This is a genomic window from Dyella acidiphila (assembly GCF_014863405.1).
GTDB lineage: Bacteria > Pseudomonadota > Gammaproteobacteria > Xanthomonadales > Rhodanobacteraceae > Dyella_B > Dyella_B acidiphila.
On record NZ_JACZZA010000001.1, the window covers coordinates 798,436 to 995,846 of the forward strand.

The 197,411-nt window shown below is 63.3% G+C and carries 189 protein-coding genes and 1 tRNA gene (1 of these 190 running past the window's edge); 59 read left to right on the forward strand and 131 right to left on the reverse strand.

Annotated features, from left to right (window positions below):
* On the forward strand, positions 1-875 hold the 3' portion of the coding sequence (locus tag IGX34_RS03630) for an OmpA family protein (RefSeq protein WP_192554285.1). The gene continues 259 nt to the left of window position 1, outside the view; the window shows 875 of its 1,134 coding nt (coding positions 260-1,134); the start codon falls outside the window, past its left edge; its stop codon occupies positions 873-875.
* A gap of 94 nt (positions 876-969) precedes the next feature.
* On the opposite strand, the gene IGX34_RS03635 is transcribed toward IGX34_RS03630, so the two are convergent.
* The 3 genes from IGX34_RS03635 to IGX34_RS03645 all read right to left on the reverse strand — a co-directional run bounded on the left by IGX34_RS03635 (position 970) and on the right by IGX34_RS03645 (position 5,519).
* Positions 970-2,028 carry a glycerophosphodiester phosphodiesterase gene (locus IGX34_RS03635; protein WP_225737217.1) on the reverse strand — a complete coding sequence of 353 codons (1,059 nt, stop codon included), beginning with the start codon at positions 2,026-2,028 and terminating at the stop codon, positions 970-972.
* Positions 2,029-2,150: 122 nt separating this feature from the next.
* The gene (locus tag IGX34_RS03640) at positions 2,151-4,520 is read right to left on the reverse strand and encodes a TonB-dependent receptor (protein ID WP_192554287.1); all 2,370 of its coding nucleotides are present in this window, start codon (positions 4,518-4,520) and stop codon (positions 2,151-2,153) included.
* Positions 4,521-4,892: 372 nt separating this feature from the next.
* Positions 4,893-5,519, reverse strand: coding sequence for a TetR/AcrR family transcriptional regulator (locus IGX34_RS03645; RefSeq protein WP_192554288.1), 627 nt, complete (start codon positions 5,517-5,519; stop codon positions 4,893-4,895).
* 111 nt (positions 5,520-5,630) lie between these two features.
* Here IGX34_RS03645 and IGX34_RS03650 point away from each other — a divergent pair, with 111 nt between their 5' ends.
* Positions 5,631-6,134, forward strand: a complete 504-nt coding sequence (locus tag IGX34_RS03650) for a DinB family protein (protein WP_192554289.1) — start codon at positions 5,631-5,633, stop codon at positions 6,132-6,134.
* A gap of 168 nt (positions 6,135-6,302) precedes the next feature.
* On the opposite strand, the gene IGX34_RS03655 is transcribed toward IGX34_RS03650, so the two are convergent.
* The 4 genes from IGX34_RS03655 to IGX34_RS03670 form a co-directional block, all read right to left on the reverse strand.
* Positions 6,303-7,010: a YceI family protein gene (locus IGX34_RS03655; RefSeq protein ID WP_225737162.1), complete on the reverse strand. Its 708-nt coding sequence runs from the start codon at positions 7,008-7,010 to the stop codon at positions 6,303-6,305.
* A gap of 388 nt (positions 7,011-7,398) precedes the next feature.
* Complete coding sequence (locus IGX34_RS03660; RefSeq protein WP_192554290.1) at positions 7,399-8,208, reverse strand: CPBP family glutamic-type intramembrane protease; 810 nt, start codon at positions 8,206-8,208, stop codon at positions 7,399-7,401.
* A 496-nt stretch (positions 8,209-8,704) separates the two neighbouring features.
* Positions 8,705-8,781, reverse strand: a tRNA-Arg gene (locus IGX34_RS03665).
* 196 nt (positions 8,782-8,977) lie between these two features.
* Positions 8,978-10,879: a M61 family metallopeptidase gene (locus tag IGX34_RS03670; RefSeq protein ID WP_192554291.1), complete on the reverse strand. Its 1,902-nt coding sequence runs from the start codon at positions 10,877-10,879 to the stop codon at positions 8,978-8,980.
* A 359-nt stretch (positions 10,880-11,238) separates the two neighbouring features.
* Here IGX34_RS03670 and IGX34_RS03675 point away from each other — a divergent pair, with 359 nt between their 5' ends.
* The 5 genes from IGX34_RS03675 (at position 11,239) to IGX34_RS03695 (ending at position 16,952) form a co-directional block, all read left to right on the forward strand.
* A complete protein-coding gene (locus IGX34_RS03675) occupies positions 11,239-11,871 on the forward strand; it encodes an outer membrane protein (RefSeq protein WP_192554292.1) in 633 nt (210 codons plus the stop codon).
* Between the two features lie 249 nt (positions 11,872-12,120).
* A complete protein-coding gene (locus tag IGX34_RS03680) occupies positions 12,121-12,480 on the forward strand; it encodes a hypothetical protein (protein WP_192554293.1) in 360 nt (119 codons plus the stop codon).
* Positions 12,481-12,631: 151 nt separating this feature from the next.
* Positions 12,632-14,278, forward strand: coding sequence for an MASE1 domain-containing protein (locus IGX34_RS03685; protein WP_192554294.1), 1,647 nt, complete (start codon positions 12,632-12,634; stop codon positions 14,276-14,278).
* A 446-nt stretch (positions 14,279-14,724) separates the two neighbouring features.
* Positions 14,725-15,420, forward strand: a complete 696-nt coding sequence (locus IGX34_RS03690) for a hypothetical protein (RefSeq protein ID WP_192554295.1) — start codon at positions 14,725-14,727, stop codon at positions 15,418-15,420.
* A gap of 428 nt (positions 15,421-15,848) precedes the next feature.
* Positions 15,849-16,952 carry a hypothetical protein gene (locus IGX34_RS03695; protein WP_192554296.1) on the forward strand — a complete coding sequence of 368 codons (1,104 nt, stop codon included), beginning with the start codon at positions 15,849-15,851 and terminating at the stop codon, positions 16,950-16,952.
* 253 nt (positions 16,953-17,205) lie between these two features.
* Here the strand turns inward: IGX34_RS03695 and IGX34_RS03700 are convergent, their stop codons facing one another.
* From IGX34_RS03700 to IGX34_RS03730, 7 genes are all read right to left on the reverse strand, one after another.
* Positions 17,206-17,508, reverse strand: a complete 303-nt coding sequence (locus IGX34_RS03700) for an STAS domain-containing protein (RefSeq protein WP_192554297.1) — start codon at positions 17,506-17,508, stop codon at positions 17,206-17,208.
* A gap of 12 nt (positions 17,509-17,520) precedes the next feature.
* Positions 17,521-18,723 (reverse strand): methyl-accepting chemotaxis protein, encoded by a 1,203-nt coding sequence (locus IGX34_RS03705; protein WP_192554298.1) that lies wholly within the window; start codon positions 18,721-18,723, stop codon positions 17,521-17,523.
* Positions 18,724-18,739: 16 nt separating this feature from the next.
* Positions 18,740-19,837, reverse strand: coding sequence for a protein-glutamate methylesterase/protein-glutamine glutaminase (locus tag IGX34_RS03710; RefSeq protein WP_192554299.1), 1,098 nt, complete (start codon positions 19,835-19,837; stop codon positions 18,740-18,742).
* A gap of 154 nt (positions 19,838-19,991) precedes the next feature.
* On the reverse strand, positions 19,992-20,648 hold the full coding sequence (gene cheD, locus IGX34_RS03715; protein ID WP_192554300.1) for a chemoreceptor glutamine deamidase CheD: 657 nt from the start codon (positions 20,646-20,648) through the stop codon (positions 19,992-19,994).
* Positions 20,645-21,523 carry a CheR family methyltransferase gene (locus tag IGX34_RS03720; protein ID WP_192554301.1) on the reverse strand — a complete coding sequence of 293 codons (879 nt, stop codon included), beginning with the start codon at positions 21,521-21,523 and terminating at the stop codon, positions 20,645-20,647. Before IGX34_RS03720 ends, cheD begins: the two co-directional genes overlap by 4 nt.
* A gap of 190 nt (positions 21,524-21,713) precedes the next feature.
* Positions 21,714-23,429, reverse strand: a complete 1,716-nt coding sequence (locus IGX34_RS03725; RefSeq protein WP_192554302.1) for a methyl-accepting chemotaxis protein — start codon at positions 23,427-23,429, stop codon at positions 21,714-21,716.
* Positions 23,430-23,443: 14 nt separating this feature from the next.
* Entirely contained in the window at positions 23,444-23,950 is a 507-nt protein-coding gene (locus IGX34_RS03730; RefSeq protein WP_192554303.1) for a chemotaxis protein CheW, read from the reverse strand.
* Between the two features lie 407 nt (positions 23,951-24,357).
* On the opposite strand from IGX34_RS03730, the gene IGX34_RS03735 reads away from it, so the two are divergent.
* Positions 24,358-24,837: a hypothetical protein gene (locus IGX34_RS03735; RefSeq protein WP_192554304.1), complete on the forward strand. Its 480-nt coding sequence runs from the start codon at positions 24,358-24,360 to the stop codon at positions 24,835-24,837.
* Between the two features lie 668 nt (positions 24,838-25,505).
* Here the strand turns inward: IGX34_RS03735 and IGX34_RS03740 are convergent.
* The 4 genes from IGX34_RS03740 to IGX34_RS03755 all read right to left on the reverse strand — a co-directional run bounded on the left by IGX34_RS03740 (position 25,506) and on the right by IGX34_RS03755 (position 30,120).
* Positions 25,506-27,143, reverse strand: a complete 1,638-nt coding sequence (locus tag IGX34_RS03740) for a methyl-accepting chemotaxis protein (RefSeq protein WP_192554305.1) — start codon at positions 27,141-27,143, stop codon at positions 25,506-25,508.
* A 109-nt stretch (positions 27,144-27,252) separates the two neighbouring features.
* Entirely contained in the window at positions 27,253-29,235 is a 1,983-nt protein-coding gene (locus IGX34_RS03745; RefSeq protein ID WP_192554306.1) for a chemotaxis protein CheA, read from the reverse strand.
* A 191-nt stretch (positions 29,236-29,426) separates the two neighbouring features.
* A complete protein-coding gene (locus IGX34_RS03750) occupies positions 29,427-29,789 on the reverse strand; it encodes a response regulator (RefSeq protein WP_192554307.1) in 363 nt (120 codons plus the stop codon).
* 16 nt (positions 29,790-29,805) lie between these two features.
* A complete protein-coding gene (locus tag IGX34_RS03755; RefSeq protein ID WP_192554308.1) occupies positions 29,806-30,120 on the reverse strand; it encodes an STAS domain-containing protein in 315 nt (104 codons plus the stop codon).
* 284 nt (positions 30,121-30,404) lie between these two features.
* Here IGX34_RS03755 and IGX34_RS03760 point away from each other — a divergent pair, with 284 nt between their 5' ends.
* Both IGX34_RS03760 and IGX34_RS03765 read left to right on the forward strand, forming a co-directional pair.
* The gene (locus IGX34_RS03760; RefSeq protein ID WP_192554309.1) at positions 30,405-31,535 is read left to right on the forward strand and encodes a flagellar hook-length control protein FliK; all 1,131 of its coding nucleotides are present in this window, start codon (positions 30,405-30,407) and stop codon (positions 31,533-31,535) included.
* Positions 31,532-31,804, forward strand: coding sequence for a flagellar biosynthesis protein (locus IGX34_RS03765; RefSeq protein ID WP_192554310.1), 273 nt, complete (start codon positions 31,532-31,534; stop codon positions 31,802-31,804). Before IGX34_RS03760 ends, IGX34_RS03765 begins: the two co-directional genes overlap by 4 nt.
* A 12-nt stretch (positions 31,805-31,816) precedes the next feature.
* Here IGX34_RS03765 and IGX34_RS03770 read toward each other — a convergent pair whose 3' ends face one another.
* The 35 genes from IGX34_RS03770 to IGX34_RS03940 form a co-directional block, all read right to left on the reverse strand.
* Entirely contained in the window at positions 31,817-32,161 is a 345-nt protein-coding gene (locus IGX34_RS03770; protein ID WP_192554311.1) for a hypothetical protein, read from the reverse strand.
* A 717-nt stretch (positions 32,162-32,878) separates the two neighbouring features.
* Entirely contained in the window at positions 32,879-33,145 is a 267-nt protein-coding gene (locus tag IGX34_RS03775) for an XAC0095 family protein (RefSeq protein ID WP_192554312.1), read from the reverse strand.
* Between the two features lie 470 nt (positions 33,146-33,615).
* Positions 33,616-34,020: a DUF2802 domain-containing protein gene (locus IGX34_RS03780; RefSeq protein WP_192554313.1), complete on the reverse strand. Its 405-nt coding sequence runs from the start codon at positions 34,018-34,020 to the stop codon at positions 33,616-33,618.
* Positions 34,010-34,489 (reverse strand): chemotaxis protein CheW, encoded by a 480-nt coding sequence (locus tag IGX34_RS03785; protein WP_192554314.1) that lies wholly within the window; start codon positions 34,487-34,489, stop codon positions 34,010-34,012. Before IGX34_RS03785 ends, IGX34_RS03780 begins: the two co-directional genes overlap by 11 nt.
* On the reverse strand, positions 34,486-35,595 hold the full coding sequence (gene motD / locus IGX34_RS03790; RefSeq protein WP_192554315.1) for a flagellar motor protein MotD: 1,110 nt from the start codon (positions 35,593-35,595) through the stop codon (positions 34,486-34,488). The genes IGX34_RS03785 and motD overlap by 4 nt, the downstream gene beginning before the upstream one ends.
* Positions 35,592-36,332: a flagellar motor protein gene (locus IGX34_RS03795; RefSeq protein ID WP_192554316.1), complete on the reverse strand. Its 741-nt coding sequence runs from the start codon at positions 36,330-36,332 to the stop codon at positions 35,592-35,594. Before IGX34_RS03795 ends, motD begins: the two co-directional genes overlap by 4 nt.
* A gap of 214 nt (positions 36,333-36,546) precedes the next feature.
* Entirely contained in the window at positions 36,547-38,496 is a 1,950-nt protein-coding gene (locus IGX34_RS03800) for a chemotaxis protein CheA (protein ID WP_192554317.1), read from the reverse strand.
* Positions 38,497-38,665: 169 nt separating this feature from the next.
* Positions 38,666-39,310, reverse strand: a complete 645-nt coding sequence (locus tag IGX34_RS03805) for a protein phosphatase CheZ (protein WP_192554318.1) — start codon at positions 39,308-39,310, stop codon at positions 38,666-38,668.
* Positions 39,307-39,714, reverse strand: a complete 408-nt coding sequence (gene cheY / locus IGX34_RS03810) for a chemotaxis response regulator CheY (protein WP_192554319.1) — start codon at positions 39,712-39,714, stop codon at positions 39,307-39,309. The genes IGX34_RS03805 and cheY overlap by 4 nt, the downstream gene beginning before the upstream one ends.
* Positions 39,715-39,906: 192 nt before the next feature.
* Positions 39,907-40,641, reverse strand: coding sequence for an RNA polymerase sigma factor FliA (locus tag IGX34_RS03815; protein ID WP_192554320.1), 735 nt, complete (start codon positions 40,639-40,641; stop codon positions 39,907-39,909).
* Between the two features lies 1 nt (position 40,642).
* On the reverse strand, positions 40,643-41,566 hold the full coding sequence (locus IGX34_RS03820; protein WP_192554321.1) for a P-loop NTPase: 924 nt from the start codon (positions 41,564-41,566) through the stop codon (positions 40,643-40,645).
* Between the two features lie 14 nt (positions 41,567-41,580).
* Complete coding sequence (gene flhF / locus IGX34_RS03825) at positions 41,581-42,924, reverse strand: flagellar biosynthesis GTPase FlhF (RefSeq protein ID WP_192554322.1); 1,344 nt, start codon at positions 42,922-42,924, stop codon at positions 41,581-41,583.
* 67 nt (positions 42,925-42,991) lie between these two features.
* A complete protein-coding gene (locus tag IGX34_RS03830) occupies positions 42,992-43,138 on the reverse strand; it encodes a hypothetical protein (RefSeq protein ID WP_192554323.1) in 147 nt (48 codons plus the stop codon).
* Between the two features lie 32 nt (positions 43,139-43,170).
* Positions 43,171-45,261, reverse strand: a complete 2,091-nt coding sequence (gene flhA / locus IGX34_RS03835; RefSeq protein WP_192554324.1) for a flagellar biosynthesis protein FlhA — start codon at positions 45,259-45,261, stop codon at positions 43,171-43,173.
* A 271-nt stretch (positions 45,262-45,532) separates the two neighbouring features.
* Positions 45,533-46,672, reverse strand: coding sequence for a flagellar biosynthesis protein FlhB (gene flhB / locus IGX34_RS03840; RefSeq protein ID WP_192554325.1), 1,140 nt, complete (start codon positions 46,670-46,672; stop codon positions 45,533-45,535).
* A 184-nt stretch (positions 46,673-46,856) separates the two neighbouring features.
* On the reverse strand, positions 46,857-47,624 hold the full coding sequence (gene fliR, locus IGX34_RS03845; RefSeq protein WP_192554326.1) for a flagellar biosynthetic protein FliR: 768 nt from the start codon (positions 47,622-47,624) through the stop codon (positions 46,857-46,859).
* Positions 47,621-47,890 (reverse strand): flagellar biosynthesis protein FliQ, encoded by a 270-nt coding sequence (gene fliQ / locus IGX34_RS03850; RefSeq protein WP_192554327.1) that lies wholly within the window; start codon positions 47,888-47,890, stop codon positions 47,621-47,623. Before fliQ ends, fliR begins: the two co-directional genes overlap by 4 nt.
* 136 nt (positions 47,891-48,026) lie before the next feature.
* Positions 48,027-48,842: a flagellar type III secretion system pore protein FliP gene (gene fliP, locus IGX34_RS03855; protein WP_192554328.1), complete on the reverse strand. Its 816-nt coding sequence runs from the start codon at positions 48,840-48,842 to the stop codon at positions 48,027-48,029.
* A gap of 149 nt (positions 48,843-48,991) precedes the next feature.
* Complete coding sequence (fliO, locus tag IGX34_RS03860) at positions 48,992-49,378, reverse strand: flagellar biosynthetic protein FliO (protein WP_192554329.1); 387 nt, start codon at positions 49,376-49,378, stop codon at positions 48,992-48,994.
* Complete coding sequence (gene fliN, locus IGX34_RS03865; RefSeq protein WP_225737219.1) at positions 49,375-49,677, reverse strand: flagellar motor switch protein FliN; 303 nt, start codon at positions 49,675-49,677, stop codon at positions 49,375-49,377. Before fliN ends, fliO begins: the two co-directional genes overlap by 4 nt.
* A 41-nt stretch (positions 49,678-49,718) precedes the next feature.
* Positions 49,719-50,735 carry a flagellar motor switch protein FliM gene (gene fliM / locus IGX34_RS03870; protein WP_192554330.1) on the reverse strand — a complete coding sequence of 339 codons (1,017 nt, stop codon included), beginning with the start codon at positions 50,733-50,735 and terminating at the stop codon, positions 49,719-49,721.
* A 7-nt stretch (positions 50,736-50,742) separates the two neighbouring features.
* Positions 50,743-51,240, reverse strand: a complete 498-nt coding sequence (locus IGX34_RS03875; RefSeq protein WP_338015403.1) for a flagellar basal body-associated FliL family protein — start codon at positions 51,238-51,240, stop codon at positions 50,743-50,745.
* A gap of 368 nt (positions 51,241-51,608) precedes the next feature.
* On the reverse strand, positions 51,609-52,895 hold the full coding sequence (locus IGX34_RS03880; protein WP_192554331.1) for a flagellar hook-length control protein FliK: 1,287 nt from the start codon (positions 52,893-52,895) through the stop codon (positions 51,609-51,611).
* Positions 52,896-52,965: 70 nt separating this feature from the next.
* A complete protein-coding gene (gene fliJ, locus IGX34_RS03885; RefSeq protein WP_192554332.1) occupies positions 52,966-53,400 on the reverse strand; it encodes a flagellar export protein FliJ in 435 nt (144 codons plus the stop codon).
* Complete coding sequence (fliI, locus tag IGX34_RS03890; protein WP_192554333.1) at positions 53,397-54,764, reverse strand: flagellar protein export ATPase FliI; 1,368 nt, start codon at positions 54,762-54,764, stop codon at positions 53,397-53,399. Before fliI ends, fliJ begins: the two co-directional genes overlap by 4 nt.
* Entirely contained in the window at positions 54,761-55,405 is a 645-nt protein-coding gene (locus IGX34_RS03895) for a FliH/SctL family protein (protein WP_192554334.1), read from the reverse strand. The genes fliI and IGX34_RS03895 overlap by 4 nt, the downstream gene beginning before the upstream one ends.
* 208 nt (positions 55,406-55,613) lie before the next feature.
* On the reverse strand, positions 55,614-56,603 hold the full coding sequence (fliG, locus tag IGX34_RS03900) for a flagellar motor switch protein FliG (RefSeq protein WP_225737221.1): 990 nt from the start codon (positions 56,601-56,603) through the stop codon (positions 55,614-55,616).
* Positions 56,604-56,613: 10 nt separating this feature from the next.
* Positions 56,614-58,320, reverse strand: a complete 1,707-nt coding sequence (gene fliF / locus IGX34_RS03905; RefSeq protein WP_192554336.1) for a flagellar basal-body MS-ring/collar protein FliF — start codon at positions 58,318-58,320, stop codon at positions 56,614-56,616.
* A 141-nt stretch (positions 58,321-58,461) separates the two neighbouring features.
* A complete protein-coding gene (gene fliE / locus IGX34_RS03910; protein ID WP_192554337.1) occupies positions 58,462-58,797 on the reverse strand; it encodes a flagellar hook-basal body complex protein FliE in 336 nt (111 codons plus the stop codon).
* Between the two features lie 37 nt (positions 58,798-58,834).
* Positions 58,835-60,289, reverse strand: a complete 1,455-nt coding sequence (locus IGX34_RS03915) for a sigma-54 dependent transcriptional regulator (protein WP_192554338.1) — start codon at positions 60,287-60,289, stop codon at positions 58,835-58,837.
* 353 nt (positions 60,290-60,642) lie between these two features.
* Positions 60,643-61,233: a PilZ domain-containing protein gene (locus IGX34_RS03920; RefSeq protein WP_192554339.1), complete on the reverse strand. Its 591-nt coding sequence runs from the start codon at positions 61,231-61,233 to the stop codon at positions 60,643-60,645.
* Between the two features lie 225 nt (positions 61,234-61,458).
* Positions 61,459-61,770 (reverse strand): flagellar protein FliT, encoded by a 312-nt coding sequence (locus tag IGX34_RS03925; RefSeq protein ID WP_192554340.1) that lies wholly within the window; start codon positions 61,768-61,770, stop codon positions 61,459-61,461.
* Positions 61,767-62,204, reverse strand: coding sequence for a flagellar export chaperone FliS (gene fliS, locus IGX34_RS03930; RefSeq protein WP_192554341.1), 438 nt, complete (start codon positions 62,202-62,204; stop codon positions 61,767-61,769). The genes IGX34_RS03925 and fliS overlap by 4 nt, the downstream gene beginning before the upstream one ends.
* A 22-nt stretch (positions 62,205-62,226) precedes the next feature.
* The gene (fliD, locus tag IGX34_RS03935) at positions 62,227-63,696 is read right to left on the reverse strand and encodes a flagellar filament capping protein FliD (RefSeq protein WP_192554342.1); all 1,470 of its coding nucleotides are present in this window, start codon (positions 63,694-63,696) and stop codon (positions 62,227-62,229) included.
* 185 nt (positions 63,697-63,881) lie between these two features.
* On the reverse strand, positions 63,882-65,135 hold the full coding sequence (locus IGX34_RS03940) for a flagellin N-terminal helical domain-containing protein (protein WP_192554343.1): 1,254 nt from the start codon (positions 65,133-65,135) through the stop codon (positions 63,882-63,884).
* Between the two features lie 644 nt (positions 65,136-65,779).
* On the opposite strand from IGX34_RS03940, the gene IGX34_RS03945 reads away from it, so the two are divergent.
* On the forward strand, positions 65,780-70,777 hold the full coding sequence (locus tag IGX34_RS03945; RefSeq protein WP_192554344.1) for a glycosyltransferase family 92 protein: 4,998 nt from the start codon (positions 65,780-65,782) through the stop codon (positions 70,775-70,777).
* A gap of 189 nt (positions 70,778-70,966) precedes the next feature.
* Positions 70,967-71,431: a hypothetical protein gene (locus tag IGX34_RS03950; protein WP_192554345.1), complete on the forward strand. Its 465-nt coding sequence runs from the start codon at positions 70,967-70,969 to the stop codon at positions 71,429-71,431.
* Between the two features lie 39 nt (positions 71,432-71,470).
* Here IGX34_RS03950 and IGX34_RS03955 read toward each other — a convergent pair whose 3' ends face one another.
* From IGX34_RS03955 to IGX34_RS03970, 4 genes are all read right to left on the reverse strand, one after another.
* Positions 71,471-73,135: an MASE1 domain-containing protein gene (locus IGX34_RS03955; RefSeq protein ID WP_192554346.1), complete on the reverse strand. Its 1,665-nt coding sequence runs from the start codon at positions 73,133-73,135 to the stop codon at positions 71,471-71,473.
* A 324-nt stretch (positions 73,136-73,459) separates the two neighbouring features.
* Complete coding sequence (locus IGX34_RS03960) at positions 73,460-75,118, reverse strand: MASE1 domain-containing protein (protein WP_192554347.1); 1,659 nt, start codon at positions 75,116-75,118, stop codon at positions 73,460-73,462.
* Between the two features lie 341 nt (positions 75,119-75,459).
* Positions 75,460-75,792, reverse strand: a complete 333-nt coding sequence (mdtI, locus tag IGX34_RS03965) for a multidrug/spermidine efflux SMR transporter subunit MdtI (protein ID WP_338015404.1) — start codon at positions 75,790-75,792, stop codon at positions 75,460-75,462.
* The gene (locus tag IGX34_RS03970; RefSeq protein WP_192554348.1) at positions 75,782-76,132 is read right to left on the reverse strand and encodes an SMR family transporter; all 351 of its coding nucleotides are present in this window, start codon (positions 76,130-76,132) and stop codon (positions 75,782-75,784) included. Before IGX34_RS03970 ends, mdtI begins: the two co-directional genes overlap by 11 nt.
* Before the next feature lie 141 nt (positions 76,133-76,273).
* Here IGX34_RS03970 and IGX34_RS03975 point away from each other — a divergent pair, with 141 nt between their 5' ends.
* On the forward strand, positions 76,274-76,813 hold the full coding sequence (locus IGX34_RS03975) for a lipocalin-like domain-containing protein (protein WP_192554349.1): 540 nt from the start codon (positions 76,274-76,276) through the stop codon (positions 76,811-76,813).
* 18 nt (positions 76,814-76,831) lie between these two features.
* Here the strand turns inward: IGX34_RS03975 and IGX34_RS03980 are convergent, their stop codons facing one another.
* Positions 76,832-77,665, reverse strand: a complete 834-nt coding sequence (locus tag IGX34_RS03980) for a helix-turn-helix transcriptional regulator (RefSeq protein WP_192554350.1) — start codon at positions 77,663-77,665, stop codon at positions 76,832-76,834.
* A 156-nt stretch (positions 77,666-77,821) separates the two neighbouring features.
* Between IGX34_RS03980 and IGX34_RS03985 the strand changes: the two genes are divergently transcribed.
* The gene (locus IGX34_RS03985; RefSeq protein ID WP_192554351.1) at positions 77,822-78,709 is read left to right on the forward strand and encodes an SDR family oxidoreductase; all 888 of its coding nucleotides are present in this window, start codon (positions 77,822-77,824) and stop codon (positions 78,707-78,709) included.
* A 55-nt stretch (positions 78,710-78,764) separates the two neighbouring features.
* Here IGX34_RS03985 and IGX34_RS03990 read toward each other — a convergent pair whose 3' ends face one another.
* The gene (locus tag IGX34_RS03990) at positions 78,765-79,163 is read right to left on the reverse strand and encodes a hypothetical protein (RefSeq protein ID WP_192554352.1); all 399 of its coding nucleotides are present in this window, start codon (positions 79,161-79,163) and stop codon (positions 78,765-78,767) included.
* A gap of 112 nt (positions 79,164-79,275) precedes the next feature.
* A complete protein-coding gene (locus IGX34_RS03995) occupies positions 79,276-79,680 on the reverse strand; it encodes a GFA family protein (protein ID WP_192554353.1) in 405 nt (134 codons plus the stop codon).
* A 226-nt stretch (positions 79,681-79,906) separates the two neighbouring features.
* Here IGX34_RS03995 and IGX34_RS04000 point away from each other — a divergent pair, with 226 nt between their 5' ends.
* On the forward strand, positions 79,907-80,188 hold the full coding sequence (locus tag IGX34_RS04000; RefSeq protein ID WP_192554354.1) for a hypothetical protein: 282 nt from the start codon (positions 79,907-79,909) through the stop codon (positions 80,186-80,188).
* Positions 80,189-80,306: 118 nt separating this feature from the next.
* Here the strand turns inward: IGX34_RS04000 and IGX34_RS04005 are convergent, their stop codons facing one another.
* The 13 genes from IGX34_RS04005 to IGX34_RS04065 all read right to left on the reverse strand — a co-directional run bounded on the left by IGX34_RS04005 (position 80,307) and on the right by IGX34_RS04065 (position 93,154).
* The gene (locus tag IGX34_RS04005) at positions 80,307-81,029 is read right to left on the reverse strand and encodes a methyltransferase domain-containing protein (RefSeq protein ID WP_192554355.1); all 723 of its coding nucleotides are present in this window, start codon (positions 81,027-81,029) and stop codon (positions 80,307-80,309) included.
* A 31-nt stretch (positions 81,030-81,060) separates the two neighbouring features.
* Positions 81,061-82,305, reverse strand: a complete 1,245-nt coding sequence (gene flgL / locus IGX34_RS04010) for a flagellar hook-associated protein FlgL (RefSeq protein ID WP_225737165.1) — start codon at positions 82,303-82,305, stop codon at positions 81,061-81,063.
* Positions 82,306-82,307: 2 nt separating this feature from the next.
* The gene (flgK, locus tag IGX34_RS04015; RefSeq protein ID WP_192554356.1) at positions 82,308-84,200 is read right to left on the reverse strand and encodes a flagellar hook-associated protein FlgK; all 1,893 of its coding nucleotides are present in this window, start codon (positions 84,198-84,200) and stop codon (positions 82,308-82,310) included.
* Between the two features lie 157 nt (positions 84,201-84,357).
* Positions 84,358-85,314, reverse strand: coding sequence for a flagellar assembly peptidoglycan hydrolase FlgJ (gene flgJ, locus IGX34_RS04020; RefSeq protein ID WP_192554357.1), 957 nt, complete (start codon positions 85,312-85,314; stop codon positions 84,358-84,360).
* A 1-nt stretch (position 85,315) separates the two neighbouring features.
* Positions 85,316-86,386: a flagellar basal body P-ring protein FlgI gene (locus tag IGX34_RS04025; protein WP_238482134.1), complete on the reverse strand. Its 1,071-nt coding sequence runs from the start codon at positions 86,384-86,386 to the stop codon at positions 85,316-85,318.
* 212 nt (positions 86,387-86,598) lie between these two features.
* A complete protein-coding gene (flgH, locus tag IGX34_RS04030) occupies positions 86,599-87,297 on the reverse strand; it encodes a flagellar basal body L-ring protein FlgH (protein WP_192554359.1) in 699 nt (232 codons plus the stop codon).
* Between the two features lie 11 nt (positions 87,298-87,308).
* Positions 87,309-88,094 (reverse strand): flagellar basal-body rod protein FlgG, encoded by a 786-nt coding sequence (gene flgG, locus IGX34_RS04035; RefSeq protein WP_192554360.1) that lies wholly within the window; start codon positions 88,092-88,094, stop codon positions 87,309-87,311.
* A 200-nt stretch (positions 88,095-88,294) separates the two neighbouring features.
* Positions 88,295-89,035, reverse strand: a complete 741-nt coding sequence (gene flgF / locus IGX34_RS04040) for a flagellar basal-body rod protein FlgF (RefSeq protein ID WP_192554361.1) — start codon at positions 89,033-89,035, stop codon at positions 88,295-88,297.
* 13 nt (positions 89,036-89,048) lie between these two features.
* Positions 89,049-90,275 (reverse strand): flagellar hook protein FlgE, encoded by a 1,227-nt coding sequence (gene flgE / locus IGX34_RS04045; protein WP_192554362.1) that lies wholly within the window; start codon positions 90,273-90,275, stop codon positions 89,049-89,051.
* A 41-nt stretch (positions 90,276-90,316) separates the two neighbouring features.
* Entirely contained in the window at positions 90,317-91,003 is a 687-nt protein-coding gene (locus IGX34_RS04050) for a flagellar hook assembly protein FlgD (RefSeq protein ID WP_192554363.1), read from the reverse strand.
* A gap of 13 nt (positions 91,004-91,016) precedes the next feature.
* Entirely contained in the window at positions 91,017-91,445 is a 429-nt protein-coding gene (gene flgC, locus IGX34_RS04055) for a flagellar basal body rod protein FlgC (RefSeq protein ID WP_192554364.1), read from the reverse strand.
* On the reverse strand, positions 91,445-91,849 hold the full coding sequence (flgB, locus tag IGX34_RS04060; RefSeq protein ID WP_192554365.1) for a flagellar basal body rod protein FlgB: 405 nt from the start codon (positions 91,847-91,849) through the stop codon (positions 91,445-91,447). Before flgB ends, flgC begins: the two co-directional genes overlap by 1 nt.
* 384 nt (positions 91,850-92,233) lie before the next feature.
* Entirely contained in the window at positions 92,234-93,154 is a 921-nt protein-coding gene (locus tag IGX34_RS04065) for a chemotaxis protein (protein WP_192554366.1), read from the reverse strand.
* A 201-nt stretch (positions 93,155-93,355) separates the two neighbouring features.
* On the opposite strand from IGX34_RS04065, the gene IGX34_RS04070 reads away from it, so the two are divergent.
* The 5 genes from IGX34_RS04070 (at position 93,356) to IGX34_RS04090 (ending at position 97,724) form a co-directional block, all read left to right on the forward strand.
* Positions 93,356-94,666, forward strand: coding sequence for a methyl-accepting chemotaxis protein (locus IGX34_RS04070; RefSeq protein WP_192554367.1), 1,311 nt, complete (start codon positions 93,356-93,358; stop codon positions 94,664-94,666).
* A 113-nt stretch (positions 94,667-94,779) separates the two neighbouring features.
* Positions 94,780-95,475, forward strand: a complete 696-nt coding sequence (gene flgA, locus IGX34_RS04075; RefSeq protein ID WP_338015405.1) for a flagellar basal body P-ring formation chaperone FlgA — start codon at positions 94,780-94,782, stop codon at positions 95,473-95,475.
* Between the two features lie 118 nt (positions 95,476-95,593).
* Positions 95,594-95,905, forward strand: a complete 312-nt coding sequence (gene flgM, locus IGX34_RS04080) for a flagellar biosynthesis anti-sigma factor FlgM (protein ID WP_192554369.1) — start codon at positions 95,594-95,596, stop codon at positions 95,903-95,905.
* 4 nt (positions 95,906-95,909) lie between these two features.
* The gene (locus IGX34_RS04085; protein WP_192554370.1) at positions 95,910-96,356 is read left to right on the forward strand and encodes a flagella synthesis protein FlgN; all 447 of its coding nucleotides are present in this window, start codon (positions 95,910-95,912) and stop codon (positions 96,354-96,356) included.
* A gap of 75 nt (positions 96,357-96,431) precedes the next feature.
* Complete coding sequence (locus IGX34_RS04090; protein WP_192554371.1) at positions 96,432-97,724, forward strand: EAL and HDOD domain-containing protein; 1,293 nt, start codon at positions 96,432-96,434, stop codon at positions 97,722-97,724.
* A gap of 237 nt (positions 97,725-97,961) precedes the next feature.
* Here IGX34_RS04090 and IGX34_RS04095 read toward each other — a convergent pair whose 3' ends face one another.
* Entirely contained in the window at positions 97,962-99,005 is a 1,044-nt protein-coding gene (locus tag IGX34_RS04095; RefSeq protein WP_192554372.1) for an HDOD domain-containing protein, read from the reverse strand.
* A gap of 254 nt (positions 99,006-99,259) precedes the next feature.
* On the opposite strand from IGX34_RS04095, the gene IGX34_RS04100 reads away from it, so the two are divergent.
* Positions 99,260-99,868, forward strand: coding sequence for an outer membrane beta-barrel protein (locus IGX34_RS04100; protein WP_192554373.1), 609 nt, complete (start codon positions 99,260-99,262; stop codon positions 99,866-99,868).
* Between the two features lie 168 nt (positions 99,869-100,036).
* Here IGX34_RS04100 and IGX34_RS04105 read toward each other — a convergent pair whose 3' ends face one another.
* Both IGX34_RS04105 and IGX34_RS04110 read right to left on the reverse strand, forming a co-directional pair.
* On the reverse strand, positions 100,037-101,968 hold the full coding sequence (locus IGX34_RS04105) for a M61 family metallopeptidase (protein ID WP_338015406.1): 1,932 nt from the start codon (positions 101,966-101,968) through the stop codon (positions 100,037-100,039).
* A gap of 334 nt (positions 101,969-102,302) precedes the next feature.
* Positions 102,303-103,841: an amino acid permease gene (locus tag IGX34_RS04110; protein ID WP_192554375.1), complete on the reverse strand. Its 1,539-nt coding sequence runs from the start codon at positions 103,839-103,841 to the stop codon at positions 102,303-102,305.
* Between the two features lie 197 nt (positions 103,842-104,038).
* Here IGX34_RS04110 and IGX34_RS04115 point away from each other — a divergent pair, with 197 nt between their 5' ends.
* Together IGX34_RS04115 and IGX34_RS04120 are read left to right on the forward strand one after the other, a co-directional pair.
* Positions 104,039-106,543 (forward strand): TonB-dependent receptor, encoded by a 2,505-nt coding sequence (locus tag IGX34_RS04115; protein ID WP_192554376.1) that lies wholly within the window; start codon positions 104,039-104,041, stop codon positions 106,541-106,543.
* Between the two features lie 279 nt (positions 106,544-106,822).
* A complete protein-coding gene (locus IGX34_RS04120) occupies positions 106,823-107,773 on the forward strand; it encodes a fimbrial protein (protein ID WP_192554377.1) in 951 nt (316 codons plus the stop codon).
* 42 nt (positions 107,774-107,815) lie between these two features.
* Here IGX34_RS04120 and IGX34_RS04125 read toward each other — a convergent pair whose 3' ends face one another.
* Entirely contained in the window at positions 107,816-108,955 is a 1,140-nt protein-coding gene (locus IGX34_RS04125; RefSeq protein ID WP_192554378.1) for a hypothetical protein, read from the reverse strand.
* A gap of 1,280 nt (positions 108,956-110,235) precedes the next feature.
* On the opposite strand from IGX34_RS04125, the gene IGX34_RS04130 reads away from it, so the two are divergent.
* The 3 genes from IGX34_RS04130 (at position 110,236) to IGX34_RS04140 (ending at position 112,215) form a co-directional block, all read left to right on the forward strand.
* Positions 110,236-110,577 (forward strand): hypothetical protein, encoded by a 342-nt coding sequence (locus IGX34_RS04130; RefSeq protein ID WP_192554379.1) that lies wholly within the window; start codon positions 110,236-110,238, stop codon positions 110,575-110,577.
* 138 nt (positions 110,578-110,715) lie between these two features.
* The gene (locus IGX34_RS04135) at positions 110,716-110,955 is read left to right on the forward strand and encodes a hypothetical protein (RefSeq protein ID WP_192554380.1); all 240 of its coding nucleotides are present in this window, start codon (positions 110,716-110,718) and stop codon (positions 110,953-110,955) included.
* 357 nt (positions 110,956-111,312) lie between these two features.
* The gene (locus IGX34_RS04140) at positions 111,313-112,215 is read left to right on the forward strand and encodes a DUF4436 family protein (protein WP_192554381.1); all 903 of its coding nucleotides are present in this window, start codon (positions 111,313-111,315) and stop codon (positions 112,213-112,215) included.
* On the opposite strand, the gene IGX34_RS04145 is transcribed toward IGX34_RS04140, so the two are convergent.
* The 6 genes from IGX34_RS04145 to glk form a co-directional block, all read right to left on the reverse strand.
* Positions 112,216-113,484, reverse strand: a complete 1,269-nt coding sequence (locus tag IGX34_RS04145; protein WP_192554382.1) for a sterol desaturase family protein — start codon at positions 113,482-113,484, stop codon at positions 112,216-112,218. It lies immediately after the preceding gene.
* Positions 113,481-114,179 (reverse strand): lysoplasmalogenase, encoded by a 699-nt coding sequence (locus tag IGX34_RS04150; RefSeq protein ID WP_192554383.1) that lies wholly within the window; start codon positions 114,177-114,179, stop codon positions 113,481-113,483. Before IGX34_RS04150 ends, IGX34_RS04145 begins: the two co-directional genes overlap by 4 nt.
* Positions 114,180-114,380: 201 nt before the next feature.
* Entirely contained in the window at positions 114,381-116,681 is a 2,301-nt protein-coding gene (locus IGX34_RS04155; RefSeq protein ID WP_192554384.1) for a beta-N-acetylhexosaminidase, read from the reverse strand.
* An 81-nt stretch (positions 116,682-116,762) separates the two neighbouring features.
* Entirely contained in the window at positions 116,763-118,595 is a 1,833-nt protein-coding gene (locus IGX34_RS04160; protein WP_192554385.1) for a glycoside hydrolase family 9 protein, read from the reverse strand.
* A 143-nt stretch (positions 118,596-118,738) separates the two neighbouring features.
* The gene (locus IGX34_RS04165; RefSeq protein WP_192554386.1) at positions 118,739-121,549 is read right to left on the reverse strand and encodes a TonB-dependent receptor; all 2,811 of its coding nucleotides are present in this window, start codon (positions 121,547-121,549) and stop codon (positions 118,739-118,741) included.
* A 124-nt stretch (positions 121,550-121,673) separates the two neighbouring features.
* The gene (gene glk, locus IGX34_RS04170) at positions 121,674-122,705 is read right to left on the reverse strand and encodes a glucokinase (RefSeq protein WP_192554387.1); all 1,032 of its coding nucleotides are present in this window, start codon (positions 122,703-122,705) and stop codon (positions 121,674-121,676) included.
* Positions 122,706-123,121: 416 nt separating this feature from the next.
* Here glk and IGX34_RS04175 point away from each other — a divergent pair, with 416 nt between their 5' ends.
* From IGX34_RS04175 to nagA, 4 genes are all read left to right on the forward strand, one after another.
* Positions 123,122-124,408 carry a sugar MFS transporter gene (locus tag IGX34_RS04175; protein ID WP_192554388.1) on the forward strand — a complete coding sequence of 429 codons (1,287 nt, stop codon included), beginning with the start codon at positions 123,122-123,124 and terminating at the stop codon, positions 124,406-124,408.
* A 109-nt stretch (positions 124,409-124,517) separates the two neighbouring features.
* Complete coding sequence (locus tag IGX34_RS04180) at positions 124,518-125,546, forward strand: LacI family DNA-binding transcriptional regulator (RefSeq protein ID WP_192554389.1); 1,029 nt, start codon at positions 124,518-124,520, stop codon at positions 125,544-125,546.
* A gap of 86 nt (positions 125,547-125,632) precedes the next feature.
* On the forward strand, positions 125,633-126,667 hold the full coding sequence (locus IGX34_RS04185) for an SIS domain-containing protein (RefSeq protein WP_192554390.1): 1,035 nt from the start codon (positions 125,633-125,635) through the stop codon (positions 126,665-126,667).
* Positions 126,667-127,827 (forward strand): N-acetylglucosamine-6-phosphate deacetylase, encoded by a 1,161-nt coding sequence (gene nagA, locus IGX34_RS04190; RefSeq protein ID WP_192554391.1) that lies wholly within the window; start codon positions 126,667-126,669, stop codon positions 127,825-127,827. The genes IGX34_RS04185 and nagA overlap by 1 nt, the downstream gene beginning before the upstream one ends.
* A gap of 254 nt (positions 127,828-128,081) precedes the next feature.
* Here nagA and IGX34_RS04195 read toward each other — a convergent pair whose 3' ends face one another.
* Entirely contained in the window at positions 128,082-129,794 is a 1,713-nt protein-coding gene (locus IGX34_RS04195) for an LTA synthase family protein (RefSeq protein WP_192554392.1), read from the reverse strand.
* Between the two features lie 169 nt (positions 129,795-129,963).
* Between IGX34_RS04195 and IGX34_RS04200 the strand changes: the two genes are divergently transcribed.
* From IGX34_RS04200 to IGX34_RS04220, 5 genes are all read left to right on the forward strand, one after another.
* Entirely contained in the window at positions 129,964-131,994 is a 2,031-nt protein-coding gene (locus IGX34_RS04200) for a bifunctional 2',3'-cyclic-nucleotide 2'-phosphodiesterase/3'-nucleotidase (protein WP_192554393.1), read from the forward strand.
* Positions 131,995-132,434: 440 nt separating this feature from the next.
* Positions 132,435-133,577 (forward strand): homoserine dehydrogenase family protein, encoded by a 1,143-nt coding sequence (locus tag IGX34_RS04205; protein WP_192554394.1) that lies wholly within the window; start codon positions 132,435-132,437, stop codon positions 133,575-133,577.
* Positions 133,574-134,557, forward strand: a complete 984-nt coding sequence (locus tag IGX34_RS04210; protein WP_192554395.1) for a homoserine kinase — start codon at positions 133,574-133,576, stop codon at positions 134,555-134,557. The genes IGX34_RS04205 and IGX34_RS04210 overlap by 4 nt, the downstream gene beginning before the upstream one ends.
* The gene (gene thrC / locus IGX34_RS04215; protein WP_192554396.1) at positions 134,554-135,891 is read left to right on the forward strand and encodes a threonine synthase; all 1,338 of its coding nucleotides are present in this window, start codon (positions 134,554-134,556) and stop codon (positions 135,889-135,891) included. Before IGX34_RS04210 ends, thrC begins: the two co-directional genes overlap by 4 nt.
* Before the next feature lie 95 nt (positions 135,892-135,986).
* Positions 135,987-136,610, forward strand: coding sequence for a TetR/AcrR family transcriptional regulator (locus tag IGX34_RS04220; protein WP_225737166.1), 624 nt, complete (start codon positions 135,987-135,989; stop codon positions 136,608-136,610).
* Between the two features lie 6 nt (positions 136,611-136,616).
* On the opposite strand, the gene IGX34_RS04225 is transcribed toward IGX34_RS04220, so the two are convergent.
* The gene (locus tag IGX34_RS04225; protein WP_192554398.1) at positions 136,617-137,057 is read right to left on the reverse strand and encodes a DUF4156 domain-containing protein; all 441 of its coding nucleotides are present in this window, start codon (positions 137,055-137,057) and stop codon (positions 136,617-136,619) included.
* 286 nt (positions 137,058-137,343) lie between these two features.
* On the opposite strand from IGX34_RS04225, the gene IGX34_RS04230 reads away from it, so the two are divergent.
* The 9 genes from IGX34_RS04230 (at position 137,344) to IGX34_RS04270 (ending at position 143,117) form a co-directional block, all read left to right on the forward strand.
* A complete protein-coding gene (locus IGX34_RS04230; RefSeq protein ID WP_192554399.1) occupies positions 137,344-137,565 on the forward strand; it encodes a hypothetical protein in 222 nt (73 codons plus the stop codon).
* A 37-nt stretch (positions 137,566-137,602) separates the two neighbouring features.
* Entirely contained in the window at positions 137,603-137,755 is a 153-nt protein-coding gene (locus IGX34_RS04235; RefSeq protein ID WP_192554400.1) for a hypothetical protein, read from the forward strand.
* Positions 137,756-137,795: 40 nt separating this feature from the next.
* Entirely contained in the window at positions 137,796-138,266 is a 471-nt protein-coding gene (gene trmL / locus IGX34_RS04240) for a tRNA (uridine(34)/cytosine(34)/5-carboxymethylaminomethyluridine(34)-2'-O)-methyltransferase TrmL (RefSeq protein WP_192554401.1), read from the forward strand.
* Positions 138,267-138,315: 49 nt separating this feature from the next.
* Positions 138,316-138,963 carry a ubiquinone biosynthesis accessory factor UbiJ gene (locus tag IGX34_RS04245; RefSeq protein ID WP_192554402.1) on the forward strand — a complete coding sequence of 216 codons (648 nt, stop codon included), beginning with the start codon at positions 138,316-138,318 and terminating at the stop codon, positions 138,961-138,963.
* Between the two features lie 5 nt (positions 138,964-138,968).
* Positions 138,969-140,606, forward strand: coding sequence for a ubiquinone biosynthesis regulatory protein kinase UbiB (gene ubiB, locus IGX34_RS04250; protein ID WP_225737226.1), 1,638 nt, complete (start codon positions 138,969-138,971; stop codon positions 140,604-140,606).
* 111 nt (positions 140,607-140,717) lie between these two features.
* Positions 140,718-141,437 (forward strand): pseudouridine synthase, encoded by a 720-nt coding sequence (locus tag IGX34_RS04255; RefSeq protein WP_192554404.1) that lies wholly within the window; start codon positions 140,718-140,720, stop codon positions 141,435-141,437.
* A 10-nt stretch (positions 141,438-141,447) separates the two neighbouring features.
* The gene (gene arfB / locus IGX34_RS04260) at positions 141,448-141,870 is read left to right on the forward strand and encodes an alternative ribosome rescue aminoacyl-tRNA hydrolase ArfB (protein WP_192554405.1); all 423 of its coding nucleotides are present in this window, start codon (positions 141,448-141,450) and stop codon (positions 141,868-141,870) included.
* Entirely contained in the window at positions 141,867-142,460 is a 594-nt protein-coding gene (locus tag IGX34_RS04265; RefSeq protein ID WP_192554406.1) for a 1-acyl-sn-glycerol-3-phosphate acyltransferase, read from the forward strand. The genes arfB and IGX34_RS04265 overlap by 4 nt, the downstream gene beginning before the upstream one ends.
* A gap of 12 nt (positions 142,461-142,472) precedes the next feature.
* Positions 142,473-143,117 carry a LysE family translocator gene (locus IGX34_RS04270; protein ID WP_192554407.1) on the forward strand — a complete coding sequence of 215 codons (645 nt, stop codon included), beginning with the start codon at positions 142,473-142,475 and terminating at the stop codon, positions 143,115-143,117.
* Positions 143,118-143,237: 120 nt separating this feature from the next.
* Here the strand turns inward: IGX34_RS04270 and IGX34_RS04275 are convergent, their stop codons facing one another.
* Together IGX34_RS04275 and IGX34_RS04280 are read right to left on the reverse strand one after the other, a co-directional pair.
* Positions 143,238-143,681, reverse strand: a complete 444-nt coding sequence (locus tag IGX34_RS04275; RefSeq protein ID WP_192554408.1) for a nuclear transport factor 2 family protein — start codon at positions 143,679-143,681, stop codon at positions 143,238-143,240.
* A 120-nt stretch (positions 143,682-143,801) separates the two neighbouring features.
* Positions 143,802-144,812, reverse strand: a complete 1,011-nt coding sequence (locus tag IGX34_RS04280) for a LysR family transcriptional regulator (RefSeq protein ID WP_192554409.1) — start codon at positions 144,810-144,812, stop codon at positions 143,802-143,804.
* Positions 144,813-144,962: 150 nt separating this feature from the next.
* Here IGX34_RS04280 and aceB point away from each other — a divergent pair, with 150 nt between their 5' ends.
* Both aceB and aceA read left to right on the forward strand, forming a co-directional pair.
* Complete coding sequence (gene aceB / locus IGX34_RS04285) at positions 144,963-146,558, forward strand: malate synthase A (RefSeq protein ID WP_192554410.1); 1,596 nt, start codon at positions 144,963-144,965, stop codon at positions 146,556-146,558.
* A 35-nt stretch (positions 146,559-146,593) separates the two neighbouring features.
* Positions 146,594-147,889: an isocitrate lyase gene (gene aceA / locus IGX34_RS04290; RefSeq protein ID WP_192554411.1), complete on the forward strand. Its 1,296-nt coding sequence runs from the start codon at positions 146,594-146,596 to the stop codon at positions 147,887-147,889.
* A gap of 70 nt (positions 147,890-147,959) precedes the next feature.
* Here the strand turns inward: aceA and IGX34_RS04295 are convergent, their stop codons facing one another.
* The 3 genes from IGX34_RS04295 to IGX34_RS04305 form a co-directional block, all read right to left on the reverse strand.
* Positions 147,960-149,756, reverse strand: coding sequence for a cation:proton antiporter (locus IGX34_RS04295; RefSeq protein WP_192554412.1), 1,797 nt, complete (start codon positions 149,754-149,756; stop codon positions 147,960-147,962).
* A 65-nt stretch (positions 149,757-149,821) separates the two neighbouring features.
* The gene (locus IGX34_RS04300) at positions 149,822-151,336 is read right to left on the reverse strand and encodes a YifB family Mg chelatase-like AAA ATPase (protein WP_192554413.1); all 1,515 of its coding nucleotides are present in this window, start codon (positions 151,334-151,336) and stop codon (positions 149,822-149,824) included.
* A 143-nt stretch (positions 151,337-151,479) separates the two neighbouring features.
* Positions 151,480-151,737, reverse strand: coding sequence for an accessory factor UbiK family protein (locus tag IGX34_RS04305; protein WP_192554519.1), 258 nt, complete (start codon positions 151,735-151,737; stop codon positions 151,480-151,482).
* Positions 151,738-151,916: 179 nt separating this feature from the next.
* Here IGX34_RS04305 and glnK point away from each other — a divergent pair, with 179 nt between their 5' ends.
* On the forward strand, positions 151,917-152,255 hold the full coding sequence (gene glnK, locus IGX34_RS04310; RefSeq protein WP_192554414.1) for a P-II family nitrogen regulator: 339 nt from the start codon (positions 151,917-151,919) through the stop codon (positions 152,253-152,255).
* Here glnK and IGX34_RS04315 read toward each other — a convergent pair whose 3' ends face one another.
* Positions 152,256-152,795, reverse strand: coding sequence for a CcdC protein domain-containing protein (locus IGX34_RS04315; RefSeq protein WP_192554415.1), 540 nt, complete (start codon positions 152,793-152,795; stop codon positions 152,256-152,258). It abuts the gene before it with no gap.
* A gap of 91 nt (positions 152,796-152,886) precedes the next feature.
* A complete protein-coding gene (gene gpmA / locus IGX34_RS04320; protein ID WP_192554416.1) occupies positions 152,887-153,630 on the reverse strand; it encodes a 2,3-diphosphoglycerate-dependent phosphoglycerate mutase in 744 nt (247 codons plus the stop codon).
* A gap of 147 nt (positions 153,631-153,777) precedes the next feature.
* On the opposite strand from gpmA, the gene IGX34_RS04325 reads away from it, so the two are divergent.
* Positions 153,778-154,413 carry a DUF4097 family beta strand repeat-containing protein gene (locus IGX34_RS04325; RefSeq protein ID WP_192554417.1) on the forward strand — a complete coding sequence of 212 codons (636 nt, stop codon included), beginning with the start codon at positions 153,778-153,780 and terminating at the stop codon, positions 154,411-154,413.
* Positions 154,414-154,425: 12 nt separating this feature from the next.
* On the opposite strand, the gene hemF is transcribed toward IGX34_RS04325, so the two are convergent.
* Positions 154,426-155,331, reverse strand: coding sequence for an oxygen-dependent coproporphyrinogen oxidase (gene hemF, locus IGX34_RS04330; RefSeq protein WP_192554418.1), 906 nt, complete (start codon positions 155,329-155,331; stop codon positions 154,426-154,428).
* Between the two features lie 152 nt (positions 155,332-155,483).
* Here hemF and IGX34_RS04335 point away from each other — a divergent pair, with 152 nt between their 5' ends.
* Genes IGX34_RS04335 through IGX34_RS04345 form a run of 3 tightly spaced genes read left to right on the forward strand, consistent with a single transcriptional unit; the run spans position 155,484 to position 158,268 of the window.
* Entirely contained in the window at positions 155,484-156,698 is a 1,215-nt protein-coding gene (locus IGX34_RS04335; protein WP_192554419.1) for a beta-ketoacyl-[acyl-carrier-protein] synthase family protein, read from the forward strand.
* Complete coding sequence (locus IGX34_RS04340) at positions 156,695-157,486, forward strand: beta-ketoacyl synthase chain length factor (protein ID WP_192554420.1); 792 nt, start codon at positions 156,695-156,697, stop codon at positions 157,484-157,486. The genes IGX34_RS04335 and IGX34_RS04340 overlap by 4 nt, the downstream gene beginning before the upstream one ends.
* The gene (locus IGX34_RS04345) at positions 157,483-158,268 is read left to right on the forward strand and encodes a glycosyltransferase family 2 protein (RefSeq protein WP_338015407.1); all 786 of its coding nucleotides are present in this window, start codon (positions 157,483-157,485) and stop codon (positions 158,266-158,268) included. Before IGX34_RS04340 ends, IGX34_RS04345 begins: the two co-directional genes overlap by 4 nt.
* On the opposite strand, the gene IGX34_RS04350 is transcribed toward IGX34_RS04345, so the two are convergent.
* The 4 genes from IGX34_RS04350 to IGX34_RS04365 all read right to left on the reverse strand — a co-directional run bounded on the left by IGX34_RS04350 (position 158,253) and on the right by IGX34_RS04365 (position 160,321).
* Positions 158,253-158,693, reverse strand: a complete 441-nt coding sequence (locus tag IGX34_RS04350) for a hotdog family protein (RefSeq protein ID WP_192554422.1) — start codon at positions 158,691-158,693, stop codon at positions 158,253-158,255. The two genes, IGX34_RS04345 and IGX34_RS04350, sit on opposite strands and share 16 nt — an antisense overlap.
* The gene (locus IGX34_RS04355; RefSeq protein WP_192554423.1) at positions 158,690-159,637 is read right to left on the reverse strand and encodes a lysophospholipid acyltransferase family protein; all 948 of its coding nucleotides are present in this window, start codon (positions 159,635-159,637) and stop codon (positions 158,690-158,692) included. Before IGX34_RS04355 ends, IGX34_RS04350 begins: the two co-directional genes overlap by 4 nt.
* Entirely contained in the window at positions 159,634-159,948 is a 315-nt protein-coding gene (locus IGX34_RS04360) for an ApeI family dehydratase (protein ID WP_338015408.1), read from the reverse strand. The genes IGX34_RS04355 and IGX34_RS04360 overlap by 4 nt, the downstream gene beginning before the upstream one ends.
* A 103-nt stretch (positions 159,949-160,051) precedes the next feature.
* Positions 160,052-160,321 carry a phosphopantetheine-binding protein gene (locus tag IGX34_RS04365; protein ID WP_192554424.1) on the reverse strand — a complete coding sequence of 90 codons (270 nt, stop codon included), beginning with the start codon at positions 160,319-160,321 and terminating at the stop codon, positions 160,052-160,054.
* Positions 160,322-160,679: 358 nt separating this feature from the next.
* Between IGX34_RS04365 and IGX34_RS04370 the strand changes: the two genes are divergently transcribed.
* On the forward strand, positions 160,680-161,672 hold the full coding sequence (locus tag IGX34_RS04370) for a chorismate transformation FkbO/Hyg5 family protein (RefSeq protein WP_425598769.1): 993 nt from the start codon (positions 160,680-160,682) through the stop codon (positions 161,670-161,672).
* Positions 161,673-161,705: 33 nt separating this feature from the next.
* Here the strand turns inward: IGX34_RS04370 and glmU are convergent, their stop codons facing one another.
* The 17 genes from glmU to IGX34_RS04455 form a co-directional block, all read right to left on the reverse strand.
* Positions 161,706-163,079 carry a bifunctional UDP-N-acetylglucosamine diphosphorylase/glucosamine-1-phosphate N-acetyltransferase GlmU gene (glmU, locus tag IGX34_RS04375; protein WP_192554425.1) on the reverse strand — a complete coding sequence of 458 codons (1,374 nt, stop codon included), beginning with the start codon at positions 163,077-163,079 and terminating at the stop codon, positions 161,706-161,708.
* Between the two features lie 222 nt (positions 163,080-163,301).
* The gene (locus IGX34_RS04380; protein ID WP_192554426.1) at positions 163,302-163,724 is read right to left on the reverse strand and encodes a F0F1 ATP synthase subunit epsilon; all 423 of its coding nucleotides are present in this window, start codon (positions 163,722-163,724) and stop codon (positions 163,302-163,304) included.
* Between the two features lie 97 nt (positions 163,725-163,821).
* Positions 163,822-165,255, reverse strand: coding sequence for a F0F1 ATP synthase subunit beta (atpD, locus tag IGX34_RS04385; RefSeq protein ID WP_192554427.1), 1,434 nt, complete (start codon positions 165,253-165,255; stop codon positions 163,822-163,824).
* 127 nt (positions 165,256-165,382) lie between these two features.
* The gene (gene atpG, locus IGX34_RS04390) at positions 165,383-166,282 is read right to left on the reverse strand and encodes a F0F1 ATP synthase subunit gamma (protein ID WP_192554428.1); all 900 of its coding nucleotides are present in this window, start codon (positions 166,280-166,282) and stop codon (positions 165,383-165,385) included.
* 92 nt (positions 166,283-166,374) lie between these two features.
* Positions 166,375-167,925: a F0F1 ATP synthase subunit alpha gene (gene atpA, locus IGX34_RS04395; protein ID WP_192554429.1), complete on the reverse strand. Its 1,551-nt coding sequence runs from the start codon at positions 167,923-167,925 to the stop codon at positions 166,375-166,377.
* A gap of 24 nt (positions 167,926-167,949) precedes the next feature.
* A complete protein-coding gene (locus IGX34_RS04400; protein ID WP_192554430.1) occupies positions 167,950-168,486 on the reverse strand; it encodes a F0F1 ATP synthase subunit delta in 537 nt (178 codons plus the stop codon).
* 3 nt (positions 168,487-168,489) lie between these two features.
* The gene (locus IGX34_RS04405; RefSeq protein ID WP_192554522.1) at positions 168,490-168,960 is read right to left on the reverse strand and encodes a F0F1 ATP synthase subunit B; all 471 of its coding nucleotides are present in this window, start codon (positions 168,958-168,960) and stop codon (positions 168,490-168,492) included.
* An 88-nt stretch (positions 168,961-169,048) separates the two neighbouring features.
* Positions 169,049-169,339 (reverse strand): F0F1 ATP synthase subunit C, encoded by a 291-nt coding sequence (atpE, locus tag IGX34_RS04410; RefSeq protein ID WP_338015414.1) that lies wholly within the window; start codon positions 169,337-169,339, stop codon positions 169,049-169,051.
* Between the two features lie 50 nt (positions 169,340-169,389).
* Positions 169,390-170,199 carry a F0F1 ATP synthase subunit A gene (gene atpB / locus IGX34_RS04415; RefSeq protein ID WP_192554432.1) on the reverse strand — a complete coding sequence of 270 codons (810 nt, stop codon included), beginning with the start codon at positions 170,197-170,199 and terminating at the stop codon, positions 169,390-169,392.
* Between the two features lie 3 nt (positions 170,200-170,202).
* Positions 170,203-170,568, reverse strand: a complete 366-nt coding sequence (locus tag IGX34_RS04420) for a hypothetical protein (protein ID WP_192554433.1) — start codon at positions 170,566-170,568, stop codon at positions 170,203-170,205.
* 209 nt (positions 170,569-170,777) lie between these two features.
* Positions 170,778-171,170: a phasin family protein gene (locus tag IGX34_RS04425; RefSeq protein WP_192554434.1), complete on the reverse strand. Its 393-nt coding sequence runs from the start codon at positions 171,168-171,170 to the stop codon at positions 170,778-170,780.
* Positions 171,171-171,324: 154 nt separating this feature from the next.
* Positions 171,325-171,687, reverse strand: coding sequence for a 6-carboxytetrahydropterin synthase QueD (queD, locus tag IGX34_RS04430; protein WP_192554435.1), 363 nt, complete (start codon positions 171,685-171,687; stop codon positions 171,325-171,327).
* Positions 171,688-171,747: 60 nt separating this feature from the next.
* Positions 171,748-173,187, reverse strand: coding sequence for a glucose-6-phosphate dehydrogenase (zwf, locus tag IGX34_RS04435; protein WP_192554436.1), 1,440 nt, complete (start codon positions 173,185-173,187; stop codon positions 171,748-171,750).
* Positions 173,188-173,190: 3 nt separating this feature from the next.
* Entirely contained in the window at positions 173,191-174,243 is a 1,053-nt protein-coding gene (gene gnd / locus IGX34_RS04440; RefSeq protein WP_225737167.1) for a phosphogluconate dehydrogenase (NAD(+)-dependent, decarboxylating), read from the reverse strand.
* Positions 174,240-176,561, reverse strand: coding sequence for a glucose-6-phosphate isomerase (pgi, locus tag IGX34_RS04445; protein WP_192554437.1), 2,322 nt, complete (start codon positions 176,559-176,561; stop codon positions 174,240-174,242). The genes gnd and pgi overlap by 4 nt, the downstream gene beginning before the upstream one ends.
* Positions 176,558-177,631, reverse strand: coding sequence for a transaldolase (gene tal, locus IGX34_RS04450; RefSeq protein ID WP_192554438.1), 1,074 nt, complete (start codon positions 177,629-177,631; stop codon positions 176,558-176,560). Before tal ends, pgi begins: the two co-directional genes overlap by 4 nt.
* Positions 177,632-177,965: 334 nt before the next feature.
* On the reverse strand, positions 177,966-178,559 hold the full coding sequence (locus IGX34_RS04455; protein ID WP_192554439.1) for an HAD family hydrolase: 594 nt from the start codon (positions 178,557-178,559) through the stop codon (positions 177,966-177,968).
* A 207-nt stretch (positions 178,560-178,766) separates the two neighbouring features.
* Here IGX34_RS04455 and IGX34_RS04460 point away from each other — a divergent pair, with 207 nt between their 5' ends.
* The 3 genes from IGX34_RS04460 (at position 178,767) to IGX34_RS04470 (ending at position 181,176) form a co-directional block, all read left to right on the forward strand.
* Positions 178,767-179,648, forward strand: coding sequence for an EamA family transporter (locus tag IGX34_RS04460; RefSeq protein ID WP_192554440.1), 882 nt, complete (start codon positions 178,767-178,769; stop codon positions 179,646-179,648).
* Positions 179,649-179,914: 266 nt separating this feature from the next.
* Positions 179,915-180,727 (forward strand): hypothetical protein, encoded by an 813-nt coding sequence (locus IGX34_RS04465; RefSeq protein WP_192554441.1) that lies wholly within the window; start codon positions 179,915-179,917, stop codon positions 180,725-180,727.
* A gap of 173 nt (positions 180,728-180,900) precedes the next feature.
* On the forward strand, positions 180,901-181,176 hold the full coding sequence (locus IGX34_RS04470) for a hypothetical protein (protein WP_192554442.1): 276 nt from the start codon (positions 180,901-180,903) through the stop codon (positions 181,174-181,176).
* A gap of 677 nt (positions 181,177-181,853) precedes the next feature.
* Here IGX34_RS04470 and IGX34_RS04475 read toward each other — a convergent pair.
* The 10 genes from IGX34_RS04475 to IGX34_RS04520 all read right to left on the reverse strand — a co-directional run bounded on the left by IGX34_RS04475 (position 181,854) and on the right by IGX34_RS04520 (position 189,136).
* Complete coding sequence (locus IGX34_RS04475; protein WP_192554443.1) at positions 181,854-182,459, reverse strand: hypothetical protein; 606 nt, start codon at positions 182,457-182,459, stop codon at positions 181,854-181,856.
* A 2-nt stretch (positions 182,460-182,461) separates the two neighbouring features.
* Complete coding sequence (locus tag IGX34_RS04480; RefSeq protein ID WP_192554444.1) at positions 182,462-183,439, reverse strand: hypothetical protein; 978 nt, start codon at positions 183,437-183,439, stop codon at positions 182,462-182,464.
* A gap of 31 nt (positions 183,440-183,470) precedes the next feature.
* Positions 183,471-185,267 carry a toprim domain-containing protein gene (locus IGX34_RS04485; RefSeq protein ID WP_192554445.1) on the reverse strand — a complete coding sequence of 599 codons (1,797 nt, stop codon included), beginning with the start codon at positions 185,265-185,267 and terminating at the stop codon, positions 183,471-183,473.
* Positions 185,267-186,028 carry a hypothetical protein gene (locus tag IGX34_RS04490; RefSeq protein WP_192554446.1) on the reverse strand — a complete coding sequence of 254 codons (762 nt, stop codon included), beginning with the start codon at positions 186,026-186,028 and terminating at the stop codon, positions 185,267-185,269. Before IGX34_RS04490 ends, IGX34_RS04485 begins: the two co-directional genes overlap by 1 nt.
* A 2-nt stretch (positions 186,029-186,030) precedes the next feature.
* The gene (locus tag IGX34_RS04495) at positions 186,031-186,429 is read right to left on the reverse strand and encodes a hypothetical protein (RefSeq protein ID WP_192554447.1); all 399 of its coding nucleotides are present in this window, start codon (positions 186,427-186,429) and stop codon (positions 186,031-186,033) included.
* Between the two features lie 82 nt (positions 186,430-186,511).
* Complete coding sequence (locus tag IGX34_RS04500; RefSeq protein ID WP_192554448.1) at positions 186,512-186,775, reverse strand: helix-turn-helix transcriptional regulator; 264 nt, start codon at positions 186,773-186,775, stop codon at positions 186,512-186,514.
* A 140-nt stretch (positions 186,776-186,915) separates the two neighbouring features.
* Complete coding sequence (locus tag IGX34_RS04505; RefSeq protein WP_192554449.1) at positions 186,916-187,998, reverse strand: hypothetical protein; 1,083 nt, start codon at positions 187,996-187,998, stop codon at positions 186,916-186,918.
* Positions 187,999-188,144: 146 nt separating this feature from the next.
* Positions 188,145-188,444, reverse strand: coding sequence for a hypothetical protein (locus IGX34_RS04510; protein ID WP_192554450.1), 300 nt, complete (start codon positions 188,442-188,444; stop codon positions 188,145-188,147).
* A 54-nt stretch (positions 188,445-188,498) separates the two neighbouring features.
* Positions 188,499-188,804, reverse strand: coding sequence for a hypothetical protein (locus IGX34_RS04515; protein WP_192554451.1), 306 nt, complete (start codon positions 188,802-188,804; stop codon positions 188,499-188,501).
* 2 nt (positions 188,805-188,806) lie between these two features.
* A complete protein-coding gene (locus tag IGX34_RS04520; RefSeq protein ID WP_192554452.1) occupies positions 188,807-189,136 on the reverse strand; it encodes a hypothetical protein in 330 nt (109 codons plus the stop codon).
* Between the two features lie 399 nt (positions 189,137-189,535).
* Here IGX34_RS04520 and IGX34_RS04525 point away from each other — a divergent pair, with 399 nt between their 5' ends.
* On the forward strand, positions 189,536-189,763 hold the full coding sequence (locus tag IGX34_RS04525; protein ID WP_192554453.1) for a hypothetical protein: 228 nt from the start codon (positions 189,536-189,538) through the stop codon (positions 189,761-189,763).
* A gap of 422 nt (positions 189,764-190,185) precedes the next feature.
* Here IGX34_RS04525 and IGX34_RS04530 read toward each other — a convergent pair whose 3' ends face one another.
* Complete coding sequence (locus IGX34_RS04530; RefSeq protein ID WP_192554454.1) at positions 190,186-190,644, reverse strand: Lrp/AsnC family transcriptional regulator; 459 nt, start codon at positions 190,642-190,644, stop codon at positions 190,186-190,188.
* A gap of 157 nt (positions 190,645-190,801) precedes the next feature.
* Between IGX34_RS04530 and IGX34_RS04535 the strand changes: the two genes are divergently transcribed.
* The gene (locus IGX34_RS04535; RefSeq protein WP_192554455.1) at positions 190,802-191,029 is read left to right on the forward strand and encodes a hypothetical protein; all 228 of its coding nucleotides are present in this window, start codon (positions 190,802-190,804) and stop codon (positions 191,027-191,029) included.
* Between the two features lie 515 nt (positions 191,030-191,544).
* On the opposite strand, the gene IGX34_RS04540 is transcribed toward IGX34_RS04535, so the two are convergent.
* From IGX34_RS04540 to IGX34_RS04560, 5 genes are all read right to left on the reverse strand, one after another.
* The gene (locus tag IGX34_RS04540) at positions 191,545-191,781 is read right to left on the reverse strand and encodes a hypothetical protein (RefSeq protein WP_192554456.1); all 237 of its coding nucleotides are present in this window, start codon (positions 191,779-191,781) and stop codon (positions 191,545-191,547) included.
* A gap of 761 nt (positions 191,782-192,542) precedes the next feature.
* The gene (locus IGX34_RS04545; protein WP_192554457.1) at positions 192,543-192,779 is read right to left on the reverse strand and encodes a hypothetical protein; all 237 of its coding nucleotides are present in this window, start codon (positions 192,777-192,779) and stop codon (positions 192,543-192,545) included.
* A gap of 8 nt (positions 192,780-192,787) precedes the next feature.
* Positions 192,788-193,021: a hypothetical protein gene (locus IGX34_RS04550; protein WP_192554458.1), complete on the reverse strand. Its 234-nt coding sequence runs from the start codon at positions 193,019-193,021 to the stop codon at positions 192,788-192,790.
* Positions 193,022-193,878: 857 nt separating this feature from the next.
* Entirely contained in the window at positions 193,879-194,073 is a 195-nt protein-coding gene (locus tag IGX34_RS04555; protein ID WP_192554459.1) for a hypothetical protein, read from the reverse strand.
* A 359-nt stretch (positions 194,074-194,432) separates the two neighbouring features.
* The gene (locus tag IGX34_RS04560) at positions 194,433-194,885 is read right to left on the reverse strand and encodes a fasciclin domain-containing protein (protein WP_192554460.1); all 453 of its coding nucleotides are present in this window, start codon (positions 194,883-194,885) and stop codon (positions 194,433-194,435) included.
* A 283-nt stretch (positions 194,886-195,168) separates the two neighbouring features.
* Here IGX34_RS04560 and IGX34_RS04565 point away from each other — a divergent pair, with 283 nt between their 5' ends.
* Positions 195,169-195,390 (forward strand): TonB-dependent receptor, encoded by a 222-nt coding sequence (locus tag IGX34_RS04565; RefSeq protein ID WP_192554461.1) that lies wholly within the window; start codon positions 195,169-195,171, stop codon positions 195,388-195,390.
* A gap of 41 nt (positions 195,391-195,431) precedes the next feature.
* Here IGX34_RS04565 and IGX34_RS04570 read toward each other — a convergent pair whose 3' ends face one another.
* A complete protein-coding gene (locus IGX34_RS04570) occupies positions 195,432-196,739 on the reverse strand; it encodes a PAS domain-containing sensor histidine kinase (RefSeq protein WP_192554462.1) in 1,308 nt (435 codons plus the stop codon).
* A gap of 78 nt (positions 196,740-196,817) precedes the next feature.
* On the opposite strand from IGX34_RS04570, the gene IGX34_RS04575 reads away from it, so the two are divergent.
* Positions 196,818-197,186, forward strand: coding sequence for a response regulator (locus IGX34_RS04575; RefSeq protein WP_192554463.1), 369 nt, complete (start codon positions 196,818-196,820; stop codon positions 197,184-197,186).
* The last annotated feature ends 225 nt before the right edge of the window (positions 197,187-197,411 follow it).

Below are 197,411 nucleotides of genomic sequence, written 5' to 3' on the forward strand. Positions count from 1 at the left end.
TCTTCGCCGATCGCACCCGCCGCAGCTTCCGTCGCTATGTGGACGCAGGCGGCCGCTGGGCCAGCAACGATGTCGGCGTGGATGCGCGCTACTTTTTCGGCGACTGGAGTGCATGGCGCCCATACCTGGTCGGTGGCGTAATGGCCAGCCAGCACATCAATTCCTTCGATCACAAGGTCGAGCCTGCCGCCGAGGGCGGCGTGGGCCTGTCCAAGACCGTGACCGAGAACATCGACTTCCGCGCGGAAGTGAAATACCGCTACGACTGGGACGACAAGACCTTCCCGCAGCGCAACGGCTATGGCGATGCGCTGGTCGACGTCGCCCTGCTGTTCCGCCTCGGGCCGCCGCCGGCACCTGCCGCACCGCCGGCACCGCCACCGCCGCCGCAACCGGATTGCTCCAAGCAGTTCCGCAACGGCGTGAACCTGTGCGACAACAAGTGCCCGGATCTGCCGGAAGGCACGATCGTGGGTCCGGATGGCTGCCCGCAGAAGGTAGTGATCGACCTGAAGGGCGTGAACTTCAAGTTCGATCGTCCGAAGAAGGGCGAGAGCAATATCGAACCGACCCTGGCCGTGCCGAGCAGCGATTCGTTGCAGATCCTGGACCAGGCGGTGGATACGCTCAAGCGCTATCCGCAGGTGCACGTGACCGTTGCCGGCTACACCGACAGCGTCGGTACCGCGCAGTACAACCAGGGCCTGTCGGAACGCCGCGCCAAGATCGTGTACGACTACCTGACCTCGCATGGCATCGATGCGAGCCGGCTGGAAGGACCGATCGGCCATGGCCTGAACGATCCGATCGACACCAACAAGACGGCAGAGGGCCGTGCCCGCAACCGTCGTACGGAGCTGCAGGTACAGCAGTAATCGACGGTCATGGTTCAACGAAAAAGCCCGGCATCCGCCGGGCTTTTTCTTGCCGATATGCCGCCGGATCGACGCGACATACATGTGCTTCAGCTCAGCGCCGCCGATCCACCGCTTCGCGCCCGAGTGCCGGATCGTCGGTAAAGAACGCGTCGATACCGGCATCCAGATACGCGCTGATTTCCGCCACCGAACCGGCCTGGTTGAAGCGGTGCGGATCACTGCCCTGCCAGAAATTCTTGGCCAGGAAATAATTTTCCGGGCGGAACGTATAAGGATGCAGCTCCAGCCCGGCCTGATGCGCATCGTGCACCAGCGCCGATGGCTTGCCCAGCGCGCCATCGGCCTGCAACGGAATGATGGCGCGTACATTGGGACCGATCGCATCGGCATAGGCGGCGATGGCGCGCAGCCCATCCGGCGTCATCATCTGTGCGTAGTCGAGCTTGCCGCCGGCAACGCTTACGTCATACGGCTGCTCGTGCGCATCGCCAAGCAATTGCAGCAGGCGGATATTGGCATGCGCATCGCCATGCTTCGCACCGAGCTTGCTGCGCAGGTATTTGAGATTGGCGATTTCGAAGGACTGGATTTCCACCGGCGCCGTGCGGGTGTAGCTATGCGCGGCCAGCACGGCGAGCAACTTGTCTTCCATCGGCAGGCCCAGCTTCTGGAAGTAGCTGCCGTGCTTGATCTCCGGAATGATGCCGACCGGCCGCCCCACCACCGCCGATTCCGCCGCGACGAAGTCGATGATCTCGTCCAGGGTGGGAATCTGGAATTCGCCGTCGTATTGCGTGCTGCGCAGCTGCGGCAGGCGTTCGCGGGCGCGCAGCGTCTTCAGCTCGGCCAGCGTGAAGTCTTCGGTAAACCAGCCGGTGACCGCGTGGCCATCCACCACCTTGGTGGTCTTGCGCGCGGCGAATTCGGGGTGACTGGCTACATCGGTAGTGCCGCCGATCTCGTTCTCGTGACGGGCCACCATCACACCGTCCTTGGTCATCACCAGGTCGGGCTCGATGAAATCCGCGCCGTCCGCAATGGCTTTGCCATACGAGGCCAGGGTGTGTTCGGGCCGCAATGCGCTGGCACCGCGATGGCCGATCACCAGCACCTTCGGCGCCAGCGGCTGTTCGGTAGCGTGAATGGTCATGACAGGTATCGCCGATACGGCCGCGATCATCAGGATGACGTGCCGCATGCCTGGGCTCCGTGTGGATGGACGACGGCGGGGCGGCGTGTGCGCCCCGCCTGTGCTGCGATTAAAGCAAGTCATCAGAACTTCGTCGAGAAGGTGAGGAACCACTGCCGCGGCGGGATCGGATAACTGTTGTAGGTGCCGGAGGCGGCGCCCACCACCACTTCGTAATCGCCCTTGCGGTTGGCTAGGTTGGTGACGTTGAGACTGAGCTTGGCGTCGTGGAATACCTGGTCCAACGGCAGTGCGTAGCTGAGCTGTGCGCTCATCAGGAAGTAACCGGGCATCGACAGGTCATCGGTGTAGGTCGCATAGACCTTGCCCACGCTCGCGCCGATCAGCTGACCGGAGTAGCGCCCATAGTTCGCACTGAGGATGACGGTATTCATCCATTCCGGGCTGCCCGGCACTTTCTTGCCGCTGGTGGGCACGACGGTGGAGCCGCTCAGGTAGTTATCGTCGTACTTGGAGTTGTTGTAGGACAGCGCGTCGTAAATGCTGAAGTGCTCGCCCATATGCAGCGTGGCGGCAAAATCCGCACCGTTGGTGGTCACATCGCCCACGTTCTGGATGATGGTGGCGCCGCCGACGATGGAGGAAATCACCGGAGTCGGGCTGATCTGCAGCAGGCGGTTGGAGAAATTGACATGGTAAGCGCTGACCTGGCCGTCGATGGCGGTGAACGGACCGGCATCCAGATCGTGCTGTGAACGCAGGCCCAGCTCATACACCCATGCCGTTTCCGGCTGCACCGTCTGCTTGAAAATGTCGAACGCCTGCTGGCTGCCCATGCTCCACGGCGACAGGTTGTTGGCGGTGGCGAACTGGCGCATGTTCTGCTGCGCATTGAAGAACAGCTCGTCGTTCGGCGTAAGGTCCCAGGTGGCGCCCAGCTGCGGCAGGAACGCCTTGTGGCTGTTGATGCTGCCGTTGGGATATTGGGTGACGCCTACCGTGGACTTGGGTAGTGGCTGCACCGGATACCAGCCGTCCGCATACTGGAAGCTGGACTTGAAGCCGGCCTGCAAGGTGATGTCGGAAGTGACATGCCACAGGTCGGAAACGTAGGGCTGGATCACGTCGCTGCGCGCGCCGTCCTCGTACTGGGTGATCAGCGGATCGCTGGGCCGCGAATACGGCGTGGCGGCACCCGGATCGTTCACATCGAGCGGATACCAGCGGCGATCCTGCGAGAGCCGATTGTGTTCCCACCACACGCCCACGCTCAGCTCGTTGGTGCCGGTGTCCCAGTTCAGTGCCGACAGCCAGCCGCGACGATTGATGTCGTATTCGGTCGTGCGGATCGCATAGCCCGACCCGCCGAACACCTGCTTGAGATTCTGGTTCGGGAAGTACACCGCGAACAGCGCCGGCAGGCCGGCCACCTGGATCGGACCGGCGACCACGCCGGCGCCTTCGTCATGGTGGAAATACACCTGGTTGGACCAGGTCAGCTGGTCGTTGATGTTCCACTCGTACTTGGCGTAAGTGAGATAGTCGGTGCGCTGCGCATCGCTGTAGTAATTGCGATAGTTGTTGCCGTCCGACGCCGGCGGCGCGCCGTTGGCGCCGAGATACTTCAGCGCCTGCTGGAAATCCGGATACATGAAGGCGCGCGTATACGGCATCTGGCCCTGGCCCGCGGCCGTGCCGTGATAGATGGCGTCCTCATTCGGCTCCGCCTTGTCCGAGTAGTCGGCAAAGAAGGTAAACGTGCCGTGCTCATCGTGATGCATGAACTTGCCGTCGAGCTGGGTGCCGCCCTGGTGGCCGTTGAAATCCCAGGCGCGCTGGTCCTGGTGCATCACCGACACATAGGCCGCATTGTCACCGTCGAAACGGCCGGTATCGAAGCGCGCATAGGTGCGGGTGGTGCCGTAGCTGCCGATGGTCTGCGCGAAGCGGCCGCCGATGGTCTTCTCCGGATCGCTGGAGAAGGTGGCGATGCTGCCGCCGAGGTTGGAGGTAGATGCCGTGGCCAGGTCGCCCGCACCCGAGAACAAGGTGACACTGCTGACATCTTCGCTGATGATCGCGCGCTGCGGAGTCAGGCCGTTGTAGTTGCCGTACTGCTGGTCGCCCAGCGGCACGCCGTCCATGGTGTAGCCCAGCTGCTGGCCGTTGAAGCCGTGCACGAACAGGGATGCATTCTGCTCGTTGTTGCCCCACGGATCGGCGGTGAGATAAAGCACGCCGGGCAACGTCTTGATCGCCTGCAGCGGACTCGTGCCGGGCAGGATCTTCTGGATCTCCGAGCCGCTCAGCGAGATCGCCGAACGGGTGCTGTCCTTGGCCGATACGGTGATGCCTTCGAGCAGCTTGGAGTTGTTCTGGCTGTTGGCGTCTTGCGGGCTGGGCGCTGCAGCAGCATTGCCGCCCTGAGCGGGCGACGTATCGTCGGCCATCGCCGCCGAGGCAGCCAGCAGGCTCATGGCCAGCAAGCTCATGCGCAGCGCAGCGTGGTGGGAACGCGTCTTCGCAACGACGTCATGGCTACGGCACTCGCCAGCCGCTCTACGCGGCTCAACACAAAAAACCATCGATCTGCTCCAGTCGCAAGATAAGGGGATGGCCAGTGCCGACAGTTCTCCGCTGCCAAGCCGCCACGACTCGTCATCGCGAGGCAGCGTTGTGCTTGGATTCGTTTAAACCGTGGCGCACACAAGCGCGCGTCGTGCGCATGCGACGCGTGCTGGTGTTCTGGCTGGGGACGGCCGCAAGGTTATGCGGACGAAATGACGATCAAGTGACAATCATCTTTTTCTTGCGCTACCGAAAACACCACCGCGCGGTGGACGTAGCGCAACGTCGAGGGTGAGCTAGCCCTTCAGATAACCAATGATCAGGCGCGACGCTTCGTCGACCAGCGCCCGCATCTTTTCGTCCGACATCATTTTGGAATGATGAAGTACCGCGTTGTGGGTCAAGGCCTCGATGGTGGTCACGCATACAAACGAAGCGAGCTCCAGGTCCTCCACGCGCAGCTCATCCCGGTGCTGCGCCAGATACGCCATGAACAGGGTGTAGTTCTCGCGATTGAACGTTGCCAGCTTCTCCAGCTCGCCCACGCGTGGAATTTGTTCCGCCACCACACGATGCAGCTTCGGATCGACTCGATGCGCCTTGATCGCGACCGTGACCAGCATGCGTATCGCCTGCTCTACTGGCTGCGCCAAAATTCCCGTCAGCTCGCCTCGCACCGTTTGCATGATCTCTTGCTGATGACGCTCGATCACCGCCGCCACCAGCGACTCCTTGGTGGGGAAGTACTGGTAAAGAGAACCCACGCTCACCCCCGCCGCCTCCGCGATGCGGTTGGTGCTCGCCTTGTCGAAGCCTTCCTTCACCAAAATGCGAGCAGTCGCTTCCACCAGGGCGTCGACGGTGGCACGCGAGCGCTTCTGGGAGGCCATTTTCCTGGGTTTTGTGAGCGATTTGCGGGCCATTTCCGCGCGCCATCAATGCGAGTATGAAAAGCGAATCATCGCTCATATTCTGTACTTGACGGCAATACCGGCACAACACCCGGCGAAGCGCAATGCTTCAGGAGGCGAGATATGCACGACACATGGCAGCGATTGTTTCGTTACAAAGCCTGGGCGAACGACCAGGTACTGACGGCACTGGCCAAGCTTGGTGCGGAATCCCAGATCACGGGACTGGCCATCAAGGCCCTGAGCCACAGCTATATCGTCGACCGGATCTTCGCCGCGCATCTGCGGCGCACCGCCCACGCCTACCCATCGGCCAATGCAAGCGAACTGCCGACGCTGGAACAGTTATCGGCCGATATCAGTGCCAGCGATCGGGAATACCTCGATTACGTCGCCGCACTCGATCGCGATCAACTGAGCGAGCGCATCCCTTTCGCTTTCACCGACGGCGCTCCGGGCTGCATGTCGCGCGAGGAAATGCTTCTGCACGTGATTACCCACGGCGTGGGCCATCGCGGGCAGATCAGTGCGGTCATGCTGCTGCACGCCATGCCAGCGTCGAAGGACGGCTTCACGACGTATCTGCACGAGGCGGAGGCGGCAGACAGGGGACGCGCTGTCGCGTAAGCCTGTACGCCAGACTTTGCATGGAAGGGCAACGCGCCAAGGCGTGCCATGCCAGGTGAAAAAATCGCTATGCAGCAACGAGATGACGCACCGCGGTTGCCGCGAGTCTTTCGCGGCAACCGGCCCACGCAGATCAATTTGCCGGGCACCCTTGGATTAGGGTCGACGTCAGTGCGGCTTGGCGGCAGCGTTCGGCAGCGCCGGCCCGGTGAATTCAGCCTCGATGGTCACGTCAATCAAGTCGCCCACGCCCATCGTCGTGCCCGGTGCGGGCACCCCGAATCCCATGCCGAAATCCGAGCGCTTGAAGCTGCCATGCGCGGAAAATCCGATCCGCGCATGCGGGTCCATATTGGGCATGCCCGGATAGCCGCCGTTGTAGGTAGCGGTCAGCGTCAACGGACGAGTGACACCATGCAGATCCAACTTACCGGAGATTTCGAAGGTCTTGTCGCCGGTCATCCGAATACTGTCGGAGCGAAAGACGATCTTGGGGAATTTCGCTGCATCGAGCAGCTGAGGCCCTCTCACGATATCCGTGCACATCTTCGGCGCCGCATCCATTTCCAGCGAAGCCGTTTCAATGATGGCCACCAGCTTGGAGGCGGGGATATTGGTGGGATCGAAGCTCAACGTCGCATCGAAGCGGCTGAACCGCGTGGTGTACGTCGAGAACCCCATATGGCTGACGCGAAGCAGCAGGCTCGCATGCGATTTATCGATGCGGTACGCGCCGGCAGGCGGTGTCGCCGTGGCAGCTGTTGCCGGCGGCGCGGACGTATCCGCCGCACGGGACGCGGTGCCGTACATGCCAAGCAGGAGAACCATCGCGCTGGCGGCAAACGGCCGCAAGGCGGTTCGGACGGGGTTGTTCATGGCAAGTCATTCCCTATCAAGTTGAGGTATCCCGAGCGGAGCCACCCACGCAGCGCGTGCTCTTTTCGGTCTCGCGTGACGTCCACCTTGGCCGCGCACGCTTCCATCTATGCAACGAACGACGGATAGATAAATCGACACGGCTGCAGGCGGCAGCCTATATCGGGAGAACGAAGGCCAGCCAGACGGGTATAGATAGGATTGCGTAGACGCCACGGATTCCGCTGCGCCCGGCAACGTGTGCCGGGCAGGCCAGATCAAGCTGAGCGCGGGCCCATGACAGCCTGCTCAGAGGAATGTGCTCCACCTCGGCTGGCGGGACAACCTGGCATGCATGCGCTCTTCAATGCCGGGAATCGGCCACGCTCATAACCGAGCGGAATGCATTTTATGCCGCCGCCAGGGTTTGGCTTGCAGTACGCGGCGGCGCCACCGCCCAGGTGACGACAGCCGAAATCACGGTAAGAAGCGTGAACATCCACAAGCGGCCAGTCGAGAGATCGCCCGGCGCAGGAGCAATCGCCACCAGGCTGTACGCGATGTTCGACGCGGTGTGGAAAAGCATATTGGACAAAATGCTTCGATCGCCTCGGTGGTAGGCCCAGGCAAAAAGAAAGCGCATGGCGACTGTGACAATGAAGAAGATGTAGAAGGGTGTATACCCTTGTATGGCGCCCTTGGTCACGATAAAGAACAGCGGCAGATGCCACAGCGCCCAAATAGCGCCGAGCACCGCGGTAGCGGATTTAAGTGGCAGCACCACGTCGAGCTCATCGGACAACAGCGTCCATCCATACTCTTCCGCCAGCGTCCCACCCAGTACGAACAGAAATAAATAACTGAGCGGAAAGTCAGCCAGCGTCATGGTGAAATGCGGCGCCTTGCCCGTGAGCTGCGCATGCGTCAGCTCGACCACAATCGCAAGTATCGGCATCAAGAAGAATGAGACCAGGAAGACGCTCCATCCCATCCGGGGATCAAGAGCGCGCCGGAAAAACCCCGCCATTCGTTGAAAGCCGCCCTCGCGGTGGGTCGTCACCGCCGCGCCGATCAATGGGCCGAACGAGCCGATAAACAGCATCGGCACCAAGGGCAGCGAGATCAGCTTTTTACTGGCCAGCCACGCCAGCAGCCAGAATGCCCATGCGAACCCGAAGGCCACCGCGAGATAGAGCGTAATAGAGCGCGAGTTCCGCATAGTTATTTGCCATCCCCTTGTGGCTACCCGACCAATACAGGGTCATGTTCTTTTGATACGACGCTGCACCCGCCTCAGCACTGGCCTGCATGTGCGGCCACCATCGATTGATCGCCCCAAGCATGCACTGGATGTCGCCCTCGAATTAAATCCCAACGACTCGTCTTCATGTGAGACCAATTTTTTGGGATTTCTGGATGCCAATTCGAATACGCCGCCTGTGCTTCGGCCAGAAGCCAGCGTTACGCTGCACCGGGCAGCGGAAACATTTCGCCAAGGGGCGCTTCGATGCTTTGCGAGCCGGGCGTACTCGGCGCGCGAAGGATTGGTTTGCGTGTGACCAGGCGCACCACTTCTGGCGGCCTTATCACGACACAGCCATTGCGCGAGTATGCGATGCATCAGCCACCAGGAATGGGCACCTGGATTTCTGATGAAAAGATGCGGCCAATTCACCGCTGAACGCACCGCTGTGCGTTGGACCGATACAGGAAAATGGCGCGCCCGGAGGGATTCGAACCCCCGACCAATGGCTTCGGAAGCCACTACTCTATCCGGCTGAGCTACGGGCGCGTGGTGTGATGCGCACTGGCGTGGGCGATCCGAGGGGCCAGCGGCGAGCCGCGAGTATAGCGGAGTTGGGAGAAGACGCCTAACGGCGGCCCCTGCCGCGCAAAGACGCGCGGTGACGCGAAGAAGTACTGCGCGTGCGATGCAACCCCACCCCAGCCCTCCCCTGCACGCAGGGGAGGGTGTGGTTCGGGTGTGCTTAGCGAGCCTTGATCAGCTGTGCCAGGGTATCGGGCTTGCTGGAATCGCGTTCCAGGTGCGGATACTTCAGGCCTTCGTGATAGTCGATGCGGATGGTCTTGTACTGGTCGAAGTCCTTCACCAGCAGTTCCACCGGCTGGCTGCTGCCCTTGGCGGCGGTGACTGCGTCCTTGATCGCATCCGGATCGTAGGCGTGGCCGTTGACCGCAACGATGGTCATGCCCGGAGCGATGCCGGCATTGAAGGCCGGGCCGTCCCACAGCACGTCGCCGATTGCGCCTTCCTTGCCGATCGACAGGCCGAGCGAATAGGTGAGGTCGGCGGTGTGGCGGAAGGCTTCGGCTGCCTTGATCGCATCGGACGGCTTGTCGGTGTAGATCAGCTTCCAGCCGTGCGCGGCGATACCGCCGATCAGGCCGCCGTGACCATCAAGACGCGTGCGCAGATAGCTGGCCCAGTCGTACGGTGCGAGGTCGTTGAGCGTCTTGACCACGTCTTCGAAGGTGTAGGGATCGACATCCCATGCGCCCGGATTCACGCCGAAGAACGCCTTGCCGAAGTCGTCGATGCTCTTCTTGTTGCCGGTGAGGTCGCGCAGCTTGCCGTCCACATCCAGCCAGATCATCTCGCCGGCCGAATAATAATCTTCGCTCGACTGGTAGTTGCGATACGGCAGCGGGCGGCGCTGGGCAATGGTCGGATCGTTGGTGGTGTCCTGCACATTGCGCCAGGTGGCCAGGCCAGGACGGCCGCGATCATAGTTGGCCGCCACGGCGGCGATCATTTCCTTGTACTGCTCGCTGGTCCACAGGCCCGAACGCGCGGCCATCACCTGGCCCCAGAACTGGGTCTGGCCTTCGTACACCCACAGCAACGAATCGCCCATGGTGACGTTGAAGTTCGGCGTGGCCAGATCGGCGCCGCGGCGATACTTGCCATCCCAGGAATGGTTGAACTCGTGCGAGAGCAGGTCGCGCATCACCCAGCTCTTGTCCCATTCGGTGAAGTAGCCGGTGGGCGTGCCGTCTTCGCTGGAGCGGTGATGTTCCAGGCCATTGCCGCTCATCTTGTCGCTGAGCGAGAACAGGAAGTCGTAGTGGTTGTAGTGGTGCGCGCCGTACAGCTTGTACATCTGCTGGATCAGCGACTGGTGGATCTTCACCTGCTCCGGCGTGATCGCCAGGAACTTCGGATCGTCCGCCACGATGTCCATGTGCACCGGCGTGCTCGCGCCCGGATCGAGATCCACGCGCTTGAAGTACTTGCCGGCGTAGATCGGCGAGTCGACCAGGTCGTCATAGTTGATCGACTTGAAGTGCGTGGTGTCGCCGTCCTGCGAGGCCACTTCCAGCGCCGAGCCGAACTGCCAGCCGGCCGGCAGCTTCACGCTGGCGTTGGCCTGGATCTGCCGTGCGTAGTAGCCGGCCGGATACACGGTGACGGTGTTCCATTGCAGGTTGAGCATTTCCGGCGTCATCACCACGCGGCCCTGGCGGGTGTCCTGCGGCGACAGATACTGGAACTCCACTTCCACCGAGCTGGCGCCCTGCGGCACATCCAGGTGGAAGGCGTACACGTTGTACTCGTCGCGCGTCCACGGCACGACCTTGCCGTTGGCCTTCACGATCAGGCCGGCGAACTTGTCGATCGGGCCGCTGGGCGAATGGTTGCCGGGAAGCCACTGCGGATAAAGCAGGGTGAGCGGGCCGGGCGCCGCCGGCACTACTTCGTGCACGCGGAAGATGCGATGGGCCAGGTCGGTGGCATCGACGTCGATGGTCAGCGCACCGGCCGTGTACGGCACGTTCTGCGGGGCGGGCACATCGTCGGCATGGGCGGCGAAAGCGATGCATCCCACCGTAGTGGCGAGGATGGCGGCGGCAAGGGGATGGCGTTTCAAAGGAGTCTCCTGGTACTTGCCATCGTCACGAAGGTGAACACGGCATAAGTGTTCGATGCTAGCCAGCCATGGCGGCTACGGCCCCCTGCCAGAGGTCACAGACTGAATGGTTTTCCCCTTTCGAATTCGTCCTTGTCGAACTTCGCCAAGCCATGGCGGTCGCCGGCTTTTCGTTCTGAATCTTCAGCTTGGTCGCAACGTTTAAAGCTGAACACCAGCACCCTCGTAGAAGCTTACGTAAAGGTTTGGGTAAGGCGAGATGTTACAATCTTGTTACATCGCGTACCCCGCGCGATCCGTCATGGCGTCATCCCCCTTGTCTCGCCGTGACGGTCAATAACAAAGAGATGGAGTCCTCCATGAATAAGCTAGCCCTCTCGGCCGCTGTGGCCGCGCTCGCCCTTTCTCCCGTCCTGAGCCACGCCGACGACGCCACCAGCGCCCCGCTGTACGGCGCCAACGTCAATCCGAACTGGCAGGACAATTTCTTCGTTGACGGCAACCTCGGCAAGACCGACCTGCGCAGCGATTTCGACCACAAGAACAGCGTGTTCCAGAACGTGCGCTTCGGTTGGCGCTGGAACGGCATCATCGGTCCGGAAATCGGCTACGTGTACCTGGGTCGTCCCAAGGACAGCGTCGGCAGCAACGGCTCGTTCTCGGCCAAGCCGCAGGCCGCCACCGTCGGCGTGAACGCCAAGTACAACGTCTACCAGAACTGGTTCCTCACTGCGCACGCCGGCTATATGCGCTCGCGCACCGAGCTGGCCTCCACCAGCGGCGGCATCGACAGCCGCTACAAGACCTGGAACGGCGGCCTGTACGCCGGCCTGGGCGTTGGCTATGACGTCACCAAGAACGTCAGCCTGGCGCTGAACTATGACGACTACCGCCTGCAGTCCGGCAACGACACCAGCGTGAACTACGTGGGCGTCGGCCACAGCCGCGCCAACATCGCTGCGTACTCGGCTTCGGTGGAATACCGCTTCTAAGCTGGTACGACGCTTTCGCGCGTCACCCCATCCCCCGGGGCAACCCGGGGGATTTTTTATGGCCGCCTGATCCGCCCCCTCCCCCGTTCGCATGGGAGGGCCGGCGTGGGGTCGTCCGAGCTTGCCGCGAGCCCGGTTCCTGCTGAAAACGACCAAGAAAGTTGATCCCGCAACCCTAAAGTTCCTCCCGCGACCGCCGATATGTCTTCCGAGCCGCACTACGTGGCACTCCAGCCTAAGGACTGACATATGAAATCCATCATTGCCGCGACCCTGCTGCTGGTCGCCCCCATCGCCGCCCATGCCTGCGCATCCACCGACTTCGCCATCCAGGACGTGAAGGTCTCCGCTGTCGGCAGCGGCATGGCCACCCGCCTGAGCGTGAAGGGCAAGCTGGTGAACAACTGCACCACCGCGGCTGCGGCGCAGGTTCGCCTGGACGCGAAGGACGGCACCGGCAACGTGCTGGCCTCCAAGGTCGGCTGGCCCGGCGGCACCACCAATCTCAGCCCCGGCCAGTCGGTCGATTTCGACCTGGGCCGCCTGCTCCACTACCAGTCGGACATGCAGAGCTACTCCCTCAGCGTGGTCGACGTACGCGCCTGGTAACCGCGTTTTACGTGCGTGTGTGAACCTGCCGGCGGCATGCCAATGCCGCCGGCTTTTTTATGGGTGACAAGCGGATATCGCCAAGGGCAGGCATTCCCTGCATGATGGCGCGCAGGGGGCCTCGGCAACGGGGCATACAGGGGCAACGGGGATGAACGAGCTGCGTCGCAATTGGACCAGGCATCTGGCAGTGATTGTCGGCTACATGCTGGTGCGCACGGCGTTCTATCCATTCTCCGACGGACATATGTCGCTGTATGCAGGCCTGCGGCTTTCGTCCCTGCTGGTGCTGCCCTATCGCTATTGGCCGACCGTGGTCGCCTGCGATGTGTTCTGCCTGACACAGAACGTGATCGAATGCGGCGCCCAGTTCGGCATCCGCTGGGTGCTGCTGGACATGATTCCCGGCTCCATCACGGCCATGCCCGTGATCTGGTGGTGCCGCGAACGACTGAACCTGTTTCCGAATCGGCGCCAGATCAACTTCATGGCCTTGTTCGTCGCGGCTGCCGGCGTAGCGGCAACGTGGACGCTGATGAATTGCATCGCCATGACCACCGTCAAGGACAGCAAGGATACCTATCCGATGTCGCTGGTCCTGGTGCTTACCGTCTTTATCGGGCAATACGTGGGCATGCTGGCCGTGTTGCCCTGGCCGGTGATGGCGCGCGCTGCCTGGATGTCCAGGCAGCCGCTGCAGCAACGCCTGCGCAGCGCGGTGCGGCCATTGTTCGCCATCGACACGCTGATCCTGCTGGCCAGCACGGCACTGTGCCTGTTCCTGCTCAGCCGCAACAATCACAACGATGTGCGGCATATCGCACTGATGGTCATCTTCATTCCGATGGTCTGGCTGCTGGTGAAGCAGGACTGGCGCGCAGTGGCCGTGGCCGGCACGCCGTGCCTGCTGTTTATCGCCGAACTGATCGATTCCGAGCCCACGCCCACGGTGCTGCAGGTGGAGGGCTTCATCGCCCTGTGCCTCACCGGCCTGTTTGCACTCGGTGCGCGCATCTCATCGCAACAGCAGCAGAAGGATCGCGAGCGCCGCGAAGCGCGGCAGGCGATCCTGCTGGCGCGCCAGAGCATGCAACTGAACGAAGCACGGCTGCGCAAGACGGCGCAGGCGCTGGAGCTGATGGGCAGCGCTTTGAATCTTTCGCATCATCAATTGCTGGCGCGTTTTCGCCATCAGATGCCGGCCAACGAAGCGCAGCGCTACTACCGCCAGGCCAGCTCCACGCGCAGCCAGGTCAACGGTCTGGCCGACAGCATGCATCCCTCGGCCTGGCGCGAACGCGGCCTGCCCGCCGCGTTGCGCGAAACCATCGCGCGCGTGCTGGCGGGCGCGGGCGTCGCCTACCGTTGCGAGATCAAGGGCTACAACCTGCACCAGCTCACCCCCAACCTGCATACCGCCATCTACCGGCTCGCCTGCGAATCGGTGGCTTACGTCAATACGCAGATGATCTGCTCCAGCGTGCGCCTGCACCTGCGCGAAGGCACTACCCGGCAGGTGCGCTGGGCCATGCTGTGCGTGGAAGGCAGCGTCGAGACCTCGCATATCAACGATGCGGTGTACGACGTCGGCGAACGCCAGTTCCTGGCGTCGAAACTGGGCGCCTACGGCCTGGATCTGGAAGCCCTGCGCAATCATGCGCAATTGTTTGGCGGCCTGCTGCACGAACGCACCACGGCCAAGGGCGTGCGCGTGACCTGCCTGCTGGTGGACGAGCAGCCGCTGCGCCAGGTGCAGCGCAATCACGTGTCCTTGCCGGTGAATCCCTGGATCGCCTGATGCATCGCGCAGCGGCGCCAACCCTGCCGACAGAGATCTGATCGACGCAGCGCTCGCGTTCATTCCAGCTGGGTAGCCGCACTTCCCGCATCGGTCACTTCAAGCTGACCTACAAGCCTTGCCATTACATTGCGGCCAATTCGATCCCTGCGCCTACATGCCTGTAGGCCGCACCAGGCTTGCAGTCCAAACAATCGAATAACTTTATTCAAAGTCCTCTCAGGATTTGCAAGCCGCTTTCGCACGATCCATACATTGCCGCGCAGCAAGAGAACGGACACGCCCGGCCCCGCTGGCACGCAGCACATGGATACGTGCACTTCAAGTTTCCACACGCCTCTTCATGTGCGCAGCGCGCGGTTGACCCTCTTCGTCATCCCGGCTCCCGCCTCCTGCTGCTGCGGACAGCAGCGAATTCCTTTTCATAAGCAGAAGAATGGAACAACATGAAGCGAAAGATCTCCGCAATCCTGTTGGCACTATGCATGGCGGGCTCCGCCTGCGCCGCCACGCCGAAGAATGGCCATGTGCCGATGCCGGATGCCGATGCAGGCCGCCCAGGTGTGCTCGACGTCAATCCGGCCATCGATGAACACCCGCCGGTCACGGCGTTTGACGACGTCGACCAGGCTCCGATCAGCGCTGCCCAACTCAGCATCAGCTGGCTGCCGGCAGAGACGCTGGGCTTGACGTTATCCCTGCTGATAGGCGGAACCACTGCCGGCATGCGCGGCCTGGGCGCGCTGAATCTGCTGGATCCCGTCAATGGGCGCGGCATGGAGCTGAGCGATCCCGGCAACCTCGCGTTAGATGCGCAGCATCTGCCGGAGGCATGGCCATGGCCAGCATCCGGTCGCCTCCTGGCGCGCAAGCAACAGGCACGATGGCATGGCTTTGGCCGCAACCATCCATGCCACAGGCAGCTGCAAGGCAATCGAAGCGTGGGCCGATGGCACAAGCCCATGAGCCACCGTGCCTGCACACATGGGCGATCGATCCGACAACACGATATTCGCAGCAGATTCCAAAGCCGGCTGGACGGGAGGCATCGTGCACGAGGCCGATCCCGGCACTGGCATCCGCAGCAGGCTCAGCGCACTCGGCAATATCGTCCGAGGCTGCACGCCTTAAGGCGTCGGTGATCAACAGGCCGATGTTTCGGGCGTCCTGGAAGAATCACTGATAGCCGCAGCCAGTCCCCGCCAGGGGCTGCGCGACTGCCGACCGAGATCCATCCATCAACGAGTCCGTGCCACGCGCGGTTTCGTTGGCGCCGCTTATCCCAAAACCACTGCCGTTCAGACGGCCAAACGAATCATCTCACCTTTTCAACATTCTTCCAGGATCCGCGCACGGCGGTTCGTGCCATCCATACATTGCCATCCAGCAGGAGAACGAGGTCATTTGATTTCGCCAGCAGGCAGAACAAGGGCACTTGCACACAAGCTCGCTTGCAAACGGCCATGCACGACCGGGTCGCGCTACATACCTGTATTCGATCTCAAGTCGCTCGTCTTTTGCACGATCAAAGCGCAATTCACTCCCGTCCACAAAAAAGGATTTCAACGACATGAAGCGAAAGATTTCCACCGTGCTGCTTATGCTCGGTCTTGCAGGCTCTGCCTATGCAACATCGCCGACCCTCGGCCACCTGTTTATTACGGACAGCCTCGGCGGCACGGCGCATCGAGGGGCTGTTCTCGATGTGAACCCTGTTACCGGCGAGCGCCGGACCATCACCGACTTCGGCAACAGCAGCCAGGGGCCAGTGAGCGAGGGTTACCAGACGATAGCGTGGCTGGACGCCGATGTACTCGACTCCAAGACTCCCCTGCTGGCCACCATGTCCAGCACTCTCGATGTCATGGATCCATCGACGGGAATCAGGACCCGGCTCAGTGACTTCAACGATCCGGCCCAAGGTCCGGTGGGCGGAGATTTCGGCGGCAAGGAACTGCTGGTGCTGCCAGCCAAGGCGGGTGCACCACTTCAAGCGCGCATCCTGGTACTGGACCCTAGCGCGGGCACGGAAGAAAGTGGTGCGATCTTTTCCGTCGATGCCGCGGGGCAACGCAAGATCATCGTCGATTTTGGGGATGGCACGAGTCCCGTGCCCTTTTCCCTGTTTCACATGACGTATCTGTCGGATAACACCGTATTGGTGACGGACTCGGGATCCGGCAGCGCCGAAGTCGGCCTGCGCCCGGCCGTGCTGTACAAGGTGGACCTCAATACCGGTGCGCGCACGGCTTTAAGTACGTTCGACAATCCCGCCCAGGGCTGGGTCCCTTATCCAGCCACCTCTGATCAATATTGGAGATACCTCTCCGATGTTCTGGTAAGTCCATCGGGAAAAATATTCGCAACGGTATCGCTGGTGCGACCGACTCCTGGGGGCTTCCTCGTGGAGATCGACCCCGCCACCGGGCGCCGCACGGTCATCAGCGACTTCGGCGATCAACAGCAAGGACGGCCCGGCTTCGGCACCAATGCGATGAGCTGGATGCCCAACGGCTTGATCGCGGTTGCCGACCTGACCGGCGGCCAGTTCAACAACGCGCTCGCTTTTGCGGTTGATCCGGTAACCGGCAACCGTCGCGTAATCACGTCGGGGATTGACTCGTCCCAAGGACCGCTGGTCGAAGGCATAGACGACATGACTATCGCCCCGTGAACGTAAGGCTGCCGGCGCCGACGCATGGAAACCCCGTGCACCGGCAGCTCATCGCACACCAAGGCAAGTACGGAGACCTCGACATGGGATTTGAGGTCTCAGGCACTTTGCATGTGATGCGTGGACACGTGTCACTTGGTGCTTGAGCAGGTTGGGTTACCTCGGATTGGATCCGGGGTAGCCCAACCATTCCGCCGAGAACGTTGGGTTACGCTGCGCTAACCCAACCTGCGGAGCCCTTGTTTTTGCGGGGTCAGTGCAGGGTGAACAGTTTGTCGAAGCCTGCGACGCGCAGCGTACCGCGCAGTGCCGTAGTGGCATTGACGATGCGGATTTCCGCGTGGTCGCCGCCGGCGTGCTCGCGCAGCAGCAACAGCATGCCCAGCGCGGAACTGTCCATGCTTTCCACTTCTTCCAGGTCGATCACGTAGCTGCGCGAGCGGGTCTTGCCCAGACAGGCGTCGTGGAACTGGCGGTGCACGCTGAAATCGAAATGGTTGCCGAACTGCAAGGTGAGGCAGTCCTGTTCGATATCGTGCTGAACATTCAGGCTCATGGCTTCACTCCGTTAGAACAGTTCGATTTCGCCGGCATCCATGCTGTTCTGCAGGGCCGGGCCGCGCGAGCGGATACGTGCTTTTTCGCGCTGCATGGCCAGGCGCTCGCGCACGCGCTCGGAATGCTGGCGCAGCAGCTGGGCGTCGGCCGGCTCGCAGGCCAGCGTCTGGATGTCGTTGGTGGTTTCGGCCACCACGCCCTGCAGTTCCACCAGGCGCGAGCGCGTCTGGTTGAGCAGCTGGCTGAGGATGTCCTCGAACTGCAGCGAGCGGATGGTGGTGGATACGTCGTTGCCCAGGCCGCGGTTGATCTGCACCACCTGGTCGGCCACCGCATTGGTGCGCGCGTCGCTCTCGGTTACATGCGCCAGCATCGCATCGATGCCGCCCTTGGCCGACAGCGCCACGTTCAGATCCTGCGAAGCCAGTTCGCCGATCAGGCCACGCACCTGCTCCATCGCAATGCGGGCGCGCTCCACGTGGCTGCCGATCTGCTCGTTGAACTGATTGGAATGGCTGGCCAGGTTGCGGATTTCGCCCGCCACCACCGCAAAGCCGCGACCCGCCTCGCCGGCACGCGCCGCTTCGATCGCGGCGTTCAGCGCCAGCAGGTTGGTTTCTTCGGCGATGGTGTTGACGTTCTTCAGCAGCGCGAACACCGCGTCCATTTCCTTGGACATGCCGTCGATGCGATAGACGATGCGCAGGCTTTCGCGCGAAAGCTGCACGATCAGGCCGACGAAGTGATCCAGCAAGTCGCTGGTGCGCGCGGCGAAATCCTGCACCGACACGCCGCCGTCTTCGGAGGTGATGATCTGCTTGAGCAGCGACTGCTGCATGCCGGTCTTCTGCGACAGGCCGTCGAAGCCGCCGCCGAGTTCGTTCACCGCATCGCGCAGCAGGTCCAGCGCCTGGTGCAGTTCGCGCGAGGCGTGGCCGAGTTCGTCGACCAGGGCGCCGCGCACATCTTCCAGTGCTTCGCGCACCGGTGCGGTGTCGGGCTCGGCCGCGGCCTCCACCACGATCGCCGGCGTGGCCAGCTTGCGGCATTCGAAGATCCACACCGCGCACAGCAGGGTGACCAGTACCGGCGCCATCCACACCGGATTCCAGGCCAGGCACAGCACCAGCGCTACTGCGCTGGCGCCGATGCCGACCAGGGGACGCGGTGCCGCAAGCGGCCGAGCGATGAGATTGGGAATATTCACGGACATAAGATGTTCCGATACGTCAGGAGGCAGCGCGACGTGCGCTGACGATGGGTTGTTGCGCCAGCACCAGCAAGCGCTCGGCAATCTGTTCCAGCGGGAGTTTTTCGTCGGCGGCGCCGAGCTTCCAGGCCGCGCCCGGCATGCCCCACACCACTGAGCTGGCTTCGTCCTGCACCACGGTGGGTGCGCCGCATTCGCGCAGTTCCAGCAGGCCGCGGGCGCCGTCGTCGCCCATGCCGGTCAGCAGGACGCCGATCGCAGCGGCGCCGATGCTGGCCGCGGTAGAGCGGAACAGCACATCCACGCTGGGCTTGTGGCGGTTCACTTGCGGGCCGTCGTGCAGGCGGCAGACATGCTTGGCGCCGTCCCACATCAGCAGCAGGTGTTCGCCACCCGGCGCGATATACGCATGGCCGGGCTGGATCGGCTGGCCGTCGCGCGCTTCGCATACGCGCATCGCCGAGCAGTTGTTCATGCGTGCCGCGAACGGACCGCTGAAAGCTGCCGGAATATGCTGGGTAATCACGATCGGCGGCGCATCCGGCGGCATCGATTCCAGCAGCACACGAATCGCTTCGGTACCGCCGGTGGACGCGCCCACCGCAATGATGCGCTGGCTGCCGCGCGTACCGGCCGACTGCGAACGCGGCAACACCGCATCGGCGGTGAGGCGCGGCGGCACATCCAGCTTCTGCACGGTGGTGTACGGACGCGGACGCGTGCGCGCGGCCATCTTCACTTTCTGGCAGATTTCCTGCGCGCTTTCGGCAAAGCAGTTGGCCAGGTCGCTGGACGGCTTGGTGAAGAAATCCACGGCACCGATTTCCAGTGCACGCAGCGTCACTTCCGCACCGCGCTCGGTCAGCGAGGACACCATCACCACCGGCATCGGCCGCAGGCGCATGAGGTTTTCGAGGAAGGTGAGGCCGTCCATGCGCGGCATTTCCACGTCGAGCGTGAGCACGTCGGGATTGAGCTGCTTGATCTTGTCGCGCGCGATCAGCGGATCGGCCGCCACGCCGACCACCTCGATGCCGGGATCGGAATCGAGCATGGCCGACAACAGCTTCCGCACCAGGGCAGAGTCATCGACTACCAATACGCGAACTTTGTCCATTGCCGCCTTCTCGTTCAATACTTCAAGTGTTCAATCAAGAGCGAAGGATGAGCAGCGAGGGCCGCGGACGTTGCATCGCAGGCCCCCTGTAATGACATGCGCGCATCGCGCCCTCGCCACTCATGTTTCGCTCCTGACCTCAAGATGGGCTGTGTCAGAACAGCTCCACCTCTCCCTTTATCGGATCATTCGCCAACTGCTTGAGATACCGCTGCTCGTTGGCCGCCAGTTCGGCGTCGCGCTGGCTGCGCAGCTGGCGCACGCGCACGCGGCCGCTGGCCGGGAAGAACTGCAGCTGGCGCGGATAGATGTCGCCCACGTCCTCGGCCACCAGCGGCAGGCCTTCGGTTTCCAGGTAGCGCTTCACGAAGGCGATATTGCGCTTGCCCACGTCGGTCATCTGCGCCAGTACGCGGCCGCCGCCGAAGATCTTCACGGTCAGCGCATCGCGCCGGCCGCCGGCCTTCAGAATCGCGTTGATCAACTGTTCCATCGCATCGCTGCCGTAGCGCGCGGCGCGGCCGATGGCGGCCGACCAGTCGTTGCGCTCGCCGCTCATCGGCTCGGGCAGCATGAAGTGGTTCATGCCGCCCAGGCGCCGCTCGTTGTCGCGGATGCAGGCCGACACGCACGAGCCCAGCACGGTGGAGACCATTTCTTCCTGCGAACTCACGTAATACTCGCCCGGCAGCACTTTCACCGTCATGCAGGCATGGGTGGGATCCCAGAACCGGCGCATGTGCTCGAAGCCGGGCAATACGGCAGCCGCTGAGTTGGGCGCAACGGCTACGCCAGTAACAAGTGCGGTCATGACGCACGCTTCCGATAGACGGTACGGCCGACCAGTTCGAACGAATCGCTAAGGCCGTACATCGATTCGGAATGCCCCAGAAATAGATAGCCTCCCTGCTCGACCAGGCCGGCATAGCGTTCGAACAAACGCTGCTTGGTCGGCTTGTCGAAATAGATCACCACGTTGCGGCAGAAAATCGCGTCGAACGGACCGCGCATTGGCCACTCATGCAACAAGTTCAAAGGCTGGATGGTGACCAGCTCGCGCAGGCGCGGATGCACGCAGGCCCAGCCTTCATACGAACCTTCGCCGCGCAGGAACCAGCGGTTGCGCCGCGCCTCGCTCACCCCGCCCATGCGTTCCAGCGGATAAGTGCCGGCACGCGCGGTTTCCAGCGCCTGCGGCGACAGATCGGTGGCGAGGATGCGCGCATCGACCGTGCTTTTCGTGCGCTCCAACGCTTCGGCCAGCACCATCGCCAGTGCGTACGGCTCTTCGCCAGTGGAGCAGCCGGCCGACCAGATGCGCAGGCGGCCGCCATGTTTTTTCTCTTCCAGCCAGCGCGGCAGCAGCTCGTTGATCAGCAGATCGTAGTGATGCATCTCGCGAAAGAACGAGGTGACATTGGTGCTGATCACGCTGGCCAGCTCGCCCAGCTCACCCTCCGGCTCGCGCCGCAGCAGTTCGCAATAGGCGGCGAAATCCCGCAGGCCCAGGGCGCGCAGGCGACGCAGCAGGCGCCCCTGCACCAGCTGCCGTTTCTGTTCGCCCAGCGAAATGCCGCAGTGCTGGTAGACGAAATCGCGCATGAACTGGAACTCGGCGTCGCCAAGCAAGGGGCCGCCAACGCTCGGAGCCGATGAATTGGATTCGCTCAGTGTTGCCGTTGCCATTGCCTGGAACTCCGCTTGATCTGGTTATTGCTTGCCGCTTGCCGCTTGCTCGTCATCCCAGCGAAAGCTGGGATCCAGCGCCTTCCCCGCCTTGAGTCACTGGATCCCAGCTTTCGCTGGGACGACGGTGAGGGTTCGTGAGAGAGCCGGATCCCTCAGTCCGCCCCTGCCAAGCAGGGGCGGGAGCCCATCAGAATTCTTTCCACACGCCGCTGTCGGCGGTTTCCGGTACGGCGCGGCGAGCAGGCGAGGCCTGGCGCACGGCGGCGAACACGGCCTCGGTTTCGGCCATCACTTCGGCAGCCTTGGGCTTGTTCGCTGCGGCCTGCGCCGCGGCTTCTTCGCCGAAGCGAAAGAAGTTCACCTGGCGCGACAGTTCGCCGGCCTGCTCGTGCATGGCGCGGGCGGCGGCGGAAGCTTCTTCCACCAGCGCGGCGTTCTGCTGCGTCATCTCGTCCATCTGCGACACGGCGTTGTTGACCTGGTCGATGCCGGCCGACTGTTCCTGGCTGGCCGCGGCGATCTCGGCCACGATGTCGGTGACCTTCTTCACGCTATCCACGATGTCGGTCAGCGCCTTGCCGGTCTGGTCGACCAGGTCGGTGCCGGCACGCACCTTGTCGGCGCTGTCGTTGATCAGCAGCTTGATTTCCTTCGCCGCGCCGGCGCTGCGCTGGGCCAGGTTGCGCACTTCGGTGGCCACCACCGCAAAGCCGCGGCCCTGTTCGCCTGCACGCGCCGCTTCCACCGCGGCGTTCAGCGCCAGCAGGTTGGTCTGGAAGGCGATCTCGTCGATCAGGCTGACGATGTCGGAAATCTTGCGGCTGGAGCTGTTGATTTCGCGCATGGCGGTCACCGCCTGCGACACCACGTCGCCGCCGCGCTCGGCCTGTTCGCGCGCACCGCGGGCGAGCTGGTTGGCGTGGCTGGCATTTTCGGCGTTCTGCTTCACGGTGGAGGTCATTTCCTCCATCGACGAAGCGGTTTCTTCCAGGCTGGAGGCCTGTTCCTGCGTGCGCTGGCTGAGGTCGTCGTTGCCGCGGGCAATCTGCTGTGCGGCGGTACTCACCGCATCCGAGCCCTGGCGCACTTCGGCCACAATTTCCACCAGACGCTGGTCCATGGTGCGCAGCGCGTCCATCAGGTTGGCCAGTTCGTCGTTGCCCTTCACTTCGATCTCATGGCCCAGCTTACCGCCGGCAATTTCCTTGGCCACCTTCATCGCGTGGTTGAGCGCGTTGGAGATCGAGCGGATCAGCAAGGTGGAGCGCAGCAGTGCGAACAGCAGGCCGGCGGCCAGCGCGATCAGGGTGATCATGCGCACGCGCTGATAGCTCTTCACCTGATCCTGGAAGATCTGACCGGCTTCGTCGCTCTGCGCCTTCACCAGCTTGGACAGTGCGTCCTGGCGCTGCATCAGCAGCGGGCGCAGCTCCATTTCCACCGTGTCGGAAGCACCGGTATCGGCCTGCTTGATCGCATCGAGCACGTCCTGCTTGGCCTGCTCGTAGTCCTTGTCGGTGGAATGCCAATCCTTCGCGGCAGCGGCCACCGCGGGGCTTGCCGCCAGTGCGGTGAAGCGGTTCTTGTAGTCGTCCATTTCCTTCTGATAGCGGTCGAATTCCGCCATCTTCTGCTTGACCTGATCGGCCTTGCCGACCAGCGCAGCCGCTTCGCTCAGGGTGAGGAACGACTTCAGCGAATCGGCACGCACCACGTCCAGATATTGCGACGGCACCAGCTCGCTCTCGTAGATGCGCTGCGTGCCGGCGTTCTGCTGCGACATCGAGTACAGGCCGATGGCCGCACCGGCCAGCAGCATGAAGCCGAGCAGGCCGACCAGCATGATCAGCCGCGCGCGGATGGTGGGGGACGTGAACTTAAATTTCGGGAAGCGCAGTTTCATGTTGATGGATTCCTTCAGGCCACAGCTTTCACATCGTTGACCGCGTTCAGGGCGGCTTCGAGCATCTGCGCGTCCTGCGGTTGCAGCAATTTGTCGGCATCGAGCAGCAGCACCATGCGGTCGCCGATCGAGGTCAATCCCTTCAAATATTCGGTGTCGACGGTGGTGCCCATGTCGGGCACCGGACGCAGCGCGGCGCTGTTCACATCGACCACGTCGGATACGGCATCCACCACCACGCCGAACTGGCGACCGGCCACGGTGATGATCACGGTGACGGTGGTGGCGTCGTATTCCTCGCGGGCCAGACCGAAGCGCAGGCGCAGGTCGATCACCGGCACGATCGCGCCGCGCAGATTCAGCACGCCCAGCACATAAGGCGGCGATTGCGGAATGCGCGTCACCGGGGTCCAACCGCGAATCTCGCGCACGGACAGGATGTCGATACCGTATTCCTCATGGGCGAGGTTGACGGTGAGGTACTGCGACTGGAGCGCGTCGCTCCGGGCCTGGTCAGACATGTTTCGCCTCGTCGTTGGAGCGCCACCTGAGGGCTCCCGTTCGAAACATGGATCGGCGGTTCTGGGCAAAACTTGAGCTGCCGCCTGCACGTTTTCTTGATCTTTTTCCCTGGGGGAAGGCTCGCTCCGGTGGGTCCGAAGCGGCCGGGGCGGCGGGTGGGGCGGGCATCGCCTCCCGGGCGTCGCGCGGGGGCCGGCCGGGTGAGCGGCCGGCTCGCGAAGCGGTCGTCAGGGGCTGGTGTCCTTCGCGGACGGACGCTCAGGGCAAATTGCCGGAAAGTACTTACAAGCGGGCGGTGCGTTCCCTGGATTACCGACATGCAGGGCTTGGGCACACTTCGCTAAATACCTATCGCGGAAGCCTTTGTATGCCTTGGAACTCCGGAGCACCGATGAGAAGCACAGCCATGAAAGCCGGGTTACTGATCGCCGTTTTATGGGCAATGGCGGGGATGGTGCAGGCCCAGCAGCCGCTTTCGGCCGCAGGGCTGGCGAAGGAGATCGACGCAAAGGGCGCCAAGGCCGTGGTCGAGGGGCTGGGCGACCGGTTCGACGGGGTGCTGGATCGCATCGATACGGGCGATGCGGACTGGATCGCGCTGGTGCCCCGGCTGGCCCAAGGCACGGATGCGGGCAATTCCGAGGGACTCTCCATCGCCCTGGCCTACGCGCTGCCGAAAAATCCTGCCGCCGTGCTTGCCGTGGTGACCGAGGACGGCGGCATTCTGTCGGTCTCCCGGGTGTGCTCGATCCCGTTTATCGAAGACAGCGTCAAGGACCGGCCTGGTTACAAGAGGCAGGCCTTGCGCGCCATGGAAGCGGTACGCGTGGCTGCGCTGCAGCGGGCGAAGGAAAGCTGCTTCGCGGTGCTCTCGCGTTCGCGGTGAGTGTCGGGAAGCGCGCGGACCGCACGTTGAGGGGGACGGATATGGGGATGGCGCTTTGAACTGCCTTCTGTGCGAGGTTGCCCCCTCACCCCAGCCCTCTCCCCGCAGGGGAGAGGGAGTAGAGCTTGTGTCTTCCCGCAAGGGAGAGGGAGTACAGCTCGTGTCTTCCCGCAAGGGAGAGGGAGTACAGCTCGTGTTTTCCCGCAAGGGAGAGGGCGCGTCGCTCCCAGCTCTTCCTCCTCTCCCCTGCGGGGAGAGGATCGAGGTGAGGGGGACACGCTTGCGACAGGTCATATCGGAGCGACGCTTCGAACTGCCTTCCACGCGAGGTTGCCCCCCTCACCCCAGCCCTCTCCCCGGAGGGGAGAGGGAGTGGAGCTTGTGTCTTCCCGCAAGGGAGAGGGAGTAGAGCTCGTGTTTTCCCGCAAGGGAGAGGGAGTAGAGCTTGTGTTTTCCCGCAAGGGAGAGGGCGCGGCGCTCCCAGCTCTTCCTCCTCTCCCCTATGGGGAGAGGATCGAGGTGAGGGGGACACGCTTGCGACGGGTCATATTGAAGCGACGCTTCGAACTGCCTTCCACGCGAGGTTGCCCCCCTCACCCCAGCCCTCTCCCCGAAGGGGAGAGGGAGTAGAGCTTGTGTCTTCCCGCAAGAGAGAGGGCGTAGAGCGCCTATCTTCCCGCCGCGGAAAGCGCACCGAGCGCAGCAACTCGCGCAGGCGCACCTTTCACCGCCTTGTGCACCTCGCCATGCACCCGGAAATACGCCACCTGCCCGCGCAGCCGCTCAGCCTGTTCCTGCATCGCCCGCGCCGCCGCAGCAGCCTCTTCCACCAGCGCGGCGTTCTGCTGGGTCACTTCGTCCATCTGGGTCACCGCGCGATTGACCTGCTCGATGCCACCGGACTGCTCCTGGCTCGCGGCGGCGATCTCGTCGACGATGTCGGCCACTTTCTTGGCGCTGCCGATAATCCCGCTGAGGGTCTGGCCGGAGGCCTCGACCAGCTGCGCACCAGCCTCCACTTTGTCCACGCTGTCGCCGATCAGCGCCTTGATGTCCTTGGCTGCGCGCGCACTGCGCTGGGCCAGGTTGCGCACTTCGGTCGCCACCACCGCAAAGCCGTGACCATGTTCACCGGCATGCGCAGCCTCGACCGCCGCATTCAGCGCGAGCAAGTTGGTCTGGAAGGCGATTTCATCGATCAGCCCCACGATCTCGCCGATCTGCGCGCTGGCCTGGCGAATTGCCGCCATCGCGCCGCTGGCCTGTACCGCCACGTCGCCGCCCTGCTCCGCCTGCCGCCGCATGGCGCCGGCAAGCTGGCTGGCCTGGCCGGCGTTGTCTGCACTCTGTTTGACGGTCGCGGTCATTTGCTCCATCGACGCGGCGGTTTCTTCCAGGCTGGAAGCCTGCTCCTGCGTGCGATAGCTCAGATCGTCATTGCCGTGCGCGATCTGCTGCGCGGCCGAACTCACTGCATGCGCGCCCTGCTGCACTTCGCCCACGATGTCGGTGAGCTTGCCGCGCATGCGGCCCAGCGCGTCGAGCAGGCTGCCTTGCGCGGCGTGCAGTTCTTCGCCGCGCAGATCGCCGTCGGCAATGCGCGCGGCCAGACTCACCGCCACGCCGGGTTCGCCGCCGATGCTCTTGCGGATGCTGCGCATCGATTCCCACACCACCAGAATCACCAGCAGACCCACCAGCGCCGCACGCAGCAGGCTGCCCACCAGCATGTGCTGGAATTGCGCATCGATATCCACGAAATACGCGCCTGCAGCCACATGCAGATCCCACGGCGGATAGAACGCTGTGTAGGTCATTTTCAGCGTATCGCCCTTGCTGCCCGGCATCGGCCACATGTATTGGGTCAGACCATGGCCGTCGCGCTGGTCGGCCGCCAGCATCTGCCGGTACATGTATTTGCCGGTGCGATCGGCATCGTCCTTGATGCTGTTGCCCACACGCTTGGGCATGATCGGATGCATGCGCATCACCAGCTGCGAATCGAAGACGTATACATAGCCGGTGCCGTCGTTCCAGCGCAGTGCCGACAGCGCGGCCAGTGCACGCTGCTGCGCCACCGCATCGCTGAATTCGCCCTTGGCCGCACGCGCGTGATAGCTCTGCAGCAGCGAGGTCGCCGTTGCCACCTGATCGCCCAGTGCGCGTTCGCGCGCCTGCATCTGCAGGCTGCGGCTATCGACGGCCGACATCACGGTAAGCGTGATCAACCCGCTCACCACGATGGCGATGACCAGCCACACTCTGGCCGCAAGGCTCAGGCGTTCAAGCAGTTTCAACGGGGACATGGCAGCAACCTTCACGATTTTTTCGGACACGATCTCCCGCGTACCGCTTTCCACCGGCACGATGAGTGATATCTAGGAACCGGCGGCGCCCCTCCCGGCGCCGCGGACGTCACGCCGCCTTGCGGCGCGACTGCAAGCGAATCAGCCCGGCCACGTCGACGATCAGCGCCACCGAGCCATCGGCCAGGATAGTCGCGCCGGAAATACCTTCCACGCGGCGGTAATTGGCTTCGAGCGACTTCACCACCGCCTGCTGCTGGCCGATCAATTCGTCCACCAGCAAGCCGACCTGGCTGCCGTCGGCTTCCACCACGATCACCAGGCCTTCTTCAATTTTCTGCCGTGCGTGCTCCACACCGAACTGCTGGTGCAGGCGCACGATCGGACGGTATTCGCCGCGGAAGCGAAACAATTCGCCACCACCGGTGACGCTGCGTACCGCATCGGCTGACAGCTGTACCGATTCCACGATCGACACCAGCGGCACGATGTAGCACTCCTCGCCCACCGCCGCGCGCAAGCCGTCGATGATGGCCAGGGTCAGCGGCAGGGTGATGGTGAAGGTGGTGCCGTTGCCGGGGCGGCTCTTGATCGCCACGCTGCCGCCAAGATCCACCACATTGCGGCGAACCACGTCCATGCCCACGCCGCGGCCGGACAGATCGGTAGTAACGGCGGCGGTGGAGAAGCCCGGCTGGAAAATCAGCTCGCCCACTTCCTCGTCGCTGATCCCTTCGCCGCTCTTGATCAGGCCCTTCTGCAGCGCCTTGGCGATGATCGCGTCGCGATTCAGGCCGGCGCCGTCGTCGACGATTTCCACCACGATCGAACCGCCGCGATGGAACGCTTCCAGGCGCAGCGTGCCCACGTCGCCCTTGCCGGAAGCGCGGCGCTTTTCGGGCACTTCCAGGCCATGGTCGATCGCATTGCGCACCAGGTGCACCAGCGGATCGCCGATTTTTTCCAGCACGGTTTTATCGAGTTCGGTACCTTCGCCCACCAGCTCCAGCTTCACCTGCTTGCCCAGCTTCTGGCTGAGATCGCGCACGAGGCGCGGGAAGCGGTTGAACACCGAGCCGATCGGCAGCATGCGGATGCCCATCACGCTTTCCTGCAGCGAGCGCGTATGCCGCGCCAGCTGGGCCAAGCCGTGCTGCAGCATGGCCAGGCGCGAGGGATCGAAATCTTCGCGGAACTGATCGAGCATCGCCTGGGTGATCACCAGTTCGCCGACCAGGTCGATCAGGCCGTCGATCTTGTCGATGCCCACGCGCACGGAGCCTGAGTCGTTGCTGCTGGCGGCATTGGCGCGCGTAGTGCCCGCCGCGCCGCCTGCGCCGGCCGGCGCGGCAACGGCCTCGACGGTCGGTGCAGGCGGTGGCGCAACGGCAACCAGCGGTTCGATGCTCAGCTCGCACTCGTCCTCGACCCATTCGAACACGCCGGCAATGGCCTCGCGCGTGACCGCACCGGTCAGCTCGATGCGCCAGCCCAGATGGCATTCGGTGGGGTCGAGCGCGTCCAGCGCGGGCACACGATCCAACTGTGCCTCGACGACCAGCTGCCCGAGCGCAGCCAGTTCACGCAATAGACGCAAGGGCTCGTTGCCGCCGGCCAACATGCCGGCATGGGGACGGAATTGAATGATCCAGCCGCCGGAGGCGGCCGGCTTTGCCACGGCTTTCGCCGCGGCGGCAGGCACCGCATGTCCCACGGCGGCAGCCAGTTCCTGCTTCAGGCCTTCGCTGACCGCATCGGCCAGCGGCTGGCCGGCCTGCGCGCGATCGAACATGCCGCGCAGGCAATCGACTGTGCGCAACATCAGTTCGACGATGCTCTTGTCGATCGCGCGGCGGCCGTCGCGCACTTGGTCGAGCAGCGACTCGGCCTCGTGCGTCAGCGCGGCCATGTCCGGAAAACCGAACGTGGCCGAACCGCCCTTGATCGAGTGCGCGGCGCGGAAAATGCTGTGCACCAGCTCCGCATCGCCGCCCTCGTCCAGCGCCAGCAGCGCCGATTCCATCGCATCGAGCCCTTCCAGGCTTTCCTCGAAGAAGACTTTGTGGAATTGGGCGATGCTGATGTTGCTCATAGGAAAAGTCCTGGATTAAACCGGATAGGCCTCGCCTATCTCGCTGGCTCCCGTCTGCCTCGCCGTCATTCCCGCACAAGCGGGAATCCATCTTCGCCTTTGCATCGGAGCAAATGGATTCCCGCTTGCGCGGGAATGACGGCGTGGCGAGAAGGAGGTAGTACCAAACCTTGCTACTGCCGAAGGCAGACTCAGCCAAGCACCCGCTTGACCGTCGCCAGCAACTGCTCCGGATCGAACGGCTTCACCAGCCAGCCGGTAGCGCCGGCGGCCTTGCCTTCCATCTTCTTGTCCGTATTGGACTCGGTGGTCAGCATCAGAATCGGCACGCCCTTGTACTCGGCGCGCGTGCGCAGCTCGCGCACCATGCTGATGCCGTCCATCACCGGCATGTTGACGTCGGCCAGCACCAGGTCGAACTTCGACGAGGATGCCGTATCCAGCGCCAGCTGGCCGTTCTCCGCCTCGGCCACTTCATAACCGGCGCTGCGCAGCGTAAACGCCACCATGCCGCGCATCGAAGCCGAATCGTCCACCGCAAGAATCTTTGCCATGTTTCTTACCTCAAGTTCAGGCCGGCTTTGCCGGCAGTGCCAATATCTGTGCCAGGCCCAGCTGCCCGGCGGCGTCCTGCAGCGGCGCACTGGCCGCCGTCCAGCTCAGCGCGCGTTCGCGCTTGCGCGCCTCGTGCTGAAACGCCACCAGCAATTGCAGGGCCGCGGTATCCACGCGCTCCACCGCGCCGCCGTCGAGCACGATCGCCGAACCGTCCAGCGCATCGCGCAGCTGCCGATGCAGGTCGGTGACTTCGCCGATGCGAAAATCCGCCGGCATGCCGACGCGCACCTCGCCCTTTGGCGTATCGCTCTTGTTCTTGCTGCCCATGACGCGCCCTCCGCGGGTACCTGTTGCAGGATTTATCGGCAAAGGCAGGGGCAGCTTTAGTGGGTTTCTTGACGCCCTCGAAGCGGACCTAGGGTGGGTTAGCGCAGCGTAACCCGACGATGTCGCTTCGAAGACAGATCGTTGGGTTACGCTGCGCTAACCCAACCTACCGGGGCGCCCTTGCGGTTGGTGTTAGGCCCTAAAGTTTTGCGCCAGCAGGCCGATAGCCCCTGCAAAGTTCGCAATTTCGTACGGCCCAGCCAATGCTGGCCGAGGAGCCAAGCGTGATCATCCAGCCAACCAGCGTTGCCGCACTGACCTGGCTCGGTGCCGCCGCCGGCGCCAGCTCAGAAGGCTGGCGCATTGGCAGCGTGCTGTCCGCGCGCCCGCTCGGCATCAGCGAGCAGGGGCTGATGGTGCTGCAGGTGGGGGCGCTGACGGTGGAAGCCGAGGCGCCCGGCACCAAGCTGCCGCCGCAGTTCCAGGTGCGCGTGCTCAGCCTGGGCGCGCAGCCGCAGCTGGAAATTCTCGGCTCCAACAGTCCGCTCGACAGCACCGTCAATCAGGCGCTGCGCGAACGCCTGCCGCAACAGAACGGCTACGCGCCTTTGCTGGCCACGGTCGGCGCACTGTCGCAATGGACCATCGCCAAGCAGCTGCCGCCCTATCTGCGCTCGGCGCTGGCCCTGCTCGAGCACAGCATGAGCACGCCGCCGGAACTGTCCACCGGCGAAGGCCTGCGCCAGGCAGTGAATCGCAGCGGCGTGTTTCTGGAAGCGCAGCTGGCGCACGCGCCGGCCAGCGACGCCACCACCGCGCACGACGATATGAAAGGCGCCCTGCTGCGCCTGGTCACCATTCTGAAGGGCCAGCCGCTGGCCGGCGAAAGCAGCGATGTGGAAGTGGATCCGCCACTGCTTTATCGCGGCGTGGCGCCGCAGGCGCGCGTGCCGCTGCCGCCGGAGCTGGCCACCACCAACGACGCCACCGATTTCCTGCCGCGCCTGTATACCGATGTGCAGAGCGCGCTGGCGCGCATGGAAGTGGCGCAGCTGCAGGCCACGCCCGGCCACTGGATCGTGGAGATTCCGGTGCAGGATGCCGACGGCGCCGACGTGCTGCAGCTGATGCTCAAGCAAGAGCAGGAAGCCGAGCAGAGCTGGACCATGGGTTTCTCGCTGGACCTGCCTTCGCTGGGGCCGATCGTGGGTGAGCTGCATTTGCGCGGGCTGCGGCTGTCACTGCGCTTGTGGGCGCAGCGCCGCGAAACGGTAGATCGGCTGGAAGATCAGTTCGAAGATCTGCGTGCGCGCATCGATGCCACCGGTTTGTTTCTCGACCAGCTCAGCTGCCAGTTCGGCCTGCCGCATGCCGGCACCAGCGTCAGCGCCGTATTCCTGAAGGCCACCGTATGAGCACGCCGCTGCTGCCCGCACCGCAACGCAAGGTGGTGCTGCGCTTGCCCGGTGGCGCCGATGGCGGATCGGGCACTACGCATTTGAATGCGGCCGAAGTGGACAATTTGTTCAAGCACGCGCATGCGCTGGGGCTGCCCCTGCATCACGATGCGCAGATTGCGGCATTGCTGGTGTCGCTGCGCATGAATAGCGATGTGCCGCCGTTGCTGTATGCGGCGGCAGCGGCGGTGTTGGCAAGTATTTATGAGGCTTCGCGCAAGCCGTAGCCCCAGCAGCGATCACTGCTTGTTGTAGCCCTTGCGGTACATGCAGTCCACGACGAAAGCATCGCGCGCATCGCCATTCACATCATGAGAACTGTATTCATCGGGGCGCCATCCGCCGCCGCTGGTGGTACAGGTTTCGTGCTTGTCATCCGATTTGGAGCATACGGTCGACGGCGGCTCCCAATAGGAACCGCGCGCCAGATAGGTGGCGACCGCAGGTGCAAAACGATCGTAGCCAATGGCTTCGCAGGCGGCCACATCTGCATCGCGATCGCGCTCGCTGGCTCCCGGCTTTACCCATGTCGTACAGCCGCACAGGAAAGCGACAAAAAATAGCATCGACAGCAATCGCTTCATGACGGACACAGCTCAATGCTTGGGAAAGAGATACCTGACGGACGCTTCCCAAACGCGGCCTTGCGCAGACTGAAGACGATCAGCTGCAGGACGATAACGGGATCGGCTGCGCATGGTGGCGAAAAGCCCTGCGCAGCTACTACATGAATAATCCAGTTACCGCTGCCTTCGCGCTTGCGGTGAAGGTGGTTCGAAGCATGGCTTCGATGGTGGGTTATGGCGAGGTTGCCCCCCTCACCTCGATCCTCTCCCCGAAGGGGAGAGGAGGAAGAGCAGTGGCTCGCGTAATTGATGCATTACGCAGCGCGCTCTGCTCCCTCTCCCCTGCGGGGAGAGGGCTGGGGTGAGGGGGACGCTCTTGCGACGAAGGTGATACGAAGCGTGGCTTCGATGGCGGGTTATGACGAGGGTGCCCCCTCACCTCGATCCTCTCCCCGAAGGGGAGAGGAGGAAGAGCGATGGCTCGCGTAATTGGTGCATTACGCAGCGCGCTCTGCTCCCTCTCCCCTGCGGGGAGAGGGCTGGGGTGAGGGGGACGCTCTTGCGACGAAGGTGATACGAAGCGTGGCTTCGATGGTGATTTATGGCGAGGTTGCCCCCTCACCTCGGTCCTCTCCCCGAAGGGGAGAGGAGGAAGAGCGATGGCTCGCGTAATTGGTGCATTACTCAGCGCGCTCTGCTCCCTCCCCTGCCTAAGCAGGGGAGGGAGACAGGCGGCTATTCCCTGCTGCTGCGTCGCATCTGCGGCCGGGTTTGATCGATAGCATGCAACACATCGCCAAGCTGCAGCGCCGCCATATCGAAACACATGCCAAGAACGGAACGCCGAATCTCCAACGGCGCGTCCTCTTCTTCCTTTGTTACGGCGTAAGCCATTTGCGCCAGCAGACCCAGATGGTCATGCAGTTGTGCCAGCTTGATATGGGCCTTTTCCGGCAACGCCAGGAAAACCCCCGGCACCGCTGCGTTATCCGCATCGTTCATCGTCTTCACTCCTTGTGGGTAAACACGCCGCACCTTGCGCACGGCGTGCAGGGCTCACAGGAAAAATCCTGCGGTCAGCACCGGAAGATTGCGCTTCCGGTTCGACACAACGCCCTCAAGGGCTCGACATTGTCTGAGTCGGACAACGGTGAAGTGGCGGGGGATGGCACTGCGGAGGCACGAAGACGTGCACGTGCCGTATGATCGAGCGTAACCATGATCTAACTCCATGTTAGTTGGTTGTGGCCAGCGGATTGTTTGGGGGCTAGCCCATGCAATCCGCGCTTCTTCACATCATGTCGGGCACGCTGCGAATCCAAACAACTGAAACGCGCCCGACCTAGCCACTCTCGCACTTGGCGACGCGCATGTCTGTCGGGGAACGCCGACAGCCCATGGAGATAAGCACAGACAAAAACGGCCGCCTCGTGCGAGGCGGCCGCTGCTTGACCTGCATACCGGTTGATGCGCTAGGCGCGGCGCGCGTACAAGCGCAACACCAGCTCCGCCTCATTGCGCGACAAACCGCAGCGCTCCATCAACTGCTCCACATCGCCGCCTTCGCGCGCCAAGTGCTGCGCCAGCTCGTAATTGCTGCCGGATAACTGCGGACTGGCCGAACGCATCGATGCTGTCATTTGCGTTTCCACCGCACGCTGCACCGGTTTGGCCGACGGCGCCGCGCGTTCTTCCAGCACACCCAGGCGATGCTCGATTTTATTGAGCGCATTGACGATCAACAGCGAGGGCACGTTGTTGCTTTCGACCGGCCTGTTCGCGACGGCCTGTTGCAGGCGCCGGCTTTGCTGCCAGAGCACTACGATGGCGACGGTTTGTACCAGCACTAACACCAACACCGCGGCTTCAAGCCACATCTTTCAATCCTTGTTGCAGACGACACAGACGCACCACATCGAGCAAAGCGACAAAGCCGCCTTCCCAGCCCATCACCGCCTGCACCGGATCGTCGACACGGCCGGAGCGCGCGGGCGGCGGCTCGATCGCTTCGACCTTGGGTTGCAGCAGTTCGCCTATCGCATCCACGCGTACGCCAATGCGATGCGTTTCGTGCGCGCAGACCACGATGCGCATGGCGGAGGTATCGGCATCCGGCGCCGCCGCGGGAAAGCCGAGCCGGCGGCGGCCGTCCATCACCGGCACGATATTGCCGCGCAGATGGCAGATGCCGAGCAGATCGTCCGCCGCGCCGGGCACCGGCGTGGGCGTGTGGTCGCGGATCACTTCGCTCACCTGGCTGAGCAGCACGGCGTAGTGCTGGCCATGGAGCTGGAACGACAGCCACGGCTGGCGGGCGATCGTTTCGATAGTGGGGACGGCACTCATGGACTGGCGTTACCCCTGCGATCGGGCGTGGGCGGCGGCGTGGCGGCCGCGCGCGTGGCAATGACGGTGGCGATCGGCGTGATCACCGGTGCCGCCGGCAGTGTGGCAGGTTGCGCCACCTGCACGGCCGGCGGCAGCGTGACGAACTCGGCGGGCGCTGCGGCGGTATTCGGCGCCGCGTTGGCAGCTGGCGCCGGCGCGGCGAGCTGGTCGCTGCCGGCATCGCCATCCGCGTCGGCGGTCTGATTGATCTGGTCGCTATTGGCGTAGAAGCGGCGCGGGCCGGCCTTGTCGCTCAGCACGACTACCAGCACGCGGCGGTTCTTGTTGCGGCCGTCTTCATTGGCGTTGTCGGCGCTGGGACGGTACTGGCCCCAGCCGACGATCCCCAGGCGTTCCGGATCCACCCCATGGTCGGCAAACAAGCGCGCGACGCTGGCTGCGCGTGCGGCGGACAGTTCCCAGTTGGACGGGTACACGGTGGTGTCGATCGGCACGTCGTCGGTGTAGCCCTCCACCCGCAGCGGATTGGCGAACGGCGCAAGAATGCTGCCCAGGCTGCTCAGCACCTGGTTTGCCGACGGCGACAAGGTGGCCACGCCGCTGGGGAACAGAATGTCGGTGCGGATCTCGATTTCCAGCCAGTTCGGCGTGCGGCGCACCACCACCAGGTTTTTGTCGATCAGCGGTTGCAGCGCATGTTCCACTTCGTTGCGGATGCGCTCCAGGTTCTGCTGTTCGTCGCTGAGCTTGGTGCGGTTCTGATCCGAAGGCGTGCCCGGCGTAGTCGCCGGCGTGCTGATGTGCTGGGTGAGCACCGGCAGCAGGATCTGCGCCAGCGGGCTGCGCGGAATCGGCGCGGGCTTGGTGCTGGGCACCGGCGTGCTCGACTGCGCGCTGGGCGTTACCGGCTGGATCACCGCGCGCGAACCGTTGAAGGCGGAGGAAATCGCCTGCGCCAGCGCGCGGTATTTGGTGGTGTTGACGCTGGACATGGCATACAGCACCACGAACAGGGCCAGCAGCAGGGTGAGCAGATCCGCGTAGGGAATCACCCAGGCTTCGTGGTTGACGTGGTCTTCGTGCCGGTGCCGCCGCCGCTTCATATCAAATAGCCCTGCAGCTTGCTTTCGATCTGGCGCGGGTTGTCGCCCTGCGCGATCGAGATCAGGCCTTCGATCAGAATTTCACGCACTTGCGTCTGCTTGTTGATCAGCGATTTCAGGCGCGCGCCGATCGGCAGCAGCAGCAGGTTGGCCAGGCTGATGCCATAGATAGTGGCGACGAAAGCGGCGGCGATGCCGTGGCCGAGCTTGGCCGGATCGGTGAGATCGCGCATCACCGCCATCAGGCCCAGCACGGCGCCGATGATGCCCATGGTGGGCGAATAGATGCCGCCCTGCTCGTAGACTTTCGCCGCATGCAGGTCGGCCTGCTCGCGCGTTTCCACTTCCAGTTCCAGCACGCTGCGGATTGCTTCGGGCTCGCTGCCGTCGACCAGCAATTGCAGGCCTTTTTTTACCAGCGGATCGGCTTCGGCATCGATATGCGGCTCCAGGCCGAGCAGGCCCTGGCGGCGCGAGATTTCGCTCCAGCCGATCACGCGGCTGATCAGGTCGGAGGGATGCAGTTCCGGCGGCTTGTACACCATGCCGAGCATGCCGATGGCGCGCTTGAGCACCTTGCCTTGCGTATGCAGCAGCAGGGCGGAGATGGTGCCGATGAAGACGATGACGAACGCGGCCGGGTTCCACAGCGCGGAGACGTCGGTGCCTTTGAGGATGGCGCCGACGATCAGCACCACGAAGGCGAGGATGGTGCCGGCGATGCTTATGACGTCCATATCAAATCACCTTGCCGCGCACTGTGACTCCCTCTCCCCTCCGGGGAGAGGGCTGGGGTGAGGGGGCGGGCTTGCGGGAAAACATAGTTCTTCGCGTAATGTGGTTTTCTAGCTTGCCTGGCACGGGCAAACATCGGGCGAGACTGTCCCCTCACCCCAACCCTCTCCCCGAAGGGGAGAGGGAGCAAAGCGATAGCGGCGTTGCGATATGGGGTCATGCCGACACCTTCAACGCAGGCAGCAGGCGCCCGCCCTCTTGCGACAGCGCCGCCAGATCCAAAACCAGCGCGAGCCGCCCATCGCCGGTCACGGTCGCGCCGGCCACGCCAGGCACGCCTTCGAACAGCGGCCCCAGCGGCTTCACCATCACGTCTTCGCGGCCGATCACTTCATGCACCAGGCAACCCAGGTGCACGTGGCCCACATGCAGCACCACCACGTGGCTGCCGCCCGGACCGTCGACGCCGGCCCAGTCGCCCAGGTCGCCCAACACCAGCGCCCGCCCGCGGTGTGCGGCGACGCGCCGGCCATCGAGCATGTGGTCGTGCTGCGCGTTCAATTCGAACACTTCGCTGACATTGCTCAGCGGCAGCGCGAACAGGCGATCGCCCACGCGCACCATCAGCACACGCAGGATCGCCAGCGTCAGCGGCACGGTGAGTTCCAGCATGCTGCCGGAGCCCAGGCGCGAATGCACCTGCAGCGTGCCGCCGAGTTCGGCCACGCGCGTTTTCACCACGTCCATGCCGACGCCGCGGCCGGAAATATCGGAGATCTGCGCCGCGGTGCTGAAGCCGGGGCGGAAAATCAGTTCGTAGCATTCCACTTCGGACAGGCGCGCGGCCTGCGCTTCGTCGATCACGCCTTTTTCGATCGCTTTGCGGCGCAGCACTTCCGGATCCATGCCGCGGCCGTCGTCGCTGACGGAAATGACGATGCGCTCGCCGCGCTGGCTGGCCGACAGCGTCACCTTGCCTTTGTTCGGCTTGCCGGCGCGCGCGCGGCCGGCCGGATCTTCCAGGCCATGGTCGACGGCGTTGCGCAGCAAGTGGATCAGCGGATCGGCCAGTGCCTCGACCAGGCTGCGATCGAGATCGGTGTCTTCGCCCTGGGTGACCAGTTCGATTTCTTTGCCGAGCTGGCGCGCAAGATCGCGCACGATGCGCGGGAAGCGTTGGAACAAGCGCCCCACCGGCTGCATGCGCATGCCGAGCACGGCCGATTGCAAATCGTCGGAGACGCGATCCAGGTCGCCGGCCATGGTGGCCAGTGTTTCGTCATCGCTGCGCGAGGCCAGGCTGAGCAGGCGATTGCGCAGCAGCACCAGTTCGCCGGCGCGGTTGACCAGCGTATCCAGGCGCGCGGTATCGACGCGTACGGTGTTTTCCGCCTGTGCGGTTTTCGCCGCCGCGCGTGCGGGTTCGGCGGCAGGCGCAGGTGCCGGAGCGGGAACCGGTGCCGGGGCGGGCGCGGCCGCGGCGACCTGGCCGGGTGCGGCGCCTTTGCCGTGCAGGTTGTCCAGCAGGGCTTCGAATTCGTCTTCGCTGATGTCCTGCTTTTCCGGCGGCGCATGCTGCGCGGCACCGGGTGAACCGCTCTTGCCGTGCAGGCTGTCGAGCAGGCTCTCGAATTCGTCGTCGCCGATTTCGTTGGAGCTGTGATTGGGTGCGCCGGGCACGCCGCCCTGGCCGTACAGCGTATCGAGCAGGGCTTCGAATTCGGCTTCGATCGGATCGGCGGCGCGCGCAGGTTTTGCCGCCGCGGCGACAGCCGGTGCGGCGTCGTGCTTCGGCTTGAGGCGATCGAGCAAGACCTGCGGCGGCGGCGCCATCGGCTGGTTGTTGGCCAGCGCCGCCATCATCACGTTGAGCAGGTCCAGCGATTCCAGCAGCGCATCCATATGCGCCGAGTTCAGCACCAGCCGGCCGTTGCGGGCGTCGTTGAGCAGTTCCTCGGCGTTGTGGCACAGCTGCACCATCGGCTCCACGCCGAGGAAGCCCGCGCCGCCTTTTACGGTGTGGAACACGCGGAATACCGCATTGAGCAATTCGCGATCGTGCGGCGAGGCTTCCAGCCCGATCAGCTGTTCGCCCAGGCGCTGGACCAATTCCCCGGCTTCGACCAGGAAATCGTCACGCAGCTCGCTGTCGAGGTTGGCGTCCATCAATAAGTGCCTTCGGCCATGCGGTGGTTCTTCGCGCCAATGCTTACCCGTCCCTTGACGTCATTCCTGCGCAAGCGGAAATCCATGTTGCTCCGATGCATCACGTCAGGATGGACTCCCGCTTGCGCGGGAATGACGTCAAGGCGGGGGCAGGCGTCTGGCTGCATGCTTAGAACCCGAATTCGCTCAGCAGGCGATCCACTTCGTCCTGGCTGGAGACCTTGGCCACTTCCACCGGCGCTTCGCGTCCGGCCAGCGCACCGGTCAGGCGCACCAGTTCGATCAGCGACGATTCCACGCTTTCGATGAAGCTCACCACTTTCTTTACGCGCTGGCCGGCCAGGTCCTGCCAGGACTGCACCAGCACCATGTCGTTGAGGCCTTCGGCGCAGCCGGTGGCGAACACCTGCGCCTGGCGCGCCAGCACGGCGACCGGATCGTCGGCCTTGTTGTTGTGGCCGAGCACGGCCACCGCATTGGCAGACAGCGCTTCGGCTTCCGGACGCATGCGGTCGACGAAATCCAGGCTGCGGTGCGCGGCCTGCGAGCTCATGTCCAGCACTTCGGCCAGGTAGTTGCGCGCGTCGGTCATGCTTTCGGGCACGCCTTCGTTGGCCAGGTCGCTGCCCAGGCGGCAGACCGCACCGTGCAGATCGCGGGCGAGCACGCCCAGGGCGCGGAACAGATGCTGTTCGCGCTGGCGCACCATGGTGTCCAGGGCTTGTTCAAAGGCGGCGCCGTCGGCGCTGTTGAGCAGCGCGTGGACTTCCGGCGGCAGGCCGTCGTTGACGGCGGCGGTCATGGTTGCGGTCATGCGGATGCTCCACTGGCTGCCAGGCGCTCAAAGATCTTGTCCAGCTTTTCCTTCAGCGTGATCGCCGTGAAGGGCTTGACGATGTATCCGTTCACGCCGGCCTGGGCAGCGGCGATGATCTGTTCGCGGTTGTTTTCGGCGGTCACCATCAACACCGGCATGCTCTTGAGCTTGGGCTCGGCGCGAATCGCCTGCAGCAGCTCGATGCCGGTCATGTTCGGCATGTTCCAGTCGGTGACAACCATGTCGAAGGGGTTGGTCTTCAACATCGCCAGCGCCGCATTGCCGTCGTCGGCTTCCTGGATCAGCGGATTGCTGAAGCCCAGTTCGACCAGCAGGTTGCGGACGATGCGCCGCATGGTGGAGAAGTCGTCTACCACCAGGATTTTCATGTTCTTGTCCAAACGATTCTCTCCAACAAACAGGGAAGCGGTAGCGGCTTTTTCTTCCTCTCCCGTCCGGGGAGAGGATCGAGGTGAGGGGGACAATCTTGCGAAATCAGTTGTTCGAAGCACACAGCAAAAGCTTTGGTCGTTCCCGGCAAGACTGCCCCTCACCCCAGCCCTCTCCCCGCAGGAGAGAGGGCGTCAGAAGTGCTAACCGCGCCAGTCGCCCATGCGCGCGCGCAGTCTTACCAAGGCCTGGCCATGGATCTGGCAGACGCGCGATTCCGTCACGCCGAGCACCAGGCCGATTTCTTTCAGGTTCAATTCCTGCTCGTAGTACAGGGACATCACCAGTTGTTCGCGTTTGGGCAGGGTGCTGATCGCTTCGGCCAGGGCTTCGCGCAGGCCGTCCTGCTCGATGTTGTCCTGCGGACCGAGGCTGTCGTGATCGGCTACGTCGAACGCACTGCCCTCGCCGCCTTCGCCGTCATCGGGCGCCGTAAGGCTGAGCAGGCGTGCGCCGGTCGCATCGGCCAGCACCTGGTGATATTCCTCGGCGCTGATGCCGAGCCGCTTCATCACCTCGGCGCTTTCCGCGTCGGCGCCGGTCTCGTTTTCGATCTGCCGCACGACTTCGGCGACTTCGCGCACCTTGCGGTGCACCGACCGGGGGGTCCAGTCGGTACGGCGCAGTTCGTCCAGCATGGCGCCACGGATGCGGATGCCCGCATACGTCTCGAAGCTGGCGGCACGGTCGGTCGTAAAATTTCGCGCTGCCTCAAGCAAGCCGATCATGCCCGCCTGTACCAAATCTCCTACGTCCACGCTCGGTGGCAACCGCCCCATCAAGTGGTAGGCGATGCGCCGCACAAGCGGTGCATGCCGGCGCACCAGCTGGTCCGCGTCTTCGCGTTGCAGTTGCAGATATTCCGAGGCCACATTCATCTCACCACCCCGCCGCCGGCACACTCTGGCCGCTGAAAAAGGCAATCCGTCCGAGGTCCGGGTACGCGGGTTCACCCCATGTATCGACCGCACCTGCCAATTGCTTGAATCCCGCCGCCGCGCGGCTGGAAGGCCACAGGTCCACCACCGCCCCCTGGCGGCGGATGGCCTGCCGCAGCCATTCGTCGTGCGGCACCATGCCCATGTAGTCGAGCGCCACGTCGAGGAAGCGGCCGCACACACGCGCCAGTTTTTCAAACAGTTTTCGCGCGTCCGCCGCCTGCCGCACCATGTTGGCCACGATGTGGAAGCGGCGGACGCCGAAGTCGTGCGCCAGGATCTTGATCAGCGCGTAGGCATCGGTCAGCGAGGCCAGTTCGTCGCACACCACGATCAGCACGTCGTCGGCCGCGGCGGCGAACATCGCCACGTTGTCGGCCACGCCGGCGGCGGTATCCACGATCAAGAAGTCTGGCGGCTGGATCAGGTCGTCGAACGCGCGGATCACCGCGGCATGCTCGCCGTTGCCCATCTTGGCCAGGCGGCGCACGCCGGAGCCGCCGGGGATCACCTTCAGGCCGTGCTGCGCCGGCATGATCAGGTCCTGCAGCGCGCACTTGCCGTCCAGCAGATGGCCCAGGTGGCGCGGCGGGTTGAGGCCCAGCTGCACGTCGATGTTGGCCACGCCCATGTCGGCGTCGAGCAACATCACGTGGCGGCCGGCCATCGCCATGGTCATGGCCAGGTTCACCGCCACGGTGGTCTTGCCCACGCCGCCCTTGCCGCCGGCGACCGCGATGGTGCGCGTGACGCGCTCGCGGCGGACCAGCGGACGCAGGCTGGCGGCCTGATGGATCGCCGGCAGTTCTTCGCGCGCCATCGGCACAGACGAAAACAGATTCTGTAGGCCAGCTGCTTGATTCACGTGTAATGCCTCGCTCATAGACCCGCTACTGCCATGCCGAAACGATCGGCCATGTCCATGTCCTCGACACCGGGGCCGAGGCGTTTTTGTGTCTGCGCCGCGCGGCACACCAGCAGGCGCGCGTCGGCGGCGCTGATGTCTTCCGGCACGCGCTGTCCGTCGGTGGTGCAATCGAGCGCCAGGCGGTGGCGGATCAGCACCGACAGCAGGCCGCCCAAGCTGGGCGCTTCGTCCAGCTTGGTGGCGATGCACGCGCTGGGCTGCAGCGGCAGGTAGGCGCGTACCGATTCGTCCAGCGCGGAAGCTTGCGCGTTCGCCGCCAGCACCAGGCAGGTGCGCAGCTTGGCGCCGCCCTTGGCGCCGGCTTCGCGCAGTACATCCATCTGTTGCTGCAGGCGCGGATCGGTACCGGAGACGCCGGCGGTGTCGACCAGCACGGTGTGGTGATCGCGCAGCATGTTCAGCGTCTGCGTCAGGCCGTCGGCGTCGTAGGCGGGATACACGCGCACGCCGAGCAGGCGGCCATAGTGTTCGAGCTGCGCCGCGGCGCCGATGCGGTAGTGATCGGTGCTGACCAGGGCAACCTTGGCCGGACCGTGGTTCATCACCGCGCACGCAGCGAGCTTGGCAATCGTGGTGGTCTTGCCCACGCCGGTCGGACCGACCAGCGCGGTGACGCCCTGGTTGTCGGACAGGCGGCGGCCGCTGATTTTCAGGCTGCGGCTGAGCAGACCCAGCGGCAGGTAGCGCGCCTGGTCGGCGTTGAGATCGTCCGGCAGTTCGTCGATCAGCTGACGTGCCACATCGGTTTCGATGCCCAGCCGCGACATGTCGCGCAACACGCGCGCACGCATCGGGCTGCGGCGTTCCATATCGTTCCAGGCCAGGCTGGAAAGCTGCTGTTCCAGCAGCATGCGCAGGCTGCCCAATTCGTTACGCATGCGCGCGGTTTCCAGCACGCTCTGCTCGACGATCGGTTGCAGCGCGGCCACGTCGGCCTGCACCGCGGGAGCCTGCGGCGGCGGCGGGGGCGGCGGCGGGATGGCCGCACGCACTTCCTTCACCGGTTCTTTTTCTTTCGCCGGTTCTTTGGCGATCGCCTTGATGCGCTCTTTCGGCGCTTCTTTGGCAGCTTCTTTCACCGGCGGCTTGATCGCTTCGGCAGCGGGCGCGGCGGCCGGCGCATTGATGCGCACGGCTTCGCGCATCAGCGTTTCGTCGTAGTCGACGGCGGCGATGATTTCGATGCCTTCTTCCAGGCGGCGCGTGGACAGGATCACCGCATCGGCACCCTGCTCTGCGCGCACGTCGCGCATCGCCTGGCGCATATCGGGGGCCAGGAAACGTTTGATCTTCATGCGATGCTCCAGACGTCGAGGACCGGTGCCGCGTGCGGGTGTTGCTTGGTTTTCACGCTGATATCGGTCACTCGAGGCTCCAAGACTTATCTGTTTCCCAACCACTGTTCGTATTCGATGCAGCAAAAAATGCTTCCTGCACTTTTTCCTGCTCGCCCCATCCAGCAACGCTGGCTTGGGCTTCGATGAAGCAAGCACTGCGTACTTGCTTCACGGCGGGCCACCCATGGCCCGCGGACAATCGTTCTATCGCCCTATCGCCTGCACCAATCGCACGCGACGGTTATCCGGTACTTCGTTGTAAGCCAGCACATGCAGGTTCTGAGCCACGTGGCGCGTGAAGCGCGAGAGCCACGGACGCAGTTGCGGTTGCACCAACATCACGGCCGGTTCGCCGCTGGCCTCCTGCCGCCGCGCGGCCTCGGCCACGCTCTGCTGCAGGCGGTCGGCGAGCCCCGGCTCTACCGCCGCGCCAGCTGCACCACTGCTTGAGAGGGATCCGAGCAAGATCTGTTCCAACTCCGGAGCGAGCGTCAGCACCGGGATTTCGGTGCCCAAACCGGCGATTTCCTGCACGATCTGGCGGCCCAGCGCCACGCGTACGGCGGCGGTGAGGGTGCCGGGATCCTGACTCTGGCCGGCGTGCTCCGCCAAAGACTCGACGATGCTGCGCATGTTGCGTACCGGCACCCGTTCGGCGAGCAGGTTTTGCAGCACTTTCACCACCACGCCCAGCGACAGGCGCTTGGGCACCAGGTCTTCCACCAGCTTGGGCGCGGTCTGCGCGAGGCGATCCAGCAGCTGCTGTACGTCCTGGTGGCCGAGCAGCTCGTGCGCATGGTTCTGCAGGATGTGCGACAGGTGCGTGGCGATTACCGTGGCCGGATCGACCACCGTGTAGCCCAGGCCCTGCGCATGGTCGCGCTGGCTGTTCTCGATCCACACCGCTTCCAGCCCGAAGGCCGGATCGCGCGTGGCCACGCCCTGCAGGGTGCCGTGCACGCGGCCGGGATTGATGGCCAGGTGGCGCTCGGTATAGACCTCGGCCTCGCCCATCGGCACGCCCATCAGCGAGATACGGTAGGTATTGGGGCCCAGGTCCAGGTTGTCGCGGATATGCACCGGCGCCACCAGGAAACCCAGTTCCTGCGACAGCTTGCGGCGCACCGACTTGATCCGTGCCATCAACTCGCCGCCCTGGTTCTTGTCCACCAGCGGAATCAGGCGATAGCCCACTTCCAGGCCGATCGGATCGACGCTGGCGACGTCTTCCCAACCCAGTTCCAGTTTTTCTGCCGCGACCGGCGCCGGCAGCGCTTCCGCACTGGCCTTGGCCAGGCGCTGCTTGGCTTCCTCGTCGCGCTTAATCATCAGGTAGGCCGCGCCGCCGCACACCGCCGCCAGCATCAGGAAGGCGATATTGGGCATGCCGGGCACCAGGCCCATCACGAACAGCACCACGCCGGCCACCGCCAGTGCGCGCGGCTGCGCGAACACCTGGCCGATCACCTGCTTGCCCATGTCCTGCGACTTGGACACGCGCGTGACGATCACCGCGGTGGCGATCGACAGCATCAACGAGGGCACCTGCGCCACCAGGCCGTCACCAATGGTCAGCAGGGTGTAGGTACGTGCCGCCTCGGAGGCCGACAGGCCGTGCTGCAGCATGCCGACGAAGAAGCCGCCGATGATGTTGATAAACAGGATCAGGATGCCGGCGGTGGCGTCGCCGCGCACGAATTTCGAGGCGCCGTCCATCGAGCCGTAGAAATCCGCTTCCTCGCGCACTTCCTGGCGGCGCTCGCGCGCCTGTTCCTGGGTGAGCAGGCCGGCGTTGAGGTCGGCGTCGATCGACATCTGCTTGCCGGGCATCGAATCGAGGGTGAAGCGCGCGGTCACTTCCGACACGCGCGTGGCGCCCTTGGTGATCACCACGAAGTTGATGATGGTGAGGATGGCGAACACCACCAGGCCGACTGCGAAGTTGCCGCCGATCACGAATTCGCCGAAGGCCTCGATCACCTTGCCCGCCGCGCCCGCGCCGTCGTGGCCGTGCAGCAGGATCACGCGGCTGGAGGCGATGTTCAGCGCCAGGCGCAGCAAGGTGCCCAGCAGCACCACGGTGGGAAACGCGGCGAATTCCAGCGGCCGCATCACGTACACCACCGCCAGCAGGATCACCAGCGACAGCGCGATGTTGAAGCTGAAGAGAATATCCAGCACGAACGGCGGCAGCGGCAGCATCAGCATCGCCAGCATGGCGAGCATCACGATCGGTGCGCCCGCGCCGCGCCGGCCGACCTGCTTGAAACTATCTAGAACGCCTGCGGTGGCCATCAATCTCGCCTTGGTTGTTTGCGCCGTTGCTGCTTGCGTCCCGGCTGGCGGGACCTTCACTGCCGCGCGCGTGGCGATGCCCCTTCAGGGCCGTCGTTCCCGGCTTGGCGGGAGCGACGGTTTCAAGGCGAAACGGCCATGGCGCGCGGTTGGCACCTCGCGCGTCGAAAGAACGACAGTGGCCGGTGGCCGACGGAATTCCGTCTTCGCGGGAGTGACGGGAGTACCTACTGCACTGTTCATGCCAGCGCCCCGTCGCCCGCGCGCACGCTTACGAATCGCGGTAGCGACCCTGCAATTCCGGGTCGATATCCGGCTTGGGCACGCTGGGCGCGGGCCCGCCGTTCTTCACGGCCTGCTTGAGCTGGTAGACGTAGGCCAGGATCTGCGCCACCGCCACATACAAGGCCGCCGGAATTTCGTGGCCGAGCTCGGTGGTGGCGTACAGGGCGCGCGCCAGCGGCGGCGCCTCCACCAAGGGAATGCGGTGTGCATCGGCAACCAGGCGAATCTGCATGGCCAGCACGTCCACGCCCTTGGCCACCACGCGCGGCGCACGCATGCGCTGGTCGTCATAGCGCAAGGCCACGGCGAAGTGGGTGGGGTTGACCACCACCACGTCGGCCTTGGGCACTTCCTGGATCATGCGGCGACGCGCCAGCTGCTGCTGCATCTGGCGAATGCGACCCTTGAGCTGCGGATTGCCTTCGGTGTCCTTGTGCTCGTCCTTCACTTCCTGCTTGGACATGCGATGGCGGCGCTCGTAGTCGAAGCGCTGCCAGATCGCATCGATGCCGCCGATCACCGCCAGCACCACGGCAAACAACAGCGCGGCATGCGCTACCAGCGACAGCGCCTGCCCCACGCCGGCACCGATCGCCTCGCTGCCGGTGGCGATCACCGCCGCCTCGTCATGGCGCAGCAGCAATACCAGCGCCACGCCGATAAACAGCACTTTCAGCAACGACTTGGCCAGCTCGATCAGGCCGTTCATGGAAAACAGGCGGCCGAAACCGGCGATCGGATCGAGCCGCTCGAATTTGGGCGTCAAGGCTTCGGCACTGAAATTGAAGCCGCCGATGGCCACCGAAGAGCCGATCGCGGCCAGCAAGGTCGCGGCGAAAATCGGCACCAGCAGTGCCAAGACTTCGCCGGAAGCTTCGCTGAGCACACGCGTCATCAGGTGGTCGCTGAACAGCGCTTCGCGCGAATAGCCCAGGCCCATCGTGTAGATGCGCTGCAGATGCATATAGATGGTGGAGCTGCCGGACAGCAGGATGCTGGCGCCGGCCAGCACCACCATCGCGCCGGAGAGATCGCGCGAGCGGGGAATTTCGCCTTTTTCGCGGGCTTCCTGGAGGCGTTTTTCTGAGGGTTTTTCGGTGCGGTCTTCGTTTTCGGTGTCGGCCATGGCCTACCCCCTCTCTCAGATGCGCTCCCTCCCCTGCGTGCAGCAGGGGAGGGTTGGGGTGGGGTGAAGTTCTCCACCGTGCATGGGGACTTCATCCCCTCCCAACTTCCCCCTGCGCGACACGAAGTTAGTCCCCGTGGGACACGCAGGAGGAGGAGCAAAGCGGGCGGTGCCGCGGCACATATCAAAACCCCGCCAGATGCTGCATCAGGCTCCAACCCGCCGCCTGCAGCGACGAATAGGCGCCGGCGATTCCGCGCATGGCAAGCCACAGCGCGATAAAGCCCATGCAGATGCTGATCGGAAAGCCCACCGCAAACAGATTCATCGACGGCGACGCACGGCTGGTGGCGGCAAAGCCGATATTCACCAGCAGCAAGGCTGTCATCGCCGGCAGCGCCACGCGCAAGGCGCCGGCAAACAGATCGCGGCCGGCCATTGCCACGGCCCACAAGGATTTCTGATCCAGCCCGACCGCACCGGGCGGCAGGCTGTGAAAACTGTCGGCCAGCAGCGAGATCACCTGCAAATGGCCATCCATCGCCAGGAACAGCAGACTCACCAGCACCAGGTAGTACTGGCCCAGCACCGGCGAAGTGGCATTGCTGGTCGGACTGACCATTTCCGCAAAGCCCAGCCCCATGCTCTGCCCGATCAGCACGCCGCCGTAAGACATCGCCTGGAACACCAGTTGCAGCACAAAGCCGATGCTGGCGCCGATCAGGATCTGCGACACCATGGTGGCCGCGCCGGTAGCGCTGAACAGATCCAGCTGGGTCGGCGCCAGCGGCGCCAACACCATGGTCAGCACCAGCATCAGCGCCACGCGGATCCGCGCCGGCATCACCGTGGCGCTGAAAATCGGCGCCACCATGCAGAAGCCGCCCACCCGGCCAAGCGCCCACAACATGCCGGACAGCCAGTAAATCAGCGCCGACATCTCGATCGTCATTTAATCGCCCCGGGCAGGCCGACAATGATGTCGTGCGTAAATTGCACCAGCGTATGCAGCATCCACGGCCCCAGCAGCAGGCCCACGGCCGCCATCGCCAGCAGCTTGGGAATGAAGCTGAGCGTCATTTCGTGAATCTGCGTGGCCGCCTGGATGACGCCGACCAACAGGCCGACCAGCAGCGCGGTCAGCAGCAGCGGGGCGGCGACCAGCATTGCCACGTAGAGCGCGTGCTGGCCGAAGTTGATGACCCATTCGGGCGTCATGTGTAGCACCCCGCAGCGTGACAACTATTCGTTTTTGCCGTCACGTCCGCGAATGCCGAAGTCCATGTTGACGTGGCGGCAAAGTCAACATGGATCCCCGCTTTCGCGGGAATGACGTCGGCACGAATGGAGTGACTCATGTGTAGAAACTTCCCGCCAGCGTACCAACAAGCAGCGACCACCCATCCACCATCACAAACAACATGATCTTGAACGGCAGCGAGATGATCGACGGCGACACCATCGCCATGCCCATCGACATCAGCACGCTGGCCACCACCACGTCGATCACCAGGAACGGAATGAACAGCAGAAAGCCCATCTGGAACGCGGTCTTCAGTTCGCTGGTGATGAAGGCCGGCATGGCCACGCGGAACGGCACGTCGTCCTTGCTGGCGTAGGGCTGTTCTTTCGCCAGATGGGTGAACAGCTGCAGGTCCGCATCGCGCGTCTGGTCCAGCATGAAGTGCTTGAACGGCGCCGCGGCGGCGGGAATCGCCTGCTCCGCGCTGATTTGATGATCCATGTACGGCTTCACGCCATCGTCGTAGGCGCGATTCAGCACCGGCGACATCACAAACAAAGTGAGGAACAGCGCCAGCCCCAACAGCACCTGGTTGGGCGGCGTGGACTGCGTGGCCAGCGCCTGGCGCAGGAAACTCAGCACGATGATGATGCGGGTGAACGAGGTCATCATCAGCAGCACGGCCGGCAGCAAGGTCAGCACCGTCATCAGGGCGACGACTTGCAGCGACAGGCTCCAGTTCTGGCCGGCGCCGGCGTTTTGCACGGTCAACACGGGGATGCCGGCGGATGATGTGATGGGGGCAATGGGGGCGATCGGCGTGACTGCTGCCGAAGTTGTCGCCACGGTGGCAGTCGCCGCATGCGCAAAGGGCGTAAACGCCAGCAGCAGCGCAAGAACGATCAAAGTGAATAGCCTGTTGTACATGCGACTCGAATCTAGCGGTGATTTGCCCCCTCCCCTACGTGTAGTAGGGGAGGGTTGGGGTGGGGTGAAGCTGCTGGAGCTTGCGGCAAGCTCGTGCAACCCCACCCCGGCCCTCCCCTGCGCGCAGGGGAGGGAGTTATGTATCGCGCTCACGATTTACGCCCCAGCCGGCTGAGCAATTCTGCAAACGGGGGCACCACGGCAGGCGCCTGCACTTCCTCGACCGGCACGCTGCCTTCGTACACATGCAGCGCGCGCACGCCACCGGCACCTACGCCGACCAGCAGCCGCTTGCCGTCCGCTTCGATCAGCAGCACCCGTTCGCGCGCACTGATCGACAGGCTTTCCACGCAGCGCAGACGACGCCCGCCTAGCACCTGGCGGGACTGCAACCGCCGCGTCAGCCAGCCAGCGGCAAAGATCAGTGCGACGATGGCGCCCAGGCTCAGCACCACGCGCAGCAGTTCGCCGGTGACATTGATGTCGGGCATGGCCGCGGCCGGCGCATGCGCCGCGATCGAAGACAACAGGCTCATCTCAGTTTCCGCACGCGCTCGGCCGGGCTGATCACGTCGGTGAGGCGGATACCGAATTTCTCGTTGATCACCACCACTTCGCCATGGGCGACGAGGGTGCCGTTGACGAACACGTCCAGCGGTTCGCCGGCCGCACGATCCAATTCCACTACCGAGCCCTGGTTGAGCTGCAGCAGGTTGCGGATGCTGATGCGGGTGCGGCCCACTTCCATCGCCAGCGTTACCGGCACATCCAGGATCATGTCCAGGCTGACGTCGGCGGCTTCGCCGTTGCCTTCCTTCAGGGCGTCGAATTCCATACGTTGTTCGCCGACTTTGTTTGCAGTATCGAAAGGGGTATTCATGAGATTTTTTCTTGCGCGAATTCGAGGGAAGGAAGCGGTGCGCGACGGCCCGCCGCAGTCTTGTAGCGCACGGCGTAGCGGCCGTTGGTCTGGCCGTAGTGGCCGCGGAAAATCGGTACGTCTTCGGCAAACACGGTGGTGATGTCGGGCAGGCTGATCGGGATCACATCGCCCACCCGCAGACCCAGGAACTCGCCGATGTTGATCTGCGTTTCCAGCAGCAGCGAGCTCAGTTCCACTTCGGCATCCAGCACTTCGTCGTGCAGGCAGTGGATCCAGCGTTCGTCGCGCTCGCCCATGCGATCGCTCTGCACGCCGGCATCGAGCATCACGCGGATCGGCTCGACCATCGAGTACGGCAGGGTGAGATGGATTTCACCACCGCCGCCGTCCAGCTCCACATGGAAGCGCGAGACCACCACCGTTTCGGTCGGCGACACGATGTTGGCGAACTGCGGATTGATTTCCGAATTGAGGAACTCGAACTGCACCGGCATCACCGGCGCCCAGGCCTCCGTCATCGAGGCAAACACCTCGGCCAGCAGGATCTGGATCACCCGGTTTTCGGTCGGCGTGAAATCGCGGCCTTCGATGCGCGCGTGATAGCGCCCGTCGCCGCCGAAGAAATTGTCGATCACGGTGAATACCAGGCGCGGCTCCATCACCGCCAGCGCGGTGCCGCGCAGCGGCTTGACCTTGATCAGGTTGAGATTGCTCGGTACGGCCAGACCGTGCACGTATTCGCTGAACTTCACCATCTTCACGCCCAGCACCGACACTTCGCAGGTCTTGCGCAGCACGCCGAACAGGGCGGTACGCAGGAAGCGCGCAAAGCGGTCGTTGATCATTTCCAGCGTGGGCAGGCGGCCGCGCACAATGCGGTCCTGCTGGGTGAAATCGAAATCCATCACCGTGCCGGGCGGCGGCGGCAAATCGCTTTCGGTTTCGATCTTGCCGTCGTCGACGCCGTTGAGCAGCGCGTCGATTTCTTCCTGGGAAAGCAAGTCGCTCATGACCGCCTCACTGCATCACGAAGCTGGTGAAATACAGCGCGTCGACATCCGGCTTGCCGGTCTTGTCGGCCACGATCTTGCGCACCGCGTCCAGCGCCTCGGTCTGCAGCTTCTTCTTGCCGTTGAGGTCGCTGAGGCCGGTATAGGTCTGGCTGCTGAACAGCATCACCAGCGCATTGCGAATCACCGGATCGCTGTCCTTCATCGCCTGCACGGCGTTCGGGTCGTGCGTCATCACGGTCACGCCCACCTGCAGGTAGCGGGTGGAATCCTGGTCCTGGAAATTCACCACGAAGGCCGGATCCAGCGGCAGGTACAACTCCGGGGTCTTGGGCGCCTGCGCAGCCGTCGTCTCGGCCCCGGCCTTGGCCGTGCGCGATTGCAGCAGCAGGTAACCCACCACGCCCAGCAACACCAGCACCGCAAGGCCCATGGCCATCATCAAGCCCTTGCCGCCTTTCTTGGCGACAGGTGCTGCTTCCTGTTCATTCTCGATGCTAGCCACAACCTCAACTCCTGCCATAGGGGGAATGCCTGGCCCTTATCGGGCAGGCCTGATCTACAGGAGTTTTAGCAAGCGGCGTGCCATGCACGGGAAGCGCGGTGTGGTGCGGTTTCGGGGTGCCGGGGTGCTGAGCGACGGCGTTTTATTGACGCGTGACGTGCAGCTGGCGCGGGGTTGGCGTGGCAATTCTGGCGGGGTCGACAGCGCGCCTGGCGAAGGCTTCGGTTTTTGCGCGAACGTTCAAACGCAGCGTGACGTCACGGCAAGTTGACGCTTATCGGGAATGGCGACGTGTTGGGCCGCTGGCTGGCGAAGCGCCAGCTACGAATGAAAGCCGCATCAACCCGCTACGGTGCTATCCGCATCGCTCAGGCGAAAGCGTCAACCAAGCCGATCGCCACTTTCTTCAGCACTTCGCCCGTCGACGTTTCGGCGGTGCTGTTGTCGGCACTGCCGCCGCCCTGCGAACCCGACGATGACTGCTGCTGCCCGGCGAACTGCTGCTGGCCGGCATGCTGTCCCACCGAGGTATGGCCGAGCGACAGGCCCTGCCCGCCCAGCATCTGGTGCAGTTGGTCCAGGCTCTGCTGCACCGCCTGCACGGTGGCCGGATGCTGCGCCATGAAGGACACGTCGACGCGTCCGTGTTCCACATTCACCTTCACATCGAGCGGCCCCAGATCTTGCGGATTGAGGCGGATCTGCGCCTGCTTGAGGTCCTGTCCGCTCAACCAGGTGACCTGCTGGCCCAGTTCCTTGGCGAAGCCGGACGAACCGACCGGCGTGTTGACCCCCAGCGCATGTGTGCTGGTGGCGTTGGCCGCGGTGGGTGTGGCGACAGCGGTGGCGTCGATCACGCCGCGCAGGGCACTGAGATCGGGGGTGCTGTCCGACGCATTGGTTGCGATCGGCTGCGCCGCGGCGGCACCCGCCGCGACATGACTGGCCGCGGACAACGTGCTGGCCAGCGCCTGCGTGGCGTCGTCGGTAGCGGGCGTGGATGCGGTGTTGCCGCTGGCCGCGCCGACGCTGTCATCGTCGCCGGCATCGGTATCGTCATCATCCGCCTTGGCGGCGGCTTTCTGCATGGCCAGCGTGGGCGCATTGGCATTGCCGCTGCCGTTGGCCTGCAGCGCCGTTACGCCGTTGGCGGCCGTGCCGTTGTCGGTAGCTGCGGCGCTGCCCATGGCTTGCGGCACCACCGGCGGCGCCACCATGGCCACCGCGTGCTGCGCGGAAGGCGGCGGCGGCGCGGTGGTTTGCGGCGGCGCTTTGTCGCCGGGAGTCTTGCTGGCGGCGGCCTTGCCGCTGTCGCCATCGCCGGTGGCCTGGTCGATCAGGTTCAGCACCGTGCTGGCCAGTGCGCCGAGGCTGGTCGGAATAACGCTGTTGTCGCTGTCGCCGTCGTCCGGCTGACTGCTGTTGCTGCTGGATGCTTTGGCGGAGGCGCTATCTGCTGCGCTGCTGCCCTGCTGCTGCGAGGCCTGGCTGGACGAGGACTGCTGCGCATCGCCGGACTGCTGCTGGGCATTCTGCAAATGCGTGTTGAACGCCTGGTCGTTGTCCTGGCTGCTGGGCGACGGCGCAGGCGAGGCATGCCGGATGGCGGGCGCGGGACTTGCCACGGGAACGGCGGGTAAGGGACTGGCGCTCATGCCTGGACACTCATGCAAACAAAAACTCCCACTCGTGCAGCAAGAAGCACGCCAAGCACCGGCGCGCGTTTCATGGCGTGCCGATGCGACGCTTGCGATGCTGCATGCGCTCGTCCACTTCGGCCTGTTCGAGCCGCTGTTCGCGCTGCTGCTCCTGCGTGCGCAGGCGCTCCACCACGCTGTCCAGCGCGTTTTCGCGCGCATTGGCCTGCAGCCAGCGCTGACGCGCGGCTTCGAGCTGGCGCTGCAGGCGCTCGATCAAATGGCCTTGCTGGGCAATCGCCTGGTCGATGCGTTCGACGAATTGTTGACGGTTGAGCAAGGCACTCACCGTCAGGCCGCCGTCGCTGATCGCGTATTCGCGGCGGTAACGCTTGAGTTCTTCCAGCTGCTGTTCGCCCGCCGCCAGTTTCTGCTGCTGCTCGGCCAGGCGCTGCAAGGCGTCTTTCTGCCGGCGCTGCGCCTGGTCGACGGCGGGCTGCAAACGTTCCGAACGCGAACTCATGCATGGTTCTCCGCGACGAGGGCGCCCAGGCGCTCCTGCGCGTCATGCAGGGCGGTGGGCTCGTCGACTTCCTGCTGCAGGAAGCGCGCCAGCCGCGGCCACATGGTAATGGCGTGGTCCACCTGCGGATCCGCACCTTTCTGGTACGCGCCCACGGCGATCAGGTCCTTGCGCTGGCTATACGCCGAATAGAGCTGGCGGAACCGCTGCGCGGCGCGCATCTGGTCCTTGTTCACCACCGCCGGCATCACGCGGCTGATCGAGGCTTCGATATCGATGGCGGGGTAATGGCCGGCTTCGGCCAGGTCGCGCGACAGCACGATATGGCCGTCCAGGATCGCGCGCGCCGCATCGGCGATCGGATCGTGGCGGTGATCGTCGCCTTCGGTCAGCACGGTGTAGAAAGCGGTGATCGAGCCGCGCCCTTCGGCATCGTTGCCGGCACGCTCGACCAGTCCGGGCAGCATGGCGAATACCGACGGCGGATAACCCTTGGTGGCCGGCGGCTCGCCGATCGCCAGTGCGATCTCGCGCTGCGCCTGCGCATAGCGTGTCAGCGAATCCATCAGCAGCAGCACGCGCTGGCCGCGGTCGCGGAACCATTCGGCAATGGCGGTGGCGTACTGCGCGCCGCGCAGGCGCTTCAGCGGCGGCGCATCGGCCGGCGCGGCCACGATCACGGCGCGCTCGCGCCCTTCGTGGCCCAGCGTCTGTTCGACGAATTCTTTTACTTCGCGGCCGCGTTCGCCGATCAGCCCCACCACCACCACGTCGGCGTCGGTGTAGCGGGTCATCATGCCCATTAGCGTGGACTTGCCCACGCCGGAGCCGGCGAACAGGCCGATACGCTGGCCGCGGCCTACGGTAAGCAAGGCATTGATCGCGCGTACGCCGGTATCCAGCGGCGTATCGATCGGCTTGCGCGCCATCGGATTGATCGGCTCGCGCTTGAGCGCGGCGTGGCTGTCCGCACCGAGCGGGCCTTCGCCATCCAGCGGTATGCCGTCGGCGCCGACCACGCGCCCGAGCAGCGCCTCGCCCACTGGCAGACCGCCGGCGCGCGCGCACGGACGCACGCGCGCATTCGGCAGTACGCCGTGCATTTCGGTTACCGGCATCAGCAACAGGCGTTCGTCGGCGAAACCGACAACTTCGGTATCCAGTGCGGTGCCGTCGGCGGCATCCACCAGGCAGCGCGCGCCTAGCGGCGCTTCGCAGCCTTCGGCTTCCAGGGTGAGTCCGACCACGCGCCGCAGCTTGCCTTCCACCGTCAGCAGGTGCGCGCCCTGCGCACGCTGTGCGCGCCGCGCGAGCTGCTGCCGCCAGCGTTGCTGCCGCGCCTGCGTGGCCGCTTCCACCGTCACGGTGCCACCTCGTCCTCGCCATCGTCGAGGTCGTCGCCGATCACGGCATCGATCACCGCTTCCAGGCGCGTGCTGACGCGTGCGTCGAGGCGCGAGCGCTGGCTTTCCAGCACGCAGTCGCCGCGGCTCAGTGCGGGATTGGCGCCGATGCGCCAGTGCGGTTCCTCGGCGCCGAGTTCGCGCAGCAGATCCAGGTCGGCGGGATTGACCCATACACGCAATTCGCGCGTGGCCGACGGCAATGCCGCCGCCGCTTCGCGCACGGCCAGTTCGATCAATGAGGGGTCGAGCTGCAATTCACGCACGACCACGCGCCGCGCGATCGCGGTGGCAAGCAAGGCCAGCTCGCGTTCGGTGGCATCGTCCAGTTGTGTCAGCGGGCGGGCGGCGGCGGTGCAGATCGCATCGAGCCGGCCGACACGTTCGTCCAGTTCTTTTTTTGCCGCCGCGCGGCCTTCGGCGAGGCCGGCGGCATAGCCTTCCTCACGCGCCTGGCGCTCGATTTCTTCCAGTTCCAGCAGGGTCGGACCGGGCGGCTGCGCCGGTTCCTGCTCGGTGTGCGCAACCAGGCTGGCGCCGACCGAAGGCGGTTCCCAACGGTTGAAGTTGTCGATGATGTCGCGGGAGAGGATGTTGGGCATCAGTGCACTCCGCGCCTTGGCTCCCTCTCCCCCGCGGGGAGAGGGTTGGGGTGAGGGGCCGCGCTTGCCGAAGACTGTACGTTGACGTCGAGGTGCCGGTCGGGGTTTGCGCGCACTGAAGCAAGATCGCGCAAGAGTGCCCCCTCACCCCAACTCTCTCCCCGCAGGGGAGAGGGAGTAGCCACGCGGTGCACGGACACCCCCGTCATCACACAAACTCATCGCCACTGGCGGTAAGGCTGATCTGCCCCGCATCGGACAGCTTGCGCGCAATCCCCAGCACTTCCTTCTGCGCTGCATCCACTTCGCTGAGCTTGACCGGGCCTTTCACTTCCAGGTCGTCGCGCAGCATGTCGGCCGCGCGCTTGGACATATTGGCGAAAATCTTTTCGCGCACCGCCGGCTCGGCACCCTTCAGCGCCACGATCAGGCGCGCGGACGGCACTTCGCGCAGCAGGGTCTGCATGCTGCGGTCGTCGAGGTCGGCCAGGTCTTCGAACACGAACATCAGTTCTTCGATCTTGCCGCTGAGGGCGGAATCCTGGGTGCGGATCGCGCTCATCAATTCGGTTTCGCGCGAGGTTTCCATCGCGTTGAGGATGTCGGCCGCGGCCTTGAGGCCGCCGACCGTCGCCGACTTCAGCTTGGAGGAGGTGCCGGAGAACTGACGCTCCATGATCTCGTCCAGCTCGTTCAAGGCCTGCGGCTGCACGCCATCGAGATTGGCGATGCGCATTACCGCATCGCTGCGCGTACGCGCCGGCAGGTAGCCGATCACTTCGGCGGCCTGGTCCGGTTCCAGATGCGCCAGCACCAGGGCGATGATCTGCGGATGTTCCATGCCGATCATTTCGGCGATGGCGCGACTTTCCATCCACTTCAGCGATTCCAGGCCCTTGGTGGAGCGGCCCAGCAGAATGCGGTCGATCAGGCTGCCGGCCTTGGTTTCGCCCAGCGCGTTGACCAGCATCTTGCGGATGTAATCCTCGGTGCCCACGCCCAGCGCGGTCTGCCGGCCGATGTCGTCGTTGAGACGATTGAGCACGGTTTCCACCTGGTCGCGCGAGACATTGCTCAGCGTGGCCATGGCGGTGCCGACGGCCTGCACGTCGCGCGCGCTCAAGTGCTTGAGCACTTCGGCCGCGTCCTGCTCGCCCAGCGTGAGCAGCAGGATGGCCGCGCGCTGCGCGCCGCTCAGTGCGCTGTGCTCAGCCGCCATCGTCGCCCACCCAATTCATCACTACTTGTGCCACCTGCTTGGGATTTTCCTGCACCAGCTTGCGCGCCAGGCCGATCTTCTGTTCGTAGGCCATGTTCTGGATCTGCGGCGAGGTGATGCGCACTTTGTCTTCGCGCTCGTCCACGTCGTCATCGCTGATGCGCACGGACACGGTGGGAATCGGGCCGGCCAGTGCCGGCATCGGCTCGGGGCCGCCGCGCAGCAGGCCCTTGAGCATCGGCTTGAGCAGACCGAAGGCAATCAGCAGTGCGATCAGAATGCCGGCGCCCTGCTTGATCAGGTCCAGCATGCCAGGCCGCTGCCAAAACGGTTCGCTCACCGGAGCCTCTTCGGCCGGCGCCGAGGAGAACGGCAGGTTGATCACGCTGACGCTGTCGCCGCGTTGCTGACTGAAACCCACTACGTTCTTGGTGAGATCGGTCAGGTGCTGCAGTTCCTGCGCGGTCAGCGGCACGCTCTTGCCTTTGCCGTCGGGCGCCATCTTGTTGTCGACCACCACCGCCACGGTCAGGCGCGACAGCCGGCCAGCCGGATCGCTGACATGGCTGATGGTGCGGCCGAGTTCGTAATTGCGGGTGGAGCTGGAGGAACTGTCGCCCGGCGAACTCTTGCTGGCGTTCGCTGCGGTGGCGGCAGCGCCCGCCGCGCCATTGGCTGCCGGCGGCGTGCCTGCATTGGGCTTGGCCGCGGTCGGCTGTGCCACATTGTTCGGCGGCTGATTGCTGAGCGCACCGGCCACTTCACCGCCGGCGTCGTCGCGCTTCTGTTCGCTGCTGGTCTGTTCGCTGCGCAGCGCGGGATTGGCGCCGTCATAGCTTTCGCTGGCTTTTTCGGTCTGGCTGAAATCCAGGTCTACGTCGACCTGCGCACGCACGCGGCCCTGCCCCACCAGCGGCGTGAGCAGATCTTCGATGCGCTGCGCGTAGCTGTTTTCCATGCGCGTGGCCAGACGCATGCGCGTATCGCCGACGGCACCGGGGCTGTCCGGATCGGAATTGGTCAGCAAGTTGCCCTGCTGATCGACTACCGACACCTGCGTGGGATCCAGATCCGGCACGCTGGAAGAAACCAGGTGCACGATCGCCGCCACCTGGCTGCTGTCGAGCTGGCGGCCCGGATACAGCGTGAGCAGCACCGACGCGCTGGCCGGATGATTGTCGCGGATAAAGGCAGACGGCTTGGGCAACGCCAGATGCACACGCGCAGCGCGCACGAACTGCAGGCCGGCGATGGTGTTGCCCAGGTCGTTTTCCAGCATCGCCTGGTAATGGGTGTTTTCGGCCAGGTCGCTCATGCCGAAGGGCGAATCGTTCTGCGGCACGGTGGCGCCGGCGGTGCTGCCTTGCGGCAGCCCCTGGCTGGCCAGGCGCAGGCGCGCATCGGCCAGCATGTCGGCCGGCACCGAAATGGATGCGCCGTCGGCGCCCAGGCGGAACGGTGTGTTGTTGGTCTGCAGCGCCTGCGTTACCGCCGCGGCGTCTTTCGGATCCAGGCCCGCATACAACAAGGCATAGTTGGGACCGCGCGACCACAGCACGATGCCGACGCCCAGCGCGACCGCCGCCGCCACGCCTACCAGCAAGAGCAGCAGGCGCGTGGTCGGATTGCGCAACAGACTCTTGAGCGAATCCATGCGCGCCGGGTTGCTGGTGGTTGCTACGGTGTTCTCGGCCATGAGGCGGGCAACGGATCTATAAGTGGGTGGGTGTCGTCATTCCGGCGCAGGCCGGAATCCATCGTCAGTTGGAGCATGGATCCCGGCCTTCGCCGGGAGACGCCATGGAGTTATGGCGTATTCGTCTAAAAGTTGGCGGTACTAAACCTGCATGTTCATGATGGTGGTGTACGCATCGGTAAGCTTGTTGCGCACTTCCACCAGGCCGCGGAAAGCGAGATCCGCTTTCTGGCCGGCGATCGAGGTCTTCACGATGTCCGCACCCGGATCGCCGCGCTCGAAGGCACTGGCCTGCGACTGCGCTTCGTTCTGCTGTGAGGCCACCGCGCCGAGGGACTGCTTGAACAGGCTGGCGAAATCCACGCCCGGTACGGCGCTCGTTGCGGCGGACAAGGCCGCGCTCGGCAAGCTGCCGGCGGCTTGCGCACCCAGGGCGCGCATCTGCGAGAGCACACTGTTGACGTCAATCTGGCTCATGTCGGTTTTCCAACGCGTTGATCGGTGTTGAAGTGCTTCAAGCAACGACCGTGCCACTCTGCGGCGGCGTGTCGCTGCCGCGCGCGCATGACTGCAAACCGTACTTGCGCAGCTTTTCCACCAGCGTGGTGCGCTGCATGTGCAGCAGCTTCGCCGCGTGCGCCACCACACCGTCGGTGATGTCGAGTGCTTGACGGATCAGGCCCACTTCGATGTCGGCCAGGTGGTCTTTCAGATCCACGCCGCCTTCGGGCAGCAGCACTTCGGTGTCCAGCGCACGGCCCTGCACCTGCGCGGGCTTGGCCTGGCCGTCGAGCATGGCGCGCAGAATGCCGCCGGCTTCGTCGATCGGCTGCACGCCGCGGTATTTTTCCGGCAGGTCGCCCGCACGCACTTCGCCGTTGGGATACAGAATGGCCAGGCGCTCGACCAGGTTGGACAGTTCGCGCACATTGCCCGGCCAGGTGTGCTGGCGCAACGACTGCAGCGCGCTGCTGCTGAAGCGCACGGTGCTGAGGCCGCGGCGCTGCAGGCGCTGGTTGAATTCGGTGACCAGCTCCGGCATGTCTTCCAGGCGTTCGCGCAGCGCCGGCATTTCCAGCGGGAACACGCTCAGGCGGTAATACAGGTCTTCGCGAAAACGGCCTTCGGCGGTGGCGTTTTCCAGATTGCGGTGGGTGGCGGCGATGATGCGCACGTCGCAGCGCTGGGTGCGGTTGCTGCCCACGCGCTCATACATGCGTTCCTGCAGCACGCGCAGCAGCTTCACCTGCATGGGCAGGCTCATGTCGCCGATTTCGTCGAGGAACAGCGTGCCGCCCTCGGCCATTTCGAAACGGCCCTTGCGCGTGCTGATGGCGCCGGTGAAGGCACCTTTTTCATGGCCGAACAATTCGCTTTCGAGCAGCTCGGCGGGAATCGCGCCGCAGTTGATCGCCACGAACGGCTTGTCGCGGCGCGGGGAACAATCGTGGATGGCGCGCGCCACCATTTCCTTGCCGGTGCCCGACTCGCCCAGCACCAGCACGCTGGAATCGAACGGCGACACCTGGCGGATCAGCGCATTGACGCGGCCCATCGCGGTGGAGCCGCCGACCAGGCGCAACGGCGCGGTGCCGGTGCTGACGCGCGGCGACGGTGCGCGGCGCACGGCTTCGGCCAGGCGCTCGTAGCGCAGCGGGAAATCCAGCACTTCGATCTGCGTGGCATACGGGGAGCTGGACTGGGTCAGGCGCGGCAGCTGCGGCGAATCGGCGCCAACCAGCATCAGCAATTGATCGGCGGGCATGTCCAGCGTCGCCATTGCCTGCTCGAACTGCTCATCGTCGTCGATGCCGCCCACGTACACCGCACGCCAATCGTGCGTGATCGAAGCCGGCGGTTGTGACGCATCCCATCGCTGCGGGATGTAACCCATGAACTGCAAGGCCGAAGTAACGATGTCGGCACGGGTACCGTTGGATTCGATGATTAGTACGTTGCTGTTTGGCATGAGCACGAGTCCTGCATTTCGCTGCGACTGCTGACGAACAACAACGATCCCCATCCAAATGTCGTGTTGTCCCCTGTGTGTCAGCTATCCGTCGTGACACGTGTGCCAATGCAGCAAGAAGAACGCCAAAGAGTTGGTGTTCCGACGCGTCACTTCGTCCGTTTCGTGACGCGGGTCGCCTTCCGTACCTCGATGAATTCACATATTAGAACGATCAAAATAAGGCGTTTATCAATGAGTTAGATAAATGCCTGCAGGACGCCCGGAGGCTTGTTCAGCGCCATGCGCGGCGCTATGCATACGAATGCATGCCGGAAATTCGGCGTATCCGGCCTCTCGTGACGTGATGTGAATCACACTCTGTGCTTGCTGTCCGACACATTTTCATTTGCGGCCAACAGGCGCGCTTCTGCCACTTTGCGGCGGTGGTGACAAAAAACGAAACGTTCCAACCCATCTTCGACCCATTCAGTGGGCTCACAAAAGTAAACGAAAGCGTTTTGCGCGCTGACGGCGCGGCCCAGCACAGACGGAAGCTCCAGCGGCAGCGCGCGGCAGGTGTCGAAATGCAGCCGCAGCAGCACGTGTTCTGCGCCTGGCGGCAGCAATTCGACGGGCAAGGTCATGCCTACCGCATTGAAGCGCACCGGATGTCGCGCGGGCAGCGACGATACCGGCAGCAGCAGGCGGTCGACGATATCCAGCAGCACGTTGAGCTTGCTGTCCAGGCGCTGCAGTTCCTGCATCACCGGATTGTCGTCGTCGGCGGCGTTGTCGGCGCGGCGCTCGTCCAGCGACAACACGGTGCGCAGCACGTGCAGGTTGCGCTCGTTGTAGCGGGCGATCGCGCCGGGACTGGGCGCGAACGCCTCCACGGCCAGATGCAGCGTGCCTTCATAGGCCATCCGTTCGGAAAACTGCTGCCACTTTTCATCGGATTGCATGGATAGGCTCCTGGCGCCGCCCGATTGCGACGCCGCAAGGATGATTCATGCGCGCAGGCTGCGCGAGCCGGGGTGGAGGACGGGCAGTGAAACCGCACGCTCGAAGGCTTTGGCGGGGCTTCAGCCCCTGCAAGCGGCCTTAACTTACGGACCGCCGGGGTGGCATCACAGACCGGCCGCAAACATGCGCCGCACTCCCCGTCCCTCTCCCAGAAAGTGAACCTCTCAGCCCAAGGCGGACGACGATATGTACGTGCGCAGCGCACGATGGTTGTACTGATGCTGGTCGAGCTGGCGCTGGACCAGGTTGCGCGCGGCTTCGGCGTGCGCCATCAAGCTCTGGTTGTGCGTTTGCATCGCATCGATCGCCGCGCGGTCCTGCGCGTTGGCGCCCTGCGGTTTCCAGCTGTGCAACAGGCGATGGCGCTGGGCATCGAGCTGGCTGACGCGCTCCCAGTTGCCGCCGTCGGCGGCTTCCAGCATCTCGACGGTAAGTTGCAGCGCCTGTTGCAGATTCGGATGTGCCGGTCGGCTCATGGCATCACCGCTCGTGGCTGGTTGAGGGCCGGATCGGCCAGGAATTCTTCGCGGATCGCGTGCCAGGCCTGGCGGATCGGCGCGATCAGGCGCTCGCTTTCGTCCAGCGCGCGCAGGTCGTCATTGAGCTGGGCGTGCAGCAGGCGGCGGGTGATGTAGTCGTACAGGCTGTCCAGCCGGCCGGTCAGCACCGGCTCGACGCTGTGGTCCAGGCTGGCGCGCAGTTCGTTCAAGATGCCGATCGCCTTGGCGAAAGACTGACCCTTGGCTGGCATGTCCTTGTGCAGGATATGTCCGCGGGCCTGGGCAATGCGCTCCACCAGACCGTCCAGCAGCATCGCGATCAGCTGGTGGCGGTCGGCGCCTTCGAGGCTGCCTTGCGCCTTGGTCTGGCGGTATAGCGCGCTCGGATTGCGCATCGATGCATAGCTCATGGCGCTTCTCGTTCCCGGTCCGTCAGCTGCTGCTGCTCTGCTTGCTCAGCGCGGTGAGGTAGGAGCTGGTGTTGTTCAGCGAGCTCATCAGCGTGCCGAGATTGGTGTACTGCTTCACCAACTGCTGCTGGTAGGTAGCCATGCGCGCATTCAGCGCGGTCTGCTGGGTACCCAGGTTGGTGATATCCGAATTGAGATTGGTGATCTTGGTCTGCAGGATGCCGGTGCTACTGTTGTAGTTGGTCACCAGGCTGCTCATCTGGGTGGCGATGCCGTTGCTGCTGGAGAACAGGTTCTGCACCGACGACGGATCGTTGCTCAGCGCCGTGGCCAGCTGGGTGCTGCTGAGCGACAGGCTGCCGTCGGAATTGCGCGTGATGCCCAGATTGGCCAGCGAGCCGATGCTGTTGCCGGCCACCGAGCTGCTCATCACCTGCGAGAGCTGGCCCTGGATCGCCGCCAGGGTGGGATCGCCGAGCAGGATGCCGGCTTCCTTGGTGGTGGAGTCGTAGCTGGTGAGCTGGCTGACCGCGGTGTTGTAGGCGTTGTACGCCGTGACGAAATCGTTGACGGCGGTACTGATCGGCGCGGTGCTTTGCGCCACCGTCAGCGTGGAGCTGCCGGTGGAAGTGAGATTCATGGTGACGCCGGTCAGCGCGCCGCTGACGTTGTTGGTGGCGCTGTTGACCGAGATACCGTCGACCGTCAGCACCGCATTGGCCGCCTCGTGGTTGCCGGCGGTATTGAGCCCGGTGGCCAGCGTGCTCAGGCCGCTGCTGCTGCCGCTGTCGGCGCTGATGGTGAAGCCGTTGGCGGTACCGGTCTTGCTGGAGGTGAGCACCAGCTGGTCGCCGTTCACGCCCGACACCACCGTGGCGCTGACGCCCGGATTGTTGCTGGCGTTGTTGATGCTGGAGGCGACGTCTTCCAGGGTGTCGGTCGAAGACACCGAAATATCCATGCTGTTGCTGCCCACGCCGATGGTGAGCGAGCCCGCCCCCACCGCCGCGCCGCTGCTGTAGGCGGTGCTGGTACGCATCTGCGCCTGGGCCAGCTGGGTCACCGAGATGTCGTAGGTGCCGGGCGTGGCGTCGGGCAGCGTGGTGGCCGAACCGATGCTGCCGGAAGCGCCGCTGGTGAAAGTGGCGTTATACGTTTGGTAGGTGCTGCTGGAAGTCAGTTCCGACAGCGCCGATTCGAGGCCGCTGAGCACCGTGCTCAGGCCGGTGAGGCCGGCGATCTCGTTGTTGTCGGAGTTGGTCTGATTGGTGATCTGCTGCTGCGGGCCGGCTTCGGCCGCATTCACCAGCGCGGTGATGATCGAGCTCACATCCAGGCCCGAGCCCAGGCCGAGCGAACTCAGGATGCCGGTGCCGGAGATGTTGGATGCACCGGTGACGCCGCTGGCGCTGCTGCTGCCGGTGGCGCTGGAGCCGGTGATCGCGCTGGAGAGCGCGGTAGAAGTGCTTCCGATGCTGGAGATGCTGCTCATGTCAGGCCTCGCTTAGTTGCTCTCCGGAACGGTGCGGTTTGCGCCGTTCCGCCAAGCTGCCGGCAAAACACACTCTGATGTGCTTTGCCGGCGGCTCGCGTAAGTTTTCTGGCGGCCAAACACGCCGCCAGAACCCTTCAAGCAAAAACCCGGCCACGGCGTTTTGCCGTGGCCGGTACTACCTGTTACTGCAACAGCTTCAGGATGTTCTGCGGTTCGGAGTTGGCGGTTGCCAGCACCGAGATACCTGCCTGCTGCAACACCTGCGCCTGGCTCAACTGCGCCGTGGTAGCGGCGAAGTCGGTGTCCTGGATCGAGCTTTGCGACGAAGTCAGGTTGGTCTGCTGCGCACTCAGCGTGGAGATCGCGGACTGGAAGCGGTTCTGCACGGCACCCAGGTTGCTGGAGAAGGTGCTGACCGTGGTCAGGGCCGCATCGATACGCGAGATCAGCTGGTTGGCATCGTCCACCGTCAAAACATCGCCGCCTGCCAGCGAACCGGAGGCTTCGATCACATTGCCCGCCGTGTAAGCCGCACCCGAGGCTGCGAAGCCCGAGGCCGCCGCACCGATACCGCTGGCGCCGAAGGACAGTGCACCGGAGGTGAGGTTGGCAAAGCCGCCCGAAGCGGCGGAAGCCGCCGACGCACCCGTCACCGAGGCGCCGTTAACAGCCAGCTCGCCGGTGGAGTAGATGTTGATGCCGCCGCTGGCGTTCACCGCTGCGCTGACGCCGTTGATGCCGGCCGCGTTGATCGCATCGGCCACGTCCTGCGCACTGCCGGCGGTGATGCTGCCGGAGAAGGTGTAGCCCTGGCCGTCAGCGCCGGTGATGGACAGACCGCTCAGGCTCATCGTCGCACCGGTGGCACCGGAGGCGTTCAGGAACGCGCCGCTGATGTCGCCCGTGGAGATTTCCGAAACCTGGCCCATCTGGCTGGTGGTGACGCCCTGGCCCAGCTGCACGTTGATCGACTGGCCGACGTTGGCACCAATCTGGAACGACAGGCTGCTGGTGGAACCGTTCAACACGTTGGTGCCGTTGAACGTGGTCTGGTTGGCGATACGGGTGATTTCCGACAGGTACTGCTGCACCGAAGTGTTGATGGCGGAGCGGTCGGAAGACTGGTACGTACCGTTGGCCGCCTGCACGGCCAGATCGCGGATCGACTGCAGGTTGGAGGTGATCTGGCTCAGCGCCGAACCCGCCGTCTGCGCCAAGTTGATGGCGTCGCTGGCGTTCTGGCTGGCCTGGTTCAGACCGCCGATCTGGGTCTGGAAGCGCTGCGAGATCGCATAGCCGGCGGCGTTGTCGGCCGCGGTATTGATCTTCAGACCCGAGGACAAGTCTTCGGTCGCCGTGCTCAGCTTGCTCGACGAAGAAGTCAGGTTGTTCTGGGCTTGCAGCGAGGCGATGTTGGTATTGAGAAAGAGTGACATGGAAGTCTCCTGGAACCGGTAGTTGGTACTCATGCCGGCGGGGTCCAGTAACTGCTGTGCCGACCGCCTCGGAGACTTTTTCGGCGTGTCAAGGGAATACTTAAGCGCTTCGATGCAAAAAAATCTCAGCGGCAGCAAGGAGATGGCGCATAAAAATGTGATGCAGTGTGCCTAAAGGTTTTGCGGCCACTGCCGACGCGATCGCGCTTTTCTCCCTCTCCCCTCGGGGAGAGGGCCGGGGTGAGGGGCCAACCTCGCGTCGTGGCGATGCGATGCGTCGCTTCGATACAGCCCCGTAGGTTGGGTTAGCGCAGCGTAACCCGACGATCTTTCTTCGTAGCCGCATCGTTGGGTTACGCTGCGCTAACCCAACCTACGCGCTGCCGACACGAGCGCGATCTGCTCCCTCCCCTACGTGAAGTAGGGGAGGGTCGGGGTGGAGTGAAGCCCACACGCTTGCGGCAAGCTCGAACAACCCCACCCCAACCCTCCCCTGCCCCTGCAGGGGAGGGAACGGATTACGCAAGCATCGATTGCTTGGCACCAAGCTTGCTCCATACCCCCGTATCCGGCGCCAGCGCCCGGAAGTGTCGGAATTCCGACGCTCCCGCCGCTCGCCCCTATAGATAAGGTGAGGAAGACAAATGCGTTGTGTGCTTGCGATCTGCGCGATCTTCAAGGACGAGGCCGCGTATCTGCGCGAATGGGTGGAGTTCCATCAGCTGATGGGGGTGGAGCGGTTCTACCTCTATAACAACAACAGCTCCGACCGTTACCTCGACGCCCTGCAGATGCATATCGAGTCGGGCGCGGTGGTGCTGCACGAGTGGCCGCAGCAGCACGCGCAGATGCAGGTGTACGAGCACTGCCTGAAGGCTCACGGCGAGGAAACCGACTGGCTGGCCTTCCTCGACATCGACGAATTCCTGTTCTCGCCCAAGGCAAAACTGCTGCCGGACGTGCTGGCCGATTACGCCGAGCACCCGGCCGTGGGCGTGAACTGGGTGATGTTCGGCTCCGGTGGCCACCAGCGCAAACCGCCGGGCGGCGTGCTGGAGAACTTCCTGCGCCGCGGCGACCTGCACGGTGGCCTGCCCTACCCGCACCTGCGCCTGCCCGACGGCAGCTACCGCTCGGAGAACGCGCATATCAAGAGCATCGTGCAACCGTCGAAGGTCGCACGCTGCGGCAATCCGCATCACATGATCTATGCCAACGATGCGCGCGCGGTGGACGAGAACCACCAGCCGATCGAGGCCTCGTTCTCCGACAAGGTGTCGGTGGAACACCTGCGCATCAATCATTACTGGAGCAAGTCCGAAGAAGAGTGCCAGTACAAGTTCAACAAGGGCCTGGCCGACGGTACCGGCCAGCGCGACTGGAACGAGTTCGTGCTGCACGACAAGATCCTCAACACCACGCATGACGACACCGTGCTGCGCGTGGTGGCCCAGCTGGGTGTACTGCCGCCGCGCTGGCCGCTGGAGACCTTCGAGCGCAATGGCGAAGGCGTATACCACTCGCCGCTGCGCGAACGTCCCGCACACAAGGCTATCCACGACACCGCCACGCACCTGTTCGAACTGCTGCAGCAAACGCAGGACACCGGCCTGTTCGCAGCCGTACTGGCGAAGGAGATCCATGGCCGCGCCAGTGCGCTGCAGCTGTCGCCGCGCCGCGCCAACCCCTTGCAAGCACTGGAGATCGCCGCCGACAGCCGCGTGCTGGAAATCGGTGGCGGCAGCGCGCTGGCGCAGGCGTGGATCGAGCGCGGCTGCAGCGTGGACGTGATCGAATTCGCCCCACACTGGGCTCGCGTGATCGCCGCGCGCCTGCGCGAGCAACCGAATGCGCGCGTGTTCCAGGCCAGCCTGCGCGAGCTGGAGTTGCATGCGGACTACGACATCGTCAGCCTGCATTTCAACGACGACTACGCCGAAGCGTGGCCGCGCGGCGAAGCCTTGCGCGAGGCGATTACGCTCGCCGTCGCTGCGCTGAAACCCGGCGGCGTATTGCTGCTGGCCACCGGCAACCGCCTGGCCGACACCGGCAAGCGCAACCTGCTCACGCGCAGCCAGCTTGAGGCAGCGCTGCGCACGGCAGGCTTGAACCAGATCGATACGCAGCTGGCGTTTCCCGATGCGCAGCTGCCGGAACTGCTGATCGGCGCGCACGCGCTCGATGCCGCGCCGGAACTGCGCGCCGACGAACTGATCGCCCAGCGCGCGCTGCTGCGCGACGGCGGCAAGGAAGCGGTGCAATGGGAACGCCATCGCGAGGCCCATACGCTGGGACAATATGCACCGGGCCTGTGGCTGCTCGCACGCCGCGACGGCGTGGCAGCGCCGCTACGCGCGAACCTGCTGGCGCAGACCTATGCCGACAACCGTGTGCCGGCGCTCAACACCGTCACCGACTACGTCAGCGGCAGCGACGGCATCCAGGTGCTGCCGCGCGCCATGCTGCCGGGCCAGTACTGGAACACCGCCGGCTTCGAACAGGCACTCGCGCCGCATGCCTACGCCGACGGCCGCTCGCTGCTGGTGGAAGTGCGCAAGACCATCCACGAGCAGCGCACCGACCGCCTGATCAACCTGCTGCGCCGGTGGGGCGCGCTGATCTATGCGCAGGCCAACGACGAGGACAAGATCCCGGTCGAATGGCTGGATGCGCTGCCGACGCATATCTATCTGGACGAACACGGCGGCATGCATTTCCATGGCGGCGAATGGCATGCGCGCCAGCCGATCGAGAAGCAGATTCCGCTGTACGTGGGCCTATGGCAGATCGCTTATGAAAGCGGGCTGGAAAACCTGCTCGGCATCGCCTCGCCGGTTGAGCGGGTGACCTGGCTGTGCAAGCGCCTGATGATCGACGCGTCCGCCGAATGGATCGGACACGGCCGCACCATCAACGAATCCTTCGCCCGCGAAATCCACGAGGGCGATTGCTGGAACCGCACCGACCGCCACTTGAAGATTCTGCCGGAGTGGCTGATTCCGCCGCCGCCCTCGGATCTCTACAAACACTGGCAGGCCCAGCAGCAGCTGGGCGAGGTGGCGATTGCGCAAGCGCTGCAGCGTATCGAGCAACTGGGCACGCCGCCGCGCATCGACGTACTGCTGATCGATACGGCCGGCGATGCCGAAGCCGTCGCCATCACTCAGGCCAGCCTGCAGAGCCAGCATTATCCGCATCACCAGCTCAGCGTGATCTCCGGCGACGAGGCATGGGTGGCGCGCGTCAACCGCCATCTCGCCACCAGCGAGGCCGACTGGATCCAGCTCGCCTTTGCCGGCGACATGCTGCATCCGGCCGCCTTGCTGCTGCTGGCCGAGCGCGTCGCCGCGCAGCCGTATCTGCGCGCGGCCTATGCCGACGAAGACATGCATCGCCAGGGCGTGTTCGAGAATCCGATCTTCAAGCCGGATTTCAACCTGGACATGCTGCGCAGCTATCCGTATGCGGGCCGCGCCATCGCCTTCGGGCGCGAGCGCTGCCTGGCGCTGGGCGGCTTGAACGAAAGCTATGGCGACATGGCTGCGCACGACCTGCTGTTCCGCCTGCTGGAAGTGGACGGCCTGCACACCATCGGCCATATCGGCGAAGTGATGTATCGCGCCGTGCTGCCGTACACGCACTGGCTGGCGTCGGAATCGGTGAAGACGCATAGCGCCAGCATCGTTTCCGCCCACCTCGCCCGCATCGGCGTGGCACATGCGATGGAGCCCGGCGCACTGCCCGGCTTCAATCGCGTGCTGTACCGGCATGCGCAGCAGCCGCTGGTGTCGATCATCGTGCCGACCAAGGACCAGCTGCCGATGCTCAACGGGCTGATCGACAGCCTGTTGTCCAAGACCACCTACACCCATTACGAACTGCTGATCGTCGACAACAACACCGAGGAGCCGGCGGCGCTGGCCTATCTGGACGGCATCGCCCAGCTCAACAGCAGCCAGGTCCGCGTGCTGCGCTATCCGCATCCGTTCAACTATTCGGCGATCAACAATTTCGCCGCGCGCGAGGCACGCGGCGAGTATTTGATCCTGCTCAACAACGACACCGCCGTACTGCACGGCGACTGGATCGAGGCGCTGCTCAATCATGCGCAGCGGCCGGAGGTGGGCATCGTCGGCGCCAAGCTGCATTACCCTGACGGACGCATCCAGCACGGCGGCGTGGTGCTGGGCCTGCGCGGCCCGGCGGACCATCCGTTTATCGGCCAGCCGATGGAATCGGATGGCTATATGCATCGCCTGCGCGTGGACCAGAACTACACCGCGGTCACCGCGGCCTGCCTGATGATCCGCAAATCGGTATACGACGAAGTCGGCGGCCTGGACGAACAGGATTTCAAGGTTTCCTATAACGATGTCGACCTGTGCCTGAAGGTCAATAAGGCCGGCTATCTCACCGTATGGACGCCGTATGCACGCCTGATGCACGTGGGCAGTGTCAGCCAGACCAAGGTCGACAAGACCGCGCAGGACGCCAAGACCAAGCGCTTCCAGGGCGAACAGAGCGCGATGTATCGCAAGTGGCTAGGCCAGCTCGCGCGCGATCCGGCCTACAGCATCAATCTGAGCATCGACGGCATTGGCTTCGAACTGGATGCGCAGCGCGGCAAGGGCTGGCAGCCGTTCAGTCAGCCGCTGCTGCCGCGCATGTTCTGCGTGGCCGCCGATGCGCATGGCTGCGGCCATTACCGCATCCTGCAGCCGTTCAATTCCATGCAGCGCAGCGGCATGGTGGAAGGCATGATCGCCGGCCTGCATCTTTCGCCGGTGGCGATGGAGCGTTTCCAGCCGACCTCGCTGGTCTTGCAGCGCCAGATCACCGACACGCAGATCCGCCTGCTGGAGAGCTATCGCGACTTCTCGCGCGCGTTCAAGGTGTTCGAACTGGACGACTTGATCCACCAGATTCCGATCAAGAGCCATTTCCACGGGCTGATGCCCAAGGACGTGGTGAAGTCGCTGCGCCGTTCGCTCGCTACGGTGGACCGTTTCGTGGTCTCCACCGAAACGCTGGCCGAGCAGTTCAAGGGCTTCCATGCCGATATCCGCGTGGTGCACAACCGCCTGCCGACCGACTGGTGGGGCGACCTGCCGGTCAGCCAGCGCCGCGTGGGCCGCAAGCCGCGCGTGGGCTGGGGTGGCGGCTCCAGCCATCGCGGCGATCTGGAATTGATCGCCGACGTGGTGCGCGACCTGGCCGATGAAGTGGAATGGGTGTTCTTCGGCATGTGCCCGGACAAACTGCGGCCGTACATTCACGAATTTCACAACGGCGTGCCGATCGAAGAGTATCCGCGCAAGCTGGCTTCGCTGAACCTGGACCTGGCCCTGGCGCCGCTGGAAAACAACACCTTCAACGAGTGCAAGAGCAATCTGCGCCTGCTCGAATACGGTGCCTGCGGTTTTCCGGTGGTGTGCACCGACATCGTCTGCTACGACAACGCGCTGCCGGTGACACGGGTGAAGAACCGCTACAAAGAGTGGATCGCGGCGATCCGCATGCATCTGGACGACCTGGACGCCACTGCAAAAACAGGCGATGCCCTGCGCGATGCCGTGCAGCGCGACTGGATGCTCACCGACGACAAACTGCTGCAGTGGCGCGACGCGTGGCTGCCCAACTGAGCCGTTGAGCGGGCGTTGCGGCAGCCCGAAATCCAAGCACGAAACCACGTCAATGAAATGTGAAGGCGAGCCGCTATTGGCGGCTCGCTGAACATTTTCACATCCGTGAAAAATGCTGCTCTTTTAACCACATTTCCCCTGTTACATTTCTGCTTCCGGTAGGCCGCTACCATTCATTAGGGGAAACCCATGCGCACGCACGCACGCTTCATCCGCAAAACTGCTCTGGCCAGCCTGGTCGCTCTGTGCGCGGCTTCCACCGCCTTCGCCCAGACCGCCGCGCCCGCCACCGGCCTGGGCCAGGCCTGGCCGGACGCCGCCGATCTCAGCGCCAGCCCGAACTGGCACGTGTACGTATTCGTGCTCAACGGCGTGAAGTACATCCAGGTCAATGACTTGAATGGCACCGTGCACGCGGCAGTGGGCACCGTCAATGGCACTGCATTTGCGCTGCCGGTCGGCGTCGATTCGAGCAACGTCGCCACCAATTCGTCCTCGTCTTCCACCAGCACGACCACGCAGACGGTCTACAACGACGGCACCACCGCCGTGACCGCCACGCCGCAAAGCGATGGAACCACTCAGTTCAGCGCCAGCAATGTGCAGGCGGATCTGTGCGAGGGCAAGAACTGCAGCGGCACCGGTGGCTCGTGATAGCCGTCGCGTCACGCGACGGCTATAGGCAAGAAATACTTACTTCACCCACAGGCGCAGAGGTGCTGCAGAGTGCGACGCAGCCCTTTGCGCCTCTTGCTCTTGCGAGGCGTCGTGCAACAGGGCCGTGATGCGCAGGCGGTCCTTGAACGAGCGCAGATGCAGGGCACCGTCGAAAATCCCGACGTTGTCGCGCATTTCGGAGATATCCAGTCCGCTGGCGCCGAGCTTCGTGCCAAGGCGCTTGCGCTCTTCGGCAAAGTAGACGGCGTTGGCCACGCCGGTATCTTCCAGCACGCCTTCCACGCGAATCACCACCCAGCGCCGGCCCTGGGTTTCGCCGCCGCGCAGAACCAGCCGCACCCGGCTGCAGGCCAGGCGGGAGGTTACGTAGGTGATGGCCTCGCACGCCGCGCGGTAAGTAACCGTCAGCACCGGTGAAGCCAGGCGGGTGAAACCGCGGCCGGTGATTTCGCAGCGGTAGGCGATGCCCGCCTCATCCAGCGCACGCGCCACTGTGTCATTGAGCGCCGCCGGCAAGCCGCGTTCGCGCCAGGTCAGCGGATGCATGCTTTCGGCCAGCTGGTAGATCTGCGTCTGCGCTGCCATCGCCTGCTTGTAGAAGGCGTGGCTTTCGATGTTCGGCACGATGCGGCGCATCTGTTCGAGCAGGCGGCTGTTGGTCACATGCAGCGTGCCGGCCAGGTATTCCAGCGCCTGCGAAGTCTGCCGCATGCGCTGCTCGCCCATCTGCATGGTCTGCCGCGCCAGGCGCTGCACATTCATGGCGCTGCGGCGCTCCTTCTCTTCCTGCAGCAGCTGGGCGCTGATGCGCGCGCCGAGCACGAACAGGCAGGTGACGCCGATCACCACGAACACCATGCTCTCGTAAGCCCTGGTCTGCAGCTTGTCGGACACATCCAGCGGCAGGCAGATGCACAGGATCGCGATGGTTCCGCTTACCGCGGCGGCACGCCAGCCGTGCTTGAGCGTCAGCCATGCCATGGGCAGGAACATGGCCAGCGAAGCGATTTGATCGAAGGGATCCTTCACCACCGTGCGCAGGCACGCCAGGATCGCAATGGAGGGCAGCAGCAAGGCAATGGTGTCCATGAACAGCTTGCTGGACAGCGTCTGCCGCAGCTGTTCCCGGAAATGCCCCGGGCGATAGTCGAGCTTGGCCATCACCAGCCACGGCACTACCGACAGGATCACTACATACGGCCCGAGCAGGAACTGGATCGATGCCAGCGGCACGCTATCGGCATCGGCGGCCAGGAACGGGCGGCACATCGCATAGGCCAGCGTGCTGTACAGCATGCCGCCCACCGAGCACAGCACGATGCACACGATCAGCGCCTTGATGTCCACCAGCCGCTTGGCCGGGAAGGGCGGCATTTTTTCGCGGCACCACCAGACGATCGGCATGATCGGAACCAGCGCCGGGATGGAGCGCACCATCACCCAGTTGCGGCCGAGCGAATCCAGGCAGGGGAGCACTTCGTACAGATTCGGCAACGCTTCGCCGACCAGCAGCGCGGGCCAGAAGCGGTACGGAAACAACAGCAGGCAGGCGAAACGGATGCCGGCGTGAATCGGCCAGTTCAAGGTAGTGATCGGATGCACCGCAAGGTAAAGCAGCGCATAGCCGACGGCGACACCAACGTGTGCCGGCCAGCCGCTTCGTAACGATACCTTTGCCATGCTTCGCCCCTTAGTCGAACAACCTGTATGTGCCTGCCGCCTAGGCACCAAATCTCTGCCTAATTAACCAATTATCAAACAATTTCGGGCGTGAAATCGGCGTGAGCCCAGGTGTCTTCCCCCGAATCCTGGCCAGCGCTGTCATCCTATGCCCATCAACGATTTAGCCGCGTCAAAATTCCGCTGCCGGCCGCCGGTTTGCGCCAAACCGTGAAGTAGGTGGCGTTTGTGAAGACGGCCGCCGCCCCGACACCCCGCCGGCGGCGGTAAAACCGTCCATTTCACGACCCTCCGTCTGCACATCTCGGCGACCGCGCGGCATGGCTATTTCACCCACAGGCGCATGGGCGCGGCGGCGGCCGCCTCCTTCAGCACCTCGGGCACGGCATCGTGCAGCAGCGCGGTCATCCTGAGCCGGTCCCTGGACACCTGGGTATGCAGGACACCGTCGAAAATACCTACGTGATCGCGCAGTTCCTGCACATTGAGCGCGCTGGCACCCAGCTTGGCCGGCAGCCGCTGCCGGTCCTCCGCAAAATGCGCAGGATTGGCCGACGACGACGGATCCAACACGCCCTCGACGCGCAGCACCAGCCAGCGGCGGCCATGGGTCTCGCCGCCGCGAAGCGTCAGCCTGATCCTGCTGCAGGCCAGCCGCGAGCTGATGTACACCACCGCTTCGCAGGCAATGCGGTACGTCGCAGACAACACACTCGGCGCCATCCGGGTGAAACCGCGTCCGGTGATGTCGCAGCGATAGGCAATGCCGGCCTCGTCCAACGCGCGCGCAATGGTTTCGTTCAATGCTGCCGGCAGGCCGCGCTCGCGCCAGGCGATCGGATGCATGCTTTCGGCCAAGCGATAAACTTGGCTGTGCGTCGCCATGGCCTGCTTGTAAAACGCATGGCTTTCGATGTTCGGCACGATCCGCCGCATCTGCTCGAGCAGGTGCGCATTGTTGACGTGCAGATTGCCGGCCAGGTATTCCAGCGCCATCGAGGTCTGGCGCATGCGCTGCTCGCCCAGCTGCAGACTCTGCTTGGCAAACCGCTGCGCATTGGCCGCGCTTTCCTGTTCGGCCGCCTCGCGCATCAGTTGCGTGCTGATGCGCGCGCCCAGGGCGAACAGTCCGGCGACGGCCAGCACCAGAAACACCATGGCGGGAGTGGGCAACATCCGCTCATCGATAAAGTCTTCCAGCGATACCGGCAAGGTCATGGCGGCAATCGCCACCGGACTGCCTACCGCTGCAGCGCGCCAGCCATGCCTGAGTGTCAGCCACACCAGCGGGATGAACATGGCCATCGGGGCCAGCAGCCGGGTCTGCCCTTCGTTGTGCACCACGATCCATTCGATAACGGCCGCGCACGGCAGGAAAAAAACGGCCAGATCGAACGTGAGCCGGTTCGACAGCATCGCCGCAAGCTGCTCGCGCCAACGACCCCGCCGGTAATACAGGCTGGCCAGCAACACCCAGGGCGCCACCGAAAAAATGGCCAGGCAAGGCCCCAGGAAAAACACTGTCACCCAGTCCACGCCAAAAGCGGGATGGCCGCTCTGTGGCGTTGACACAAAGCCGGCCAGCGAGCTGTAGACCATGCCGCCGATGGAAGCCAACAGGATGCAGACCAGCAAGGCCTTGATGTCGATGTACTGGCTGGACGGCAGCGGCGGCATTCTCTCGCGACACCACCAGACGATCGGCATGATCGGCAGGATGGGCGGCACGGAGCGCGCGATCACCCAGTTGCGCCCCAGCGAATCCAGGCACGGGTAAACCTCATAGAAATTCGCCACGCCTTCGCCCAGCAACAGCGCGGGCCAGAAGCGATACGGAAACAGCAGCAGGCACGCGAAGCGGACGCCTGCATGAATCGGCCAGTGCGACGTAGAGAACGGATGAATCAGAACATAGAACAGTGCATATCCGACCGCGATGCCGATATGAACCGGCCATTCGCGCTGCAACGATACGTTTGCCATGCCCCCACCTTATTGAATTGCTTTTTTAGCACTGCCCGGCCGCTGCCAAGTACATCGGCAGCTGCGGCCAGGAGTGAAATCGCCCTGCAGCCCGAGGCTGCTCGGGCTTTTTTCCTGAGCCATCTCGCGCAATCGGCCTCGCCGTCATCCCAGCGAAAGCCGGGATCCAGTGCCTTCGGTGCAGAAAGACGCTGGATCCCGGCTTTCGCTGGGATGACGAGCAAAAAGCATCGCGAACCCTCAACGCATTTCAGTGTAAGCCCGGTGCCTTGAAAAAGCCCTGCCGCCCGTGCGGACACGACCAGGATCGCAAATTCTTGACGACCGCCCGGCGTCACCCATCAACTGAACTTCAACAGCACCACGCCGCCCAGGATCAGCGCCAGGCCCAGCCAGCCCGACGGCCGCAGGCGCTCGCCGAACAAGGTGATGCCCAGGATGGCGGTGGCAATCAAGCCCACCCCGCCCCAGATCCCGTACGCCACCGACAGCTGGATACCCTCGATCGCATAGCTCAGCGCGGTGAAGGCGGCCAGCGCGCAGACAATGGCGGTCATTGCCGGCAGCTTGCGGGTAAAGCCGGCGGAAAACTTCATCAACACGTTCGCGGCGATTTCCAGCACGATCGCCAGCGCCAGATACAGCAGGTGGATGGGCGCGAACTCAGGCAGCATCAGCGTGCTCCGGCTTTTCCTCAGTGCCGTGTTCCAGCAGCACGATGCCGACGATGATCACCGCGATCGCCGCCATCTTCAGCACGCCCAGCGTCTCGGCAAACAGCCACGCGCTGCACAGGCTGATCAGCACCAGGCCCAGGCTTTCCCAGGCACCGTAGGCCACCGCCAGCGGAATGCGCGCTACCGCCAATGCCAAAGTGGTGTAGGAGAGCACCAGCATCACGTACATCACGCCCAGGCCGAGCACGTGCGCATCGTGGCTGGTGCCGTATTTCATCGCCAGCGTGCCGATCACTTCGGTGAGAATCGCACAAGCCATAAACAGCCAGTGACGCATGGATCGACTCCTTCGGTACGGCGCTGCCGCTGCCTTCGATCATATCGATTTGCGATCACAGAAATACGCCCGGTACCGGTGTTGCGCCATTCGCCGACGACCTAGGCTGCATGCGCGTCTCCCCGCCCCAAGGAGTTACCCATGCGTCTTCTTTGCAGTGTTTTCGCGGCTGCCGTACTCGCCCTTGCCGCCAGTGCAGGCAACGCCCAGCCGCAACAAGGCACCGGTACGGCGGCAGCAGACATGCTGCGCGTGCCGGACTGGCTGGTCGGCACCTGGACCCTGGTCCGCTGCGACAACGTCTATCCCGATGGCCATCGCGTCGAATTGTATGGCCCGCATCCGCAGGGCCTGTGGATGATCGATGCGCATGGCCATTACATGATGCAGATGGTGCGCGCCGGCCGTGCGCCGTTCGCGGCCGGCGACAAATCCAAGGGTACGCCCGAGGAATATCGCGCCGCCTCGCTCGACAGCAATGCGCACTTCGGCAGCGTGGCCGTGATGGACAAGCAGATGCGCACGCATATCGAGCAGGCGTCGTTCCCCAACTGGAACGGTCATGGCGGCAGCACCGGCTATACGCTGGACGGCAACCAGCTCACCTATATCGTGGCCAAGCCCAGCAGCGGTGCGGCGGAAGGCGCACACGGCGAAGTGGTGTGGCAGAAGCTCGATTGAACGCGCCGGCGGCGCCGGTCAGCGCGGCGCCGCTTGCGAACGGATCAGCGCGACAATCCGCTCGGCATCTTCCGCGGCCGGGTTGTACACCACCATGCTGAGATCGGGCCGGCCATCGACCGCAAACGACGAAAACTCCAGCGCGATACGCCCGAGCACGGCATGGTGCAGGTATTTCCGGCCCTGCCCGTAGTTACGCACATCGTTGTCGCGCCACATCGCCGCAAACTCCGGACTGCTGCGCGACAACTCTTCCACCAGCGACTGCGCCCGCTCTGACGTGCCCAGGCGCGCGGTGTTGCCGCGGAATGCCGCCACCACGAAGCGGGCGACGCTTTCCCAGTCGACCTGCGCCTCGCGGACTGGCCGATGGGTGAACATCATGCGCAGCACATTGCGCTGCTCCGGGCGCAGCGCGGCATAGTCGGTAAGCACCACCGTAGCGGCGTGATTCCAGGCCAGAATGTCCCAGGTGGCATTGGTCACGATGGCGGCGCTGAACACCATGGCATCCAGCACGCGCTGCAGCTGCGGCGGCACGCTCTCCGTCACCTCGTAGCGCAGTGCCGGCAAACGGTGCTGCGCCAGCAGGAACAGGTGCTCGCGTTCCACTGCGGTAAGCGCCAGCGCCTGCGCAATGCGTTCCAGCGCTTCGGTGGAAGGCGCACCGCCGCGGCCCTGCTCCAGCCAGGTGTACCAGGTGGCGCTGACATTGGCGCGTTGCGCCACTTCTTCGCGGCGCAGGCCCGGCGTGCGGCGGCGCGCGGAAGAAAAGCCGAACGTGGCCGGATCCAGGCGCGCGCGGCGATCCTTCAGGAACGCGCCGAGCAGATTTTCTTCAGTGATGGCCATGATGAATTGCCTAAACCGTTACTGCCGAGCCCGTTACTGCAAAGCCCCCGTAACTGCCAAGCCTGTTAGTGGCGATACCGGTATAACGTCCCGGCTAGTTGGCCGGCGGCCCTCGCCCGATCATCGCCCGCAGTTGATCCACCGAGGGACTTTAACATGCGTGTTTTCGTTACCGGCGCTACCGGTTTTATCGGCTCCGCCATCGTCAAAGAATTGATCGCCCACGGCCACAAGGTACTGGGCCTGGCCCGCTCGGATGCAAGCGCCGCCGCATTGAGCGCCGCGGGCGCAGACGTACACCACGGCACACTGGAAGACCTGGACAGCCTGCGCAGCGGCGCCGCTGCCGCGGATGGCGTAATTCACGCCGCCTTTATCCACGACTTCAGCAAATTCCTGGAGAACTGCGAAAAAGAGCGCAAGGCGATCGCCGCACTCGGCGATGCACTGGCCGGCAGCGACCGCCCGCTGGTGATCACGTCCGGCACCGGCCTGCTCTCCGCACCGCGCCTGGCCGAGGAACATATGCCGGCCAGCACGGCGATTCCGCGCGTCGCTTCCGAGCAAGCCGCCGCCGCGCTGGTCGAACGCGGCCTGCGCGTGGGCGTGGTCCGCCTGCCGCCATCGGTGCACGGCGAAGGCGATCATGGCTTCATACCGCAGCTGATCCAGCGGGCGCGCGAAAAAGGCGCCGCCGCGTATATCGGCGACGGCCTCAACCGCTGGCCCGGCGTGCATCGCCATGATGCCGCGAGCCTGTACCGGCTTGCGCTGGAAAAAGGCACGGCAGGTGCGCACTACCACGGCACTACCGATTCAGGCGTACCGTTCCGCGATATCGCCATCACCATCGGCCGCCATCTGGGTGTACCGGTGCTCAGCAAAACGCCGGAAGAAGCTGCCGACTACTTCGACTGGTTTGCGCACTTCGCCGCGTTCGAGAACCCCACCTCAAGCCAGTGGACGCGCGAACAGCTGGGCTGGCAGCCCACGCATATGGGGCTGCTGCAGGATATCGATCAGCCCTACTACTACCAGCACTGAGCCACGCCGATGTTGCGCGCCGGGTTGGATCAGCCGTGCTGATCCAGCCCGCTTGCTACGCCTCGCCGGCTACAGCCGGCGTTACCGGCTGACGGCGGAACCGGGTGATCCAGATCAGCATCGCCAGGGCCACCACATTGACGCCGATCTGGCCAAAATCGATCCAGCCGACCGAGAACACCATCTGCAGCCCCAGCGTGAAACTCCAGGCAACGAAGCCGATGGCCAGCTGCGGTATCTGCACGAAATAGAACAGTTGCGCGAGCGAGCGCGCCCAATCGGCCTGCTTGAGATAGCCGATGCCGGCACTCAGTCCGAGTACGGCGAGCAACACGTTCAGTGCGACAAACAAGGCCGGCGAAGCAGCGCGCTCAAACGATTCGCAAATCCAACCCACGCCGTACACGGCGTGCACGATCAATGCGCTGCCGATGAGCTTTTGCTGTCGAAGCATGTTGTTCCCCTGTGATGGCGTCCTGCGGCAGCGCACGGCTGGCGTGCTGCTCGGTCCTGTCGTGCACGCATTATAGGGAACTTGGCTACGCGATCGCGGCCCGCATGCAGGATCAGGGTGGATCCTGCGGATAACGCATTGCAGCCTCGGGTACTTGCACCCACGCATGCCGGCGGCATTCGTAGACCGAATCCTGTGGCGCGGGAAACGCCGGATCGGCAAATGCACCCACCGCCACTATCACATACTGGTCATTGCCCTCTTCCGTGTGGAATACATTGCTGCCGCAGACCGGGCAGAAGCGAAAGCGGTAGTGCGCGCCGTGATCGCCGATGCGCACGAATTCGGTCGCATTGCCGCGCACGGTGAACGGCACGGCATACGCCGCCAGCGCGGCAAATACGCTGCCGGTGCGCTGCTGGCAGGCCAGGCAGTGACAGATACCCACGCCCAGGGTATCGCCCTGCACCTCGATGCTGAGCTGGCCGCAATAGCAGCTGGCAGTTCGGTTGGACATGCTCACCTCGATCGCGGCCCGGCCGCTGCTGGCGGTGGTCAGAAAGTGCCCCTTAGCGATGCCTAGCCTAGCCGCCGGGCGCAAAAGCCGGCCATAGGCCAATCGGCAGAGAGCGGCGCCGCGCTGCGGTTGCGCGGCCCACGCCCCGGCCTTGCGCCCTGCTGGCACGGCTTATGTATGGAACATCATGCGGCCTGCAGTCGGCCGTGCAGATCAGGGGGTTGTCATGCGCAAAAAAGACTCATCACACGCGTGCCTGCGCCAGGCTTTCAAAGGGCGCGATATCGAGCAGAAACACGGCGATGTACCGATCCGTATTTTCCGGATGATCTACGGCTCCGGCTTTGCGCCAGCTTTTTCGGCCTCGCACGGCCTGCGGCATACGCTGGCGATTCTGGACCGTCCATCGCTGGACAAGCTGCTGGCCGACGAGAAGTGCGGCGTGCTGGATGCGAAAGTGGCGCTGGCGGTCGCGCAGGAAACACAGCGCGAACTACTTACACACTAGCCAGATAGATCGGGTAGGTTGGGTTAGCGCAGCGTAACCCAACGATGTCGCTACGAAGATAGATCGTTGGGTTACCCCCGGATCAAGTCCGGGGGTAACCCAACCTACGCCAAGCGCATCAGCCCAGCTTGAACAACTTGCCAGGCACACACTGGAAGTTGATCGCATTGGCCACAAACAAGCCACGCTCATACGAAAAACCCTTGTCGCTGGTCGGCTGGAAGAATTCGATGAATTCCAGACTGCGCTTACCCAGCACGAAGCCGCCGATCAGCGGATGGTTCATCGCATACATGATCGGGATCAGCGCCATCATCGAGCTGGCCGGCACGCCGATCAGGTGTTCTTCCAGGTCGCCGCTCTGCTGGCTGTGCTGCGGGTAGAACCACAGCGGCGTGCTGACGAACAGGAACGCGTTGTCGCCCATGCTGGTAAGCAAGGTGCGCAGCAGCCACCTGGCGGTATCGGCCGTCATGTGCTCGATCACATCGAGCAGGCAGATGATGTCGTACTTGGCGAACTTGTCGGACGGTACGGCCTGCGCCAGCCCGTGCCACACGTTGCGGTAGATCTTGCGCTCGAACAGCGCAGGGTGATTGCAGCTGCCTTCGAAGCCGTCCACGCCATCCACCGACCAGTGCGCCGTCTGCGCATTGGCCTTGATCATTTCGCCCAGGTTGCCCTTGCCGAAGCCGATATCCAGCACTTCGACCTTGGCGGCGTTGTCCTGCATGATGTGAAAGATCAGCTCTTTGGGCGAAGCCGATTCGCCGCCGGGCTGCAGGGTGGAATTGACGATGGGATCAACCACCGCATAGTCCTTGACGATTTGTCGAAGCATGACTGTGCCTTCGGAATCAGTGTGCAGAGCTTCAGCTCTGCAGGTAATTGAACAGACTGGTGCCCTGGATCTTGGCGAACACCTGCTGCGATGCCTGCAAGGCGGTCGACTGCAGGGAGAGATTGCTGATCGCCGTGGCCATATCCACGTTCTGCACGTCGTTCAACGCGCTTTGATAGGTGACACTCAAGTCCGAGTAGTCGCTTTGCTGCTGGGTCAGCGTATCCATGCGGCTGCCCACCGATACCTGCGTGTTGGACACGCTGTTCATCGCCTGGCCGAGTGCTTCGAGCTGGCGGTTGAGGGTATTGGTGATCTGCGCGGTGCTGCCGCCGCTTTGCAGCGCGTTGATCATGTTGTTGAGCGTGGTGAAGACATCTTGCGTATTGGACGCGCTGTCTGACTGCACGCTCACCGTATCGCCTGCCGCAGGCGTGCCGCTCATGCTGATCGACATGCCGTCGAAGCTGATGCTGCCGCCATCGGTGTAGGTGCCGGTGACGGGATTGCCGCTGCTGTCGAGCACCGGATTGCCGCTGGCGTCGGTCACGCTGTAGGTACCGTTGGCGCCGAAGGTAATGGTGTCGTTGATCGGCCCCGAGGCCGTAGCGGTGGCAAACGCGCTGGCGTCGGAAACGCTGTTGGCGCCCACCACCAGGGTGCCGGTATTGCTGCTGGCGGCACTGGATACGAACGAACCGTTGCCCGCCGGCAGGTTCATGAACAACGAACTGCCCGGATCGTTGCTGGCGATCTGCAGGCCGGCGCCGATGGCGGAGAACGACTGCTGATCGTTGCCGGCGTACGTGACCGCGCCGGTGCTGCTGTTCATCACGAACGGCGTGGTGGTGTTGCTGGTGCCGGAGAACAGCGCCTGCCCATTGGCATCGGTGGTATTGGCCAACTGCACCAGCTCGTTGCGGTATTGCGTGAGCTGGGTGGCCATGTTGCTGAGGTCGGACGAGGACATCGCGCCGTTGATTGCGCCCAGGCCGATATCGTTCACGCTGTTGAGCAGGTTGCTGACGCTGCTGAGCGTGCTGGTTTCGGTCGACAGGCGCGTGTTGGCGCTGTTGATGTTGCTGGTGTACTGGGTGTTCTCGGCCATGATGTGGTTGAGGCCCACGATCTGTGCCGCACCGACCGGATTGTCCGAGGCCACGTTGATGGCGTAGCCCGTACTGATCTCGTTCTGCGTTTCGTCCAGCGAATTCTGCTGGCCCATCATGGTGTTGACCTGTTGCTGGTACATCCAGCTAGTGGAGATGCGCATCATGATCAGCCTTGCTCCATCGCGGTAATCAAACTGGTAAACAGCTGCTGTGCGGTCGCAATGACCTGTGCCGAAGCCTGGTAGGCCTGTTGGTACTGCACCAGGTTGGCGGCCTCCTGGTTGAGGTTCACGCCGGCCAGGCTTTGCTGGTTGCCTTCCGCTTCGCTGTACAGATTGGTCTGCGTGGTCAGCTCGGCACTGGCCTGGCTGCCGGCGGTGCCGATCTGCGCGGTGAGGTTGGAATAGCTGTCCACCACCGAAGTCTTGCCGCCGTCGAGCACGCCGGTGTCGGCCAGCCCGGCCAGCGCAAGCGCGTTGGCATTGCTGTTGAGGCCGTTGGTATTGGCCGCCACGCTGAAGCTGTCGCCACTGGCCGGCGTGCCGGTAAGGCTGAGGCTCCAGCCGTCGGCGGTAATCGGCTGGCCCGAGGTGTAGGTACCGGTGGTGGTGTTGCCGGCGCCGTCGGTGACCGTGTACGCGCCGCCCGCACCGAAGGTGATGGTGGCGCCGGACAGCAGGTTGGTATTGCTGCTATTGGTAACGCTGACCGAGCTGACCGCGCCGGTGCCGGTGTTGCTCTTGCCGGCCGTTGCGCTGAGCGCAGCGGCGGCGGCAATGCCGTCCGAGTCGGTCATGCTTACCGACAGCGACGTGGAAGCATTGCGCGTGGGTTCGATCTCATAGCTGTCGCCCTGCTGCGCGGTGCCCGACACATTGAAGGTAAGGCCGTTGGCGGACAGCGAGCCGTCGCTATTGGCAGTCAGCGCCACGCTCTGGCCGCTGGTGGTTTTCAGGCTCCAGCCATTGGTGCCGGTACCGCTGCCGGTATAGGTAAGAATGTAGTCGGAGCTGGTGAGCTGCGACACATCGCTGATGCTCGCGCCGACCGTGGCGGTGCCGGTGTTCTTGCTCGAGCCCATCACGTCCGGCGTGCCCACGCTGAACATCGCCGCGCCTTGCTTGCCGTTGAGATCCAGGCCCTGCGCCTGCTGGCCGTTGACGCTGGAAGCCAGCGCGATCGCCGACTGGCCCAGTGCGTTCTGCGCCGGCTGCAGCACGGTATTGCGGTAGTTGATCAAGCCGCCGAGCGAGCCGCCGCTCAGCTGCGAGGTGATGTCGTTGCCGCTGCTGTCGAACACGTCGGTGCTGGTGGCATCGTATTGATTGCCGCCCGACGACAGCGCGTAGGACTGCGTGCCCGACACCAGCGTGCCGCCGGCGGAGGTATACACGCTGATCGAGCCGTTGCTGTTGGTGGAGGCGGAAATGCCGGTGAGACCGGCCAGCTGCTGCACCAGGTTATCGCGCTGGTCGAGCAGTTGGTTCGGATTGGTATTGCCGGCCGCCATGATCTGCCCGTTGAGCTGGGCGATCTGCGAAGTAAGGGTGTTGATGCTGGTAACGGTGGTGCCGATCTGCTGGTTCACCTGCGTCGACTGCGTGCTGAGCTGCTGGCCCAGGGTATTGAACACGCTGGTCAGCGAGGAAGCGCTGCCGAGCGCCGCCTGACGCACCGATGAAGAGCTGGGCGAATTGGCCACATTGCTGAAGGCGCTGTAGAAACTGTCCAGCGAGGTCTGCAGATTGCCGCTGTTGCTGAGCAGGCTGTTGAGCGCACCGGTGAGGTTGCTCATGGTGGTGGCGTTCTGCAGGCTGCTGTTGGTGCTCCACAGCGCGCTGGTGAGGTACTGGCTGTAGGCGCGCTGCACGCCGGTAACGTCCACGCCGCTGCCGATGGTGTACTGGCTGTTGCTCTGCCCGATGGTCTCCACCTGGATGACGCTTTCTTCGCTGTAGCCGCTGGTGCTGGCGTTGGCGATGTTGTTGCTGACCGTGCTCAGCGCAACCTGGGCTGCGTTGAGCCCTGATATGCCGATGTTGAGCATGCTGCTGGACATGAGCGTGTTTCCTTAGATCAGTAACAAGCGCAGGCGGACATGCCGCCGCCATGGTGGTGCGAAGTGCTGGCGTAGCTGGCCGTCACTCCCGCGCGAGCGGGCTCACAGGGGAATGACGACATTCTGGCGGGCGTACCGTACCCACGGCCTTTTTCAGTCATAAATTCGGCACTCCGCCGGTTTTCTTGAGTGCGTCAAGTGCTTGCCGCATCACAGAACTGTTGGCAATGGCCGCCACTTTGCCGGCGTATTCAGGATCGGTGGCATAGCCGCCCTGGATCAGCGCGTGGGCATAGCCGAGCACGTCGTCGCCGTGGCCGCGGGCCTGGGCGTAGCGGGGATCCTTGCCGATCAGGTCGGCGTAGTCGGCCAGCGAGTCGGTGGTGGAGCGGTACGCACGAAATTGCGCCTGCCTGCGCACCGCGATGCCGTCTTCGTATTCCACCGTGGGCACGTTCACGCGCGCGCCGTCCCAGCTGCCGCCGGCCTTGATGCCGAACAGGTTGAAGCTGCTGCTGCCGTCGGCGTGGGTGGGCATGTGCTTGCCCCACTGCGTTTCCAGCGCGGCCTGCGCTAGCACGGCGCGCAGCGAAAGACCCAGTTCCTTGGCCACGATGCTCGCCTGCGGCGCCAGTTCGCGCACAAAGGTTTCCGCATCGGCCGGCACCCACGACATCGCCGCGCGGCCCGCCGAGCGGGTCGCATCGGCCACTTCGAACAGACGCTGCTTCCAGCTGTCGGCCAGTCCGGTGGTGCTCGGATCGACTGCGCCGGTCTTGTGCTCGGCGCCCTGGCCGTTATGGCCGCCAAGCTGGCGCACCAGCATGTCGGCAATGCCCAGGCCCTTGCCGTGCTGGGACAGGTTCAGCGACAACTGCTGGTCATACATGTCCTGCCATTCGTCGGTGGCCTGGCTTTCGAACAGCGGATCGCCGAAGTTCGCATCGCGCATCGACTTCAGCAGCATCTGCGTAAACATCGATTCGAACTGCTTGGCCACCGCCGGCAGCGTGCCGCTCTGATCGGACTCCGCCTGATGGCGCAAGGCGCTGAACCCGGACAAATCGGTCCAGGTGCTCAGGCTTTGCGCGGCGGCGTTGCCGATATCGGCCATGTCAGATCACCACCAGATCCGCGTGCAGCGCACCGGCTTGCTTGAGCGCTTCGAGAATCGAGATCAGGTCGGTCGGCGTCGCACCGACCTGGTTCACCGCACGCACGATCGAATCCAGGCTCACACCAGGACCGAACTTGAACATATGGCCGCCCTGCTGGCTGATCGATACCTGGCTGCTCGGCACAACCGTGGTCTGGCCGTTGCTGAAAGGTGCGGGCTGGCTTACTTGCGGTTGTTCGCTGATGGTCACCTGGATCGAACCGTGCGCCACCGCGGCAGCACTGACGCGCACATCCGCACCGATCACCACCGTGCCGGTGCGCGAATTGACGATCACGCGTGCCGGCGCATCGCCCGGCGCCACGTCCAGCGATTCGATCGCGCCCAGCCACGCCACTTTCTGGCCCGGGTCGACGGGACCGCGCACCGATACCGAGCCACCATCCAGCGCACGCGCCGTGCCGGCGCCATACAGATGATTGATGGCATCGACGATGCGATTGACGGTGACGTAGTCGGCGGTGTTCAAGTTCAGCACCAGGTCGCCGGCACTGCCGAAGGAATTGGCTACTGCCCGCTCCACCGACGCGCCGTTGGGAATGCGTCCGCTGGCGGAAATATTGATCTGCACGCTGGAACCGCTGCGACCCGAGGCGCTGACGCCGCCGACCACTACGCTGCCCTGCGCCACCGCGTAGACATTGCCGTCCGCACCGCGCAGCGGCGTCATCAGCAGTTCGCCGCCGCGAATGCTCTTGGCATTGCCGATCGAGGCCACCGTGACGTCGATGGCCTGGCCCGGCTTGGCGAACGGCGGCAGATCCGCCGTGATGGTCACCGCCGCCACGTCTTTCAGCTGCGGCTGGATGCCGGTGCTGGGAATCGACACGCCGAACTGCTTGAGCATGTTCTCCAGGCTTTGCGTGGTGAACGGTGCCTGGGTGGTCTGGTCGCCGGTGCCGTCGAGGCCGACCACTAGGCCGTAGCCGACCAGCTGGTTGCTGCGTACGCCGGCTACTTGCACGAGGTCGCGGATTTTGTCGGCGTGCGAGATGCTGGGAATCAGCATCAACACTATCGCTGCGGCGATCAGCGCGAAGTGCGCACGACTCGCCGCAAGCAGCCCCCTCCCCTGTTTGACAGGGGAGAGTTGAGGCGGGATTGTCCGAGCTTGCCGCGAGGGTGAGGGCTTCACCCCACCCCAACCCTCCCCTACTGCACGTAGAAGAGGGAGCGGTTCACGGCAAGCATCAACAGCATTGAAAAAAGTGTTCGCGCTCATCAGAACGGCATCCACTTGGAATTGAAGAACTTCGCCAGCCAGCCCTGCGTATTGGCCTGGTCCAGCGTGCCGCGGCCGGTGTAGGTGATGCGCGCATCGGCCACGCGGGTGGAGTCGACCGAGTTGTCCTGCGCGATATCTTCCGGGCGCACGATGCCGGACAAGCGGATCAGTTCCTTGCCCTGGTTGATGGTCAGCCACTTCTCGCCACGCACGATCAGGTTGCCGTTGGACAGGCGCTGCGACACGGTGACGGTGAACTGGCCGGTCAGCTGGTTGCTCTGCGTGCTGCTGCCGGCGCCATCGAAACTGTTGGCGCTGTTGAGCGCCGAATTCGCCGCCGCGCCGCCGGCCACGCTGAGCGAGTGGCCGAGGATTTCCGGCGCACCCACATTCACCTTGTCGGTCTTGCTGGTGGTGGTTTCCGATTTCTTGCTGGCCTGCATCGCTTCCACCAGGTTGATGGTGAGGATGTCGCCGATGCGGTGCGCGCGCGGATCGTTGAACAGCTCCAGGTTCTGCATGTCGTGATAGATCGAGCCATCCGGCGGCGGCGGTGCCGGCTGGGTCACCGGTGCGGTGGCGGCCCATTCGGCATCGTCTTCTTTCTGGTGCTGCTGGATCGCCGCGCAGCCGGCCAGCGAAGCCGCCAGCAGCGAAGCCATCGCCACACGTGCATACAGGGAGGAATACGACATAACGGCGGTACTCAGGTCTTGTTGATGACGAACTGCAACATGTCGTCCACGGCGCTGATCGACTTGGAGTTCATCTCGTAGGTGCGTTGGGCCTGGATCATGTTGACCATCTCCTCCACCACGTTGGTGTTGGACGATTCCAGCGAGCCTTGCGCAAGCGTGCCCATGCCGTTGAGGCCGGGCTGCCCGGTTTGTGCCGTGCCGCTGGATTCGGTTTCCAGATACAGGTTCTGTCCCATCGGCTCCAGGCCGGCGGGATTGACGAAATTGGCCAGCTGCACCACGCCGATCTGCGTGGGCGTGGTGGACCCGTTGCTGGTGGCGCTGACCGTGCCATCGGTGCCGATGGTGATCGAGTTGACGTTGGCCGGCAGCGTGATCGAGGGCACCAGCGGATAACCGTCGGCCGTCACGACCTGGCCGGTGGAATCTTCGTGCAGCGAACCGTCGCGCGTGTAGGCCACGGTGCCGTCCGGCAGGCTCACCTGGATGAAACCGTTACCCTGCACCGCCACGTCGAGCGGATTGCCGGTCTGCGTGATCGCGCCCTGGGTAAACAGTTTCTCGCTGCCTACCACTTTCACGCCGGTGCCCAGCAGCAGGCCGGAAGGTGCTTCGGTCTGCTGCGTGGTCTGGCTGCCGGGCTGGCCTTCGTTCTGGTACATCATGTCCTGGAACGAGGCGCGCGAGGTCTTGAAGCCAGTGGTGCTGGCGTTGGCAAGATTGTTGGAGATCACGTCCATCTGCGTCTGCTGCGCATCCAGACCGGTCTTGGCAATCCACAATGAAGAGAACATCTCGGCGCTCCAGGTTTAGTTTTTCTTCCTATCCCCAACGGGGAGAGGACCGAGGTGAGGGGGACAAGCTTGCGGAAAACATGCATCGGCGCCGGCTTCGAAGCTGGCTGCTCGCGAGCGTGTTCCCTCACCCCAACCCTGTCCCCGGAGGGGAGAGGGAGTCATGCATAAGGCGAAGCTGGAAATCATGCGTCGATCTCCTAGCTCGTCTGCAGCAACTTGCTGCTGTCGTCCGCGTCGTCTTCGGCGGTCTTGATCGAACGCACCTGCATTTCGTATTGGCGCGACAGCGAGATCATCTTCACCAGCTCCGACGATGAATTGACGTTGCTGGCTTCCAGCGCGCCGGACGTCACCGTGACGGTGTCGTCGGCATCGGCGCTGCTGCCGTCGTTCATATGCATCAGGCCATCCGGGCCTTCGGTCATCTGCGTCGGATCGGGATTGACCAGCTTGAGCTGGCCCACCGCGGCGATGGTGTCGGGCCCCTGCCCCATCGGCACGGTGGAAATGGTGCCGTCCTTGCCGATGCTGATATTGGAACTTTGCGGAATGGTGATCGGACCGCCGGTGCCCATCACCGGATTGCCACGTGCATCGGTCAGATTGCCATCGGCATCCAGTTGCAGATCGCCGGCGCGCGTATAGCCTTCACTGCCGTCGGCGGACTGCACCGCGATCCAGCCCGGTCCGTTCACCGCAACATCCAGCGAACGGCCGGTGTGCTGCACCGTGCCCTGGGTTTCGTCCTGCCCCACACCCTGCGCCACCGCGTTGATGCGCGTGCTGGCGCCGGGACCGAGCACCGGCACGCTTTGAAACGCGCTCAGCTCGCTCTTGAAGCCGACCGTGGAGGCGTTGGCCAGGTTGTGGCTGACCGCATCCTGCGCCCGCATGGTCTGCGTGGCGCCGGTCATTGCGATGTAGACGGAACGGTCCATGGCTCAGTGTCGATTAGCCGCGGTCAACAGCCTGGAACAGCGCCTGGTCGAGCGAACTGACCGTGCCGAGCATCTGCGAATTGGCCTGATAGTTCTGCTGCGCCTGGATCATGCTGACCAGCTGCGAAGTGGTATCGGAGGTGTTGGAGGTTTCCAGCTGGCCCTGTTCGATATCGCCGAACTGACCCACGCTGGCGGTGCCCAGCACTGCGGTGCCGGACGACTGCGTCGCCACCCACTGGTTGTTGCCCACCTGCTGCAGGCCCTGCAGATTGGCGAAGTTCGCTACCGCGATCTGGCCCAGCTGGGTGGTCTGGTTGTTGGAGTAGATGGCGGTGACGATGCCGTCGGTGCCGATTTCCACGTTCTCCAGCGTGCCGGCCTCGAAGCCGTTCTGGTTGATCGTGCCCGGCGCGTAGGCCGTGCCGAACTGCGTGGTGTTGGTCACGTTCATGCTTATCGGCGACGGGAACGTGGCGCCGTTGGTCGGCTGCGTGGGCGTGAAGCTGAGATTGCCGTTGGCCGGCGAAGTCAGCGCACCGGCGCTGTTGAAGGTCATCGCCGCAGTACCGGCGCTGTTGCCGTCGATATAGAGGTTCGCGTCCCAGGTGTTGTTGCCGGTCTTGACGTAGTAGATCGTGGCCGAATGCGAACCGCCCTGCGAGTCGTACACGTCGAACGAAGAAGCGTTGGTGTAGCTCTGGCTGTCGGTCGGGCTGAACGGCGTGTCGGTCGGCAGCGCCGCACCGGCCGGCAGATTCGCATTGACCGTGATCGTGCTGGTGGCAGTGGCCGCGCTCTGCGCGGTATTCAACTGCAGGTTGGTCAGCGTGCTGGTGTTGAAGCCGCCGGCCGCATTGGGCGGATACACCTGCAGATTGGCGCCGGCCGACGTCACCACGTTGCCGTTGGCGTCTTCATGGAACGCACCGTCGCGCGTGTACTGGTTGCCGCTGCCGTTGTTGACCACGAAGAAACCATTGCCGCTGAGCGCCATGTCCAGGCTGCCGTTGGTGGTTTCCAGGTCGCCCTGCTGAAACTGCTGCGCCACATCGGTGAGTTCGGCGCCGCTGCCAACCGTGTTCGAGCTCAGGTTGAGACCGGTCACCGCATACACTTCGGCGAACTGCGCGGTCGAACCCTTGAAGCCGACCGTGCCCGCGTTGGCGATGTTGTTGGAAATGACATTGAGATCGGCCTGGGCCGCATTGATGCCGCTGAGCGCCTGATTGAGAGCCATGCTGTGTTCCTCTGAGGATGATGACGACCGATCGGTCGACGTCAGTTGATCTGCGCAACCTGGGCCAGCGGTACGCCGCCGATGCCTGCCACTTGCACATAGGTTCCGGTGCTGCTGCCGCCGTAGCCCACGCCGGTGACCGCGCCGGAGGCGTAGGTATCGAGCGCGGTGCTGGTGCCGCCGTTATTGGCCGAGATGCTGTAGGTGCCGTTGGCCACGGTGTTGCCGCTGCTGTCGGTGCCGTTCCAGCTGAACTGCGCCAGCCCCGCCTGCTGGTTGCCCAGGTCGATGGTGTTGACGGTGTTGCCGTTGCTGTCCTTGATGGTCACCACCACATCGCCAGCCGTGCTGACATTCACTGCACCGCCGACCGCGCTGCCGCTGTAGGCGAGCGTGCTGGAAGGCACCAGCACCTGCTTGCCGACCAGGTTGGAGGCGCTGAGCACCTGCGAGGTCTGCATGCCGCTGCTGAGGTTGCTGCTCAGCGACTGGATATTGGTGTCGATGTCCTGCGTGGTGCTGAGCGTGGCGAACTGCGCCAGCTCTGCCGCCATCTGCGAGTTGTCCATCGGCTGGGTGGGATCCTGGTTCTGCAACTGCGTGGAAAGCAGCTGCAGAAAATCCGACTGGGTCATGATCGAACCGGTCGGCGTACTGGTGACCGTGCTGCCGGTAAGGCTCAGGCCACTGGTCGAATAACTGCTGGTGTTGTTGGTTACGGCGGACATGGATGGCTCCGGATCAGCTGCCCAGATCGATGGTCTTGATCATCAGCTGCTTGGTGGTGTTCATAACTTCCACGTTGTTCTGGTACGAACGCGAAGCGGAAATCATGTTCACCAGTTCATCGATGGGATTGACGTTGCTGCCGTACACGTAGCCGTTCTGGTCGGCCATCGGGTTGCCCGGGTCGTAATGCGTTTCAACCGGTTGCTGGCTTTCCGATACGCCGACCATGCGCACGCCGTTGCTGGCCTGGCCGTCCTGCGCGCCGAGCAGGCCGTCGCTTTGCTGGGTGGGCGCAAACAGCAGCTCTTTCGCCTTGTAGGCGGAGTCGGCGCTGTTGCTGACGCTGTCGGCATTGGCCAAGTTGCTGGCCACGGTATTGAGACGCAGCGATTCGGCGGCCATGCCGGAACCGGCGGTATCGAAGATCTTCATCAGCGACATCAGCTTTGTCCTCCACCGTTGATGGCCAGGCGCAAGGTCTGGATCGTGCTGTTGATAAAGCTGAGGCTGGCCTGGTAATGCACCATGTTGCTGGCGAACGAGGCCTGCTCCACCTGCGTGTCGACGGTGTTGCCGTCCATGCTCGGCTGCAGCGGCACGCGATACTTCAGCTGCTCGGCCGATTGCGATGTGGTGTTGATCTGGCCCGGCGAGGGCGTATCCAGCGGCAGATTCGACGACTGGCCGCCGGCCTGCTGCAGCACCTGGCGGAAGTCGACGTCGCGCGCCTGGAAGTTCGGCGTATCGGCGTTGGCGATATTGGAGGCGATCACTTCGGAACGGCGCTGCCAGACATCCAGGGCCTGGCTGCTTAAACCGAACACGTTGTCGAGAAGATTGCTCATTGACGGATTCCCCGCAGCGATCACTGCTTGCAAGGGTCGTGAGCAAGTTGTATGCCACGCCTTCCGCGCATGGCACAAACCGCATGGCGCGGCCGTTTGCGGCCGCATGCGGGGACGTGGCGGCGATGGCCGCGACGTTATACCGGCGCGGCGGGACGGATTCCCGACATCACGCCAATGGCGATAAAGCCGTCAATTTGTTGACGGCCGATGCTCTACTCCCTCTCCCCTGCGGGGAGAGGGTCGGGGTGAGGGGCCGCGCTTGCCACGTGCTCCACACCGCTTTGTTTTGGTTTTTTGCTTCTTTCAGCGAACCAGCATCGCTGCGAGGTTGCCCCCTCACCCCAGCCCCCTCCCCGCAGGGGAGAGGGAGCAGAGCGCGTGTTAGTCCACCACCATCAGCTCCAACACCGTCTTCGCCAGCAAATCCGGCTGGAACTTCGCAATAAACCGGTCCGCCCCCACCTCACGCACCAGCGTCTCGTTGAACACGCCGCTGAGCGAGCTGTGCAGCACCACTTTCAATCCGCGCAGGGCCGGCGTCTCGCGGATCGCCCGCGTCAGCGCATAGCCGTCCAGGCGCGGCATTTCGATATCCGACAGCACCAGGGTGATCGGCTCTTCGTCGCCGGCCATCATCGCCTGCAGCTGTTCCAGCGCCTCGTGGCCGTCCTGCGCCACCATGCATTCGATTTCCATCTGCTTGAACAGATTGATGATGCGCAGGCGCGCCACGGTGGAATCGTCCACCACCATGATCCGGCGCGGCGAGATGTGCTGCTGCTCGGCCTGCTGCTGAATGCGGTGGGAGACCTCGGCGGCGGTGCCGTCGATGCTGGCCAGCACGTGCTCCACATCCACCACTGCCATCAGCTGGCCATCGATGCGGGTGACCGCGCTGACGCGCGAGCCGAAGCCAAGGGTCGGCGAGGGCGCCTCCAGCGATTCGCCGGTGCAATGCACGATGCGCTGGAAATCCGCCACCAGGAAACCCTGCACGGTACGGCTGAATTCGGTCACCACCAGGTGCGCCGATGCGGTGGTTTCCAGCGGCGAGTAGCCCAGCGCCGCGGCCAGGTCGATCACCGGAATGGTCTTGCCGCGGTAGTCGAAGCTGCCGGCGAGCAGCTGATGCATACCGGGCAGCTTTTCCAGCGGCGGCTTGCGCAGCACCTCGCGCACCTTGAACACATTGATGCCGAACAGCTGCGCGTCGCCCAGGCGGAACAGCAGCATGGCCACGCGGTTATGACCGGCCAGCCGGGTATGACTCTCCACGCTGTCCAGCAGTGCCGCGCCTGTCATGCCTGTTCCTCGATAGCTTCATCGGGCGCCGGATGGCGGCCGCATGGAACTATCGGCATGGGCGAGGGGATCTTGAATCTCCCGCGGCGGAATGACCTTGCGGAAAAGTGTGATGCGTGCCGCGTGGCACATCACTTGCTTCCTCAACTTTCGAATGTTCCCGCCGATGTCAGGGAACCCTTGTATGGAATTGCCTCGCTTATGAGTCTGCTCCGCAGCCAGCACCTGGCCGCCCTTATCCAAGCCGCCCTCGCCGGTAACGACGCCGAGCTGGCGCGCCTGAGCCGCAAGCATCCCGTGGCCGCCGGGCTGTTGGCGCCGCTGTTCGCGCGGCTGGCCCCGCGCGCGCCTGCCGCGGTGGCGCTGCAGTCGCTGGAACAGCAGAGCCTGGTGCTTACCCATGCCCAGACCCTGCATAAAGAGCAGACCGAGCTGGAACAGTCGATCGGCCAGAGCCGCGATGGTGTCGGTCAGTTGACGGAGCACAGCGCCGGGATGTCGACGATGCTGCAGCAAGCCCAGGGCGGTATCGCCCAGGCCGGCAAGGCCGGCGAGCAGAGCAGCGCCAGCGTGGCCGAGCTGAACGGCCAGCTGCGTCTGCTGCGCAGCGCGCTCTCGGCGATGAACCAGAATCAGAGCCTGCTGACCGAGCAGGTGGCGCAGATCCGTGCGCTCACCACCACGGTGCAGGACATTGCCCACCAGACCAACCTGGTCGCCCTCAACGCCGCTATCGAAGCCGCGCGTGCCGGCGATGCCGGTCGCGGTTTCGCGGTGGTGGCCGACGAAGTGAAGCAGCTGGCGGAAAAAACCACCCAGGCCACGGCGGAAATCGAAACCGTGACCAGCTCCATCGGTGAGTTCTCGCTGCAGATGAACGGCAATGTGCAGCTCGGCCTGCAACGGCTGGAGCGCGCACAGAGCGGCGTGACCGAAACCGAACGCTCGCTGCAGCAGGGCAGCGAAGTGCTGCAGGCCGCCGGTGGCCAGCTGCGCTCGCTGCGCGAAACCCAGGACGCCACCCAGGTGCGCGCCACCACCATGAAGGCGACGCTGGGTGCATTGCAGCGCCGTGCCTACGAAGCGCGTCGCCACGGCGAAGCGCTCAGCCGCGCCGCGGCACTGGCCCATCGCCTGTGCCTGGGCTGGCTGGAAGGCGAAAGCGGCAACGACACCGCCAGCCTCAGCCTGACCGTGCGCGAATCGGTCGTGGGCCTGCGCCAGAGCATGGAACTGGCGCTGCAGGAACCCACCTCGCTGGATCGCCGCTGGTTCGATACCGACGTACTGCAGCGCAGCCTCGACCGCCTTACCGCTCGACACGCCCAGCATCCCACCAGCGAAACGCTGCGCCAGTCGGCAGCGCGTCTGCAGGAACATGGCAACGCCTTCCTGGAACTGCTGATCAACGGCCAGTTCGACCAGGCCGCGCAGATGTCCGGCAAGCTGGAAAGCGAGCGCGACGCGATCAACAACCAGCTGTCCAGCATGCTGGCCGACGGCGTGGCATGAGTTTGCAGACGCCGCCGCCCTCTGCACGACGTCATTCCCGCGCAAGCGGGAATCCATTCTTGCTTTTTGACATCAGAGCAAAATGGATTCCCGCTTGCGCGGGAATGACGTCCGTGGGGGCTGCGGCACGGCTCATCGCTACGGCGATCCTTTTTACGAGCGCCACCGTCGCCCACGCCGACACCACCGCCGACCAACTGCGCAGCGCCGCCGAACAAGCCGTGCACACGCAGTACGGCAGCGCCGGCAGCCGCGTGGTGATCATGCCGACCCGACTCAATCCGCGCCTGCATCTGGCAGCCTGCCCGCACGCCTTGCAGACCAGTCTGCCCGGCCGCCAGGGCACGCCCTCGCGCGTGGCGGTGGCGGTGAGCTGCAGCGGCAGTCCGGGCTGGACCATCCAGGTGCCGGTGCAAATGCAGGTATTCCGCCAGGTGCTGGTCACCAGCCGCCCGCTGGCGCGTGGCGATATCGCCGGGCCGGCCGACGTGCACGCCGAGGAGCGCGACGTCACCCGCCTGGGCTATGGCTATATCGAAAGCCTCGACCAGATCACCGGCCATTCGCTGGCGCGGCCGCTGATCGCCGGGGCAGTGTTGGAACCGGGCGATCTCAACGGCCGCCAGACCGTGCGCTCGGGCGAGGAAGTGGCGTTGATCGCCGACCTGGACGGGATCGAGGTACGCGCCTCGGCCATCGCCCTGGACGGCGGCGACACCGGGGCTCATCTGCGGGTGCGCAACGGCAATTCGGGCAAGATCATCGATGCGGTGGTACTCAGCGCCGGGCAGGTGCAGGCGCTGCCATGAGCGGCCGCGCCGGGGCCGGCACAACCGGCCATACTTGCCGGGCCGACAGGCCTAAAGTTTTCCCAGGAAGGGCCGATACCCCTCCCAGGGCTCACCGAACCAGAGAAGTCCAAGGGCTATGAACACAACCATTTCGTCAAACGGATTACCGCAGCTTCCGCTCGCGACCACCAGCACGGACAGCAGCGCCAGCCAGGCGTCGACGACCTCGTCCGCCAGCAACACCGCGTCGGCGCAAACCGACGACAGCGTGAAGCTGACCGACTCGGCGCACGCCCTGCACCAGGCCAGCAGTACCGGCAGCCCGGTGGATACCGCCAAGGTGGAGCAGATCAAGAAGTCGCTGGCCGCGGGCACCTACAAGGTGGATCCGAACGCCATTGCCGACCGCCTGACCTCCATGGAAAACCAGATCGGCGGCACGAAGTAATGTCATGAGTCCGAATCTGCAGGCCGAACTCGGTGCCACGCTGCGCACCGTCCTGGACGAGATGAGCGCGACCACCGCGCAACTCATCACCGTGCTGGACGAAGAACGCGAAGCGCTCACCAGCGCAGACGCCAGGGCGCTCAACCGCGCCGGCGAGGCCAAGCAGATGCTGATGCGTCGGCTCGAGCAGCTCGATGTGGAACGCCTGCACCTGTGCAGCACCTCCGCCGACGCTACCGCCCAGGCCGAACCCGCGTGGCGCGACGTACTCAAATCGCTGGCCACCTGCCGCGACAAAAACCAGCGCAACGGCGCGCTCGTCGGCCAGCGCCTGACGCAAGTACGCCGCGCGCTGTCCGTGCTTACCGGTGCGGACCAGCAAGTCGGTACCTACAGCCCCAGCGGAGCATTTCAGGGAACGCCCCGCTCGGTGCCGCTGGCGCAAGTTTGATCAACGTCATCCCCGCGTGAGTCGGGCAGGGAGCCTGGTCACGGTAGTCGCTCCACCCCGCCCGGTATCGATATCATGACGACCAGTACTGCCTCAGCGACCGCCCCCGCCACCCCGGGCAACGACGCTCCCAATTCGCTGAGTGACTTGCTGCTCCCGGTAGTGCGCAGTCCGATCCTCGATCAGGAAGAAGAACTGTTCGCCTACGAGCTGGTGTTCTACCGCCAGGGCGCGGGCACCGACGCCGACACCACCATGATCGGCGGCATCCTTTCCGGCATCACCGATGGCGCGATCACTCGCCTGGTCCGCGGCAACCGCGCCTTCATGCGCATGCCGCGCTCGCTGCTGCTGGAACAGACCGACGTGCTGGCGCATACGCCGCGCCTGGGCGTGATCGTCGATCCGTTCCAGGTGCGCGACGCCGCCGTAGTGCAGCGCCTGCAGCAGCTGGCGCTGCGCAACTGCCCGCTGATGCTCGACCTCGGCAGCCTCGATCCGGCGGCCAGCCAGCCGCATGGCGCGCTGGAACCGCTGCTGCGCCTGGCGCGCTACGTGCGCATCAATGCCAAGGCGCTCGACCCGGACACGCTCGCCATCCGCTGCAAGCAATTGTTCCAGCGCGGCCTGGGCGTTATCGCCGGCAACGTCGACGACCATGTCACCTACGGCCATTGCAAGGATCTGCCGTTCCAGGCGATCCAGGGCCGCTACCTGCTGGTGCCGCAACAGATCGAAGTGCCGGTGCTCACGCCCAACCGCCTGAGCCTGCTGCGCCTGATGAGCGCGCTGCAGGAAAACAATGCAGGCCCGGTGGAACTGGGCGAAATCATCCGCGACGACGCCGTGCTCAGCTACAAGCTGCTCGGCTGCGTGAACTCTGCGTACTTCGCCTTGCCGCGCCAGCTGAAATCGATCCAGCAGGCGGCGATCTTCTTCGGCGTGGCGCGCATGCGCAACTGGATCAACACCATGTCGCTGAGCAGCATGGACGATCGCCCGCCGGAACTGCTGCGCGCCGCACTGATCCGCGCGCACATGTGCGAAAAACTCGCCCAGGGCATGTCCACCGAACAACAGGACATGGCCTTCATGGCCGGCCTGCTCTCGCTGCTCGACACGCTGCTGTGCGCGCCGATGGAATTCGTGCTCAGCCATCTGCCGCTGGCACCGGAAATCCGCGAAGCGCTGGTGGAAGAACGCGGTCCGTTCGCACCACTGCTGGGACAGATCTACGCCTGGGAAACCGGCGACCTGCAAACCGCGCAGATCCAGCCGCAGAACATCCGCAAGATGGCCGGCGCGTATTACGCGGCCACGCAGTGGGCGGACCAGGTGTATTCGTTCGCAGAACAGCGGCCCAATTAAACCCGCCACACACCGATGACATAGGTTGGGTTAGCGAAGCGTAACCCAACAATGCCGCCATCTTTCGGCACAACGGCACGCTATCTCGATGCGGATATTTGTTGGGTTACGCTGCGCCAACCCAACCTACAGTCGCGTCAGCCGCAGATATCAGCACGTATGCGTTGGCGCGGCAGCAACCGAATCAAGACCGCCGCACCCAGGCGACGCACCGTTGCGCGGCGAAACGCCGTATTGTCAGCCGACATACCCTTCATTCTGCCGAAACACCCGCCGCAACTCCTGCTGCGCGCGCTCCACCAGCACATCCGGCAGGCGATCCGGGCGATTCTGCGCCGGCAGCGTCGACCGGTCGATTACATGGTTCTCCGCCAGCATCTGGATCATCGACAGATGATCGGCCGCCAACAGCGCATTGCCCAGCTCCGTCACCGGCGCCCTGGAACGCGCTTCCAATCGCTCGCGCAAGGCTTCGATCACGTTCGGCGGCAATTCCCAATGCCGCGCCGCGCGCAGCGTGAGATGGTTGGCCATGCTCATAAAGCTGATCAGAAAGCTGCGACTGAATACGCCCAGCGTCGGCGGCGCTTCCTGGTCGAACACGCGCACCATCGCGCCTACACCGGCATTGCAGACCACCCCGGCCAGATAGGCTTCGAACGGATCGCCGTGGCCTTTGGCCAGGTACATGCTGGCATGCGCACAGCGTTCGGCGTGGTCCCACAAGCGCTGCCCGGCAGCATGGCCAAGCATGCCCGCGCTGGCCTGCAGAATCGGTTTCATCACGTGCTGGGTCACCATCTGGCGCAGGCCATCGTGACCCAGCAGCACCACTGCGTGCTGCAGGCTGCTGATGGCGCGTGCGGTGCGGTAGTGCGCGCTGCGGCTCACCCGCATCACCTCGCCCACCAGCACCGGATCGCGGCTGATCAGCTTGGCCACCTTGGTGCCGTCGGCGCTTTCGCTTTTCAGCAGGCGCAGCAATTGCGGCAGCACTTCGGGCAGGCGCGGCAGACTGCTGATATCGAAACGGTCGCCACCGCACAGTTCATCCAGCCGCTTGAGCATCACCTGCTCGGGCGGACGCAGCTCCTGGGTTTCGGAACCGGGCATGCCCAGCACCAGGCGGTAGAACCAATCCTGCACGTCGGCACTGCTGAGCGCGGGCACCGGCTGCGCCGGCTCCTCCGCGGTTTCATTCGGCCACGGCAACACGACGCCGAAGCGCGGCCGTTCTTTCGGCTCTTCGCGCGTAAACCAGCGTTTCCAGAATTGGCCCATATCCCCTCACGTACAAGACATTGCGGAACGGCTCTGCATTGCCGGTTGTATCGGCCGCAACCGCCCGGACTTGATCCTGAAACGGCAAAAAAGCGCATTTTCTTGCCCTGAACTCCACGCAAACCGCCGTCGCTCGACATCCCGCACGGCACTTTCGCCGGATCGCCGATGCCCTAAGCTTCGCGCCCTGCGTCGCTCTCCGTGACGCAGCACCCCGATAAGAAATTACGAAAACAAGATGCATGGAGCGTTTCATGAAAAAGCTACTGTTTGTGACTGCCGCAGCCTTCACCGCGTTTGCCGCTGCCGGCATCGCCGCCGCCGATCCGGTGGTCGGCAGCAATGTGGATACCAACCAGCTGGATAACTTCTTCGCGGCCGGCAACCTCGGCCAGACCCAATACCGCACCGACATCACCCATCCGCACAGCGTGTTCCAGAACGTGCGTTTCGGCTGGCGCTGGAACGGCATCGTCGGCGCGGAAGTCGGCTACGCCTATCTGGGGCGCCGCAAGAGCACCGGCCCGTTCTCCGAAACCTCGGTCAATGCGCGCGCAGCCACCTTGGGCCTTAACGCCAAATACAACGTCTACGACGGCTTCTTCGTCACCGCGCACGGCGGCTACCTGCGCTCGCAGCGCACCGATACCGTCACCAATTACCTCACCGACGGCAGCAGCGATCACCGTAGCTGGAATAACGGTTTGTACGGCGGCCTGGGCCTGGGCTACGACGTCACGCACAACGTGAGCCTGGCGCTGAACTACGACAACTATCGCCTGCAGTACAACCACCCCGACGATCGCTTTCGCGACAAGGTGAATGTGGCTGCGTATTCGGCGTCGATTGAATATCGCTTCTGAATTGGCGCGCTGTTGAGAAAAAAAGGCCGCCCCAAGGGCGGCCTTTTTTTCGGGAAGAAATGTTGCCACTCCCCTCACCGTCATCCCGGCGCAAGCCGGGACCCAGTGTCTTTCCGCATCGAAGTCACCAGGTCCCGGCTTGCGCCGGGATGACGGACTTGCATGCACTTACTTACGCGGCGCCACGATCGCACCAATCAGATCCTTGCCATCCGCACGCACCAGATGCGGATAACGCAAGCCACCGTGGTAATCGACCTTCACCGTGTTGTACAGATCCACATTCTTCACCAGCAACTCGATCGGCGCCGAAGAATTCTTGGCGCTGACGATCGCATCCTTCAGCGCATCGACCGAGAAATCACGGCCATTCACCGCCACGATGGTCAAGCCCGGCACCAGCCCGGCCTGGAAGGAAGGACCGTTCCACTGCACATCGCCGATGCGGCCGCTCTGGTTCACCACCAGGCCCATCGAGTAGGCGAAGTTGCCGCCGTGGCGCAGGCTTTCGCCGGCCTTTTCCTCGCCATTGGGCTTGTCGTCGTAGACCAGCTTCCAGCCGCCCTGCTCGATGCCGTGCTCGGGCAATTCGTTGCCGGTGTAATCCAGGCGATCGCGCAGGAACTTGGCCCAGTCGAACGGCTGCACCTGGTTGAGCGTGCTCACTACATCATCGAAGTTGTAGGTCTTGGTGACGTAGCTGCCGTTCTCCATGCCGTAGAAGGCATGCGCAAAATCGTCCAGCGAATGCTTGCCACCGCTGAGCTCGCGGATCTTGGTATCCACGTCCAGCCACAGCAGCTGGCCTTCCGGATAGAAATCGGTATCGCGGATAAAGTTGATCCAGCTTTCCGAACCGTAATAGGTCAGCGGCGCCGCATCGGCGGTGTCCTGCAGCGAGCGCCAGCTACGGCCGGTGCGATAGCTCATCTGCGCGGCGATATTGGCGATCGAATCGCGGTATTGATCCGGCGTCCACAGACCCGCGCGGGCGGTGAGCACGCCGCACCAGTAATCGGTAAGGCCTTCGTACACCCACAGCAGGTCGTCCTGCATCGGGATGTTGAAGTTCGGCGTCCACAGGTCGGCCGGACGACGGAATTTGCCGTTCCACGAGTGCACGAATTCGTGCGGCATCAGGCTGGCCGCCACCAGATGCATATCGTCATCGGTGAAGAAATCGGCCGGCAGGCGATCGTCGCTGGACTGGTGATGCTCCAGGCCGAAATGGCCGGTATGGTCGGACAGGGTCAGCAGAAAGTCGTAATGGCTGTAATGATGCGCACCAAACAGCAGGTTGGTCTGCGCCACCACGTTGCGCTGCTGCTCCAGCTGCTTGTCGGTCAGCTTCACCGCCTTGGCCGTGTCGCCCACCACGTTCAGATGCACCGGCACCGCGGCGCCCGGCGCCAGGTCCACGCGGTTGAAGTTGGCGCCGGCAATCAGCGGCGAATCGACGAAATTATTGAAGCTCAGCGGCTTGAAATGGATGGTGTTGCCGGACTGGTTGTCCACTTCCAGCGCACTGCCGAACTTCCAGCCCTGCGGCAGCTGCACAGTCGGCTGGATCTGGATCTGGCGGGTGTAATAGCCAGCCGGATAGAAGGCCACCTGGTTGAACTCCATGTCCACCAGGTCCGGCGTGGCCGAGGCGCTGGCGCCGAAGTTGCTGCCCTCGCCATCACCCGGCGAGAGGAAGTCGAAATCGAGATCGAGCTGGGTGGTGCCCTCCGGCACGTCCAGATGCAGCGCGAACATATCGCGCAGGTCGCGCCGCCACGGCAGCTGCTTGCCGTTGGCGCGGATGACCAGGCCCGACACATTCTCCACCGGACCGGACGGCGCATGTTCGCCCGGAATCCACTTCGGATAGAACAGCGTCATCGCGCCCGGCTTCACCGGAATGGTTTCGTGCGAGCGGAAAATACGCTTGCCCGCATCGGTGAGATCCACATTGACCGTGAGCATTCCTGCATACGGCTGATCGACGGGCGCCGCGGCATCGGCGGCTTCGGACTGTGCGGCCACACTGGCCGACAGGGAACAGGCCGCGAACACGGCGGCGGCGATCAGGCTAAAACGCAGGGTGTGGAATTTCACGGACGACTCCAGGCAGGCGCAGCCCGCGCGGACATCCGCGAGGACGGCAAGGTGATGACGCACGCCAGTAAAGGCGTTGGCCCATGCATGTTGAGCCAAGGCCCACATGCCCTACCCCTGCCAGAGGTCATATCGATACTTGGGTGTGCAGCGCGGTTTGGAATGAAACCACGCTGCGCCCCCTCTGCCCTGCGGGGAGAGGTTTGGGGTGAGGGGCCACGGCTTGCCCGAAACCCCGTAAGTACGCGGAGCGCTCTTGCTCCGCATCAACCACCGTCCCCGCAAGGTTGCCCCCTCACCCCAGCCCTCTCCCCGCAGGGCAGAGGGAGCAGAGCTACTGCTCCAGCTTGCTATGCCGCATGCCGTAGCCGAAATACACCAGGCAGCCCAGCGCCATCCAGATGATGAAGCGCTCGAAGGTGATCCACGGCAGGCCGCCGATCAGGTGCCAGCCGCCCGCATCCGTCATCGGCACGCCGAAGATCAGCAGCAGCGAGAACAGCACGCCCAGCGGCGCCACCACCGCCAGCGCCGGTGCGCGGAAACTGCGCGCCACCTGCGGCTTGCGCACGCGCAGCACCAGTACCGCCGTGCAGATGATGATGAAGGCGCTGAGCGTGCCGATATTCACCAGCTCGGCCACTTCGCCGATCGGCAGCAGACCGGCCACCAGCGCGGTAAACACGCCCAGGATCACCGTCGGCCGTGCCGGCGTGCCGAAGCGCGGATGGATATGCGCAAACCACGCCGGCAGCAGGCCATCGCGCGCCAGCGCAAACCAGATGCGCGCCGCGCCCAGCATGAAGGCGAACAGCACGCTGGTCACGCCGATCACTGCGGCCGCGGCAATCGTCACGCTCAGCCAATGCAGGCCGATCGATTCGAACGCGTCGGACACCGAAGCGTCGCCGCCCAGGTGGCTGTAGTGGGTAATGCCGGTCAGCACCAGCGACACCGCGATATACAGCACCATCGCCACTGCCAGCGACAACAGCACCGCGCGCGGCAGGTCGCGCTGCGGATGCTTGGCTTCCTCGGCCGCGGTGGTCAGCGTGTCGTAGCCGAACACCGCAAAGAACACCACGCTGGCGCCGGTGAGCACGCCGGCCCAGCCAAAATGCCCCACGCCCTGCGCGTCGAGCGCGCGTGGCGGAATAAACGGCGTCCAGTTCGCCGTATTTACGTAGAACGCGCCCACGCCCACCACCAGCAGCACGCCGATCACCTTGATCGTCACTACCACCGTATTGAAGCGTGCGCCCCATTCGGTGCGGATCGTCAGCAGCGCCGCCACCAGCAGCGATACCGCCGCGGCGATCACATTGAAGCGATGCCCGTCGCTGGGGCCGGCAATCGCCTGCGTGCCATGCACGCCGAACAGCTGCTGCAGGTAATACTCCATGGTCTGCGCGCTCATGCTCTGCTGCGCCCACTCCGGCAGATGCACGCCGGCCGAACCGAGCAGCACCTGCACGTAGCCGGACCAGCCGATCGCCACCACCGCCACCACCAGTGCGTATTCCAGCAGCAAATCCCAGCCGATGATCCAGGCCACGAACTCGCCCAGCACGGCATAGCCATAGGTATAGGCGCTGCCGGTGACCGGAATCAGCCCGGCGAATTCCGCGTAGCACAGCGCCGCGCAGGCGCTGCCGAAGCCGGCGATGATGAAGCTGAGCGCCACCGCCGGGCCGGCATTCATCGCCGCCTGCTGCCCGGCCAGCACGAAAATGCCCACGCCGATGATGCCGCCGATACCGATCGCGGTGAGCTGCCACAAACCGAGCACGCGCCGGAAATCGCCGCGCCGGCCCGCTTCCGCCTGCAACAGCTCGACGGATTTGTGGCGCAGCATCCTGCTCAGAAAACTCATGGGCTCACTCCGCAAAGGCAAAGCGCGGATGATAGCGAAAGCGCGGCGCCAGTTCGGTAGGACGAACGCGCGAGCGATGTTGCATCGCAGCTATACAGCGCCGTGCCATCAACGTAAACATACCGGCGCGTATCCATGGCGCCGTCACGATGGGGATCGCGGCGGACGCAAGCTGGCCAAGTAACGGGGAACCCAACATGCCGATCAGCCCGAGGACACTCGCCTCAAGGATTGCCTGTGCGCTTTTTGCCGGCGCACTCGGCAGCACCGCCGCGCAAGCGCAGGACGCACCGGCCGCCGCCGGCACCACGCCCAGGCCGGCCCAGGCCACCAAGCTCGAACAGGTCACCGTCACCGCGCAAAGCCGCACGCAGGAAATGCAGGACGTGCCGATCGCGATGAACATCGTCACCGCGCGCCAGGTCGACGCCGTCGCCGCCACCGACCTCAGCCACATGAATACCTTCGTGCCGGGGCTGGTGGTGGACAACACCGATGAAACCCAGCCCACCTATCGTCTGCGCGGCATCGAAACCGACGACTTCGGCATCGGCACCGATTCGGCCGTGGGCGTGTACATCAACGGCATCTACCAGACCCGCGACGGCGGCTCGCTGATGGCCTTCAACGACATCGCGCGGGTGGAAGTGCTCAAGGGCCCGCAAGGCACGCTGTTCGGCCGCAATACCGCCGCCGGCGCCATCAACATCATCACCAACGAGCCCACCGATAAATTCGAAGGCGATGCGCGCGTACGTATCGGCAACTACGGCAAGCGCTACGGCGATGCGCTGGTGAATATTCCGATCAACCAGGACATGGCGCTGCGCGTGAGCGTGGTCGACAACCAGGACGACGGCTGGCTGAAAGATGCCGCCACCGGCCAGCACTACGGCAAGAACGACGAGTGGGGCGCACGCATCGTCTACCGCTGGAACATCACGCCCAATACCCAGCTGCACCTGAGCTACGACCACGATCGCGTGAAAGATCCCTCGCGCATCGACATGGGTCTGGTGCCGATGCCGGCCAACAACCTCTACGCACGCGCGCCCTTCCCCGCCAATCCGTCTACCTTCTACAACCCGCTCAATGCGCCGTTCTACAACAGCGCCACCGACGGCCGCGAAGAGCGCAACTACAACGACTACACGCTGGCGATCGATCACAGCTTCAGCTGGGGCAGCTTTACGTCCACCACCAATTGGACTAGCTACAGCATGTCGCATATCGAGAACGGCACCGGCCTGCAACAGGCAACCGAATACCTCAATACCGGCGTGATCGGTGCGGGCCACACCTTCTACCAGGAGTTCAAATTCAGCGGCAATAACGACCTGCTCGACTGGGTGGCCGGCGCCAGCTATTACCAGGAGCATGCCGATGAAACCAGCCTGGCGCGCGTGAACACCGACACCTACGACACGCTCGCGCTCAACACCGGCATCGGCAAGCAATACACGCCCACCGGCACCATCTTCGGTTATTTCAATTCGATCCTGCAGTCGCTGAATCTGCCGTACAACCTGCTCGGCGATCCGTGGACCGAAACGGTGTACAACACCGGCAAGTTCTCCGCCATCGCCGGCTACGGCGACACCATCTGGCACATCACCGACAAGCTCAACTTCACCGTGGGCCTGCGCTTTACCCACGATCAGAAAGACTTCACCTGGTTTACGCCGCCGCGTTCGGCGCCGCAGCTGGATGCCACGCTGGCGCAGATGCAGGCTGCGGGTCTGTTGAATCTGGTACCGGTGCTGACCGGCGGCAAGGTCACCGCGCAGCAGCTGTTGAACATTCTTACCCAGAACCAGATCTTCACCACCGCGGTGAACCAGTTGGTGTCCAAGCGCGCCAGCTGGGACAACAAGAGCCCGCGCTTCGTGCTCGATTACAAATTCACGCCCGACATGATGGGGTATGTGTCGTTCGCCAAGGGCTACAAGGCCGGCGGCTTCGACGGCACCGAGCCGGGTTCCGAGTTTGCGCCGGAGAAAGTGTGGAATGCCGAAACCGGCATCAAGACCACCTTTCCTGAGCAGAACCTGCTGGTCAACGCATCGGCCTATTACTACCGCTACAACAACCGCCAGACGCTCACGCTGATTCCGTCCAGCGAAGGCCTCAACGTACCGCAGTACGAAGTCAGCAATACCGACCAGGCCGCCAAGGGTCTGGACCTGCAAGTGGAATGGGTGCCGCTGGACAACCTGCGGCTGGCCTTCAACGGCGGCTATATCGATTCACGCTACACCAAGGCGAAAGTGCCGATCGGCGTGCTCGACAACGGCCAGATCGACTATGCGGACGTCTCCGGCCAGCCAGTGGACGAACCGAAGGTGTCGTATTCGGTCAACGGCGCCTACGCCTGGCACGACGTCGTCAACGGCAGCGTAACCCTCAGCGCCAACTACGGCTTCCGCGGGCCGCTGCGCTGCAATGCCGCGTCGGTGTACCAGGGCAAATGCTCGCTGCCTACCTCCAGCTTCGACCTCAATGCGCCGCAGAAATGCACCGATCTGCGCCTGGACTGGACCGCCAACGGCGGCCGCTGGGGCGTGGCGTTATACGTCAACAACGTCTTCAACCAGCGCAATGTGATCGGCCTGGGCACCGTATCCCAATCGGTGCTGGGCACGCCGTATGCGTACATCACGGCGCCGCGCATGTATGGGGCGGAGTTTCATGTGAAGTTCTAGGCGCCGAGCGCCCTGTCGCGGAGTGTCGACGGGGCCGCTTTGGCGTGAACCAGCCAGGCCCGGCCCGATTTCCTAGGCGCAGTGTCTCCCTGCGCTGACACTGCGTGTCTGTTCGTACTGATTACGTCGCCGCCAAAACGTCCGCCACACTGGCGGCACGTCTCGCCGTGCACGCGCCGGCCTTGCAGCTGATCGCCTGTCCCACGCTTAAAATCATTTCAGAGCTGCATAGCCATGCACCAACAGGGAAGTTCGTCCCTATCGCGCGGTTTCATCCACTTGTTCGCCATCGGCGGCATGATTTTTCTGCTCGCGGCATGGAGCAGCCATGCGTTGGCCGGAAGCTGCGCCTATGAGTTCGGCTCGGCGCAAACGTTGAATTTTTCCCTGCCGGCCAACCTAGGCGTGCCACGTGACCTACCCACCGGAACGGTCATCGCCACCGCCACGGCATTCAATCCCTCGATGGTCGTTGCCGTTTGCCTCGCGGCCAAATTGGGAATGATAAATAGCGTGGGCGCCATATCCGCGCCGAATGCCGGCAATCTCTTCCCCATCGGCAACACCGGACTCGCTTACCGGATCAAGTTCAGCTGGAGCGACTATCTCGTTTCCTACGCATCCGCCATGCCGCTGGCCGTGGGCGGCGCCGGTATTAAAGAAGAAAACCGATTCATTCTGGAAATCGTACCCATTGGCCCGGTCTTCGCCGGCAGCATTCCAGCTGGACGACTCGGCGCCTATGTCAACGGCGACAATCAGCTCACCATACTCGACATCCGGCTGGTTGCGGGCAGCAACGTCACCGCGCAAACCTGCACGGTGGGCGACATGCCGGTAAACCTGGGAGCCATTTCTCCCACGGCATTCAAAGGCATTGGCACCACCGCGAGCGAGCGACGCTTCAACTTCACGATCAGCAACTGCCCCGCTGGGCTGACCAAGGTCAGCTATCTCTTGCATCCCACCAGCGGCACCGTCGATGCGGCCCAGGGCATCGCCAAGCTCAGCAGCACCGGCAAGGGCGCCGCCACCGGCATCGGCGTGCAACTGAAGCTGGCCGATGCCGGCGCCGTTACGCTGGATCAGCCCATGCAGATGACCCAGTACAACGCTGCCACCGGTGGCAGCTACCAAATTCCCATGACCGCCGCCTATTACCAAACCGCCGCTGTAGTCACACCGGGCGAAGCCAATGCGGCCGTCGTGTTCACCATGTTCTACGAATAGCGGCCACCGGGGTGGCCGCTATCGTTCGGACGTCGGTGGCGCTTACTGATCGCCTTCCAGCTTGATCGTATGCAAGGGTCGGCACTGCCCTGCATCGCAGCCGATAAAAACGCCATACGAACCGCACGGCGCGACGTAGTCGCCCTCTCCATGCGCCTGCACCGCACCGCATCCCATCTGGCTGGCGACGTTCTGGGCAAGTGACAGAGTGGCTGCATCCGTGGCCGTGGCAGCGACCACCGGTGCCGCGGATGGCGTCGCCACAGCGGCTTGAACATCCGCATCAGCAGGCGCCTGCGTCGCTACCGCCGTAGCGGGTGCCGCCGCCACCGCTACCGCCGCAGGAGCAACCGCCACGGAGGGCGCAGCCGCCACCGCCGCGGGCGTAACCGGTACCGCGGCCGCCGTGCTGGCAACACCATTCGCAGCGCCTGGGTGATTCGCATCCACCATGGCAACCTTGTTGGCAACCAGCGCCTTTATTTTTTCGACGGTAGGCGTGTCCAGATCCGGGCCTGCCTGGATCCTGCCGACTTTGGCGTTCTCGATCGCCGCCACAATCAGTCCGCCGATCAGACCGCCCGCCAGCCCAACGCCGGCGGCCCGCCCCACGTTGGCATGGAAATGCGATTGGAGGGCGTGGTGCACAGCCAAGCCGGTGGCAGTGCCAGTGGCAGCGCCCAGGCCCGTCGCCAAACCAACCGCCAACACATTGAGCTTGTGCGTATTGGGATCGACCCTGTAGGCAAGATCGCTACAACTCGTATTGCCCGCGGCGGCAGTGTCTGCCGCGCTGACCACGTTGAACGATCCGTAGTATTCGTAGAGAGTCGGCGCCACCGCAGGATCATTGGGCACATAAATGCCACCATCGAACGTAGCGGCACGCCCGGCGACCGAGGTGGGTTTTTCGTCGGTGCGCCGCTCGGTGATCGCGCCCTCGGGTGCTCGGTAATACACACCGTTGGCGTCTTCGCGCTCCGATACATAAGCCCCCTGCCCGAGCGCGATCTCCACCGGTATGCGCAGCAAGCCGCGCGTTATCGTTTCGACAATCGGCGGATTCACCTGCAGGCAGGTCATGGTTTTCGGCAACGGCAACTTCTCCGCCCGCACGCTACTGGCGTGCGCAAGCGGCATGGCGGCGGCCAGCAGGCACGCCGTCAGCAATGTACGTTTCATTTCAGTTCCCCCTGAAGTCTTCCTTGCGCAGTTCTGGCCGCCCGCATTGCGCCCGTGCACGTGATTCACCCTTACGCAGCCGACTGCTCCGCTTGCATAAAGATGTGTGCATGGACGCCGGATTCCGGCTGCCATCTGCACACCCATCGTGCGGGGGGGCGGAGGCTTCGGTCAAGTCAGGGAGATGGTGCGGGCGTTGATGGGCGGAGGGTGGTTCTAATGGCCTGATTCAGGGGCGGATACCCTGAATGACTTGCTTGCTTAAAACTTACGTTTGCAGACAAGCGAATAAGAGCTTGGCGCCAGAGATTTCCTCAAATCCTTTTTTCGGGCACTTCCGCCAAATCAACGCGACGCCCCAATCAACCGAAACTCCCCAAAACAACCTCACCGTCATCACAGTGAAAGCTGAGATCCCGCGTCTCTACGCACCGAAGGCACTGGATCCCAGCTTTCGCTGGGATGACGAGCAAAAAACATGCGCATCGACTCCGCCCCCTATCTCGCACTTCCACCAAACCAGCGCGACACCCAATCAACCGAAACCTTCCAAACAACCTCACCGTCATCCCAGCGAACGCTGGGATGACGAGCAAAAAACACGCACCGCGACTCCGCGCATCTATCTCGCACTTCCACCAAACCGGCGCGACGCCCAATCAACCGAAACCTCCCAAACAGCCTCACCGTCATTCCAGCGAACGCTGGGATCCAGCGTCTTTCCACACCGAAGGCACTGGATCCCAGCCTTCGCTGGGATGACGAGCAAAAAACACGCACCGCGACTCCGCCCCTCTATCTCGCACTTCCACCAAACCGGCGCGACGCCCAATCAACCGAAACCTCCCAAACAGCCTCACCGTCATCCCAGCGAACGCTGGGATCCAGCGTCTTTCCACACCGGAGGCACTGAATCCCAACCTTCACCGGGATGACGAGAAAAAACAGGCGCATCTCAGGCGCCGGCTCTCTATCGCAGAGTGCCGACCCTACTCACCAGATGCACTGGAAGAAACTATGGAATACAGGGCTTCGTCGTAGGCGCTATGCACAAGGCGCTGGATATACGCCCAGCTCTTATAACGTACATATCCGAGTACAGATTTCCGTTTCGCCTACATCGCCCTGTGCGAGGACCTGCTAACTTGGTTTCGTCATCGACGCCTTCTTCAATCGCGGACGTCGATAACCCTTGCAGCAATGTGAGGTAGAAGCGCGGATCGTGAGAGCGACAACTCCCACGACCCGCTAACCAAAACAACTCAGAACAGGAGTTGATCATGGCTACCGCCGATCATACGTCACCCGCTTGCCCTTCGGATCGCAACGATCCCCTTTCCCAAAGTCCCCCGCCGCTCGACGGCATGCTCCCAACGCGGAGTTTGGATCAGGACCAGCGCACGTTCGCCATGGAGCAAGGTGATCCCTACATGATTGCCGTGCTGGCGATCGAGCGCGTCTTGCGTGCCCACTACGATTTCGTACCGCCGAGCCTTCCTCCCGGCGTACGTATGTGTGGCCAGCTGCTGCCGCTCGATGCTGCCCAGCTGTATGGCTTGAACACGGCCCTGCACGTCCTGCGTCAATACGTCGTTTCCATTCCACCCACCCGCGGCGGCTAAGTCACGCGGGTGGGTATGAGGGCGGCCATGCGGAGTACTGGCTGAAAAGGTGCGCCGTTTTCGGCACGCCGCGTGACGTCGGCGTGCCGTCTTTTCGCAATTATACGAATCACAAACTATCCATAAGGATGACGGATCATGACGAAGCAGATGCATGAGGGGCAGGTGTGCCCGACGAAGTTTTCGCTCGAACCCGGTGAAGGGATCGCGCTTGGGATAGCGATTGTGGAAGACATGCTGCAGGCGTATCGGAACTTTGAGCAGAAGCATCCGCATATGGAGCGGGTGGGATTGTTGCCGTTCGATGCGCGGCAGTTGCAGTTGATGCAGGTGTCGTTGGAGACGCTGGGGAATTATGTGGAGGCACGGGATGGATAATGCGTGCGGTGTGGCTTGAGGCAAGCGCAAGCAACCCCACCCCGGCCCTCCCCTGCCAAGCAGGGGAGGGAGTTGTATCGGCGAGTGCGCCATATCTGCGCCCGCGCAATCCGCCCCCTCCCCTACGTGCAGTAGGGGAGGGAGTTGTATCGGCGAGTGCGCCATATCTACGCCCGCGCAATCCGCCCCTCCCCTGCGTGCAGTAGGGGAGGGAGTTGTATCGGCAAGTGCGATGCAGCGCCATAAATGATTCACAGGGCGCACTGCGCCTCGTCCATGGATAGCGCCCTCTCTATCCACCCGGCTATACGCGCCGGCTCGTCACCACGACGACCGCCGGGTGGAAGGTCTTCGAGCATGATCGAGCCGTTTACCTTCCGCCGCTTCAGGCACCTGCTCATCGCCGCCCTGCTGCTGTGCCCGCCTCTGCTGCCGGCGCAGGACATCGCCTCGGCCGCCGCACACACCATGATCACACCCGAGGGACTCGCCGCCACCGGCAACAAGCCGGTGATCGATATCAACCTGGTCTCGTTCGATCCGATCATCGGCGATGTGCAGGGACGCCTCACCGTGGTGTGGCCCAAAAGCATGTTGACCAAGGATTTCGGGCTGTACCGCGACGTGCGCCTGCTGGAAGGCGACAGCATCAACGATTCGATCTGGGACATGCGCGGCAACGAGCCCTTCGTCACCTTCAACTCCACCATCAAGACGTTGAGCGAAGTGGATGGCGTGGGCTCGCCCCATCACTATCCCTTCGACGTGCATCGCATCCATATGAAGATCGGACTGGTCACGCCCAGCGCCGATGGACAGGGCTGGCAGCCGCTGCCGTTCGAGGTGGATTGCACCAAGTGCTCGTTCGAAGGCTTCTCGGTTACTACACACGGGCATTTCGATAAGCAGGGTTATTACAGCGTGCAGTTCACCATGCACCGCACGCGCCCGGCGATGGCCTTTGCGATCGGCTTGAACGTGGTGATGGTGCTGATTGCCTTTATCGTGCTGATCATGGCGCTGCGTATTTCGCGCAGCGACGAAGCGCCGGAGATCGCCTCGCTCGGCTTTATCGGCGGCTTGTTGTTCGCCATGCCGGCGGTGCGCGATCTGCAGCCGCGCATTCCCTCGATGGGACTGATGATCGATTACCTCGGCTTTTTCTGGGCCGAAGGTTTTCTGGCAGTGGCGCTGTTGATTGTGATGGTCTGCTGGCTAAAACGCGGCAAGACCATCATCAGCCTGAAAGAACTGGATTGATCAACTCAAGGCCGCATGTGCGCTGCCGGGGTGGCGGCGCGCGTAGCCGGCCAGCACCAGCACCGCTATCGCGCCGATGCCGAACAGCGCCACCAGCGCGAGCTTTACGCGCGGATCGAGCGGCATGCCGCCAAACCAGCTGCCACTGAGCCATACGCCGGCCGCAGTGCCGCCAGTGCGCAACAGTTCCAGCCAGATACCGATGCGCCGGCCTTCCATCAGCAAGCCGATCGCCCACAGGCTGTAGACCAAGTACAGCGCATACGGCACGGCTTGCTGCAACGGCAGCTTGGGCGCCGCGCCGAGAAAATGCACGCCGATCAGCAGCAGCACGCCGAACGACGCCAGCGTGTACAGCTTCAAAGGGAATGACAGCGTCGGGTTGTAGCGTGCATGGGTAATGTCGAACTCCGCTTTTGGAAAGCGCGCGGCGACGTCGGCCGGACGCCAACCCGGCGGTTTGATCCACACGCGCAACTTGTCCAGCCAGCTGCGCGCATGCCAGCTGTCCTTGAGCATGGCCCAATACACTTCCACGTTGGCCCACAGCGGATTCCAGCTTTGCAGCGGTGCACGCGTGCCGAACACCGGCGGATCTTCGTCGTTCTCTTCGACGAAGCTGCCGAACATGCGGTCCCAGATAATCAGGATGCCGCCGTAGTTGCGATCGAGATAGCGATCGTTCACCGCGTGATGGGCGCGATGATTGGAAGGCGAGCAAAACACGCGATCGAACCAGCCCAGCCGCCCGATCACTTCGGTATGCACCCAGAACTGGTACAGCAGGTCGATCAACGCCACCACCGCAAACACTTCGGTGGGATAGCCAAGCAAGGCCATCGGCAGGTAGAACAGCCAGCCGAGCAGAAAGCCGCTGCCGGTCTGGCGCAGGGCGGTAGTGAGGTTGTAGCTCTCGCTCTGGTGATGCACCACATGCGCAGCCCACAGCACATTCACTTCGTGGCCCATGCGGTGCAGCCAGTAATACAGGAAGTCGTACAGCAGCAGGCCGCTGATCCATACCCACACGCTGTCGGCCGGCAGTTGCCAGCGCGCCAGATGTGTGGCGCACCAGCCGTAGATGCCGATGGCGAACAGCTTGGTGAACACGCCCACGATCTGCGAGATGGTGCCCAGCCCCAGGCTGTTGATCGCGTCGTTGCTGTAGTACACATCGCGCCGGCGCAGCTTCGCCACCAGCAGCTCGATGCCGATCAGGATAAAGAAGCCCGGTATGGCCCAGGCCATGATGCGTTCGGGAGTGATCATCGCCAGTCTCTCGATTCGACCGTGCGGCCCTGCACGGAAACAGCGATCAGCCACAGTGCGGCGTAATACGTGGCGAGTATATATAGCGCGGACAGCGGCAAGGCGGCGCGAAAGCGATCCCAGGCGAGCAGGCTGTCGCTGGCCATGAACAGCAGCGCACCCAGCGCGGCGAAACGGGCGGCGCTGTCACGCAGCCGGATGGCGCGGCCCAGCGCCTGCCCCGCCATGCTGGCCAGCACGCACACGTAGACCAGCACCGGCGCACGCAACGCTGGAGCGATGCCGCGCCATAACAAAAAAGTCATGCCGGCACCGATCGCCAGGCACAGCAGCCATGGCCACAGCAGCGCGGGAAAGCGCACGTCGCTGCTGAATGCTGCGATGAACAAAGCATGCGCGATCAGGAAACTGACCAGGCCGGGCACGAACAGATCCTGCGGCAGCATCAGCAGCACGTCGCCGAGCAAGCAGAACAGCATGCCGGCGACGATGCGGCGACGGTAGCTGGCGGATACCGGCGATGGCGTGCGCAAGGCGACGAACAGGATCAGCACCGTGGCCAGCGGCTTGCATAGCCAGTGCAGCCAATGCCAGGCATCGGTGCCGCCCTGCGTGGCCAGCGAACCGGCGATGGCGCCAGCGGCGCCCAGCACTATCAGCGGCCATAAACGAGGCGCGGATGAAACGACGGACATGGATGCTCCCCTGCATCGATGCGTCGATCATAACCGCGGCGTTGCCCCGATGCGGCCGCCTAACGTTTGAAACGTGACTCAGCCGACCCGCGTAGCCGCGTAGGTTGGGTTAGCGCAGCGTAACCCAACTAATCTCCATCAAAGCCAACCATCGTTGGGTTACGCTGCGCTAACCCAACCTACGCGTTACTTGCTGACTGCTCAGTGCTTGATATCGCCCTTGTCCGAAGACAACAACGACACGCGGCCCAGGGCATACAACGCACCATCCGTCGGCGCGGTGTAAACGAAGCACAGCAGATGCTGCCCATGCTGCGCAGGCAGCGTGGCATTCAACGCAACCCGGCGATCGCTGCTCTTCGGATCGGGCAGCGGCATGCTGGCCAGCACCGCGCCGTCGCAGCGATCCTTATGCACTAACAGCTCGCCATACGGCGTGCTGTGCGGGCGTGACACCACCAGCTTGATATCGTGCGCAAGCGCAAAGTTGCGTTCCAGCCGCATCGCTTCCACGCGGATGGCCGACACGCCATCGAGCGGCACAGCCGCCCACTGCTGGCAGGTGTCGAACACGTTCACCGCATACACCGGCTGCATGCTGGCGGCATCGGGCGTGGGTTGCAGGCGCAGGCGGAAATCGCTGCCGGGACAATTGGGCAGTTCCACGCCATCGCGGCTGAGCAGGCTGGCGCGATCGAGCACGCGCGTGTGATAGGCGGCCAGCAGCGTGCCGTTGTCGGCAAAGGTCGCGGCCTTGATCGTCACCGGCAGCTTGACCGCGAACGGCTTGCTGTACAGCTGGGCGTGCAGGTCCGGCACGCTGCCGTCGATGGTGTAGCGGATGGCACCGTATCCGGCCTGGTTCTGCAGCGTGACACTGGCCTGCCCGCTCTTCAGCGCCGCATTGGCGTCGACCTTGATGCTGGCCTCGAAGGCGGTGTCGGCGTAGGGGATCTTCTGTGCGTCGTAGCGTGCCAGCTGCGCCGGCAGGCGTGCCAGAAAGCCGTGCCAGTTGTGCGCGGCAGCCGGCGACCAGGTGACTTCGCTCAACGCGTCCAGGCGCGGGAATACCGCATGCTGCACGTGCTGCATGGTCGGCATGTGCTCGGTCCACACATTGGCCTGCGCGCCCAGCACATGCGCCGCCTGCGTGGCATTCAACACCGCGGGAATCGGCTTGAAGTTGTAGACGCTGGCCAGATTGCGCACGGGTACGCGTCCGGCCGCCTCGTCGGCCAGATCGCTCTGCACGCTGTCCATATACAGATCCGGCGCCGGCGACATCACCACGTCGTGTCCAAGCTTGGCGGCCTTGATCGCGCCATCGGTACCGCGCCAGGACATCACGGTGGCATCGGCGGGCACGCCGCCATCGAGGATTTCGTCCCAGCCAATCAAGCGACGGCCATGCGCCGACAGATAGCTGCCGATGCGCCCGATAAACCAGCCCTGCAGCGCATCTTCGTCTTTCAGGTGCAGCGCGCGGATCTTCGCCTGCACGGCGGCCGAAGCCTTCCACTGATCCTTGATCGCTTCGTCGCCGCCGACGTGGATGTAGTGCGAGGGGAACAAGGCCAGCACTTCGTCGAGCACGTTGTCGATGAACTGGAAGGTGTTGTCGTCGACGTTATACAGATACGGATTCACACCCCAGTCGACCGACAGCGGCGGCCGCTGGCCAGTCACACCAAATTGCGGATACGACGCCACCGCGGCCTGCGCATGACCGGGCATATCGATTTCCGGCACCACGGTGATATGGCGCGCAGTGGCATAGGCCACCACGTCGCGAATCTGCTGCTGGGTGTAGAAGCCGCCGTAGCGCTGCGGTTCGCCATCGTGACCCGCATCCGGCGGCGTGCGCCATGCACCGGTGTTGGTCAGCTCCGGATAGCGCTTGATCTCGATGCGCCAGCCCTGGTCGTCGGTGAGATGCCAGTGCAGCACGTTGAGCTTGTGCTGGGCCATCTGGTCGAGCAGGCCCTCGACCTCGTCCACCGACTGGAAATGCCGCGCGGAATCGAGCATCAGGCCGCGCCAGGCGAAGCGCGGCCAGTCGCTGATATGCAGCGCGGGCACTTGCACCGCACCCTGCTGGGCATCCGGCGTGAGCAATTGCCATAGCGTGACGGCGCCATGGAACAGGCCGGCATCGTCGCGCGCGTCGATGCGGATGCCCTGGGCAGTGACATCCAGCGTATAGCCTTCGGCCTGTTTTACCGCATTGTGCGGATCGTGCTGGAACACGATGGCGTTCGGCGCCGGCGCGCCCTCGGTGATCTGCAGATGCAGGCCGCGCGTCCGGGCCAGCAGGTCGGCCAAGTATTGCGCGGACTGCCGCGCGGCCGTGTCATTCGGCGCCACCACGATCGGTGTGCCGGCATCGACCTTGAAGGTGCCGGCAGCCGGCTTGAGCTGCGCCGGCATCGGTATCAGCGATGACGGGGAAGCCTGGGCGATACCGCATACAAGCAGGCAAAGAAGGAGGCTTGCGAATTTCATTCGGACATCCTGTTACGCGTCATGGGGCACACCTGCCGCCGAGGGACTATCGAATACATCGCAAGGATGTTCAATGCCAGCTCAATCGTGCGGCAGGCTCACCGCGTACAAATACCACGCATCGTGCGGCAGCCATTGCTCGGTCCAGCGCCAGTCGTCGTCGCGGCCGGTCTGGGCGTAGCCGAGATTGAACGCAATGCCGTCCTCGTCGTCCAGGCCGGCGGTGATGCCGTTGATGATCGCGCCGGGCGCGCTGGTGTATTCGTAGGAGCGGAAAAACATGTACTGCGCATTGCGCTGGCCGCTGCCCATCAACATGCTGGTGTCGAACGGATTGCGGCCGAGGATCCAGTGCAGCTGATTCCAGGCGTACTGTTCCAGTTGCGCATGGAAGGCGGCGTCCGCGGCGAACAGCGGAGCGGCCATGCGCGCGGCGGCGGCGAGCGAGGCGATGCGCGCGTTCTCGCCCTGCCACCACGGCGCCGCTTCGCTGTCGTGCGGGAAGAAGAATGCGGTGCGGACGTTGCCATTGCCCATGCGCACCAGCTGGCGCGCGTAACCGAAGGGATTGTTTACGTCACCGGTGACATGCAGCTCGTAGGCAAGCGAGCGCCGCACGGTATCGCGCACGGCCGCTTGCTGGTCCGGCGTGGCGATGGCGGCGTATTCGAGCAGCGCGATGACCGGCAGGCCGGCATCGGTGGGATGGAAGAACGGACGCACGCCGCTGTCGGCGCGCCAGTAATCGCGCTGGCCGTCATGCGTCACCAGGCGCGCCATCAGGCTGTCGGCACGCTGCTGCGCGGCTTTGCGCCAGGTTTCGTCATGCGTGGCGCGATACAGCTCAGTAGCGGCCAGCAGTGCGCAGTAATCGTCGACGATATTCTCCACGCCGTCGTTGATCAGCTGCCGGTTGTTTGCATCGAGAAAACGATACGCAGCTTCGGCGCTGCGCAGATAATCCTGGCGACTGAAATCCCCGTCGGCGTCCATCGTGCTGGCTAGCGCCAGCGCGGCGATCGCCATGCCGCCGCCGGCGCGGAAGCTGGCCTCGTAGGCATGCGGCCCATGCGTGGGCGTGTACTGTTCGGTGCTGTCGTTGGCGTTGCGCTTGATCTGCGTACGCCAATTGGGATCACCGATGCGCCGGTCCTGCGCCAGCTTGGTCGCGCCAGGGGCATCGATCGATTGATAGAACGAACCATCGGGCCGCTTGTCGCGCACCAGAAAATCCGCGCCGAACAGGCCTTCGTCGAGCAGGCGCCGCAGGTACTGGCTGAAGTTCTGGTCGTGGCGCGCATCCAGTTGCTGGTAGCTCCGCAGCAGGCTCCATACCACCAGCGGCAATTGCTGGGTGTTGAAGTAAGAAGTGAGGTTCTGGTGCGACAGGTGGATGCCGTAGTCGCCGGTGGCGTCGTACCAGCCGCCGTGCAGATCCAGCGTGCCGGGCGTGCCATCCGGATGCGCTAGCCGGCGATCGGCCTTGTCCATCAGACCGCTGGCGCGCTGGCCTTTGAAGTAATAGATCACATTGGACAGCGTGTTGCGTTCCAGCACGTTGTCCTGCACCAGGAATTCGTCGGAACGGATGCAGCTGCCCTGCTCGTTCAATTGCAGGTAATAGCGGCCGGACGTTTTCAGCTCGGAGAAATCGGCGCGCCAGTAATGCTGGCTGCTCCATTTGGACACCGGACCGGTGTCCTGCAATGTGCCGGCATAGACCGCGGCGCCGGTAGCTGCATCGATTACCTGAAAGGCATGCAGCGACTGCCCCACATCGGCGGATACCACCGCCTGTTTGTTCGCCTGCAATTCGTAGCCGACCTGATCGACCAGCACGGCCGGCTGCGTGGCCCACGCCTGCATGGCACTCAAACCCAGGCATGCCACCCAGCACTGCACGGCAAACTTCATGCGAACACTCCTGCGGCCAGAGCGACAACGCCGGCAGCGCCGGCGTTGGGAGATTCGTGCTTTCGCCGCCCCGCCCGGGAAAAAAAGGGACCTGGCAAGATCGCCAGGTCCTTGGCGGGGAAGAAAAAGTGTTTTGCGTTGGATCAGAACTTGAAGTGCGCCTCCAGCATGAACTGGCGGCCGGTCACATACTCTTCGGACAACTGCGTCTTGCTGCCCAGGTAGGCGTAGTACTTGGAGTTGAGCAGGTTGAGCATGTCCAGCGAGACCGAGAAGTTCTTGCTGACCTGGTACGCCGCCGACGCATCGAGTTCCTTGAAGCCATCCACATAGGTGGAAGCCGCACCGGCCACATAGCCGCCGGCGAGGTAGGCACTGCGATAGTTGTACGACACGCTGGCGCTGTACGGGCCCTTCTCGAAGTACGGCGCGATGGTGTACGCGTCCTTCGAGTTGTACGGCAGCCAGCCACCGGTGTGGGTCGAACCGTCGGAGTAGGTGTAGTTGGCACGCAGACCGAAGCCGCTGTCGCCGAAGGCCTGCTGGTAGCTCAGGGTGGCGCCCTTCACCTTGGCACGGCCGCCGTTGACCGGCGCGGTTACGTCGTACTGGCACACGCCCGCACTGGTACACAGGCCGGCGGCGATCTGCGCATTACCTTCGCTCTGCAGATAGCCGGGCAGCGTCCAGGAACCGTTGATGCGGGTCTGGGTGGTGGCCGCGTTGACGATGTAGTTCAGCACGTCCTTGTAGAACACCGAGGCCGCGAACATCGACTCGTCGTTGAAATACCACTCGGCCGAGGCGTCGAAGTTGGCCGAACGATACGGCTTCAGGTTCGGGTTGCCGCCAGCGCCGGTCAGCACGGTGTCGTTGGCTTCGAAGTACGGAGCCATCTGGTTGAACGGTGCGTAGGAGATCGTTTCCGAAGCCGCGCCGCGCACGATGAAGTCCGGTGCGACGTTCCAGGCGACGTTAACCGACGGCAGCCAGTTGTTGTACGAGGTCTTCGAGGTCACCCAGCCGAAGCCGTTCGGGAAGTAGCAGTCGAAGGTATCGGCGGCCGAGCAGGCGCTGGGCACGTTGTAGCCCGACGAGTCGAACTCGGTGTGCACGAAGCGGATGCCGAGGTTGCCATGCACGTTGTCGGTGCCGAAGTTCGCCTGCAGGTACGCCGCGCTGTTCTGCTGCTGCACCGCCCAGGTGTTGTCGAAGTACACGTTCGCATCGCGCGCCGTACCGAAGCCCGGCGTGCTAAGCACGGCGTTCTTGATGGCGTTCAGACCGCTGGTCTGCACGTGGGTGACGAAGCTGTCGGTCAGGCCCAGGGCGCTGGCGCCGGCCAGGTCGGTGAGACCGCCGTAGCCGATCTGGTTCAGGGTCAGCTGCTGCGGACCGGTGAAGGCGTTTTCGGTCTGGCTTTCCCAGTGGCTGGCATAACGCGCGCCGACCAGGATCTCGTTGACGAAGCCGTCCAGATCCTTGCTGAAATCGAGCTGGCCGTACGTGTCGCGCGCCTTGTAGAGGATGGTTTCCTCGTTGCCGCCCCAGCCATTGTCAGCCCAGTAGTTGGGGTTGTTGGCGGAGGACGGATCGGTGAACTGCACACCGTTGTTGATGTTCCAGTCGAAGCCGCCGCCGTAATAGATTTCCTTGATGAACGAGGTCATCGGGTTGCTGGAGCTGCTTACGCCGGCCTGGCCGGCCAGACGCCAGCCGTCACCGAAATAGGTGGCCTTCCAGTCCACGCCCTTGGTGGTGACCATCGACTGGCGGGCGTAGTTGTCGGCGAAGGTGGCGGCGGTGCTCTTGCAGGTGGTGGTGTTGTAGCAGGGCGTACCGACCTGCGTACCGGCCACGATGATGCCGTTGGCACCTTCGGTCAGCGAAGTGATGCCGCCCGGGGCATTGGTCGCCCACGGATACAACGACTGGTTGACGTTGTTCAGGCTGTCCTTCATGTACATCAGACTTACGGTGCTTTCGAAGTTCTGATTCGGACGGTACTGCAGGTTGACCAGGATGCTGTTGCGCTTCTCGGTCTGCTGGAAGTTGGCCGCGCTGAGCTGGTTCGGGATCTGGTCGGTGCCCTTGATCGTGCCCGCATTGAGCTCGTTCTGGATCGCGGTATTGCCTGCGGCCAGGGCTGCCGTGTTCACCGTGGAGACGCTGGTATAGCCGTAGTTCTCCATGCCTTCGCGGCTGGTGAACTGTTCCTGGTGACCGGCCGACACGTCGACACCGAAGGTCTTGTCAGCGTTGTGCCAGGAATAGAACACCGAACCGTTCGGACGCTGGTTGCCGACCATGTCGTTGTAGTTCACGCCGAACGAACCGCTGACCGTGTTGGGTGCCACATCAAGCGGCTGCACGGTATGCATCAGCACCGTACCGCCCAGGCTGCCTTCGACGATGCGCGCTTCCGGGCTCTTGAGCACTTCGATCTGGCCCAGGATTTCGGTCGGCAGCTGCGAGTAGTTGAAGCCGCGGTTCGGGTTGTCGCCGAACAGCCAGATCGCCTGCGCAATCGGATGCCCGTCGAGCAGGCTCACGTTGAGGCTGGGGTCCATGCCGTCGATGCTGACGCGCTGGGTGCCCGGGATGCTGCGATCGAGCGTCACGCCCGGGATCTGCGCCAGCGCTTCGGCAGCGTTGGTGGTGGGGAACTTGCCGATGTCTTCGGCAGTGATCGCGTCGACGATCGCATCGGCGTTGCGCTTGGTGTCCATCGACGCCTGCAAGCTGGCGCGGATACCGGTTACCGTGATGGTCGCCAACTGCTTGGCGCTATCGGCGCTGCTGCCTTTGCTTTGCGCGGTGTCCTGGCTGCGGGTCAATGCACCGACGCCGTTGCTGGTCGTCGTGGTTTGTGTCGTGTCCTGTGCATACAGTGCACCGGACAAACATAGGCCGGCGAAGATGCTCGCGGCGAGCATGGTCTTGCGATGTGACATGGCTTCCTCCCCTCAGAGGCTTTCAGCTACGGAAAATGTTCGCGGCATGCCCGTGCTGTGTGGCGATGGGCTTGCGCCCGGTTTGGGTTTAAAAAACCTCGTTCTCAATTGCTCCGCACGCGCCTCAATGCGCGTGCTGACCATCCAAATACAGGCCAGCAGCACCGATGACCCCGAGCTGGCCGTGCTCCATCAGTCGTACAGGTACCTGTTGCAGAAACGGACGCATTACGCCCTTGTTGAAATAACGCTCGGCAAACGTGCTCGTGAGCAGCAGCTCGCGGATCTGCGGCAGGATGCCGCCGGCCAGATACACCCCGCCGCGCGCGCCATACAGCAACACGAGATCGCCGACAAAGCTGCCGAGCAATCCGCAAAACACATTCAGCGCTTCCACCGCCGCCGCATCGCTGCGCTCCACTGCGCTGCGCGTCACGTCGGCCGGCAGCTGCAGGTTGGGCGTGGCGCCGCGCAGCGTGCAGATGGCGCGGTAGAGATTGATCAGGCCCGGACCCGACAGCGCGTGCTCGAACGAGACATGCGCACGGTCGCGCGCCAGCAGGCGCAGAATTTCAATTTCCAGCTCGTTGCCGGGCGCCAGCGCCACCTGCCCCGCCTCGGTGGCCAGCACCGTGGCGTGCGGCTTGTTCGGCAGCAGCACCGCCGAACCCAGGCCGGTGCCCGGGCCCATCACCAGCACCGGACCGTCGACCTGCGGTGCGCTGGTCTCGATCACCGGCGCGGCGTCGCTCTGGGTCATGAACTGGGTGGCATAGGCCACCGCTTCGAAGTCGTTGATCACGGCCAGGCTGTGGATGCCCAGCGATTCGCGGATATCGCGGATCGACACCGGCCAGGGCAGGTTGTCGTTGACGATGGCATCGCCCAGCACATAGCCGGCGCTGGCCACCGCACAGTGGTCCACGTGCGTGCCGGCGCTGAGCTGGGTGACGAAATCCTTCAGCACCGCGGTGAGGCTGGGCCATTCGGCGCAGGCATAGCGGCGATATTCGAGCACGGTGACCGGACGGCGGCCGTCCGGACGGGGGCTTACCAGGCCGATGCGCGCATGGGTGCCACCGACATCGGCGGCCAGAAAGGCCCGCTCAGGTGACGGCACCGTTTGCGCATTGCCACGTATCACAGCCTGAGCCACGCCCCCTCCTTCGCGTTTTCTGTCGCGCTCGCCTCAAGGAAATCTGTGGTGCTTGTCCTGGGCGCGACTTTGTTGGTGGAGTCTGGTCACGAATGACAACGCTGTCAACAGGTCGTAAAGATCTGCTTCAGAGGATGTTTGCGGCGTTGCGAAACGGGGGTTGGCACGATGGCGGCCGAAATTATTCAAATAATTGAATTTGAAGTAATTAATGGTCGATGGAATAGGCCAAATGACCCCCTTTTGGGAGTGCTGCAATGCATCACTTCCCGGCACCTGCTGCGGCCTGATGACGCACGTTGTCTACCGGGTTTCTTCACCGTCGATTGACAACGTTATGCCTTGAGGACAATAAAGGTCGGCACAGCGGTGTCGCACGACGGTCGTGGACATCGGGTTTCTCTCGGGGAGAATGCATGTCGTCCACCACGTACACCGCCGACGCGCCACGCACGTCGACCTTGCTGCCGATGATGATCATCGGCGTGCTGTTTTTCGTCATGGGCTTTTTCACCTGGCTCAACGGACCACTGATTTCGTTCGTGAAAGTGGCTTTTACGCTGGACGACATCAATGCATTCCTGGTGCCCTTCGCGTTCTACGTCTCTTATTTCGTGCTGGCCCTGCCGGCCGGCGCGGTGCTCAAGCGCACGGGCATGAAGAAAGGCATGGTGCTGGGTCTTTTCATCATGGCGATCGGCGCGGCGCTGTTCGGCGAGTTCGTGCGTATCCGCATTTATCCGGGCGCGCTGGCCGGCCTGTTCGTGATCGGCGCAGGCTTGTCGCTGCTGCAGACGGCGGCCAATCCCTACATCAGCATTCTGGGCCCGATCGAAAGCGCGGCGCAGCGCATCGGCCTGATGGGCATCTGCAACAAGGTGGCCGGCGCGCTGGCGCCGCTGGCCTTCGGCGCGCTGGTGATGGCGGGCATCGACGCATTCCTGGAGCAGGTCACCAAGATGCCGGACGGCCCCGCGCGCGATACCTTGCTCCATGAATTTTCGGCGCGCGTGTTCTGGCCTTATATGAGTCTGGCCGGATTGCTGGTGGTGATTGCGGTGTGGATCGTGTTTTCTTCGCTGCCGGAAATCAAACCCTCGGGCGCCAACAGCGAGCGCTCGATCGGCCACGGCAAAGGCAGCATTTTCAGCTTTCCGCATCTGTGGCTGGGCGTGCTGTGCCTGTTCCTGTATGTCGGCGTGGAAGTGATGGCGGGCGATGCGATCAACACCTACGGGCAGGGCTTCGGCCTGCCGCTGCAGGTGACCTCGCACTTCACCACCTACACCATGCTGGCCATGCTGGCCGGCTATCTGATCGGTTCGACATTGATTCCGCGGGTGATCTCGCAGCAGAGCTATCTGGCGCTATCGGCGGTGCTGGGCGTGGTGTTCGCACTCGGCGCCTATGTCACGCACGGCTATGTCTCGGTGGCCTTCGTGGCCGCGCTGGGCTTTGCCAACGCGATGATGTGGCCGGCGATCTTCCCGCTGGCGATCAAGGGCCTGGGCAGCCATACGGAGCTTGGCTCGGCACTGCTGATCATGGGCATCGTGGGCGGTGCGCTGCTGCCCCAGGCATTCGTGCATCTGAAGCAGTACATCGACTTCCAGCTCGCGTTCGTGATTGTCATAGTGCCGTGCTATCTCTACATCCTGTACTACGGCGCACGCGGCCATAAAGTGGGCACCCACGCAGGCTGAGGCATAATCCGGATGTCAGTCGCCGGCCATCCATCGGCTCATACTCGACCCGTTGACGGGGCCAGGCGCATCCGCCGGATGCGCACCCCACACCCGGGAGGAATCCCCGTTGCACAGTCCCACCATCAAGGATGTAGCCAAGCACGCCGGCGTCTCGCTGAAAACGGTTTCCCGCGTCATCAACCACGAAGCGGCAGTACGGTCGGAAACGCGCGAGAAAGTGGAACGGGCGATCGAGCAGCTGGGCTATCACCCGGATCCTTCGGCGCGCAGCCTGCGCAGCAGCTCGCACGCCTACGCCATCGGCCTGGTCTACGACAATCCGAACGCGCATTACGTAATCGACATGCAGAACGGCGTGCTGTCGGCCTGTCGCGAGCGCGGCTTCGGCTTGCAGATCTATCCCTGCGATTCGACCGCGCCCGGCCTGGCCGAGGAACTGGTATCGCTGGTGCAGCGTGCGCGTCTGGCCGGCCTGATCCTGGCGCCGCCGATGTCCGAACAGGCCACATTGCTGTCCACACTGACCGCGCACGAGGTGGATTTCGTGCGCATCATCGCCTCGCGCGAGGATCCGAAAGACGGCATGCCCTGCGTCTATGTGGACGACCACGACGCGGCGTATGCGATCACCGAGCATCTGATCCAGCTTGGTCATACGCGCATCGGCTTTCTGTGGGGCGAGCCGCATCACCGCTCCAGCCCCGAGCGCTACCAGGGCTATGCGGACGCACTGAAGGACTACGGTATTGCGCTCAATCGCAAGCTGATCCTGCCCGGCCGCTATGCCTTCGACGACGGCTTCCGCGGCGCGCGCAAATTGCTCGCGCTGAAGGAACCGCCCACCGCAATCTTCGGCTGCAACGACGAAATCGCGGCGGGCGTGCTGGCGGCGGCACGTTCGGCGGGGCTGGATGTGCCGTGGGATCTGTCGATCGCCGGCTTCGAGGACAGCCCGTTTTCCAAGCAGGCGTGGCCGGCGCTGACCACCGCGCGGCAATCGACCAGCGAAATCGGCCGGCATGCGGCCCTGCGCCTGATCAGCGGCCTGCAGAACCAGAGCGCGGAGCCGACCAACGAAGGCTTCATGCCGGAACTGGTGGTGCGCGGTTCCACCGCGCCGCCGCGGCAAACCTGAGCGCCCGCGCTCGCCAGGCACAACTCTCTCACCCCCGACCCTTTCCCCGGAGGGGGAGAGGGTGACCTTCTGTTTTCGGAGCCTCCATGAAATCCGCTCGTGACACCCTGATGTACAACGAAGCGCACGAAAGCGCCGCCGCCGTCGAACGGCAGCTGGCGCAGAACGCTTCCCTGCTGCAAGCACTCGGCGAACGACTGCGCGCGCAACCGCCGCGCTTTATCGTCACCTGCGCACGCGGCAGCTCCGATCATGCGGCCGCCTATGCCAAGTATGTGTTCGAGACGCGCCTGGGCCTGGTGACCGCGTCGGCCTCGCCGTCGATTTCCTCCATCTACGATGCCGACCTCAAGCTGGAAGGCGCGCTGTTCGTGGCGATTTCGCAGTCGGGCAAAAGCCCCGACCTGCTGCGCAGCGCGCAGGCGGCGAAAGAGGCCGGTGCCTACGTGGTGGCGATGGTCAATGTGGAAGATTCGCCGCTGGCCGGCCTGGCCGATACGGTGATTCCGCTGCGCGCCGGTCCGGAGCAGAGCGTGGCCGCCACCAAGAGCTACCTCGCCACCCTCGCCGCCGTGCTGCAGCTGACCGCGCACTGGAGCAACGATCAGTCCCTGCACGCCGCCATCGCGCGTCTGCCGGACGATCTGCGCCGCGGCTGGGAAGGCGACTGGAGTGCGCTCGAGCAGGGCCTGGTCGACGTGCACAACTTGTACGTAGTCGGCCGCGGCTACGGTTTCGGCGCCGCGCTCGAGGCCGCCTTGAAGTTGAAGGAAACCTGCGGCCTGCATGCCGAAGCTTTCAGCGCAGCGGAAGTGAAGCACGGCCCGATGGCCCTGGTCGGCGCCGGCTTCCCGGTGCTGTTCCTGGCGCAGGATGACGGCACGCTGGAAAACACGCTGGCGGTTGCCAATGAATTCCGCTCGCGCGGCGCGCGCGTGTGGGTGGCGGCGCCCGGCGCGCAGACTGCCGACGTGCTGCCGCTGCCCGGCGGGATCGAACCGATCGTGACGCCGCTGCTGGCGGTGCAGAGTTTCTATCGCGCCGCCAGCGCGCTGTCGCTGGCACGCGGCTACGACCCGGACGTACCGCCGCATCTGCGCAAGGTTACGGAGACGGTGTAATGCCTGCGAATCCGCTGATTGCTCTCGTCAACGGCCGTGTACTCGGCGATCACGGCCCGCGTGACGGCATGGCCGTACTGGTGCGCGGCAAACACATCGTGGCGGTGCTGCCGGACAGCGATCCGCGCCTGGCCGACGCGCAGCGCCACGATCTGCACGGCCACTTGTTGCTGCCCGGCTTTATCGACGTGCAGGTCAACGGCGGCGGCGGCCTGCTGTTCAACGATGCGCCCACGGTGGACACCTTGCGCGGCATCGCCGCAGCGCATCGCAAGTTCGGCACTACCGGCATGCTGCCCACGCTGATCACCGATACCGCCGAGATCATGCACACCGCATTGAACGCGGTGGACGAAGCGATCGAGCAATACGTGCCAGGCGTGCTGGGCATCCATGTGGAAGGCCCCTTCCTCGCCACTGCGCGCAAGGGTATCCACAACGCCGATCTGTTCCGCTATCCCGACGAAGGTGATATCGAAGCTTTGACCGCCAAGCGCCGCGGCGCCGTGATGCTGACGCTGGCGCCGGACCAGGTCTCGCCGGTGACGATTGCGCGGCTCAGCCAGGCCGGCGTGATCGTGGTCGCCGGCCATACCGCGGCCGACTATGCCACCACGCGCGCCGCGCTCGATGCCGGCGTCTGCGGCTTTACTCATCTGTATAACGCGATGACGCCGCTCAGCAGCCGCGATCCTGGCGTGGTGGGTGCAGCGCTGGACGATCCGCACAGCTGGTGCGGCCTGATCGTGGATGGCCACCATGTGCATCCGGCCACACTGCGCGTGGCGATCGCCGCCAAGGCACCCGGCAAGTGCGTACTGGTCACCGACGCGATGCCGCCGGTAGGCAGCGACAATCCCACCTATGTGCTCAACGGCCAGACCATCGTGATGCGCGATGGCATCTGCCAGAACGAAGCAGGCGTGCTAGCGGGCTCGGGCCTGGATATGGCCGGCGCGGTGCGCAACACGGTGCAGATGCTGGGCTTGTCGCTGGCGGAAGCCTCGCGCATGGCCAGCGCCTATCCGGCAGCGTGGATCGGCCTGGAGCGCACGCATGGGCGCATCGCGGCCGGTTATCACGCGGACTTTGCGGTATTGAATGACGACCTGGTCGTGCAGGAAACCTGGGTAAGCGGCGTCGCCTACCCCATCACCTGAACCATCGTAGGTTGGGTTAGCGCAGCGTAACCCAACAAATACACACACCACGAAAGACATTCCATGCAGCGCGCTGCTTTTAAAAAAAGCAGCGCGCCTTACACGCAAGGCTCGGCATTTGTTGGGTTACGCTGCCGCCTGAAGGCCGTCATTCCCGCGAAAGCGGGAACCCATTTTGACTTTGGACTTCAGAGCAACAAGGATTCCCGCTTTCGCGGGAATGACGGCATCGAGGCAAGAGACGCCCTCACGCTTTATTGGTACACGTGCAGCCGATTGAAGATCCAGCCGTAATACGACTGCACCAGCGGTTTGTCCGCGCAATCGGCGTACAGCCCATTGCAGCGTTCGCGCAATGAGGTCAGCGCCGAGAAATACGCATCCATCGGCAGGCCTGCCGCTTTCAGCACCATGCCCGGCAGGTGCGCGATATCCAGCATCGGATACGTCGGCAATGCTGCACCGGGCACATTGCTCTTGATCATGTAGTAGGTGAGGTAATCCTGGTACGGCACCAATGCCGGCGGCCAGCTGCGCGGCAGCGTGCGCATCAGGTCGTCGAAGGATGGCTGGTGGTCGCCGAAATGCACCAGTACGGTCGGCTGCGCGCGATCCAGGAAATCGTGCTCCAGCCCGGTCATCGCCGTATCCGAATCGTGCACGCGCTGCAAATAAGTGTCGAAGTTCAGCGCGGTTGCATCGGGCAGGCCTTGCAGCAGGTTCTGGAACGGCTTGGGCAGGGTCGACATCGGATCGTCGTGCGGTCCGTGCTGATTGATGGTGAGGATCATCATGAAGACCGGCTGCCCGGGCTTCTTCAGCTGGTCGTACACCTTCTTGGCCGCGGCGAACATCTGCGCGTCGGTTTCATCCCAGTCGTCCAGGCCCAGTTCGCCCGCGCCGTAGAAGTGATCCACTCCATATGCCTTGTAGGCATCGCGACCGTTGAGGAATTCGCCGTGGGTGGGGTAGATCGCCACGGTGAGATAACCGAGCCGGCGCAGCTGCTGCGGCAGCGAATCGCGCACATGCGGCGCCAGCACGTAGGGCGCGTACATGCCGCCCGGGCCGAAGATGTCCTGCGGCATGCCGGTAAGCGCCGCGAATTCGCTGACCCAGGTGCCACCGCCGAAGGTATGCACACGCATCACACCGGTGCCACGCGTATGCGCATCCACCTTGAACATCGCCAGGTCGCAGGCCGGCACGGTGCAGTGGGTGAAGTTAGCCGGATTGAAGGTGCTTTCTTCCAGCACCTGCACGATATCGGGGTATTGGCTGGGATCGGTGGTGCCGGGAATGCCGGCCGCCGTGGCTTGCCAGTCGCGTTGGGCCGCCGCCGCATCGGCTGTCGCCGGCAGGTGCACGCTGGAATCGCGCAGGTTGACGAAAAAATTGGTGAGATCCGCGTCGTCGGACATTTTTTCCCAGGTGCCGCGTGCATGCACCTGCGCGAACGGACCGGCCGGCAGCAGGCACCACCAGAAGGCCAGCGCGCAGACGGCGATGCCGCCAAGACGCAGCAAAGTCTGCGGCAACGCGCGCAGCGACGCGAAACGGCGGCGATCGCAATGCCAGGCCAGCCACAGCACGATCGGCACGGCAACGACCACGCACAGACCCACGCTGTAGATGTTCGGATAACGCCGCAGGGTTTCGAACAGGCTGGAGCGTACGTAGTAGACGAAATCGGCCGGCATCAGCGGCGATTCCAGGTATTCCTCCTTCAGCACGGTGATCGCGCGCAGCAGCAGGAACAGGCCGCCGCTGAACACCAGCGCGAAGGCCAGCCGCGCAAACACGAACAACGATGCGCCGGCAACACAGAGCATCAGCGCAAAGACAAAGCCGCGCTGCTCCAGCAGCGGCTCCTGCCACGCCGTAGACCAGGCGCAGATGGCAAAAAAGGCCAGTGCGCAGACCGTAGTCGTGCGGTTTCGCGTGGCGCGAAACGAAATCAGCGGCATGTGGGGCTCCCCTGGTACGGCGTCGCTTCGTGGGGCGGCGCTTCGTCTTGTGGCTGTCAAAGAGGCGTCATTTTAGTGCCTTTCGGCCACCGGAATGGCCTATGCCGGGGACGAATCGTCATCCATATCTGATAGGTTCATGCTTTGCAGGCCTTTCGCCGGAACCACCATGTCCTTACGTTTTTGCCGCCCCGCCGCCCTGTTTTCCGCTGTTCTGCTGGCCGCCTGCGCCAGCCACCCGTCGCAGCCCGCCGCCCAGCCCAAGGCCTTGCCGGAGGGGTTGCGTGCCGATGTGGCGGTACTGGAAACCACGGATATCCATTCCAATATCCTCAGTTACGACTACTACAAGCAGAAAGCCGACCCGACGCTGGGCTTCGAGCGCACCGTCACCCTGATCCGCAAGGCGCGCAGCCAGTTCACCAACAGCCTGCTGTTCGATGCCGGCGACACCATCCAGGGCAGCGTGCTGGCCGACTATCAGGCACAGGTGCAGAAGATCGGCTGCGGCCAGGAACTTGCGATCTACAAGGCGATGGACGCGATCGGCTACGACGGCGGCACCATCGGCAACCATGAATTCAACTACGGCCTGCCCTATCTGTCGCAGGTCACCAATACGCCGATGAACGTGGACGGCGGCAGCCAGCAGCACTGCGCCGGGCCGCACTATCCGCTGGTGCTGGCGAACGTGGACAGCGTGCGCGACGGCAAGCCGATCTTCCAGCCCTGGACCATCATCGAACGCAAGTTCGCCGCGTTCACTCCCGATGGCAGCCAGCTCAGCGTGCCGTTGAAGATCGCCATCATCGGCTTCGCGCCGCCGCCGATCATGCAGTGGGACAAGCAGAATCTGGCCGGCAAGGTGACGGTTACCGGCGTGGTCGAGGCGGCGCAGAAATACATGCCGGAAATCCAGGCCCAGCATCCGGACCTGGTGATTGCGATCCTGCATGGCGGCATGAACAACGCGCCGTATACGCCGGACATGGAAAACGGCGGTTGGTATCTGGCCGGCGTGCCCGGCATCGATGTACTGCTGATGGGCCACGAACACACCGATTTCCCGGGCCCGCGCTTTGCGCATATGCAGGATGTCGACGACGAACGCGGCTATGTGCGCGGCGTACCGGCCGTGATGGGCGGTTTCTTCGGCAAGGACCTGGGTGTGATTCGCCTGGCCCTGGTGCGCCAGCAAGGCCACTGGACAGTCGACAAGAGCAAGACCCTCAGCCAGGTGTGGCCGATCTGCCCGCCGGTCGTCAGCAGGGGCAAGCCGTCGGTGTCGCCGGCCAATTGCGTGCCGGCCGATCCGCAGATTCCGCTGGTGGTCGGCAAGGTGCAGCAGGCGGCGATCGACTACGTGAATACGCCGATCGGCCAAAGCCAGCTGCGCATGAGCAGCTACTTCGCCGATGAAGGCGATATGAGTGCGCTGGCCCCGGTGAATGCCGCGCAGATCGACTACACGCAGCGCGAACTGCCGGCCACGCATCCGGAACTGGCCAAGGTTCCTGTGCTCGGTTCGGCCGCTGCGTTCCGCACCGGCTTCGGCGGCCCGGATGACTACACCGACGTACTGCCCGGCCCGCTGACCCTGCGCAGCGCGGCGGATCTGTATTTCTATCCGAACACGCTCAGTGCGGTGAAGCTGGATGGCAAAGGTCTGAAGGCGTGGCTGGAACAATCGGCGCAGCGCTTCAACCGCATCGATCCGAATGCCACCGGCGAGCAGCAGCTGATCAACGAGAAATACGTCGGCTACAACTTCGACCAGATCCAGGGCGGCATCGCCTACGTGATCGACGTATCCAAGCCGGCCGGCCAGCGCATCGTGAAGCTCAGCTATCACGGCAAGCCGGTGCAGCCCGCGCAAAGCTTCGTGGTGGTGACCAACAACTACCGCGCCAGCGGCGGCGGCCATTTCCCCGGCCTGGACGGCAACAACATCGTGCTGGCCGCACCGGATGGCACGCGTGAAATCGTGGCGCAATGGCTGCAAAAACATCCTTCGCTGGACAGCAAGGATGTACCCGCCGCTTCGTGGCATTTCGCGCGCCTGAAAACCCACGGCCCGGTGGTGTTCACGTCGGCCGGCGACAAGCAGGCGGTAGCGCAGGGCGATGGCCTGCACAACATCACGCAGCTACGCGACAACGGTGACGGTACGGCGGTGTATTCGATCGACCTGTCGCACTGAGCCCGGAAAATCGCGGTCTTCATTGCGCCACCGTCATCCCGGCGAAAGCCGGGACCCCGCGCCTGCAGTGCAGCAAAGGCACTGGATCCCGGCCTTCGCCGGGATGACGAGCAAAGAAAAAGTGCGCCGCAAGCTCATGCAATAGTTTCATTAGGCAACTGTTGACAGCCGCTGCAGCGCACAACTACTGTCGGTTCCATGTCGCCCGCATCCGCGCCAGCACGCATCGTTTTCACCCCGGCCATCGCCGGGCGTGCGCGCATTGCGACGACCACGATCATCGCCACGATTATTACCACCACTACCGGAACCGGTACGACCGGCTACGGGGTGGTGTCAGTGCGCGAGTAAGTTCTCAAACGCCACGGCCCCGCCCTCGAAGAGGCGGGCCGGGCCACTCCCGAACCGCCAGCGAGCAGGGGCCTCTACCGGAGGCCATCATGGATAGCTGCGCATCACTCATCGCCGAACACCCGTACCGACTGCCCCCTTTGCAGGCCGCCAGTTCGCGGCGTCGAACCCTGGCGGTGGGCCTGATCGGTCCCGGACGTGTCGGCAGCGTGCTGCTGGCGCAGTTGCGCGCCGCACAGGAACGGCTGGCACGCGAGGCCGGACTGGAACTGAAACTCTGCGGCGTGGCCGCCAGCCGCCGCATGTGGCTCGATTGCGACGATCCCGAGCTCAATGCGCAGCACGATGCGCAGACCTGGCGGCCGGCCGACCTGGATCAGTTCGCCGCCCATGTGCGCGGCGAAGGCCAGCGCCACGCGATGCTGATCGACTGCAGCGCCAGCGACATGGTCGCCTCGCAATATCCGTACTGGCTGGCGTCCGGCCTGCATGTGGTGACGCCGAGCAAGCTGGCCAGCAGCGGTCCGCTGTCGCGCTGGCAATCGATTCGCGCAGCCAGCCAGTACGGCGGGCGCTTCCGCTACGAAGCCACGGTATGCGCCGGCCTGCCGGTGGTGCAGACGCTGCGCGACCTGCTCGATACCGGCGATCAGCTGCTGTCGGTGGAAGGCATGTTCTCCGGCACCCTGGCCTGGCTGTGCTGCCAGTACGACGGCCAGCGCCCGTTCTCCGCCCTGCTGCGCGAAGCGCATGCGCTGGGTTATACCGAGCCCGACCCGCGCGACGATCTTTCCGGCATGGATGTCGCGCGCAAGCTGGTGATCCTGGCGCGCGAAGCGGGCTGGCCGCTGTCCCTGCACGACGTGGCGGTGGAGAGCCTGGTGCCGGCGGAACTGGCCGAGGTACCGGTGGAGGAATTCATGGCGCGGCTGGAGCAGCTCGATGCGCCGATGGCCCAGCGGCTGGCGGCGGCCCAGGCCGCGCAAGGCGTGCTGCGCCACGTGGCCAGCCTGGACTGCGACGGCCGCGCCCGGGTCGGCCTGCATGCGCTGCCGGCCGCGCATGCATTCGCGCATACGCGGCTTACGGATAACATCGTGCAATTCCGCACTCAGCGTTACCGCGATAATCCGCTGCTGGTGCAAGGCCCTGGCGCAGGTCCCGAAGTGACCGCCGCCGGGGTATTTGCCGATCTGCTGCGCATCGCCGAATCGCTGGAGGTGCGCGCATGAACACTCCTCTTGCCATGAAGTCCCCGATGTCGCCGCAACGCCTGCAATCCGCTTCCGCCGTCGCCTTCGCCAGCGTGGGCAATGTCGGCGTGGGCTTCGACATTCTCGGCCACTGCATCGCCGGCGCTTCCGACCGCGTGGATGTGCGCCGCATCGATACTTCCACCGTGCGCATCGCCGGCATTGACGGCTGTGTCGACGTATTACCGACCGACGCTGCACAGAACACCGCAGGCGCCGCCCTGCTCGCCCTGCGCAAGGCGCTGGGCCTGCAGCATGGTTTCGAACTTTTCCTGCACAAAGGCATTGCGCTGGGCTCGGGCATGGGCGGCTCGGCCGCATCGTGCGTGGCGGCGCTGGTCGCCGCCAATGCATTGCTGGAACGGCCGCTGTCGCGCGAATCGCTGTATGGCTTTGCGATGGAAGGCGAGGCCGTGGCCAGCGGCGGACGGCATGGCGACAACGTGGGGCCGATGCTGCTCGGCGGCCTGGCGCTGGCTACGCGCGAACGCCTGCTGCGCGTGCCGGTGCCGGCCAGCTGGCACTGCGCCCTGGTGCATCCGCACGTGGTGCTGGAAACGCGCAAGGCACGCGCCGCGCTGGCCGGCGACTACGCGTTGGGCGAATTCGTGGCGCAGTCGGCCAACCTCGCGCTGGTGCTGGCCGGCTGCTGGCGCGGCGAAGCGGAACTGGTGCGCGAAGGCCTGAAGGATGTGCTGGTGGAACCGCGCCGTGCACCGCTGGTGCCGAATTTTGCGCGCGTGAAACAGGCAGCACTGGACCATCGCGCCCTGGGCGCGAGCATCTCCGGCGGCGGCCCCAGCGTCTTCGGCTGGTTCGAACAGCGCAGCGACGCAGAAGCTGCCGCACAGGCGATGCGCAGCGCTTTCGCCGAAGCCGGACTGGACAGCGACAGCTTTGTCGCTCCCGTCGACGGACCCGCCGCCGCCCTGCTGCCTGCTGCCGGTGAACCCGCATGAGCGAAACCTTGCACTATCCCAGCACACGCGGCGCCAGTCCCGCGACCACCCTCAGCGCGGCGATCGCCGCGGGGCTCGCGCCGGATGGCGGTCTGTATGTGCCGGATCACTTGCCCACACTCGACGTGCAGGATTTCGATCCGCGCGGCACGCTGGCCGATACGGCGGCAACTTTGCTTGCACCGTTTTTTGCGGGTGATGGATTGGCGCCTGCGCTGCCCTCGATCTGCGCCGAGGCACTCACCTTCCCCACGCCGCTGCGCAGCTTGCCGCAGCATCCCGGGACTTCCGTGCTGGAGTTGTTTCACGGCCCCACCGCGGCATTCAAGGATGTCGGTGCGCGGTTTCTCGCCGCCTGCCTGCGCCGGCTGCGCGGCGACGATGCATCCCGGCTGACGATCCTGGTGGCAACTTCCGGCGACACCGGCGCGGCGGTGGGCGCAGCCTTTCACCGGCAGCCACATGTAGACGTGGTGATCCTGTATCCCGATGGCCGCGTCTCGCCGCGCCAGGCGCATCAGCTCGGCTGCTTCGGCGACAACGTGCAAGCCTTGCGCGTGCACGGCCGCTTCGACGATTGCCAGCGCATGGTCAAAGCAGCGTTGAACGATGCCGCGCTGCAGGCACAGATGCCGCTGTCTTCGGCCAACAGCATCAGCCTCGGCCGCCTGCTGCCGCAGATGAGCTATTACGCCCACGCCGCTGTCGGCTGGTGGCACGACCACCGCGAAGCGCTGAACCTGGTCGTGCCCACCGGCAATCTCGGCAACGCACTGGCCGCGCTATGGGTGCGCCAGATGGGCCTGCCGCTGGGCCGTATCCAGCTGGCCTGCAACGCCAACGCCACCCTGCCCGATTATTTCGCCGGCCACGACTACACGCCGCGGCAAGCGGTGGCGACGCTGGCCAATGCCATGGACGTGGGCGCGCCGAGCAATTTCGAACGCCTGCAATGGACCTTCCCGCAAGCGCACGATCTGCGCGCGCAAGTGCAGGCGCACAGCGTGGACGACCGCAGCATCTGCGCCACCATAGCGCTGCATGCGCGCGAACATGGCGAGGTGTTCTGTCCGCATACGGCTACCGCCATGCATGTGCTCGATCAGTTGCGGGCGCAGGGCGATGCCTCGCCCTGGGCGATCGTGGCCACCGCGCATCCGGCGAAATTCGAAAGCGTGGTCGAGCCCCTGGTCGGCGCACCGGTCGCAGTGCCCGCAGCCCTGGCGGCGATGTTGCAGCGCCCCGCCGCGGCCGAGCCGATCGACGCCGACTACGGCCTCTTCCGCCAATGGCTGCAGGAGCGCGCCAGCCAGGATCTGTCGGCGCCGTGCTGACGGCGCCGGCCGACGTCATTCAGGCCTTTCGCAAGCAACTGCGATACCCTGCGCAGGTTATGAAGCCGCCGCCGCATGGCGTGGACTGAATGCCGATGGAAACCTCCGAAGCGAAAAAACCGGGCGAACTACGCCGCGTGCCGCAGCGCCAGCGCGGTCACGAACGCGTGGCCGCGCTGCTGGAAGCGGCCGCGTCCTGCTTTGTCGAAAAGGGCTACGACGCCACCACCATGACCGAGGTGGCGGCACGGGCGGGCGCATCGATCGGCTCGCTGTATCAGTTCTTCCCGACCAAGGAAGTGCTGGCGCAGGCGCTGGTGGAGCAATACGCGCAGGCGGTATATGCCGAGCTGGCGACGCTGGCCGAGCAGTCCGTGCCGTGGAGCACCGAGGAACTGGCGCGGCAGCTGTGCGCGTTCCTGGTGTCGTTCCGCAAGCGTCACCCGGCCTTCGTGGTGTTGGTGGAAACGGTCATCATGCCGTCCGTCGACGGCATGGCGATTCGCCGCCGCGTGCGCGCGCAATTGCAGGCGCTGCTGGCGCAGCGCGCCGCACATCGTTCAAGCGAAGACATGCATGCCGCCGCCGTGGTGGTGCAGCAGATGATGAAGGCGGCGATTGCGATTCACGCCGAGCCCGACATGCCTGGCCGCGATGCGGCACTGATGCAATTGCAGCACGCCATGCAGCTGTATCTGCATGGCGTGTTCGCCAAGTAGGGCGAATCAGCCGCCCTTGGTCGGATAGGTCTGGAAACCGCCGCCCTGCTGTTGCGGCGCCTGCGCCGGCTGCTGCGGCTGAGACTGCGGATTGCCCTGGATCGGCGGCGGTGCCGACGACCCCACCGGGTGATTGCCGCAGTAATACGCTTCCCACGGCTGCGAACCGTCGACCGGATCGGCCAGCGGCTTCATCGTGTCTGCATGCATGCTGGCTGCGCTGTTGCGCGCCTGCACCTGCAGCTCGTCGCGCACCTTGATGTCGTTGCGATCGAACGGTCCGACGTGGTCCATCACCGAAACGGTGATCTTGCCCAGGTCATGGCAACCGGAAACATCGCCTGTCCATACTGTGCGCACGCCGTTGGATCCCGGATCGGGATTAATGCCCCAGGTACAGCCGCCAAGCAGTACTGCGGGTACGAGCAACAGCAGGGTCTTGCGCATGAGTAGCTCCATGGATGCGTTTGATGCGAAGGGTTGAGATCCGCGTTGCATCGTAACGCGTGCCGGCGCCTTGTCATCGAACGCCGGCTTAGCAGCGCGGCCTGCGGTGTCCGTCCGGACACTGTCCGGTTATGGGTGTCCGGTGTCCGCGGACATCCAGGCCGCCGCCGAGACATCGCAACAAATCGATGTTTATCAGCATATTACGACGCAAGAACAGGCTGGCACGGCGTTTGCACTCTGGTAGGCAAGGACCCTGACGGTCCTCCCAACTGGAGCCAAGGACATGAAATTCAGTGAAGCCAAATTCGAAGCGATGGTCCTGCGCGGACTGTTCGCCGCTTGCCTGCTGGTCAGCGGTCTGATCCTGGCCGCGATGGTCGTCGCCAAGCCCGCCGCGGTGCAACTGGCCGCTGGCAATCCGGTCGAGGCCTTGTTCGCCGCTGCACCGTCGAGCTGCGCACTGCCGGACCTGGGCAACATGGTTTGCATCCGTGCCGCCGGCTGATCGGCGCCACCCACACCTTTTATCAGGAGATATCGCCATGAACTTCGAAACGATGATGCTGCGCAGCCTGTTTGGAGCATGCGTACTGGTCTGCGGCCTGGCCCTGGTCTCGATGGTGAGCGCCAAGTCGGTGCCGGCCCAGCTGGCTGCCCACGCTCCGATCGCCACCGCCACCGTCGTGACCGGCTGAGCACGAGACGCGATCGGCCCCGTCATCCGATAATGGCGGCATGCTGCATGTCATCCTGTTCAGACCCGAAATCCCGCCCAATACCGGCAACGTGATCCGCCTGTGCGCCAATACCGGCGCCAGCCTGCACCTGATCCGCCCGCTGGGCTTCGAGCTCGACGATACGCGCCTGCGCCGCGCCGGCCTCGATTACCACGAATATGCGCGCGTAAGCGTGCACGACGATCTCGATGCCTGCCTCGCGACGCTGAAGCATCCGCGCGTGTTCGCCTTCTCCACCCGCGGACGCAGCATGCACGTGGATGCACGTTTCCGTGACGGCGATGCCCTGTTGTTCGGCTGCGAAACCGCGGGGCTGCCCGATGCAGTGCTGGACGCATTGCCGCCGGAGCAGCGCCTGCGCCTGCCGATGTGCCCGGACAGCCGCAGCCTGAATCTGTCCAACAGCGTAGCGGTGGCGGTGTATGAAGCCTGGCGGCAGCTCGGCTTCGCCGGCGCCAAACCGGTGTGATCGCCGCCCCTCACGATCAGCGCGACGCCTGGGCGGCTACAATCCCGGGATGAATGCCGCCTCATCTCCCCGTCTGCTGCCGCAACCGCTGCGCAAACTCGCCGGTCGCGCACTGGAGACAGCGCTCAATCACGCGCTGTCGCTCGATCCCGATACCCAGGCCAGGCTGGCCGCGCTGGAAGGCCGCAGCGTGCAATTGCAACTGCGCGGCCTGGAGGTGTCGATGGCCATCAGCGTCGAGCAGGGACGGCTGAAAGTCGGTCCCGCGCCGGACAGCAGCGATCTGCGCGTCGCCGCCACGCCCGGCAGCCTGCTGTCGATGCTGTTTCGCCGCGGCGACGAGAGCATGGCGCCGGGCAAGGTGGATATCGCCGGCGATGCGGAGCTGGCGCGCCGGCTGGAAAAACTCGCCAGCGGCTTTGCGCCGGATTTCGAAGAAGCCTTTGCCCGCACCTTCGGCGATGTGCTCGGCGTACCGCTGGCCAAGGCGGTGCGCGAAGGATTGGCGCACGCGCGCGAATCGGCGTCGCACCTGAGTCAGGACAGTGCTGCCTGGCTGCGCGACGAGGCGCGCCTGGCCCTCGCGCCCGGCGAAGTCGAGGGTTTTCTCGATGACGTGGACGCTCTGCGCGAGCGCACCGAGCGGCTGGAAGCGCGGCTGGCGCGCCTGGAACGCCGGCGGGGATCGCATCCGTGACGCCGCTGAAAGTCGTACCCGGCCTGCTGCGCGTCACTATCGTCCTGCTGCGCTACCGGCTGGATGAGCTGATCGACGCCACCCACCTGTTCCGCCCGCTGAAGCTGATCCGTCCGTTCCTTGGCCGTCCCGCCGTCGACGTGCGCCCGCTGTCACGCGGTGCGCGGATCCGCCTGGCCTTGAACGAGCTCGGCCCGATCTTCGTCAAGGCCGGGCAGGTGTTGTCGACCCGGCGCGACCTGGTGCCGGCCGATATCGCCGACGAGCTGTCGCTGCTGCAGGACCAGGTGCCGCCGTTTCCGGGCGAGCAGGCGCGCGTGATCGTGCAGCGCGAACTGAAGCTGCCGGTGGAAACGCTATATGCCAGCTTCGATCCGGTACCGCTCGCTTCCGCCTCGATCTCGCAGGTGCACCCCGCCACGTTGCTGGACGGCCGCGCCGTGGTGGTGAAGGTGCTGCGTCCGGGCATCGAGCAGCGCATTGCGCGCGACGTGAACCTGATTCATTCGCTGGGCGAACTGGCCGAACGCTGGCATCCGAACGCAGACAAGATCCGCCCGCTCGACGTGGTCGCCGAAGTCGAGAAGATGCTGGAGAACGAGCTGGACCTGCAGCGCGAAGGCGCCAATGCCAGCCTGCTGCGGCGCAATTTCGCCAGCGGCGTGGACATGTACGTGCCCGAGGTGCATTGGGAACTCACCTCCGCGCGCGTGCTCACGCTGGAGCGCGTGTCGGGCGTGAGCTGCGACGACATCGCCGCGATCGACGCTGCCGGCATCGACCGCAAGCAGCTGGCCGCCAAGGGTGTGCGCCTGTTCTACGAACAGGTCTTCCGCGACAATTTTTTCCATGCCGACGCGCATCCGGGCAATATCTGGGTGGATCCCACGCGGGCGCAGGAGCCGCGCTTCATTGCGCTGGATTTCGGCATCATGGGTTCGCTGCCGGAAGCGGACCAATACTGGCTGGCGCAGAATTTCATCGCACTGTTCGAACGCGATTACGCGCGCATCGCCAAGCTGCATGTGGACGCCGGCTGGATGCCCGCCAGTATCCGCATGGACGAACTGGAAGCGGCCGTGCGCACGGTCTGCGAGCCGTATTTCACCCGCCCGCTGTCGCAGATCTCGCTGGCGGAACTGGTGGTAAAGCTGTTCCAGACCGCACGCCGCTTCGAGCTGATCTTGCAGCCGCAGCTGATTCTGCTGCAAAAAACCCTGCTCAATATCGAAGGCGTGGGACGCATGCTGGATCCGGAGATCGACATCTGGGCGGTGGCGCATCCGGTGCTCAAGCGCATCCTGCGCGAGCGCTACAGCCCGCTGCGCACTTTGCGCGAAATCCGCAAGCGCGTGCCGGAGTGGTTCCACAATGCGCCGCAGCTGCCGGAGCTGGTGCGCGATGCGATGCGCCAGATTGCCGTCGGCGAACAGCGCATGGTGGCCGATTTCGAAATGCTGGGTCATCAGCGCGACCTGGCGCGGCGCGTGCTGCGCATGGTCGGCTGCGGCATGCTTGGCGGCACGCTGATTGTCAGCGCGACCTTGCTGGCGACACTGTCGCCGCAGCACGGCATGTTGCTGCCAGCGTGCGTAGGAGCGGCTGGCCTGCTGTCGTTTGTATATGGCTGGGTGCGGCGCTGACAAAGCTGCCGCAGCGGCCCTTTTTGCTGTTATCTGCACTCCGCTTCACCGTCATTCGGCGCGTGTCGAATGACAGCGAGGCAATCCGCAGGCATCTCCGAGTGATTCACGTTGCCCCTTGAAATCCTCTACCAGGACGACGCCCTGATCGCGGTGAACAAGCCCGCGGGCATGGCCGTGCATCGCTCGAAAATGGTCGGCAACACCGATGTTTTCCTGATCGATGTGCTGCGCGAGCAGGTCGGCGGCACGGTCTACCTGGCGCATCGCCTGGACCGCGCCACCAGCGGCGTGCTGCTGATTGCGCGCTCCAGCGAAGTGGCGGCGGCATTGGGCGAGCAGTTCATGAGCCGCGACGTACACAAGCAATATCTCGCCGTGGTGCGCGGCTGGCCGGAGCCGGCCGAGGGTATCGTCGACTACCCGCTGCCGGGCTCGCGCGAAACCGGACCGCGGCGCGATGCGCTGACCGCCTACCGGTGCATGGCTACGGTGGAAGTGCCGATCGCGCTGGGCCGCTATCCGCAGCAGCGCTATGCACTGGTGCTGGCCGAGCCGCAGAGCGGCCGCTTCCGCCAGATCCGCAAGCATATGGCGCATATCCATCACCCGGTGATCGGCGACTGCCAGCATGGGCGCAGCGATCACAATCGCCTTTACAAGCAGTATTTCAGCTGTCACCGCATGCTGCTGCATGCCTGGCGGCTGCACCTGCGCCATCCGCTGGACGGCCGGCCGATGCGCCTGGAGGCTCCCTTGGACGACGCCTATCGAAGCCTGCTGGCGCGCTTCGACTGGGAGCTGCCGCAGGAAAGCACGGCGACCAGCTAAACTGCGCCGCATGTTATCCGTGAGCCGATCCATCGTCCTGCCGGACTCCGAGCTGGTCGTACGCTTCCTGCGTGCCGACGGCCCGGGCGGCCAGCATGTGAACCGCACCGAGAGTGCGGTAGAACTGCGCTTCGACGTACTGCATTCGCCGTCGCTGCCCGACGATGTGCGCGCACGCCTGCTGGCGCGCAGCGACCGCCGCCTTACCGATGAAGGCGTGCTGGTGATCCAGGCCCGGCGCTTCCGCGACCAGGGCCGCAATCGCGAGGACGCGCGCGAGCGCCTGCTGGAAATCCTGCGCGCCGCGCTGGTGGTGCCCAAGAAGCGGGTCGCCACCAAGCCCACCCGCGCATCGCAAAAGCGCCGGCTGGAAGGCAAGCAGCAGCGCGGCAAACTCAAGCAAGCCCGATCGCGATCCTGGAGCCACGAGTGAGCCCACCCATCCTGCCTGCCGTACCGCCCCAGGCACCGCTGCTGCAGAGCCGCTTCTGGCCCTGGCTGATGCGCAGCCTGCTGCGCCTGTCGGGCTGGCGCCTGCTCGGCCAGCTGCCGGACGTGCCCAAGCTGATCATCATCGGCGCACCGCATTCGTCCTATTGGGACGGCGTATGGGGGCTGATGATGAAGATCGGCCTGGGCATCAACATCAACATCATGATCAAGCGCGAAGTGCTGGATGGCCCGCTGGGCATCATCCTGCGGCCGATCGGACTGATCCCGATCAATCGCAGCGCCGCGCTGAACGTGGTCGGCCAGATGGTGCAACGCTTTCAGCAGCACGATCGCATGTGGCTGGGCATTACCCCCGAGGGCACGCGCAAGCACGTGAAGCAGTGGAAATCGGGTTTTCTGCGCATTGCGCACGAAGCGAACGTGCCGATCCAGACCTTGTTTATCGACTACCCCAGCAAGACCTTCACCCTCGGTCCCGTGGTGCAGGCCAGCGACGATCCCGACGCGGACATGAGCACGATCCGCGCCTTGTTCCGTCCCTACCACGGCAAGCATCGCAATACCGAATAAAGGAGTACGCGCATGGCCCTGATGGACACCCTCGGCATCCAGCACTACGACGCCTTCCTGCTCGCCTGCGTGGCGCTCGCCCTCACTCCCGGGCTCGATACCTTCTACATTCTCACGCGCAGCGGCCGTGAAGGGCATGTCGTGGGACTGGCGGCAGTATTGGGCATCAACACGGGCTGCATTGTGCACACGCTGGCGGCGGCGCTGGGCATCTCCGCGATTTTGATGACGTCGGCGCTGGCCTTCAGCGTGCTGAAGTACCTGGGCGCAGCCTATCTGGTGTGGACCGGCGTGCGCATGCTGCTGTCGCGCCGCAGTGCGCACCAGCCGACCGTGACGCGCGGCCAGGGTTTTGCCGCAGCATTTCGCCAGGGCATGCTGACCAATGTGCTCAATCCCAAGGTCGCGCTGTTCTTTCTGGCGCTGCTGCCACAGTTCGTTTCCATGCACGCGGCGCATCCGCAGTTCGGCTTGGTTGTACTTGGCCTCACAGTGATCGGCATCGGCCTGACCTGGTCAAGCGCGCTGGCGCTGATGGGCGGCCGCGTGCATCGCCTGCTGCTCGCCAAGCCGCGGCTGGGACAATGGATGGATCGCGTATGCGGCACCATCCTGCTCAGCTTCGGCGTGAAACTGGCATTGCAGCAGCGCAGCTAGTTCCTGCGAACCGCCGGCTGGCTTAGTCCGGACTTGCTCCGGGGATAACCCAACACACTCGGCTCGAAGCAACATCGTTCGGTTACCTGCGGATCAAGCCCGCAGTCGCCAAAGCTACGGTCATCCGCAATTTTCTTTTCGCTCGTTGTCGGACAAGCCGATGATGATCCAGCGATCCTGCACCTTGCCGAGCGTAAGTACGTCTGTGCCACAGTGATCCACGCGGCCATTGATGGTGAATTTGTATGGCGCCCATACCACCGCCAGGTTCTGGTCGACGTGCACGATCGGATCGTAGATGTTTTCGGCGATCGGGCCGCCCTTGTGCGCGGCGATGGCATCGGCCAGCTTTTCGATCGTCGGCCGACGCAGCTCGTTCTCATGCATGCTGGTGATTTCGATATTCGGTGCCACCACGGCGAGCAAGCCGTTTTTGTCCTGCTTGCCCAACGCATCGAAAAAGCGATGCACCGGCTCCATCACTTGGGCGTTTTGATCGGCAGCGTGGCAGCTCCACGCCGATCCCAATGCAAGCGCAGCAAACACGACTAAACGACGATTCATGGCATACGTCCCTTGGCAGCGTAGGTTGGGTTAGCGCAGCGTAACCCAACGATATCGCTACGAAGCGAGTAGGTTGGGTTACCCCCGGACCAAGCCCGGGGTAACCCAGCCTACGAATAGCTAGCGCTCGGAGTGGCCGGATTCGTCGTAGTCGCGATGCGTCAGCAGGCCAGGCCGGATCAGATCGATGAACGCGCGCGCTTCCTGGCTGAGGAACTTGCCCTTGCGCATCACCACGCCATAACTGCGCTGCGGAAAGTACTGGCGCATATTGCGCACCATCAGCCGCGCGCGATCGGCTTCGGTAATGCAGATGCCGGTGACGATGGAAATGCCCAGCCCCATCGCCACGTATTCCTTGATCACCTCCCAGCCGCCGACCTCGATCGCCACCTGGTACGGCACCTGGCGCTGCTGGAAAACCAAGTCCACCAGCCGGTAGGTGGACAGGCGCTGCGGCGGCAGGATCAGGCCGTGCGGCGAGAGATCTTCCAGGGTGATGTCCTCTTTCTGCGCCAACGGGTGGTCCAGCGGCGTGATCAGCATCGGGTCGTAGTGATAGACCGGCGCCCAGGCGATGTCGTTGGGCACGTCCAGCATCGAGCCGACGGCGAAATCGGCTTCGTCGGCGCGCAGCAGCGCCATGCCGTCCTTGCCGGTGACATTGGCCAGCTGCAGCTGCACTGCGGGGTATTGCTCGCGGTAGCGCCGCACCAGTTCGGGCAGCAGGTACTGGATGGTGGAACTGCCGGCGGCCACGGTCAGCCGTCCGGCCTGCATGCCCTTGATCTTGGCCTGGAAGTCGCGATCCAGATGCTCCCAGCCCTCCACCAGCGGGCGCGCCAGCTCATACAAGGCTTCGCCGGCGTCGGTGAGGTTGATGCGGCGCCGGCTGCGCTGCAGCAGCTCCACCCCCAGCTCGCGCTCCAGCGCCTGTAACTGCAGGCTGATCGAGGGCTGGGACAGGTACAGCGCCTCGGCCGCGCGGCTGAGGGTGCCAAGCTTTACGGTGGTGACAAAGGCGCGCATCTGCTTGAGCCGGTTGCCTTTGTAGTAGTACCGGCCGGCTTCCCCGCTGGCGGCGGTTTTGCGCGGGCGCCGCTTGGCGGCTGGGGCGACTTTTTTTGTCATGTTCGGCTTCCGTTTGGGCTATTTCATGACAGCATCTTCAATACCTTAGCGTATGTATTAATAAATTCAATAACTAGAATTGAAATATTTGGTTTGTCAAATCAAATCCCCGTGACTAGCTTCAGCACCGAACCCATGGTGGAGAAGCTCATGGCAGTACTCAGTGAAAAGTTGGTCGCCCAGCCGGCCTGGATCCTTGCCGATGGCGCGGCCTACCGCGACATCCTGACTCCGGACGCGCTGGCCTTTCTGGCCCATCTGCACCGTTGTGCGGAGCCCAAGCGGCAGGCCTTGCTCAAGGCCCGCCGCCAGCGCCAGGCGCGCTATGACGCCGGCGCGCTGCCGGATTTCCGGCCGGATACCCAGGCCATCCGCGAGTCCGACTGGCTGGTGGCGCCGATTCCGGCCGCGCTGCAGGACCGCCGCGTGGAAATCACCGGCCCGGTCGAGCGCAAGATGATCATCAACGCCCTCAATTCCGGGGCGAAGGTGTTCATGGCCGATTTCGAGGATTCCTCGGCGCCCAGCTTTGCCAACCAGCTCGATGGCCAGCGCAACCTGCGCGATGCGGTCAACGGCACGCTGGAATACCGCTCGCCCGAGGGCAAGGAATACCGCGTCGGCGCCAATCCGGCTGTACTGGTGGTGCGTCCGCGTGGCTGGCACCTGCCGGAACGCCATGTCACCGTCGACGGCGAAACGATGGCCGGCGCCCTGGTCGACTTCGGCCTGTACGCCTTCCACAACGCCCATGCCCTGCACAAGCGCGAGCTCGGCCCGTATTTCTACCTGCCCAAGCTGGAGGCGATGGAAGAAGCCGCGCTTTGGGACGAGGTGATGGCGCTGGCCGAAGACGAACTGGGCCTGCCGCTGGGCACGATGAAGGCCACCGTGCTGATCGAAACCCTGCCGGCGGTGTTCCAGATGCATGAGATCCTGCATGCGCTGCGCGGCCGTGCGGTCGGCCTCAACTGTGGCCGCTGGGACTACATCTTTTCCTACCTGAAAACGCTGCGCGGCCATCGCGACCGCCTGCTGCCCGAACGCGGCCAGGTGGTGATGACGGTGCCGTTCCTGAAGAGCTATTCGGAACTGCTGATCCAGACCTGCCATCGCCGCGGCGCTTTTGCGATGGGCGGCATGGCCGCGCAGATCCCGATCAAGGGCGACGACGACGCCAACGACAAGGCGCTGGCCAAGGTACGTGCCGACAAGCTGCGCGAAGTGCAGGCCGGCCACGACGGCACCTGGGTGGCGCATCCGGCGCTGGTGCCGGTCGCGATGGATATCTTCGACCGGCACATGCCCACGCCGAACCAGCTGCATGTGCTGCGCGACGATGTCAGCGCCGACCGCGACGCGCTGATCGCCCCATGCGGCGGCACCATCAGCCGCGCCGGCTTCGACAACAACGTGGAAGTGGCGCTGCGCTACACCGCCGCATGGCTGGAAGGCATGGGTTGCGTGCCGATCCATAACCTGATGGAAGACGCCGCCACCGCGGAAATCGCCCGCGCGCAATTGTGGCAATGGCTGCATCACGGCAGCCTGGAATTCCCCGATCACGCGCCGATCGACTTCGCCCTGTTCGATCACGCGCTGGCCGCGCACACGCATCGCCTGCAACAAAGCGAGCTGCCCGGCGCACGCCGCGCCGCCGACGCCGCCGAGCTGCTGACCGCGCTTACGCACGCCGACCAGCTCGGCGACTTCCTCACCCTTCCCGCCTACGCACAGCTCGCCTGATCGCGCGCATTGGCAACACCGTAAGGAGCCATGACATGAAGAACCATCTCCCCACCGCCGAACAGATCGCGCTGGACTGGAAGAACAATCCGCGCTGGACCGACGTGCGCCGCAACTACAGTGCCGAAGACGTGGCGCGCCTGCGCGGCACGGTGCAGGTCGAACATTCGCTGGCCCGCCGCGGCGCCGAGCGGCTGTGGAAATCGCTGCACAAGGAAGACTTCGTCAACGCGCTGGGCGCGCTCACCGGCAACCAGGCCATGCAGCAGGTGAAGGCCGGCCTGCAGGCGATTTACCTCAGCGGCTGGCAGGTGGCCGCCGATGCGAACGTGGCCGGCGAGATGTATCCGGACCAGTCGCTGTATCCGGCCAATTCGGTGCCGCAGGTGGTCAAGCGCATCAACAACACCTTGCTGCGCGCCGACCAGTTGCATCACGCCGAAGGCAAGGACGAGATCGACTGGATGGCGCCGATCGTGGCCGATGCCGAAGCCGGCTTCGGCGGCGTGCTCAACGCCTTCGAGCTGATGAAGGCGATGATTGAAGCAGGCGCGGCCGGCGTGCATTTCGAAGACCAGCTGGCGGCGGTGAAAAAGTGCGGCCACATGGGCGGCAAGGTGCTGGTGCCCACGCGCGAAGCAGTGGACAAGCTCAATGTCGCGCGCCTGGCGGCTGACGTGCTCGGCGTGCCCACCTTGCTGGTGGCGCGCACCGATGCGGACGCCGCGGATCTGCTCACTTCCGACATCGACGACAACGACCGGCCGTTCACCACCGGCGAACGCACCGTGGAAGGTTTCTTCCGCGTGCGCGCCGGCCTGGACCAGGCCATCAGCCGCGGCCTGGCCTATGCCCCGTATGCCGATCTGGTGTGGTGCGAAACCAGCAAGCCAAACCTGGAAGAAGCGCGCAAGTTCGCCGAGGCGATTCATGCGAAATTCCCTGGCAAGCTGCTGGCCTACAACTGCTCGCCCAGCTTCAACTGGAAGAAGAACCTGGACGACGCCACCATCGCCAAATTCCAGCGCGAGCTGGGCGCAATGGGCTACAAATTCCAGTTCATCACCCTGGCCGGCTTCCATAGCCTCAACTACGGCATGTTCGATCTGGCGCATGGCTATGCGCGCCGCCAGATGAGTGCATTCGTGGAATTGCAGGAAAAGGAATTCGCGGCCGCCGAACGAGGTTTCACCGCGGTGAAGCATCAGCGCGAAGTGGGCACCGGCTATTTCGACCAGGTAACGCAGGCGATCCAGCAGGGGCAGTCGTCGACGACTGCGCTGAAGGGCTCGACCGAAGAAGCCCAATTTCATCGGGCTTCGGCAGCCTGAGCAGGCTTTCCTCCGCCGCCATGCCAACCAACGGGGACGGCCATGGCGGTGGAGGAAAATGGATCGTCCCTCAGGGTGCCGCCGGGTTCTCCGGCGGCACCAATACGATCACCGTCCAGCCGGGCCGCGGTTCCAGCTCGCGCCGCTCGGCGGCGACCCGCAACGCACCTTTTTCATCCACGCCGAACATCAGCAGCGAAGTCGAACCGTATTGCTCGATGAAATGCGGCCAGTCGAAGGTGGCGCTGAGTCCGGTCGCCTTGATGCGCCAGCCGCGAATCAGCAGATCGGCAAAGCGCGCGTGCGTCATCCCTTCCTCGAACAACGCCGGCACCAGCAGGCGATCGTTGAACTCCTTGCGCTGGCTGGCTTCCTGCGGCGACAGATTGCGCAGGCGATAAACCTTCTCGCGGCCGAATTCCTGCTGATAGTGCAGACAGGCCAGCGAATTGCGCTCGCGGTGCGTGGACAGGCCCAACATCTGGCCGATACCGATCACGCTCAGATGGCGATCGGCGTGAGCGGAAACCGGATTGCCGTAGAAGGTATGGAAGCCATCCATGCGTGCGCGGCGGATGCCGTCCCAATCATCGTCGGCCAGCAGGATATGGAAGCCTGCATCCTTCAGCACCTTGCCGATGGCCCGCGCCACCGCATCCGAACCATAGATCAACACGCCATGCGGATCTGGTTCGGCCACCTTCAGCCAGCGCGCCAGCGGCCGTGCCGTGGCACTCTGGAACACCACGGTGCCGATGATCAGGATAAACACTAGCGGCACCAGCACTTCGCTGCCGTGGATGCCCAGGTTGGCCAGGCGCAGCGCGAACAGCGCCGATACCGAAGCGGCCACGATGCCGCGCGGCGCCACCCACGAAATCAGCGCACGCTCGCGCCAGTTCAGGCTGCTGCCGAAGCTGGAGATGATCACGCTGATCGGCCGTATGACGAACTGCGCGACCAGGAAGATGGCGATGCCCGCCCACAACACACCTGGCGGCAGCGGCCAATGCAGCCGCGCTGCGAGCAGGATAAACAGCATCGATACCAGCAAGATGGTGAGATGCTCTTTGAAGTCCAGGATGTCGTCGATGTGCACATCGCGCATATTGCCCAGCGCAATACCCATGATCGTCACCGCCAGCAGTCCCGAATCGTGCGCCAGCTGATTGGCGAACGTGAAAGCGAGCAACACCAGCGCCAGCACTCCGAAATTCTGCAGGTATTCGGGAATCCACTGCCGCCGCAGCAGCAAGGCCAAGATCAGCGCAGCCACGCCACCACATAGCGCGCCGGTCAGCACGGTCGAGACGAACACGCCAATCGCATGGCCCTGGTGATGCGAGACGATGGCTTCGTAGATCAGTACCGCGAACAGTGCACCGAGGGGATCAATCGCAATGCCTTCCCAGCGCAGCGTATTGGCGATGCGCTCGTTCGGCCGCAGCGTGCGCAGCATCGGCACGATCACCGTGGGGCCGGTGACGCAGGTGAGTGCGCCGAACAGCAACGCCAGATCCCAGGCCATGCCGGCCAGGTAGTGCGCGGCTGCGGCCAGCAGCAGCAAGGCCACAATCGCCCCATAGCTCACCAGGCCACGCACGACATGGCTGATGCCCGACAATTCGTGGAAGCGCAGCGTAAGGCTGCCTTCGAACAGGATCAGCGCGACCGACAGGGAGACCATCGGCATCAGCAGCGGGCCGAGCAGCTTGTCCGGATCGAACACTTGCCCCACCGGCCCCAGCAGGATGCCGGCCAGCAGCAGGAACAGGATCGCCGGAAGTTTTACGCGCCAAGCCAGCCATTGCGCAAAAAAGCCGATCGCCAGCATGCCGGTCAGCATCAGGCCCAGCTCGATATTCATGCGCGCCCCTTTTGCGATAACGGCGGATGGCCGCAACGCAACTTAAGCACGGCGCATGTCCAGGTCTAGTCAGAGAGCAGCGACAGGCGCCGGTATTGCAGGGCTTCGGCCAGATGCTGGCGATCCAGCGCAGCGGCGCCGTTGTCCAGGTCGGCGATGGTGCGCGCCACGCGCAAGGTGCGGTGATACGCGCGCGCCGACAGGCCCAGTCGTTCCAGTGCGCCGTCGAACCAGCGCCGCTCGCTCGGCCCCAGGGCGCAATCGCGCTCCAGTTCGCGCGTGCTGATTTCGGCATTCGGGCGACCGGCGCGGGCCAGCGCATGCTGGCGGGCGCGCACCACGCGCTTGCGCACCGTGGCGGAATCTTCGTCCTGGCCGCTGCGCGGCGAGGTCAGGTCAGCCAACGGCACGGTGGGCACCTCCACGCTCAGGTCGATGCGATCGAGCAGCGGACCGGAAATGCGTGCGCGGTAGCGCTGCACCTGATCGGGCGTGCAGCGGCAGCGCTGGCGCGTCTCGCCCGCATAACCGCAAGGGCACGGGTTCATCGCCGCCACCAGCTGGAACTGGGCCGGGAAATTCAGCTGACGCGCAGCCCGCGAAATAAGAATCTGGCCGGACTCCATCGGCTCGCGCAGCACTTCCAGCACGTGCCGACTGAATTCCGGAAATTCGTCCAGGAACAGCACGCCGTTGTGCGCCAGCGAAATCTCACCGGGCCGCGGCTGCGAGCCACCACCCACCAGCGCCACGGCCGAGGCCGTGTGATGGGGCGCGCGAAACGGACGGCGGCGCCAATGGGCCGGATCCACCGGATGACCGGCCACCGACATCACGGCGCAGGTTTCCAGCGCCTCGGATTCGCTCATCGGCGGCAGGATGCCGGGCAGCCGTTCCGCCAGCATGCTCTTGCCAGTGCCGGGCGGCCCGACCAGCAGCAGGTGATGGCCGCCGACCGCGGCAATTTCCAGTGCGCGGCGCGCCTGCAATTGGCCGCGCACGTCGATCAGGTCGGGGCTGGCGGCGTCGCCGGTGAGGGTCAGCGTGGCGGTCGGCGGCGGCAGTTCATGGGCACCGCGCAGCCAGCTGCAGACATCGGTCAGCGAATCGGCTACGCGCACGTCCACTTCGGGGATCAGCGCTGCTTCCTCGGCATTGGCGCGCGGCACCACCACCCGGCGCCCACGCGCACGCGCACGCAGCAGGGCCGGCAGCACGCCCGATACCGGGCGCAGCTGGCCGGACAGCGCCAGTTCGCCCAAGAATTCGCAGTCATCCAGCTTTTCGCGCGGAACCTGATGGCCGGCCGCAAGAATGCCCAGCGCGATGGCCAGGTCGAAACGGCCGCCGTCCTTGGGCAACTCGGCCGGGGCCAGATTTACCGTGACCTTGCGATTGGGGTATTCGAACGCAGCGCTCTGGATGGCCACGCGCACGCGGTCGCGCGCCTCACGCACGGCCGCTTCCGGCAGGCCGACGATGCTGGTGCTGGGCAAACCACCGGAAAGGTGGACTTCCACCATCACCTGCGGCGCGGCAACGCCCTCCTGGGCACGGCTTAAGGTGACGGCCAGGCTCATCGGATGCGATGCAGGGGGATGGTGAGGGAGTCGCTGCTTGTTCGATCCATCGAGCGACTCCTTGGGAAACGGGAGAGAAGAAAACGGCCGCCCCCGACTCCTTGGGGTGATGGTGACGAATCGGGGGCGGCTACCGGAACTGGCTATGCCCCTTGAGGTGGCATGCCGGCTTCCAGCTCCGCCACGCGCCGCTCGAGTTCCTCGACCCGGGCGCGGGTACGCGCCAATACCTGGGTCTGAACGTCGAACTCCTCTCGGGTAACCAGCTCGAGATGGCGCAGTCCCTGCGCCAGGATATCGCGAAAATTGGCGCGCAGATCCTTGTGCGCGTCTGCCAGCCCTGGCGGTACCAACGAAACAAGTCGAAGGGCAATTTGATCGATATCCTGCCTGCCCGTCATGGTAGGCACCTCGAACTCGTCGGCTGACAGTCTACGGAGAAGTGAAAAAGCGGCGCCATCGGTATGCTCCATCAGAATCTGTAGGCATTTTCCTACAATGTGGGATCGGCCGCCCTGGTTGGCAGCCTTGTATGATCCGCAGCGTTTGGCCCGTTCTGCGGGCATGTCGAGGAATTTCCATGAAATTGGTTGTGGCTGTGATCAAGCCGTTCAAGCTGGACGATGTCCGAGAAGCCCTGGCCGAAGTCGGCGTGCAGGGCATTACGGTTACCGAGGTGAAGGGGTTTGGCCGCCAGAAGGGCCACACCGAACTCTACCGGGGGGCCGAATATGTGGTCGATTTCCTACCCAAGATCAAGCTGGAAGTGGCCGTGCCGGACGACCAGCTGGACCGGGTGGTGGAGGCCATCACGCAGTCGGCCCGCACCGGCAAGATCGGCGACGGCAAGATTTTCGTCAGCAGCCTGGAACAGGTGATACGCATCCGCACCGGCGAGCTGGACCACGACGCGCTCTGACTAGACCGGCTGTTCCGGCCGGGCGCGCAGCAGCCGCTGGTGATGGATCAGCAGGCCGGCGAAGTAGCAGATGTAATACCCCACGAACAGGCCGAACATGGCGAAGGTCAACGGACTCTGGCCGATCGCCGGGCCGTGCACCGGCGGGGTCATGCCACTGGCATCCTGCAGCTGCGGCGACAGCATGGCGAAGCGCCACAGCAGGCGGGTCAGCAGCAGGATGGTGACCAGCGCGCCGATATAGGGATTGGGCACGTAGCAATCGCCCTTGACGGCATCGACATGGAAGCGGGTCAGGCGCAGGCCGAGCAGCCCGAGGCCGGCACCGACCACCAGGCCGCCGACCAGACCTTCCAGCATGGTCGGATAGCGCAAGGCAAACGCCGCGCTCAAGACCCCAAGCACCGAGAAAATGGCGATGCGCAACGACATGCGCCTGCGCCGGATCGGCTGCACGCCGAACTGGGTGCGCACGCGCCGCCAGACGATCAATACCAGCAGCGGAATCATCACCAGCGGCATGCTGAAGTGAGGAGCCATCTTTGCCACCTGCGCGGTCGGGAAACCGGCGCAGCTTAGCAATCGTGCGCAAGCCAGGCGACTGACGCCTGTCATGCATCGGGGCCGGGTCTTACTTGGCCTTGCCCTGGTTGGCCACGGCGGCCAGCTTGGCGGCGATGGCGTCGGCGTCGCCCAGGTAGTAGTGGCGCAGCGGCTTGAGCTGGTCGTCGAATTCGTAGACCAGCGGCACGCCGTTGGGGATGTTCAATTCCACGATGTCGTCGTCCGAAATGCCGTCCAGATACTTCACCAGCGCACGGATCGAATTGCCGTGCGCCACCAGCAGCACGCGCTGGCCGGCACGGATCGCCGGGGCCAGCACTTCATTCCAGTACGGCATCACGCGGGCCACGGTGTCCTTCAGGCACTCGGTATCCGGGATCAGCGTGGGATCGAGGGTGGCGTAGCGCGGATCGTGCAGCGCAGGATTGCTGCTGCGCTCCAGCGCCGGCGGCGGGATGTCGTAGCTGCGGCGCCAGACCTTGACCTGATCCTCGCCGTACTTGGCGGCGGTTTCGGCCTTGTTGAGGCCGGTGAGCGCGCCATAGTGGCGCTCGTTGAGGCGCCAGTCGGTGAGGACCGGGATCCACATCTGGTCCATGGCGTCCTGCACATGCCACAAGGTACGCACGGCGCGCTTGAGCACCGAGGTATGCGCCACGTCGAAGCGATAGCCGGCCTGGACCAGCAGCTCGCCCGACTCGCGCGCTTCGGCCGCGCCCTGCTCGGTGATATCGACGTCGGCCCAGCCGCTGAAGCGGTTTTCGAGGTTCCACTGGGACTGGCCGTGGCGGATCAATACGAGCTTGTGCATGGGATCGGTTCAATCGGAGTCGAGGCGAGTCGGGAATGGTGAAGCCCCGTCCCACCCCCGTCAATCGCCGCCCCTGTCGTAAGTCACACTAAACCCTGCGGGCAGATCGACGCATCCTATGGGTGATTGCCACCCAGGAGTTCTGTCATGCGTCTAGCTGTGCTTACCCTCGCCTTGCTGCTGCCGGTGGCAGTGGCGGCCCAGGATATCGACAAGGTCAACGGCACCGCCTCGGTCGGTGCGGGAGAACATGCCGGTGATGTCCATAGCGTCAACGGCTCCGTGCATATCGGCGATGGCGCCGTGGTGCAGAGCGCCGGCACCGTCAACGGCTCGGTCGACCTGGGCAGCAATGCGCAGGCCAGTTCGCTGCATACCGTGAACGGCCGCCTCAGCCTGCATGAAGGCGCTCGCGTCGGCGGCGAGGCCGAGACCACCAACGGCAGCATTACGCTGGATCCACATGCCGAGGTCGCCGGCCGGGCCTCCACCACCAACGGCTCGATCACGCTCGATCATGCACATGTCGGCGGCGGCATCGAAACCACCAGCGGCGATATCACGGTGGGCGACGGCTCACGCGTGCAGGGCGGCATTCTGGTCAACGAAGTGCATTCGATGGGCTGGTCCAACCGTCCGCCGCATATCGTGATCGGTCCGCATGCCGTCGTAAGCGGTACGCTGGATTTCCACCGCGAGGTGGTGCTCGATGTCAGCGACAGCGCGCAGATCGGTCCGGTACGTGGCGCCAAGGCCAATATCTTCCATGGCGCGATGCCCTGAACGGCAATTGTTTCAAATCCACTCGCGCGGCTTGAGGAATTCCGCAAGCCGCGCTTCGGCTGAATCCGGCTCCGGCTGATACGCATATTCAAAACGCACGCGCGGCGGCAGGCTCATCAGGATCGATTCGGTGCGTCCACCCGATTGCAATCCGAACAGCGTGCCGCGGTCATAGACCAGATTGAATTCCACATAGCGGCCGCGCCGGTATAGCTGGAACTCGCGTTCGCGTTCGCCGTACGGCGTGTCCTTGCGGCGCGCGAGGATCGGCAGGTAGGCATCGAGAAAGCCCTGCCCCACGGCCTGGGTAAAGGCAAAGCAGGATTCGAAGCCACCGGCGTTGAGGTCGTCGTAAAACAGGCCGCCGACGCCGCGCGTTTCATTGCGATGCTTCAGATAGAAGTACTCGTCGCACCATTGCTTGTAGCGCGTATAAACGTCCGCGCCATACGGCGCGCACAGCTCGCGTGCCACGCCATGCCAGTGCCGCACATCCTCTTCGAACGGATAGAACGGCGTGAGATCGAAACCGCCGCCGAACCACCACACCGGCTCCAGCCCGGGCTTGCTCGCCTCGAAGTAACGGACGTTGGCATGCGTGGTGGGAATGTACGGATTGCGCGGATGCAGCACCAACGACACACCGGTAGCCACAAAACTCCCGCCCGCCAGTTCCGGCCGGTGCGCAGTGGCGCTGGGCGGCAATTTATCGCCATGCACCAGGGAAAAATTCACCCCGGCCTGCTCGAACACCGCCCCTTCGCGCAGAACGCGCGTGCGACCGCCACCACCGGTGGGACGTGTCCATGCATCTTCGACAAAGCGCGCCTGTCCGTCCGCCTGTTCGACGGCAGCACAAATACGATCCTGCAGGCTTCGCAGGAATTGCTCGGCGCGTTCGACTTGCTCGCTGCTCATCATGGGGTCCATCGACGTGGGGCGGGGATGAAAAGCTTAACAAGACCGGCTTCACATAAAGCGGTGGTGGGGCGTCGCGGACTGTGAATGATCGCCTGCGCCCCTTGGGACAAGACCTAGGCAAGCCCCAGACCGCTGGCTAGGCTCATGACATGCCTGTTACATCCGCCCCGCTCGCCGTCACTGCATACACTGCCACCTCGGCCGTGGGTGCCGGGCTGAATGCCCATCTGCAGGCTCTGCAAGAACAACGCAGCGGACTGCGCCGCAACGATTTCAGCACCGCCGCGCTGCCGTGCTGGATCGGTCGCGTCGACGGTATCGAAACCCAGCCCCTGCCCGACGCCTATGCCCAATGGGATTGTCGCAACAACCGCCTGGCCTGGCTGGGTTTGCAGCAGGATGATTTCCTGTCCCACCTGCAGGCAGCGCGACAGCGTTATGGATCGGCGCGCATTGCCCTGTTGCTGGGCACTTCCACCGCCAGCATCGCTGCGACCGAAGCCGGTTATCGACGCCTCGAAGACAATGGCCGTCTGCCGGCCGACCTGCGTCGCAGGGCCATCCACAATCCGCATTCGCTGACAGCCTTCGTCGCCGCGGCGCTGGAGATCGACGGCCCCTGTCTGACCATCTCCACCGCCTGCTCCTCCAGCGCCAAAGTGTTTGCGAGCGCGGAACGATTGATCCGGCTCGGCATGGTGGATGCCGCCGTGGTCGGCGGGGTCGATTCGCTGTGCGATAGCGTGCTGTTCGGCTTCAATTCGCTGGAGCTTATATCGCCCGAACCCTGCCGCCCGTTCGATGCGCAGCGGCGCGGCATTTCCATTGGCGAAGCGGCCGGATTTGCACTGCTGGAGCGACTCGATGCACATCCGCATGCAAGCCTGCGCCTGCTCGGCTGCGGCGAATCCAGCGATGCGCATCACATGTCCACGCCCGATCCGAGCGGCATGGGCGCGGAATTGGCGTTGCGCGATGTATTGGATCGCGCCGGCATCGACGCGACGCAAGTCGACTACATCAATCTGCATGGCACGGCGAGCCAGAAGAACGACGCCATGGAGGCTGCGCTGATTGCGCGCCGGTTTCCGCACAGCACGCGCGTCAGCTCAACCAAAGGACTTACCGGCCACACGCTCGGCGCAGCCGGCATCGTCGAGGCCGCCATCACCCTGCTCGCCTTGCGCGAAGGCCTGGTGCCCGGCAACACAGGTGTGCACACACCCGATCCGGCCTGCTCGTCGCACTTCGCGTGGCGCAATGAATCGCGTCCGTTGGCAATTGCGCTCAGTCATTCCTTCGGCTTCGGCGGCAGCAATGCATGCCTGGCCTTTGCACGCACAACCGACGGTGCTGCGGCATGAGCGCACTGTGCGTACAAGTGGAAGGCGTCGGCCTGTGGACACCGCTGTCGACCCATTTCGAGGCACTGCGCCATGTACTGGCCGGTGAAGCGCTGCCGGAAGCGGCAGCACGGCCGCCCACCGAAACCTTGTCGGTCAACGAACGCCGGCGCGCGCCGGAAAGTGTGATGGTGGCGATCGAAGTTGCTTCACAGGCGGTGAACATGAGCGGCCACGCAGCCAGCGATCTGGCCTGCGTGTTCGCTTCCGCCTATGGCGATCAAGCCACGACGGATTACATGTGTCGTGTACTCGCGCACGTACCCACCGAACTTTCACCCACTCGCTTCCACAATTCCGTACACAACGCGTCCGCCGGCTATTGGACCATCGCCACGGATTGCCATGCACCATCAAGCGCCGTCTGCGCCGGCACCGCCAGCTTTGGCGCTGCACTGCTCGAGGCCGCCACACAGGCATGTACTCGGCAGTGCGCGGTGTTGCTGGTATGCAGCGATACCGCCGGTGTAGGGCCGTTGGGTGAGCTGATCGGTTGTCAGCTTGCGTTCGGCGCGGCGCTGGTACTTTCGCCAGCCACCGACGAAGCGATGCCGCAGCTGCGGCTCAGCTGGGTTGCCCAGGCGCCACGGCACGCACCGCTGCCGCCGGCCTGCACGACATGGATGCGTGACAACCCCTCCGCAGCCAGCCTGCCGGTGCTGGCCATGCTGGCCGCCGGCGGTGGCGAATGTGTGGTGGCCGCGTCCGAACGGCGCGGATTGCTGGTCCAGATGGAGAGAACCACGTGAAGAATGCTGTGCGCTGGTGTGTGCTGATCCCTTGCCTCAACGAGGAAAAGGCGATCCGTCACGTGGTGAAGTCCGCTTTGCGCCTGGGCGTTACGGTGATCGTGATCGACGACGGATCCGACGATCGCACGCCCGACATCGTCAGCGCCCTGCCGGTGATCCTGCTGCGCCACGACGCGCGGCGCGGCAAGGGCGAAGCGCTGCGCACCGGCTTTCGCGAAGCATTGCGACTGGGTTTCGATGCGGTGGTGAGCATGGATGGCGATGGCCAGCATCTGGCCGAGGATATTCCGCGCCTGGTCGATGTCGGCCTGCGCTTTCCCGACCACATCGTGATCGGCGCACGCCTGCTGCAACGCGAGCAGCAGCCGAAGGGGCGCCGCCGCGCCAACGACCTGGCCGACTGGGGTATTTCCTGGGCTTGCGCGCAAGCGGTGGCCGATACGCAAAGCGGGCAGCGCTGGTATCCGCGCAGTGCGCTGGATCTGGTGGAGGTGAATGCGGAGAACTTCGTGTTCGAAGCCGCAGTGCTGATTGCCGCCTCACGTGAAAAAGGGCTCGGCATCGTGTCGGTGCCGATTGCCTCGCGCTACGAAGACACGTTTCGCCTGAGCCACTTCAGCCCGGTGAAGGATGCGGTGCGCATCGCCATGTATACACTCGGCCGCATCGTCCATTACGGCAGCATCCGCGCCAGCTACAACCGATCGCGCACGCAGCCGCTGGTGATCGACGACAGCTATTCCCACCGCACTGCCTACAACGCTCAGCGCGCGGTATAGATCACCGCTACGCGGCCAGACGCCAGCGGGCGTCCATGCTGTTCGATCGCGAAGCTGTACTGGGCACCATGCTCATCGGCCAGCAGGCACTGCGCCTGCACATCGAGTGCGCCACCGGCAAGATCGACATATTCCACCGCCAGCTGTACATCGCGCAGGCTGACCAGGCGTCCCGCCTGCACCTTGTCCTCACCGCGCTCCATCGCCAGCAGCGCAGCATGCACCGCGCTCGCCTGAGCGCCGTATTCGGCCAGATGGATGGCATGCAGCCGCATGCCGTGTTGCAGCGGATGATCGTGCATCGCATGCCGCTCGGCCAACGCATGGATGCTGCGCTCGTCCCATGCCGTCACCTGGTCCAGCAGACGCATGGTGCCGGCGTGAGGTATGCGTTCGGACCAGTCCGCCAGCCGCGGCAGCGTCATGCCTCGGGCACCGTGCGGGGATGCGGCGGCGCCATCGTGGCGGCTTCGTCCTGTTGCCAGAAATCGTAGAAGTTGAACCAGTTGTAGGGTTCAAGTCGTGCGTAATGTTCCAGGCGCTGCGCATAGCGGTGCAGGACCTGGTCCAGCATTTCGTGCCGCGAATCGCGCGCAATCTCCACGCGTTCGGCGAACAGCTCAAAGCTGAGCGCATAGCGGCGGCCGCCACGATACATGCCAAAGCACAGCACCACCGGCACCTGCAACGTACTGGCCAGCAGCCACGGACCGATCGGAAACGGCGCCGCTTCGCCCAGGAACGGCACCCGGCGCAAGCTCTCATGCGCACGGCCGCGATCGGCCAGCAGTGCCACCATGCCACCGGCCTTGCAGGTTTCCGCCACCGCAAGCGTCACCGCCGTGCCGCCCTGCGAGACATCGATAACGGCTTCACCCACTTCCGGCGCAAGCGCCTCCAGCAACTCGGTGATGGCGGGTGTTTTCTGCTTGTCCAGCAGTACGCGCAGCGGCACTTCCGGACAGCGCGCACTGAGCGCACGCAGCACTTCGAAGCTGCCCTGGTGCGAACCCACCAGCAAAACCCCGCGGCCCTGCGCGATGCATTGCTGCAACTGTTCCAGCCCGCTTACTTCGATCTCGAAACCCTGCTCGCCATGCGCCAGCAGATAGATGCGATCGAGCATGGTGACGGAAAAGCAGTGGATGTGCCTGAGCACCTGCCACGCCGATGCCGGGCGGCCGAACAAGCGCGTCAGATAATCCCGCGAGGCGCGACGCTCGGCGGCGCGGCGCAGGAAGTAGTACAGCGCGATCGGATACATGCAGCACAGCATGAAAGCGCGGCCGCAGCGCAGAGCGGTATTCACCATGAAGTTGATCGAAGCGCGGCTGCCGCCTTCGCGCTGCTGCTGCCAGTGCGCGCTCATGCCTGGCCCTCCACGACGCCGCGCGCCAGCAGTTGGCTGTCACGGGAAATTGCGAAACGGATGCGCCCCGCCTGTTCGCCCAGCTCCAGCTCGGCCTGCTCGCCCGGATACAGCGGCGCGACGAACTTGGCCTCCACAACCCGGGCCAGGCGCTGGTTGCGCCAGCTGCGCAGAGCGATGGCCACCTGCTCCAGCAGGACTACGCCGGGCACCAGCGGCTGGCCGGGGAAATGCCCGGGCAGGCACGGGTGTTCCGGGGGTACGCAGAGCACCGTTCGATAGCGGTTGTCGCTCGAGTTGGGCTGATCCACGTGAAGGCACCGATGGGTAGTTACCCGCAAAATGATGCCGACCGCGCCTGTCAGACGGCTTAACGCAAGAGTTTGCCGCCTGGAACCGCGAGCTGCGGTGAAATCAGGCCGTGCGCTCCTGCTCGATATGCGCGGACAGGGCATGCAAACTGCTGAAAATACGCTGGTTATCCGGATGGTCCGAGCGCAGCTGCATGCCATAACGCTTGGATACCGCCAAGGCGATCTCCAACGCATCGATGGAATCCAGTCCCAGCTCACCGCCGAACAGCGCTGCCTGCGGGTCGATCTGCGCCGGATCGATGCCCTCCAGATTGAGGGCTTCCACGATCAGGGTGGCCAGTTCGTGTTCGGCGGCAGTCTGCGTGGGCATGCGTGTTTCGTTGCTCCGGCTGGCGCTGCCAACCCCAGGGCTGAAGCGGCCGGCCAGTGTAACATAGGGGTCTTGTCGTTCTCGGTTGAGAGCCTGCTTATGATCTCTGCACGGCCCGCGCCACGCCTGTTTACCTCTTGGGCAAGGAGGAGCGAAGGCGTGTATGTCGATACACAACTGAGCGAGGACGCCGCCCAAGAGGCAAACAGGCGTGGCCCTTCGGGTTGCCACGTTGGAGCCGACAAGCAGCAGCGCGCGGCTTGGCTTGACAGCCAGTCAAGCGCTGCGCCCCGCACTACCACCTGCCCGGCCCAACGTGACAACGCGGGCTATGCAGAGATCATAAGCAGGCTCTAGCATGGCTCAGGCAGGCGAAAACCTACAGGTCAGCTCAGGCCTGTCGCGTACCCCGCACATCACCTACCGCATGGCCCAGCCAGAAGTTGCTCTGGCCGAGTCAGGCACCCTGGCAGCGTTTGGATTCGGTGCGGGCACATCCGACAACGATGATCCCCGCTGGCTTCGAGTTGCCCTGGAAAGCTTCGATGCCCCTGCGCCGATCGAGCTGTGGCAAGTCGATGCCCCAGTCGTTTGCGGCCGCCAGAACGATGTGCGCTGGTCTGCCGGTGGCGGCTGGCTGTTCGTCGCCATCGAGGTTGATGAGCAGATGGCTGGCGGCATCGAGCACGCCGCGCACCACGCTTACGCAGCGCTGCGGCAGTTCATGGGCACACGCAACGAACGCCATGTGCTGCGCATCTGGAATTACATCGGCGACATCAACCGCGGCGATGGCGATGCGGAACGCTACAAGCAGTTCTGCGATGGCCGCGCGGCCGGACTCGGCGACTTCTTCGCCACCGGCTTCCCTGCCGCCACGGCGATCGGCCACCACGATCGCCAGCGGACGCTGCAGATCTATCTGTTGGCCAGCCTCGATGCCGGCCAGGCAGTGGAGAATCCGCGCCAGACCAGTGCCTGGCGTTATCCGCGCCAATACGGCCGTACCTCGCCCGGATTCGCCCGCGCCATGCTGATGCCAGCGCGCGACGTGCTGGCCATCTCCGGCACTGCCGCGGTGGTGGGACACGCCTCGGCCCACGAGGGCAATGTGGAAGCACAGCTCAGCGAAACCCTGACCAATCTCGAAGCGCTGCTGACCAGCGCCGGGATGCCGGCCGGCTTCGATACGCACTCCCCGCTCAAGGCCTATGTGCGTCACGCCACCGATGCGGGCCGCGTGCGCGACATCCTGCAGCAACGGCTGCCCGGCGTGCCGGTGCTGCTGATGCACGGCGACGTTTGCCGCAGCGAATTGCTGGTCGAACTCGACGGCTGGCGCTACGCATAACGCTGCGGCGGTGCCGCAGCGTTTGCAGCGCGATTATTTCGGTTGCTTGGTCGGGCGCTTCCAGCCCGGAAGCGTGGCCTGCCGCGCGCGCGCCACGGTGAGTTCGCCGGCCGGCGCATCCTTGGTGATGATCGAGCCGGCGCCGATGGTCGCGCCGTCCCCCACCGTGACCGGCGCCACCAAGGCCGAATTGGAACCGATAAACACATCGTCTCCGATGGTGGTGACGAACTTGTTCACGCCATCGTAGTTGCAGGTGATGGTGCCCGCACCGACGTTGACGCTGCGGCCGATTACCGTGTCGCCGAGATAGGTGAGGTGATTGGCCTTGCTGCCTTCGCCGATTTGCGTTTTCTTGATTTCAACGAAGTTGCCGACATGCACACCGGCGGCCAGCTCGGTGCCCGGACGCAGGCGCGAGAACGGTCCGATGGTGCAGGGACCATGCGTAACCACGCCCTCCAGATCGCAATGCGCCAGCACCACCGTGCCGGCGGCCAGCTGCACGTTCTTCAGGCGCACGTACGGGCCCACACGCACATCCTCGCCCAGCTGCACATCGCCTTCGAGAATCACATCGATGTCGAGATCCACGTCGCGTGCCGCCGTAACTTCGCCACGCACATCGATGCGGCGCGGATCGGCCATGCGTACGCCGTCCTGCGCCAGCTTCTGCGCCGCATGCAGGCGATATGCATCTTCGAGTTCGGTCAGCTGCCAGGGCGTATTGGCGCCGGCCGCTTCCATCGGGTCCTCGCACTCAACGCATTGCGCCGGATGATTCTCCGCGGCCGCCTGCTTGAAGATATCGGTGAGGTAATACTCGCCCTGGGCGTTGTTGCGATCCAGGCGGGCGATCCAGCGCTTCAGCGACGCTGCATCGGCGGCAAGAATGCCGGTGTTGATCAGGTTGATCGCGCGCTGCGCATCGTCGGCGTCCTTTTCTTCGACCACCGCGCGCACCAGGCCATTACCGTCGCGCAAGACGCGGCCATAACCCTGCGGATTAGCTACGCGCGTAGCCAGCATGGCCACGCTGCTTTCGGCCTTTACCAGGCGCTGCAAGGTTTCGGGGCGGGTGAGCGGCACATCCCCGTATAGCACCAGCACCTGCACCTCGTCGGGCACGTTGCGCAGGGCTTGCTCCACCGCGTGGCCGGTACCTAGTTGCTCGGCCTGCAAGGTCCAGTGCAGATCCGGCTGGCCGTCGAATGCCGCCAGCACCTGATCGCCATGGAAGCCGTACACCACATGGATGGCTTGCGCCCGCAGCGCCCGCGCCGTCGCCAGCACATGTCCCAGCAAGGGCCGCCCGGCCAACGGCATCAGCACCTTGGCCTTCTTCGACTTCATCCGCTTGCCTTCACCGGCGGCAAGAACGATGACGTGCAGAGGTAGCTGGTTCATGGCAGACCATTGGACTGGGAATGAGGGCATAAGAATAGCCGCTCATCCGGGTCTGCTTGGGGCGCCGGCCAGTCCGGGCGAAGACGCGGCAACGTTACGGTTCAGGAGGGTAAATATCCGCCTTGGACCATCACTTCGTGTTCATCGCGGCTACGCCACCACCCCGCCGCGCCAACAAAAACGCCGGCACGAGACCGGCGTTTCGCAACAAGCACGTCGGGCTTAGTGCTTGAGGTTCTTGCGCAAGCGCTCCAGCGCCTGCAGCTGGGCCAGCGCCTGGGCCAGCTTGGCCTGGGCTTCGGCCACTTCGACCGCGTCGGTACGGCTGGCCAGCGCATCTTCGGCTTCCTTCTTGGCACGCTGGGCGGCGGCTTCATCCAGGTCGGCGGCGCGCACAGCGGTATCGGCCAGCACGGTCACTACCTGCGGCTGCACTTCCAGGATGCCGCCGGACACGTAGAACTGCTGACGTTCGCCGCCCTGCAGCACCACGTCGATATGACCGGGCTTCAGACGCGTGATCAGCGGGGCGTGGCGGGGCGTGATGCCCAGTTCGCCCAGTTCGCCGGTGGCAACCACCATCACCGCTTCGCCGTGAAAGATCTCGGCTTCGGCACTGACGATGTCGCAACGAATGGTGCTCATAACTTTCTCGCTTCGTCCGATGGGATGGACGGAAAGGATTTATCGGTTTCGCCGGAACCTGCCCGCCTGAGCGTGCAGGTTCCGATGGCGACCGGGATCAGGCGGCCTTCTTGGCGCCCATGTCCTCGGCCTTCTTGATGGCTTCGTCGATGCCGCCAACCATGTAGAACGCCTGTTCCGGCACATGGTCCACTTCACCGTCGACGATCATCTTGAAGCCGCGGATGGTTTCCTTCAGCGTCACGTACTTGCCGGGCGCGCCGGTGAACACTTCGGCCACGTGGAACGGCTGCGAGAAGAAGCGCTCGCACTTACGCGCGCGGTACACCACCTGCTTGTCTTCCTCGGACAGTTCGTCCATGCCGAGGATGGCGATGATGTCCTTCAGTTCCTTGTAGCGCTGCAGCATGCCCTGTACGCGACGGGCCACGTCGTAGTGCTCCTGGCCCACCACCTGCGGATCGAGCTGGCGGCTGGTGGAATCCAGCGGATCCACGGCCGGGTAGATGCCGAGCGAGGCGATCTGGCGGCTCAGCGTCACGGTGGAGTCCAAGTGCGCGAAGGTGGTGGCCGGCGACGGGTCGGTCAGGTCGTCCGCGGGCACGTACACGGCCTGGATCGAGGTGATCGAACCGGTCTTGGTGGAGGTGATGCGCTCCTGCAGCACGCCCATTTCTTCGGCCAGCGTCGGCTGGTAGCCCACCGCCGACGGCATACGGCCGAGCAGCGCGGACACTTCGGTACCGGCCAGCGTGTAGCGGTAGATGTTGTCGACGAAGAACAGCACGTCGCGGCCCTTGCCGTGTTCGTCCTTCTCGTCGCGGAAGTATTCGGCCATGGTCAGGCCGGTCAGCGCCACGCGCAGACGGTTGCCCGGCGGCTCGTTCATCTGGCCGTACACCATCGCCACTTTCGACTCGGGCAGGTTGTCCAGCTTGACCACGCCGGCATCCTGCATTTCATGATAGAAGTCGTTGCCTTCGCGGGTACGCTCACCCACGCCGGCGAACACCGACAGACCCGAGTGCTGGGTGGCGATGTTGTTGATCAGCTCGAGCATGTTCACCGTCTTGCCCACGCCGGCGCCGCCGAACAGGCCGACCTTGCCGCCCTTGGCGAACGGGCACACCAGGTCGATCACCTTGATGCCGGTTTCCAGCAGTTCGTTGGCCAGCGCCTGCTCGTCATAGGCCGGGGCTTCGCGGTGGATGACCCAGGAATCCTGCGCGTCGATCGGACCGACTTCGTCGATCGGGTTGCCGAGCACGTCCATGATGCGGCCCAGGGTGGCCTTGCCGACCGGCACCTTGATGCCTTCGCCGGTGTTGCGCGCCACGAGGCCGCGCTTCAGACCGTCGGTGGAGCCGAGGGCGATCGTACGCACCACGCCGTCGCCGAGTACCTGCTGGACTTCCAGCGTGATCTCGGTGCCGTCGATCTTCAGCGCGTCATACACCTGCGGCACCTGATCGCGTGCGAACTCGACGTCGATAACCGCGCCGATGATCTGTACAACTTTGCCCTGACTCATGGATGTGCTCCGGATGGATCTTTAAGTGTCTGGTTTACTGCGAAAGCGCCGCCTGGGCGTCGCTCTTAGTGAATAGTGCAGCCACGGATGGCCGCTTTTTGATCGTTGCGGTCCTGGATGACCGCACTCATACCGCCGCGGCGCCGCCGACGATTTCGGAAATTTCCTGGGTAATCGCTGCCTGGCGCGCCTTGTTGTAGCTGAGCGTCAGTTCGCCGATCACCTTGGTGGCGTTGTCCGAAGCGGACTTCATCGCGACCATGCGCGCGGCATGTTCGCTGGCGAGATTTTCCAGCACGCCCTGATACACCACCGACTCGATGTAGCGACCCAGCACGTGCTCGAGCACGGTGGCGGCATCGGGTTCGTAGATGTAGTCCCAGTCGTGCGACTGCTCCAGCGCCGCGCCCGAAATGTGCTGCGCTTCCAGCTCGGCGGCCACTGCCGGCAACGGCAGCAGTGCGTCGATCGACGGCTTCTGCGTCATGGTGTTGACGAAGTCGTTGTAGGCCAGGAACACGCGGTCCAGCTTGCCTTCGATGTAGGCGTCCAGCACCACCTTGATCACGCCGATCAGCTGCTCCACCTTCGGGCGCTCGCCCAGGTGGGTGGCACTGCCGATCAGGTTCACGCCCTTGAGGCGGCGGAAGAACTGCACAGCCTTCTGGCCGATCGCCACCACATCCACCTGCACACCCTTGTCCTGGTACTCGCGGATCACGGGCAGCAGGCGGCGGAACAGGTTGGAGTTGAGGCCGCCGCAAAGACCGCGGTCGGTGCTGACCACCACGAAACCGACCCGCGCGATGTCGGTGCGCTCGATCAGGAACGGATGGCTGAAATCGGTGCTGGCCTGGGCGACGTGCGCGATCACCTTGCGCATGGCACGCGCATAGGGGCGCGATGCCTTCATCAGATCCTGCGCCTTGCGGATCTTGGAGGCCGAGACCATTTCGAGCGCGCGCGTCACCTTGCGCATGTTCTGCGTGCTCTTGATCTTGGTTTTGATTTCGCGTCCGCTTGCCACGTTTGCCTCAACCTGTTGGGTCTATGCCGGGCCGGAATGTCGGCCGGCGTACGGTGCCATCGTTCCTCGCGAACGACGGCACACCCTGCTGCTTACCAGCTGCCGGTCTTCTTGTACTCGTCGAGACCGGACTTGAAGACGGCTTCGATGTCGTTGTTCCAGTCACCGGTGGCCACGATCTTCTTCATCAGCTCGCCCTGGTTCTGGTGGAAGAAGGCGTGCAGTCCCTTTTCGAACGGCAGCACCTTGTTCACCGGCAGGTCGTCCAGGTAGCCCTTTTCAGCGGCGTACACGGACAAAGCCAGTTCGGCGATCGACAGCGGCGCGTACTGCTTCTGCTTCATCAGCTCGGTGACGCGCTGGCCACGATCGAGCTGGGCGCGGGTGGCCGGGTCGAGATCCGAGGCGAACTGCGCGAACGCAGCCAGCTCGCGGTACTGCGCCAGCGCCAGCTTCACGCCGCCGGAGAGCTTCTTCACGATCTTGGTCTGGGCCGAACCGCCCACGCGCGACACCGAGATACCGGCGTTCACGGCCGGACGGATACCGGCGTTGAACAGGTCGGTTTCCAGGAAGATCTGGCCATCGGTGATCGAGATCACGTTGGTCGGCACGAACGCAGACACGTCGCCGGCCTGGGTTTCGATGATCGGCAGCGCAGTGAGCGAACCGGTCTTGCCCTTCACTTCGCCGTTGGTGAACTTCTCTACGTATTCTTCGGACACGCGCGCGGCGCGTTCCAACAGGCGCGAGTGCAGATAGAACACGTCGCCCGGATACGCTTCGCGGCCCGGCGGGCGCTTCAGCAGCAGCGAGATCTGGCGGTAGGCCACGGCCTGCTTGGACAGATCGTCATAGATGATCAGCGCGTCTTCGCCGCGGTCGCGGAAGTATTCGCCCATGGCGCAGCCGGAGTACGGCGCGATGTACTGCAGCGCGGCCGATTCGGAGGCGGAAGCAACCACCACGATGGTGTTGGCCAGCGCGCCGTTCTCTTCCAGCTTGCGCACCACGTTGGCGATCGACGAACGCTTCTGGCCGATGGCGACGTAGATACACTTAATGCCGGAATCTTTGTTGTTGATGATGGCGTCGACGGCCAGGGCGGTCTTGCCGGTCTGGCGGTCGCCGATGATCAGCTCGCGCTGGCCGCGGCCGATCGGGATCATCGAGTCGACCGACTTGTAGCCGGTCTGCACCGGCTGGTCGACCGACTTACGCCACACCACGCCCGGCGCGACCTTTTCGATCGGCGAGGTGAGCTTGGCGCTGATCGGGCCCTTGCCGTCGATTGGGTTGCCCAGCGAATCCACCACGCGGCCGAGCATTTCCGGACCGACCGGCACCTCGAGGATGCGGCCGGTGGTCTTGGCGGTGTCGCCTTCGCGCAGATGCTGGTATTCGCCCAGCACCACGGCGCCGACGGAATCGCGTTCCAGGTTCAGCGCCAGCGCAAACGCGTTGCCCGGCAGTTCGATCATTTCGCCCTGCATCACGTCGGCCAGGCCGTGGATGCGCACGATGCCGTCAGACACGCTGATGATCGTGCCCTCGTTGCGGGCTTCCGCGCCGAGCTTGAACTGCTCGATGCGGTTCTTGATCAGTTCGCTGATCTCGGACGGGTTCAGAGTGGTGCTGGACATGGTCGTGATCCTGAATGTGTATGCTTAATTCGTAAGGGCCGATGCCAGGCGCTGCAGGCGACCGCGGGCGGAGCCGTCGATCACTTCGCTGCCGGTATCGATCACCACACCGCCGAGCAGCGAGGGGTCGACCTGGGTTTCCAGTTCGATCTCGCGCTTGAAGCGGCGCTTCAGCGATGCCTTGAGCTCTTCGGCCTGCGCAGCGTCCAAAGCCATCGCGCTGGTGACCTTCACCAGCAGCAGGGACTCGGCGTCGCGCTTATAGGTTTCATACAGCGCACCGATTTCCGGCAACAGCGTCATGCGGCGCTTCTCGGCCAGCTCCGCCAGGAACTTGCCGAAGGTGCTGTCGGCCTGCATGCCCTGCGGCAGATGCAGACCCACCAGCTGGGCGGGCTGCACGCGCGGATCGATGCTGAGCGCGGCCACGCGCGGGTCCTTCGCCACTTCCGCGGCGAACGCCAGCGCCTGCGACCAGGCGGCGAATTGGCCTTCCGCCTGCGCCAGCTCGAAAGCGGCGCGGGCGTAGGGGCGGGCGAGCGTGATTGCCTGGGCTGCCATCGATCAGATCTCGGCAGCGAGCTGGTCGAGCATCGCCTTGTGCGTGGCCGGATCGATTTCGCGCTGCACGATCTTCGACGCACCCTGCACTGCCAGGGCGCCGACGCGTTCGCGCAGCTCTTCGCGGGCGCGCTGCGCCATCGAAGCGATATCGTCCTGCGCATTCGCCTTCAGGCGATTGATCTCGGCGACTGCATCAGCGCGGGCCTTGTCCAGAATCTGGTTGGCCTGCTGCTGCGCACGGTCGATGATTTCGGTTGCCTGCTGGCGTGCCTGCTTGATCTCGGCCGCCACTTTGCTGTCGGCGTCCTTCAGTTCGGCGTGCGCGCGCTCGGCGGCATTGAGGCCATCAGCGATTTTCAGCTGGCGCTCTTCGATGGCCTTGGTGACATTGGGCCAGATGAAGTGGACGCAAAACCAGATCAGGATGGCGAAGGCGATCATTTCGCCGATCAAGGTTGCGTTGAAATCCAACATCGCTGCGATACCTGTACGTGTCGATTGCTAGAGGATGCGGCCGCTCAAGGACGGCCGCACCGGCGATGGCCCTGAGGCCAGCGGATTAACCGCCAGCGGTGTGCAGCGCACCCAGCAGCGGGTTGGCGAACGCGAAGAACATCGCCAGCGCCACGCCGATCAGGAAGGCCGCGTCGATCAGGCCGGCCAGCAGGAACATGCGGCCCTGCAGCAGCGGGACCAGCTCAGGCTGACGAGCAGCGGCTTCGAGGAACTTCGAGCCCATGATGCCGATGCCGATACAGGCGCCAAGTGCACCGAAACCGATGATCAGGCCGAGCGCGATGGCGGTGAAGCCCTGGACTTGGGCAAGGTGAGCGACTAGTTCCACGGTGATCTCCTCGAGAAAAGAAAAGCAGTTGTTCTAATGAAGGGAAAGCGGATGAATCAATGGTGGTCGTGAGCCATCGAGATATAGACGATGGTGAGCACCATGAAGATGAAGGCCTGGATCGAAATGATCAGGATATGGAAGATTTCCCATACCGTGTAGCCAATGATGCCCATGCCGAACAGCGCCCAGCTACCGGCACTGAACAGGCCCGCGATGAGCATGAACACCAGCTCGCCGGCATACATGTTGCCGAACAGTCGCATCGACAGGCTGACCGGCTTTGACGCCAGCTCGACGATGTTCAGCACGAAATTGGGAATCCACAGCAGCGGGTTCGAACCGAACGGCGAGGTGAAGAGCTCGTGCATGTAGCCGCCGAAGCCCTTGGCCTTGAAGCTGTAGAAGATCACCAGCACCAGCACCGTGATCGACATGGCGAAGGTGAGGTTGAGGTCGGCAGTCGGCACCGCACGGAAGTGGCCTGCGCCCGCCGCGTGCGTGATCAGCGGCACCAGGTCCACCGGCAGCAGGTCCATGGCGTTCATCAGGAACACCCACATGAACACCGTCAGCGCCAGCGGGCCCAGGAAGCTGCGGTCGCCGTGGAACACGTCCTTCACCTGGCCATCGACGAACTCGAGGATCAGTTCGACAAAGGCCTGCCCCTTGCTGGGCACGCCCGAGGTGGCCTTGCGCGACAAGGACCAGAACCACAGACAGAACACCACGCCCAGCAGCAGCGAGACGGTCAGCGAGTCGATATGCACCGACCAGAAGCCTCCCGGGCTCATGCGCACCGGCTTGAAGTGCGTGAGGTGATGCGTGATGTATTCGGAAAGACCGCCCTGCGGCTCGCTTGCCATCTCTTAACCCTTGAATCTGAACGCCAGCAGATTAACCGCGTAAGCCACCACCAGCCCCGTAATGGCGGCTAGCGGCGGCAATTTGTATTGAAACATGATCGCGATCATCCCCCCGATGATCACCATCCATTTCAGGATCATGCCCGTCAGGAAGCGTCCCAGCGCCAGGCCGGCACCGCTTACCTGACTGAAGACCCTCACCGACAGCAGCGCGGTACCCAACGCCACGACCGTCGCTCCCGCCGCTGCCGCTATCGCCTCGCGCCGACCCTCCAGCGCGAAAACGAGGCCCACGCTGAACGCCGCAAATAGCTGCCATAGCAGCAATCGCAGGGCGAGACGTCGACCGGAAGCAAGACTGTTGAGCACGTGAGGTTCCCGCGGTTGCGCACCAGGCGTAAACACGCCACGGGTCACGATCCAATCCGGAAAATTATATCAGCGTGACTTTTGGCCCAGCAAGCCGAGCTTGCTGCGACACGCCGCCTCACGGGGGGCCGTGCGGACAGAAAAAGGCCGGACACAGCGGTCCGGCCCAAGGCATATCGCAAGGGGAGTCGCGATACGCGGGAAGACGATTACTTGCCGGTGGCGGCTTTCTTGATGGCGGCAACCGGGGCGGCCACGGCTTCGTTGGCAGCCTTCTGCTGCTCCTGCAGGAGCGCATTGAGGGATTCGGCGGTCTTCTGGGTCACGGCGACCACTTCCTTGGTCACGGCCACAGCGTGCTCAGCCTGCTCGCGGCTCAGCGAGGTGCCCTTTTCCCACAGGCCGCGCAGAGCGTCGATATCGCGCACTTCAGCCGCCTGGGCAATGAAATCGGCCGTCGCCTGGGTCTGCTTTTCGAACGCAGCCAGCTGCAGTTCGGCAACCTGCTCCAGACCCTTGATGGTCAGGGCGTGCGCCTTGAAGGCGTTGTCCGACAGCTGCTTGGCGTAGGCAAAGATCTGGTTGTTCAGTTGCTGAGTCATGGCGTTGTCCCTCGACAGGGAGATGGGAGAGTGGGACAAAGCCTAACAGGGGATTTTGTGCACTGCAATATCTTTTTTGTTAAAAAAGCGATATGTCACAAAATCTTCAACAAACACAGCCGGTTGGTGACAGATCGATTAATCTTGCGGCGCGTCAAAAGCTATCCCGGGTGCAGGCCGCACCCGATGTGCAGGTCTCGTGCACCACTACTTTGTCCAGCCCCGGCAGGGCCGGCTCCAGGCGCCGCCAGATCCAGCGGGCGAGCATTTCGCTGGTGGGGTTTTCCAGCCCTTCGATATCGTTGAGATAGCGGTGGTCGAGCTGTTCGTAGAGCGGCGCGAAGGCGGCTTTTACGTCGGCGAAATCCATCACCCAGCCCAGTGCGGGATCCGGCTCGCCGCGCAGATGGATTTCGATACGGAACGAATGGCCATGCAGCCGCGCGCACTTGTGGCCGGCCGGCACATTGGGAAGCCGGTGCGCGGCTTCGATCTGGAACACTTTGAAGATATGCATGCGGCTATTGTACTGCCGCCTCTCGCGGTGCCGCAGCGATCGCCGCGGCACCGGCGTTACTCAGTCGTCGCCATTGCGTGCGATCGAGCGCCATTGATGATCGGGATCAAGCAGCCGCGCCTGCGTCGCCGGCCCTTCGGAACCGGAGGCGTAGAAATCGGGCGTGCCTTTCTCCCATGCCTCCAGCACCGGCGTCAGCACGCGCCAGGCCCATTCCACCTCGTCGAAACGCAGGAAGTTGGAGCGATCGCCGCCTAGCGCATCCAGCAGCAACTGCTCATAGGCGGAAAACTCGCGATCGTCCGGCGTGGCATAAGGCGCCGTCAGCGTCACCGGACGCCCCGCCAGCTTTACGCCCGGCTGCTTGGCAGTGACCAGCAGATCCATGCGCTCGACCGGGCGGATGCGGAAAATCATCCAGTTGTTGCCCGCATGCACGGCGTGCGGAATCGGCCCCGGCACTTCGCGAAACTGCACCGCGATTTCGGAGTAATTGGTGGCCAGGCGTTTGCCGCTGCGCAGATAGAACGGCACGCCGTGCCAGCGCCAGTTATCTACTTCAAGCCTCAGTGCGGCAAACGTCTCCGTATTGGAGCCGCGCTTGATACCGGGTTCGCTGCGGTAGCCGATCAGTTTTTTGCGCCCCAGCTTGCCGGCCCGGTACTGCCCGCGCACTGCGTGCTCGTCGACGGTACGACTGGTGATGGGAATTACCGAACGCAGCACTTCCACCTTGTGATCGCGCAGCACCTCGGCATCCCAGCTCGAAGGCGGCTCCATCGCAGCGAGGCTGAACAACTGCATCAGATGGTTCTGCAGCATGTCGCGCAGCGCGCCCGCTTTGTCGTAATAAGCCGCGCGCTGTTCGACACCCAGCGTTTCGGCGTAAGTAATCTGCACCTGCGCAATGTGCTGGGTATTCCAGAGCGGCTCGAGGAAGCGATTGGCGAAGCGGAACACCATCAGGTTCTGGGTGGTTTCCTTGCCCAGGAAGTGATCGATGCGCAGGATCTGTTCTTCTTCCCAATACGCATGCATCTGCTCGCGCAGCGCACGGGCGGATTCGAGATCGGTACCGAACGGCTTTTCCACCACCAGGCGGCGCCAGCCGCCGCGCGGACTCTTGGAAAAACCGGCCTCGCCCAGCGCCGTGGCCGCCACGCCGAACAACGGCGGCGGCAGCGCGAGGTAGAACATGCTGGAAGGGCTCAATTTATCCTTGAGCGCCGCCAGCTCATCGGCCTGCAGTTCGCCGCCCACATAATCGAGCTGGCGGCGAAAGCGATTCCATTGCGCCGGCGTGTAGTCCACCGCAAACGCCTGCAATGCCTTCTGGATATGCCGCTCGAAATGCTCGCGCGTCCATGCCTCCTTGGCATAGCCCACGATACGCAGCTCCGGTGTCAGGCCCAGCAGATGCAGTCGGAACAAGGCCGGCATCAGCAGGCGCTGGGTGAGATCACCGCTGGCGCCCAGGATTACAAGCGTGGTGGCCGTCATCGATCAATCCTTGTTGTCGGTCTTGATCTCGTGATGGCCACCGAATGCATGGCGCATGGCGGACATCACCTTGTTGGCGTACAACTCGTTGCCTTGCGAGGTGAAGCGGCCGAACAGCGCCGCCGTAAGCACCGGCACGGGTACGCCCTCGTCGATCGCCGCCTGCGCCGTCCAGCGGCCCTCACCGGAATCGGACACGCGGCCGGTGTAATCCTTCAACGAGGCATCGCGGCTCAGCTCGTCAGCGGTAAGGTCGAGCAGCCACGAACCGACCACGCTGCCGCGGCGCCACAGCTCCACGATGTCGCCGACCGGAAAGTCGTACTGATAAAGCTCCGGCCGCTCCAGCGGCGAGGTCTCGGCGTCGGCATTGCGCTTCTGCTTGCCGGCATTGGCGTTCTTCAGCACGTTAAGGCCTTCGGCATACGCCGCCATCAAGCCGTATTCGATGCCGTTGTGCACCATCTTCACAAAATGGCCGGCACCGCTTTGACCGCAGTAGAGATAACCCTTTTCGGCCGGCGTCGGATCGCCGCTGCGGCTGGCACTGCGCGGTGCCGCGTCAAAGCCCGGCGCCAACGCTGCAAATGCAGGTTCCAGCCGTTGATAAGCCTGCTCGGGGCCGCCGATCATCTGGCAATAGCCGCGTTCGCGTCCCCATACGCCACCGCTGACGCCCACATCGACATACATGATCTGATGCTTGCCGAGTTCCGCCGCGCGGCGCAGATCTTCCACGTAGTGCGAATTGCCGCCATCGATCACCGTATCGCCGGCAGCCAGCAACGGCACCAGCTGATCGAGTACGGCATCCACCACCGCCGTGGGCAGCATCAACCATACGGCGCGCGGGCCTTCCAGCTTTTCGGCCAGATCCTGGATCGACTGCGCCGCCGTCGCGCCATAGCTGGCCGCTTCTTTGCGCGCATCGAGATTGGTGTCGAAAACCACGCAATCGATGCCGGCCTGCTGCATGCGGCGAACCATGTTCAGCCCCATGCGGCCCAGCCCGACAAAGCCGAGTTGCAGCGTCTGCTGCGCTTTTCCTGCACTCATGTCTTGTTCTCCCACAAACGGAATCCACCGGCGAAGGCATTGTGATTGTCACCACGGCGCACGCCTTCCGGCAGCTCCAGCAGATGCCGCACGTTGCCACCGCCGAGCACGATGTAGTCCGGCTCCAATGCGGCCTGGAAATGCTTGATTACATCGACCACGTTGGCGTGCCACTTCTTCTTGCCGAATTTCTTCAGGCCACGCGCGCCGACATAGTCTTCGAACGTGCCCTTCTTGTAAGGCAGATGCGCCAGCTCCATCGGCTCGATCAGGCCATCGACGATAAAAGCGGTGCCGAGCCCGGTACCCAGGCCGAGGAACAGCATGCGGCCGCCCTCATAGCTGCCCAGTGCCTGCATGGCGGCGTCGTTGATGAGCTTCACCGGGCAGCCCAGCGCCTTGGCGAAATCGAAACCCACCCAGCCCTTGCCCAGATTGTAGGGATCGCGCGCGATGCGCTCGTGCAACAGCGGGCCGGGATAACCAATGCTTACCGCGCTGTATTTCCAGCTGCGGATGGCCGGCTTCAACTGCTTGATCATGGACTCCGGCGTAAGCGTGCGATCGGACTTGATCTCCACTTCGCGCGGATTGCCGCTGAGCATTGCCTTGACGTGACTGCCGCCGATATCGATCACCAGCACCCGCTGTGCGGACGACTTGGCAGCGGGCGCCGCCGCATCGTCCTTGGCCGTTTTGTGGCGCGCCTTGCGATACCAGGCAATGGTGGCATTGGTGGCGCTGTCGTGATTGAGTGGCTTGCGCGGCGACTCGATCTCTTCCACCACGCGCAGCGCCAGCTGCTTGCCAAGCTCCACGCCCCACTGATCGAACGGATTGATATGCCAGATCGCCGCCTGCGTAAACACGCTGTGCTCGTACAGGGCAATCAGGCTGCCTAGTGCCGTCGGCGTGAGGCGATCGGCAAGCAGCAGGCTGGAAGGGCGATTGCCTTCGAAGACGCGATGCGGTGCCAGCTCGTCGCTGATGCCTTCGGCCTTGACCTGCTCCAGCGTCTTGCCGAAGGCCAGTGCCTCGGCCTGTGCGATCACGTTGGCGATCAGCAAGTCGTGATGGCGTCCGGACGGATTCAAGGACTGCGCGAAGCCGACAAAGTCGCACGGAATCAGGCGCGTGCCCTGGTGGATCAGCTGATAGAACGAATGTTGTCCGTTGGTGCCCGGCTCGCCCCAATAGACCGGGCCGGTCTGGTAGTCCACGGCGCTACCGTCCAGCGTGACATGCTTGCCGTTCGACTCCATGGTGAGCTGCTGCAGGTACGCCGGGAAGCGTTTCAGATATTGCTCGTAGGGCAGCACGGCCTGCGTTTCAGCACCGAAGAAGTCGGTGTACCACACGCCCAGCAGGCCCATCAGCACCGGCAGATTGCGCTCCAGCGGCGCGGTACGGAAGTGCTCGTCCATGGCGTGGAAGCCGGCGAGCATTTCGCCGAAGGCATCCGGACCCAGCGCAATCATGGTCGATAAGCCGATCGACGAATCCATCGAGTAGCGGCCGCCCACCCAATCCCAGAAGCCGTACATCTGCTCGGTGGAGATGCCGAATTCTTCCACGGCCTTTTCGTTAGTGGAGAGCGCGACAAAATGCTTGGCCACCGCCTTCTTGTCGCCGCCAGCCGCCGCCATCAGCCAATCGCGCGCGCTGTGCGCGTTGGTCATCGTCTCCAGCGTGGTGAAGGTCTTGGAAGCAATGATGAAAAGCGTTTCGTCCGGGCGAAGATCGTGCACCGCTTCGGCGAAATCGGTGTAATCCACATTGGAGACGAAGCGTAGCTGCAGCTTGCGATCGCTGTAGTGGCGCAGGGCCTCATAGGCCATCACCGGCCCCAGGTCGGAGCCGCCGATGCCTACATTGACGATGTTGCGGATCGGCTTGCCGCTGAAGCCCAGCCAGCTGCCGGCGCGGATCGCATTGGCGAACGTGGCCATGCGCTTGAGCACGTCGTGCACTTCCGGCACGACGTTGACGCCGTCGACCTTGATCACCTTGCGCGCCGGCGCGCGCAGCGCGATATGCAGTGCCGCTCGCTGCTCGGTGACATTGACCTTTTCGCCGGCGAACATCGCATCGCGCCGGGCTTCCACGCCGCATTCGCGGGCCAGTGCAAACAGATGTTGCAGCGTCTGGTCGTTGACGCGGTGGCGCGAATAGTCGAACTTCCAGCCCGCCGCGTCAGCGCGATAACGCTCGGCGCGGCCTGGATCGGTCTTGAACAGATCCCGCAGATGCTGTGCGGCGAGTTCCGGTTGATGTGCTTCTAATGCGCGCCATGCTGCTTTCTCGCGCAAGGCGCTCATGCGGTGGCCCTCACGCGCTCGCCGATGGTGTCGAGCAATTCGCGCCAGGATTTGACGAAAGCCTCGGCGCCCTCTTCCTGCAGCGTCTGCGCCAGCGGCTCCACCTGGATGCCGGCGGCTTCGAAGCGGGCCAGCGTGCTGTCCACATCGTCGCCGCCCAGGGCCATCAGCTGCTCGGCCTTGCCATGGTCAGCGAACGCCAGCAGCGTTTTCTCGGGCATGGTGTTGACGGTCAGCGGGGCGATCAGGTTTTCGATGTACATCACATCGCTGGCTTTCGGATCCTTGGTGCCAGTGCTGGCCCAGAGCAGGCGCTGTACGCGCGCGCCGGCATTCTGCAGACGCTGCAAACGCGGGGAATCCAGCAACTGGCGGTACTTGGCGTAGATCTGTCCGCACACGGCGAAGCCGAGCTTGTTTTGCAGGTCGGCCGGCACCTTGTCGGCCACCTTCACGTCCCAGCGGCTGATGAATACCGAGGCGACCGAGGCCACATCCAAATCCAGCCCCGCTGCATGGCGGCGTTCCAGGCCACGCAGCCAGGCGTCGGCGGCGGCCTGATATTGCTCGGCCGAGAACAGCAGAGTGACGTTGATCGGCACGCCACGGAAGATCAGCTCTTCGATCGCGCCGACACCGGCGGGCGTGCCCGGCACCTTGATGAAAAGATTGCGCACTGACGCCTGCTTGTGCAGCGCCACTGCCTGCTCGATGGTGCGCGAGGTGTCGTTGGCCAGCAGCGGCGACACTTCCAGCGAGACCCAGCCGTCCACGCCGTGCGTGTGCTGGTAGACCGGTTCGAAAATCGCCGCGGCGCGGCGCAGATCGTCGATGGCCAGCCCGAAGAACGCCGTCTCCGGCTCCACCTGTCCGGCGGCGCGGATCGACGCGTCATAGTCCTTACCGGCCTTGATTGCCTGGGCGAAAATGGTGGGATTGGACGTGAGGCCGGTGACGTTCTTCTGCTCGCGGTAGCCGAGCAAGGTGCCGTCCCCCAGCATGCTTCGCGTGATGTTATCCAGCCACAGGCTCTGGCCGAGCCCATTCAGCGTGCGGGTTGGATGGTCCATTGCAGTACTCCTAAGGTGAAATGAGGCGAGTTATCCGTCTGGACCGGGGCAGTCCGCGAGGTCGCTCGCAGCAGTGTCAAAATTCGGCAGGCCCATCCGCGGATGCAGCCGTGCTCATGGCCGTGCATCACCTGGGTACCTGCGGCGCCGGCGCCGGATGGCAGCGCAGTGCGCAGGATTCAAGTGACAGGCCAATCAGCATAGTCCTTTTAGCGCGAGGTGCCACGCGCCAGATTAGCAAGCCGGATGTCACCGCCTGATGACCATGGGGCATGTGCCCATGGGCATCGCGCGGCCCGTGCCGGATGACAAGAACGTGTCATGCACGGGCGCGCTAGGCCACCTCTCGCCAGCGGTAATATTTCTTGTGCGCCATGCCCAGCATGTCGAGATCTTCCTCGGTGTCGCCGTAGGCATATACCAGCGGGAAGTGCCGGAGCTCGCAGGCCTCGCGTACGCGCCTGGATTTTTCTGCGCCAACACATTGCAGTCCGTCATAGCGCCCGGTCAACTTGCCCGCCACTACCTCAAGGCGCGAGCAGATCAATTCAAGCCCCTGCTCATGGCACCAGTGCTGGAGATACACATTCAGCGCACCCGAAACGACTACCACGCGATCGCCTTGCTCGCGGTGCCAGCGAATCCGCTCCAGCGCCATCGGTCTCAGCACGGTCGGCAGGATTTCACGAGAAAAGCGCTGGCCCATCTCGTTCGCATGATCGGCCGGCATGCCGCGCAAGCCAAAGTTCACAACGCGTGCACGAATGGTGTTGCCGGACACCACGCCCAGCTTGTAGCCCAGCAGCATCGGCCCAAACACCGGGGCGGCGAGCAAGCGGCGCCGGCGCGATACTGCAAAGCGGATGAAATCGCCAAACATTGCCTTGTGGGTAATCGTGCCGTCGAAGTCGAACAAGGCCAGATTCATGCGGAAGTGCTTCCTTCGTGGATGGCAATGGTGACTCGTATGATCGATAGGGGATGCGGCGCATGTCCATGATGGCGTCTTCGAGTGCGGCGTCAGATCGCCGCCAACGAGAAACTGTTGCCATCCGATGTCAGCAGCGCGATTGGGACGGGAAGTTTTTTCGCCGGCCGGCCTGCATCATGACCTTATATATCCCGAGTCCCCACCATGCCTTCTCGTTTGTCGTTCGGCCCCACGGCGTTGGCGATCGGCGCACTGCTGATCAGCATGGCGTCGTATCAAGCCGGCGCGGCCGTCGCCAAACAATTGTTTCCACTCGTCGGAGCGCAAGGCGCCACCGCATTCCGGCTCGGTTTGGGCGCGCTGATCCTGTTGCTGCTGCGGCGACCGTGGCGCAGTGCACACAGCCACACCGGCTGGCGCGCGCTGTGGGGCTACGGCCTGTCGATGGGCGTGATGAATCTCGTGTTCTATATGGCCTTGCGCAGCATTCCGCTGGGCATTGCGGTGGCCCTGGAATTCAGCGGCCCACTGACGCTTGCGTTGTTTGCATCGCGCCGCTGGTCGGATTTCGCATGGATCGCCCTGGCAGTGATCGGATTGCTCTTGCTATTGCCGTTGCGCGGGCACGCACAAGCGCTCGATCCGACAGGCGTGTTGTATGCACTGACAGCAGGTGTCGGCTGGGCGCTCTATATTCTGTTCGGGCAGAAAGCCGGCGCAGCTTATGGCCCGGACGCAGTGACCCTGGGCATCGCCATCGGCGCCCTGGTAGCGGTACCGGCGGGCTTCACGCATGCGGGCATCGCCTTGCTGTCGCCCGCCCTGCTGCCGCTGGGATTGGGCGTGGCACTGCTGAGCTCGGTGCTGCCTTATTCGCTCGAAATGGTGGCCCTGACGCGCCTGCCCACGCGCACTTTCAGCGTACTGCTGAGCCTGGAGCCCGCGGTCGCCGCACTGGCCGGAGCGAGTTTTCTGGGCGAGCAGCTGGACACCCTGCAATGGCTTGCCATCGGCGCCGTCGTGGCAGCGTCCGCCGGCAGCGCATGGAGCGTGCGTCGCCCGATCGTGGAACCGTCAGTGAATTGACCGGCATCGACACACGAAAACCCCGGAATTACGCGGGTTTCGTCGATTGCGGCAGGGAAAAGGATAGATGGTGGTATGGGTGCACCGGAATAAGTCGATTATCTATTTGATAGATAAGATTTAAATTCCATTGCCATTTGCCTGTTACCGTCAAAGTTACCGTCGCCACGCACCCACTAGACTCGCGTTTATCTGGCGTTTGGAAATCTTCCCAAGCCAGGCACGTCCAGACGTCCGAGAGCCCATTCCACTTTCGGACCTCTGCCATGAAGCCAATCCGCCTTCTCCCATTCCTCTCGATCGTCAGCCTATCCGGCTGCATCTTCCCAGCCCCCGCTGGGGCTCATTACGAACTCGGTAGCTTCACCGCGAAGCCGAACGATCAATGTGCCCCGTATTACCTTGATCAACCGCGGGCCATCTCCAGCATCAATGCCTCAATCGGACAGGCCGGCGGTGTGGAACAGCGTATTTCGTCCATTGACGAGTCCCGGAGCATCACTGTCGACGATGCCAGGGTATTGGGCATCCCGGTTGACCCCAACGGCGCCATTCAAGGAATTGCCTGCTATGCCACCCTGCATTACCAGGCCGGCGGCACAGAGACGGGGGTGCTGACCTCCGTTCGCTCGGACCCGAGCCAGCCCTACCGCCTCACATGGATCAGCCAGCAAGCCCTAAACGAAGCCAGGAAGGCCCAGGGCGAGCGGGAAGAGATGGCCAGGGAGCGCTTACAGGAAGAGCATCAACGGTCGATCGCATATAGCGGTTATCTGCAGGCCTGCACGCTCGAATGGAAGATGGGGATCGAGGCGAAGTCCCTCCTGGCCTCGGGAGAGCCCCAAGGAACCGTCGAAGAGGATTTGATCAATCGGCATGCCTACGGGCCATCTGGGCAGGTCTACCGCGATTCTGATGACCTGGCCGAGTTGGTCCGCCGGGTAGTAGCCGCGGTTGCCATGCGCCCGGAGATGCGGAACCAAGCCGGCGTTCCAGATTACGCGAGCCATGAATTTCTGGAGGATTGTCCCGCTAGGGCTCGTAAAGCGATGGAACAGGCTACGAAAACGTCCGATTAAGATCGTTATCGGCCAATATCAAAGCCGGCTCGCGCCGGTCAGGATGGGGCGGGCACTCCTGTCCCATCGCTGCTTCTCAACCGTACGCAACAAATTTGACTGGTCTTGATTGCCGGGATGCGGTACGTCCGCTGTGCGCCGCACACATGCCATAACCACTGGAGAGGCCATTGATGTCCGAACAAGAAATGCTCGAAACCATCAAGCGGAGCGAGGACATCTGTTCCGCCATGGTCGGAGCCATGAAGGCCCTGGAGTATGGGGTGCGTACCCTGATCGCCACCCATCCTGATCCCGAGCTCATGAAACACACCTGGCACGACCTTCTGTCGGACCTGCCGGATCGCCATCAGGATACTTCGGCCCCGAACCCCCAGCTCTTCAACGCCACGATGAGCGCCATGCTCGGGGTGTTAACGGGACAGATCGACCTGGCCGCCCGGCCGTGATTTTGAGCCGGGCGATGGCAGCCTCATTTTGGGCGCCCTACCATCACTCGGCCTTCACAAAATCTTTTCTGCGCCATCGTATTCATGACCCCGGAGCCACCGGATCCAATCCCGGCATGGAAGCCTGGATCTCTGCTGCCAGGCGAACCAATAGGAGGTTTTCCGGTTTCAAACCGGAGAACTCAGGGGCGCGGGCAACTCGTCAATTGCTAATGCGCTTCCCGCTCAAATTCGAAATGCATCAGTTGGTTAAGTCATCCTCGCGCGCGTGCGCGCGCAGGTAGCGCGCGCGAAGTGAGAAGTGACACGTATCGGCTATCTCCCTCTCTTCTCAAACTGCGTGGCCACCCAGTTCTTGAGCTTCCTCCGCTCCCTCAATCCCTGCTCAATCGATGCCCGAGCCTTGGGTGACTTGCGCCGTATGGCCGGCCCCGCATGTGAAAAGCACCGGCCGTTCGGATAGATCCCAAGGGCGCGACACGGGCGTCCTGACATGGTTGGAGCGTTGCACAGGCGAGGGTCGTCGCCAGCATAGTCAGCCGGAATGCCGCGGCTTGTCTCTCCTGGAGCTGGGTTCGACTTCCTGGGGAGGGTTTTCCAATACGTGAGATCGGGACGTTCCTTCCGCGTTTTCTTGCCGGTGCCATCAGTTGGTGTCGTGGGTGGAATCTTGCGGGTCATGATTGCGGTCCTCCTGTCTCGGTGGGCGTCCCGCTGCCCGGCGCGTAAAGGTGGGTGTGCGAATCGAACAGCACGCCGTCGATCGTCAGGCCAGTACCGTTGAGGGTGACCGTCTTCCCACCGAAGCTCATGGTGATGCCGTCGTCGTTGACGGTGAGCGATGCGTTGCCGCTGGTTGTCCGGATGATGGCTCCGTTCGGCCCCTCGATCTGGGCAGCGTTCTGATCGATCGGCGGCGAGTTCTTGTTGCTGAGCGGCAGGAAAACCAGCGTGGAGAGGTTGCCGTGGAAGGCCATGTTGGCGATCCCGGTGCCCATGCCGGTCACGCCGGCGAGGCTGACGTCGCCCGGGATCGTCAGGCCGATATCGCCCACCTGGGTCGGCATCCGCACCCACTGGCTCTCGGCTTTTGGAATGGTGATCTGCGGCAGCGTCCAGGGCGTCGAGTCGACTTCGAACTTCACGGTTACCAGCGAGCCGCTTACGGCCACCACACTGCAGGGTAGTGCGCGGCCGGTGTTCTGGATTGCCTGCTGAGCACGGCCAATGGCCAGGCTGTTGAGTGACCTTTGGAGCGAAAGCTTCGTTGAGTTGTTGCCCATGGTCAGCCAGCCTCCACGCAATCGAAAACAGTGGCCCAATCCTCACCGGCAGGCGATCGATAACTGCCGATATGCCGGATCGACGCGATGGTGAAATTGTTTTGAAAAGTGGACTGGTTCTTGTTGGTCGACGCGATGCCGGCGCCATCCGATGACAGGGCGGCGCCCGATGGCGCAACCACAAAGCCAGGTCCATTTTGGAGGCCTTTTGGCATCGTAATAACCGATCCAATCTGCAGGTCCGCGCGCATCACCGTTTTCATCTGCATGGTTTTGGTTGCGATCCAGGTCGGTTGGCCGATGAGATCGGTGAAGACTATTTGAATAGGCGAGGGCTTATAGGTTTTGTCGAAGATGATGAACTTTCCGCCCTGGAGCGTGATCGTTACCCGTTGTTGGAAAACCTTCTCGGTCAAATCACCGATGTATTGTGAGAGCTGCTCAACCGTGGCGCAGAAGTGACATTTCGTCGAATCGAACACCAGGTTCGATCCGATGTTCATGCTCACCGGAATGCTGGGGTACACGATCGACAGCGTTGCTTTCAGCGTATCTGCCAGCGATTGGCCGGGGAGCCAATTCAAGACGAAGTTGCCGGGAAGGTCGTTGGAATGGTCCGGTGGATAGATGATCAGATCTAGGCGCATGTCGGTGCCCTCCCAATTTCCGAATGCCTGCCAGATCTGCCCTTGCAGCAACATGCCGCTTTGCAATGGATTGGCTAGTGGTAGTCCCTGCTTCATTCCGCCGTACACGGCGATGTTCATGCCGACAAGTTTGTACGCCTGGCTGATGTTCACCAAGGGGACGCCATGAATTGTCAATGCCATGGCTCCCGTGGGAACGTTGTAGGGCGCAATCGGCATATCGAATTCGACGTTCAACGCAGCAGGGTCAAACGTTCCGCCAGGGTGCGATGTCAACTCGATAAACGGTTTCGTTCCACCGCTTTGTGTGATTACGATGTTGTAGAAGCGCATCGTTCATTTACCTTGAAATTCGGGCCAGCACTTACGCGCTGACGTGGTTTGTTGCAGGCACCGCGGAAAAAGGGACCATTGGTCGCGGAGCATGATCGGGCGCGGCAAGAAACTGGGTGGTGGATTTGTCGAACCAGAGTGCGATCGAGGGTTCAACGCCCGTCGCGCGCTGCTTGAGCACGTTGAGATACGTGCTAGCCGTTCCGATGCGATCAGGGACTGGCGTGCCATCACGTTCGAGACGTTCGAGTGCCCGCTCGAGCGGCTTGTTGCGCCAGACTTCGATCAGGGTATCGACCATATCGGTGATTCCGCCGGACCCCTTCACGGCCATCTTGCCGGCAGGGTGGTCTTCACCATCGCCCTTGCGCATGTGGGCAACAATTGCGACGTGAGTCGATTCCAATCGGGCGAAGTCCGAAAGCTCTTCGACGAATCGTTTCTGGCCCGAGTAATCGTCATCGTCGAAACCGCACTTCGTGAGGTTATCGATGACAAAGAGCTCGATGGCGTAGCGCCGGCGCGCGTATCGGAAAACCTCCAGGATGCGTTGGGCTTTGGCAGAGCCTGCGACATCGAAGGCCCAAAGCTGCCCTTTGAGCGCGCGGACAATAGCCCGGATATAGGCCTCGGTCGGATGAGGTGTGCCAGCGATCTGGCGAGCCATGCGCATCAGCCATACCGGCGTCCTGAATTCCATCGATGCGACACAGCATCGGACGTCATGGGTGGCGAGGTCACCGACGACCTGGGAGATGACTGCGCTCTTGCCATGACCATTTACGCCAGCCCAGATCGAGGTTTCGCCTGGGCGCAGGAGCAGGACGTTATGGGTCTTCTGCCACGGAAGTCGCATGCCGTCGTCAACGCGCGTAAATTCGCTCCAGACCGCGTCTTCGAAGTCCGCAGCCGGCTTCAGCTCCGACGGATCCAGCGTGCGTGCGTCCCGGAGTGCGGCGGCCATGTCACCGGCCTCAATGCCTCGCATCAGGCAGTCATTGGCGTCCTTGTGCGCCAGGCGCACGATGCGGCAGCGCTCACGCCCGAGTCGTTCGGCGATCTCTCGTTCTGCCTGCTGGCCGGGGCCGTCACTGTCCAGGGAGAGGTAGATGGTGTCGTAAACCGCCAGCCGATCGAACTCCGAGGCGATCCAGCCCTGCTTGGCACCGCCGCCGCCGCCCATCGGCACAGACAGCGCCGGGAACCCGTAGGTGTGCCAGGCCATGGCGTCCAGCTCTCCCTCGGTGATGATCACGCTGCGCGCGTCATCGGCGATCGCTTGCCATCCGAAGAGGCACGGTTCGCAGTCGGGGTCCTGGCGAAAGGACTTCGGCAGCTTGCGGTACTTCGCCGCGATCAATTCACCATCACGCAGGTAGGGGAACATCAGCCAGCCATCACGCGAGGCGAGCTTGTACGCGTCGATAGTGCTGGAAGCGATTCTGCGAGTCGCTGTGAGCCACGCAGTATGCTCTGAATGGAGACGTAGCACCCCCTCCTTCGTCGGTCGCTGGAAGCGTTTCTGTGGTGGATCAATTTTGTCTTCGCGGATGCCGAGGTAATCCATCGCCTCCTTGCACGCGTCACGTAGGGAGAGTTTCCGCGAAGCCATCCAGAGTCCGATCAGGTCGCCGCTTTCGCCGGTACTGAAGTCGCTCCACACGCCCGCCTTGTCGCCGGTGAGGTGCACGCCGAGCGATTGACCAGCCTCGCCTTCGGAAGACCCTGCGCGCCATTCCTGGCCCTGGCGCTTACCGTTGGGAAGCAGCATGCGGACGACGGCGTCGACCTGCGCGGAAAGTCGCTGCGCAATCTCGGTAGCACGCATCAGATCGCCCTCCGCAGCAGGTCGCTGTTTTCAGCGCGGGAATCACCGCTGTCACCCAAGTCCATGGGAACCTCGTCCTCCCAGCGGCGTCCGTTGAGCCAGGTCGCGGCATGGGGGATGTACTGACCGCCGTCACGCTGCCACTGGTCCGTCTGCTGCTGGCGCTTCACCGCGGCGAGCATCCTGCCCAGCAACTCGCCATCGGGCTTGAGCTTGGCGAACGCCTTCATCGCGGCTCGCTTGCCCGCATGCCGGGGATACGCTGCCCAGAACCGATCGAATTCCACGGTTGGATTTTCGACACGTCGCTCAGCTGGCTGAGCAAGAGGTTTTTTCTGGATAGGGGAATCAGGAATCAGGGAAGGGGAATCAGCCGGGCCGGAACTGTGCGAGCACTGTGCTTGAACCGGGTCAATACCAGTGCAAGCACTGTGCATGTCTGGTGCTGGTATCGAGCTAGCCGGTTCGCGAACGTGTGGGTTCTGGTGCTTTTTGAAGGCGGGGATGGCAATATATGGCGCTCCATCAATGACATAGCGGATGATGAAGCCGCGTTGCTCGAGTTCTGTCAGCAGTTCGTCGACGTCGCAGTTGTCGTACGCCAAGTACTCTGCCTTCAGTCGTTTCGGCCGATCTTCCAAGCGACCCTCGCGATCCGCCTCGCACCACAAGCCCGAGAACAGGATGCGAGCAAGTGGCTGGCACTCCGCCAACCGATCGTTTTTGAAGAAGCCGGGTTTGATGTTGCGGGCGCGTGCCATGGCTATACCCCGTGCAACTGGAGCACATGGAAGGTTGTGGTGACCGCGGCCGCTGGTATCCAGCCGTGGCAGAACGCCAGCACCAATGCCGACTTCACCTGACGGCGGATCCGAAGACCGAGCTTGGCTTCCATGCGCTCGATTTGCTCGGGAGAGCGCTCCGTGATCGCGCAGCGGAATTGCTCCCAATGGACGGCCGCGTCTTCCTGATTGCCGGCGGCCTGAGCGGCGGCACAGGCCTGCCCGAGGCGTTTGATGCGACGCTCGAGCTGCAGATCACGGAGCCGCGCCGTCGCTGATGCGTTGCGGTTAGTGGTAGGATTTGTGCGTCCGCCAAGACGATTGCCTTCATTGAAGCCAGCCCTTACCGGCTGGCTTCGTCGTATCTGGGAGGGGGTCATTGCTGGCACCCCGCTATCAGTAAAACCAGGATGGCGAGCAGGAAGACGGTCACCGGTGCAATGGAATGCCTTGGTGCGATCATCATGCAGCCACCTTTTCCAGATAAGCGCGGATATCTTCGACGCGCCAGGCGGTGATGCGCTCACCCAGCTTTACCGGCTTGGGGAATTTGCCATCACGTACCCACTGCCAGAGTGTGCTGGCGCTCACCGGCACTAAGGCGGGTAGGCCAGGATTGTCCTTAGACGGCTTCTTACCGATGATCTGCGGCTGACGCAGATAGCCGGTGGCTGGCAGTAGTGCGCCCTGATGAATTGGGCCAGTCGCAGGCGATTGCGTATACATGATATCGCTTCCAGTTCATCGCCGCCGGGTGGCGGCGCATGACCCCGGACGGGGCGACATCCATCAAATCTCAACAACTATGGGTGAGTGCAACTGTGGGGTATAGGGTATTTTTCCCCATACCCTACCCCAGCTCGTACCTAGGTTGCGTCCTTGATTCGTCCGTCTTTACGCAGGCGCTTCCAGGCGTCATTGAACTGGTGGTCGCTCAGTCCACTTACCGCGACATGGTCTCGTACATCCTTTTTTATGCCTGGTTTACCGCGCTTTTGAGCAGGAAGCTTGAGGGGGTCATAATTAAGCAGCCTAATGGCTTCGAGAACTGCCTTTTCGTTCTGCTGGCTGACAGGTACTGCCCTACTCGGCTTCGAGGCAGGTGATGCATCAAGCCTGTTATTGAGTAGTGCCTCCACATCATCCCTTCGGAATAGCAAATCATCATCTGTGGGGGTGTCATGCCAGCCATGAGCCGGTACGAATGAAAGGCTATCTGGCGGTGTATCTATGCAACCTTCGGTTGTCGGATAGCGCAATGCAAAGTAATTTTTCGGGACTCCACGGTCTGTCCACGGGACGAATACGCTTTCGCTGATCCACCACGAGGGCGGCGTGACTCTCACTGGACTGACAAAACGCCCGGCGCGGGCCCAACGTATCAAGGTATCCCTGGTCAATCGCACTGTTCCAGAAAGTGCGAAGTGCGGGAAGTCTGGGTCAGATGGATCTACGGGCAGGATATGATCTAACAGCACTCCTTGAATGGATACACCATCGTCGCCCAATTGCTCTGGGTGAATCACGCATTCCGCTCCCTGGATGCCATTGGTATTACGCCAATCACCCCATAGGGGTCCATGAGGGAAGGCAATAAACCATCCGTTCCATGGCTTGAGCATGTATAGCTTTGAGCGAAGATCGTGGCGCCTCGTCCACTCGCTTCCATCCTTACGGGTATCTAGCAAGTCAGCCAAAAGTCGTCCGCCACCATTGGTCTTATCACAATTCAAATATCCCATCACCTCATCGTTCATCTTGTCCTTGTCCGACTCGTGAAAGAGGCCAGATAGGAAGTCAGCGAGAAATAGCTTGGAGCCTGATCGAAGATAGCCAGGCAGAGTCACTTTGCCCTCCTCAATGGCTCGGCAGAAGTTATCTCTTGCCACCCCAAGTGCTCCCAATGTCTCAGTTAGAGATAAATAGTCGGAGAGTGATTGGATGGACACGCGCGCTCCTTCAAGCGCCCTTCAAATGGGAGCCGCGCCAGCCACGGAAGGTGCGTGGTTTTCGGGGATCAGCCTAGGCGCGGCATAAACCGATTACACATAACCTAGCAAGTCATTCTGCGCATTGCATGTTTCGTGACGGGCACTTATTTGCGGGCCCTCTCCAGGTCGGCTTGAACAGCCTCGCAGAGATTCTTTGCCATCTCAACGAAGTGGCGTATGCCGAAGATCATCGATTGATCTTCAAGAGGAACATCTGCACAGAATCCCAAAATGAGTTTGTTGAGCATGGCTTCCGCGGAGTCAAGAAAGACGGACGCATCGCTTGCCATAGACTCTGCTGACGTGTCCGATGACACGTTATAGGTTCCTGAAAACTGGAAAAATTTGCGAGCGTTATCTGTTTCGGCAGGGGTAACTGCGATGTTCTCTGGCTTCATGTTCATGGTCTACCTCTGAGATTGGAGAGAAGCAAGGGCGTTCCGCTACACCGATTTGTCTCAGTTCAAAATCTCTAGGGCATCGGTAAGGTTTTTAACCATTTCGAGTTGGAACAGTACTCCGAACAGCATTGCCGGCACCTGTTTATGCGCGTCTGCGCTCATCTGACTCCCTTTGTTTGACATGCCATCGATCACTGCCTGCACGGTTTGAATTACGCCGTCCAGCAGGCAGCTGGCATCACTTGCAAGATCCGTAGGCTTTGAAGATGGGTCGATGCAATAGCGCCCATTGAGCGAAAAGAACTCTTTAGCAATGATGGTATTCGCGGGAGCGTTCATTTGATCACCTCGCTGATGTTTCATGGTCACAGTCCCTTCTGGGTCAGTTCATCCATGTAAGCCGTGATCGGCACGCCACCCTTCACCAGCGTCCAGTCCCCCTGCTGCGTGCAGGGTCTGCGCATGAAGTCAAGCAACGCTGAGGCGTATGCCTCGCTGTGTCCGCCGTCGACGAACAGGTCGAAAATCTCGCGTTCGGTGTTGGCCAGGTGGCGATCGCGCGCCGACGTGGTATTCCCGGAGGCGGCATCAAAGATGCGCGCATCGTCGCCTTCTTCGTCCCAGTGCTGGAACACCAGTGCGAACAGGCGGTCGGCCGGTTGCTGGAGATTCGAGGTAATTGTGTTGGTTGCCATAGCTCAGCCCTCTAGTGAGCCACCAAAGCCATTGCGGCAAGGGTGGCGGACGTGCAGGGTTGGCGAACCGGTTCAGAAGGTCACCGGCCAGCCCGAAGGCTGCCCTGCACGCCCGCCATAGAAAGCGGGTTGCTACGCAACGGGCACAAAAAAAGCGCCATCGGCGCCGTTGCGCCTTCTGAAAATCAGGTCGCCAAACCTGGCCCCCGAATTGGCGGGGACGGGAAGAGAGTGCTACCGTTCCAGGCGAAATGCAAGGGGTCGCATCTGTGGAAAAGGGCTGTACACAGAAAAACGCCATACGGTACATATTTCCAAGATTAGACCTGCACCATGTTTTCGGTGAAAGAAAAAACTCACCGCCTACTTTTCGTTCGCACCTGATGCAAGGAGTGTAAAATGTTTTCAGATAAGCCGATTTCAGATACGTATGCGATCTACAACGCGTACACTGATCAGATAAAAAAAATCTATGACGATTTCGCTGGCTTACTTTTTAGCGAACAAGGCAACCCGGCATCGGAAGCCGAGGCGAAACAGAACTTTGTTGAAAGAATAAATGCTGCTCGAAAGGGAAGAGACCTAGCTCTTTCCATATTGCCGCCAGATCCGAATCCAGCCAAGTGAATCTCGTGCTGAACGCGGCACGGATGCCAAACCTGGTCCCCAGATGTACAGGGGCGAATGCAGAAGGCTACTGTCGTGAAATGGTGTCAGGCATAAGGGGGAGACGCATGCCATACGAAACGACTGAGCACAGGGGCATCGAAATCAGGTATGGCTACAACATCCATACCGATGGCTATAGGGCCAATTTTACGCTTCCTTCGGAACGGCAGCGAAGGCCGAATTTTCCGCGAGCTTTGCAGATGAACTTTCCGGAAGCTGTGGAGCCTGGAAAGAACCATACTGATGCAGATTCAGCTGGTGAAGCAATCGCGGTGGCTTGTCGGAAAATTGATAGCTACTTGGGACAGGAATAGTTGTGTGTCTAGCAAGCTCCGATATTGCCGTGCATCACGCTACCAACATTTCGGCCCAAGCATGGCTCACATGGGTTCGACCGGCGGCGGCCGGCGTCTGATGATCTGGCCTTTGACGGTGATGGCTGTGCTGATGGTGGCATCGGTCGCCAGTCGCTCCACGATACTGTCGAGATGTTTCATGGATCGTGCGAATAGCCGCGCTATAAAGTAGTCATCACCCGAGACTTTGTCGCATTCCACGATTTCCGGAGTGCCCTCGATCAGCTTCTCCACGGGCTTCATGCGGCCCGGCATTGGGCGTATTTGCACAATTGCCTGCAGTGAGTAACCGAGCGCCTCCGGAACGAGCTCTGTGGTGTAGCGGCAAATGAAGCCGTTTTCCTCCAGGCGTTGCACCCGTTCTTGTACTTGGGCCGCAGATAAGTGAAGGCGGCGTCCCAGTTCCTGGAAGGGAGCGCGCGCGCGGCCGGCCAGCTCCTTGAGAAGCAAGCAGTCGACGAGGTCGATCTTGGAAAATGGCATGTCCATATCCTGCCCAGGGTAGTTACAAATGATAGATCACCGCCGTTCTTTTACGCATGGATAGTGGACATTGCGCGTGACCGTATCTGGCTATCGCAATCAATTACGATTGAGGCCCGCCTCCGACTCATAGCAGTCGCAACCATTTCTGAGATTAATGAAAACTCGCAAGCAGCTCCGCGAAATCCTCGACGACATTGAGGCCACCGTTCCCGAGGCAAAGAGGCGGCACGCAGACGACATTGAGTTCCTCGCGGAAATTCGCAGCATGGTGCAGCTTGCGATCCTTTCCGCCGGCAGTGAGGATAAGGACTGGGTGATCGCCCAGGTGGACGCGTTGTTGATGAGTCACGGCATACCTGTAACGGTGTGGTCGACCCAATGACCCAGCGAGTGAATCCGCATGCCGTGTGAAGTTGTTACGTCCGCTTTAGACCCAAAGCCGAAACCAAGTTAGACACACTATGGCTTGGCTGGCTTGAAAACCTCAATTTCGTTTAGGATCCTGCGTGCATCTCCCATGATCTTTTCGCCCAAGGGGGCATAAGGATTTGGACGAGACGGATCTTGTATTTGATAGATCAATTGGACCAACCGCATAGCAGTTTCGCGCAGTTGATCGTAATCCGTTGGGCGGTTGATCTGGGTTCCGATTGACGTAGACATGGGTAAACCCTAGTTGGCGTTGTCATAGAGTGTAGCCAGTCCCTGGTTAGTGAGTTTGGCGTCCGCCGATATTGGGGGGATAACCTGTATCGGGCGTATGCAACCACGGACCAGATGGATATATCCCGGGCGATTCCGGATACCAATCGCAACACGCTATGGCAACGTCCCTATGGAAGGAAACCCGTGGGCAAAGTAGTCGCCGACCACTACTAACCGATACCACTTCCACTTTTAGTGGAAGAGCCGAGCGTCGCCTGGACCCACGTAGGCATCCATGCGTTCATATATTTTTTGACGAAGGGATAATTCGCAAGTCGCGGCTTCTTCTCGACATGCAAAGTGGCCGGTGATGAAAGTAACGGCACCTTCATCGTCTTCGATGCTTGCCGACCAGGCTAGCGTTGCCCCTTCGCGTCGATAGATGGCGATGTAGATCAGGCCTCTGTATGAACCTTTGATCTCAGGCATCGGAGCCTCCTGCAAAACTTATGTCTTTTCGAGCTGCATAAAGTGATGTCAACACGTTGTAGAAAAAAAGGCCCGCAAATGCAGGCCTTCTTTTTGCGCACGTCTTGTGGTTCAGCGCAACGCTGCATCAGCGCTTTGTCGTGCCTTCTTGATCGGCGGATGGCTGACCCTGAGAAGGGGCTTCCTTGTCCTTATGCGGGGCGCCCTGCTGCTCCCGTTCTTTCGAGGACCCATCATCATTCCCCGCCTGTTTGGCCGGTTGAGCAGGGTTGTGGGATGGGTTGGAGGGGCCTTGGTTATTCATCTGAAAATCCTCTGCTTCACTGATTCCGGAGGAACCTGAGCGAGCTTCATCACGGTGACACGTCTCTTGTTACGTGCCCGTTCTTTATCGGTGACAAGTGGCATTCATGGTGTCAACTTACAGCCGGGCCTGTATCCATTCTCTCTTTATCCATCGCTCTATCGCAGATACCAATTTGTCATCCGCCATTCTGGTAAATCGATTCACGTAAGTCGGCCCATTTGGGATGACAAGCTTGACGTTAAGAGAGCCTTTTTCTCCGCGTGCAATGTGTGCTTGTAGGGCATCGCCACGCGCGTCTCTCACCGTTAGTACCCGCGTTAGCTCGGTATCCATATTTTCTCACGGAGGTGTCAGGGATCCACGTATATCGTGATACTTCCGAGGCGATGCCCGGTGACGACGCGTGCTTTGATTCGAAGCAGAATGTATTTTCTGGAAATATCGTCGATGCCATTCAATGCGGGTTGGTAATGCCAGGGATTGTTAGAGCATGGATGGCGCGCTCTTTCAATTCCACGATGATGGCTTCTTCCAGCGTCGACCCCGCCGGCGCTTTCACGCGAAAGCTTCCCATTTGCCCCTTTAGGTCCGATAGGATTACATCCCATGTACGCGTATCCAGGTCGACAAGCGAGCAGATCGCTTGCAACTCCTGGCCCCGCTCATCCCACACTCGTAGGTGAAGTTCCATGGTGTTGCCTACTTGCCGTCGGCGGTCTGTTTGAGAGTCGTTTTGGAGCTTTTCGCATCGGCGGCCGTTACGGCCTCTTTTGATCGACGGACAATTGGCGTGTTTCCAAGCACCTCAATATGGCCACCAGCCTTATTGAATGCATCTATGTCTGACGCAATGCGCTCGCTGGTGAGCAACAACCTGGAGGAGCCGCTGCCGGTGTAGGTGCCTCCCGCAGTGGACTGGCGATGACTAGACATGACGGCTCCTGCTTGATAAGCATCAATCTTTCAGGTGGATTGGTTAATGCTCGCCAGTAGAACGAGCGTTGCATTGCTGAATACGACGGACATCCCAGCGTCAGAATCGGGATGATGTTTCGCCCAGCGCGAATCTTTCACTGGTCATCCACTGGCCTTCATCGTTCGTCATCAGTGATAGCTCGCTACATACGGCCATCAGTGCGCCTCGTTGCTTGATCCGGCCTTCCAGGGCCATGCCTAACATGACGGTCTGACTAGGCGACAATCCTCCACCCATCGATACTCTTGGAATGGTCTCAAGTGTTTCCAACTGCCTATTGGCAAAAATCCTGGCGATTCTGGATTTAAGGCGAAAGATGGGCTCTGATGGCTCTGGAGTGAAATAAACGACACCGCGGGAATAACCCACGCGCGCTAATGCGATCTCGAAAGGTGATGAAAATGCGCATATTGCGGCAAGCAACCTAAAGGTTTCTTTAGTCCATTCACCTGACGAACAGTGGCCGGCCCGAATGGCTATATGAGTTCCAAGTGATCGAGTCGAAGACCTATCGTATCGATGGCGTAAGTCTCCAAATAGAAGGTCGACCTCGGGTAACCGGAGCGCAAGCAGTGTGTTGGTGGCGAATGAGTTGTGCATGGATGCTTCTACTGACGCCATGGATGGAGGATGAACTGGGCCCATGTTGTCTTGCGCTCGATGCTTTTTTGCCCCTGCTGCAGCAAGTGACGATGTTGTTCAAGCTCACCTGGGCATCCTTGCCCTCAGCGGAGATTCCTTCTCAGTGAGGGCGTCCTGCCGAGCTGAGACACGTTAGGCCCAGGGGATGAAGGCTCCACTGGTCGATTAACCGTCAGTATTTTTTCTTATTGCTCGAAAAATTAGAGTGCAGCGGCGAGCGTCCTGAAAGCACCGGATCGCGGACATAGGCTGAAGTTTTCGAATATCGAATTGCTTCTGCATCAACCGCCTTGTTCTTGGGATCGCTCCCGGATGCATAGACACTATGAATCTGGGCCGCTGATAGCGGCTCAACATTGCGTGGCATGGTCGATTTGCCTGAGAAGATGATCGCGAAAGTGCGCGACAACACTGGAGAGGACCCTACGGAGCGAGAGGTAGGGTAAGACTCATAGGCGACAACATGCGATCGCAGGTGAGATGCCGGGCAAGTTGCGCTCGACGTTGATCCATCTTGCGCTCGTATGGCTTAAATAGCAATTTTTGAAATATGCAGCGAAATCATGGTCATGGTGATATCTGGTACGAGTGACGTGAGAGGGGCACAACTTCTTCATTCTCACAGGGGCGTCCACGCCCGCTGATGGGCGTCCTTCCCGTGAAGGCATCCTAGCCAGCCAATCACCTCCCCTTATGACGAGACCACCCAACACAAACCTACGTTGGTTAGCGCTTTCTGGATACAAGAACCGTGTCGATGGCATGGATGACGCCATTGCTTGATGTTATGTCTTGCTGAGTAATCTTGGCACCCGCGATGCTAAGCGCTTCGTCATCTTTCGTTATCGGAGCTTTTTGGCCTTGCATCATCGTTGGCGCGGTCAATTTCTCGACTTCAACGGCTGATGCCCTACCTGGCAGAACGTGATACTTCAACACGGAAATTAGCTCAGCTCTGTTTTCCGGCTTGAACCAGCTATCGAGCATTCCCTGGGGGAGCTTCGCGAAAGCGGCATCCGTTGGTGCGAAGAAAGTAAAAGGCCCAGAGCTTTTCAGAATGCTCGCCAAATCAGCCGCGTCGATAGCCTTTCCCAGTGTTTGGAAGGAGCCGTTCGCCACTGCTGTATCCACAATGTTCGTGGAGGAAGCTTGCGAGGTGTTGGAGTCATGGGTAGACATGATTTCGCCTTGAGTGGTAATCCGCGCAGCGGATTTTGAGCGGACAGAACCGCAGCCCCAGCTTGGAGGTTGGGGAGATACTCAGTTGGCGTTAGGGAATAGGACCGCGCGGCTGAGACGCTCGGGCAGCATGCGCTTGCAGTTGTTAGCTGGGTGTAATTTGACGATGCGACGCGTTGACAGGATTTAGCGGATGTCACACACCTGGCCGGAGTTCGCTCGCCAGCACCGCTCCGGGCTCAATAAAGGAATATGCTGAGGCAAATTGTCCAGGGGAGCATCCATGGCTATCGTTTCTGGCAAGACAAAAAATGGATATACGTATGAGGGAGACTATCAACATGCAAACTCTGACCGTGTGACGTGGACAGCCACTTACAGGCTAGAAGGCCATTTCTATGGCATGCGGCACGGCCGCATTGATCAGCTTGGGGGCGCTTCAGTGAGCGACGTTGACGATGCTGTAAAAGACGATATTGAATCGACGTGGACGAAGCCTGGCTAAGCTAAGGTGGCGCTTCCACTTTCCTGCAGCATCGGGATTGCCTAAGCGCACTCGATCGCGTCCACGATTGGGAACATCAGGCGGATGCTTGTTCCTTTGCCGGCTTCGGATTCAACTTCCACGAAGCCATGCGCACCTCGTACTGTACTATAGATCTGTGCCATCCCCAGCCCCGTCCCCTTGCCCGGCGGCTTGGTTGTGAAAAAAGGCTCAAACATACGGCTTAATGTCGCTGCAGACATCCCTTCTCCCGAATCCTTCACCTCTACAAAAGCATAATCACCCTCGGTCTTATTAACGGAAATGTCTTCCTTCGCGACGTGGTGCTTTCCGAATGAAATGATGATTTCACCATGCCCGCGGCAGGCATCTCTCGCGTTGATACACAGATTCATGAAGCTTTGCTCAATCGAATGCATGTCTGCCACGATGCATAACCTTTCACTACAGTCGCAAAGGCTGATTGTCATCGTTGCTCCAACACTGTGCTTAATGAGCGGCAATATGTCTTTGATCGCTTCATCGAGAAGCAATGGTGCTGCCTTGTAAGGGTGAATCCTGGCAAACGCCAAAAGGCGACTGGCAATGACCCCAGCATGGGAGGCTGCATCCAATGCATATTTTAGAAATTTCTTTTGCCGTTCGGACATTGCCTCTGGTTTGTCGATCACTGCACTGAGCGAAGAGACACAGGCTTGAAGCATGTTGTTGAAGTCGTGTGCCAGTCCTGCAACGAGCTGCCCGATGGCCTCTCCCTTTTGTGCTTGATAAGCAGCCATCTCCGCAACTTGATGTGCCGCAGTGGACAAGTCCAGGCGTGATTGGAGCTCAAGGTTGACAGCATCTAAGGCATCCTGGTTTTCAAGGGATAGTTCCAGACGCTTTTCAAGATCTTCGCCATGCTGGACTGACTCCCTGCGATGCTCCCTCATATCGTTTAGCTGATGCTGCAGGGCTTCATTGAGCAGTCGGAGCGCCTTTTCGGCGTTCAGGCTCTCGGTGATGTCTCGGCTAACAGCCAGGACCGCCTCAACCTCTCCTAAAACACCTGTTAATGGTGCAACCGTCACGCGCCAGATACGTTGTTCACCTTTGAAAGTCGGACACGCCTCGGTAAGGCGTGTCGTGAATCCCTGCTTGGCGTCGGAAACTGCCTTTTCGATTGCAGTTTGCGCAGGCGAGGGCCATAGTGACGACCACACTTTTCCGACAATGATGTCGTCAGACTCTGCATGTAGAAGCTTACGGCCAAAACTGTTTATCGATTTCACACGGCCATCGAAACCGATTTCATTTACGCAGTCCTCGGACAACTCGACAATTTGCTTGAGGTAGTGGCGGTCTGGCAAGCGAAGATCCTCACGTAGCGGCCATCTTCCTTCACGACTTGAAGGCATCTCTTAACCCCCATTGCCTCCGGAAGTCCAATGTCTCGCAGTGTGGCTGCAATCGTTCTTATTGCCGAGGACTCTGAGCCTGTGCGTGAACTGGCCAGAGAGGCGCTGGAGGACGAAGGCTATCACGTCATTGATTTCAGTGATGGGATAAAGGCACTCGCGTTATTGAAGGGAGAGCAAGTTGTTGATCTTCTCTTCACTGACGTGATGATGCCGGGTGGAATGGATGGCATAGAATTGGCGGTGCGGGCTCGAAAGTTTCGGCATGGACTTAAAGTTTTGGTGACGTCCGGCCAGCCATATGTTGATACCAGCGCTATAGAAGGCGCCATCTATTTGCCGAAGCCTTATCGACTGACGGAGATGCTTCAAGCCGTTCGACGCACGATTGCACAGTGACGATGGATGTTCGAATCCAGTCCGCTTCATTCAATGGCGTACCGGGACGCCGCTCTTCCAGGTATTGGGATCGGTGGTAAGCGGTCCTGAGCTGACCTGAAATTTCTGGTCCAGATCCAAAGTTCATAGACTTATGACGAGGAGACTGGACGATGCCCAAGAAACGCTTTAGTTCCGAAGAGATCATCCACAAGCTGCGCGAGGCCGAGGTGCTTTCCTCGCAGG

Excerpts from the sequence above, each read along its gene's own strand:
- IGX34_RS04380 (WP_192554426.1), bottom strand. The coding sequence starts at position 163,724 with ATGAGCACCATTCGTTGCGACATCGTCAGTGCCGAAGCCGAGATCTTT.
- IGX34_RS04090 (WP_192554371.1), top strand. The coding sequence starts at position 96,432 with ATGACGACCAGTACTGCCTCAGCGACCGCCCCCGCCACCCCGGGCAAC.
- IGX34_RS03805 (WP_192554318.1), bottom strand. The coding sequence starts at position 39,310 with ATGACCGCAACCATGACCGCCGCCGTCAACGACGGCCTGCCGCCGGAA.
- IGX34_RS03730 (WP_192554303.1), bottom strand. The coding sequence starts at position 23,950 with ATGTCTGACCAGGCCCGGAGCGACGCGCTCCAGTCGCAGTACCTCACC.
- IGX34_RS04280 (WP_192554409.1), bottom strand. The coding sequence starts at position 144,812 with ATGACAAAAAAAGTCGCCCCAGCCGCCAAGCGGCGCCCGCGCAAAACC.
- IGX34_RS04485 (WP_192554445.1), bottom strand. The coding sequence starts at position 185,267 with ATGCGTGCTACCGAGATTGCGCAGCGACTTTCCGCGCAGGTCGACGCC.
- gpmA (WP_192554416.1), bottom strand. The coding sequence starts at position 153,630 with ATGCACAAGCTCGTATTGATCCGCCACGGCCAGTCCCAGTGGAACCTC.
- IGX34_RS04490 (WP_192554446.1), bottom strand. The coding sequence starts at position 186,028 with ATGGCACGCGCCCGCAACATCAAACCCGGCTTCTTCAAAAACGATCGG.
- IGX34_RS03970 (WP_192554348.1), bottom strand. The coding sequence starts at position 76,132 with ATGCGTCACTGGCTGTTTATGGCTTGTGCGATTCTCACCGAAGTGATC.
- IGX34_RS04100 (WP_192554373.1), top strand. The coding sequence starts at position 99,260 with ATGAAAAAGCTACTGTTTGTGACTGCCGCAGCCTTCACCGCGTTTGCC.
- IGX34_RS03655 (WP_225737162.1), bottom strand. The coding sequence starts at position 7,010 with ATGAACAACCCCGTCCGAACCGCCTTGCGGCCGTTTGCCGCCAGCGCG.
- IGX34_RS03640 (WP_192554287.1), bottom strand. The coding sequence starts at position 4,520 with ATGAGCTTGCTGGCCATGAGCCTGCTGGCTGCCTCGGCGGCGATGGCC.
- IGX34_RS04365 (WP_192554424.1), bottom strand. The coding sequence starts at position 160,321 with ATGCCCACGCAGACTGCCGCCGAACACGAACTGGCCACCCTGATCGTG.
- IGX34_RS04370 (WP_425598769.1), top strand. The coding sequence starts at position 160,680 with ATGGCTCAGGCAGGCGAAAACCTACAGGTCAGCTCAGGCCTGTCGCGT.
- nagA (WP_192554391.1), top strand. The coding sequence starts at position 126,667 with ATGCCTGCGAATCCGCTGATTGCTCTCGTCAACGGCCGTGTACTCGGC.
- IGX34_RS03720 (WP_192554301.1), bottom strand. The coding sequence starts at position 21,523 with ATGGCAACGGCAACACTGAGCGAATCCAATTCATCGGCTCCGAGCGTT.
- atpA (WP_192554429.1), bottom strand. The coding sequence starts at position 167,925 with ATGTCCAGCACCACTCTGAACCCGTCCGAGATCAGCGAACTGATCAAG.
- IGX34_RS04510 (WP_192554450.1), bottom strand. The coding sequence starts at position 188,444 with ATGAACATGAAGCCAGAGAACATCGCAGTTACCCCTGCCGAAACAGAT.
- glmU (WP_192554425.1), bottom strand. The coding sequence starts at position 163,079 with ATGAACCAGCTACCTCTGCACGTCATCGTTCTTGCCGCCGGTGAAGGC.
- arfB (WP_192554405.1), top strand. The coding sequence starts at position 141,448 with ATGTTATCCGTGAGCCGATCCATCGTCCTGCCGGACTCCGAGCTGGTC.
- aceB (WP_192554410.1), top strand. The coding sequence starts at position 144,963 with ATGGCAGTACTCAGTGAAAAGTTGGTCGCCCAGCCGGCCTGGATCCTT.
- IGX34_RS04350 (WP_192554422.1), bottom strand. The coding sequence starts at position 158,693 with ATGACGCTGCCGCGGCTGGCGGACTGGTCCGAACGCATACCTCACGCC.
- IGX34_RS03685 (WP_192554294.1), top strand. The coding sequence starts at position 12,632 with ATGAACGAGCTGCGTCGCAATTGGACCAGGCATCTGGCAGTGATTGTC.
- gnd (WP_225737167.1), bottom strand. The coding sequence starts at position 174,243 with ATGAGTGCAGGAAAAGCGCAGCAGACGCTGCAACTCGGCTTTGTCGGG.
- motD (WP_192554315.1), bottom strand. The coding sequence starts at position 35,595 with ATGAAGCGGCGGCGGCACCGGCACGAAGACCACGTCAACCACGAAGCC.
- IGX34_RS04050 (WP_192554363.1), bottom strand. The coding sequence starts at position 91,003 with ATGTCCGCCGTAACCAACAACACCAGCAGTTATTCGACCAGTGGCCTG.
- IGX34_RS04070 (WP_192554367.1), top strand. The coding sequence starts at position 93,356 with ATGAGTCTGCTCCGCAGCCAGCACCTGGCCGCCCTTATCCAAGCCGCC.
- IGX34_RS04475 (WP_192554443.1), bottom strand. The coding sequence starts at position 182,459 with ATGGGCAACAACTCAACGAAGCTTTCGCTCCAAAGGTCACTCAACAGC.
- IGX34_RS04500 (WP_192554448.1), bottom strand. The coding sequence starts at position 186,775 with ATGTATACGCAATCGCCTGCGACTGGCCCAATTCATCAGGGCGCACTA.
- trmL (WP_192554401.1), top strand. The coding sequence starts at position 137,796 with ATGCTGCATGTCATCCTGTTCAGACCCGAAATCCCGCCCAATACCGGC.
- IGX34_RS04455 (WP_192554439.1), bottom strand. The coding sequence starts at position 178,559 with ATGAATCTGGCCTTGTTCGACTTCGACGGCACGATTACCCACAAGGCA.
- flgG (WP_192554360.1), bottom strand. The coding sequence starts at position 88,094 with ATGTTCTCTTCATTGTGGATTGCCAAGACCGGTCTGGATGCGCAGCAG.
- IGX34_RS04520 (WP_192554452.1), bottom strand. The coding sequence starts at position 189,136 with ATGGCAACCAACACAATTACCTCGAATCTCCAGCAACCGGCCGACCGC.
- queD (WP_192554435.1), bottom strand. The coding sequence starts at position 171,687 with ATGCATATCTTCAAAGTGTTCCAGATCGAAGCCGCGCACCGGCTTCCC.
- IGX34_RS03645 (WP_192554288.1), bottom strand. The coding sequence starts at position 5,519 with ATGGCCCGCAAATCGCTCACAAAACCCAGGAAAATGGCCTCCCAGAAG.
- IGX34_RS03975 (WP_192554349.1), top strand. The coding sequence starts at position 76,274 with ATGCGTCTTCTTTGCAGTGTTTTCGCGGCTGCCGTACTCGCCCTTGCC.
- hemF (WP_192554418.1), bottom strand. The coding sequence starts at position 155,331 with ATGAGCAGCGAGCAAGTCGAACGCGCCGAGCAATTCCTGCGAAGCCTG.
- IGX34_RS04210 (WP_192554395.1), top strand. The coding sequence starts at position 133,574 with ATGAACACTCCTCTTGCCATGAAGTCCCCGATGTCGCCGCAACGCCTG.
- IGX34_RS03925 (WP_192554340.1), bottom strand. The coding sequence starts at position 61,770 with ATGAGCCGACCGGCACATCCGAATCTGCAACAGGCGCTGCAACTTACC.
- IGX34_RS03895 (WP_192554334.1), bottom strand. The coding sequence starts at position 55,405 with ATGCCCAACATCCTCTCCCGCGACATCATCGACAACTTCAACCGTTGG.
- IGX34_RS03695 (WP_192554296.1), top strand. The coding sequence starts at position 15,849 with ATGAAGCGAAAGATTTCCACCGTGCTGCTTATGCTCGGTCTTGCAGGC.
- IGX34_RS03660 (WP_192554290.1), bottom strand. The coding sequence starts at position 8,208 with ATGCGGAACTCGCGCTCTATTACGCTCTATCTCGCGGTGGCCTTCGGG.
- IGX34_RS04495 (WP_192554447.1), bottom strand. The coding sequence starts at position 186,429 with ATGACCCCCTCCCAGATACGACGAAGCCAGCCGGTAAGGGCTGGCTTC.
- flgL (WP_225737165.1), bottom strand. The coding sequence starts at position 82,305 with ATGATGCGCATCTCCACTAGCTGGATGTACCAGCAACAGGTCAACACC.
- atpB (WP_192554432.1), bottom strand. The coding sequence starts at position 170,199 with ATGGCAAGCGAGCCGCAGGGCGGTCTTTCCGAATACATCACGCATCAC.
- IGX34_RS03700 (WP_192554297.1), bottom strand. The coding sequence starts at position 17,508 with ATGAGCCTGAATGTTCAGCACGATATCGAACAGGACTGCCTCACCTTG.
- flhA (WP_192554324.1), bottom strand. The coding sequence starts at position 45,261 with ATGGCCACCGCAGGCGTTCTAGATAGTTTCAAGCAGGTCGGCCGGCGC.
- IGX34_RS04575 (WP_192554463.1), top strand. The coding sequence starts at position 196,818 with ATGTCTCGCAGTGTGGCTGCAATCGTTCTTATTGCCGAGGACTCTGAG.
- IGX34_RS03675 (WP_192554292.1), top strand. The coding sequence starts at position 11,239 with ATGAATAAGCTAGCCCTCTCGGCCGCTGTGGCCGCGCTCGCCCTTTCT.
- IGX34_RS04555 (WP_192554459.1), bottom strand. The coding sequence starts at position 194,073 with ATGCCACGCAATGTTGAGCCGCTATCAGCGGCCCAGATTCATAGTGTC.
- fliN (WP_225737219.1), bottom strand. The coding sequence starts at position 49,677 with ATGGAATTCGACGCCCTGAAGGAAGGCAACGGCGAAGCCGCCGACGTC.
- fliD (WP_192554342.1), bottom strand. The coding sequence starts at position 63,696 with ATGAGCAGCATCTCCAGCATCGGAAGCACTTCTACCGCGCTCTCCAGC.
- IGX34_RS03725 (WP_192554302.1), bottom strand. The coding sequence starts at position 23,429 with ATGAAACTGCGCTTCCCGAAATTTAAGTTCACGTCCCCCACCATCCGC.
- IGX34_RS03980 (WP_192554350.1), bottom strand. The coding sequence starts at position 77,665 with ATGGCCATCACTGAAGAAAATCTGCTCGGCGCGTTCCTGAAGGATCGC.
- IGX34_RS03795 (WP_192554316.1), bottom strand. The coding sequence starts at position 36,332 with ATGGACGTCATAAGCATCGCCGGCACCATCCTCGCCTTCGTGGTGCTG.
- flhB (WP_192554325.1), bottom strand. The coding sequence starts at position 46,672 with ATGGCCGACACCGAAAACGAAGACCGCACCGAAAAACCCTCAGAAAAA.
- IGX34_RS04525 (WP_192554453.1), top strand. The coding sequence starts at position 189,536 with ATGTTTTCAGATAAGCCGATTTCAGATACGTATGCGATCTACAACGCG.
- IGX34_RS03740 (WP_192554305.1), bottom strand. The coding sequence starts at position 27,143 with ATGTCCCCGTTGAAACTGCTTGAACGCCTGAGCCTTGCGGCCAGAGTG.
- IGX34_RS03765 (WP_192554310.1), top strand. The coding sequence starts at position 31,532 with ATGAGCACGCCGCTGCTGCCCGCACCGCAACGCAAGGTGGTGCTGCGC.
- IGX34_RS03985 (WP_192554351.1), top strand. The coding sequence starts at position 77,822 with ATGCGTGTTTTCGTTACCGGCGCTACCGGTTTTATCGGCTCCGCCATC.
- flgB (WP_192554365.1), bottom strand. The coding sequence starts at position 91,849 with ATGAGCAATCTTCTCGACAACGTGTTCGGTTTAAGCAGCCAGGCCCTG.
- IGX34_RS04400 (WP_192554430.1), bottom strand. The coding sequence starts at position 168,486 with ATGGCAGCCCAGGCAATCACGCTCGCCCGCCCCTACGCCCGCGCCGCT.
- IGX34_RS04550 (WP_192554458.1), bottom strand. The coding sequence starts at position 193,021 with ATGTCTAGTCATCGCCAGTCCACTGCGGGAGGCACCTACACCGGCAGC.
- IGX34_RS04515 (WP_192554451.1), bottom strand. The coding sequence starts at position 188,804 with ATGAAACATCAGCGAGGTGATCAAATGAACGCTCCCGCGAATACCATC.
- IGX34_RS04125 (WP_192554378.1), bottom strand. The coding sequence starts at position 108,955 with ATGAAACGTACATTGCTGACGGCGTGCCTGCTGGCCGCCGCCATGCCG.
- thrC (WP_192554396.1), top strand. The coding sequence starts at position 134,554 with ATGAGCGAAACCTTGCACTATCCCAGCACACGCGGCGCCAGTCCCGCG.
- IGX34_RS04145 (WP_192554382.1), bottom strand. The coding sequence starts at position 113,484 with ATGATCACTCCCGAACGCATCATGGCCTGGGCCATACCGGGCTTCTTT.
- IGX34_RS03960 (WP_192554347.1), bottom strand. The coding sequence starts at position 75,118 with ATGGCAAACGTATCGTTGCAGCGCGAATGGCCGGTTCATATCGGCATC.
- IGX34_RS04110 (WP_192554375.1), bottom strand. The coding sequence starts at position 103,841 with ATGAGTTTTCTGAGCAGGATGCTGCGCCACAAATCCGTCGAGCTGTTG.
- IGX34_RS04000 (WP_192554354.1), top strand. The coding sequence starts at position 79,907 with ATGCGCAAAAAAGACTCATCACACGCGTGCCTGCGCCAGGCTTTCAAA.
- IGX34_RS04175 (WP_192554388.1), top strand. The coding sequence starts at position 123,122 with ATGTCGTCCACCACGTACACCGCCGACGCGCCACGCACGTCGACCTTG.
- IGX34_RS04480 (WP_192554444.1), bottom strand. The coding sequence starts at position 183,439 with ATGCGCTTCTACAACATCGTAATCACACAAAGCGGTGGAACGAAACCG.
- fliO (WP_192554329.1), bottom strand. The coding sequence starts at position 49,378 with ATGAGCCTGTTGTCTTCGATCGCGGCGCATGCGCCGGCCGCGGCCATG.
- fliR (WP_192554326.1), bottom strand. The coding sequence starts at position 47,624 with ATGACGATCGAGATGTCGGCGCTGATTTACTGGCTGTCCGGCATGTTG.
- IGX34_RS04270 (WP_192554407.1), top strand. The coding sequence starts at position 142,473 with ATGGCCCTGATGGACACCCTCGGCATCCAGCACTACGACGCCTTCCTG.
- IGX34_RS04540 (WP_192554456.1), bottom strand. The coding sequence starts at position 191,781 with ATGCCTGAGATCAAAGGTTCATACAGAGGCCTGATCTACATCGCCATC.
- IGX34_RS03775 (WP_192554312.1), bottom strand. The coding sequence starts at position 33,145 with ATGAACGATGCGGATAACGCAGCGGTGCCGGGGGTTTTCCTGGCGTTG.
- IGX34_RS04235 (WP_192554400.1), top strand. The coding sequence starts at position 137,603 with ATGAACTTCGAAACGATGATGCTGCGCAGCCTGTTTGGAGCATGCGTA.
- IGX34_RS03955 (WP_192554346.1), bottom strand. The coding sequence starts at position 73,135 with ATGGCAAAGGTATCGTTACGAAGCGGCTGGCCGGCACACGTTGGTGTC.
- IGX34_RS03950 (WP_192554345.1), top strand. The coding sequence starts at position 70,967 with ATGCGCACGCACGCACGCTTCATCCGCAAAACTGCTCTGGCCAGCCTG.
- IGX34_RS04530 (WP_192554454.1), bottom strand. The coding sequence starts at position 190,644 with ATGCCATTTTCCAAGATCGACCTCGTCGACTGCTTGCTTCTCAAGGAG.
- IGX34_RS03710 (WP_192554299.1), bottom strand. The coding sequence starts at position 19,837 with ATGGACAAAGTTCGCGTATTGGTAGTCGATGACTCTGCCCTGGTGCGG.
- IGX34_RS04460 (WP_192554440.1), top strand. The coding sequence starts at position 178,767 with ATGCCTTCTCGTTTGTCGTTCGGCCCCACGGCGTTGGCGATCGGCGCA.
- IGX34_RS03635 (WP_225737217.1), bottom strand. The coding sequence starts at position 2,028 with ATGACCATTCACGCTACCGAACAGCCGCTGGCGCCGAAGGTGCTGGTG.
- flhF (WP_192554322.1), bottom strand. The coding sequence starts at position 42,924 with ATGAAGATCAAACGTTTCCTGGCCCCCGATATGCGCCAGGCGATGCGC.
- IGX34_RS04225 (WP_192554398.1), bottom strand. The coding sequence starts at position 137,057 with ATGCGCAAGACCCTGCTGTTGCTCGTACCCGCAGTACTGCTTGGCGGC.
- aceA (WP_192554411.1), top strand. The coding sequence starts at position 146,594 with ATGAAGAACCATCTCCCCACCGCCGAACAGATCGCGCTGGACTGGAAG.
- fliQ (WP_192554327.1), bottom strand. The coding sequence starts at position 47,890 with ATGACGCCCGAATGGGTCATCAACTTCGGCCAGCACGCGCTCTACGTG.
- IGX34_RS03815 (WP_192554320.1), bottom strand. The coding sequence starts at position 40,641 with ATGAATGTGGCCTCGGAATATCTGCAACTGCAACGCGAAGACGCGGAC.
- IGX34_RS03745 (WP_192554306.1), bottom strand. The coding sequence starts at position 29,235 with ATGAGCAACATCAGCATCGCCCAATTCCACAAAGTCTTCTTCGAGGAA.
- IGX34_RS04200 (WP_192554393.1), top strand. The coding sequence starts at position 129,964 with ATGTCCTTACGTTTTTGCCGCCCCGCCGCCCTGTTTTCCGCTGTTCTG.
- IGX34_RS04535 (WP_192554455.1), top strand. The coding sequence starts at position 190,802 with ATGAAAACTCGCAAGCAGCTCCGCGAAATCCTCGACGACATTGAGGCC.
- IGX34_RS04275 (WP_192554408.1), bottom strand. The coding sequence starts at position 143,681 with ATGAATCGTCGTTTAGTCGTGTTTGCTGCGCTTGCATTGGGATCGGCG.
- fliF (WP_192554336.1), bottom strand. The coding sequence starts at position 58,320 with ATGGCCGAGAACACCGTAGCAACCACCAGCAACCCGGCGCGCATGGAT.
- zwf (WP_192554436.1), bottom strand. The coding sequence starts at position 173,187 with ATGACGGCCACCACGCTTGTAATCCTGGGCGCCAGCGGTGATCTCACC.
- IGX34_RS03680 (WP_192554293.1), top strand. The coding sequence starts at position 12,121 with ATGAAATCCATCATTGCCGCGACCCTGCTGCTGGTCGCCCCCATCGCC.
- pgi (WP_192554437.1), bottom strand. The coding sequence starts at position 176,561 with ATGAGCGCCTTGCGCGAGAAAGCAGCATGGCGCGCATTAGAAGCACAT.
- IGX34_RS04195 (WP_192554392.1), bottom strand. The coding sequence starts at position 129,794 with ATGCCGCTGATTTCGTTTCGCGCCACGCGAAACCGCACGACTACGGTC.
- IGX34_RS03915 (WP_192554338.1), bottom strand. The coding sequence starts at position 60,289 with ATGCCAAACAGCAACGTACTAATCATCGAATCCAACGGTACCCGTGCC.
- IGX34_RS04205 (WP_192554394.1), top strand. The coding sequence starts at position 132,435 with ATGGATAGCTGCGCATCACTCATCGCCGAACACCCGTACCGACTGCCC.
- flgE (WP_192554362.1), bottom strand. The coding sequence starts at position 90,275 with ATGGCTCTCAATCAGGCGCTCAGCGGCATCAATGCGGCCCAGGCCGAT.
- atpD (WP_192554427.1), bottom strand. The coding sequence starts at position 165,255 with ATGAGTCAGGGCAAAGTTGTACAGATCATCGGCGCGGTTATCGACGTC.
- flgJ (WP_192554357.1), bottom strand. The coding sequence starts at position 85,314 with ATGGCCGATATCGGCAACGCCGCCGCGCAAAGCCTGAGCACCTGGACC.
- IGX34_RS04095 (WP_192554372.1), bottom strand. The coding sequence starts at position 99,005 with ATGGGCCAATTCTGGAAACGCTGGTTTACGCGCGAAGAGCCGAAAGAA.
- fliP (WP_192554328.1), bottom strand. The coding sequence starts at position 48,842 with ATGTACAACAGGCTATTCACTTTGATCGTTCTTGCGCTGCTGCTGGCG.
- IGX34_RS04185 (WP_192554390.1), top strand. The coding sequence starts at position 125,633 with ATGAAATCCGCTCGTGACACCCTGATGTACAACGAAGCGCACGAAAGC.
- IGX34_RS04305 (WP_192554519.1), bottom strand. The coding sequence starts at position 151,737 with ATGACGGGCAGGCAGGATATCGATCAAATTGCCCTTCGACTTGTTTCG.
- IGX34_RS04165 (WP_192554386.1), bottom strand. The coding sequence starts at position 121,549 with ATGTCACATCGCAAGACCATGCTCGCCGCGAGCATCTTCGCCGGCCTA.
- IGX34_RS03690 (WP_192554295.1), top strand. The coding sequence starts at position 14,725 with ATGAAGCGAAAGATCTCCGCAATCCTGTTGGCACTATGCATGGCGGGC.
- IGX34_RS04140 (WP_192554381.1), top strand. The coding sequence starts at position 111,313 with ATGATCGAGCCGTTTACCTTCCGCCGCTTCAGGCACCTGCTCATCGCC.
- IGX34_RS04115 (WP_192554376.1), top strand. The coding sequence starts at position 104,039 with ATGCCGATCAGCCCGAGGACACTCGCCTCAAGGATTGCCTGTGCGCTT.
- IGX34_RS04155 (WP_192554384.1), bottom strand. The coding sequence starts at position 116,681 with ATGAAATTCGCAAGCCTCCTTCTTTGCCTGCTTGTATGCGGTATCGCC.
- IGX34_RS03945 (WP_192554344.1), top strand. The coding sequence starts at position 65,780 with ATGCGTTGTGTGCTTGCGATCTGCGCGATCTTCAAGGACGAGGCCGCG.
- IGX34_RS03940 (WP_192554343.1), bottom strand. The coding sequence starts at position 65,135 with ATGTCACTCTTTCTCAATACCAACATCGCCTCGCTGCAAGCCCAGAAC.
- IGX34_RS04335 (WP_192554419.1), top strand. The coding sequence starts at position 155,484 with ATGCCTGTTACATCCGCCCCGCTCGCCGTCACTGCATACACTGCCACC.
- IGX34_RS03770 (WP_192554311.1), bottom strand. The coding sequence starts at position 32,161 with ATGAAGCGATTGCTGTCGATGCTATTTTTTGTCGCTTTCCTGTGCGGC.
- flgC (WP_192554364.1), bottom strand. The coding sequence starts at position 91,445 with ATGTCGCTGATGAAGATCTTCGATACCGCCGGTTCCGGCATGGCCGCC.
- IGX34_RS04465 (WP_192554441.1), top strand. The coding sequence starts at position 179,915 with ATGAAGCCAATCCGCCTTCTCCCATTCCTCTCGATCGTCAGCCTATCC.
- IGX34_RS04295 (WP_192554412.1), bottom strand. The coding sequence starts at position 149,756 with ATGAATATCGAGCTGGGCCTGATGCTGACCGGCATGCTGGCGATCGGC.
- IGX34_RS04220 (WP_225737166.1), top strand. The coding sequence starts at position 135,987 with ATGGAAACCTCCGAAGCGAAAAAACCGGGCGAACTACGCCGCGTGCCG.
- IGX34_RS04005 (WP_192554355.1), bottom strand. The coding sequence starts at position 81,029 with ATGCTTCGACAAATCGTCAAGGACTATGCGGTGGTTGATCCCATCGTC.
- IGX34_RS04565 (WP_192554461.1), top strand. The coding sequence starts at position 195,169 with ATGGCTATCGTTTCTGGCAAGACAAAAAATGGATATACGTATGAGGGA.
- IGX34_RS03995 (WP_192554353.1), bottom strand. The coding sequence starts at position 79,680 with ATGTCCAACCGAACTGCCAGCTGCTATTGCGGCCAGCTCAGCATCGAG.
- fliS (WP_192554341.1), bottom strand. The coding sequence starts at position 62,204 with ATGAGCTATGCATCGATGCGCAATCCGAGCGCGCTATACCGCCAGACC.
- IGX34_RS03990 (WP_192554352.1), bottom strand. The coding sequence starts at position 79,163 with ATGCTTCGACAGCAAAAGCTCATCGGCAGCGCATTGATCGTGCACGCC.
- fliM (WP_192554330.1), bottom strand. The coding sequence starts at position 50,735 with ATGAGCGACTTGCTTTCCCAGGAAGAAATCGACGCGCTGCTCAACGGC.
- fliJ (WP_192554332.1), bottom strand. The coding sequence starts at position 53,400 with ATGAGTTCGCGTTCGGAACGTTTGCAGCCCGCCGTCGACCAGGCGCAG.
- glnK (WP_192554414.1), top strand. The coding sequence starts at position 151,917 with ATGAAATTGGTTGTGGCTGTGATCAAGCCGTTCAAGCTGGACGATGTC.
- IGX34_RS03755 (WP_192554308.1), bottom strand. The coding sequence starts at position 30,120 with ATGGGCAGCAAGAACAAGAGCGATACGCCAAAGGGCGAGGTGCGCGTC.
- IGX34_RS04135 (WP_192554380.1), top strand. The coding sequence starts at position 110,716 with ATGACGAAGCAGATGCATGAGGGGCAGGTGTGCCCGACGAAGTTTTCG.
- IGX34_RS03650 (WP_192554289.1), top strand. The coding sequence starts at position 5,631 with ATGCACGACACATGGCAGCGATTGTTTCGTTACAAAGCCTGGGCGAAC.
- IGX34_RS04130 (WP_192554379.1), top strand. The coding sequence starts at position 110,236 with ATGGCTACCGCCGATCATACGTCACCCGCTTGCCCTTCGGATCGCAAC.
- IGX34_RS04025 (WP_238482134.1), bottom strand. The coding sequence starts at position 86,386 with ATGCTGATTCCCAGCATCTCGCACGCCGACAAAATCCGCGACCTCGTG.
- IGX34_RS04230 (WP_192554399.1), top strand. The coding sequence starts at position 137,344 with ATGAAATTCAGTGAAGCCAAATTCGAAGCGATGGTCCTGCGCGGACTG.
- IGX34_RS04425 (WP_192554434.1), bottom strand. The coding sequence starts at position 171,170 with ATGACTCAGCAACTGAACAACCAGATCTTTGCCTACGCCAAGCAGCTG.
- mdtI (WP_338015404.1), bottom strand. The coding sequence starts at position 75,792 with ATGCTGCCTGAGTTCGCGCCCATCCACCTGCTGTATCTGGCGCTGGCG.
- IGX34_RS03780 (WP_192554313.1), bottom strand. The coding sequence starts at position 34,020 with ATGTGGCTTGAAGCCGCGGTGTTGGTGTTAGTGCTGGTACAAACCGTC.
- IGX34_RS04150 (WP_192554383.1), bottom strand. The coding sequence starts at position 114,179 with ATGTCCGTCGTTTCATCCGCGCCTCGTTTATGGCCGCTGATAGTGCTG.
- IGX34_RS03800 (WP_192554317.1), bottom strand. The coding sequence starts at position 38,496 with ATGGACGCCAACCTCGACAGCGAGCTGCGTGACGATTTCCTGGTCGAA.
- IGX34_RS03920 (WP_192554339.1), bottom strand. The coding sequence starts at position 61,233 with ATGCAATCCGATGAAAAGTGGCAGCAGTTTTCCGAACGGATGGCCTAT.
- IGX34_RS03705 (WP_192554298.1), bottom strand. The coding sequence starts at position 18,723 with ATGTCCGTGAATATTCCCAATCTCATCGCTCGGCCGCTTGCGGCACCG.
- flgF (WP_192554361.1), bottom strand. The coding sequence starts at position 89,035 with ATGGACCGTTCCGTCTACATCGCAATGACCGGCGCCACGCAGACCATG.
- IGX34_RS04545 (WP_192554457.1), bottom strand. The coding sequence starts at position 192,779 with ATGGAACTTCACCTACGAGTGTGGGATGAGCGGGGCCAGGAGTTGCAA.
- IGX34_RS04315 (WP_192554415.1), bottom strand. The coding sequence starts at position 152,795 with ATGGCTCCTCACTTCAGCATGCCGCTGGTGATGATTCCGCTGCTGGTA.
- cheD (WP_192554300.1), bottom strand. The coding sequence starts at position 20,648 with ATGACCGCACTTGTTACTGGCGTAGCCGTTGCGCCCAACTCAGCGGCT.
- IGX34_RS04085 (WP_192554370.1), top strand. The coding sequence starts at position 95,910 with ATGAGTCCGAATCTGCAGGCCGAACTCGGTGCCACGCTGCGCACCGTC.
- IGX34_RS04065 (WP_192554366.1), bottom strand. The coding sequence starts at position 93,154 with ATGACAGGCGCGGCACTGCTGGACAGCGTGGAGAGTCATACCCGGCTG.
- flgM (WP_192554369.1), top strand. The coding sequence starts at position 95,594 with ATGAACACAACCATTTCGTCAAACGGATTACCGCAGCTTCCGCTCGCG.
- IGX34_RS04160 (WP_192554385.1), bottom strand. The coding sequence starts at position 118,595 with ATGAAGTTTGCCGTGCAGTGCTGGGTGGCATGCCTGGGTTTGAGTGCC.
- IGX34_RS03735 (WP_192554304.1), top strand. The coding sequence starts at position 24,358 with ATGAAAGCCGGGTTACTGATCGCCGTTTTATGGGCAATGGCGGGGATG.
- IGX34_RS04245 (WP_192554402.1), top strand. The coding sequence starts at position 138,316 with ATGAATGCCGCCTCATCTCCCCGTCTGCTGCCGCAACCGCTGCGCAAA.
- IGX34_RS04340 (WP_192554420.1), top strand. The coding sequence starts at position 156,695 with ATGAGCGCACTGTGCGTACAAGTGGAAGGCGTCGGCCTGTGGACACCG.
- IGX34_RS03785 (WP_192554314.1), bottom strand. The coding sequence starts at position 34,489 with ATGAGTGCCGTCCCCACTATCGAAACGATCGCCCGCCAGCCGTGGCTG.
- tal (WP_192554438.1), bottom strand. The coding sequence starts at position 177,631 with ATGGACCATCCAACCCGCACGCTGAATGGGCTCGGCCAGAGCCTGTGG.
- IGX34_RS04355 (WP_192554423.1), bottom strand. The coding sequence starts at position 159,637 with ATGAGCGCGCACTGGCAGCAGCAGCGCGAAGGCGGCAGCCGCGCTTCG.
- IGX34_RS03750 (WP_192554307.1), bottom strand. The coding sequence starts at position 29,789 with ATGGCAAAGATTCTTGCGGTGGACGATTCGGCTTCGATGCGCGGCATG.
- IGX34_RS04470 (WP_192554442.1), top strand. The coding sequence starts at position 180,901 with ATGTCCGAACAAGAAATGCTCGAAACCATCAAGCGGAGCGAGGACATC.
- IGX34_RS04300 (WP_192554413.1), bottom strand. The coding sequence starts at position 151,336 with ATGAGCCTGGCCGTCACCTTAAGCCGTGCCCAGGAGGGCGTTGCCGCG.
- IGX34_RS03880 (WP_192554331.1), bottom strand. The coding sequence starts at position 52,895 with ATGAGCGCCAGTCCCTTACCCGCCGTTCCCGTGGCAAGTCCCGCGCCC.
- flgK (WP_192554356.1), bottom strand. The coding sequence starts at position 84,200 with ATGTCCAGCAGCATGCTCAACATCGGCATATCAGGGCTCAACGCAGCC.
- IGX34_RS04325 (WP_192554417.1), top strand. The coding sequence starts at position 153,778 with ATGCGTCTAGCTGTGCTTACCCTCGCCTTGCTGCTGCCGGTGGCAGTG.
- flgH (WP_192554359.1), bottom strand. The coding sequence starts at position 87,297 with ATGTCGTATTCCTCCCTGTATGCACGTGTGGCGATGGCTTCGCTGCTG.
- IGX34_RS04560 (WP_192554460.1), bottom strand. The coding sequence starts at position 194,885 with ATGTCTACCCATGACTCCAACACCTCGCAAGCTTCCTCCACGAACATT.
- fliE (WP_192554337.1), bottom strand. The coding sequence starts at position 58,797 with ATGAGCCAGATTGACGTCAACAGTGTGCTCTCGCAGATGCGCGCCCTG.